The organism is Lentihominibacter hominis, assembly GCF_014385065.1.
Lineage (GTDB): Bacteria > Bacillota > Clostridia > Peptostreptococcales > Anaerovoracaceae > Lentihominibacter > Lentihominibacter hominis.
Window position 1 is genome coordinate 634,388 of sequence record NZ_JACRTA010000001.1, and the last position, 230,686, is coordinate 865,073.

Sequence of the window (230,686 nt, forward strand, 5' to 3'; positions counted from 1 at the left end):
AATAATCTCTAAAACTCTTCATTTTACCGAAAATCTCGAGAAACGTACCTTTGTTAATTCATATAAACAAAAAAGCCTAGTCATCGGAAAAGATATACGAGTATATAAAGGAAGATATAACATCAGTCCCGAAGATGAGCTTCCCGGTCTGCCTGCCAAAGCCATCGGTATAGATGACGACGGATGCCTGATAGTCCTTTATCCTGATGGTCAAAAAGAAACTTTATCTACAGGAGAAATATCCATAAGATTATAATATTTTTAACAAATAAGGATATCAACATGACAAGTTAGTACGATTTCTTTGTTTTTTTCCGCAACTAAGTTTGCTTTTCTTATGAAACCTATAGACAATTTTTTAACTATACTGTAAAATCACCTTATAAAATTTTAATTAGTCTGAATTATCTACCGTTACAGCTATCTAATGTAGAAAGGGCAAACCATTATGGATCATGAGAAAATGAGTAAAACAATCGACGAGATAGTAGCTCGTCACGGCGACAGAAAACCTATCGTCGCTATTTTACAAGACATCCAGGAAGAATACAGATATCTTCCAAAGGAAGCGCTGTTTTATCTGGCTGATAAAATTGATACCAGTATCGCAAAAATTTACAGCGTTGCGACTTTTTACGAGAATTTTTCACTGGAACCGAAAGGAAAGTACGTTATCAAGATATGTGACGGAACAGCATGTCACGTAAGAAAATCTATCCCTATTTTAAATGCACTGAGGAATAAGCTCAGCTTGTCAGAGACTCAGAAGACAACTCCCGATGGTCTCTTTACTGTTGAAACGGTATCATGTCTGGGCGCCTGTGGGCTGGCTCCTGTAATGACTGTAAACGATAAAGTTTACCCTGCCATGACTCCCGAATCAGCCACAGCTTTACTTGAAGAACTGAAATAGGAGGAACCAATGAAAATAACAGATAGAAAACATTTAGACCAATACAGAAAAGAATTTCTTGCTCATATAGACACACAGAAGAAAAAAGTGTATGTATGCGGAGGAACAGGCTGCGTTGCAGGCGGTTCCATGGAAATTTATGATGAACTGAAAAAACTCATAGAAGAAAACGGCCTCAACTGTGATATTTCTTTGGATTCCGATGCGTGCGAAGGCAGTATAGGTCTTAAGAAAAGCGGATGTCATGGTTTCTGTGAAATGGGTCCGGTACTCAGAATAGAACCTTCCAAACTATTCTACCTTAAAGTCAAAAAAGAAGACTGTCAGGAAATTGTAGAGAAATCTATTGTAGACGATGATATTGTAGAACGTCTTATATACAGCAGAGACGGTATACAGTATCCTGAGCAGGAAGAGATTCCGTTTTATAAACATCAGACTAGGCTCGTTCTTGAAGACTGCGGACAGATTGATGCACAATCTATAAAAGAGTACATAGCCTACGGCGGATACACTTCCCTTGAAAAATCCATGTTTGATATGACAAAAGACGAAGTCATAAATGTAATCACAGATTCCAATCTCAGAGGAAGAGGAGGCGCAGGATTCCCTGCAGGACGAAAATGGTCACAAGTAAAGGCTCAAAAATCACCTGTAAAATATGTTGTATGCAATGGAGATGAAGGAGATCCCGGCGCATTTATGGACAGAAGCATCATGGAAGGTGATCCTCATAAAATGCTTGAAGGTATGATGATAGCCGGATATGCTTCAGGGGCCACAGAGGGATACATATATGTAAGGGCGGAATATCCTCTTGCCGTAGAAAGACTGACCAATGCCATCAATCAGGCAAGGGACATCGGACTTCTTGGAGAAAATATACTGGGATCAGGTTTTGATTTTGACATACATATCGTAAAGGGAGCCGGAGCCTTCGTATGTGGAGAAGGAAGTGCTCTGACCACATCAATAGAAGGAAACAGAGGAATGCCTCGTGTTAAACCTCCAAGAACCGTCGAACATGGTCTTTACGGCAAACCAACACTTCTCAACAATGTTGAAACATTTGCGAATGTTCCCATCATTATAGATAAGGGCGCCGACTGGTATAAAACAATAGGACCTGAAAGAAGTCCGGGAACAAAGGCTTTCGCTCTGACAGGCAATATCGTAAATACCGGACTTATAGAAGTTCCTATGGGAACAACTTTAAGACAGGTAATATACGATATTGGAGGGGGAATCAGAGGCGGTAAAAAGTTTAAGGCCGTACAGATCGGAGGTCCTTCCGGCGGATGTCTCACAGAAGAGCATCTGGAACTTCCTCTCGATTTTGACAGTCTGAAAAAAGTAGGAGCAATGATAGGTTCAGGCGGACTTGTAGTAATGGACGAAGATACATGTATGGTAGAGGTAGCCAGATTCTTTATGAATTTCACCCAGAACGAGTCATGTGGAAAATGCGTTCCTTGCCGTGAGGGAACCAGAAGAATGCTTGATATTCTCGAAAAAATCGTTGCCGGGAACGGAGAGTTATCTGATCTGGAAACATTGGAGCAGCTTGCCGACACTGTTACGGCAACAGCTCTTTGCGGATTGGGCAAAACCGCGGCTAATCCGGTTAAATCAACCATTAAATATTTCAGAGATGAATATATAGAACATATAGTTGAAAAAAAATGCAGAACAGGAAACTGTCAAGCATTAAAAACAATTTATATCGATAAAGGACTCTGCAAGGGATGTTCGCTTTGTTCGAGAGTCTGTCCTGTAAATGCCATTTCCGGTAAAGTAAAGGAACCGTTTGAGATTGATCCCGCCACATGTATTAAATGCGGAGCATGTATAGAAAAATGTAAGTTCAACGCAATTAAGGAGGGCTAAAGAATGAGTGCTATTAACAAACCAAGAACTATGATCGTCAATGGAAGACCTGTTCCTATAGAAGGTGAAAAAACACTTTTGGATCTGATCCGAAAAGCCGGATTCGACGTTCCCACTCTATGTCACCATTCACAGCTTTCTACCTTCGGCGCCTGCAGAATGTGCATAGTAGAAGATAAAAAGGGCGGAATCATAGCATCCTGCTCCACTCCGCCGAAAGCCGGAATGGAAATAAAAACCAACACTCCACGAATCAGGGAATACAGAAAAATGATTCTGGAACTTATGCTGGCAGACCATAACAGGGATTGTATCACCTGTGAAAAAAGAAGAGACTGCGAGCTTCTCAATCAGGCTCAGCGTTTCGGAGTAGATACTGTACGTTTTGAAACCTACAGTATGGACGGAACAAAAGATATGTCCTCTCCTGCTATCATAAGACATCCTGATAAATGTATCCTCTGCGGAGACTGCATACGTGTATGCGACGAAATACAAAATGTCGGAGCTATGGACTTTGTCAACAGAGGTTCGAATATGGAAGTAATGCCTGCCTTTGATATGCCTATAGCGGAAACCAACTGTGTCAACTGCGGACAGTGTTCCGCTGTATGTCCTACAGCTGCCATCACTATACGAAGCAATCTTCCTGAGCTTTGGGAAATGCTTAATGATGACAATATCATCGTTCAGGCTCAAATAGCTCCTGCTGTAAGAGTCGCTCTCGGTGACGATTTTAATTTCCCTTACGGGACCAATGTCATGGGAAAAATTGTAGCAGCTCTCAGAAAATTAGGTTTCGATGAAGTATATGATACAGCTACAAGTGCAGATCTTACAGTAATAGAAGAAGCTGCTGAATTCGTAGAAAGACTGAATTCAGGAGAAAAACTCCCACTCTTCACATCATGTTGTCCTGCATGGGTAAAATATGCAGAAAACAAACACCCTGAACTTATGGATAATATATCCAGCTGCAAATCACCTATGGAAATGTTTGGATCTGTATTGAAAGAAAAGGCAAAGAAGGATGCCGCAGGCAAAAAAAATAACAAAATCGTTAAAAATATAGCCATAATGCCTTGTACCGCAAAAAAATATGAAATACAGCGTGAAGACCTCAAGATGAACGGAGAGCAAGTCGTAGATCTTTCCATCACAACTCATGAACTCGCTACACTGATTATTGAATCCGGTCTCAATTTTAAGGATCTCCAGCCTGAAGCTGTCGATATGCCATTTGGTATTGCCAGCGGAGCCGGTGTTATATTCGGTGTAACAGGTGGTGTAACAGAGGCTGTCATCAGAAATGTAGTAAACCCTGAAAACAGATCTGAACTTGATGAAATCGCATTTACAGGCGTACGCGGACTGGAAGGTGTAAAAGAAGTCAAACTTCCATTCGGAGAAGAGAGAGTTCTTTCCATTGCTATCGTAAACGGTCTCAGAAATGCAGAAAACCTTATAAAAGCAATACAATCCGGTGAAGCTTATTATGATTTCGTAGAAGTCATGGCATGTCAAGGAGGCTGTATAGCCGGAGCAGGTCAGCCATTCGTTATCGGAAGAGCAAGACCTGAAAGATCTGAAGGCATGTACAATGCAGACAAAATGTCAAATGTCCGTACATCACAGGCAAATCCCGTTACAGAAGCACTTTATAACGACCTCCTTTCAGGAGACAATGCGCACAGACTGCTACATTACAAATAATACTTATCAATAAAAAGACAAGACCTTCACACAATCATACTGAAGGTCTTGTCTTTTATATATCCGCTTTGTATCACAGATCTGTAAGTTCCATATCTCCACATGTTCCTATAGGAACAGCGCCATCTATATAATTTACAACTTCTTCCATCATAAGTCTGTCAAACCATCCGCAAAGTTCTATGAATCCAATTCTTCGCCTTGCCAGCTTTGCGGCAACCTCTTTGGCTTGCTTGAGATCTTTAACAAAAACTGCCGTAGTTATGCACTCATCGCACTCCAAATTCACTTTCTTGGGAGTCTCTACCCCTTCCATCTGTATGATAATTCCGTAATCCTTAAATGACTGCAGTTTATTTAATTTAGCAAGTTCATCGATAGAATATTTGGCATTATCTATCTGCACACCTTCCCCTGCATCTTCTCTCATATAAGCAACAGTCTCATCATCAAAATCACCACATAGATTAATAAGAGTAAAACCTCTGGCAACCAGCTTTTTTATATATTCTTTTCCCGCTTCCATGCCATCCACACCTGCGATGATACTATAGCTCTTATGATTTTTATATACAGCCGAATAAGTTTCGGGAGACTGTCCCGGAACATTAATTAAAAAAGCAAACTTTAACATCTAAAACCTCCAAAAATATATTTCTCCTGATATTTAAAGATATATTATCACCTTGCTATCCCTTGTGCAAGCAGCAAAAACTTTACCGAAACAAGTGATTAAAAATTTCATCACATCAACGACAAATTTCTTTACTATAATAACTCTGTATAATCTTAAGTTTTAAAAATAAAAAAGGAAATATTTATATGGAACTTCTAACTACGGCCGTACAGATGGCCGGTATATATTTTACAACTGCTGTTCGATGGATTTTTTTATTTCTGTCAGCGTTCATACTTATAAGACAGATACGTTCACTGCTGCAGGCCCGGAACCCTTCCGAGATCTGGGCTTACTTAGGATGTCCCGATGGCAGCAGCGTTCCTCTGACTCACTGGGAAAATCTAATCGGCAGAGGCCGAGGCTGCGATATCATATTGAATCTCACAAGTGTTTCCCGCAGCCACGCTACTCTTATAAGAGATTCCGACGGAATCTGGAAATATAATGACCTTAATTCTAAAAATGGTTCTAAAATAAACGGAAATCCCGTAAAAAAAGCTACTGTCTTAAAAGCCGGAGATGTTCTTACCATTGGAGGATCAGATTTCACACTGTATCCGGTAAGTCTCCAGGAACGTATGTCAAATATAGAACGGCGCAGACGGAAAACTCGTCCGGTATCACCATGGCCTTCTCTTGTAGCATTAAGTATATTTCAGCTGCTGGCAGTCATACAGTTTAAAATATCCTTGGGAGAAAACTTCCCTGCCAATCTGCCTATAGCATTTGCCCTTCTCTGCGGCCTTATGTGGTTTTATGTAATTTTCATGAGAGTTCTTAAAAGAGTAGGATTTGAAATGGAAATAATCGCATTTTTCCTTTCTACCCTAAGCCTTGCAGTTACAGCTTCCGCCTATCCCGGCTCTGTTTTCAAACAGGCCGTATGTGTAATTTTGGGACTGGGCCTTTTCTTTGGACTTTGCTGGTATCTGAGAGATCTCAACAGAGCTAAGAAGATTACATATATACTTATGGCGGTCAGCGTCTTTCTGCTGATAATAAATCTCGCTCTCGGTACCATAAAATATGGAGCACAAAACTGGGTTCAAATAGGAGGCTTTTCATTCCAGCCGTCTGAGCTTGTTAAAATTGTATTCGTATATGTGGGAGCAGCTACATTAGATGAACTGCAGCAAAGAAAAAATCTAACTATATTTATGGCTTTCTCTGTATTTTGCCTTGGCTGCCTTGCAATAATGGGGGACTTCGGTACAGCAATCATCTTCTTTGTCACATTTCTCGTTATCTCGTTCCTCAGAAGCGGAGACTTCTCTAAACTCATACTGATCGTAGGCGCCGCAGGGCTCATGGGCCTCATGGTGCTGAGGTTTAAACCATATATAGGTGCAAGATTCGAAACATGGGGGCATGTATGGGAAGATCCCACAGCAGGGGGATTCCAGCAGGTCCAGACTATGACCTCTGCCGCAAGCGGAGGGCTTCTTGGCCTTGGCGCCGGGGAAGGCAATCTCAGTGATGTAGCAGCAGCCAGCACAGATCTTGTATTCGGACTCTTAAGTGAAGAGTGGGGTCTTATAATAGCTATTCTCTCAGTATTATGCATAATAACTCTGGGAATCTTTGCAGTGCGCGCTATAATAGCAGGAAGATCTACATATTATAGTATCGCTGCCTGCGCTGCAACGTCCATGTTTATATTCCAAACCATACTCAATGTGTTCGGATCTGTAGACCTGCTGCCTCTCACAGGAGTTACTTTTCCATTTGTATCATCGGGAGGTACCAGTATGATAGCCTCGTGGGGACTTCTTGCTTTCCTCAAAGCAGCTGATACACGACAAAACGCCAGCTTTGCCATAAGGTTGGACAAAAAAGGAGAATTTGAGCAGGAACTCGAAGGCGGTAGCCTTGAAGATCCTGATGAACTTTACCGATCAATACCTAAAGCTTCAAAAATCAGAAAGCCTTCTTCAAAACGAAGATTCGAAAATACTACAGTAGTAAAAAAATCACGGAAAGCTGACAGAAAACCAATACAATATACAGATTTTTCCGATGAAGATTTTTTCGAAAGTTTCGAACATCCGTCACAGCAAAAAAACAGACCTTCCCGGCAGTCCCAACGTCCACGGCCATCGCAATCACTGCAGGATCATCATAATGACTCGCCGGTAACTCTGGATGATATTTTTGGAGGTGACGATAAATGAAAAAAATAGAAAAGCGTGCCATCATGTGTCTTCTTCTGGCAGGTGTTCTACTTATAGGCGTAGGAATATTTTCTTACAGGTACTTTGCCCACGGCGATGACTGGGCATCATATGAAGGCAACAGAGATGTATATAACGAAGGAGATCTTTCCAAAGGGAAACTCTATGATGTCAACGGGAATCTTCTCATGCAAAACACCACTGACGGCATGATATACAATGACAATACTTCTATTCGAAAAGCACTGATGCATATAACAGGAGATAAAGATAATAACATATCCACAGGAGCCAACAGAGCTTTCACCGATGAACTCATAGGCTATGATTTCATCAACGGTGTCTATTCCCTCAACAATGCAGGAAAAGATGTTACACTCACGCTGGATGCAGACGTGTGTGCCACAGCTTATGAAGCTCTTAACGGACGCAACGGTACAGTAGGCGTATATAACTATAAAACAGGGGAAATCATCTGTATGGTAAGTGCTCCTACATACGATCCCATCGATCCGCCCGCCTCTCCGGAAGACGGTGTATATATAAACAGACTGACATCAGCAACCTTTGTTCCCGGTTCTATATTTAAACTTGTTACAGCGGCAGCCGCTATAGAAAATCTTGACGACGCTTACACCTGGGAATTCAATTGTACCGGCTCAGTAAGCTATGGAGGTAATTATAAAGTCACGGATCTTCAAGCCCACGGAACCGTAAATCTCGAGAAGGCTCTGGAAGTTTCATGCAACTGTTACTTCGGACAGCTTGCCGAAAAGCTGGGACCTGCGCTGATGGAGGAGTATACAAAAAAAGCGGGACTTACAAGTTCATATGACATAGACGGAATAAAGACCAGCGAAGGAACGTTTGAATTTCCCGACAGCGGCATGAATCTGGCATGGACCGGTATAGGACAGTGGAAAGATATGATAAATCCATGTGCGATGATGATATATATGGGAGCAATCGCAAACGGAGGTGAAGCGACACTTCCAACCATTATAAAGCCAACTTCTTTCATAGATAAACAACTTGCCAAGTTACCTATGTTCGGAATAAAAACCAAGAGCATGATCGATTCATCTACGGCCTCTTCTTTGACGGAAATGATGGCAAACAATGTATCTGCTCATTACGGTTCAGAAAATTATCCGGGATTGAATATATGTGCAAAAACAGGAACAGCAGAAGTCGGCAACAACAAAAGACCTCATGCATGGTTTGCAGGCTTTCTTAATGATGAAACCAATCCGTATGCTTTTATCGTCATGGTAGAAAACGGAGGATACGGAGCTGATGCGGCAGGATCAGTTGCAAACAAGGTTCTTCAGGATATCGTTAACTAAGGAAAAAAACGCCCACTTCTTAATAAAGTGAGCGTTTTTTTATTTATAACTCAGATCACAATTCTGATCTGTGACTTCTACCCATGTATTGCCTACCGTAAATTTGAATTCGTTGCCTTCATTATCTTTAAAAATGGTTCTGGAATCAAGATCTTCTCTGGACCATGTGCCCTTAACTGCAACTCCTCCCGTAAACAGTATGGCTTCGCCGCCTGCGCACATATCTATCTTCAGTCTGCCTTTACTGTCAAGGACAGAGCTGCTGACTTTCTGCACCAGAACATTGCTCGCTGTTATAGACTCTCCTGTCTCATGATCTATATACTTTTTACCTGCGAGAGTCCGAGTATATTTCCCCGAAGATTCATCATATGTAAACTCAAATTTACTTTCAGCATATTTGAAGGTCAATGAAGTCGCTTCCTCGCCCTCGTTGGTCTGAGCTCCTTTGAGGAAGTCAAAAGAACGAATATCCTGTTTTTCATCCCACCACCCCTGTTGATCTATTTTGGCTTTTACTTCTTCCCATTTTATATAGGAATTATGAGGAGCACTTTTATCACTGACTCTATAAAATTCGCAGTCACTGTTCATGGCGTTTATATAAGGAACAACATCTGACATCAGATAGGACTTCGCTTCAGGGCTCCATCCATGCGCCAGAAAAATTCCTTTGTATTCTCTGGCCAGATCTACAAAATACGGTCTTGTACTCCTTATGGGTCCAAATTCTTCAGGAAACTGTCCGTAATATACAGCCTGAAGCCTTGTCTGCTTTCCTTCAACAGGAAACTCGTAAACCATATCTGTTTTAGACAGCCACGATTGAGGAACAGCATCTCCTACGTTATCTATCGAAACTATCAGTGGTCTGGCCGGTAAATCTTCACTGCTTACTTCACCGGTAAGAGGATTTATGATTTCTTCTTTATCTTTTATTCCGGGAAGCCCTCCGATGATCTTTCCGCCAAGAGAAACAATTCCTATCGCTCCTACAATCACCACCAGTGCTGCCAAGATTATCACAAACACGGATAATTTACCGGGCTTTCTCCTTCTTCGCCTTTTTCTTGAAGTTTCCATCATTCTTCATCTTTCCCTTTCAGAGTTTATTTGTTATACTGTATTGTACCATATCTTAGGAGGACTTAGAACAATGAAATATGATTTTTCGCCGAAGGGCGTCTGTCCTACAAAGCTTGAATTCGAACTGGACGGAAACATAGTAAAAAATGTACACTTCAAAGGAGGTTGCAGCGGCAACCTCAAGGCTCTTGCGGCACTTACGGAGGGAATGACGGTAGATCAGGTCAAAGAACGTCTGCTTGGTATAACCTGCGGTTCAAAAAAAACCTCATGCTCAGATCAGTTTGCCCAGGCCTTGATGGAGGCGCAGAAAAAAGAACAAGCCAAATAGGAGGCCATGAAGAATGGGAAATCTGTTCATCAAATTATTTGTCAGGGATTACGAAAATACTTCTGATCCTAAAGTACGTGAAAGATACGGTAAGTTTGCCGGCGTAGTTGGTATCATTTCCAATGTAGTTCTCTGCACCATGAAGATACTTATCGGTATTTTTTCCAGCAGTATCGCCATAATCGCCGACGGCATAAACAATCTTGCCGATGCATCATCATCACTGATGACACTGATAGGATTCAAGCTGGCATCACAACCCGAAGACGAAAATCATCCATACGGACACGCCCGCATTGAATATCTCACCGGACTTTTCGTATCTATTCTTATAATAATTTTAGGCGTACAGCTTCTGAAAACATCTATTGAAAAAATACTTGATCCTGAAATCCTTGAATTCAGCTATATCACCATAATCACTCTTGTGATCGCCATAGTTATCAAACTATGGCAGTCTATGTTTAATAAAAATATAGGAAAAAGAATTAATTCGGTCACACTGATAGCTACAGGTGCTGATAGCAGAAATGACGTGATTGCCACAGGAGTCGTTCTCATAAGCGTTCTGGTGGGGAAATTCACCGACCTTAAGATAGATGGATATATGGGATGTCTTGTTGCTCTGTTTATCATATGGTCAGGCATACAGCTGGTGAGAGAAACTTCCAGCCCTCTGCTGGGAGAAGCCCCTGATGAAACGCTGGTCTCAGACATAGCCGAAACCGTCATGAGAGAACCATGTGTTTTAGGTATACATGATCTCATCGTCCATAATTACGGACCGGGAAAAATATTTGCCTCTATACATGTAGAAGTAGATGCCGACGGAGATCTTATGAAAAGCCACGATATGATAGACAATATAGAACGGCTTGTGAAAGAAACACTTCATATAGAATTTGTTATTCACATGGATCCTGTGAAAACCAATGACCCACTCATCAATAAACTTCGTGCAATTATAGAGGAGGCATTCTCTCCCCTTGAAGGAGTAGAGAGCATACATGATTTCAGGATAGTTCCCGGCCCTACTCATACCAACGTAATTTTTGATGTAGTACTTTCAACAAAATGCAGATACCCTGAAAAACAAATTCTCAGAATTGCCAATAATGCCGTGAAAGCGGTCGATAACAAATACTTTGCCGTCATAACATTTGACAAAGCATATACTAAAATTTAAAACAGCATAAAAGCGTATGACTATCCATCATACGCTTTTTTAAGCATTCTTATTTCTCTCTCATACCCGTCGAGCTCATTAGGTGTTTCCAGTATACACGGACGGCCTTTAAGCTTTGGATGATTGATTACCCTCACTATCGCATCATAACCTATACATCCTTCACCTATTTTGGCATGTCTGTCTTTATGCGCTCCTACAGGATTGAGACTGTCATTGATATGAAGCGCATGAAGCTTATCAAGTCCTATGATATTATCAAACTCCTCTACTACCCCATCCAGATTATTTATTATATCATACCCTGCGTCACTTACATGACATGTGTCAAAACAAACACCTATCTTTTCTTTTATCTTTACCCCATCTATTATAGCCCGAAGTTCTTCAAACTTTCCCCCGATCTCGCTGCCTTTACCCGCCATGGTTTCCAAAAGTATCACAGTATTCTGATGAGGTGTTATTATCTCATTTAGCAGCTGCGTTATTAGCTCTATACCTTTCTCCACTCCCTGTCCCACATGACTGCCCGGATGAAAATTATAATAGTTTCCCGGAATATGCTCCATACGCTGCATATCATCTGACATCGCTGTATAAGCAAACGCTCTTACCTTTTCAGTAGCCGAGCAGGGATTCAGAGTATATGGGGCATGAGCTACCAGTCTGGCAAAATTATGTTCAGCTGCAAGCTCTAAGAATCTCTTCACATCATTTTCATCAATGTCTTTAGCCCTGCCGCCTCTTGGATTCCTCGTAAAAAACTGGAATGTGTCGGCACCTATTTTTAAAGCTTCTTTTCCCATATGCTCAAAGCCTTTGACTGAGGATAAATGACATCCTATATTAAACATTTCGCCATCCTTTATTCTATATCTACAGGCTCAAAAACTTCAGGCCCCTGTCCGCAAAGCGGGCATACGAAATTTTCAGGGAGTGTATCTCCCTCATAGATATATCCACAAATAGTGCAGACAAAACCTTTTTTCTTTTCTGGTTTTATCTTTTCATTTTCATCATCAAAAATCTCTTCAGCATTATCTAATGATTTCTTCTTTGAAATCATTTCAGCAGCCAGCTCTTTTATCTGTTTCCGACTCTTATCGTTTATCGCCGATAATATAGTTACGTTGTTTTCAGCCATGTTGATATCCTTAGAACCTTCAAAAGCTTTTTTCATTATCTTTATAGCCATAGGCGCCCATGTTCCGTTTTCTATAAGCCCTACCGTTCTGTTCTGATAATTTCTCTCCTTAAGATGTTCTATAAATTCCTTCATGAACGGGAATATATCAGAATTATAAGTAGTAGTAGCCAGAATCATCCTGTCATATCTGAAAGCGTCCTCCACAGCTTCGGCCATATCACACCTTGCAAGATCATTGACAACCACAGTTTCCTCTCCCGCAGCTTTGAGTTCCTGTTCCAGCAATTCGACAGCGCTCTTGGTATTACCGTAAACTGAAGTATAGCATATACAAACCCCTGACGTTTCAGGTCTGTAACTTGACCATATGTCATAAAGACCTATGTAATACTCAAGATCTTTATCCAACACCGGTCCATGAAGCGGGCATATAATCTTTATATCAAGATCTGCCGCTTTCTTAAGTACATTCTGAACCTGAGCTCCGTACTTCCCGACAATACCTATATAATATCTTCTTGCTTCACATGCCCAGTCATCATCAGCAGAGTCCAGCGCCCCGAATTTTCCAAATCCATCAGCTGAGAAAAGGATCTGCTCCTTTGATTCATATGTCATCATTACTTCCGGCCAATGCACCATAGGCGCAAATATGAAATTAAGCTGATGATTTCCAAGTGCAAGAACATCGCCATCCTGAACGATCATTTTATTTTCCACTGTCATCCCCGGAAAAAACTGCGATATCATATTAAAAGTCTTCTTATTTCCTACTATAGTTACATCAGGATATTTCTCTTTTAAAGCCTTTATTGATGCCGAATGATCAGGCTCCATATGCTGCACCACCAGATAATCAAGAGCTTCTCCTCCAAGCGCCTCCTCCACGTTAGCCAGCCACTCTTCAGTCTTTCTCTTATCTATGGTATCAATGACAACGTTTTTCTCGTCTTTTATGATGTATGAATTATACGCCATACCTTCAGGTACTTTATACTGGCCCTCGAACAGGTCAATATCGTGATCGTTGGCCCCCACATATATAATCGAATCCGTAACATTATTCATCATTGCTGATTCCTCCTTCAACATATTCATTTACAATACTTTTATCGAATCTCCGGTTTTCACTTTTCCGGCTTTTATCACCTTGATAAAAATTCCCTCTCTCGGCATCACACAGTCTCCCGCCAATTCTCTTATAGCACATCCGTGATGGCATTCCTTTCCAATCTGGGTTACCTCTCCTTCAGCTTCACCTATTTTAAGCTTCGTTCCCACAGGAAGCGTATAAAGCTCTATACCTTCCGTAAGAATATTCTCGGCAAAATCCCCGCTTTTCAATTCAAAATCAAGTGATTTCTGTACCTTTTCCACGCTTTCAGCCGCCAGAAGGCTTACCTGTCTATGCCAATTTCCTGCATGAGCATCACCTTCAATACCATGATTCACTTTCAGATAGGCTTCTCCTATATCGTGCTTCTGCACGCCCTTTTTTTCACTTATGCACACTGCTTTAACTTTCCCGTCCGGCAAATGGATAGCAGCGCAGTCGCCGGATTCTCCCAAAAGGACTTCCACGCCATGTTTTACAGGCTTTATAACTGCTTCAAGGCATTCCGAAGCAGCTTTCCTGCTCCCTGGCAAATTTATTATGAGAGTTCGCTTCCTCAGACCTGCCGTCGCTCTTGAAAGCATTCCCATAGGAGTTATCCTCATGCTTTCAGCTCTCATCGCCTCCGGAATACCTCTGACTTCTCTGTCAACAACTGCCATAGTAGCTTCCGGGGTCACATCTCTTACAGAAAAACCTGTACCTCCTGTAGTTACTGTCAGCGTCACCTGCAACTCATCAGCGCATTTCAACAATTCTGACTTTATCTTTTCCATATCATCAGGAATGAGAGTTCTGTATTCCACCGACCAGCCGTTCTCTTGCAGTATTCTAACTACCGCGTCACCTGCGGTATCTTCTCTCAATCCCTGCGAACCTTTATCACTCATAGTTATTACCGCTGCTCTGTAATCCATATTCCCTCCTGTCTGATATCTCCGCTTTTGCCTCCTGTCTTTGAAAGAAGGCATATCCTGTCTATGATCATATCTTTTTGTACAGCCTTGCACATATCATAAACTGTAAGGGCTGCTGCAGAAACTGCTGTCAAAGCCTCCATCTCTACGCCGGTTACGCCTCTGCACTTTACTTGCGCTTTTATTTCAACGGCCGGAATTTCTCTGTTTAGTTTAAACTTTATATCCACTCCGTTAAGCATAAGCGGATGGCACATAGGAATTATATCCGACGTTTTCTTAGCTGCCATTATACCGGCTATCTGAGCCGCAGCAAGTACATCCCCCTTTTTAAGACCTCCGTTTTCAATCAAATCGAAAGTTTCCCTATTTACAAGAACCCTGCCGGCCGCTACAGCGATACGCTCTGTTTCAGACTTGCTGCCCACATCCACCATTCTGGCTCTGCCATCATCATTAAAATGAGTGAAGTCTGCCATCATCAACCTCCTATACTATTCATATTTCTTCCGGCATGACTCGGATTGTCAGCATCCAGATGATCTCTCATCTGTGGTTTCTGCAATATAGCATCCTGCATCACTAATTCCATCTCTGCCCGGCTCTTTCCTTTTATGGAAATTTCAGCATCCGAATGAAGACATGGTTTCAGCATCCCGTCAGCCGTTAACCTTATCTTGTTGCATTCCCTGCAAAATTCACAGCTTATAGGCCGTATAAGTCCAATCCTGCCCATAGCCCCCGGCAGGCTGTACATCACCGCCACACCGTCAGAACAACCCAGCGGTCTCAGCTTTGGAACTTCAGATAATACACTCTGACAGCTTATAAACTTTGCTTTATCAAAGTCCATGCCTCCGCCTATTGGCATCAGTTCTATAAATCTTACTTCCAAAGGCCTGTCGCATGTCAAGGCCACAAAATCTTTTATCTCATCATCATTAAATCCGCCCATAAGAACTGTATTTATCTTTACCTTTTCAAATCCCGCTTCAAAAGCCGCATCTACGCCATCCAAAGCTTCCCGAAGGTCACCAATTCTTGTTATCTCTCTGTATTTATCAGGATCCAGAGTATCCAAACTGATATTAACTCTGTTTACCCCGGCATCTTTAAGTTCTCTGCCATATCTGGGAAGTAAAGTTCCATTTGTCGTTATGCATAATTCTCTGACGCCCTCTATGGCTGCTATCTGCCTGCAGAGACTGACAATCCCTCGTTTCACCAGCGGCTCTCCACCCGTTATTCTTATCTTGCTTATTCCAAGAGAAACCGCAGCCTTTACCGCATCTACGGTTTCTTCAGCCGTCATCATTTCTTCATGATCCCTTTTGACGATACCTTCTTCAGGCATACAATATCTGCACCTGAGATTACATAGTTCTGTCACCGAGATCCGCATATAATCTATTTTTCTTCCGTAATTGTCTATCATAGATCTATAGTTTCTCCATTCTAACCACATTATATCAGAAAAGAACCCGGGAGTCAGCAATTGTTTTGCTGGTATTGACCCATTAATCGTACTGGATTTTAGTCTGTTGACTTTTCACACAACAAACTTCATAATTATATTACAGGAAGAAAAGAGAGTGTATTGATTTGGATAAAACAAAAGAAAACAAAGCAAAAAATAAAAGCTTTAGCCGTCCTTGTGTCTATATCTTAAGATGTGGCGACGGCACATTTTATACGGGCTGGTCCAATGATTTTAACAAACGCTTATCGGCTCACAGAGACGGAAAAGGAGCAAAATACACAAAGGGCAGAGGCCCGCTCTGCCCTGTATATCTTGAATATTTCCCCGATAAAATATCCGCTATGAAACGTGAAGCCGCCATAAAAAAAATGTCACGTCTTAAGAAAACGAAGCTGCTTAATTCATCGAAAAATTTGCTGAAAAAAAGCTGATCCGACTGATATTCTTACTCAAAAAAGCTGCCGCAAGTCCAATATACCTTGCAGGCAGCTTTTTTTCATCTATTAAAATTAATACCCCTTCATAATATCACAGCTTGCAGATATCAATCTGCCGTCATTGGGACAGCCCAGCCTGCTCTTCAAGCAGAGCTTTAAATGTATCAGCAGAGTTTCCGTAAGATTTGATATCTTTAGAAAGCTTCTCTGCAGCCGCTTCCTCGTCTACAGATACCGTAACGGTTTCATCAGCTTCTCCCGAAGAAATCAGAGAATACGTCCATTGTACCTGTCCTACAGATGGTACCAGCGCCATGATCTGCTGAGCGCACTTCTTCATATTCCCGTCTAAAACTTTTTTTCCGGTTTTCTGTACAGAATCCTCCAGCGACACAGATAATATATGCATATCACCTTCTGTTTTAATGGTAGCATTATACTTACCGGCTACACTTTCGAGTCCCATAGTCTCCAGAAGTTTCACCACAGCTGCAGTATCATTGACATCTGAGACCAGACAGCCATAGAGCTTATCGGCATACTCCGAAGAAGAATCTATCACCATATTCTGTGAACTCACCGTGTCTACACTGCTTTGGGCAGAAACCTCTTTGTCTCCGTTTACCATACTCACGGAAAACAGAATGGCCGCAAACCCGATTATCACTGCGATCAGTCCCATGAGAACCCACTTTACAGCACGTTTGTTGTTGATAAGTTTTCCCATCACACTATATCCTCGCTTTTTATATGATGATACAGTTATACCATTTTTTTATGACGAGTATGTGACAGCAGTGTATCTATTGTGCAAACTGGCTGTTGTAAAGATTGGTATAGAATCCATTTTGTGACAATAGATCCTCATGAGTTCCCTGCTCTATTATATCTCCATGATTAAGTACCAATATATGATCAGCATCTTTTATCGTAGATAATCTATGAGCTATAACAAAACTTGTTCTCCCTTTCATAAGATTTGTCATTGCCTGCTGTATCAGTGCCTCTGTTCTTGTATCAACGGAGCTTGTGGCCTCGTCAAGAATCAGTATCGGAGCATCTGCAAGAAATGCTCTTGCTATTGTGAGGAGCTGTTTCTGTCCCTGAGAAATATTAGTAGCTTCTTCATTTACCTCCATATCATATCCTTTGCTCTGGGTCTTTACGAAATGGTCTATATGAGCCGCCTTAGCAGCCGCTTCCACTTCTTTATCAGTAGCGTCCGGATTACCATATCTTATATTTTCGCGGATAGTACCATTATTTAACCACGTATCCTGGAGTACCATACCAAACATCTCTCTTAAATTTGACCTCGACAATTTAGTTATATCATATCCGTCTATTGTAATTTTCCCTTTCTCAAGCTCGTAAAATCTCATAAGCAGCTTGACTATAGTGGTTTTTCCAGCTCCTGTCGGACCTACGATGGCAACACGCTGTCCCGGCTGTGCAACAAATGAAAAATCATGTATAACAGTTTCATCCGGGCTGTATCCAAACCTTATATTCTCAAAAGCTACCCTGCCCTTTACATCATCTACATCAATTACTTTTTCAGGAGCTTCATCAAGGCCTGCCTCTTCTTCCTCATCTATCAATTCAAATATTCTCTCTGCAGCCGCAGCTGTAGACTGAAGCTGATTGGCAACATTAGCCACCTGTGATATAGGCTGATTAAAGCTTCTCACATATTGGATAAAGGCCTGTATATCACCGATAGAGATCTTGCCGTTTATGGCAAGATTGCCGCCCAAAAGACATACTGCCACATATGCCATATTTCCTATAAAATTAGTTATAGGCATCATAGTTCCCGACAAGAACTGTGACTTCCATGCAGATTCGCATAACTTATCATTATACTTCTCAAAGGTTTCTTGAGATTCTTCTTCCCGATTAAATGCTTTTACGATATCATGTCCTGTGTACATTTCTTCCACATGTCCGTTGACATAGCCAAGATATTTCTGCTGATTCTTAAAATGCCCCTGTGATTTGGATACTATCAGACGTATCACCAGCATTGAAAGCGGCAGCACCACCAGAGCCGTCACTGTCATAAGTACACTTATACGCAGCATCATTATCAGTATACCGATTATAGTTGTAAAGCTTGTTATTATCTGCGTCAAGCTCACTGACAAAGTCTGATTCACAGTCTCTATATCATTTATCATTCTGCTCTGTATCTCACCATGAGTCTTACTGTCAAAAAATTTAAGCGGCAGTCTGTCCAGCTTCACCGACATTTTATCACGAAGATTATATATGACTTTCTGAGAAACATCTGCCATTATCCATCCTTGCGCTGCTCCAAACAGCAAGCTCAAACCATATAGACACAGAAGAAGCAGCAATATAGAAAGCAGTCCTTCAAAATCTATACCCATGCCTCCCATCAGACCCTCTACTACTTTATCGGTGGCATCTCCCAATATAGTAGGTGAAATTATGGAAAACACTGTACTTGCTATGGCAAAGATGAATACCGCTACAAGTCTGAATTTATAAGGGGAAAGGTATCTGACAAGAGTTTTCATTGTCTTTCCGAAATCTTTGGCTTTTTCCCCCGGCATCATATTGGCTCCCGGCCCTCCAGGACCCGGTCCCTTTTTCTTTCCTGCCATTATTTACGCCCCCTTTCCAATTCCTGTTCACTAAGCTGGGATAATGCTATCTCCTTATATACACTGCAGTTCTCCATCAATTCTTCATGAGATCCAATTCCGGCCAGCTTTCCTTCATCCATTACAAGAATCTGATCAGCATCTATAATAGTATTTATTCTCTGCGCTACGATTATGATGGTGCTGTCTCCGACCTTCTTTTTAAGAGCATCTCTGAGGGCTTTATCTGTTTTGAAATCCAGCGCTGAAAAACTATCGTCAAAAATATATATTTTAGGTTTCTTCACTAAAGCACGGGCTATAGAAAGTCTTTGTTTCTGTCCTCCGGAAACATTAGTCCCTCCCTGAGACACTTCTTCATCAAACCCGTTTTCCTTTTCGCTTATAAAATCCAGCGCCTGAGCTGTCTCAGCGGCTTCCAGCATTTCCTGGGCTGTCGCATCTTCTTTGCCATACTGCAGATTAGTTGCTATGGTTCCCGAAAACAGCATTCCCTTCTGAGGTACGTAACCTATCTGATCTCTGAGCTCATGCTGTGTCATATCTTTGATATTAATACCATCAAGAAGTATCTCACCTTCCGTGACATCATAAAACCTCGGAATCAAACTTATAAGTGTCGATTTCCCGCTTCCCGTACCGCCTATTATAGCCGTGGTCTTCCCCGGCTGTGCGGTAAAACTTATATTTTCCAGAGTTTTCTCCTCAGCATCAGGATAAGCAAAGGATACATTGCTGAACTGTACGACGCCTTTATGATTTTCTAAACTCTGCGGTTTTTGAGAGTCTTCTATAGTAGGCTCCACATCCAGTACCTGTCCTATTCTCTGAGCAGAGACGGCAGCTCTTGGTATCATTATAAACATCATAGTTATAAACAGAAACGACATTATCACCTGCATAGCATACTGCAAATATGCCAGCATATCCCCTATCATAAGATCCTGTGATTCTATCAAATGTGCGCCTGCCCATATTATGAGAATACTTACTCCGTTCATCACAAACATAAGAGAAGGCATCATAAATGACATTGCTCTGTTAACAAACACATTTATCTTAGTCAGTTCCACATTAGCTGTATCGAATCTCTCTTCTTCTGATTTCTCAGTATTGAAAGCTCTTATTACAAGTATTCCCGACAATCTCTCCTTCATAATTAGGTTCAGTCTGTCAAGCTTGCTTTGCAGTACTTTAAATTTGGGAAGTACAAGAAAAAAAGCCATAAGCATGATACAGACTATGACAAGTAAAGCAAGGCCTACAGTCCATGAAAGAGATACACTTGTATTCAATGCCCTTACTATAGCTCCTATTCCCATCATAGGAGCAAAACACGCCAATCTAAGTATCATTACTGTTGCCTGCTGCACCATCTGTACATCATTGGTTGAACGCGTTATCAGAGATGCTGTAGAAAAATCTTCCAGCTCCGCAGCCGAAAACGCCGTTACCTTTCTGAACAATGCCCTCCTTATATCTCTGGACGACTTCGCTGATACTCTGGAAGCCAAAAAACTCCCTGCCAGCGAACATAATACTGTACCGGCTGAAACCGCCAGCATTATCAGGCCTGTTTTCCAAATATAATCCATATCCTGTTTTACTATTCCGTTGTTGATTATGTCAGACATGTATCCAGGCAAAGCCAACTCACACATAGCCTGTCCGAACAGGAATGCCAAAATCAGCGCTATCAGCCATATATACGGCTTGTAGTATCTAAAAACTGTCTTCATATCTTTCCTCCTTCCAGCATTTCCGCTATGTTTTGTGTCATCTTACCGAGCAGCACAGTCAAAGTTTTTATCTCCTCATCACTCATCCCTTTTGTGATGTTACGCTCAAATTTCATGTAAGTCTCCTCTCCCAAGCGATATACACGTCCGGCTTTCTCTGTAGGAAAAAGGCAATATGCCCGTTTATCACCCGGATTTTGCCTTCTGTCCACAAATTCTTTAGAAACCATATCCTTTATGGCTTTTGCTACAGCACCTTTATCAATCTGTGCATATCTGGACAACTCTTCTTGGGAAATTCCGGGATTTTCATTGATATACTTCAAATATCCCATTTGCTGACCTGTCAGACCAAACTGTCTCATAACCTTATCGTGCATCACTCTTCCATGTCTGTATATTATGGAAAAATACATATGTATAGGGCCTAAAACTGTGGGACCGCAGTACTTCATACCTGATGTTCCGTTAGTAATCTGTTTCATTTGACGGCAAGATTCCTTTCAAAATAAATAGTTGCCATTGCAACCATTATCAATAGGCACCATTTTATCATGTCATTAATGGTTGTCAATGCAACTATTTATATTTTAACAAAATCTTCACATACTATACATTTCTGTAAATTCTGATAATAATTATTCTTTATCTATATCATCAGCAAGACTTCTAAGCACTCTCCTGTTAGCACTGCTCAGCGGCCCCAGAGGCAGTCTGCATCCGCCTACTCTCATTCCTTTCATATTCATTATGGCTTTTATAGGGACAGGATTGGTTTCACAGAAAAGCGCATTTATCAGATTCAGATATTCAAGCTGTATCTTTTTAGCTTTTTCCGTATCTCCGTCAAGATATGCATGAGCCATTTTACTTACCTTGTCTGGCATCAAATTAGCCCATACGGAAACAGTCCCCGCAGCGCCCATAGACATCAGAGCCACTGTAATATCATCGTTTCCCGAATATATACTGAAATCATCATCTATTAGTCTTGAAAGCTTTGCCACATATGATATGTCCCCGCTTGCTTCTTTAATTCCGGCAATATTCTTATGGCGCGAAAGTTTTGCGACTATCTCGGGGCTTATACATATGCCCGTTCTTGCCGGAACATTATAAATATATATAGGTATATTCACATTATCGGCTATAGTATAAAAATGTTCCAGCATTCCTGTTTCATTAGGTTTATTATAATACGGTGTAATCACCAGTAAGGCATCAGCCCCCATTTTCTCATATTTAATACTTTTAGCCAGGGATTTCTCCGTATTATTGCCTCCACTGTTGGCGATGATAGGTATTCTTCCGCTGCTTTCTTCAACAGCCGTTCTGACTATCTCATCCTGTTCCTGTTCGGAAAGAGCAGGCGTTTCCCCTGTAGTGCCCAATACGAGTATGGCATCAGTGCCTTGATGGATATGCCAGTTTATAAGCTCTCTCAATCGTTTGTAATCAACATTGCCTTCTTCATCAAAGGGCGTTACGAGAGCTACGATAGATCCTCTTATCATTTCTACCTCCCTGAAAATTTCAATCTTATATACTTATGGTCTTAAATTCATAATATGCACATAAAATAATTTAGGTTAACAATCTTATATTTAGTTGACAATCTCATGTCTAAGGTTTACAATCTCTTTTGAAGAAATCAACATTCTAATCGAAAAGGAGATAATACTAATGACAACAAAACATTATTCCGGTACTGCAATGATGATTTTATGCGGAATTTTTGCCGCTATAACCGCCATCTGCTCTTTTATAACTATTCCCCTGGGATTCACACCTGTGCCTATCAATCTGGGTACACTGGCTGTATTCCTTACAGGTGGTATACTCGGCAAAAAATACGGTACTATAAGTATGGCAGTGTATGTATTGCTGGGAGCTGTGGGAATTCCCGTGTTTTCCGGGTTCAGAGGAGGAATAGGAGTCTTGGCAGGCCCCACCGGAGGATATATAATAGGATATATAGCCGCTGCGTTCATCATCGGTCTGACCGCTGACATTATCTCCGGACGCAATGCTTTAAAAACCACAGAAGACAAACGATACATACATTTTCCGGCTATAGGATTATATGCTCTGACCATGGCAACCGGACTTATTATATGCTATGCTTTTGGTACAGCGTGGTTCATGATAAGTACAGGCACCCCACTTTGGACATCTCTTCTGTCGTGTGTCTTCCCGTTTTTACCGGGAGATGCTCTAAAAATACTGGCAGCCGCCATTTTAGTAAGGAAACTCAGACCGCTTCTAAATAAAAACGGTATCTGAAAACTCAAAAGGAAAGCAGAACATATGAAAAGAATTTTTTCCGTCACAATATCTTTTGCTCTGATACTTCTTGCTGTATTTTTGATAGTTTTAAAACTACATGATCCGGCTTATACTACACTCAATGATATAAGATCAGCAGGGCAGACAGCTTATATAGAACAAAAACTCGATGAAATGTCTCTGGAAGAAAAAATCGGTCAGATGTTCATGGGGTGCTTTTACAATGGTACTCCGTCTCCGGAAACTGTATCTCGATATCATCTGGGAAGCGTACTGCTGTTTCATTCAAGCTTTGCTGAAAAAGATAAAGCATCCGTCATATCACAACTTAAAGCCATAAATGATATCTGCAATATAAAGCCTATCATTGCTGTAGATGAAGAAGGCGGTACAGTGAACAGAATCAGTAATTCACCATCATTTCGCAGTGAGCCTTTCAAATCTCCCAGAGAAATCTTTGCTTCCGGAGGTATGGATGCCATAATTAAAGATACTCACGATAAAAATGCTTTTCTTTCCGAATTAGGTATTAATCTTAATCTGGCGCCTGTATGTGATATTTCCCAGAACCCAAAAGATTTCATGTTTTCCAGAAGCCTCGGCCAAAATGCACAGATTACTTCCCAATATGCTGCCGCTGTTACGAAAGCATGTCTTGAGGACAATATAGGATGCTGTCTGAAACATTTTCCGGGATACGGCAATTCCGCTGATACACATAAAGGAATGTCTATAGATAAAAGATCTGAAAAACAACTGGAAGAAAACGATTTTCTTCCGTTTAAAGCCGGCATAGATGCCGGCGCTCCTTCCGTACTGGTCTCCCATAACATAGTATCTTCATTGGATGAAAGTCTCCCTGCATCTCTTTCGCCTGCTGTTCACAGAATTCTGCGTTACGATATGAACTTTTCGGGTGTTATAATTACTGATGATCTTTCTATGGGAGCCGTATCAAATTTTTCTCCTAAAACCGACAGCGCAGTTACAGCTATAATGGCCGGTAACGACATACTCTGTACAGGAGATTTTGCCAATCAGTACAAAGCAGTTCTTGAAGCAGTAAATAACGGGACTATATCAGAAGAAAGGATTGATACATCCGTAAGGCGCATACTATTATGGAAAAAAGACTTGTCATTATTTTGACATATTCTTTTCAACAAGTCTTCACAATAGCACCGTTAAAATGGCATATTCCATTGTTATTATAAGATCACAGCAAAGGAAAACAATTGCTGAAAAAAATAAGCAAGAGGGCTGCTTTAACAAATAAACACTTCTTCTTCTCAATCCCTAAAACACAGCAGCCCCCTTCAAATTTAGGAAACACCTCCTAATAAAATGATAATAATGATAACGACGAAAAGAAAACTGCCCTCGGCAGTTTTCTTTTTTTCGCCTTAAAGTTATTTTCTCTTTTTAAATCAGCTCTACATGTGTATAATAAAACTATAAAAAGGAAGAAAGGAGGCACCCGTTATGATGATATCAACAAAAGGTCGCTATGCTCTTCGAGTCATGATAGAACTGGCGTCTCATGACACAGAGAAATACATACCGCTCAAAGAAATAGCAAAAAACCAGGATATATCTGAAAAATATCTGGAATCCATAATCAAGATACTTGTAAAAGACGGAATGGTGATAGGCTTAAGGGGCAAAGGAGGAGGTTACAGGCTTTCCGGCACTCCGGCTTCATATACTGTAGGTAAAATACTGAAACTTACGGAAGGCTCTCTGGCTCCTGTGGCATGTCTTAAAGGAGAAACAGCCGAATGCTCAAGATCAAAAGGATGTCCTACTCTTCCTATGTGGCAGAAGCTCAATGAAATAGTAGATAATTATCTTGAAAGTATCACTCTGGAAGATCTGGCAAAACAAACTTTAGATAATTCCGGAGGGGATTACATCATATAAAATCAATATATTTTTACCGTTTGCTGAAAGTTCCTTTGCGAAAAAAGCATTGAGCTTTCAGCTTTTTATTATTTTAAATATAATAAAACCAACAGAAAAAAGAATCATTAGAAATTATTTCCGCTAAAACCTATTGACACAGTATGTTTATGGTGTTATTATTCATATAAACCCACTTAGTTAATAGGTAATAAGGCATAAAACTAATATCAAAAGGAGGAATTTCCCATGAACACATATCACTTCGAGACATTACAACTTCACGCAGGACAAGAAACACCCGACTTAACTACAGGCGCAAGAGCTGTCCCTATATACCAGACATCTTCCTATGTATTTGAAAATTCCGATCACGCACAGGCAAGATTCGGACTGCAGGATCCGGGAAATATTTACGGCCGTCTTACCAATCCCACCCAAGATGTATTTGAACAGAGAATGGCAGCTTTAGAAGGAGGCGCTGCCGCTTTGGCAGTTGCTTCCGGAGCAGCAGCTATATCCTATACCATAGAAAATCTGGCACAAAACGGTGATCATATTGTTTCCGCCAAAAATATATACGGCGGAACTTATAATCTTCTTGCTCACACATTGCCGCAATATGGTATATCTACAACATTCGTAAATATATTCGACTACGATGCTGTTGAAAAAGCTATTCAAGATAATACTAAAGGAATCTTTATAGAAACACTGGGAAATCCCAATTCCGATGTAGTGGATATTCAAAAGATCGCGGATATAGCCCATTTTCATAGAATCCCACTGGTAGTCGACAATACATTTGCAACCCCATATCTCGTAAGGCCTATAGAATATGGAGCAGACATCGTTGTCCATTCTGCTACAAAATTTATAGGAGGCCATGGAACAAGCATAGGAGGAATCATAATAGACAGCGGTAAATTCGATTGGGAGGCATCAGGCAGATTCCCTTCCCTTACAGAACCAAATCCAAGTTATCACGGTATCAGCTTTACAAAAGCAGCAGGACCGGCAGCTTTTATCACAAAGATACGAGCTATACTTTTAAGAGATACCGGCGCCACTCTTTCTCCAATTCATGCGTTCATATTTCTTCAGGGATTGGAAACACTATCTTTAAGAGTCGAACGTCATGTTGAGAATACCCTTAAGGTGATAGACTTTCTTAAAAATCATCCTCAGGTCGAAGAAGTCCATCATCCCGCCGCAACTGACGACAAAAACCAAAAGGAACTTTATGCTAAATACTTTCCTGACGGAGGTGGTTCCATTTTCACATTTAATATTAAAGGCGGCCTTCAGGATGCCAAAGATTTTATCGATAATCTCAAGTTATTCTCACTTTTAGCTAATGTAGCTGACGTGAAATCACTTGTTATTCATCCGGCAACAACAACTCACAGTCAGTGTACTGAAGAGGAACTTAAAAATCAAGGCATTAAACCAAACACTATACGTCTTTCTATAGGAACCGAACATATTGACGACATTATAAATGATTTAAAAAACGCCTTTTCAGCTATATTAAAATAAAGGAGTGATTAAAATGAAAATATATAAATCTGTATCAGAACTGGTAGGCAATACGCCGTTGCTGCGCCTTTCCCGTATGGAAAAGAAAGAAAATGTTCCCGCTGTCCTATTGGCAAAATTAGAACTTTTTAATCCTGCCGGCAGCGTAAAAGACAGAATAGCCAAAGCTATGATAGAAGACGCCGAAAAAAGCGGATTATTAAAAAAAGGATCTGTTATAATCGAACCTACAAGCGGCAATACAGGTATAGGGCTGGCCTCAGCTGCCGCTGCAAAGGGATATGACATTATAATCACCATGCCCGAAACAATGTCTGTAGAAAGAAGAAATCTTATCAAGGCATATGGCGCAAAGGTAATTCTGACTGAAGGAGCAAAAGGCATGAAAGGAGCCATAGCCAAAGCAGAAGAGATAGCCAAAGAAACACCCGGCAGTTTTATGCCGCAGCAATTTTCAAATAAGGCCAATCCTAAAGCTCACTATGAATCTACAGGCCCGGAGATCTGGAACGATACAGACGGAAATGTAGATATCTTTATCGCAGGAGTCGGCACGGGCGGAACTGTAACCGGCATCGGAAAATATTTAAAAGAAAAAAATCCTGCGGTAAAAATCGTAGCTGTAGAACCTGCCGCTTCACCGGTACTTTCGAAAGGAACTCCCGGACCTCATAAAATACAGGGAATCGGCGCCGGATTTATTCCTGATACATTGAATACCGACATATACGATGAAGTCATTGCCATAGAAGATGATGAAGCTTTTAAAACCGGTAGAGAAATAGCGAAAACAGAGGGAATTCTTGTAGGTATTTCATCAGGAGCCGCAGTCGCGGCAGCCATTAAATTATCTAAGCGCCCGGAAAACAAGGGAAAAAACATAGTTATCCTGCTTCCGGATACGGGTGACAGATATCTTTCTACAGCGCTATTTAATGATAGCAGCCGTTAGTCAGCCATATATTGTAATGTTTGGCATAAAACAAAGTACCTTCTGTGTTACAGTGAAAAAAATCAAAAGTTGACATATTTTTTGCTCATCAGTATACTATTATTGTTCGCTTTGACGAATCCCCACCAGATAGGAGTAATAATAATATATGAGACTGAGAAAAGAAATAGATGAAATGAAAGAGCGTGATATCCTGCTCATTGCCAGGATATCAGATGCTCTGGCGCATCCCGCCAGAATAAAGATATTCAGATACATAATGGCCGCAAACAAAAAAAGAGAACGTGTATGTAATAAGGACCTTGTAAATCACTTTGATTACTCACAGGCCACCATATCACAGCATGTAAAAAAGCTGAAGGATGCCGAACTTCTCCAGGTCCAGAAAGAAGACCGCTATTCTTACTATTACGTGCATCTCGGCACCCTCAACGATTATTTAGTTGCCACCAAAAAATTTGAGAATATGGAATCCTAAGTTTTTTTCAAGCGAGGTCTCATCTATGATGAGGCCCTTTTCATTATAGGATATTATCTGCAATTTTCTCCAATCAGCCTCGATCACTTGATAATTCATCCCATCTCCATATGCAGCCATGCAGTAATCAGGAGCATTACTGCCATCATAAACTTCACTTTTACGCTGACCGGAATTCCCCATTATATATGTTATTCCATTTATCTCCTCTGTTCTCATATACATATGCTGATGTCCGCACAAAACAAGATCGGTATTGTATTCTTCCATTATCGGCACCCATAACTTTCTGAGCTGTGGCGATACAGTATCTCTGTCATGCATACCGTAAGGAGGATGATGTGTCACTACAATATTCCATATCTTAGTGCTTTGTTGCAGCGTTTTTCTAAGCCATTCCTCCACTGCTTCTTCATAAGCCTGCCATGTGTCATCACCCATTTTCTCACGTCTCTCATCAGTAAGAAAAGAACTGTCAGTCATAATAAATCTACAGTTTCCATAATCAAAATAATAAAAATCCTCTTTGAGTTCCTCAGCATACGGGCCATTTTCCGGAGATGCAAACAGCTTTTTATAGGTTTTATTAGAGCTGACACCTTCATGGTTTCCTGATACTGTCATCAGTGGGAGCTTCGAAAAGACTTGACAGTTATCCAAGAATCCGTTCCACTGGGCAGTTTCACTGGGTATATTCACCATATCTCCCCCTATAACTGCACACCTTAACGAAGGATGTCTCTCATAAATAGCCTCTGTCATTTCTCCCCATCTCTGATATTCTTCCATCGAAACATCAAACTGAACATCCCCCAGATAAAGAAACGAGTCTGTCCCTGCCGTTTCAGGAGATATAAAACTTTGAGGAGAATCAAACATAACTCCGTCACCTATTTCATAATAATACTTTTTACCATATCCCAATCCGTTCAGCTCTGCCGTATATCTATAATAACTTCCTTTAAGAGCTTTCTCTGAGACAGCCTTTATAGCTTCGGACTTTGGCAGATCTTCCTTACTCTGGCTCACTCGAAGAAATTTAGGCCCCTTTTTTGTTCCTTTCCAGCTTATATAGATAGAATCGGGTTTCTCGCTCAAAGAAATAATTACTTGTCTTTCCCGGATTTCCTTCCGATTTCTGCTATCCAAAAAATTTTCCGGATTGCCGGTTTCACTATTCCCGGTGAATTCAAATACAACCAGACCTACAGCGCCGACAGTCAGAAAAACTGCTATCAGCGCAGCAATAATAATAATCCCTTTTCTCATAAAAAATTCCCCCGTTATATATACTACACATCCGCGCAGTTTTTATAACGAAGGAAAAATTTATCTGAGCTCATCTATTCCCATATTGGCAAGCTCATCAGCTCTGTTGTTTTTAGCTGTAACATATGTAAAATCATCATAAGAAAATTCACTGCCGTTCCATTGGATAAACTTAGAGTAAAGCTTATCAAAATCCACAGATTTGCTGTCTAAATTAACATGACCTTTAACCCTGTAAAATGATATAGTATGTCGCTGAGTATATGGTATAAGCTGTTTCCACAGATCCTGATTCTCCACGTTTTTTTTCGCCGATGTCTTCCAGCCGTTTTTCTGCCATACCTCATACCACTTTTTTCGAAAACAATCCATCAGATAACTGCTGTCAGAAAACACATGTATTATCTGCCCTTCCTTTTTTACAGCCTTAAAGGCCTCTAAAAGAGCTGTCATTTCCATTCTGTTGTTAGTGGTATTACGTTCACTTCCATAAATCTCCTTACATGCTGTACCGAATTCCATGACTGCTCCCCAGCCTCCCAGATTTTCATCATTCTGATTGCCTGAGCAGCCTCCGTCCGTATATATCCTCAAGATTTTATCATCCCTCATTTTAACGTCTCCTTTTTCCTATGATATAAAATCTATCATATCATCCCTTATGTGTCCATGTCTATATATAGTACAAATTGACATTTTCGGTCCTTTGGAGTATCTTAATATAGTAAAGGAGACCGGAAATACATATGTCATTAAAATTTTGTTCACTTGCCAGCGGAAGCAGCGGTAACTGTTACCTAATAAAAAACGATTCAGCAGCCCTGATTATAGATGCAGGAATCTCCGGAAAAAAAATACTGCAAGGGCTGGATGATACCAATACTCCTCACGAATATGCAAAAGGACTTCTCATAACCCATGAACATACCGATCATGTGAAAAGTGTATCCGTCCTGTCAAAAAAACTGCCGGGTCTGTCAGTCTATGCAAACCAAGGAACATGGGGAGGCATCAAAAAACCTGTGGCTCCCACTCAGCAGAGAATTTTTCGCACCGGAGAAGATTTTTACATAGAGGACTTTATGATACGGCCTTTCTCCATACCTCACGATGCAACAGATCCTGTTGGATTTTCCATATATCATGAAAATAAACAAATAAGCATCGTTACAGATGTAGGTTATATAACAGATAGTATATTTGATGAAATAATAGATGCGGATCTTCTTCTTCTTGAGGCCAATCACGAAAAAGAAATACTGCTCATGGGAAGATATCCATACCCTCTAAAACACAGGATCCTGGGAGAAACAGGCCATCTTTCCAATGTCTCGGCAGGAGAATGCCTGTGTCGCCTTGCCTCGGCAAATCCTAAAGAACGTCAGATCCTCCTGGGACATCTCAGCCATGAAAACAACGATCCGGCGGTAGCCCTTCTTACAGTAAAAAATACACTTATGGAAAAAAACATCATCCCGGGAAACCAGCTGAAACTGGGAATAGCCATGCGAGACTGTCTCAGCTATATGTATGAGGTATAATAATGAATATATCAATATTAACAGTAGGAAAACTAAAAGAAAAATACTGGCGAAGCGCAGCAGAAGAATATTCAAAAAGACTGAACAAATATTGCCGTCTACAGATAACAGAAATTAAAGAAAATCCTCTTCGAAACAATCCGTCACAGGCTGACGAAGATGCGGTGAAAACTGCAGAAGGAAGAGATATTCTCGATAAAATAAAGCCCTCAGACTACGTGATAACACTGGAAATCAACGGTACTGCTCTATCATCCACACAACTCGCCGCCTGTATGGAGAATCTGGCAGTTACAGGAAAAAGCAGCATAGTTTTTATCATCGGAGGGTCTCTCGGTCTTTCAAAACAAGTCAGCGACCGAGCTGATCTCAAACTGTCCTTCTCAGCTATGACATTTCCCCATCAGATGATGAGAATAATTCTTCTGGAGCAGATCTACAGAAGTTTTAAGATCATAAAAAATGAAACGTATCACAAATAATACGTTTCTGTTTTTTATTATGCAAAGATATCCTCTCAGAAAATATGATACATATTTTCTATTTTAAATGCTTTCTCCTATATACAGGATCATGTTCAAGAAGATCTATAGTCTTATTCATTACACCCGGATCATACATGGATTCCATCAAAAGTCTGGTCTCCTTCAGACTTTCAGTCATCTCTTCTTCGCTCTTTATCTTCAAAACTCTTCTGTATTCATACATAAGTTTTTGACCTGAAACATCCCCTTCGGCAAGAGCTGCCACAGCCGCGTCAGCGGCAGCTTTAGCCGATTCGGCTGCAACAGAAAGCCCATCGTTTTCCAAAGGCATTGACAAAGCAGCCGAATCCCCTATCATCATAAATCCATCGCCGGCCTTATGTATGCCATAGCTTATATCATTAACTCTTCCGCCTTCCCATGGGCTTATCTGACGAGCAGTCGCAAACATAGCCGATATCTTATGTGTCCTGCTGACCCACTCAGAAAAAATCTTTGCCGCTTCAGTATTATCAAAAGCGTCTCTTCCGTGAATCATCATTCCCACATTGCACAGACCTTCTCTAACTCCGTCTCTGCCCACAGGCATCACCCAGAAATATCCTGCTCCCAAAAGACTTGAAAAAGCAAACACACCATAAGCTTCATACTGATCCTTTGCCAGTCCTCTGTCGAGCTTCACACCTTTAAAATATGCCCGACGTCCCGTCCATATACCATATGGTTTTTCTTTCATGATTCCCATGGCTCCGGCAACAGAAGATAAGGATCCATCAGCTCCAATAAGAATCTTGCTTCTTATACGGAGATCCTCTCCCCTGTATCTGACTTTCACACCGGTAACAGCAGACTTTTCTTTCATCACATCTGTAATATTGCAGCTTTGTCTCAGTTCAGCTCCATGTCTCACGGCGGTATCAACAAGAAGCTTATCAAGATCATATCGAGAAGCACAGTAACATTCAAAGGGTATCAACGTTTCGCATCCACTGTCACTTATAAGTTTAAGGTTTCTTATACATGTGCTCATAGCATCCAGCTCTTTAACCGCTCCCAAAACACCCATATGATAAACAAGCCCTTCACACTGCATATCGCCGCAGGCCTTATCTCTGGGGAAGATATCCTTATCCAGAAGCAACACGTCCACCCCCGCTCTTGCAAGATATGATGCACATATAGATCCCGCAGGACCTGCCCCTGCTATTATCACTTCTCTCTCTGCGAAAGCCATCTCTATGCCTCCTCCTTTACAGCTTTTAATGTTATAGCATTAACAGGACATACCCGGACGCATACTCCGCATCCCATACATCTTTCCGAGGCCGCTTTGCGGTATCCGCAGGACAGACATCTTGATGCTTCCACAGCCGCCTGCTCTCTGCTCAAAAGTTTCCTTCCCGCCTCAAAACCGGGCTGTACGAAAGACTTTCCTTCAAATATATCATATTGTACGGAAGCTCCTGACAAGACTTCACTGGTATTTCTAAACTTTCCATTTGCCGGAAAATCACAAGACTTAAGAAAACTTTCCACTGCCGCTGCTCCTGCATGCCCTGCTTCCACAGAGCTCATATCAAAATCACCTATGGCGAAAACCCCATAGACGCTTGTGATCAGCCGCTCATCAACCTGTATATATCCATTCGAATCTATATCCAGCCCCGGATTCGCCGCTTTTACAGCCTCAGTATCCGGTTTTGCACTGTCTCCCAAAACCAGAGTATCACAAGGTATATCTATGATTATATCACGTTCGATAACCCTGCACTTAACTCCTGAAATTTTTCCGTCTGTCTGATCTATAGCTGTCAGTTCCACGCCTGTCACCAAATTAACACCTTCATCAAGAGCCGCAGCTACAGAAGCAACACTTGCTTTGAGCTTTCCTTTGCTCATTGGAGCAAGCACCGTTACCTGCTCACATACTTCTCTCAGCAGTCTGGCAATATCAAACGTCAATTCATCGCTTCCGGTAACCAACATCCTTACGCCTTCAATTTTTTCGTGGTTCATAAGCTTTCCCATCAAAGAAACCACTTCAAAAACCCCTCTGCATTCTGCATTCTCCATTTGTGGTTTCACGCCGCAGGATTCTCCGATAGCAAACAACACTGCCTGATATCCCATAGAAAACAGCTTATCTATATTAGGACTGAAACCAGCTGCGATATCACATATAACCTCTATACCCGAATCAGCTACCTTTCTGAGCTCCCTGTCTAACAGTTCCTTATCTATGCGTTTTTCGGAAGAAAGCCACTTATAGTGACCTCCCAGAGACGAGTATTTTTCAAAGATTGAAGGAGCATACCCTGCTTCTGCCAACTCTATTGCCGCAGTTATTCCTGATATTCCTCCGCCTATTATAGCTACTTTTCTTTTTTGATCCTGAAAACTCTCTTTATATGTAAACACAGGCATGTCCTCTTTTATCCCGGCTGCCCGCAGTACAGTAAGAATATCCTCTGCAAACCCCGGCTCAATATGATCCAAATCATCTTCCTTTATGGCTTTTTCAAACTGTGGCACTATTCTCTGTATATTTTCGGCATATATTACGGAACTATGGGGAGCATTTTTTATAATATTTTCCTGCGCTCTTATCTGCATGCCATTGAGCATCCCCATTATCTCAGAAGCTGCGGCACGTCCTGATGCCATAGCCTCCGCCACCGATCTGTTTTCAAAACAAGCCTCTCCACATGCGAATACCATTGGCTTATTAGTTCTGTATCTATCGTCAACTTTTATCTTACCGTTAGGATATGTCTCCATATTTCCTATTTTTTCAACACTGCATTTTTGTCCTATGGCAAATACTACAGTATCACAGAATACATTAAATTCACTGCCCTTAACTCCATGAGGCCTAAGTCTGCCGCTTTCATCAGGAAAATATTCCACCTTGATAAATTCTACAGCCTTTACCCGGCTTCCCTCTTTAATTATCTGTTTAGGTCCGATCATAGGCCTGAAATCCACACCTTCCTCTGCAAACGCCTTAAGATCGTCTTCACAGATCTGAAGACTGTCGGCTCTATCCATAGAGGCGCATATAACTTCTTTTCCGAGACGTCTTAAAGCCCTCGATATGACGGCTGCCAGTTCACCGCCTCCGATAACCGTTATAGTATCTCCCAGCTCTATTCCTTCTTTTTCGCCTCCGTTTATCTGCCTCATCAGATTGACTCCATCATAAACCATCTCGGCATCAGAGCCGGGCAAAGATACCTTTACACCTGAGGAAGCACCTGCTGCTATGAGACATGCGCTGAATCCCTCATTCCAGATATCTTCTAACATATATCGGGAGCCGATCTCACAATCATACCTGACTTCTATACTATCAGAAAGTATTCTCTCAATCTCTGATTTAAGCATAGTTTTGTTAAGGCGAAACTCAAGAATGCCCCAGTTAAGAGCTCCTCCAAGTCTGCTGTCCTTTTCAAATATGGTAACCGCATATCCCGCCTTGGCCAATTCAAAAGCAGCGGTCAAGCCTGCCGCTCCTCCTCCGATAACTGCGATTCTTTCATCAAAACGTCTTATATATTTATACGGTTTTGTATCAGTTCTACTCAATATGTAACCTTCCAGCGCTCTCATATTCAAAGGCTCTTCCGATATATACTTCAATCTGCAGTTATCTTGACAGCTCTGACTGCATATAGAAGCACATACCCACGGCATAGGATTCTTTTCATCTATAAGATTATATGCTTCTTTGAGATCTCCGCTCTCCACAAGCCCGGCCACAGCCTGGGGAGATATTCCAAGCGGACACCCTTGTTTACATCCTGCCTCAACCGACAATTTCAAAGCTTCACCAAAAGCTCTCTTCTCCGTATATTTATTTCCCCCACAGTCCGGAAACATGCAGCATACAGTTTTTCTATATTCTTCAATAGCTCCGGTCGGACATATATTGCTACAGTTTCCACAGTTGACACATAATTTAGAATTTACTGCAGCCTCCGTTCTTTTATCTATAGTTAAATTAAATTCCATGATTTCCTCCCGTCTGCCATATATCAGGAAATTTCCAGAGCCGCCAATTCATCACTGAGCTCAAAGCACATTTCCGCAGGCAGAATATCCTTTATCATAGCTGCCATGGCATCTGCCGTAATTTGCCTCAGCTCATTTCCGACTATCCATCTTTTACACAAACGTATATATCCATAATCTCTCATACCATTCCATCTGAAATGTACATTTCTTTGAGCCATTACGAAAATCAGTCTGGATGTTCCGATCCATTCCAGCTCCTCATCAAGATATCTCATCTCCGGGCTGTCTGTATAGTTATGATCGAATTCCTCATTCACCCTATTTATATATTTTTCTATGGCCTTCAGCCGTCTCTGCCCTTTGCGGCCTTCATAAACGCTTTGTTCAGCAGCCATGACGGCACCTCCTTCTGCTCATTAACTGTAATTCCGACAAATATTATACCACGGGCTTTATCCCATGTTCAATATACCCATCGGAACAATATACTCTGACGGTGCCGAATTATTTTGCTGCCAAGATGATAAACATATGAATTCACTTAACTGCTTCGCCTATTCTCCGGTTTCATCTGCCTGCCGCAATCTCCGCCGCTGCTGCAATGGTCTCTTCTATCTCTTTTTCCGTGGTATAAATACTCGGACATAATCTGACACATCCTGTTTTCTCTGTCCCTATAGTTTCATGAGCCGCACCGCTGCAATGAAATCCTGCTCTTACAGCAATACCATACCTGTTATTAAATACGTCAGCTACTTCTTCACAATCTATCCCATGTATATTCATAGCGACTACAGCAGTCTTCTCATAAGTATCTTCAGGTCCGTAAAGCTCTATACCCGGTATTTCGGAAAGCCCTCTTTGGAGTTTTTCTGTAAGCCTGCGTTCATGCTCCTCTATCACATCTATACCAAGCTTTGAAATCACACGTACCGCTGCTCCCAATGCGATTATTCCGGGACTGTTTACTGTTCCCGCCTCATATCCTTCGGGAAAATCCACAGGCTGCTCGAGATCCTTTGATCTGCTCCCTGTTCCCCCATCCAGAAAAGGCGCCATATAAATGCCCTCCCTTACATACAAAAATCCTGTCCCCTGTGGTCCGAGAAGGCCTTTATGTCCCGGAGCCGCAAGAATATCTATGTGTTGTTTTTTTACATCTATATCCATATGACCTGCGCCCTGTGCTCCATCTACCATGAATAATATCCCATTCCTAAGAGCCAGTCTCCCTGTTTCTTCTACAGGCATTTTCGTCCCTGTAACATTGGAGGCTGCAGTCATCACTATTAATCTTGTCCTTGGCGTTATCTCCTTTTTTACATCATTCACAGACAGCCTTCCTGCCTTGTCACATTTTACTGTACTTACTTTTACGCCATTTTGTTTTAGGCTATGTAGCGGTCTGAGTACTGAATTATGCTCCATTGATGTTGTTATCACATGATCTCCCGGCAAAAGCACTCCTTTCAGTGCCATATTTATAGATTCCGTACAGTTCTTGGTAAAAACTATCCTTCCCGGATTCTCTATATTAAAAAGCCGCGCTACAGACAGACGAGTCTTAAAAATCTCCTGCGCTGTTCTTGCAGCCATAAAATGTCCCGCCCTTCCGGGATTGGCACAATAATTAACTGTTACATCCATAATTGTCTCCGATACTTCAGGGGGTTTCGGATATGATGTCGCCCCGTTATCCAGATAAATCATCTACATACCTCCGCAATAAAAAGAAAAAAAATATAGGCTACGGTATCTATTCCATAACCTATATTAAGATATGCGCCTTTAATAACTTTTGTTCTGATCTAAACTTTCCAGTTGCGGTCCATGATCCTTGCAAGAAGTGATTTTTTCACTGTAATGGCTTCTTCGGGACACATTTCCTGACAGCAGTAACATTTTATACATCTGTCATAATTATACACAGCCGCAGGCTTCCCCTTCTTTGCCTTCTTCACATAAATAGCTTTACCTTCTACGGGGCATGCATTGACACATATGCCGCACCCTATACATCTCTCTGTTTTGACCACTGGCTTTTTTTCAAGCAGAGGTCTCAAAAATCTTATGGGCTTCAGCATTCCTCTATATTCAGTGCTTCTCTGAACGTTAAACGACCTGTCGCCATATTCTTTGACAGCCTCCTCTATAGTCATCTGTCCATTTTCACTTATTATATTCAAGTTTTGCCATGAACCTACACCCTGCTCCATCCCGCTCACATTTGTGGGAACTAGTTCCGGTTTAAGATCTACAAGATAACAAAACACTGCATCCAATGCCACGGGATCCTGTGAAACCATTATAACATTCATAGCTTTAGGAGTTCCGGATTGAGGGCCATTTCCTTCCATAGCTACTATACCATCCATTATATGAAGCTTAGGTTTCACAAGATTATTGAGATCAGCTATCATCTTTGCGAAAACTTCTGCCGTAGCAAATCTGGCATGAGATGCTCCCTTATTTATTCCATACACACAGCCGAAAGTGTTTTTCACAGCTCCTGTGATACGTTCAAGCTGATGGGTCTTCATTTTACAAATATTAATTATTCCGTCAGCTTTTACAACTTCATCGCACAGTATAAATCTGTCGGCTGCTCTTCCTTTCGGAAAGTCCACCTGAATACCGCTTTCAAAATTCCCCAGAGGTATATCCATAGCATCAGCCGCCTCTTTTATTCCACATTCTTCTGCTACTTTTTCTACTTTTATCATAGGATTCCCCGGCGAATCACCATATTTCAGATTATTATATCCATTTTTTCGAAGAAGGCTTCCTACAGCTTTAAAGACTGCAGGGTGCGTGGTGCAGGCTTTATCGGGGGATGTCTTTGCAAGAAGGTTCGGTTTCATTATTATACGGCTTTCCCGGCTCAAAGCCTTCTCTCCGCTTGAAAGTATACTTTCAAGCCCTCCCAAAAGCTCAACTGCTCTAAAAACCGCCGCCTCTACACTTCGTTCCTCATACGTGTCACATCTTACGACAGCTACCTTCGAAGATACAGCGATTGTATTTTTTTCTGTTGCCATAATCATACTCCCATCAATCTGAAATAGGTACGGCGTCTCCTAAAAATGTAGGCTGGGGTTTGAATATCCATTTTACAAAATCCTTATCCCGTGCCATCACTTCCCTTACCTCACGTTTTTCCTGTCCCGAATATGTGTACTGATCAGAAGCCGCTCCCATCGCTTCTATCCCCATTCTCTTACATCCATACAAGGTCCGGTAGAGATGATAAGTCTGAGTCACTACAATCATACTGTCCACTTTGAAAATATAATTCGCTCTGTAGACAGATTCATATGTGGAAAACCCCGCATGATCAAGAAAAATATCTTCTTCTGCAACTCCCGCCTTCATAACATAGTTTTTCATAGCCTGGACCTCGTTATACACCATCTGCCCATTATCACCGGAAAGCAAAAGCTTAGGCGCTACTCCCTTATGATACAAGTCTATCGCTGTATCCAGCCTGTCTTCCAAAATAGAACTTGGAGTTCCATCTGCATTTACAGAAGCCCCAAGCACCAGTATACAGTCAGGCTCTATACTCTTCATCTTGCTGATTTCCTGATCTGTAGCAGTATCATCAGGCTGTTCGAACACTGCGGCTATATCAGACTGAGTGCTTTTGATCACGTAAAAATTCAGTCCTATGATAACGATAACTGAAATTATAATTATTTTTATCAATGTAAAAAGCACCCTTGACGGCATGCTCTTCTTTCTATCTTTTCTGCTCATAACTTTTTTATTATATACGGTTTTTATGTGATTTTAAAGAAATAAAATATTTTTTACATCTTTTTCAGCAGCTTCGCAATTATAATGCGAAATTATCTTTGTCATACGATTCCCGACTGCTGACTCACACAATTTTTTCCTTTCATGACTGTCAAAGAAACCATTTTGTTTATTTTCATAATTATTTTTTATTTTTATTGTTGATTATTAACAATTTTAGTGTTATATTATTGTTGAATTATTGGACTTTCCAATATTTTTATTGTAAAATAGAAAACATAAAGAACAGCTAATTAAAAATTTTTTATATATAAAAGGAGAATGTCATGAAATACGATTTTACAATTACGAAAAATCCCAATCCAAAAACAAAACCTGATCCCGATACTCTGAGATTCGGTACTGAATTTACCGATCACATGTTTATCATGGAATATGAAGACGGCAAAGGCTGGCACGACGGAAGGATCGTTCCTTACGGCCCTCTTTGTCTGGATCCTGCCGCTGTTGTATTCCATTATGCTCAGGAAATGTTTGAAGGGCTCAAGGCTTACAAGACTCCTGCCGGCAAAGTTCAGCTTTTCAGACCCGACATGAACGCCAAGAGAACCAACAAAACCAATGACAGACTCTGTATTCCTCAGATAGACGAAGATCTTTATGTGGAAGCTATAAAAGCTCTCGTAAAAGTTGATGCTGACTGGATACCACAAAAAGAAGGCACCGCTCTTTATATAAGGCCCTTTATCATTGCTGACGAAGCCTTCCTTGGAGTGCGCCGCTCAAAGCACTACAAGTTCATCATAATTTTGAGTCCCGTAGGCCCTTACTATGAAGGCGGTCTGACCCCTACTAAAATTTATGTAGAGGATAAATATGTAAGAGCTACAGATGGAGGCACAGGTGAAGCAAAATGCGGAGGAAACTACGCTGCCAGTCTGAAAGCCCAAGAAGAAGCCCACGAAAAAGGCTATGAACAGATATTATGGCTGGACGGAGTGGAGAGAAAATATGTAGAAGAGATCGGTACGTCAAACGCCTTTTTCATGATCGGCGACGAAATAATAACAGCGCCTCTTGACGGAACAATCCTCCCGGGGATAACAAGAAACTCCGTTATCGCTCTTTTGAAGAAAAAAGGAATAAAAGTATCCGAAAGAAAACTGGCTATCGACGAAGTAGTAGATGCTTATAAAAACGGACAGTTCAAGGAGATGTTCGCATCCGGTACTGCTGCTGTTATTTCTCCTGTAGGAGAGCTTTGTTACAAGGGTGATTCCATGATAATCAACGGCGGAGGAATCGGGCCTGTGGCTCAGGAACTCTATGATACGCTTTACGGGATCCAGACAGGAACAGTAAAAGACGATATGGACTGGACAGTAGAAGTTAAATAAACACATCACAAAATCAGCTGCCTGTATTGTATCGGTATAGGCAGCTTTTTTAATGCAATATATCAAGCTTTTTGTTTCAGCATTGACTTTATCTAATGCTTAGGTTATAGTACATGCTTAATATCATATCCCAGATAAATTTTGAAGAAATAAACGGAGAGCATAAATGAAAAAATACAACAATACTTTTCTCGAGGGGCCCATCCTCTCTTCTCTTCTCAAATTCTCACTGCCTGTTCTTCTTGCCTTGATCCTCCAGTCCCTTTACGGAGCTGTGGATTTATGGGCAGTAGGCGTTTTCTGCAGTCCTGCCGACGTATCCGCAGTCTCCACAGGAAGTCAGACAATGCTGATCGTCACAGGAATAATAACCGGCCTCTCAATGGGTACCACTGTATTGTTAGGCCAGACTATAGGAAAGAAAGATTTCTGCATTTCAGCTAAAGTAATTTCTGCCAGCATATGGATATTCGCAACCCTTGGTATTTTTCTGAGCATAATAATGCTCTTCGCAGCCCCTTCTATTGCGATACTAATGAATGCCCCTGCAGAAGCGCTGGAAAAGACCATCCATTATATACAGATCTGCGGCGCAGGCAGTATTTTCATCGTCGCTTACAATGTGATAAGCGCTGTTTTCAGAGGAATGGGAAATTCGAAAGCGCCGCTTCTCTTTGTTGCCATAGCCTGTGCAGCAAATATTTTGGGTGATATTATTCTTGTAAATATATTTAATATGGGTACAGAAGGAGTTGCTATTGCTACTATCGCTGCGCAGGCTATCAGTGTTTTATCTTCCATGATACTGATTAAACGGACAGGGCTTCCTTTTCCCTTCACTAAAGAAGACTTATATTTTGACAGATCCACAGCATCTGCTATCATAAAGCTCGGCTCCCCCATTGCTCTTCAGGATATGTGTAATGAGACATCTTATCTAATCCTCATAGGTTTCGTAAATACTCTGGGTGTTACTGCTTCTGCCGGTGTAGGCATAGCTGAGAAACTGGTAATGTTCATGCTTCTGATACCTATGTCTTATATGCAGTCAATCTCTGCTTTCACAGCTCAGAACATTGGAGCAGGTCAATACCTAAGAGCAAGAAAAGCAATGTGGACAGGTATGATGACTGCTGTCTTTTTAGGAGGAGTTATGTCTTTTATTTCCTTTTTTCACGGAGATTTGCTTTCAGCAATATTTATAAGGGATTCCGAAGTTATCGCTGCCTCATCCGAGTTTTTGAAAGCCACATCTATAGAATGCTTCATTCTATCTGCCGCTTATTGCTTTACCGGATATTTCAACGGCATGAGCAAAACTGCTTTTGTCATGGCCCAAGGGCTTTGCGCTATTTTTCTGGTGAAAATACCTTACGCCTGGTTCGCCAGTAACAAAGCCCACCCGCAGCTTTTCCAGATAGGTCTATCCACTGTTTTTGCCGCCCTGTTTACTCTTCTCGTATGCTTGCTGTATTATATCCACAGACAGCGAAGACACCATACAAGCGAGAAAACAAAAGCTATCTCTTTCTAAGCATAGCAGCTATACCGCAGACGGCTGCAAAGAATACTCCGGCACACGGCCAGATAATCCAGCTTATATCCCACCTGCCTGTAAGAAAGCTGACGCCCAGATAAACAGCCGTAACAGTACACCAATATACTTTTGACAAATTATCATTGCGTTTTTTTTCAATCTTTTTTTCAGGAGAATAATCCCCTTCACCAAGAAGTTTCTCATATCCTTCATGTATCGTCCCTGCCCACACAAGAAAAAATACACCTATAGCCACCATCATAAGAAGAACAGCCGTACAATAAAAATACATGCTGTCAGAGGCATGAAACATGACCGCTGCAAACAGAGGTACCGCACATACGATACATAACATAACCCCTACGGTTATGAACCGCTTATAATCAGGCTCAAAATCATTCTGCTTTTTTCTCACAGCCTCTTCAGTTCTCTCTGTCAACGCTAAAGGCTGCGTCTGGATATATTCAAACTTTTCCAGTTTAAGGCCCCATGTTATGAAAACACTTGCAGCTGCCGCTATGATAAGAAGCAGAGCAATCACTCCCGCTGCAGCTGCAGAATCTTCATGCATAGTGAGTCGGCTGCTTTTCACCAATCCCATGAGAATCAACAGTATTACAGGAGAAAAAATACAGGCGGAAACACCTGCCGCGATCTTCTTTGACACATTTTCCACCAGCTGGATATAAGCATTTGCCTCTTCTTCTGTAATTTCTTTTATGAAATACTGCTGATGTTCCTCATATAAAACGGAAGAGAGGCTTCCTTCATATAGATCTTTTTGCTCATTTTCATCTTTAAGAAGAAAATCTGTACTCACACCGAAAATTTCGCTTATTCTTATTATCTTATCCAGATCCGGAACAGATGCTGCACTCTCCCATTTTGATACAGACTGGCGAGAAACATCCAGCCTTGACGCCAGTTCCTCCTGAGACCATCCCCTTTGCTTTCTTAAATCCATAATCTTTTCCGATAACATTCCATTTGCCTCCTGGTAATTGGTTCTTTACTTCACAATAATGTCTCTTCCTGCTTAAGCTAATGGTATGATAGCAAAAAAGCCTGTTGCGTACAACCAAGGTCACTTTGAAATATGTCAACTGGCGGTTGCATCACAGCTGCCTTGGCCATTTTACACAATTTACTTCTTATCCTACCATAAAAAAACCGGCCTCCGAATCATCAGAATTCCTATCTGATACTTCAAGGCCGGTTCATTATTCATTGTCTTTATATAAATTACAGCTTCCTTAAAAGATCCACTATCTCAAGTTTTTCTGCATCGGTGTCAGCTGCATCTTTGATAATTCTTGCCGGCACGCCTGCTACGACAACACCTTCGGGAACATCATCCACGACTACAGCTCCTGCAGCAACTACAGCTCCCTTTCCTATACGGCAGCCTTCAAGTACAACAGCATTGGCGCCAATCACCACATCATCTTCCACTACAACGGGCTGAGCACTCGGGGGCTCGATAACTCCTGCTAAAACAGTACCTGCCCCAATATGACAGTTCTTTCCCACTGTAGCCCTTCCGCCGAGAACTGCACCCATATCAATCATACTGCCTTCACCGATGACTGCTCCGATATTAATTATAGCTCCCATCATTATTACTGCATTATCACCAATTTCAACTTTATCTCTGATAAACGCACCCGGCTCTATTCTCGCTTTGATATTTTTCATATCCAAAAGAGGTATAGCCGAATTCCTGCAGTCATTTTCTATAACATAGTCTTCTATTTTTTCTCTGTTTTCATCCAGGATTCCCTTCACCTGTTTCCAGTCTCCGAACACAATCTTATCTCCACATCCGAATACCTTGCAGCCCTGAAAATCCACAGGACTTTTTTCTTTTACATAAACTTTAACCGGAGTTTTTTTCTCCGCATTTCCTATAAACTCTATTATTTCTCTTGCTTCCATCTTTGGTATGTTCTCCTCCTCTTTTGTTTTACATCCGAAAATTTTTATTTCTGCAAGCCGAACAGTACATCTTCCATATTATAAAATCCCGCCTGAGCTGAAGCTGCAAATTCAGCGGCCTTCAACGCTCCTGCAGCAAAAATTTTCTTAGAACCTGCAGTATGCTTTATCTCCAGTATCTCGTCATTTCCCGCATATATAACAGTATGCTCTCCTGCTATGGTGCCGCCTCTTACTGCATGCACACCGATTTCTTTGCCGCGTTTTCTATTGCCGTCTCTTCCGAAAACATGTTCATAATCATTTTCCTCATCAGCCGCAGCCAAAAGCATCTTGGCAGTTCCGCTCGGCGCATCAAGCTTTTTGTTGTGATGCTTTTCTATTATCTCTATATCAAAAGAATCCTCCAAAATAGGAGTTATCTCTGATATCACTCTCTTCATAACGTTAATTCCCAGTGAATAATTAGCAGAAAACACTACCGGAACCGATTCGGCAAGTTTTTCAATCTGCTTAATCTGCTGTTCTTCATAACCTGTAGTGGCAATCACAGCAGGACAGCTGTGATTCCTGCAATATCCATCCAGCATCTCCAGATTGGCAGGATTGCTGAAATCTATGATAACATCGATCTCCTTCAGTTCATCAGGAGTCTGTCCTTTCAAAGGTTCTATAACTCCTGCCAGTTCAAAGCCTTCCTTTTCTTCAGTCATCTGAGCAAGCACATTTCCCATTGCGCCGCCGCCTAAAATAGCTACTTTCATATTATTATTCCCTTTCATTGATTTTTTAAAACAAAGCCAATTTTTCCATTTCAGTCCTTAAAACAGCCTTCGTATTATCGGCCATAGGACATAGAGGCATTCTGTATCCTCCCACATTGAGACCGGCCATATTCATGGCTTCTTTTATAGGAATAGGATTAGTCTCAATAAACAGAGCATTGATAAAATCAAGATATTTTATCTGCATATCCCTTGCTTTTCTGACATCCCCGTCGAGATATGCTCTCACCATTTCATGAGTCTGTCGGGGCAGTATATTAGCCAGTACGGAAATAACGCCCATGCCTCCCACAGATAAGATCGGCACATTTATGTCATCATTTCCCGAGTACATATTGAAACCGTCGCCTATGAGCTTCGCGAATCTGCTTGCCAGCGCCATGTCTCCGCTGGCCTCCTTTACACCTACTATATTCTTATGTCTGCTGATTTCTTCCATTACTTCATACGGAATATTTATGCCTGTTCTTCCCGGAATATTGTAGATAAGTATAGATGTTTCCACAGAATCCGCAATCTGAATAAAGTGTTTTACAAGACCTGATTTACTGGTCTTATTGTAATACGGGGAAATCACCAACAGAGCATCAGCTCCCATTTTTTCATATTTTAAACTTTTCTCTATGGATTTTTGAGTATTATTCGAACCGCTACCGGCAATAACAGGAACCCTTCCTTTTGCCCTGTCAAGAACAACCCTCAAAATCTCTTCCTCCTCATCGGCTGTCAGAGTCGGTGTTTCCGCCGTGGTTCCAAGTACCAAAATCCCGTCAGTCTTCTGATCCACATGCCAGTCTACCAAATCGCCCAATCTGTTGTAATCAATGCTTCCGTCTTCCTTAAAAGGAGTGATCAGAGCCACTATAGATCCTTGCAACATTTGTGTGTCTCCTTTCTGTCGCTGACTGCGATTGCACAGCATAAAGTTTACATATATTACTATATTTTTATCCGGCTCAGTAAAACTTCCCATCCAATATTCTGACAGAAGGGCCTTCCATATACACATTGCCATCCTCAGCTATGCTTATACTCAGCTTTCCCAATTTAAGGAGAACATCCGCCTGCTTTCCGCATCGTCCCTGCATATTGGCAACCAACACAGAAGCACATGCGCCGGTTCCACACGCCAAAGTCATCCCAACGCCGCGCTCATATGTCTTCACTTCCAACGTCTCATGATCCACCACTTTTACAAAATTCACATTTGTTTTTTCTTTAAATACAGGATGGTTGCAGATCTCCTCCCCAAGTTTGGGAATATCCGCCGATTCAAGATTATCCATGAACACCACTGTATGAATAGTCCCCATAAATAAACTGTTTATCTCTATATCTGTTCCATCGTCCAGCGTAAGATTTCTGAGAAGATAGTTTTCTCCTTTAAAATCCACTTTTATATCATCAGAAGAAAAGAGAGGTTTTCCCATATTTATCTTAACCCTGAAAGGCTCCCGGCAAGTCACTTCCACTACCATATCCCCGGCCAACGTCTTAACAGAATATGAATCCTCCGTCGCAATACCCTCTCTCTTGCAAAAATGAGCAAAACACCTTATACCATTGCCGCACATCGGTGCCCTGCTGCCGTCACAGTTAAAGAAAACCATTTCCAGAGCAGGATCTTGCCTTACAACTATCATTCCGTCAGCACCTGCGCCTGTACTGATATCACACATCCTCACCGCCAATTCCGGATAATCGGAGGGTCTGATATGTCTCGAAAGCTCACGTTCCTTTATTATCACAAAATTGTTTCCGCAGCCGTGATATTTTGAAAATAAAATCATTAACTTACCTGACCTTTTCTGTTATCTTATTTAAATCCTATCATTAAATCACTTTAAGAGCAACTTCCGAAAATCCTCATACTTCCAATCTGTATTGATCTTCATAAGTTTCCCGTTTTATTATCAGTCTGGCCTTCCCGTCTCTGGCAAAAACCACTGCCGGCCGGCCCAGCCTGTTGTAATTGCTCGCCATGGAATACCCATACGCTCCTGTAGAATAAATTGTCAATAAATCGCCTGTTTCCGCCTCAGGAAGCATTATATCCGCAATCAATATATCTCCCGACTCGCAGTTTTTACCTGCTATACAATATGAAATCTGAGGCTCTTTTGAAAACTTTTCCGGAAGCACACACGTATATTCTGCATCATACAGCGCATGACGGATATTATCACTCATACCTCCGTCCACAAAAATATAATTCTTATCTCCGCTTTTTTTCATATCTCCTATTGTATAAATAGTATATCCTGCCTCTCCCACCATAGCTCTTCCGGGCTCAGTTATAAGCTTGGAGATAGTCACACCGCTTTTTTTCAGAGCTTCCTCTGCATATCTGACGAGGTTGGCGCACATCTGTCCAAGAGGAACGGGATCATCTTCTGCTACATATTTTATACCGAATCCCCCACCTATGCTCAGCTCCAAATTATCAAGACCTTTCGATCTCTTCATCTCCGCAAGAAATTCTATCATAGTACCAAGAGCTTTTTCAAAAGATTCTGCATCTATTATCTGAGATCCTATATGGCTGTGAAATCCCGCCAGCCTTATATACGGGCTCTCTTTCAGAGTGTCTATTACATTATAGATATGTTCTTTGTTTTCTATATATATCCCAAACTTTGAATCCGGCTTAGAAGTCATTATGTATTCATGTGTATGCGCTGATATACCCGGATTTATTCTCAGCAGAACTTTAGTGCTTCTCTTCCTCTTCTCTGCCAGCCCAACAAGACGGTTACATTCCATCACATTGTCTATAACAAAATATCCGATCCCGGCATCAAGTGCCATTTCTATCTCCTGATCGCTCTTATTATTGCCGTGAAAATAGACTTTATCCATACCTACGCCAGCCTTCATAGCACAATACAGCTCTCCACCGCTGACTACGTCAAAACCTATCCCCTGCGCCGCCAGAAGTTTGAACAACGCCACTGAAGAAAAGGCCTTGGAAGCATACACCACCTCAGTATCAAATTTGTCTGAAGAAAAATTTAAGACTGCATCATCTGCCTGCTTCATTATCTTTGCTTCATCGTAAACATAAAGAGGAGTACCGAATTCATCTGCAAGACTTCGGCAGTCTACTCCTCCAATCCGTAAAGTTTCCATATATTATTTCTCCTGTTGTTTTAAATTTATAGTCCGATTGCTGCCTGACATCTCTGCATCAAAAACTGCCTGCTGACCTAAAGTTTAAGATACTTTAGACCGCTTTATGCCTGCTTTACAGTCTGTTTTTCGGCATCCCAAAAAACAGATACTTTCAGCTAAGCTCTCCTGTATGATAAAAAGCCAGCAGGGGCATACCTTACTGACTCGCAGAACCAAGATCATATAAGGATAGCACAACTGCCGTGACCATAACGTCTAAGCAGACAGTCATATGGCTATTAGCCATATGCCCACCGGAACCTCACGCCTGAAACACCGGTTCGGCGGAGTCGCCTCCGAGTAAGTCACTGCCTGCCGGCTACTCATCTCTTCATCTGGTCCGCACCTCTATCAACTATTATTTCTGTAAGTATACTAAATATTAAGCTATTATGCAAGGCGCTTTTATTGATATTCAGCGATATCATAAATAACCGCTCTCGTTTTAACTTTAATAAAACGCTATCTATGAAAACATTTATCTTTTTACAGAATTTTAAATTCCCTTATACAAAGCATTGATTCTATTCTAAAATATATTTTGCTGTATTTCGCAAAAATAACAGTATGATAAAAACAGACCCGGAATAAATCCGAGTCTGCAAAAATATTACTGCAAATATCAGTCTTTAGGTATAGGATCACATTTTTTTCCGACAATCAGGAACACAATTCCCAGTACAAGCATTATCCCGCCGCTCCATCTTGCAATATCTATCATGAGCCAGAAATTACTCATGATTCCGGAACCATACATATCAAGATAATATGCAGGTCCCCAACCTCCTTCATACCAAACGAGGAAGAAAGACCCGATCAGACAAACAGCGCCAAACAACAGGAAGAAAAATCCGAATCGTTCTATATCGCCTACAGCCAACTTAGTTTTAGGATTTATCGGATTGTTTTCAGGATCTTTCTTATACAATCCTCCATATATCCATTTACAAATAGGATAGAATACCACGGCCGCCAGAATAGCGATGAAGCCCAGCAGAAAATATTCAGTCCCGTTTACAAAGAAACTGATGACACCTATTATCAGCGGCCCCCCACAGATATATAAAGGCGCCAGTTTGCTCTTCACATAATAAAGATTCCCTCTCTTTTCTACAGGATATTCTTTTCTTATCTTAACATAAGCAAAAGCCAATCCTACATAAAGAACAAACAGTACCGGTGAAAGAATCGTAACCAGTATCTCAAAATTAAGGTTTACGAGAATCATGTTAACTACAGCTACGAGAACTATAGGAATTACAGGTACTCTTCTATTAGGTGACAGCTTGGAGAGGAACTTCGGTACAAGATTATCCTGACCCATAGGGATAAAAGATCTTGAAGCCGATGTTATAAGAGCATTGAATATGGAACATTGAGCTATCACAGCTGCTATCATAAACAGCGCACCTGCCCAAGGAGCTATATTTACCGAAAGCACTGATGAATAATCAAGGCTTACTCCCCATTCATTCCATGGACCTACAGATACGATACCTGCCAGTGTCGGGAGTATGTAGCTCGCAGTGATGATAACAATAGCAATCTTCATTCCTTTAGGAATGATCTGCGGATTTTCAACTTCGCCGCCCAAAAATGAGATAGCTACATATCCGCAGTACATCCATACACCTATAGCAAGACCTGTTCCCCAGCTGGAGAATGCATTATCCCCCTCAACCATAAACGGTGTGAAAGGATCGTTTTCCCAGTGTATGAGACCTACTACTGTTACCGCCGCAAAAGCAATCAGGATTATAATACAGAATATTGTACTTGCGATACTTACTTCCTCAAGGCCTCTCAGGTTTATAATCATAAACACAAGAATAAACACCGCTTTGAGAAGGAATGCCGTAACAGGTGTAAGCGGCACATACATGCCTATGTAATCAACAGCCAGAACTACATATGCAGGACCTGTAAGGAAATTTGCCAATCCCATCCAAAATCCCATGGAAAATCCCCAGAACTCTCCAAAAGCCATCTTTGACCATACATAAGGCCCGGCATCTACCGGAACAAGATTCGAAAGTTCCGAACAGTAAAGACCAATAGGCATCGCCCAGAGAATCGGGATCAGCACAAGAAGCAGCAATGTAAGCCCCGGTCCTGATGATGAAATCATAGACTCAATACCAAAAGCTCCGCCGGCACACGCACAGTAGATAAAGAAAACCATAGTCGACAGCGCAAAATGTTTCTTTTTCATACCGGGCGTGGCATCTGTCAATATCTGTCCACCCGTGTAATTAACTTTTGACATAATCTTTCTCCTTTCATAAAATAAAATAATAATGATAATTTCTCGCCTCCTTATATTAAGGAAGCATATATACAGCCAACTTGGCTTGTATTTTCTCTATGCACTTATGCACTATATGTAGTTACTCCATCCATAATAGTCTCACAGACTTTCACCTCATAAATCCTTTCCGGCGGTATATCAAGAATATTCTCTTCAAGAATAACAAAATCAGCGTATTTGCCTACTTCTATGGACCCTATCACATCTTCCATATGCATCTGATAGGCATTATTGATAGTAAACCCTTCAATGGCTTCCCTCACCGTAGTTACCTCATCCGCCGGCTCCAGTACCGGAGCATCCGGCTGGCCGTACATCTTCCTTGTAGCGCACATCTGTATACTCCTGAGCGGTTCCCTGCCATACTCATCAACAGGGAAATCACTGCCCAGCGCCATTTTTGCTCCTGAATCTATAAGACTTCTCATACGAAAAGTCTCATTATTTATATGACCGAGAACTTTATCCATAAGAGGGTTTCCATACATCCATACACCTGTCGAATTTGCGATTATATTATATTTCCCAAACAACGGAATATCCTCAGGAGCAATATACTGAGAATGTGAACAAGTTATTCTGCAGTCATCATATCCCGCCTGACGGATAGCTTTCGCCATAGCTATTACTGACTTAGCCGCTACATCTCCGATGGCATGCATATTTACATCCAGTCCGGCCTTTGCCGCTTTCAGTCCGGCCTTTGCCGCCTGTTCTTCGTTCATAAGAGGCTTCACAACAGATCCATCCTCAGGATAAGGTTCGCTTATGGCAGCCGACCTGCTTTCCATCGTTCCGTCATTTATAATCTTCAAAAAATTCATTCTGAATCTGTCATCATTATACTTTTCACGAGCCTTTATAAGAGCTTCAATCCGCAAATCCACCAGATTCTGATCCTCAACATGACATGTACAGCCTACGAATCTCTGAAGATATCTTCCGCTGCTCCTTACAGCGTCCAGCGCCTCATAATACTGTTTTTCCAGATAAGCATACATACCCATATCAGCGGTCCCTGTAACGCCCATAGACGCATAATCGGCTGAATTTTCCGCCATTATATTCACAACGCTTTCTGCATCGAAAAAGTCGATCTTAGTCATAATCATGGCTTGGGATCGTCCTTCTACCACATGTCCGGCAGGATTTCCTTCTTCATCTCTTGAAAAATAATGAAGTCCCGGAAGAGGATCCGGAGTATCTGAAGTAATTCCTGCCTCTTCAAAACATTTGCTGTTTGCCCATGCTTCATGACCTCCGCTTCCTAAAAAAAACATCGGTTTATCCGGGCATATATTATCCAGAAGCTCTTTTCGAGGTCCCTTTTCATCAAAAAGCCATTCGGCATATCCCAGCCCAAAATACGAACTGCTCTCAGGATGCTCCTCTACGTATCTTTTTATCTGCATGAGACATTCATCGAGAGTCCAGTCTATATCGAATACAATCTGAGACAGAACATGCGCCGCCATAACGGGATGGCAGTGACCATCTATAAACCCGGGCAGCATCATCTTTGTCCCAAGATCGCGGATTTCGGTTTTATCATCGCAAAATGCGTCAGCTCCGGCTCTGTCTCCTACATAGATAATCTTGTTTCCCTGGACTGCAACCGCTTCTGCCCATTCCTGCTCTTTGTCCACTGTGAATATATAGCCGTTTACATACAGTTTGTCTGCCTTCATTATGCCCTCCTTTTTGCGAATATTTAATCAGCATTAATTTTTAAAAAATTTTAACTTTTTAAAAATTATAATACCTCTTGTAGGGGCTAAGTCAAGATGTTTTTTAAATATTCTTAAAAAAATTAATATTTCTAAACTCTTTTAAGCTCTATTACTTTTGTTGCCACATTTTCGCAAAATGAAATATCATGTTCCACAAAAACCATTGTGGGTCTGCAACGTATAAGCACATTTTCTATCTGCATACGAGATATGATATCTATAAAATTCAGCGGCTCATCCCAAATATAAATATGAGCTTTTTCACAGAGACTTCCAGCTATGGAAACCTTTTTCTTCTGCCCTTGACTGAACTGACTGATGTCTTTGTAAAACTGTGCTCTTTCCATCCCCATTTTTATCAGAACAGACTTAAAGATACTCTCGTTTATCCCGAGATTCTCTGCATATTCGCTCAAAGATCCCTTTAAATGCGAAGTATCCTGAGGAACATAGGAAATTTTCAGTCCTCGGGCCTTGTATACATCACCGGTGTAGGTAATGCCCCCACCGTTTATCAACCTGAGCAGACTTGATTTTCCGCTGCCATTTCTTCCTCTGACAGATAGTCGCTCTCCCTGTCTCAAAGACAAATTTACATCGCCGCATACTGTTTTCTCTCCATAAAGTAATGAAACATTATTCAGCTCTATAAGTCTGCTGCTGCTATTAATAAGCGTTGAAACAGACAGAACTTCAGTCCTCTCGATATTATGAAGAAGCTTTGACTTTTCTTCGGCAGCTTTCTGCCGTCTCATTTCTGCAGACTTCGATCGCTTCATCATTTTAGCGGACCTATGCCCCACATACCCTCTGTCAGCCTTAAGACCTGCATTCTTCGTGCCATATTTACTCTTTTCAATTTTATCTGACCACACAGCAGTTTTCTTAGCCGATGAAGAAAGCCGTTGAATATCCTTTTCCAACCTATGATTTTCATTGAGTTCCATCTGATCCTGCCTGCATTTATTTTCATACCATGATGAAAAGTTTCCTTTCTGTATCTGAATATCCGCTTTATTTACAGAAATAATATGATCCACACACATATCCAGAAGTGTTCTGTCATGAGAAACAACAATAAAGCCTTTCTTTTTACAAAGATATTCTCCTACTATTTTTCGGGCTTCCGAATCAAGATGATTGGTAGGCTCATCTATCAACATAAAATTATTCTGTTTCAAAAATAAAGCCGCAAGAAGAGCCTTGGTCTGTTCTCCGCCTGACAGCGACGAAAAAGAGCGATACATCACTTCTTCATCAATCTTCAGCAGTGCAAATTCTCTGTACAGCTCCCAGTCCATACACTCAGGGGCAATCTCTCTTAAAACATCTATGGTATATTTATCTTTATCATCCACATCATAAGGGAAATAATCAAAACAGACACTGCTTTTTATCACTCCTTTGTACTCGTACCGTCCCCGAAGAAGATTCAGAAATGTTGTTTTTCCTCGGCCATTTCTTCCGATAAGCCCCAGTTTCCAGTCTGTGTCAATTTGAAAATCCACATCCTCAAAGATCAGATCAAAACTGCCGTCATAAGAAAAAGTCAGGCCTGCTACATTTATCAAACTCATAAATATTCCTCCTTATTCACACAAAAAAAAGAGCTACAAGAAAGTAGTTTCTCATAGCTCAAAACAGCTCAAAATTCAATTTATTTTATTGACCCGAGTATTAAGTACAAAATCTGCTGATACACCTATCATATCCGGCAGCAGATTTTATCACATTCCGTCAACACCGCAAACCGATATCTCCCATGTTATAAAAAGCTTTGCTAACTTTCATGCAAACTGCAGACAATACCGCAAAAACGATATAACTGCTCATATATAAATTATTTGCAAGAAAAGTTATACATCCTTTCACCTCATTCTCAGATTTGTTTAATATTATATCAAATAGCTGTATCAAAATCAACTTCAGAATCCATTAGATTACTTAGCCAGCCTGTAAAGAGCTTCTGCATAGATCTGAGCGGTCTTAAACAGCCAGTCTGAAGAAACAGATTCATCTTCTACATGAAACTGCAAAGGTTCACTCTGCAAAGCCATTCCATAAGGCACAAAGCCTTTCATTATTCTGGCATACGATCCGCTGCCGTTTGCATACGGCATAGAATCCATATCACCGGTTTCTTCTCTGTATACTTCTATCAGAGTTCTTGCAGGTTCACTTTCGGGATCTGTATAAAAGCCCTCTATGAAATGTGTCACCTCCATAGACATGCCTGTGCCTGTTATGGATTTTTTTATCCTATCAGACATTTCTTCTATCCCCAGCGAAAGAGGCAGTCTCGCATTAGACGAAACAGACAAAATTCCATCTTCATAATCTATGAGCGCCACATTATTAGTAGTCACCCCAGTCTCATCCCGCACACAAATACCAAGCCCCTCTCCGGTGACATCCCGACACAGAAGCTCCGGTAATTTACCAATAGTGCGGCAGATATCATGAGGCTCAAAGCTTTGACTTGCTATGTTCTCTATTAGCTTAGCTATGGCGTTTTCTCCCTGCCATGGAGTTGACGCATGAGCCGAGACTCCGTTCTCTCTTATGGTTTGAATTATATTGCCATCTTCGTCTGCAAACACAGCTTCTGCCCAAGTCGGAACCACATTCAGCGCATCTCCGCCTTTTATACTTTTAAGAATCCGTCTTTTCCCTACTGATTTCACCGCTTCTCCATCTATAGAAGATTTTGCTGTAAGTTTTGTGTTGACGAAATGTTTTTCGGAAAAGCATATAGGAAAATACGAATCAGGAACGATACCACAGGATGGAATACGTTCAGCGTTCTCCAGATAATGACGCAGACACGGGAAGCTGCCGCCTTCCTCGTTAGTCCCGATTATCTGAATTATATTCCGGCTGAGAGGAAGGCCGCTCTCCTTTATGGCGAGAGCAGCATAAAAGGCTGCTATAGTAGGCCCTTTATCGTCTACCGCTCCGCGTCCATATATCCTTCCTTCATGTATTTGCCCGCCGTACGGATGATATGTCCAGTTTCCGCCTGCCGGAACAACGTCAACGTGACCTATAGTTCCGACCGCATTGTCTTTGTCATCTCCGAATTCCAGTTCGCATACCATATTATCATAATTGACAGACCTGAATCCCTTAGACTTACCAAGTTCTATCATAAATTCCATGGCTTTTTTCGGACCTTCTCCGAAAGGAGCTTCCTCTGAACAGTCCTCAGGATTTTCTTCTGTAACAGATTTTATTCTTATAAACTCCTGAAGCTTTTCCGTCATCTCATCTTTGTAATCCTTTAATATGTTTTTTAATTTTTCGTTCATATTTAATTATCCTTATATACGGTTTTACCATCCATCACTGTTTCACAAATCTTTACCTTATGTATCTCTGATACAGGGATATCAAACAGATTCTTTTCCAGAATCACCAGATCTGCATATTTCCCCGGCTGTATAGATCCAAGTTTATGATCCATATGCATTTGATAAGCGTTATTTATCGTATAACTCTTTATACCGTCTTTAACAGAAAGTTTTTCTTCATAAGGTTTGAGCACAGGAAGTTCCGGATGATCAAAAAGCTGCCTGCTACATCCCATTTCTATTCCTTTAAGTGGCTCTCTGCCAAACTCGTCTACAGGAAAATCCGAACCCTGACCCATACGGCATCCTCCCGCTATCATTGTCTTAAGCCGAAACGTATGATTCTGTCTGTCTCCAATGACTTTCTCCATATCAGGATTTCCGTAATGCCAGACACATGTAGTATTGGCAACCACATTATATTTACCAAATAGCGACAATTCTTCATCCTTCACATAATCACAATGAGAGTTCACTATACGGCAGTCATTATATCCGGCATCTCTCACAGCCCGAGCCATAGCCAGCGTACCGCTTATAGCTTCATCTCCTATACCGTGAACATTGATATCCAAACCTTCTTTCGCCGCTTCAACACCTAATCTGGCTATTTCCTGCCTGTCAAAAAGAGGATATACCATCGATCCATCTTCATCATAAGGCTGGCTTAAAGCCGCAGATCTGGTTTCAAGTGTACCATCGTTTATTATTTTCAGAAAATGTATTCTGAATTTATCGGAATCATATTTTTTCCTATACTCTCTCAATCTCGGCATGACGATATCTACATCTTCTTTCTCGGCTACCATACGGCCGCATCCAAAGAATCTCTGTTTATAAGTTCCCTTTTCAATCATTTCAGGAATTTTTCCAAAATAAACTTTAAGACCAAATTCAGGCGATCCCATATCACAAGTAGACGTAACCCCCATTGAAGCATAGCCATCAGAATTTTCTTTTATAACTCCTTCTATTTTCCTGTCATCAAAAAAATCTACTTTATCCATTATCATGCTTTGTGTGGAGATTTCCAGCAAATGCCCCGTAGGATTCCCTTGAGCATCTCTGTGAAAATAATGAAAACCCGGTATTGGATCAGGAGTCTCTTTTGTTATGCCGGCGATCTCAAGAGCTTTTGTATTGACCCAAGCTTCATGAGCGCTGCTTCCCAATATCATCATAGGTTTATCAGCACAAATATCATCCAACAGCTCTTTTTTAGGTCCGGTTTCATCAAATATCCATTCTGCATATCCTATTCCAAAATATGTCTGATTGTCCGGATTCTCTCTGACAAATCTGCGTATTTCCTCAAGGCATTCTTCAATGCTCCATTCCACCTGAAGATATACTCCGCAGAGATAATGAGCCGCCATCACAGGATGGCAATGACCGTCGATAAATCCCGGCAGCATCATCTTGCCATTCAGATCACATATCTCTGTATTTTCTGCACGAAAGATCTGTACGCCGGCATTGTCACCAACATAAATTATTTCATTACCTCTGATGGCCACAGCCTCAGCCCAATCATCATTTTCATTAACAGTAAAAATATTACCGTTTATATAAATTTTATCAGCTTTCATAGAATCCTCCTTCTTCATATAATATATTACAGGCTTAATAGGTTTTAAACAGAATTTTTATTTATTATATTATCCTGCCCTCAGGTATGGTCAAGCCGTATTTTATAATTATTTTAACTGCAAAATTGCCGAATCCCCTCATATTATTTCGGATTCGGCAATTTTCAACGGCAGCATTGCAGTTATTTGAACATGTCTGTTACTGTCTTCATTGCCGCCATCTCCTGATCACTGTATGTCTTCACATAAGGCAGCAGTTTGTTAAGCTGGTCTTTATAGGTCTTTATCGCACCTTCATAATCAATATCAGCATTCTCATCATCAGCCTGTCTTACTAAGTCATATGTGGTCTCGCCTACATAGCATACGGGAATCATTCTGTCAAGCGCCCAATACGCTTTGTTATCAGATAACTTTTCAGGATCATACTGAGCTATAATATCATCGCCGACTCTCTGGTCGAAAAGATAATAAGCATAATCTTTTTCTCCATTCAATGTCCATGCTATATCAAGAGCTCCGGATTCCTCATCTTCAGCATAAAGCTCCTCTTGCTCTAAAGCCGTTATCATTCCCTCCAGAGAAGAAATATTAGCATCAAGATTAGGATGTCCTGTATATACATCTACATCATCTGTTTTAGTACATTCTTCCTGTATGATTTTGAAAGCCTCCAGTGTTATTTTGTTGAGAGCTGCGCCTTCCTCTCTGAGCTCTTCTATGTCCTTATCAGATGCGTTCTCCTCTACGGCTTTCTCATATCTATCATTCAGATCTGCGATTTTATCATTATGATTTCCTGCCGCCTCTTTAAAATCTTTCAGAGAATCCATATATGCCGCTGTATCAACTCCGGCCTTGTTCGCTATCTCTTCATCAAAATTTTCCTCAAGATCACTGCATGCTGTCTGGATATCAAGCTCCAATGCCGGCATCTTATCAATATATATAGCGAAAGCCCCGTACCAGTTGAGATTTGTTTTCATGGTATCTTCATGCCATGTATCTTTATCATCTGAAGACGTATGATATCTCTGCTGCATGAATGTATCGTCTTCAAATCCGTTTATCAAATAAGGAACCCCATGCCATCTGTAAGACACACCATCCTCCATAACATTCACAGAACCTGCTTCCTCTGAAACTGTCACATCTCCCGAAGTCGCAACAAGACCTGATTCGCTTACCATCTTGTTTACCAATGTTCCAAACTCAGGCACACATGCTATATTAAGTTTGTTCTCCTCAACTTCAAATGCCGGCAGTTCACAGTTTAGAAGCGCCAATGTTTTTCCTGACCATCCCAGATCAGCTTCATGCATCATGCCCCATGCTCCGGTTGTATAATCGAACTGAGAATCTGTAACGCCCCATTCTTCTGCTCCGTGAGCCACTACTACAATATCGTTTTCAGGAGTATAATCAGAATCTATAAGCGCCTTTGCTACTGCAAAATCCAGAGCAACAGCAGCCGAATCATCCTGGAATCCATACCAATATTTATCATAATGGCCTGCAACAAGAATCTGTTGATCCGATGATTTTCCTTTTATCTTTCCCACAACATTATAAGTCGTTCCTGTTCCCTCTTCCATGACTGCATCAACCATCAATGTCGCGTTGCTGTTCCCATCTTTTATAGCCTTCTGTATATCTTCTGCCTGGTTAGGGCTTATTGCAACTACAGGCATAAGGTCAGCGCAGCAAACATCCTGTACATTTACAGTATCATCATTAAGCTCTCCGTATCCGCCGGTAGAATAAGTTACAATAGCAACCGCCCCGTTTACATAGGCCTGTCTTATATAATTATCTATCCATGCTTCATTCCACTGATCTACTCCGGCAAGCGCTATCTTTCCTGATACATCTTTACCTTCATAGTCAGCTTCAAAACCTGTTCCTACATCTACGATCTCCGCTGTTATCCCGTCGGCATCAGTACCGTTGCACTGATATGACGCAGGCATAAGATCTATATCAGTTCCCTCGATCGTCAGCTTTGAATCGTTGAACTGAAACTTGTCCACTGTAGTGGCAATTTTCTCTACATCTGTAAGCCCAATCTCTTTCATCTCTTTTTCAAGAAAATCAGCGGTCTTGTGTTCTGCATCAGAACCGGAAGTTCTCCATCCCAGTTCGTTGTCCCAGTATTCTTCATCATACGCCAGTGTTTCAGCCAGATCATATGCATACTCCATATCTATGCTGTCGATATAATTTTGTACATCAGCCTCTACAGACAAATCAGAGTCTACCTTATTGTCCGAGCCTCCACATGCCGTCATAGAAATAACCATTGTGAGTGAAGCTGCCAGACAAGTCAATCTCTTAAAGCCTCTTCTCATTATTTCACTCTCCCTTCAGTTAAATGAATTGAATTTTCTGATTAATCCAACTTTACATTAAATTAGCAAAAAAAGCAATGATCTACTGATATTTTGTTTTGTATACATTTATATCATCCCCTTCTCACTAAAAAAGAGGCTTTCCAAATATCCCGGAAAGCCTCAAGCCTCAAGCTTCAATATTTTATTACTTTAAAATTTCTGTCACCTTATTCATACCGGCAACTTCTTTTTCAACAAATCCTACAAGCGCCTCCTTCATCTTTTCAGCCGCTGCCTCATAACCTGCAACAGAAGCACTGTAATCAGCCGTACCTTCTCCATAAAGCTGAGTCATCACGTTCTGTGTTGCATCGTATGTATCGATGAGTCTCGCAGACTTTCCATATCCCCATGTATCTGTTACAACATCGCAGTTTACAGATTCCAAAAGCTTATCATAAGAATACTTGCTGTATCCGAATGCAGTAAATTCTGTTCCTCCTCCAAGGCTCGCTATTGAAGCTAATGTACTGTCATCACCCTCATCGGTGACCTCCCCGGATTTAAGATCAGAGATAACTTTGTCATATCCCTCCAAAGTTGCCTGCGCAGTCATATGAAGCGTCATGTTAGTATCTGATCCAATCATGCCCATTAGTTCGTCTTCCATAGCCCTGAAAGCTTTCAGAGTAATTTTATTGAGCTGTGTTCCTTTAGCTGTAATATCTGAAAGTTCATCAGCACTTGCTTCATTTTTATAAGCTTCCTGATATTCTGCGTTGATATCCTGAGCTTTCTTAAGCTGAGCTTCGCCTGCAAGCCTTAATTGCTCAAGATTCTCTTTGTACTGTTCTATGAGTCCCTGCTGATCTTCAGTCAGGTATGCTTCTGTCCCTTCAATCTGTTCGCTCAGCATATCACATCTTGATGTTATATCAAGCTCAAGAGCCGGATTTGTATCAAGATATTCTGCCATACCGCCATAAAAAGCAATATTATACTCCATGAGTTCAGAAGAATATGTACTCATATCATCATACACTGTATGATATCTGTCCATCATCCAGTTTTTGCTGCTGCTTACTTCTCCCTCTACAGGCTCATCAAAATCAGGACTGTTGATTATAGCCGGAACCCCGTTTCGCTGATATGAGATACAATCACTCATCCCCATATTATGATCATTGGAAACAGTTACACCATCTTTATAATATGAAGAATTAAGCATATCCTCTTCAATAAACCCGTCCACAGCTGTATTTAATTCAAAACTTGTCTGAACAGTTCCTTCTGTCTGTCCGGATTCTATTGCCGGCATTTCAAAATTGATTAGGGCAAGAGTCGTTCCCTGCCATTCAGGATGTTTTTTAGTTATCTGCTGCCATGAACCTATCGCCCAGTCATCTGCCGCTCCCGATAGGCCCCACTCTTCAGCTGCATGAGCTACAAAATAAATATCATTTTTAGGCTCATATCCCGAATCAATCATTGCCTTAGCTATTCCGGCCGTTAAAGCCACAGCTGTACAGTCATCATTAACCCCGCCATGATACTTATCATAATGACCGCTGATAATTATCTGCTGCCCTGTGTTCTCCGTTCCCGGGAGTTTTCCTACCACATTATAGGCTTCCGTATCCGGCATTACGTCACAAGTCAGTTTAAAGTCAACGTCACCGAGAGTATCAGTCTTTTCTTTTTCCATCATCCCAAGTATCTTGCCTGCATCTTTAGGGGAGATACTGCCGCACGGGATCAGATCTTCTGCACATATATCCTGGACATTAATAGTATCACACGCGTCCTCATTATCTATGAGGTCATACATTCCATATCCCTGCTGATCTTCTTCATACTGATATGTAACGATAGCTGCTGCGCCATGATAAAAAGCTTCCGTATACGGCTGGTCTATCCAGTTCTCCGTCCACTGATTCACTGCTGCCAGCACAATCTTGCCTTCTGCATCTATCCCTTCATACTCTTCCTGAGTACCTGTACCGACATTTACTATCTCCATGGAAGACCAGTCCTTATCTATTGCAATTTTTCGGTCGCCTGTCTCTGCCTGACTCATATCTCTGATAGATACCGGATTCGCTTCCCCTTTAGTATTATGACTTCCTGTAGCCTGATAGGAAACCATATCGTCTATCTTGATGTCCCCTACAGTCATATAACTTTCACCGGTCTGCCAGCCGTCAACAATAACTTCATCACGAGTCACATCAGAAAGACCTATCTTCTCAAACTCTTCCGCCAAATACTCTGATGCGGCAATCTCCGCCTCACTTCCTCCGCCTCTGTAATTGGTGTCCACATCGTTAAGCGCTTTATCATAAGCCAAGGTTTCTGTCATCTCCTTAGCATATCCTTCATCTACAGCTTTCTCAAGAGCTGCGATGTCATCAGATACCGCACTGTCAGAGCTGGCGCCACATCCTGTAAAAGACACCACGCTCAACACCACCAAGGTCGCAGTAACAGCGACCATGCCTTTTCCAAGCAATGTTTTTTTCATTATACACTCCTTCCGATTAAATTGAATTTTCAGATTAATCACAATTTAATCGTACAAAGAGTAAAAATCAATAGTCCACTATGGACTATTTTTCATTATCTATAAACATTATAAGGTCTGTTCTCGTTGAAATATCAAGTTTTTCAAATATATTATGCATATGGTTTTTCACAGTATATTTAGAAATACAAAGCTTCTGTGCAATCTCGGGATTAGTCATTTTATTGTAAGCCAACTCCATAACTTCACGCTCTCTTTCAGTTAGAAAATGTGTTTCAGCAATATAATCCAACCGTATATTTAGACAATCAGATTCATCATTAACATCCTCAGAAGCCTTAAACAAGGCAGAAAAATCTTCACTTAATATCAAAAGTATAGTCATTATGTTTATAATTAATATAAACAGTGATGTCGGATCAAAAACAGTTTGCATCATATATCCCAGATTCCCTGTAAGCATGGATATCACAAGAAACCCGTTCCACATTCCGTTAATGGTAAGCAGCGCCGAAATCCATATTATATAACGTCTGCATTTTTTCTGTATTATTTCAGGAAGAGTGAGTTTGAGATTAAAAAGATTCACCGTGGTAAGAATAATACTTATAGCTGCTTCAATAACAATAGCTCCCACACGCTCTATCTGCGTATCTGCGCTGTAATAATCACTCATAAGAAAGCCATATCCCGCTATAGCCAAAGCAGCACACACCACTATAAAAGCAAAAGACAGCTTTTCTGCCCGCATTGTCTTTTCACTGCCGGGCATACTCTTTTCTCTCAGATAAGCAGCCCAAAAATATACCTGCCCTATAAAAAGTCCAATGTCTGCAATTCTCAGAAATGCATTACTTCCATATCTGCCGTTCACAATCATATCGTAATCAAAATAAAAGTAAAGAAAATCTATCAATGCTGTGCAGACTGTAAAATTTCGTATAGCTCCAAGAAGAATCTTGTTTCCGGATGACCAATATTTTATCAGCAGCACTGCCAGAATAACTGCCAGTACTCCTGCAAAGCCGGCAAAGATATACATGAAAAAGAAGAAATCGTCAAACATTAAGAAAAAACTCCTCCCGTTATAACCAATAGGAAGTTATTATCATACAAAGGTCCTGCTATCACCGACTCTTTGAGATTTTCAACTATCGACTGGGCCATTCCCTCAGAAGCCAGTCCGGTGACAGGAATCAGCAGTGCCATAAAAATGAAAACCATAAGGAAACCCTCAAAAAAACCTACCATCAGCCCCATGAGCTTGTCCGTCGCACTTAAAATCGACGGATCCCTGCGCCTTGCTGCAGGCTTTATGAAAAATCTGACCAATAATTTTACAGCAAAGACAATCAGCAGAAAACTTATCACTGATATAACCACATTGGTAATCATCTCTGAGAAGATATCAACCGCCCCCGATGTGGCCGTTTTCAGCCCCCCGCTTATTATATCAGGAAGCCCCTCATGAATAGTGTCCGAAAAAGACATCGAACTTCTGATTTTCCCTGAAACCCCGTCAGATATCATATCTCCTGCAAAACCATCCCGCATGGCTCTCGATACAGGACCTGTAAGAAAAAACGCCGCAACTACAGCTCCTATCCAGCTGAAAGTACGCAGCAGCATATATATGAAACCTCTGAACAATCCCACTGACATCGGTACTATTAAAATTATTATTATTATAATGTCTAAAATCATAGCCTCTCCCCTCTTTTCATATATTACTAAAAAAACTATGAATAAACAAGGAGGACACAATGGATTTCACAAATATCACCAGAAAACCAATTATGCTGAAAGAGGAGAATAAACGATTCTCTTTTGATCAGGATAAAGAAATGCGAGGATATATCAAATTACAGACCGATGGAGATAAAGGCCTTATCGTTGTTACAGTAGATAATGTGAAGTTTTTCCCAAGAGGAGAATACTCATATAAACTCATTTTCACGGGTGTAAAAAAAGAAAAACGCCATTATCATATGATAGGCAACATATCACTATCAGCTTACGGCACGGGAGAAGGCAGCTTCCGTATAAATCTCAACGATCTGGACGGACAGGGCATGGCTCTTTGGGATTTCTCCACCGCTATTGTTGCGGCAATGTCCATGGTCAATTCCCGCGAAGCGCTCCACCCTGTCCTCAGCGGCGATCTTACGCTTTCAAAAGAAGAAACTTCCGCAAAAAACACCACACCTAAGGACTACAGCCCTTTTTACAATAAATTTGTTCTCGAAAACTGTATAGAGATCGCAAAAAAACAAGATAGTTTTGCCGACATAATTCCTTTCGATCAAGATATGACAAAGGCGACATGGAAAAAAATCACCGATTGCAGTCTTTTCCCTATGATATCTCCCGGATCAAACGCTCCCATGACAAAATACGGACACTTTCTGTACGGATGGCAGGATACCCATTACTTTCTCGGCATTCCCGGAAGATTCTTCCCGGAAGAACAGCCTGACGGAGGGAAATCCGGTTTCGTATTCTGGCAGCCTATACTTGGAATGGAAGCAGAAGCCCACGATGAAACTCTGTCTGTAGACGAACGAAGAAAGAAGATATATGGCTACTGGATTGCAGCCATAAACAGGTATAACGGTCACATAGAGGAACTCCCTATTTCCGCAGAAAACTCAAGTAAATAGTATCCTTTCATGTCCTCCCCATTGCCTTGCCCTAATAAAAAACAAACCAAAATATCCTTGATAGACAGGCCAAAATATGATACCATTGTAAGGTATATGAGAAAGTATATGCTTGAAGCTCTTGAGGAAGCAAAAAAAGCTGCCGATATGGGAGAAGTTCCCGTCGGTGCAGTAATAGTACGAGACGGTGAGATCATAGGCAGAGGTCACAACGAGACCGAAACAAGAAAGGATCCCACCGCACATGCAGAAATGGCAGCCATACGGCAGGCCGCCGAGCATTTACAGGGATGGCGTCTCATCGGTTGCACTATGTTCGTAACGGCAGAACCCTGCAGCATGTGTGCCGGAGCCATAGTATGGTCCCGAATCGAAAAACTTTACATAGGAACCATGGACCCAAAATCAGGCGCCTGCGGTTCAGTGTTCAATATTCCTCAGGAACGCAGACTCAATCATTTTACCGAAATAGAAACAGGTCTTATGCAGGAAGAATGCTCCGGCATAATGAAAGACTTTTTTAAACAATTAAGAAAAAGGAAAGCGGAGGAAAAACAGTAATGAAAAGAATAGGAGCTTTGATCTGCCTAATGATTATAACGATGGCTATGCTGGCCCCTGCAAGTTTTGCAGCAGGCGAGTCGGATACCGCCTCAGAAAAAGCAGGCTTTACCATCAAGTCATCGACTCCCGAAGACGGAGCCAAAGGTGTTTCTGTAGAGAATCTCAGTGTCAAGATCTATTTTAGCAAGGAAATGCTTCCCGAATCCAAAGACGTGAGAAAGGCCAACGCCAAGGAATTTAAACTTACAGACAAAAACGGCGACGCTATTCCTATCAAAGTTTATTACAGTCATAAAGAAGAAGGGCTTATGATGATAGTTTCGGATGTTATAGACTCAGATGTTACTATCGCCGGAAATACAAAGTATAAGCTTACTATAGGCGACGGCCTCCAGTCTACAGACGGCACCAGACTGGGAACCAAAGAAACCATTGAATTTAAAACGCTTGATCAATCCAAATCCACTACAGTATATACAATAATGATGGTAGTGATGATTGTCGGAATGATATTCTTTACCAGCAGAAGCGCAAAAAAAGCAGCCGAAAAAGAAAATGAACAGAAAAACAAAAAAGAAACCGTAAATCCATATAAAGAAGCCAAAAGAACAGGTAAATCTGTAGAAGAAATCGTGGAAAAAGACCAGAAGAAAAAGGCAAAACAAGCTGAAGCACTCGCTAAACAAAAAGCAAAAGAAGCCGAGCTTGATGCAGAATTTGAAGCTAAAGAAGCAAAAAAAGCAGCTAAAAGAAAAGCAGCTTCAACTAAAAAAGTTTCCGCGCCAAGGCCTATATCTGAAGCCGGAAGCCAATATAAAATAAAAGTTATTAAGGCTCAGGAACAAAAGGGCAAAAAGAGCGCCACAAATCCTAAAAACCAGACAGGAAAACAAAAGAATTCCAAAAACAAGAAAAAATAACATAAGAAAATAGGTGAGCCAAAAGCTCACCTATTTTTTCACACTGTTAAAAGGAGAGAATTTAATTGAAAAAAATACAGCTGAAATCCTTTGGAAAAATAAATCTTTCCCTGGATGTCCTCGGAATTATGAATAATGGATTCCACCAAGTGGAAATGGTAATGCAGCAAATACTGCTATGTGACGATATAATGATAAGATGGAAAGAATATTCATGCGATCATATGATTACTATAAGTGTGTCTACCAATAAATACTTTCTTCCTACAGATGATCGTAACCTCGCCTATAAAGCTGCCATGCTTATGTCTAAAAAATACGGAAACGGTCGTTCAGGCAAAATCATAATAGATATCAAAAAACGCATCCCAATATCTGCCGGCCTTGCCGGAGGCAGTAGCAATGCCGCCGCTGTTCTTCACGGAATAAACAAACTATGGGAACTGAAACTTTCCGTAAAAGAACTGTGCCTCATAGGAAATGAACTCGGTTCAGACGTTCCTTTCTGTATCATGGGACAAGCGGCGGCAAACAAAAATCTCCATCCTGACTTTACCGAGGATCCTCTTTCCTGCCACTGCGCTCTGGCAACAGGAACAGGAACTACCTTAAAACCTCTTAAAGGTCTTAAGAGTCACTTGGTTCTTTCAAAACCGGCATTGAGTGTATCTACAGCTAAAGTATATCAGGGTATAGATTCAGAATACATACCTCACCATCCCGACAATGATGAGATGATAAAAGGCCTCAGCACAGGAGCCATTGGGCTTGTCAAAAAAAATATGATCAATGTACTTGAAAACTTCACACTAAAGCATTATCCTATAGTCAAATATACAAAAAATCAAATGCAGAAATTCTGTGATACGGGATGTGTCCTTATGAGCGGAAGCGGACCTACAGTCTTTGGGCTGTGCAGAAATATGGAGCAAGCTAAAAAAGTCTGCCGTGAAATGCTCAGAGAAAATAAAGAAAGCTTTTGGACGCGCACTACATGGTAAAGAAATAATCTATTTAGGTGAACAATATGTTGAATTTTGATATCCAGAACCATAAACCTCTCAGGGAAATGGTCTACGAAGAATTAAAAATGCAGATCCTGACAGGCGCCATAGTCCCCGGGACCAGAATGATGGAAGTAGAGCTGGCCAACCAGATAGGTGTCAGCAGAACTCCTGTCAGAGAAGCCATTAGAAAGCTTGAAAAGGAGGGACTCGTAATAATAGAGCCTCGCAAAGGTGCTTACGCCTCCCAGATTTCAACAAAAGACATGGTAGAGATTTTGGAGGTAAGACAAAATATGGAAGGTCTTGCAGCCTATTTTGCAGCTTCAAGAATGCAGCCGTCTCAGCTTGAAGATCTGAAAAATATATCGGCAAAATACAATACCGCCGTTTCAGAAGGAAATATGGAAGACATGATCCAGTACGATACACGTTTCCATCGTATCATCGTGGAATCTTGCAACAATAAAATTCTTGTACAGATGATCGAACAGCTCCAGGAACTTGTACTCAGATTTAGATACATATATTACGATGATTTCAAAAGGGCTGAAAATATGCCGGAGGAACACAGAATAATACTTGAAGCCATTGAAAGCGGCGATGCCAATGCTGCACGCGAAGCCGCTGATATACATATCAACAGGCTTAAAGAACTCGTAATAAGCGAAAATGTACAGCCAAAACATATTGAATAATAAAAACCACTCTTATGTATAGAAAGTGTACATGATGAATCTTTGATTCCGTCATGTGCACTTTTTTTATGCAGAAAGCATATAATCAATTCTTTATGAATATTGTTTATGAGAAATACTTTTCAATAATAACAAGGAGGTCGCAATACATGAATATATCGCCTTATGATAATCTGCCCGTAGGCAATAAAGAACCGCAGCAGGAGGAAGCGCAGCAGCCCGAAAATTTACAGTATGTTGACGTACCGATAGAAGAACCGGCCGAAGATATCCCCCCTGAAAAACCCGAATCCGAAGAGAGTGCAAAACCCATAGCAGATATTGATGAAAACATCGAAATTATCCTGCCCGAAATTCCTCAGACACATACTATCGATGAAACACAGGCAGAATCACAGCAGGAGACCGTCTTAAAAGACGACTTTGAAACACAGCATCCTGCGGTTATTCCATCCCAACCTTCCGGAAAAGCCTCCGCAGAACCGGCCCCGATACAACGTGAGAGCCGGGATTTTACAAAGATCACGCCACTAACATCCTCATCTCAATATTCCAAACTTAAACTCAGAAATATGTGGGATGCGAAGGAATATGTACTGCCCTTTGAGGAAACTTTACTTGTGCCGGACACTATGCCGGACATGGGTTCCGTATTATTCGCAGAAGGCAATATAGCGCTTTCACAGCCCGGAAAAGCAAGCTATGAAAAATCCGATCCTGTTTCCGGAGAAATCATCGTATATACAGTTTACAAGCCTACTGACAGCGCTGACTCTCCGGTAGACGTGATAAAATCCTCTATTCCTTTCAAAACTGATAAATGTTGGGAAAACACAGAAGGCAGTACCTTCAAAATCTCTGTATCAATAAAGACTATTTCGGCTGAAATGCTCAACGAACGTAAATTTACCGTAAAAGGAAACATTTCTATACGTTTTATAGAGATTATCCAGAAAGATTTAATGCTTTTCAATGGCATAGGAGATAATGATCTAATACAAAAAAGCAGCTCATTAAACGCCTCCGATCTTATATTTGAAACTACTGAGACAACTGAAATCTCACAGGAGATAAATATACACGAGGAACAACCTTCTCCGGTCAAGATACTCAAGGAACACTTTAATATCATAGAAAACCACAAGCAGATCACATCAGGAAAACTCGTAATAAACGGCACCATACTTTCCGAAATATTATATCTGGGACAGGAGGACGGAGAAGAGAAATTGTGCAGTCTGAAAAACAAAACAGACTTTACTCAATTTATCATTATAGAAGAGAATATCGATACTGATCTAATACAAACATCTTTTAACAACGATGGTCTGAAAACAACCATAGAAAACCAGAATCAGTTTCTTCTCCAGGGAAAGATCTTGACAGTTATATGCGGATACGAGAATAAAAATATCCCTATAGTATCCGACGCCTACCATAAAAATCAGGATATAAAATTCGATATATCAAGTCAGCCTCTTTCTTCCATAGAAGGTACTGTTTCAGGAGAAGTCTCCGCCAGAGAAATTGTAAATATCGAAGAGACAGATAAAAAACCGGAAACCCTGCTCTGCGGTTCCGGAAGAATAACAGAGATAACAGGTAATTCCGAACGCGGACGTATAATAATAGAAGGAAATGTAGCAGTCAAGATTCTTGCCCTTGATGAAAACAAAGTTCCTTTCGTAATAGACAGCACTGTACCTCTGCGCGGATCTCTTGAAATGAGTGATGCCACAGAAGGTTTAAATATTAATGTATCCGCCGCTGTAAAAGAATTCTGGTTTGACTCTATCAACAGCCGCCAGTTAGAAATAAATATAGGAGTTTCTCTCGAAGTTTGGGCCATAGGGCAAAAAAACTTTACAACCCTCGAAAATCTTTGTTTTACTGAAACAAAGACCCCAAAAAAACGTGTATCTATGGCCATATATGTAGTAGGTGGCACAGATACCATGTGGGACATCGCAAAACGATACAAAACAGATATTGAAAGCTTGGTGCAACTTAACCAGCTGGACGCCGAAAAGCCACTGACTGAAGGTACAAAACTACTGATAATGAAATAAATTCCAAAAAATTTCTCCAGAATATGTATAATTCCTCCGCGTCCTGTAAAAACTTACGATACCAAGTAAAGTTTATACTTAAAGGAGGAATGGGAATTGAAAAAAATATCCGACGAAAAAAAATGTGTCATTTGTCTGACACTCGTAATAATAATGGGTCTTCTTCTGTTTTATACATATATCGGTGACGAGGGAAATCATCATGAAGGTATCATAAGACTGCATGTCATCGCCAACAGTAATACGGTGGCCGATCAGGCTCTGAAGCTAAAGGTACGCGATGCAGTCATCGAATATATGGAAAAACAAGATGATCTCCAGAATGTCGAAGACACAAGGGAGTATCTGCAAAACAATTTAGGAAGACTTGAAAAGATCACCGAAGGTATCATAGCATCAGAAGGCTATGATTATTCTTCAAACGCCAAACTTGGAATAAGGTATATACCCGAAAAAACATATGGAGATATAACCTTTCCCGCAGGAAATTATGAAGCACTCAATATAACGATAGGCAGTGGCGAGGGAGAAAACTGGTGGTGCGTACTGTTTCCGCCTCTATGCCTGCTCGATGAAGGAACTGATTCAACATCAGAGGATAAAATGACGGAAGATCAGAAACTCCAACTGCGATGGAAACTTATGGAGATACTGGATGAGGAACACCAATAATCCTCAGGCTTAAACCTCCTGACATTAAATGACATTAAACAAAAAACGCCATTGAAAAAAGCATATTTTCTAAGGCGTTTTTTGCTTCATTCAAATAACGATGTTAAACTTTTTTTCTTGAATTCCGTTCTCAGCACATTCTGAATCCTGCCGAATTCCCCGTGCATACAACAATCCGATTTATGATTCCTGCTGCATTCATATTCTTTTTTCATACATTCTATCACCAGAAACGTATTATCAAAAACATCAATGATATCACATAAAGTCAGCTCATCACAGTTTCTGCACAAGGAATACCCACCTTTGGGGCCTCTCTTTATAGACAGTATCCCTCCCTCTTCAAGCCGTTTCAATATCCTGTATATAAAAGGCGATGGTATATTTTTCATTTCAGAAAGCTCTTTAGCTGACATCGAGCCATTGTGATATAATCCATCTAAAATCGTTATGGCATATTCCACTTCTCTTATAATTAAAATATGCTTCACCTCCTATGGATCTTCAATAAAACTATTTTAGTATAGTATATGATAATGTACCATATATGTCAAGTATATATGCTTAGATATACCGAACCCTAATATATGACAAAATAAGATTTATATATAAAAAAGCTCCGCCTTGACGGCTTACGTCAGTGCGGAGCTCCTTAAAGTCAAATCTTATATGCTATTATTTGTTTTCCTTGATCTTTGTTTCAAGAGTGATTCCTAACTCAGCAGCATAATCGAAGTAAGTATCAACCTGATCTTCTGTCAACATATCTGATGAGATAAGACCAGTCTGATCAAACTTGTCATTTACAAACATCTTTGAGAAGAAGAATCCACCCTGACCAGTCAGGTACATTTCTGCTGTGATTCCTGCTCTTTCAAATGATTCAACAAGTCCAGGTGCGAATACGTGAGTTTCTACTAAAGTATCAGCTCCGTCTTTCTTACCGTATGCTTCGATTACCATACAACCTGAGTCTTTTACAAGACCTTCATCTATGATTTCTTTGATCTCTTCCTTATACTTAGGTGCCGGTGGAATATGAGTAAGAACATAATCAAACGGAACGATTTCGTTTCCTTTATAGTTCTCTGCCTCGTGGCTCAGCAGGCCTGCCTGATAAAGCGGCTTAGCGAAGTCCATACCAGCTCCTGCATACTTGAAGTAAGCATTCTTACATCCCTTAAAGTGTGTATCTGCATTGAAACCATAATGTAAAGGCTCATCATGTGAGTGCTCTAAGAATGTGATCTCTTCGTCCATGTAATCGTACTGTCTCTTTTCAGGAACACCGAATGCAGGTCTGTTAACGAAAGTGCCGTTTTCAAATGCCAGAGCTTCTTCACTCATGTCAGTGAGAGCTGTGATCGGTGACCACCAGAATGGCTGGAATCTCTTAGCGATAGCGCCTTCCCATACGATATTGTAGATAGTATCGCAAGTATCCAGTTCTCTTACAGCTCTTCTTGTAGCACAGCAGATAAGTCCAGGAGCTGAACCAGTACCTACGATTGCCAGCTTACCGATTTCCTTGAACTTAGGTCCATAAATTCTGTACTGAGCCTTTAAGCTGTCGATCCATTCTTTAGTAGCTTCTGAAGTAACGTTGTCAGCAAGACCGTCATTGTCTTTCTTGCCTTCTTCGCTGTTTCTCCATACATCATATAAATTGATAGTTGAAGCGTAGTCCTGATAGTTTGCCTTTACTTCCAGCGCTGCATCAAGAACGTTCTTTGTGCATTCGAGCGGAAGACCGTTCAGGATGAGGTCTACACCCTGAGCTGCAGCTACGATGCTGTCTTTATCGTGAGCGTCTACCTGAACTCCTCTTCCCTTTTTAATGGAGCTCACTACGTTCTCAACGGCTTTCATATCATAGTCCGCGCAAATTACTTCTTCAACATTTGGTTCTAAATCGAGTCTCTTTGCTGCTGCACTTCCCTGTGCGCCTACACCTAATACTAATACTTTTTTCATTGTTCACCTCGAAAAATATGTAATACTCATACAAAACATCTTTTACAGCCAAAATCCTGCATGATATTACGTTCTAAAAATAACTTCAAATATCTCGCGTTTCCTTTTGATAAAATTTGGCATTTTCCAAGCAAGCGTCCTCACCTGGCGTTCCACGCTCCCTTCGTTATTTCTGATATTTTTATCATACCTATACAATACCTTAAAATTCACCTTTTCGCAAGACTCTTATGAAATTTCAGCAAGATAATATTTTTATCATTACTTCTGCGAAATCAAAAAACGATCTTAAATCCTTTAATCTAAAGGCTTTAGATCGTTTTCAGTCTTTTTCGAAATTACAGATAAATGATTTTTAATCACACAAAATAATTATACAGTTATAACAATTGTCTATTAAATAGCTTCCACTATCAAGTCTCCTGTTTTTACTGTTCCAATGGCGTTTTCCCCTTCCTTTGCTATGTCCGAAGTTCTGTATCCGTCAGCAAGCACTTTCTTCACCGCAGACTCAACAGCATCAGCCTCATCGCTAAGACCGAAAGTATATCTGAGCATCATCGCAGAAGACAGAATAGTAGCCATAGGATTCGCCATATCTTTTCCTGCTATATCAGGAGCAGAGCCATGCACAGGTTCATACATGCCAAAATTCCCTGTAGCCAGACTAGCCGAAGGCAGCATACCTATAGAACCTGTTATCATACTTGCTTCATCAGAAAGAATATCTCCGAAGATATTGCTGGTTACGATAACATCAAACTGCTTGGGATTTCTCACCATCTGCATTGCAGCGTTGTCTATATAAAGGTTATTCAGCTCTACCTCAGGATATTTTTCGCCGACCTCTGCAACAACACGTCTCCACAGACGTGAGCTTTCCAGCACATTAGCCTTATCGACACTGGTAACTTTCTTATTTCTCTTCATAGCCATATCAAAAGCCACTTCTGCGATCCTGCGAACCTCTTCTTCGGCATATTGCTCCACATCATAAGCGGCAAGTCCCATATCGGTATCTTTAGTTCCTTTTTCCCCGAAATATATACCGCCGGTAAGTTCTCTTACCACCACTATATCAAGACCGCCTTCTACGATCTCGGCCTTAAGAGGGCACGCTTCAGCTAAATCTTCGAACAATAGAGCAGGTCTGAGATTCGCAAAAAGTCCAAGCTCTTTTCTCAGTCCCAAAAGAGCCATCTCCGGTCGTTCACTTCCGGGCAGAGTATCCCATTTCCACCCTCCTACAGCCCCCAGAAGTACCGCATCACTTGCTCTGCATGTATCTATCGTCTCCTGCGGCAAACACGTCCCCGAAGCATCAATAGCACACCCCCCTGCCAAAACCTCAGTATATTCAAATTTATGTCCGAATTTTTCCCCAACTTTATCTAAAACTCTAATGGTCTGCCCAATTACTTCCGGACCTATCCCATCACCCGGAACTATTGCTATCTTATAATTCATCATGTTCCTCCTTATGCTTTGAGACTGTTCATCAGTCCGCCTTTTGCCATAATATCTTTGATAAAATCGGGAAACGGCAGCGCCTGGTATGTCTCGCCTTTCGTCTCATTAGTAATAACACCTGTATCAAAATCCACTGTAACCTCGTCCCCGTTTTCTATCTTTTCACTTGCCTCAGGACACTCCAGAATAGGAAGTCCTATATTTATGGAATTTCTGTAAAATATCCTGGCAAATGTTTTAGCTATAACGCAGTCTATACCACTTGCTTTTATAGCAATAGGAGCATGCTCTCTGGAAGATCCGCAGCCAAAGTTTTCTCCTCCGACCATAATATCTCCCGCTTTCACTTTATTTACGAAATCAGCATCTATGTCCTCCATGCAATGGCTTGCCAGCTCTTTATGGTCAGCAGTGTTGAGATGTCTTGCCGGGATTATAACGTCTGTATCTACATTATCTCCATATTTATGAACTTTTCCTTGCGCTTTCATATTTTTTCCTCCTTTGATAACCTTAATTAAAAGTTACAATTCATCAGGTCCGCTTATTTTTCCCGTTACAGCTGATGCGGCTGCCACTGCAGGACTTGCCAGATAAACTTCTGATTTAACATGCCCCATTCTTCCTACAAAATTTCTGTTAGTAGTTGCGACACATCGCTCTCCTTCTGCCAGGATTCCCATATGTCCTCCGAGACATGGACCGCATGTAGGAGTAGAGACCACGCATCCTGCATCAATGAATATATCAAGATAACCATTTTTGATACATTCTTTATATATCTGCTGAGTTGCCGGTATAATTATAGCTCTTACATCATCATGAACTTTTCTTCCTTTTAGGATCTCTGCAGCCAAAGCCATATCTTCCAGCCTTCCGTTTGTACATGAACCTATGACTACCTGATTGATACCGATATCCCCTACCTCATCTATAGTTCTTGTGTTTTCAGGCAGATGAGGGAAAGATACAGTAGGCCGCAAAATCGAAAGATCTATGTCATATTCTTCTGCATATTCAGCATCATCATCAGGAGCATAGACTTTCCATTCACCCTTTACTCTGTCTTTCATATACTTCTCGGTGATTTCGTCAACCATAAATATCCCGTTTTTAGCTCCCGCCTCTATTGCCATATTGGCTATGCAAAGCCTGTCATCCATTGAAAGAGAAGCAAGACCTTCTCCCATGAATTCCATGGATCTGTAAAGAGCTCCATCCACACCTATCATGCCAATTATATGCAAAATGACATCTTTTCCCGTAACGTTTTCGGCAAGACTACCTTTAAGATTGAATTTTATGGCTTCAGGAACTTTGAACCACGCCTGACCCGTAGCCATTCCCGCAGCCATATCAGTGCTTCCCACACCTGTGGAAAAAGCACCCAATGCACCATATGTACATGTATGTGAGTCAGCCCCGATTATGCAGTCCCCGGCCTTTACAATACCCTGCTCCGGCAAAAGCGCATGCTCAATCCCCATTCTTCCCACATCATAAAAATGTTTTACATCAAACCTTCTGGCAAAAGTCCTGCACTGCATACACTGTTCAGCTGCCTTTATATCCTTGTTAGGGGTAAAGTGATCCATTACAAGAGAAATCTTCTCCCTGTCAAAGACACCGTCAAAGCCTGCCCTTTCAAATTCGTTCACCGCAACAGGTGTTGTTATATCATTTCCTAAAACCATATCAAGATCAGCCATAATAAGCTGTCCCGCAGATACGCTGCCAAGACCGGCATGAGCAGCCAGAATCTTTTGAGTCATTGTCATCCCCATATCATTTCCTCCTATTTATTTCCTGTAAACATAACCAAACTATTCTACAAAGTGATCTTTTTTATTCTGTCTGTTGAGAGCGCTTACCAAGGCATTTACCGATGCCAGTATTATATCTTCATGAGTTCCCACTCCCCAGAACACATCTCCGTTTTTATCTTCTATACATACATACGCTGCGGCCTTGGAACTGGACTCAGATGAAAGCGCATGCTCCGAATATGTTATGAATTTGTAATCAAATGTATAAGGCGACATTTTAAGAGCATTGCTTATAGCGTCCAGGCGTCCGTTTCCAACCGCCTCAAACTGATACACTTTGCCGGCTATCCGTACCTTTATATCTGCTATCATACCATCGTTGGCTTTAAAATCCGAAGCCTTTCTGAATGCCGCATCAGTGATATCTATAGGATCGAAAACATTCACATATTCTCTGGCAAAAGCCTGATACACTTCCACAGGCGTAAGCTCCTTATGTTCTTTATCAGAAATATCCTTCACCATATATCCGATTTCTTCTCTCATCTGCTGAGGAATCATATATCCGAAATTATTCTCCAGAATATACGCAACGCCGCCTTTTCCTGACTGACTGTTGATACGAATAACATCAGCTTCATATTCTCTGCCCACATCCTGCGGATCAAGCGGCAAATACGGAACAGACCATGTCTTGAGATCCTTCTCTTTATGCCATCTCATTCCCTTGGCAATAGCATCCTGATGTGAACCCGAGAATGCGGCGAATACCAACTGTCCGCCGTAAGGCTGTCTCGGATGAACTTTCATATCCGTATATTTCTCATATGTCTCGACAACTTCAGGCATATTGGAAAAATCAAGCTGAGGATCGACACCGTGACAGAACATATTCATCGCCAGCGTCACAACGTCTACATTCCCTGTTCTCTCTCCATTGCCGAAAAGCGTCCCCTCTATCCTATCGCCTCCTGCAAGAAGCCCCAGTTCGGCATCAGCTACTGCAGTTCCTCTGTCATTATGAGGATGAAGAGAAACTATAACATTCTCCCTGTTATGAAGATTAGCACACATATACTCTATCTGAGAAGCATATACGTGAGGCATAGACATCTCCACCGTTCCCGGCAGATTAATGATGACTTTATTATCAGCTGTCGGCTCCCATATATCTATGACTGCATTACAGATATCCGCCGCAAAATCCACTTCCGTACCGGTAAAACTCTCCGGTGAATATTCAAAAGAAAATTCCGTCTCCGGATTCTGAGCCGCATATTCTTTCATGAGAGCAGCTCCATCGGTGGCGATCTTTATGATTTCAGGTTTTTCTTTCTTAAACACCTGTTCTCTCTGAGCCAATGATGTGGAATTGTAAAGATGTACTATAGCCTTTTTCACACCTTTCAGCGATTCAAAAGTCTTCTTTATTATGTGCTTTCTCGACTGAGTCAACACTTGAACCGTAACATCATCCGGAATCAAATTTTCATCTACCAATTTTCTCAAAAACTGATATTCTGTCTTTGATGCTGCCGGGAACCCAACCTCAATCTGTTTAAATCCTATCTTGACCAAATATTTAAAGAATTCCACCTTTTCTTCCAGACTCATAGGCACTATAAGAGCCTGATTCCCGTCTCTAAGGTCTACACTGCACCATATAGGGGCCTTTTCAACATGATCTTTTTTCACCCATTCGTTGTGAGGTTTATCAGGAGGAAAATACCCCACCTTATATTTATTGTAGTTTTTCATAATTCTTTCCTTTCTTCAACTGTATGATAGTACAATTCCAAACAAAGTCGGCCGCGCCAACTCTTTTAGCGGCCAGACATCGCCACATCTTATCAGTATCGCAGGCGATACTTCCCGATGTGATAAAAAAAGCCTTCATCTCAAATATAAGAGACGAAGGCATAAGCTTCCGCGGTACCACTCTTATTGGCATGCTGTTTCGGCTTCCGCCGTTTCAGAACTGTTAAAAAATCATAAATTCAGCATCTTCTGAAAAATCACATACCCACTTAAGGTTTGACACTCCCGGCCGAGACATCTGAATCCATATACAGTCTTGCACCATCCGACTGCTCGCTGAAATATTTTCATCAAATTTATTCCGTTCATCGCGTCTGTATTTACATGTATGGTACTAATATATAATAATGTAAAGTCTTTGTCAACAGAAAAAATCATTACCGCCGGCATAATCGTTAATTCGTTGTTCCTCACTTCGTTCGAAACCCCAGCTAAAGCCACTATAAAGCAAAATCTATGCAGATGATTCCGAGGAACATCTGCATAGATTTTATAGGGTAAGTCTATATTTCTTTTATCTTTGTTTCCATTATTATATCCAGCTCTTTTGCATACTCAAAATACTTATCCACCTTGTCAAGAGGCAGCATATCCGATGAAATAAGACCTGTCATATCAAAGTCATCATTTACAAACATCTTTGAAAACAGATATCCACCCTGACCCGTAAGATACATTTCTCCTGTCATTCCTGCTTTTTCAAAGGCTTCGGCAAGCCCCGGCGAGAACACGTGGTTTTCAACGAGAATATCCTTACCGTCTTTCTTTCCGTATGCTTCTATAACCATACAGCCGTCATCGCAGACGATTCCTTCATCTATTATCTCCTGAATTTCATGTCTGAATTTAGGCGGTTTTGGAATATGATTTATTATCACATCAAACGGCTCCACCATGCTGCCCTTGATGTCTTCCTTTTCATGTCCGAGAAGACCCGCTCTATACAGAGGTCTGGCAAAGTCCATACCAACTCCGGCATACTTAAAGTAAGCATTTTTACAGCCCTTGAAATATTTTTCCGCATTAAGTCCATACTGTACCGGTTCATCATGGCAGTGATTCTGGAATGTTACAGGCTTATCCATATAATCGTACTGTCTCACGATAGGATCTGCAAACGGCTCTTTTACAAAAATTTCACCGTTTTCATATGTATACGCAGGCTCCATCATATCCTGGAGAGCTGTTTCCGGCGACCACCAGAAGGGCTGAAATCTTTCAGCTTCAACACCTTCCCATACTATGTTGTAGATAGTCTCGCATGAGTCCAGATGCTTCATTGCGGCTCTTGTAGCACAGCAGATAAGTCCCGGAGCAGAGCCTGTTCCTATGATAGCAAGTTTTCCTATTTCCTTGAACTTAGGTCCGTACACTTCAAACTGGTATTTCATACCTCTTATCCATCCGAGATTTACATCTTCATCAAAAGCAGTGGAGGAGGAAAAATCCTGATAATTTGCTTTTACCGCCAGCGCTGCGTCCAGCACATTTTTACCGAATTCAAGGGGCAGTGCATTCACAATAAGATCCGCACCCTGCGCGCATTCTATAAGACTGTTGACATCATATGCATCACATTGCGCACCTTTTGCCTTTTTCAAGCCGCTTACAAGCTCATCAACCGCTGCTTTATTATAGTCGGCGCAGATGATTTCTCCAACCGTCGACTCTTCATCAAGTCTTCTTGCCACTGTCGTTCCCTGTGCCCCGGTTCCTATTATTACTACTTTTTTCATTATGCTACCTTCTCTTTCATTGAATTATCTGCTTATATGGTAGCCGAAAAAAATATCAGCTTCAATCGACGTATTTTCTATCTTTGCCAATAGAATAGGCAGGGACTCAATTTCTGTATCTTATAGAAACTATGCCCCTGCCAATCTTACGTTTTTATTTCGTTATCTTGTCAATTTTTATGAAAATCTTAATGCCATCCTTATATTTTTAGAGCTTACCATGTGTGAGATGCGATTCATCAGTTTTCTTACATTTACCGCATCGGCGAAATCATCAAAGCATACAACAAATCTACATCTTGGCAGAAAATCCGCAGCGTCACTTTCATTCAATGCGTGTACAAAATACTCCAAAACGCTTTCCCATTCATCTACGGAATGTTCAGGAAAATATATTTCTATATAAAGCAGCAGCGACATTTTCTTTGCACCCTTAACAACCATTTCCACAAACTCCATGTCCATATTAATGTTGCCACCGTCTATATCTACCACAGCCCTGTCAAAAAGAGGGAGATATATCTCTTTTAATCCTGCCTCCAGATGGTTTTCCTTTATCATCTCCTGTTTTATCTTACTGCCGGAATATTTTCCTATCTGCAGCTCATACTTTTGCCGCCAGTTTTCTTTCTTCTCCGAATCCTGCATAAAGCTGGCTTTGTTTTCATCCATGTTGGCATATATCAGTGTCCGTCCGAATTTTGAAAGAATTTCGGCTTCGCTATATTCTTTTACAGACGTTCCTTCGGCTTTATATTTTTCATATTCCTTCTTGTGCTGGGATGGTGTTTTTTCATACCATTTTTTAAAGCCTTTGTAAATATATTTTGAATCAGAAAAGCCGCAATTAAATGAAATCTCATTAATGCTTTTATTGCTGGTCAGCATCATCTTCTCTGCCCGCTCGCTTCTTACAGATGTAATATAATCTGTAAGGTTCATGTTGGTAAGATTCTTCCAGAACTGAGAAATATAATTTCTTCCTACGAACTCTTTCTGCGCCAGGTCATTAAGATCCAGTTTCTCTCCGTACTTTGTATCTATGAGCTTTACTATCCTGTAATACCTTTGCAACTGACTGTTCGGAATCTCCTTTCCGTTATGATAATGAGCAAAATCGTATTTATTTATGAAAATATCCATCAGCTGCTTCGCAAAACCATCTATTTTCTTTGGATCACTGTCATCTTTAGCTGCCTCCAGGACGATATCAATAATGAGATTTCTCACTTCCGGCGAGCATTTCTCCTGAAGGCTGTTTGCATTAAAGCTTTCACAGGCAAAATATATATACTGAACATACTCACATTGCTTCTCAAAATGCGATAGGTTCAGATACAGAGAAAGAACCAGATTCTCACCCCTTCCTTTTATATAATGAATATCGCCTTTGTTTATCACAGTGAAATCATTTTTTTCCAAATGAAATTTATCATAAGTGGACAATATGTTTATATCGCCCTTAAGCACAAACAGCAGTTCTATACAATCCTCATGATAATGGGGCTCATACCTGTCTATATTATATACTCTTACAGCCACAGACGTACCGGGTATATAGTTTACATTCTCTTTTTCTATCATAAATTTTACCACTACACTTCTCTTAAGAAATCATCCTGTGCTTTCATTATATAACTTTCTTTTGCTTTTACAAATAGAGATTTTTCGTATTCTGTTTTTAACTTCCTCAAATCTCATGGCATAAATCATTTTTACGATCAAAACAAAAAAAATAGATTTTTTGTTTTTAAAAACTATGTTTTTATATTTTCTTTGTATTTTTATAACAATTTCTACAAAAAACATGTTGATTTTATTTCTAAACCATATATAATAAGTGTAATGAAATAACAAATCAATTTACAGAAGGAGGAAAAAATGAGAGTTACAGGATCACAACTGGTTGCTGAGATCTTATTAGAACACAGCGTAGACACTATATTCGGATATCCCGGAGGTGCGGCGCTGAATCTATACGACGCATTATACGAATACAGAGATAAGATAAAGCACGTATTGACAGCTCATGAACAAGGCGCAGCTCATGCTGCCGACGGATATTACAGGGCAACAGGTAAAACAGGCGTCGTCTTTGCTACCAGCGGTCCCGGAGCAACTAATCTGGTGACAGGTATCGCCACAGCGTTTATGGACAGTATACCTATGATAGCCATAACTGCCAACGTACCTGACAGTCTTATCGGCAGAGATGCATTTCAGGAAATATGCATAACAGGAATAACCATGCCGATAACAAAGCATACCTTCTTTGTCAATAGAATAGAAGATCTGGCAGATGCCATGAGAAACGCCTTCAGGATCGCTAACAGCGGAAGAAAAGGACCTGTTCTCATCGACATCACCAAGGATGTCACTGCAGCAATGACAGACTACAAACCCGAAAAACCGCTTCCTCTCAACCCTCGGCCGGTATTCACCGACAAAGAGGTTCAGGAAGTGGCTTCCATGATCAATTCATCAGAAAAACCTATCGTATATTTTGGAGGCGGCGTAGCTGCAGCAGGCGCAGGCGAAGAACTCAATGCGCTTTTGGAAACTGCCGATATCCCCGCTACATATACATTGATGGCAGCCGGAATACTGGGGTATGAGAATCCGAGAAATCTCGGCCTTATAGGAATGCACGGAAGCATCGCAGCTAACAGGGCTGTAGACAGAGCTGATCTGGTAATCGCATTAGGAGCCAGATTCAGCGACCGAGTGGCTCTTAATCCAGAAAAATTCGCCAAGAAAGCTCATAAAATACAGATTGATATAGATACAAGCGAGCTGAACAAAAACGTCCTCGTAGATTTAGGGGTAACTGCCGATGTAAAAGAATTTCTTACTAAACTTCTGCCTCTGATCAAGAAAAAAGACCATAAGGAATGGGTATCTCAGGCAACAGAATGGAAAAAGAAGACAGGAGATGTGAAGTGTCAGGGAGCTGACCTTCATCCAAGTGAGATCGTACATGCAGTATGCGATCTTACAGATAAGGAAACCATTTATGTTACCGATGTAGGTCAGCATCAGATGTGGGCGGCTCAATATCTGAAACATGACAAGACCAAAGATTTCATCACAAGCGGAGGTCTGGGAACGATGGGATTCGGCTACGGCGCAGCTATAGGAGCTCAGATCGGATGCCCTGACAAAAGAGTCGTTCATTTCACAGGAGACGGTTCTTTCCATATGAACTTGAATGAAGCATGTACGGCAGTCAGCCAAGAGCTTCCCATCATAACTATCATAATGAATAATCAGGTTCTCGGCATGGTATACCAGTGGCAGACATCTTTTTACGGAAAAAGATACGCAGCCACAACACCTGAAAGAAAAACAAACTTCTCTAAACTGGCAGAAGCTTTCGGAGCAAAGGGTTTCACCGCGTCCAATCCCAAAGAATTCGAAGAAGCTTTCAAAAAAGCTTTGCAGGAAAAGGGACCTGTATGGATCGACTGCGCTATAGCAAGAGATGAACGAGTTCTTCCTATGATCCCGGGCGGAGGAACTATCGAAGATATGATCATAGGTTAGGAGGAAGACGAGTATGGATAAACAAATAAAAAAAGAAGTTATCAGCATTCTTGTAGACAACCAGGCCAATGTTCTTACAAGAGTCAGCAGCCTGTTCGGACGCAGAGGATTTAATATAGATTCGCTTACAGTCTCAGCCACCAACGATCCTAAACTTTCAAGAATAACTGTAGTCTTTACGGGAACGGAACAGGGACTTCACCAAATAATAACACAGACTGCCAAACTGGAGGTTGTAAAAAAAATATTTACACTCAATTCAAACGACAGTATTTACAGAGAACTTCTCCTTCTTAAAGTTAAAGCCGACAAAACAGAACGCTCAGCTATAAAGGAAATCGTTGAGATATACAGGGGAAGAATCGTAGATCTGTCAAAAGACAGTCTGATCATAGAGATGACCGGAGCGTCGGAGAAACTCGATGCTTTTATGGATATGATGAGCTGTCACGAAATCGCCGAAGTATGCCGTACCGGTATTACAGGTATTGGCCGAGGCGCAAGCTGGCACGAAGAATAATTATTGTCTTTAAAATTTTTAATATACAAAAGGAGACGGAAAAAATGATTAAAAAATATTATGATCAGGATTGTAATTTAGCATTATTAGACGGAAAAACCGTTGCTATCATAGGATTCGGAAGTCAGGGACACGCCCATGCCATGAATCTTAATGAAAGCGGAGTAAACGTAGTGGTAGGTCTCAGACCGGGATCCGCTCACACTGCAAAAGCAGAAGCTGCCGGATTAAAAGTCATGGGTATCGAAGAAGCTGCAGAAGCAGGCGATGTCGTAATGATCCTTACTCCTGATGAACTTCAGGCTTCTATCTACAAGAACCAGATCGAAAAGCATATGAAAGAAGGAAATGTACTGGCATTCGCTCATGGATTCAACATCCACTACAATCAGATACAGCCTGCATCATATCTTGATGTTGTAATGATCGCCCCTAAAGGCCCGGGACATACAGTAAGAAGCCAGTATGTAGAAGGGAAAGGTGTTCCAAGCCTTATAGCTGTTTATCAGGATGCTTCCGGAAAAGCAAAAGACTATGCTCTTGCTTACGCAAGCGGAATAGGTGCAGGACGTGCAGGAATTCTTGAAACTACATTTAAAGAAGAGACTGAAACAGACCTCTTCGGAGAACAGGCTGTACTCTGCGGCGGCGTTACAGAACTTATGAAGGCCGGATTCGATACACTGGTAGAAGCAGGCTATGAACCTGAAATGGCTTACTTTGAATGTATTCACGAAATGAAACTTATTGTGGACCTTATCAATGAGGGCGGATTCGATAAAATGAGATATTCCATCTCCAACACTGCTGAATATGGCGACTACAGAACAGGAACAAGAATCGTTACAGAGGATACGAGAAAAGAAATGAAAAAAGTTCTCTCAGAAATCCAGGACGGTACTTTTGCAAGCGAATTCATTCAGGAATTCAATGCAGGCGGCAGAGCTAAATTCCTGGCAACAAGAAAGAAAGAAGCTTCACATCTCCTCTGCAAAGTGGGCGAAGAGCTCAGAAAGATGATGAGCTGGCTGAAAAAATAGTATATTAAACAGATAAACATAAAAGAGGTTTTGCTATGGCAATTGGTCCTCGGCATTCTGAGCAGACGCATTACAAGCTCATGCCTGCGGAGGTTGCCTCCGCAAAATCTCTTTATTTTATTTTCCGGGAAATATCATCAAGCGATACTTCCAAAAATGCGGAAAACCGGCAAAGCCGGATTTTTACCCGAAAAACAAGAAAGGAAACGAAAAATGAGAAGCGATAACGTAACAAAAGGCGTTGAAAAGGCTCCTATGCGAAGTCTGTTTTACGCCATGGGATATACAAAAGAAGAACTGGAACGGCCTCTCATAGGTGTTGTTTCAGCAAAAAGTGAAGTAGTGCCAGGTCACATCCATCTCGATAAGATAGCAGAAGCCGTCAAAGCCGGAGTAAGAATGGCCGGAGGAACCCCTATAGAGGTTCCTGCCATAGGAGTCTGCGATGGAATAGCTATGGGACATATAGGGATGAAATACAGCCTAGCAAGCCGCGAGCTGATTGCTGACAGCGTAGAAACCATGGCTATGGCTCATGCCTTCGACGGTCTGGTTCTGGTACCTAACTGCGATAAGATCGTTCCCGGTATGATAATGGCTGCCGTAAGAATAAATATACCGACAGTAGTCTGCTCCGGCGGTCCTATGATGTCAGGTCTTGTAAAAGGTGAAGAAACCAGTCTTTCCAAAATGTTTGAGGCAGTAGGCGCAAGAAAGGCCGACCTGATTGATGATGAAGAGCTTCTGGAATTCGAAGAAAATACATGTCCGGGATGCGGATCATGTTCGGGCATGTATACTGCCAACAGCATGAACTGTCTTTCGGAAGCCGTCGGAATAGCTCTTCCCGGAAACGGAACCATCCCTGCGGTAGACGCTGCAAGGATCAGACTCGCCAAACACGCCGGCATGGCTATCATGAATTTAGTGGAGAAAGATATTAAAGCGCGTGACATCATAAATGAAAAATCTTTGAGAAACGCCCTTGCTTGCGATATGGCTCTTGGCTGCTCCTCAAACAGCGTACTTCATCTATTGGCAATAGCCAATGAAGCAGGAGTGGAGCTTAATCTTGATATTTTTAATGAATTCAGCGCAAAAGTCCCTAATCTCTGTCATCTGGCTCCTGCAGGAGGCACTCATATGCATGATCTCAACAATGCAGGAGGTCTCAGAGCAGTATTCAGTGAACTCACTAAAAAAGGTCTCATTGACGAAAGCTTAATAACAGCTACCGGAAAAACTGTAGGAGAAAATATTGAGGGTGCCTGCGTCAAGAATTATGATATAATAAGACCAATAGATAATCCATACAGCGAAACCGGTGGAATCGCCATTATGTGGGGCAACATAGCTCAGGACGGCTGTGTAGTGAAAAGAAGTGCGGTAGCTGCAGAAATGCTTTCTCACAGCGGACCTGCAAGAGTCTTTAACTGCGAGGAAGACGCCATCGCAGCTATTTATGCAGGAAAAATAACAGACGGTGATGTAGTGGTAATCAGATATGAAGGCCCTAAAGGCGGTCCGGGAATGAGAGAAATGCTCAATCCTACAAGCGCACTTGCAGGAATGAAGCTTGATAAAACAGTTGCTCTCATAACAGACGGTCGTTTCAGCGGTGCCAGCAGAGGTGCTTCCATAGGCCATGTCTGCCCTGAAGCTGCTGCAGGCGGAAACATCGGTCTTATCAAAGAAGGGGATATCATAGACATAGATATTCCAAATGCCAAGATAAATGCCAGAGTTTCCGATGAAGAATTCAGCAAAAGACGCAAAGAATATATCGCTCCCGCACCGAACGTAACCGGAGGATGGCTGGCCAGATATATGAGAAACGTATCATCATCCGCTAAAGGAGCTGTTATGGAATAAATACCGCAAGAGATGCCTTTTCAGGCACTCTCGCAAAATTCAGACCAACAGCAATTAGTATAAAGGGAGGTTATGATGTGTAAAACAGCATTTACCGGAGGTCTTCTGATAGACGGCACCGGATCAGCCGCCGTAACAAACAGTCTGGTTCTTATTGATGACGATAAGATTACTTATGCAGGCAAAGCCTCAGACATTCCTGCTGAATACGATATTATCGATATCACAGGCAAAACTATAATGCCGGGGCTTGTGGACGCTCACCTTCATTTTTCAGGTAACCTTACAGAGAATGACAGCGACTGGGTCATGGAGGATAATATCCAGAAAGCTGTTGTCGCAGTACAGCAAGCTCATGAGTGTCTCGAATCCGGTCTGACTACTGTCGGCGAGATCTCAAGGTTCGGTATCCACATCAGAAATATGGTGGAAGCTAAAGTAATGAAAGGGCCGAGAATTATTGCTACAGGTCTTGGTTTCTGTGCGACAGCCGGACATGGAGACTCCCATAAACTTTCTATAGAGCAAAACAAAAATGCTCATCCATGGGCAGAATGTGTAGACGGTCCGTGGGATCTCCGAAAAGCTGTAAGGAGAAGAATACGAGAAAATCCCGATGCTATAAAAATATGGGCAACCGGAGGCGGTATATGGAGATGGGAAATAGGTTCTGATCCCCACTATACCATGGAAGAAATCCAAGCTGTATCCGATGAATGCAAAATGCGCGGCATACCTCTCTGGTCTCACTGTTTCGGAAGTGCCGGCAATTCGGTCAAGGCCGGAGCCGACTTCATCATACACGGATGGGATCTTAATGACGAAACCATAGATACTATGGCGGAAAACGGAATAATGCTATGCCCTACTATAAGTTTCCTTCCGGCATGGTTTGCCACTTACCCGCCAAACTACATACCCGAGCTCCATGATAAATTCCCGGGAGAAACCGTTACGGAAAAAGAATTGAACCGAATATATGATAATCTTCGCAAAGCTTTCTCCAAAGGTGTTTTGCTGACTATAGGATCCGACTCCTTTAATTCTAAAATAACGCCATACGGTGATACTGCTATTGGAGAAATTTACGAATTCATAACTAAAGCCGGTATCAGCGAAATGGATACCATCACAGCAGCTACCCTAAATGGGGCAAAAGCATTGCGAGCAGACGATATAACCGGTTCTCTGGAAGCCGGAAAAAGCGCTGATCTGTTGGTGCTTAAAGAAAATCCGCTCGATGATATACATGCTATATCTGTAGAAAATATGGAAATTATAATGAAAGAAGGAGAATTCGTAAAAAGATTATGATATCTCACTGCTTTCCGTCCAATAATACAGCAGGCACAACAAAAATAACAAGGGAGATACCGAAATATGTATCTCCCTTTTATAGACTGTCAGTCTCTATATTATAATATTATCATAATATCCTTAAAGAAAAATTTTATAAATGGAGGTCACTATGCAATACACATCTCATTACACGTCTCCTATAGGCGATATCCTTTTGGCAGCAGATGATATCGGCCTTACCGGCCTATGGTTTGAAGGTCAGAAATATTATGCTTATAAACTGGAAGTTCAGCATAAGGAAAAAGAACTGCCAGTTTTAAAGGAAACAAAAAAATGGCTTGATATTTACTTTTCAGGCAAAAACCCTGATTTCACACCTCCTATCCACATGATAGGCTCTGATTTTCAAACTATGGTCTGGAAACTTCTTCTGAAAATCCCATATGGCAAAACTGTTACTTATGGAGAAATAGCCCATAAGGTAGCGGAAGAAAGGGGTCTTCCTCACATGTCCTCTCAAGCTGTAGGAGGAGCAGTAGGTCATAACGAGATTTCCGTTATTATTCCCTGCCACCGTGTAGTCGGATCAAATGGAAGCCTTACTGGATATGCAGGCGGAATAGATAAAAAAATCAAGCTTCTCACTCTTGAAAAAGCAGATATGAATCATCTGTTTATACCAAAGAAAGGTACAGCACTATAAACCGGTACTTTCAGAAAACAGAAAATGGGAGTTCTTAAAGATCAGCTTAAGTCTCCCATATGTTTTATTATTCTTTTATCTTTCCGTCAAGAGTCATAAGAACCTGATATCTCTCAGGACGTCTGTCTCTGAATGTACATACCTCACGTCTGTATTCTGCCAGTTTATCAAGATCAAATGAAGCTGTTAGAATCTCTTCTGATTTTGTATCGGCTTCAGCGATTTTATTACCCCTGTTGTCAGAAATAAAGGATGCTCCCCAGAATCTTATCGCTGTGCTGCCCATTTCCTCTATTCCGATCCGATTAGATGCCACTATAGGCGTCATATTAGCTGCAGCATGTCCTAACATCACGTTTTGCCAATGATCGTAATCGTCAGGCTCTTTGTGAAGTTCCTCCGGAGGTACGGCAAAAGTCCCGATAGCGGTCGGATACAGCAATATCTCTGCGCCCATAAGTGCCATGGCTCTTGCAGCCTCAGGAAACCACTGATCCCAGCAAATACCGACACCTATTTTAGCATACTTTGTATCCCAAACTTTAAAGCCTGTATCTCCGGGACTAAAATAAAATTTTTCATAATATCCCGGATCATCAGGTATATGAGTTTTCCTGTAAATCCCTAAGTTAGATCCGTCGGCATCTATCACCATAACAGAATTAAATCTGCAGCAGCCGCTCTCCTCGAAAAAACTGATCGGTAAGACTACACTCAATTCCTCTGCCAGCTCAGAAAACCTTTTCAGCATCGGATTATCCTCTGCCGGCTGAGCCAATTTGAGGTTTTCATATTCTACTACCTGCGCAAAATACTGAGTCTGAAATAATTCTTGGATCAAAATGATATTAGCTCCCTGTGACGCCGCCTTTCTTATGAGCCTCTCTGCTACAGCTATGTTTTTCTCCGCATCAGGACCACACGACATTTGAGTGGCCGCTACTGTTACATTTTTCATGCACCTGCTCCTTTCAGATATTTTTATTTTTATAAATTTTACAATATAGATAAGTATTTTAACATACTTATGTTGTCTTCTTTGTTATATTTTTAAAAAATTCTGATTATTCTCATACTATATACATGAATTTTCTTATATGATATAATCAAAAAAAGCAACTAAGACCATTTATTAATTGCAGTGCAAAAATAAGGAGGTATGTTATGCTTCAGGAAATACAATACGAAGATGATCTTCCGGTAAAGGTTCAGGTTCTGCAGATACAGCAATACCCCTGGCATGTACATAACGATATCCAGATAGTATATGTACTGGAAGGCGAAGTGGAACTGAAAATGACTTATGCACGTTATCGCCTTACGAAAAACAATGTTCACTTCATACACAGCGATGATGTTCACGGCTTCCGAACCTTATCCAATAATAACTTAGTTGTTGTCTTAAGTCTTAATATGGATTATTTTTCTAAATATTATCCACATCTGGATGTTCAGGTATTTACCACAAAAGTAAGCGAAAACATCGCCACATATAAAAAACAGCTGGCGCTTAAAGTACATATGTTTTCCATAATTTCTGAACTTCACGGGAAAAAGAAAGGTTATAAAGATAGGATAAAAGAGATCTCCCATGCACTCATAGATGCGCTTTACAAAGATTTCAGAGGTTTCACAGTCAATCTGGAAAGCCGAACATTTGAACATCAGATCTCACATGATCTGGTACAAATAGATCGTATAAGCCGGGTCGTGGGTTTTGTATATATGAATTACCCCTATAAACTGAGCCTGTCATCCATCGCAGAATCCGAAAACATTAACAGTTACTATTTATCCCACCTTTTTCAGCGTCTGGTAGGTGACAGTTTCAGAAATTTTGTCAGCATGGTCAGAGTGGAAATGTCAGAGCCTGAGCTTTTGACTACTGATAATTCCATAGCCCAGGTATCTTCTAATGTGGGGTTTTCCAATGCTAAATATTATGTGGAAAATTTTAAAGAATGGTTCGGATGCCATCCCAAAGAATACAGACAGCTTTACAGAAGCGAAACCATCAGGCAGTCGACATGTCTTGTCAAAGAACTCCCTTTAGACAGTATAAATGACGCTATAGAATCATATGGTGAAATACCGGCTTTCACGGGAGCGGCTCAGCAAATAAAATCCGTTTCTTTTGATCTGAAAAAGGCTTCTCTTCTCCATAGACTGGTGCCTGATGATGAGCTGCCAAAAAAATTCTATCGCAATTACAATCCTCAGCAAGATTGTATAAACTTTTTGAAAACCGTATTAAAAGACCCCGAAGCAAAAAATATGCCGCAGGCATTTATAGACACCGCGGTAAACAGAAACGGGATCTTTACATTCAATAACATGAAAAAACCGCTTTATTATCTGCGCCGATTTCTTTTCGCGCAGTATAATACTGTAGGCGGACACGATGAATGGTACATGATAACAGTCAATGACAGCAATGTTCAGATCTTATTCTTCAATGAAGATGCTGAGAATCCTCAAAATCTTGAATTTGATCTGTTTAATATGCCGGGCAAGTATCAGATAACCGAACATCGCCTCCGAGCGGATTCAAACTGCCTTGACCTATGGAGGCAGATGGAATACAAATCTGATCTGACTGAAAATGAAAAACAACAGATACAAGAGATGTCGGCTCCACGCATACTATGGAAGACCGTCTCTTCCTCAGGAAGTTTTACCTACTCGGCGAAACTTGATCCTCTTGATATAGTATTTACGGAAATTAAAAAAACTCAATAATTTACTTTCGTACATAAAAACGGAACCACAGACACTGGTTCCGTTTATTATATTTTATTTCTTTTTTCTCTGTTTCACACATTCACTTAGCAGGTACTCCACTTGACCGTTTATAGATCGGAAATCCTCTTCCGCCCATGCGGCTATATCGTTCCAAAGTCCTGAAGATAATCTCACGATCATCTGTTTTTTCGTCTTTTCCTTATCTTTAACAGCTTTTTCTCTTTTTTTAATCTCATCTTCCAGCCTCTTGATTTTTTCAAGCCGCTGCTGCAGCTGTTCTTCTTTTTTGTTTATATCATTGGACATCTGATTACCTCCAGGCTATAAACCATATCAAATATTTTAATATATACTTCCGCTGTTTACAACCGGCTGAGGATCTTTGTCTCCGCAAAGAACTACTAACAGATTAGATACCATGGCCGCTTTACGTTCATCATCCAGAACCACAAGTTCATCATCTTCCAGTTTATCAAGAGCCATTCTGACCATACCTACCGCACCTTCAACGATTTTCTCTCTTGCAGCAATTGTTGCGGCAGCCTGCTGTCTCTTAAGCATAGCAGCCGCTATCTCTTCTGCATATGCCAAATGTGTAATCCTTACCTCCAGTATCTCAATTCCGGCGCCTTTCACCTTTTCCTGCAGTTCTCCTTTCATATTCTGAGCAATCTCCAGACTCGATCCCCTGAGAGTCATCTCATCGTTTTCCTGATCTATAGTATCATAAGGATAAAGTCTTGCCGTGTTTCTTATAGTTGAGTCACACTGAGTTGACAGATACTCAAAATAATTCTCAATATTAAAAACAGCTTTGGTTGGATTAGATACGTGCCAAATAACTATAGCACCTATAACAACAGGATTACCCTGAACATCATTTACTTTCTGCTGTCCGTTATTTAAAGTCATTGTCTTTGTGGATACCTTTTTGCTCATGGTCCTGCCTTTTTTATGTCCGTCTTTTTTTGCGGATTCACTTATTTCGGCTATGAGGCCGTCTACAGTTCCGGCCACAGTCGGATTGAACCCTGTAGCAAAAGGATTGACAAAAAAGAATCCATCTTTCTTTATGGTTCCGTAATATTTACCAAACAGAGTAAGAACTAACGCTTCATTTGGATTGACTATCTTGAGCCCTGCCATTAAAATACAAAGCACCACTATCAACAGTATCCCTGCTGCTACAAACACACCTGTCATATCTACAAAAAAAACAGGTCCTGCTATACACAAGGCAACTCCGGCTAAAATACCGATTATAATGATGAAAAGCATTGCCATCCCCGACATAGGATGAAGTTCTTTTTCTGTAATATTGTTCTTGATCAGATTATTGTTAGTTTCCATATTTTCTCCTCCTTATTAGATCCCGAACTTTATCGCTATTATTTAATGATATCATTTTGATATCATCATTATATCTTATTATATCTTAATGTCAAGAGAAATCTTATAAAATTATTTGTTATAAAAAAACTGACAACTCAATGTCAGTTTCTTCATTTCATACCATATATACACTTATCTTAAGCTCTTCCCAATTGATTATTTCCGTAACACAGACACATACCTTACGTTCCAGCCATTTATACAGGTCATGACCCGTCCTAAATCTTACCGTACCTTTGAAATAATACTCATCAGGATCCACGCGATCCCCCTCCATAAGTCTTTGTTCCACACAATCTTCCATATTGAGAAAGGCTCTCATCTCCATTATTATATAAACTCCGTCATCCGTTTTGAGAAGAAGCGTAGACTCTATATCGTTGCTGCCGGCAATGGGTGTATATGTGATTCCCATACCGGCGGGCATAACCTGTCCTTTTATATCTTTTCCTGAAAAAGATCCTTTATCGGAGGGAGAAACTAATGTATCTCCCCTGCACGTTATTCCCATATTTATATCATTTTGCTGAATAAGATTTATATCAAAAATTTTTCTCATGACACCCCTCATTTCAAATATTTTCAAGGCTGCCCTTGATAAGCTTACCGTCAAATACTACAGCTTCTACTCTTATATCTTTGATTTCATCTTCTGAAACTTCAAACGGATCCTTATCAATCACTACAAAATTAGCAAGTTTTCCTGCACTTAAAGACCCCATCTTATCCTGCCATCTCAGTTGTCTCGCACCATTTATAGTATATCCTTTAATAAGTACATCCATATCAAGCCTTGCAGATGCTTCCGGTCTCATACTTTCAGGATATCTAACAGGATCAAGCGGAAATTCAGGATCTACTCTTGTTGCCGCCACCTGCATACCAAAAAAAGGATATGCTCTGTGCATCTCATACGCCGTGACTACATCACTGGAAAAAGATACCATAGCGCCGCTTTTTATCATAGGATTAAACTGATACATCCTGCGCCATTTTTCCTCCGTATAGTAATTCATAGCTTCTTCGCCGAAATATCCTCCCGACCAGTGGCAGCTCCAGTTTATGAAAATACCCAACTTTGCAGGCCTTTTCATATCTGAGGGGTCTACTATTTCGCAGTGTGCAAATACCGGTCTGCAAATCCACGGCTCACCGTTTTCTGCGGCCGTTTTCTGCGCCTCCTCCACAGCGTCGCATCCTACTTTAAATGCTCTGTCTCCCACCATATGTATATGAAGATCAAGACCCTCTCTATTGCAGAGAAGAAAGCATCTTACAAGCTCATCTTTTTCCATCATGATTTCTCCGTAATTGCCGGAATCATGGATATGCTCATGAAGAGAAGCAGAGTTTCCACTTTCATTAGTCCCATCTAAAAAAAGCTTCATGGTATTAAATTTTATATGTTCTGTGGTATAAAGTCTCTGATATTCTCTGAGCTTATCAATTTTCTCAGGCAGATCCTCATATCTCCAAAACCTTACTGAAGCATCATAATAGACAAACAATTTCCCTGCTCTATCCATTTCATACACTGTCTGTATCTGCCTGTCGTTTTCTATAAAGGCATCAAAAATAGCTGTTATACCACTTTCCATCATGAGTTCAAAAAAAGGAGCCATTCTTTCTTCTGTAAGTTCTTCAGGCGGTGCCCATCCTATAGCGTTAAACATGTTATCAGCAAAATGTACCCATGCCATTTCTTTTACCCAGCCTGTCGGATTTCCTTGCCTATCTCTCACAAAGACCTCCAGCGCGCTGGGATTCGGCGTATCCTTATCAACCCCGAGAAGTTCCATCATCTTCGTATTTATCCAGCACAAATGCTCTCCAAAATCCTGACACAGTACAGGTCTGTCTGAAATGGCTTCGTCCAGCAATTCCTTTGTAGGGCCATTCTCATCAAACATTGAAGTAGGATAATATTCAAAGTATATAAAAGGCATCTCCTCCCTGGGATGTTTACGGCCGTATTCTCTTATAAAATCAAGAAGCTCAGTTACATTCTCCGTCCAGGGAAGTTTCACATGCCATGTGCTTCTGGAGCACATACCCGGATGTATATGACTGTCTACAATTCCCGGAAGTACGGTCCTGCCTCCAAGATCATAGATTTTAGATGCCGCTGTGTATTTTTCCGCACCCCTCAGGCTACCCGCATATACTACTTTACTTTCGTCTACAACTATAGCATCTACATTGTTCTTACCTTCCAATGTATAAATTTTAGCATTTTTTAATATGTACATCTTTTCACCGCCTTTTCAGCTTTTATTTTTACGTCGTTTATTCAATGTCCATCTCAGGAGGCAATTTCCTGAATCCTTTAGTTTTTACGGCCAGTATGACAATTCCCACTGCCAGCCAGATGATACCTATTATCTTAGCGGCAGCCGCCATATTAAGCCACAGGTATACACATATAACAGTAGCAATAAGAGGCAATGCGCCATAATTAAAGATGGCTTTTCCTCCCCGAATCCCCTTTTTCCTGAAAAAGTAGAAAGGAACTGAGATATTTACAAGAATAAAACCTGTCAGTGCTCCGAAACTTACCAGCTCTACTCCGCCTAAAATATTATCAGTAAAAAATAATGCTACAAGCCCGATAAGTCCTACGATTATCAAATTATAAAGCGGTACGCCTTTCTTACTCATATGGCCGAATATCTTTTTAGGCAGTATGTTGTCACGTCCCATATTATACATGATACGTATAACAGCGGCCTGACCCGACAAAGCACAGGCTACACTTCCTATATTATCTACTACCAGAAACATGATATCCATATGAGGTATAGTCTGTATTCTGGCAAGGAGCTCAAATATTCCTGAATCCGGATCTGTAATCTGCTGATACCCCACAGGCCACATAGCCTGAGCTATATATGCGATGAGCGTAAACACCAGCCCTGCACCCAGACACACCAGAACAATAGCTCTCGGTATATCTTTTTTCGGGTGCTTAGCTTCTTCCGACAATGTAGATACCGCATCAAAGCCAAGAAATGATACACAAAGAATAGCAGCCGGATAAAGAACAAGCCGAAACTCAAACACATCAGGATTGTAAAAAGCCGTACCGTCAATCAGCCCGTTAGCCGTTCCATCAATACCGCCCCTGGCAATAGTAACGATTCCCACTGCTACAAACAATGCCATCATCAAGAGCTGAGCTATGACTATTACTGTATCAACTTTGGCAGCCATACTTATCCCCATAGCATTGATGACGAAAAGCAGTGCTACCAGAAGGATAACCCATGCCCATGCAGGAACCGCAGGTACATATGTTTCCATGTATATGGCAACACACAAAATACATATCATAGGCAGCAAAAGATAATCTAAGAGCATCACCCAGCCTGCAGCAAACCCGAAATGAGGATTCAGAGATTTTTGCACATAAACGTATGCAGAACCCGACTTCTGGAACTCCTTCGACATATTGGCATAACTAAATGCCGTAAAGAACATAGCTATCGCCGTAATGACGAAACAAGTCGGATACATACCTTCTGAGGCCACGGACAATGGACCATAGTAATTGAATACCACTGTCGGAGCCATATATGCAAGTCCGAAAATGATCAAAGAGCCTAATCCCAAGACCTTTTTGAATTCACCGCTTTGTTGTTTTTCACTATTCACTGTTTTACACCTCCCAGTATTTTCGATATATTCAGAATATACCGAAAGGATCTTTTAAACAATGCCGGTTTATTGACGTTTTTTATATTTTTTACATGAAAACATCAATAAATCTTACAAGTTCAATTCGGGCGGCAGAATTCTAAAACCTTTTGTCTTTATTCCCAGAACCACCAGCCCTACAGCTATCCATGAAAATCCCACAAGCTTACCGGCCGTAGGAAGACTCAGCCAAAGATATATACACACTGCAGCTGCTATGGCAGGGATTACAAGATTCCTTAACACAGCTGCGCCCGATCGCTCTTTATCCTTAACCCAAAATCTCATTATGACACATATATTAGTCAGTATAAATCCCAATAATGCGCCGAAGCTCACTAATGACATGGCATTGGTAAGGCTATCCTGAAAAAGTATGGCAGTAAGGCCAACCGCTGCAGTAAGTAGTATATTTTTAGAAGGTGTTTTGAATTTAGGATGAACATAACCGAAAAACTTTTTAGGAAGAAATCCATCTCTGCCCATCCCCAAGAGAATACGAGCCGTAGCTCCCTGCCCTGCTATACAGCAGCCTATAGATGCCAGTGTATTTATGAGAATGAATATGGTATTCATCCATCCTATACCAATATGAATATTAAATTCTGTTATAGCAGTATCAGGATCATTGATAGCTCCCGGCGCATATGGCCATCCGCAATTCATAAAATATGCTACGATAAAAAACTCTATAGCTGCGCCGACACATATGAGAATCACTGCTTTAGGCATATTTTTTTCCGGGTTAATGGTTTCCTCTGAATATGTAGTCACCGAATCAAAGCCTACAAACACTATAGCCATGATTCCGGCCCCCGTCATGAGCGCGCTGAAGTCAAAAAGCTGAGAATTATATACAGCCTCAGAATAAAGAAGCGTCCCTGATCCTCCGCCTCCCATGACAAATTTAATAATAAATATCACTGTTACTATAAGCGCTATTATAGGAGCCGCAACATTAATGTTATTAACTATAGACGCTATTCCCACGCCGACATAATTGCATATGGCAACAAATACTACTGCAATTATTATCCATCCCCACACAGGAACAGCAGGAATCATTATGTTAAGATAAAGTCCGCATCCAAGGTAACATGTCATAGGCAGCAGTAAATAATCAAGCATCAGCGCCCACCCTGATATGAATCCTAACTTGGGTCCTATGGATTTGCTCACATAACTGTACACCGATCCGGCTACAGGATATTTTCTGCACATTTTAGCATAACTGAGTGCAGTAAGAGTCATAGCAATCCCTGCTACTATCAATGTCAAAGGAAAATGCCCTCCGGTAAGGACATTTATAATCCCATAGTACATCAGTACACATGCCGGACACAAATACGCCAGCCCCTGACATACCAAAGTAGGCAGCCTTAGCACCCTCTTAAGTTCTGTTCTTTCAGCTACATTTTCATTATATCTTGCTTCCATAACAAACCTCCTATACAAATACGCTTTAACATATCTGATTGTCTTTTTCGTAAACAACCTTTCCTTTGAACAAGGTTTTATCTACCTTAACAGCATATATCTCATCTATGGGCACAGCCTCTATATCTGAATCAAGAACAGCTATATCAGCTGACTTTCCGGCTTCTACAGAACCTGTTATATCTTCGGCAGACATTTGATAAGCTCCGTTTAACGATAATGCTTTCACAGCTTCCCATAAAGTTGCCGGTTTTTCATTACCCAACACCATATCTTTAAACTTATGATAATCCGGCGCCTCAGGAAAAACTTTTCTTGTCATGGCACACTGTATTTCCTGCATTGTATCCGGAGGAGGTGTTACAGGAAAATCCGTTCCGAAAGTTACCGTTATCCCTCTATCCAAAAGAGCTCTGAGAGGATATGCATTCTCTGCTCTTTTCTTTCCAATCATAGGCACCATGGCTTCTATATCTGAGTCATATACCATCCACCTGGGCTGGCAGTTTGCTATTATATGATTCTCAGCCATCAATTCCATATCTGCGCTTCGAGTTAGCATGAGATGAGCGATCACATTCCGAAAACCTTCATTTTTGTCTTTCAGAAGAAGCTGAGCTTTACTCAAACATTCCGCACTCTGTCTTACGGCATTATCCCCCATAGCATGCACGTGTATATCAAAGCCTGCTTTCATGGCTTTATATGCTGTTTTCGTAAACTCTTCATCGCTCCAGTAAAGAGGTTCATTATAATCATCAGGCAGCCCGTTTTCTTTAATAAACTTTTTATCGTAAGAATCTATCAAAGAAAACATTCCCTCAGCAAATATCTTTACAGTATCTATACGAAAATCATCGCCTACATTATCCATACCTCTTCTTTTAATAGCTTCCGGCAGTTGGCTGTCGGCTTTTCCCGGCTCCATCAGATAAACACCTCTTATTCTGACAGTAAGCTTTCCTTCCAGAGCAAGTTCTTTAAAAGCAGTTCTGGCATTATCACTATGCATACAATCCTGTACCAAAGTCACCCCGTATTTATTAGCGTAGTCTTTCTGATAGTGAAGAAATGCCTCCTTATACTTTTCAACGGAAAAATCATAACCCGGCACATTAAGTTTAATGAGGTTCATGGCTTCGGGATCATTAAAGATGCCTTCAGGAAATCCATCTGCTTCTCTATATATCTTTCCTGCATATACGTCAGGTGTATTCTCGCTGATTCCCGCTATTTCTATAGCCTTTGTATTAACCCACAGATTATGCTGGCAGAAAGATTCAAGTATAACCGGTCTGTCACTGCATATCATGTCTATATCATGTCTCGTAGGCATTCTGTCTGCCATAAAATTCCCCATCACCCAGCCGGTGCCTCTTATAAGAACTTCTTCCGGGTTTTTATCCACAAAATCTTTCAGTCTTTTCATGTATTTATCTATGATGTCTGTGCCTGATTCTCCCTCCTGTATATATATACCGAAAAGATCACATCCGGAATAGGCGCTTGCCGCTATGGACGGATGGCAGTGAGCATCACACAGCCCGGGAAGGATGGTATTGCCATGACAGTCGATCACCTCTGTGTCCGCAGATATATAATTCTGCAGATCTTTCTCTATTCCCGTCTTTAATATGAGCCCATCCTTTATCAGCACTGTATCGCCGTCTGTTTTCTTCCCGTTTTTATCAACAGAATATATTTTTCCGTTTATCAGCGCTGTATCTGCAAATATCATATTATTAACATCCTTTCTTTCTTTTGTTGGAATAATTTTATTCTTATTTTTCTGATAATTCTATATACTTTTTCGTCTGTCTTTTGTATAATTTAGTAGAAAAACATATATAAATATGGAGATTGTATTTTATGAAACAAAATCAAAACTTTGATATGATCCCGAAGACACCTGCCGGGATATCCATTTACTCAGTGACACAGCAAGCACCTCATCATCATAAAGGATTCCTTGAAATAATATACTGTCTGAAGGGCCCTGTTACCATATACACCAGACTGCAGGATATCACGCTAAAAGAGGGCGATATCATATCATGTGACCCTTTCGACATTCACTACCTTAGTTGTGACAGAGAAAATCTGCTGGTCTCCTTTTACTTTGATTTGACGCATCCTGTATTTGAAAAACCGGATTTGGAAAGAATATATTTTATATGTGAACCCCTTACGACACCACAGTCAAAACAGCCGGAACTTCAAAACCTCAAAAGGCTGCTGCTGACTATGCTGTATTTTTACTGTTTCCCACATCCCGGATTGTCTGTAAGCAATATCATAACGAGATTTGCTGTAGAAGTTATACAAATGATGCTAAATCATTTTCACTACTTCTATTTCATAGCCAATTCAACAGAATACTCTGATGAGATGAAGGACAGATTTGAAAGTATCATAATTTATATTGATAAAAATTACTCAAAAAAAATCACACTGAAAAAACTGTGTGATATCAACCATTTTAATTATAAATATCTTTCCCGTTTTTTTAAAAAAACATCCTTCGTGGGATTTTCCAAATTTGTAAATGACATAAGAGCATACAAAGCAGCAAGTCTACTTCTTGAAACTGACAAAAATATTTCCGATATTGCCTATGAAGTAGGTTTTTCCTCACCGCTCTATTATTATCGAGTTTTTGAAAAATGGAATGTAACGACACCTAATCGATACCGCAGAAAACTGCATGAGCTGAAATCTTCAGCAAAAGAAACCATATACTACAATGTCGAAACAAAAAAAGAAGACCTGGAGCACTTTATCGCCTTCCATTTCGCCAAACTGCAAGTTCCCGAGCTTTGGCTCTCTCCCTTCGTTCCTTATAAAGGGCTTCCCATAGAATAAGACGTAAAATTTATTTTGGACACAAATCCAAATCACAACATAAAATCATCAAAACCTATAATATTTTACCATCAGAATAAAACAGATATGTTTCCATATAATGATCAGTCAGAAGCTTTTCGAGTATATCCTTTGTATCTATGATATCCAGATATCTTATCTTTTCTTCTGATACTTTTCCATACTGTTCTCTAAACTGTTTCGGAGTACACTTATACCACCGCTTAAAGGCCGAATAGTAATACTTGACATCAGAAAACCCACATTCCTCTGATATTTCAAGTATTGTTTTATTAGTTCTGAGCAGGTAAGTTTCAGATTCATTAGCTCTGATATAACTCATCATACCGCGAAACCCTACGGACATCTTTCTCAGATATTCAGACATATATCCTTCCGTAAAATTAAATCTGGCCGCAATATCCCCTATACAAACTTTCTCTTTCATATGACTGTGTAGATAATCATTTATCTCGTGGAGTTTCGCAAGCCCTTTTTTATCTCCGGCCCCGGCTCCGGCGTGAAAAAAGAATATATCAAACCTCTCTACAAACATATCCACGATACGTTCTGAGGCTCCTGCCACTTTTTCCGCAGACCCGTTTTCGGAAATAAATTTGAGAAGCGCAATCAGCATACCTTTGAGCCGCCGATGTTCCTCCCTGGGATAATCCATAGCCGTTTCAGCCAACCCCTCACACACAAACAAGTTATTGCATATAAAAGGATATTTGCTCTTATAACAGGCAAGATCAAAATAAAACGAAACCAGAAGATTATTCCCATCTCCATAAAGATAATAAGCATCTCTGTCAACAGAAATATATTCTCCGGCATGTAATGTAAACTCCTCATAAGCATATGAAAACCTTACTCTGCCTTTAAGGCAAAATATAATTTCCAAAATCCCTCTATCATTTATTTTTGTAGGAGCTTCTTCTACTGAGTAAACACTTATGCTCAAAGGTGTATCCCCAATTCTCCTGATTTTTTCAGCCATTCCTTACTTATCTCCTCCATCTGACAGCTTCTCACAGATATTTTTGAAATACTTACAGCAGGATGATAACATCATAGCTGCGGCAAGAGCTTGCTCATCTTCTGAGAGATCCTCTCCGCATTTTATATGTCTATTTACAAATTCTTCCGCAGCCTCAGAAAGTCTGCCGTCTTCCGCTTCGCAGAAATCATATACCTTCCTGTAGTCTACTGCATCTTCCTGCTGAGGCATCAGCCCTTTGATGTCGCTCAGTGGAATATTCTGTTTAAGATTCATGATGAAGAGAATTTGTATTATCTGCTCCTTACTGTATTTTTTTCCTTTAAGGGGCTTTATTAGATGTTCTTTGCTGTAATTATTTATCATTGTTTTGGTAACCTCTTTCTCTGATGTCAAAGAAAGCAACTGATCCATATAAAGATCTATTTCCGGTATTTTGCTGCTCACAATAGGCTTTTCCCATAAATTCATGTCTTTCGAAATTTTCATGTCTTCGCTCCTTGTTTTCATATCATGCCAAAAATAACATATTAATCTGCCAAATAATTTAGCAGTATGGTTTTGTTCTATATTACAAAAAAAATTATTATTTTGCAATATAGGGTTGATAAAATCATTTTATATGTTACTATAATATGCAATACATAGTTTTAAAAACCATATATCGCATATTATAATTCTATATAAAGGAGTTCGCAAAAATGCCAAAATTATTTTCAAAAGCCAGAGATCCAATGAGCTGTTACACACATTTTATCGGAGCAGTACTATCTGTTGCAGGAATAATCATAATGCTGATAAAAACGGTGCAGCACCCCTTTACTGCGGTACAGTTCACCGGCATTGTATTCTGTCTGTCCTTAATAGGATTATACAGCGCCAGCAGCGTATACCATTATGTATCAGGGCCGGAATCTATCGTGAAAAGGCTGAGAAAACTTGATCATTCCATGATATATGCACTGATAGCAGGATCTTATACCCCTCTGCTCTACCAGATCCTTCAAAATCCGCAGAAAACCATTCTCCTAACTGCTATCTGGGTAATAGCTGCCGTAGGCATAATAATGAAACTCTGCTGGATGAATGCACCAAGATGGCTCAGTACTGTTCTTTATATATTAATGGGATGGTTTATTGCCATAGATTTTTCAGCGCTGAAAAGTCTTTCCGGAGAAACACTTTTCTTTCTTATTTCCGGTGGTGTACTTTATACCATAGGGGGAATCATCTATGGCATTAAAAAACCAAACATCGGGAAAATGTTTGGTTTTCATGAGATATTTCATATATTCGTCGTACTGGGCAGCATATGTCATTATTTTATGGTAATATTCATGATATAAAATCTACTGCGGCGTCTGCTGCTTAGCGTCGGTTCTTTTTCCTACCACGAAAAATCTTCCGTCATCAGTATGATAAGCGCAGGTAGACAGCGTTACCAGCTGATCTCCGTACTCGGCAGTAACTCCTGTATCATAAGCTGATATAGATTTTACGCCTTTTACATATTCATTGAAATCAGACCTGGAAGTTATTCCTGCATACTGATAATATTTGAATTCATTTGAATCTTCGGGATATATCTCCGTATACCCTGCTGCCAGCACCTCGTAAGTACCCTGACCTCCTTTGTATATAGTATCAAATCTGAAGGTCCTATGTTCATTAAAAAATTCTTTGTCCTCATATTTCAAAAGATCATGAAACATCGTTCCGTTTTTCATATTATGTCCGTAAATAAGAAAATTGGATGTCGGTACGAATATATCGCTGGTTGCGTCCATAAATGGAGTCCCCGAAGATGTACTCTCCTTGTCGAACCCTCTTCGGATATAGTACTCCGGATCACTCTGAGTCTGCATCACAGGATAGTCTATCTTCGTATCTTCGACAGTCACCCATCCTATAATATCCCCGTTGGCAAGATACAGATCCGCATATTTTCCCATTACTGTACCTTTGTCAGTGATAAGATCCTCCCTTTCCGTCTGAAGATCTTTCAGATCCTCAAGAGCATTCTGCTCTTTCATCCCGTTAATAAAATAGTCTGCAAGAACACCCGCTGAACCTATAAACACTATCAGACATATTATCAAGATTATTTTTCTTCCTAAACCCATATTTTATGTCCCTTTCATAAAATCTTGCTTTATTTGCTCAATTCATTCATGCTGAACAGTTTAATGCCATTTGATGTCAATACATCTATAGCCTTCTGAGGATCCTCAACTTTTATCATAATTACTGCCTCATCATCCTTAGCCTTGATAGTAGAATAAATATAATCTACACCTATATCATTATCAGCAAGTATCTTAAGAACTTTATGAAGACCTCCCGGTTTATCTTCCAAAGATACTGCCACGACTTCTGTAATGCTGGCAGTAAAACCTGCTTTTTTCAATATTTCCGTAGCCACCTCCGGGTCCGGAACAATGCATCTTAGAATACCGAAGTCAACAGTATCAGCAATGGTACTTGCCTTGATATCGATATTGTTATCGGCTAAAATCTTTGTTAAGTCCGCCAGCCTTCCCGTTGTGTTTTCTACAAACACCGACATCTGCTTAATTAACATTTTAATTCCTCCTTTATCCCTTAAAGGTTTCTCGAATCTTTAACTCTAACGGCTTTGCCTTCGCTTCTCGGCAATGTTCCTTCATTGAGGAACTTGACTTTACAGCCGATGCCCAGCATATCTCTCAATGAGTGATCAAGTCTTCCTCTGAGTTCTTCTATAAACTTTATGTTGTCTATGGCAAGTCCGGAAGCCAGCTCAACCTCAAGATCAAATGTGTCTTTATTATTTTCTCTTCCCACATAAATCATATAGTTTATCGTAAGCTCCTCAAACTTAGATATCACTTCTTCTATTTGTGAAGGGAATACGTTAACTCCCCTTATAATAAGCATATCATCAGTTCTTCCCAGAATCTTGCTCATTCTGACCGTAGTCCTTCCGCAGCCGCACTTTTCCCTCATCAGATAACAGAGATCTCTTGTTCTGTATCTTACCATAGGAAAGCCCTCTTTTCCAAGTGTCGTGAATACCAGCTCGCCTATTTCTCCGTCAGGCAATGGCTCAAGAGTTTCCGGATCTATTATTTCAGGATAAAAATAATCCTCCTGCACATGCATTCCTTCATTCTCATCACAGCTGATGGAAACTCCCGGACCTACGATTTCTGTAAGGCCGTAAATATCATAGGCCTTTATTCCCAGACCTTTCTCTATGCTTTCCTTCATTCCCTGAGTCCACGGCTCCGCACCGAAGATTCCCGCTTTCAGCGGCAGATCAGCCGGATCTATTCCTTCCTTTGCAACACCTTCAGCTATGGTAAGGGCATATGAAGGCGTACATGCCAAAGCCGTACTCTTCATATCCTGCATAAACATTATCTGCTTTTTGGTATTGCCGCTGCTCATGGGAATAACCGTAGCTCCAATGGTTTCCGCTCCGATATGCGCTCCCAGACCTCCTGTAAAAAGACCGTATCCGTAAGCAACCTGAACCACTGATTTACTGTCCTGTCCTGCACTTGCCATAGCTCTGGCTACACATTCTCCCCAGATTTCCAGGTCTTTCCTCGTGTAACCTGCAACTTTAGGCTTGCCGGTCGTTCCTGATGAAGCGTGTATCCTCACTATTTCTTCCATGGGTTTTGCAAAGAGTCCTGTCGGATAATTTGCAGCAATATCCTCTTTTGTTATGAAAGGTAATTTTCTTATGTCGTCTAAGGATTCTATATCCTCAGGCTTAACACCGGCATCATCCATTTTCTTTCTATAGTAAGGCACATTGTCATACTCATATTTTACGGTTTCCTTTAATTTTTTTAATTGCAGAGCTCGCATTGTTTCACGATCTGCGCATTCTATTTCCTTATTCCAAATCATTCTGCAACTTTTCCTTTCATTTGTCTGTCCGCCTTAGGCGATCGTACAGGCTTTTTTAAGATTTATGCGTTTCTTCCCATTTCAAACGCTTTTTTATTCAGTTCTACAAACTTTGGTTTTACATTCTCCTCGATAACCTTGATCCACGCAGCTTCATCAAAAGGAAGATCCTTTGAAGCTGCTCCCAGAAGAACCACATTCACAGCTTTGACACTTCCGCATTCTTCTGCTATCTCAAGAGCATTAAAAGCTTTAATAGTACCGGCCTTTTCCCGAAGTGTCTGCATGATATGCTCCGGGTACTTATCCTGTCCGAGAATCACTGGCATAGGAAGAATTTGCTGTGTATTAACATACATAGTTCCTCCTTTTTTAAGATAAGGCAGCCATCTGTATGCTTCCAACTCTTCAAAGGCAATTATAACATCAGCATCTCCCTCTTCTATTAGAGGGGAATTTACTGTATCTTCACTTATTTTTACATGAGTAACTACACTTCCGCCTCTTTGTGCCATTCCGTGTACTTCGGAAAGTTTTACATCAAAACCCTTTGCCAAAGCGAGATTGCCCAGAAGCACGCTGGCAAGCAATGTTCCCTGTCCGCCTACACCTACTATAAGTATATTTGACTTATTCATGCTATTTGTCCTCCTTTGCTTTTGAATCTATCTCTATAGCGTCGAAAGGACATACCTCTGCACAAAGCTCACAGCCTACACATCTGTCCGGTACTATGAACGGTCTGCCGTCCTTTTCCTCGATAGCAGGACATCCTATCTTCATACACATCTTGCAGTTCTTACACTTATCAGTAACAGTGTAAGGGATATCCGGCTGTTTTACTATAAGAGCACATGGTCTCTTTGTTATTATGACAGATAATTCGCCTCTCTCCGTTTCAGTCTTTATTACTTCTTCCAGTTCCTTGATCTTAAACGGATCTATCTCTGTTATATGTTTCACTCCGCAGGCTCTGCACATTGCCGCAATATCTATCGCCGGAGCTTCATCGCCCTGCGCGTTTTTTCCTGTAGACGGATTATCCTGGTGACCTGTCATGCCGGTGATTCTGTTATCCAAAATTATCACTGTTCCTTTAGATCCATTATAGTTCATATTAACAAGGCCTGTAATTCCCGAATGGAAGAATGTAGAATCTCCCAAGACAGCCACTACATCCTTGCTGTCGCCTATGGCCTTTTCAAAACCGTGGGCCATTGTGATGGAGGCCCCCATGCAAAGGCATGCATCCATTGCCGATGTCGGAGGAAGTGAACCCAGAGTATAACATCCAATATCGCCAAGTACGGTTTTCTTAAGCTTGCTCAATACGTGAAAAAGACCTCTGTGAGGGCATCCTGCGCATAAAAGAGGCGGTCTTCCCGGAACATTGTCGATCTCTATGGTTTCTGCCACAGGCATACCGAAAGCTGCTCTTATCATATTAGCGCTGTACTCACCCTGTATAGTAAACATATCCTTACCGCCGGCCAGCTTCACACCCATAGCTCTTATCTGTTCTTCAAAATAAGGATTTCCTTCTTCTATAACATAAAGTTTATCGACTTTTGAAGCAAAATCCTCTATCAGCTTCTTCGGAATAGGATTGATAAGTCCCATTTTCAGTACGCTGACCTCCGGAAGAGCTTCCTTAACATACTGATAACAGATCCCGCTGGTAATGATTCCTATGGAAGTGTCATTAATCTCCACTCTGTTGATATCCATGGTATTACTATCTTCAGCTATCCGGTTCATGCGTTCTTCCTGGATTATATGTAACTTTTTGGCCATAGCAGGCATGGCAACGTACTTCTGTATATTTTTTTTATATGGAATCCTGTCTTTTTCAACTCTCTGTCCCATTTCAACTATCCCTCTTGAATGGGACAGCCTCGTATTTGATCTCAGAAGCACTACTGTATCATACTTTTCACTGATCTCATAAGCAAGTTTCATATAATCCTTACATTCCTGAGCATTTGCCGGCTCCAGCATAGGAACTCCGGCGCTTCTTCCGTAATATCTTGAATCCTGCTCATTCTGACTGGAATGGCACCCGTTATCATCAGCCACCAGAATCACAGCTCCCCCTGTAACACCTGTGTACGCCGCTGTGAAAAACGGATCAGCCGCTACATTCAGACCTACGTGTTTCATACATGAAAGAGAACGCACACCCCCTATGGAAGCTCCTACAGCAACTTCTGTACCCACCTTCTCATTAGGCGCCCACTCCACATGAATTTCATTGTATTTTGCTAAATTTTCCGTTACCTCTGTACTGGGAGTCCCCGGATATGATGACACGACTTTAACACCGGCCTCATAGGCTCCTCTCGCAAAGGCTTCATTGCCCAGCATAATTTTCTTTTCCATATCTGTATCTTCTACCTTTCTTTTCCATTGAACCGCCGGCGGCGACTTTTCGGACTGCGCCTACCCGGCTTTTCTGTTTACTACTTATGTGTTCTCTTGTCTATTACTTTCTTTCCCTTACCTTCATATCTCGGCAGTGTTCCCGGTGTAACCAATGTTATCTTGGCATCTATATTGAGAACCGATTTTATATTATGCCTTATTTTAGCTCTCAGGTTTTCCAGTTTATTATAATCATCAAGCAGCGAAGCATCAGAGAACTCTATTCTTATCTCTATTCTGTCAAGATAGTCCTCTGTAGTCACTATGATCTCATAAAATGGCTCTATCTCATTCATAGCCATTATCACAGACTCTATCTGAGAAGGGAACACATTGACACCTCTGATAACCATCATATCATCTGTACGCCCCTGTACTTTGTTCATTCTCATGGACGTCCTTCCGCATTCACACGGCTCATCATTCAGCCATGTAATATCCCTTGTTCTGTATCGGAGCATAGGGAAAGCCTCCTTAGTAAGAGTTGTTATAACAAGCTCTCCCTTATCCCCCGTGGGCAGAGGCTCCAGCGTATCAGGATCTATTATTTCCGAGATAAACTGATCTTCAGCGATATGCAGTCCCTTTTTAAGATAGCACTCTCCCGAATATCCCGGTCCCCCCACTTCCGAAAGACCGTAATTTTCCGTTGCCAATATACCCAGCTGAGCTTCGATTTTCGCTCTCATTTCTTCTGTATGACCTTCTCCTCCAAAAAGGGCAAGTCTCAGTTTTATAGTATCCTTATCTATACCTTTTTTCTCTATTTCATCAGCCAGATACAATGCGTATGAAGGGGTTGCTATGAGAATTGTACTTCCGAAATCCTGCATGAGCATTATCTGTCTGTCAGTATTGCCGCTGGACAACGGAACTACCATCGCTCCTATCTTCTCCATCCCGTAATGCAGTCCGAATCCTCCTGTGAACAGGCCATATCCGAAAGCAATCTGCACTATATCATCGGCAGTTCCTCCCGCCGCACAGATAACCCTTGCCATAATCTCTGACCAATTATCCAGATCATTTCTTGTATAGCCTACAATCTTAGGTTTGCCTGTCGTTCCCGATGATCCATGAACTCTTACCACATCTCTCTTTGGCACTGCAAAAAGTCCAAAAGGATAATTGTTCTTCAGATCGTCTGCCGTAGTAAACGGAATATGTTTTAAATCGGTCAATGTCCTGATATGTTCGGGCTTAAGCCCGATCTCATCAAACTTATTCTTATAGAACGGCACATTGTTGTAACAGACCTGTACTGTCTTTTTCAATCGATCGAGCTGGATAGCGTTTTTGGTCTCCCTATCGGCACATTCCATCTCTTTGTTCCAAATCATGTGTTCCATTTTATTTCCTTCTTTATTATTATGTAGGTAACATCATCAAAACCGATTCTGCTCCTATATTAATATACCATAAAATCACCGAAATTCATATATTTTATTATCCGCCACTAAAGGGAGAAATGGTATGGAAACTATTCTAAAAGATAAAAATAAGCCGCTGTATTAATCTCAGTTAACACAGCAGCTTGATTTCAGTAATTTAATTTTCACCCTGAAGTTTATCGTAAACTATTTCTCCGTCAAATATTGTCATGTCAGTTTTAGTAGAAAGCATATTATCTATATTTTCAAATATATTGCGGCTAAATACATTTATATCGGCAAATTTGCCCTTTTCAACAGTCCCCAGTTTATCTTCCATACACATCATATAGGCAGGTCCTATAGTAGAATTCTTCAAAGCTTCGGCAACTGTGAATTTTTCCTGCGGATTCCAGCCTTCTTGCGGCATATCATTAGCCATTCTCCTTGTGACCGCTCTGTAAACAGTGTCTACAGGATCCAGATCAACAATAGGATAATCAGTGCCAAAAGCTACTCTCGCTCCATTTTTTTCAAGAGTCTTTCCTATCCATGACAAACGAAGCCGTTTTTCATCAAGCATGATAAATGCCGGATGAATTTCAAGAGAATCTATAACTATATGCGAAGGCTGTATGCTGGCTATGGTATTAGTCTTTGCAAATCTTCCGATATCGTCTTCATGAATAACTTCTATATGCTCGATAGTATTTCTCACATCTTTCTCCCCATACTCCTTTCTTGCTGTCTGGTAAGCATCAAGAGCCATTCTTACCGCTCCGTCACCGCAGGCATGCAGCCTCATGGCTATATCATTTTTATAACATTGCCGGCTCTTCTCATTAAGCCATTCCTGATCCACCAGAGGCTGAGAACAAAACCCCGGACGATCTGAATAATCCTCAACCATATATCCTGTATATGCCAGAGGCGTTCCATCTATAAAACCTTTCAGCCCTAAAAACCTCAGCTTATCCGAATTATACTCGTCTCTGAGCTTTATTGCCTCTTGTATATCCATTTCCATATGAGGAGCAAAAAATACTCTCATTTTCAGCTGATTCTTCTTTTCAAGACGCCTGCATGCTTTATGCTTCATTATCCTCATTACATGAACAGCCCCAATGGAGGTTATTCCCTTACTGTGAGCAACATCCATAAAAGCCTTTATCATCTCCTCTTCCATAACAGAAGATGCATTGAGGGCTTTTTCCGTCACCATCTCCATGGCAGGCTGTTCAAGAAAAAATCCTGTAGGCTCTCCATCTTCATCTCTGCCTATCGTTCCTCCTTCAGGATCAGGAGTATTTCTGTCAATGCCACACAGCTCAAGGGTCTTACTGTTTACCCATACTGAATGTAATTCATTATTAAAAGCTATTACCGGCCGATCAGGAAAGTACTTATCCAATGACGCCTTACTCGGCAACTTTGCCTCTGGCCATCTGTAATTATGCCATCTGAAACCTATGACCCATTCGTCATTTCGTTTTTTGTAAGCATCATAAAGCATTTTTGCAGCCTCTTCTTCTGTATTTGATTCATATATATCTACAGTTCCGGCATGCAAAGCGCCGAGAAACAAATGTACATGCCCATCTATAAGCCCCGCTGTCACAGTTCTGTCACCACAGTCTTTTATTTCATATTTACAAGGATCGTTATACTTATCTGTATCTCCTTTTACCACAGATTTTATCTTATTTCCCTCAATCTCTATATAACCTGCAAAGGGAGTATCGGCAACACTATCGTAAATACATGAGCTTTTCAATACTAAATTCATTGCGTCTTCCTTTCTGCGGCAGCAGCCGCCAACTGCAAAGCCAGAGGAAAACAACATTCTCTCTGGCTTTCAAAAGCTTATAGTTTATCGTAAACAACTTCTCCGTCGAACACAGTCATCACCGTTTCAGTGGAAAGCATATCATCAGTATCTTCAAATATGTTACGACTGAATACATTTATATCTGCAAGCTTTCCTTCTTCCAGAGAACCCAATTTATCTTCCATGCACATCATATAGGCAGGCCCTATAGTTGAATTTTTTAGAGCCTCGGATACCGTGAATTTTTCCTGCGGATTCCAACCTTCCTCAGGAAGATTATCCTCCATTCTTCTCTTGACTGCCCTGTACACCGAATCTACAGGATCCAAGTCTACGATAGGAAAATCCGTACCAAAGGCTACCTGCGCGCCGTTTTTCTCCAGCGTCTTTCCTATCCACGACAGGCGCACCCTCTTTTCATCCATCATATCAAATATAGGATGCTTTTCCAGCGACTCCATTAACATATGGCACGGCTGTATGCTGGCTATGGTATTAGTCTTTGCGAATCTTCCGATATCATCTTCATGGATTACCTCTATATGCTCGATAGTATTCCTCACATCCTTTTCGCCCAGCTCTTTTCTGGCTATTTCAAAGGCGTCCAGCGCCATTCTTACCGCTCCGTCTCCGCAGGCGTGAAGCCTCATGGCAATATCGTTCTTATAACATTCTCTGCTTTTTTCATAAAGCCATTCTCTATCTACGAGAGGTTCCGAACGAAAACCCGGGCGATCTGCATAAGGCTCTACCATATATCCCGTATATCCCAGCGGTGTTCCATCAAGGAAACCTTTCAGTCCCAAAAATCTCAGCTTATCTGAAGTATATTCTTTCTTAAGCTTAATTGCTTCATCTATATCCATCTCCATGTGAGGAGCAAAGAAAACTCTGACCTTGAGCTTATTCTTTTCTTCAAGACGTCTGCAAGCTTCATTCTTCATTATTCTGAGGACATGAACTGCACCTACTGTGGTAACGCCTTTGGTGTGAGCCATATTTATAAAACCTTCTATCAACTCTTCTTCTCTCTCAGGCGAAACGTCAAGGGCCTCTTTGGTAACAAGCTCCATGGCAGGCTGCTCCAACAGATATCCTGTAGGTTCGCCGTTCTCATCTCTTGCTATAGTACCGCCCTGTGGATCGGGAGTCTCCTTGTTGATGCCGCAAATCTCCAAAGTTTTACTGTTTACCCATACGGCGTGCAGCTCATCATTAAACGCGATTACAGGACGATCCGGGAAATATTTGTCAAGGGATTCCTTGCTGGGAAGCTTGGAATCAGGCCATCTGTAGTTAGACCATCTAAATCCCAGCACCCATTCATCGTCGCGGTCTTTATAAAATTCATACAGCTTCTCCGCAGCCTCTTCTTCCGTATCTGTAAAATAAAGATCTATGGTAGCATTATACAAAGACCCCAAAAACAGATGTATATGTCCGTCCATCAGCCCTGCTGTTATTGTTTTGTTGCCGCAGTCCTTAACTTCGTACATGGACGGATTATTATACTTATCCGTTTCGCCTTTCACCACATCTTTGATCCTGTTACCTTCAATTTCTATGTATCCCGCAAACGGAGTGTCACTGATGCTGTCAAAAATACATGTACTTTTCAATACTAAATTCATAATATCCCCCTATTCTGCAGACATCCAAATGCCTGATGCTCTGTCTTCCGGTTTGTTTTTTTGTAATAATAATATACTGCAATTAAAATTATCCGTAAATTCTTTTATTGCTAATTCTTTTAATATTCAGAAAAAACATTTGTCTTTTTTGCTCCTTTTTTTTATAATATATACACAAATAGCAACTAAGTTCTACAAAGGTCAAGGTGTATTATGCTGAAAAATATAACTTACGAAAAAGACTTGCCCGTTAAAATAGAGATCGCCTCTGTTTCAAACTATCCTATACATATGCATCCCGATATCCAGCTTATATATGTGCTGGAGGGACATGTAGATCTTAATCTGACATTTAAAACATATCGTCTTAAAAAAAATGATTTCCGTTACATACACAGCGAAGATATCCATTCTCTCAGCTCTGAAGACAACAGTAACATTGTACTTATCCTGAGCGTCGACATAGAATATCTGGAAAAAATATTTCCCAATATACGTACTGCCGTCATCACTATGCCGACAGACAAGACGCTGCTGCTTTACAATAATCAGCAGCTCCAGCTCAAATACTGTATTTTTCTGCTCCTAGACGAATTCCTCAAACGTACTGAAGGATTTCACACACGTGTAAAAAAGACACTGAAAACTATATTCGGAATCATTTACCGCGAATTCCGAGGATTTACAGTGGATAGAGAACACAAAGCATTCGTCTACAAAAGGCTTCAAGACATAAGACAAACTGAACGGCTGGGAGAAATAATTGATGATATCTATAAAAATTATGTAGAACCTTCCACTCTTGAAGAGATTGCATCAAGACAAAACCTGAATCCTTACTATCTGTCTCATTTATTTTCTCAAACTATAGGTATAAACTACAGAGATTTCATAAATATGGTCCGGGTAGAAACATCAGAATACGACCTTCTGTCCTCCGATCTTTCTATATCCCATATAGCTTTAAGTTCCGGTTTTTCAAACTCTTCTTATTACAATAAACATTTTACGTTCTGGTTTGGCATGTCGCCCCAGGAATACAGAAAGAAGTATATAGATAAAACCATAGCAAAAATGGAACCCAACATCAAATTTTATAATATAAAAGACTGCTCCGAAGTCATACATAAAAATCTTGACAGCCTTAAGACATCCTTCGGCGACTTACCCACCGAACCTGTAAGCCAGACAATCCAAATAGATCAGATAGATTTCACTGATTCTCTAAAAATTCATACCGGACTTGTCTGCCATAACCCGGATCTCCTCGATCTGCCGGATGATTACTTCTGTCATGATAAATTGCTCAGTCCCGACTTCATAAGAAAATACTTCTCTTCTGTGAAAATAATAATAGACAGCCATCCACACAAAAAAGGAGACAGCATCAAACCGGACATGTACAGTAGTATTAAAAGTACACTAGACAGCATAGTGACAAAACATACCTGCAGTTTCAGTCTGGGGTCAACACAAAATGATGAAACTATCTATACCCTCGGATATATAAAAACTCCCCTTTATTATCTGCTGCGTTTTTTCACTCAAAAATATGAAAGTATATATGTAGACACATACTATATAATATTAAAAAAAGAATCATCTTATCACATTTTATGCTGGAACCTGAATCTTACACATGAAAAGGAACTAACCATAAAATCAGAAAGTATCTCTGCCGGAAATTTCGTTACCATAAGCAAAATAAATATAGACGATTACTCCAGATACCTATCCGAGATACATCGCATATATCCAAAAAAGCACTATGAAGATATGCACTGCGAAACCGTAAAAAGGATACTGGAACAGAAACTGTTTTCCCAGGAGACATCATTTTTTACTGAAGGCCGCATCAATATACCAACCCACCTTCATAGTAAAAGCATCTGTTTCATCAGCATAACATCAACTGTAGAGCAGTAAATCAAAATGCCTGAGATCAGACATAATTTGATCTTAGGCATTTTAATATCTTTATTGCTGTTATTCCTTAGGTTTGAAGACAAACAGCAACATAATACGGGATTTAAAATGCCTGAGATTTAAAAATCGGCAATCCGAATAGCAAGAATAATATATAATTTTCTGAAAACATCTTGTAATCTAAACATACCCAAAGGAGGGGTGTATTTTCCGGAAAAAATAAAACTAATTTCGCCGATATTTTTCATCGGTAAACTTTGTTACATTCAGTCAATATCGCAAAGCGATATTTTCTGCATAATAAAAACTGATATATTTTAAAAAGGAGGAGTAAAATGAGCAACAGATCTGATACTCATACCGAAGTAGCAAATGGCTCTGCCACAATGCATAAAACCAGATTTTCTCTGGCCGGAATAGTATTTCTCATATTTTGTATGTGCGCTGCGGGAGCTTTCGGTGTCGAAGATATGATCCCAAGTGTGGGACCGGGGCTGACTATAGCCTTACTGGTTATAATACCCATTCTATGGGCTGCACCTATGGGGATCTACACAGCTGAATTAGGAGCCTTAGCACCTGTTGACGCAGGTCCTTATGTATGGATGAAAATGGCTTACGGAGAAATGTGGGGATTCTGCATGAACTGGTGGCTCATGCTTGCCATCTATCTGGGACAGGCCGCATATGTTGTTATCGCTGTAGGGTACATAGGGAAAGTTATCGCTCTGACACCTCTGGCCGCCACTATAATAAAGGTAGCCATTGTAGTGATCCTAACTATTGTAAATCTTATAGGGCTAAAGGAAGTCAGCATTCTCAGTACAGTTTTCTCCATAATAATTATAGTAATGTTCGCACTTGTAACCATAGTAGGTTTTGCAAACTGGAACTATAATCCGATAGAACCATTTATTCCTGAAGGTTCTGATATAGTAAGCAGTTTAGGTACCGGCCTCGCCATAGGTATATGGCTGTATTGCGGTTACATACAAATATCAAATCTGGGAGGAGAAATATCCAATCCGGAAATCGTTCCAAAAGGAATGAAAGTATCCATTATAATAATCGCACTCAATTTCCTGTTGCCTACTATTGCAGGTTTGGCTTCTCTGGGAAATTACGCAAACTGGGGAACAGGTATCGAAGAAGGCGCCCTTAATTATTCATCGGTGCTCATACATTATACAGGCCCTGCCTTGGGAATCGCTTTTATGATAATGGCTGTAATATCATCATGTTCAACTACAAATTCTGTTATCGCCAGCGGATCAAGACTTTTCCTTATATTAGCAGAAGACAATTTATGTCCGGGATTCCTGTCTAAGCTAACAAAGAAAAGCAAAATGCCTTTTTGGCCGATAATAATTCTGGCAGTTGTTACCATTATATTTGTCAATTTTGACTTTTCTATGATAGTAAACATTGTTTCTCCTGTTTTATTCATACTTTATGTAGGACTTGCCTTTGCTTTTCTGAAAATAAGGAAAAAGTATCCTGTCGAAGAAAGAACCGTATGGTATGCAAAGGGAGGAAAAGCTCTAAAAGCCTATGTCATAGGAGGAATGTTCCTGATTGGTTTCATCGGTATCATGGTAAACGGACTGGAATTTTTTACATTCAGTTTTCTCATAACCATTTCAGGTCTTATAGCTTATATAGCCTTTAAACGATTGTATGGTGGTCTATACAAAAATCAGCCTGAAAAATATCCGATCAACCCTAAGACAAAATTAGCTCAGGGAGATATATGGAGAATGGGAATCTTTTTCATAATATTTGGACTGCTGATGTTCGCAGGATCCTTCATCATTTCATGGTATGAAGGTTCATGGGGCCCTGCATATTATCTGGAAACATATGGAGAAGGACTGCTGAGTAATTTCTATGGTATGATCTCCATATGCAGATGGTGCGGTCTAGGCGGCGCTATATTAGGAGTGATCCTGTTTATTATTGGCTGCAAAACGGATAAGATTTCTGATACAAAATAAACATATATTTTACAAATTACATTTCTTTGTTTAACTTATATGATATTATACATATATGTATTAACATTCGATACCGCAGCGAGGAGAAAAAGTTATGAAAACAAAGATCTTAACAAAAAAAATTAAAATTCATATTACCGCAGTCACTTTGGCTGCGGTAATGTTCTGTACGATCCCTGTTTTTACATGGACAGGCATAGCACAAACAGTTTCGGCACAGGAAAAAACATCATCCATAGATAAAGACGGTACAGACGGTTATTCCGGCAATTCACTCTTTGCCGAAAATCTCGATTTCACAATAAGCTCCAATGATGAGCTATCTAAAACTCAGCCTCTGGGGATTAATCAAGATCAGGCCGCAGGCTCACCGGCAACCCCCGCAAAAAACACGGCAAATGAAGGCAGATGTGGTATGATGTCTCTTACGCACACTGATTTTCCTGAACTTCAACCGAGCCCACAGAAAAGATCAAAAACCGACAGCTCTTACAATATAGGAGATACTAAAACTATTTACAGTGACTATTATAACGGTCGTCCTGCCAGCTTCCAAATCGAAGTTGCCGCCGTAGGCGATACATGTACCATATGGAGAAGTGTGGAATACAGAAACTTTTTAACAAATGATCAGGCAAAATCTTATGCCGACGATATAGATAAGAAAATCAACAACTCCATGAAGGCTGCTTTCGGTGACTGGAGCCTTGCAGATGTAGACGGAGACGGTAAGACAGCCTTTGTTTTTTATCCCATGGACTTTGCAGGATTCTTTTATGCAGCCGACTTGTTCACGCAAGAAGAATACGAATACGCCACAGGAAATGTTATGGATATGCTCCACATGGGAACAGCCCAGACAGACAGCACAATAACACTGAGCACCCTGGCTCATGAGCTTCAGCATCTCGTGAACTTCGCACAGACCGGAGGTTTTTGCGATTCATGGCTTAATGAAATGTTTTCACAAAGCGCTATAGCCGTTACAGGTCTGGCGACAACCAATTCGGTCTATGAAGTGGATGCGCTTGTAGAATTCACTAATAAAAACGGATATTCTTCGCCTTTTATATATAAAGACTATTATGTTCCCGACAATGAAATGACAGTCTATCCTTACGGAAGCTGGTACCTTTTCGGCAGATATCTTGCAAATCAAACAAAAGGCCTTCCCGGAGGCGGAGATTCTATATATAAAACCATTTTAGACAAACAAACAGGAGAAAACAATCTCGGCCTGAACGAAATCGAATCTGCGCTGAAAGATACAGGATACATCGCAAAGGACGGTAAAGCCTCCAATATAGAAGAAGTAATTACCAATTATAATATTGCCCTGTATCTTAGAGAAGCATCAGGTATCTACTCCCTCAGCAGCGACAGCAAAAATCCATCTAATGTAGACGGTGTGCAGGTAGACAAAATTTTTGAAAGTTCAATAGACCTGAAAGAAATCCCCGGAGGCGGAGCTGCGACACTTCTCATAAATGACAGCAGTTTTCCTATAATTCCCGAATCACCTGGAGAAGATATATGTTTTGCAGGCATACAGACTGAGTTTATGTACGGAGCCTATGCTGAAAATGCAAGAAAAAACATGACATGGGGAGATAAAATAACCCTTGTCTGCATGGATACTGACTCCGAAATACGATATACCACAGATGGAACAGATCCGCTTACTAACGGCAAAATATACAGCGAGCCTGTGACTGTTACGGAGCCTATGATCCTTTCTTTCTGTACAGTAAACAAAACCGGCAATCACTCGCGTACCGAAACAATAAAAATAACAGAAGTTGCAGCCGGAGACGTAAATGCCAGCCAGTCTTCCGGTTTCTTGGAAAAAGGTACGCAAATTACACTTTCCACTAATATGGACGGCGCTGTAATAAGATATACAACAGATGGAAGCACACCTTCCAAAGATAAGGGAACTATTTATAAAAACGCCATTACAATAGAAGAGACAACTACTTTAAAAGTACTTTCATATTCATCTGTTAATGATAAAATTCTTCCCAGCAATATAAAAACTTTTGTATATGAGGTCGGCGAGGGAAAAGGCGACAGATATGAAGCAAATAATACAAAAAATGATGCCACAGCCCTGAGCTTTCCGGGAGAAATCGAGGCTACAATTCATAATTCCGAAGATATTGACTGGTACAGCTTTACACTTGATAACAAAGCAGATCTCAGCCTTACTCTAACGCCTCCTGCAGACATATCTGTCGGTCTTTATCTATATGACGAAACAGGAAAAGAACTGAAAAAATCAGTACATGACAATAAATCACAGAACATACGATATGAGGCAGGCTCGGGAAAATATTTTCTCAAAGTAAAAAGTCTCGATAAAACTTTTTCACAGAAAAATACATATAAACTCAGCCTGAAAAAAGAACTGAACTCTGATGCTATAAAAGACCTTGATTTTTCCGAAAAAAACATGCTTACAGCACTTACAGACAAAGATGGAAGCAGCTACGCTTATAACACAGGAATTAACGGCGGAGGACACTTCCTTATGTCAATGGCTTACTTCTCCAATTGGGACGGTCCTGTAAACGAAAATGATGATCCTTATCCTTCTCCGGGAAAAGAAGAAAGTTCAAACTACGATTATAAAGACTTATCTTCAAAGGCAGAATATCATATCCAAAATGCACTTTATCTGCCAAACGAAACTAATGAAAGCTTTATTGAACATGTTAAAAACGGCGTTTACAATTACGGCGCTGCAGACATTTATATTCTTGCCGCCAACGCTTACTATACACCTGACGGATTGAACTGGTACATCGATGAGGCTTATGAATATCCGACTCGAAATGATGGCGGACATATTGTTACCATAGTAGGCTGGGATGACAATTACAAAAAAGAAAATTTTAAGGGTAATCCGAATTATACCGGGGGCAATGAGCTTCCTCAGCCAAAAAATGACGGAGCCTTCATCGTTAAAAACTCATGGGGAGAAAATACCGGCGATAACGGATATTTTTATCTTTCATATGAAGATGCTTTTATGACAACCAACAACCCTGCAATATTTATTGCCGATGAATCGCCTGATAACTACAATCACCAATATTTCAACGATATTGCCGGAAATGTATCGACAATCTCCTCTGATACAAGCTTTTCAGCAGAAGAACATTTTATCAACGAAAGCAGTTCACCGGAACTTCTGCAGGCAGCATCATTTCAGATATTAAGTTCTGACACACGATATGAGATTTTCATTACTTGCAATGAAGAGACAAAGAAAGTCTGCGAAGGTGTAAAAAAATATGCAGGTTTTTATACAGAAAGACTTTCTGAGCCCATATTGATACCGCCAGGGAGCAATTTTTCAGTAAAGGTTTATCTGGAAAGTACAAAAGAAGACAATAAAATAAGCATGGGCGCAAGTTCAAATTACGGGGACTCCATTTCCTGCATACGTCCTCAATCAAATGTTGCTTTCTTAGAATCAAACGGCAAAAAAGAAGATATTGGCGAATACGGGATTTTTCCTTGCATACGCGCCTATACTCGTAACGTCGATACCGACAGCTATATAAAAACCACACCAAACGACTTAAAAAAGACATCAAAAAATAAAAACACTCAAGATAATATCAATAACAATTTATATGATAATATTTCAAACGATATTGATATCAACCCACTGAATATCAAATCAAAAAACGGTGTTCTGACCCTTAATCTCCCAAATGCCAGCGGAACGGAATCTTTCGACGGAAATCTGCCCGAAAGTTTTGATTTAAGAGATACAGGAACTCTGACGCCAGTACGCAATCAAGGCAATCTGGGAAGCTGCTGGACCTTTGCAGCAATGGCTTCTGCAGAAAATACCGCTGCCAGAAACGGAGGTTTCGCAAAAGATTATCCTGAAAGTATAACCCTTGACTGCAGCGAAAAAAATATACTGCTCACAAAAGATTCTTCCGGAATACCGGTCGAATTATCAGCTTCAATTATCGGCTCCAATAATCCTTCCAGTACTAAAATACACTGGAGTATAAGTGGGGATGCAGACAGTGTGAGCCTCGACTGTACCGAGAGCTTCAGCGGAGAAAAAGCTCAGATTCTCACTGCCCTCAAACCGGGAACAGTAACAGTAACTGCATCAAGTGACGCTGATATGACCCTTAAAGCCAGCTGTACACTGACTATTACTGCAAAAGGAGTTGAAAAAATCACTCTTGATCCGACTGAGATGACCATAAAAAAAGGAGATACCAGGCAGATACACGCGCAGACAAGTCCATCTGATGCGATAGATTCCTCTATCATATGGAAAAGCAGTGATCCTTCAATAGCATCAGTAGATAACAACGGAAATGTCACAGCTATATCCGGCGGCAAAACTGTCATAACGGCAAAATCAGGAAACGCAAAAGCCAGTACTACTGTCACTGTAAAAGGTTCTCCTGCTGTAAATCCCGGAAATTCTGAGAAAAACAGTTCGTCAAAAACCGGAGATAATATAAACATAACGTTATATATAACTCTGGCATTCCTTGCGGTGGCAGCAGGAGGCGCAGCAATACATAAAAAGCGCCGCAGCTGATTATTTTATAATCTATATAAATAAATATATTATGCAAACATAGGAGAATCTTTGATATCTCCTATGTTTTTTTATAAAGCATACATCAAGATTTTTATGATTTATAAATACCGGTTGACATTCTCGTTCAAAACGTGTAGACTCTATATTAAAGTTGATAGAGGTGCGGTAAATAACAGTAATCGAACTGAGGCGGCAGCCAATGAAGTCGGTGAAAGGAGATACCGCCGAAGGATCTTGTCAGGCATGGCGGATTTCTGGGATATGATGATAACACGTCATATACTCCTGCTCACAAAATCTGAGCAGAGGCGCTATCGGTCAACAGAAAAACATTTGCGTTTCTTGTTGCATCGATAGGATGCAACTTTTTTTTACATATTTTTACCTGATAATTTCGAGGAGGAAACAAAATGGCATTATTTAGAGGATGCGGAGTTGCTATAGCAACTCCATTTAATGAAGATGGTTCAGTGGATTTTAAGGCTTATGGTAATCTCATCAACTGGCAGATAGAACAGGGAATCGACGCTATTATCGCATGCGGAACTACAGGAGAAGCTTCCACTATGGATGACGAAGAACACATCGCAACCATCAAATTCTGTGTTGATACAGCAGCAGGAAGAGTCCCTGTCATAGGAGGAGCCGGCAGCAATGATACTGCACATGGAATCAACCTGGCAAAAAGAATAGAAAAAGAAGCAGGTGTCGATGCCTTACTTCTGGTTACACCTTATTACAATAAGTGTTCACAGCAGGGGCTTATAGAACATTACACAGCAACCGCAAATGCTGTTTCCGTCCCTTGTATTCTGTACTCAGTACCGGGACGTACAGGAGTGAATATCGCGCCTTCCACCGTAGCTGCACTTTCCAAACACCCTAATATCGTGGCTATTAAAGAAGCCAGCGGGGATATTGCTCAGGTTGCCGAAATATGCAGGCTTGTTCCTGAGGATTTTGCCGTATACTCAGGAAACGACGATATGGTTGTTCCTCTTCTTTCACTGGGAGGCGACGGATATATCTCCGTAATCGCCAATATTATGCCAAAAGAATCGGTTGAAATGTCCAAGAGCTTTTTTGAAGGAAACATTGAAAGAGCAAGAGAACTTCAGCTTTCTATGAAACCTATCATCGACAGTATGTTCGCCGATGTGAATCCGATTCCGGTAAAGGCTGCTCTTGCTAAGATGGGTATGTTCAAACCGTTTTTCAGACTTCCACTCTGTCCGCCTTCTGAAGCCGTGGATAAGAGAATAGAAGATGAAATGAAAAAAATGGGACTGATATAAAATTCAAAAAATATAACTTTATACAAAACAACAGACTCTTTGAAATCTCAAAGAGTCTTTTTATATGATTATATCAGATATATTAATAGCTCATTTTGTCCACATTGTAAAGAAAAATTTCCTTAAAAACCAATCTTATCTAACGTTTTGTTCTTTATTATACCCATTCTTTTCTGCTACAGTCAATGCCACATCAGGACGGGATAAAGTCACATTTCCATAAGCCATACATAACTTAATAATAGATATGTTTTAACATATCTATTTAAACAGACAGGGGGTAATTTAATGTCTTACAATAATCGGCTCAACGGCCATTCTAATAAATGCCAGCCTCAAAGTTGCCGTCCTCCTCAAAATCTCTGCTGTTCTCCGCATTATATAACAGGGCCTACAGGAGCTCAGGGCGAAAGGGGAGTAGCCGGGCCTCAAGGTCAGGCGGGTATACCTGGCCCTCAAGGTGAGCCCGGCCCTGCCGGACCTCAAGGCGAAGCAGGGCCTGCCGGACCTCAAGGTGAAAGAGGGCCTGCCGGACCTCAGGGCGAAAGAGGGCCCGCCGGACCTCAGGGTGAAAGAGGGCCTGCCGGACTTCAAGGCGAAGCAGGGCCTGCCGGACCTCAAGGTGAAAGAGGACCCGCCGGACCTCAAGGTGAAGCAGGGCCTGCCGGGCTTCAAGGTGAAGCAGGGCCTGCCGGACCTCAAGGTGAAAGGGGATTTGCCGGAGCTCAAGGTGAAGCAGGACCTGCCGGACCTCAAGGTGAAATAGGGCCTGCCGGACCTCAGGGTGAAACAGGACCTACTGGGCCTCAGGGCGAAACAGGACCTACAGGAATTCAAGGTGAAATAGGGCCTGCCGGCCCCCAAGGCGAAGCAGGCCTCACTGGACCTCAAGGCGAAAGAGGGCCCACAGCAGCGACAATACCTTTTTCTTTATCAAACAGCAATTCTACAGGCGCACAGCTGAGTACCGATACGGCTGGAGACCCATATCGAATAGCCTATGTAGGTTTTGGCAATGAAAACGGTTACCAAATGTATCTTGATCCCGGAGAATGGACTTCAGGAGTAATTACTATAAGAGAAGACAGATCCTATCCAGCCTCTTTTGTAATGCCTTTTGACGGTACACTACAAAATTTTTATGGTGTATTTGCCAACCGGGAATCTTTATCATTAGATGCAGGGGTCACCATACGTCCCTTCATGTGTTTAGCTACAGGAGACAATAACAGTTTAATTTTCACAATCATACCAAATAGTATTGTATACTTTCCACCTTATGTTTCCGGAGCAGAAATCCCTAAATATACCATTCGAAGAGCAAATTCAACAGGATTGAATATCCCACTCTCCTCCGGCACCTTAATAGCTATTATTATGGGAATCACGGCAGAAGGGACAACGACAGAACAAAATATGACCGGATCTATCAGTGGCGGTATTTTTATCGAATAACACTATAACATGGGGCTATCGAAACTATTTAATCAATATCGACAGCCCCTGTTCTAAAAAAGGAGTAATATAATGTCTATAAAAAATGAAATCTTAACTCTTATAAAAAGTAAAACTAAGTTATCTTCCTCTGTTACAGAAACAACCCATCTGTATAAAGACCTGCATTTTGATTCTCTCTCATATGTCAGTCTTTTGATGGCTGTAGAAAATCATTTTAATGTTACCATCGGACTGCCTGAAATGGGTCGCTGTTTAGTTGTCGGGCAAATGATTGAACTTGTCGAAGAAAAAATAAGAAGGGAGTAGTTATGATAAGAGACGCTTTATACAAAAGAAAGGATCAGGATATCGCTGCACTTCTGGGAGATCAAGAGTCTGTCTCTTACAAAGAACTCGCACTTCGTGCCGCAAAACTGCAGACCGTTTTCCCGGACACGTCAAATCAACATATTGCAGCTATCTTTATGTCCGATGAAACAGATTTTCTCGCATCTCTCTTCGCTGTTCTACAAGCAGGTTGGACAGCATTTCCATTAAACGACCGCTTAAGCTCAGATGAACTATCCGACCTGCTCTGTTATGTTCCCGTACAACTGATTCTCACCTCAGAAAACTTAAAACAGAAATGCCAGAATGCCATATCGCTTTGCATTACCCCTCCTCAGATTGTTTCCGTAAACTGCTTTTATAATATGCCACAAACATCATCCGAAATAAAAACTGTCGACCCTGATACACCTATGCTTCTGCTGTCATCATCGGGAACTACAGGAAAAGTAAAATTAGTTCAGCTTTCTGAACGTAATATAGCCTTTACAGTCCATGCTTATCTGGAACACATGGGTTATGAAAAATATCAGGATCCTGATCCGCGTTATGCCTTAGGAACACCTCTATTTGGCATATATGGCCTGCTTATTACATTCTCATGTATTATTCGAGGCTTTCCTCTTCTCCCAATGGCCAATAATTTTACACTGGATAAACTCTATCGGTCAGCACAAGAGCACTCCATCAGTCATTATGACGGCGGAACTCTTGCTGCCGTATTGATGGATCAGACTTTAGGCCGTCCCATTCCTTATGATATTTCTACTTTAAGATATTTCGGTTTTGGAGGAAGTAAAGCTCCGGAAGGTACTTTAGAAAGACTCAGTGCTGCATTCCCACAAATACGTTTCTGGTCAGGGTACGGAATGACCGAGGCCTCTCCTCTCATAGCACAGCCTTTTCAGGGTCTGCCTGCTGACAAACTTGCTTCTGTAGGGCTGCCTCTTCCGGGAATTGAGGTTTTATTAAAAACAGAAGAAGGAACTACAGGTGAACCTGACAAGCTAGGCGAAATAATTGCGCGGGGTCCAAATATCATGATAGGCTACTATAATAATAGGGAAGCCACTGATGAAGTCTTGCATAATGGATGGCTCCATACCGGGGATATAGGTTATTTTGACAAAGACGGATATCTCTATATCTGCGGAAGAAAAAAGAATATGATCCTTGTTCGAGGATTTAATGTTTTTCCTGAAGAAATAGAGACTCGGCTGTTAAACAGTGCACTGGTAAAAGACTGTCTTATTTACTACCAGACAGATAAACCGGGAACCGAGACAGTATGCGCCGATATTATCCCTTCCGGGCCTGAGATCACCACAGAAATGATTTATAGATGGTGCGAAGAACATCTGGCAGATTATAAAAGACCACAACACATCAGACTTACAAAAACTTTAGAGAAAACATCCACAGGCAAAACCAAACGCAGTAAGGAGTGATGATCCGGTGAATCTCATACATTTTCATGGACTTAACTGTTATCATGACTGTATGATAACATTAGCCGGTAATTTCGGTCTAAACTATGAATATGCATTTTCTCATCTCTGGTCTGAAAGCGATTTCAGATACGACCCGATCTGTTCCGTATTCCTCACACGCAAACTGCCGGAAATGTTGGAAAAGATGGGAATGAAATTAAAGCAGCCTTGTGTTTCCCAAAAAGAAAAAGATTCAGAATGGTCAAATACCATCAATGGAAAATTTGTTATCATTGGAATGGATGCCTTCCTTATACCATGGAATCCACTGTATCAAATCCAGCACGGACCTCATTATTTTATAACTAAAAAAACATTGTCAGATCAGCAACTCTGTTTTGATCCCACTTATGGATTCCATAATAAAAAATATCCTTCTAAATCTCTTGTTTCAAACTCCTACGCCCTTATTCCGGTCAAAATGAAAACATCTGAAAAGTATCCTCCGGGATATAAGTCAGCCCCGTTTGATCAGGCAAAGGAAGTAATAAAAAATCACCCCAAAACTTTAAACAACTTTCGCATGCAAGCTGACATATGGGTGTCTGAAAATGAAGAAACTGCGCTGCTGCCGGCCAAATTCACAGACGCACTGCTAACCGGTCGTTATTTGTATCGCCATTTTCTTGAAAAAAAATATATTAACTCGCACGCACTTTCTTTATTTCAAGATAAAGAATACTACAGAAAATGGATAGCAGTTAAAAATGGTTTTTATAAAGCTGCTCTTGATCAAAGAAATAACATCGCCTATAGTGAAGCTTTCAGCATTCTGGAAAGTCTGCTGAAACAGGAGATGACATTGGCCGAACAAATTCTCTGTAAATAATAACTACCGGCTAAGGCCGGTAGTTATTATTTTGCCTGAAACTAATAGTAGGATTTTAATCAATTTTAATAAAAATCGCCATTTTGCCGTATAAATTTTAGAAACCTCTAATTATCTCTATACACTACTCTTCCATCGAATATGGTCATAATAACTTTATCGTTTAATATTTCTTCCGGTTCTATCTTGAACATATCTTTTTCAAAGACAGTAATGTCCGCATAGGCACCTTCCTTAAGCTGACCCAACTTATTTTCCATGTGCAGCTGATATGCTGCGTTCACCGTATAGGCTTCAAGGCAGGACTGCAGAGAAAGCTTTTGATTCTCAGGCTCAAGAATCAGCATTTTAGGGTCGTGGAAAAATCCTGCATATCGTCTTGTCATTGCTGTAGCTATTGCTGTTCTCGGGTCATATCCCACTTCATCAGCAGGACGGTCGCTTCCCATGGTCATTATGGCTCCACCGTCCATTATTTCCTTGAGCATGAACTCCTCTTTATGTATCGGCCCCATAATTTCTTCAATTCCGGGATACCAATAGTGCCATCCTCCTGATGTGTTGGCAATGATATTAAGTTCGCCGAATTTTTTTCTATCCTCTTTAGCCACATACTGAGTGTGTGCATTAGTAAGTCTTATATCATCAAAGCCTGCTGCTCTCACAGCTTCAGCTCCATCTATCATAGCCCGGGCTGCACGGTCGCCGATAGCATGTGTATGTATATCAAAACCATAACTGGCAACTTTTTCATACATTCTTTTTATAGCTTCACCTTCAAGTATAGGCTTAACAGGCTCGTATCCGTCTACATATTTATAAGAAACGCTAGCGGACTTAGTTTCAAAGGTTCCGTCTAAGATCACTTTATAAGTATTAACTCTGAACTTATCATTATCATATATCTTGCTTAATCTTATCAATTCTTCAAGGGCAGGTTCCGCACGATCCGCTGTTTCCACAAAAGTACATTCAAAAAATCTCTGTCCAAGCCTTCCACTGCCTGTCATCCTTGCAGGAATCGCATATGCGTCTTCTCCCATCCAGTCATAATTTCCGCAGCCTGCAAAGGAAGTCACGCCGACTCTGGAAAACTCCTCCGACATCTCTTCATAGGATTTTTCCAATATATCTCTGTCAAAGAAATTTACCTTTCGGAAAATCATATTTTCCGGCTCGCACTCTACTACATGGCCCGTTAGCTTTCCGTTTTTATCACGTCCAAAATACTGATATCCCGGAACTGGGTCCGGCGTCGCTTCAGTTATCTGTGCCAGCTCAAAAGTTTTTGAGTTTACCCAGCATGCGTGGAATCCGCTTCCCATCAATATTACAGGCTTATCCGGGCATATTTCATCCAACAGATCAACCGAATACTCCAGATTTTCAAATATAAACTCATTATACCCCATACCTACATATGAGTCTTTATCTGGATTAGCCTTTACAGCTTTTTTAAGAGTCTCAAGTACTTCTTCCAAAGACATTTCTTCATCAAACTGTACAGCCCCCTTAAAAAATGCTGTCATCGCCGGATGGCAGTGAGCATCTATCAGTCCCGGCAGCACCATGGCGCCTTTCATATCTATAACTTCCGTATTTCTCGTTTTAAGCTTTAAAAGTTTATCGCTGCTTCCTACTGCCTTTATAATATTATCTTTAATAGCAACTGCTTCAGCCTTCGGATTGGCGCTGTCCATTGTGTAAACAGCGCCGTTTATCAATATCTTGTCCATAACTTCAATACCTTCTTTCTTTCACTTTTCAGCCTTCATCCTGGTGTTTTCCTACAGAAACCGTAATCTTTGTCGGCATCGCTATTTTCTTATCTTTTTTTCTTGCCACAACACAGAGCAGAACTGCAATAACGATACATGCTATTCCTCCGGACATCAGCGCCATTCTCATAGCATCAAAGCTGCTCAAAAGTCCGCTGCCATACATTTCAGCATAATAAGCAGGTCCCCAATCGCCTTCCATAAAGTCAAAGTAGAAATATCCCACTACTGATACGACACCTATTACAGCCATATATTTTGCAATACGGTACAAATCGCCATACGCCAGTTTTGTATCCGGATTTTTAGGGAAAAGCTCAGGATTCCTTTCTGAATATCCGCCCAGTCCAATCTTTGCTATAGGATATGTAACTCCCACAAGCAGCAGGAATATTTGTCCGTAAAGGAAGTAGTCCATGCCGTTCATATAATACGCTAATACCGCTACGAATGCCGGCAGTACAGTTATAAGGAACAAGCCTACCTTTCCTCCGCTTACCGTATAGCAGTCCTTTCTCAAATCCATAGGAATGACTTTTCTCGCTTTTACAATTATTACAGATACCAGCACCTGCGATACCAGAATAGGAATTACCTGAATGAGAACCAGCGCCTTAAACTCTATCTGCATCATCAGCAGAGTCACAACTGCTATTGAAAGTACGCCTACATACGGAACTCCGCTCTTTTTCGTCACATTGGTTATCCATTTTTTAGGGAACAGCCTGTCGTCTGCCAAAACGAAGAAGGACCTGGAGCCTCCTGCCATGTTGGTATTGAAGCTTGACAATGCAGCAACCATGGCAACCACTACGAAGATAACCTTACCGGCATCGCCGAAGCCCAGCGAAAGGACTGTAGGGAATCCAATACCACCTGTTTCTCCCGGGCTCCACATCTCCCACTGTCCTACGGAAACAAGTCCTGCAGCTGTAGGAAGGAGATATGTAAGGGCTGCGGCAGGTACTGCCAGCTTCATTGCCTTTGATATAACCTGAGGATTAGAAATTTCTCCCGCCATCAGCGTTACTGCGCCGAATCCGCAGTACATCCATATACCAAGGCCTATGCCCATGCTTATACCGGATATAACATCCAGCCCCTCAGGCATAAATGGCTCAAACGGACTATAGCTCCAGTTGGAGAAGCCCACTATAGAAACAACCGCAAAGAGTACTACTACGCATACTGCAAATATCATGCTTACGATACTTACGTCCTTGAGACCTTTCAGGTTTAAGATAGTAAAAATCAATATAATTACGAGTTTTATGATTGTTGCTTCCATCTGAGTCATTTCAATTATGGTGGCCAGATAATTAACCGACATCACTACATATGTGGAGCTGCATACATAAAAGCTTACGGCGCCGTTTATTCCCATCACATATCCCCAGAATTCTCCAAGAGTATGCTTGGCCCAGTAATAATATCCGCCCTCTCCCGGCATTATTGACGCTAGCTCCGCCGTACCGAGGACTACAGGGTACGCCCATACTAATGCCATACCTACCAAGATACATATTGTCATACCCGGTCCGCAGCCGCTGACGATTTCCTCTACGCCGAATGCTCCTGCGCTGGCAGTACAGTAAATCATACAAAATACGGAAAATACGCTATACTTGTTTTTTTGCAAGCTTGATACGCCGCCTACTTGTTCAGTCATTTCTTCCTCCTTTTCGATAAATATATCTGCAATAATTTCTCTGCTTATAAAAATAAAGTATCATGTGCGGTAAATGTCAATTAGTCAAAAAATTTTTTTAATTCCAAAACCTTTAGTGCACCTAAGATTTTATGGTATAATTACTCATAATATAAGGGAGGTGCTTTCAATGAAAATAGGCGAATTTTCCAAGAAATACAATGTTCCCATTTCAACCATCAGATACTACATAGAAGAAGGGCTAATTACCCCTAAGAAAAACGGCGCGCAATATAACTTTGGCGAACTAAACGAATTTGAAATGCAGCTTCTTACAGATTTGCGTGAATCTGCCTTTTCTCTTGAGGAAATGCGCCAGTTTGTCAACATTTCAAGGATTTTTGATGAAAAGGACCCCCTGCGCTATAAGGAGCTTAAGACTCTCTTTGAGGATAAAAAGGACCGACTCTCCAAGCAGATAGAGGCTGCCAAGGCTACCATTAAAACCATTGACTTGAAGCTTAATGCTCTAACATCCAAAGAAGCTGTTCTTGTAGCCTCAAACAATGCTCCGGCCGCAGCGTCACGCAACAACGGCCTGCCCTTGAGATTCCTCACTTATCTGGCCTGTCCCGACTGCGGAGGCTCTCTTGATATGGACAACGTGAAAATGTCCGCCGACACCATAAGCTCCGGTAGGCTTCACTGCTCATGCGGCTACACCGGCCATATTGAAGACGGTATACTCTTTGCAGACGAGGATACGGACCTGGATTTTGACCCGTGCTTCTGCGATGATTACTTTATCGATCTGACCACCCCTGAGCATGAGCCTATATTTTACGAATGTTTTCTTTCAGCGCCTCAGCAATATCTTTCCTTGAATTACGAGGCGCGTACATGGCTTAATGAAGCTATATCCGCACATATTCCGCGCCATGATGTCATATTGTTTCCCGATATTGCATCTGTGTTCCCGTATCTTTACAGCAATGCTCAATACATACAAAACTCGACGCTTGTTATCATGAGCCTTTCCAGAAACGCCGTCACAGCCATACGCAAGCACATAAACGCTCTTGAAACCAATCTCAATATTATTTACATCGTGTCGTCTTCAAACAGGCTGCCGCTTAAAAAAAAGTGCATCGACCTTATGATAGATTATCTGGGCTCATACAATTACGCGTTCTTTTTTGATAAGCCCCTTTATCAATATATCGACCCTTATTTTTCGGACACCGCTTCCATTGCCGGCTGTCTGTCTTATTATGATGACGGCGCTAAGTCCGCCTGTAATATTACAAAGGAGTACAAAAATGCCATGAAGCCTTTTATTACACTGCGCTCATATATGGATGTTCTCCATTCGTGCGGATACAGTATAGTTGCTGATAAGAAGGTAGGCTCCAACACTGTTTTCTCCGAATATTTCCATTATCACGAGTACGGGGAAAAACAGCATCTCCATACATTCCTGGCAGCTCGCAGCAGTCATTAATGCTTTTTGGTTTGCTCGGCTCAAAAAGATATGCTATAATCTACTCAAAAATTTTTTGCACAGATTATTTATTATGCAGCTGAGGTGACAACTATATGAAATCAAAAAAAGCTATTGTTCTGCTTTCGGCAATCATTGTTTTTTCATGTGCTCTGAGAGCTCCCATTACCGGTGTCGGGTCCCTGATAGGGTACATTTCCGATGACCTGAGTTTATCTAATATGTCGGCGGGAATGTTGACAACCATTCCTCTTATGGCATTCAGTGCAGTTTCTTTTTTCATAGGCAGCTTTTCTCACAGGCTAGGCGCCGGCAAGGTGCTGCTGACGGGAATCATCCTTTTATTTGTCGGAATTATTTTGCGCTCTTTCGCAAATATCAGCGGTTTGTTTGTCGGTACAGCTGTAATCGGCCTGGGTATCGCTGTGGGAAATGTTCTGATTCCTGCAGTTATCAAGGCTTTTTTCCCGGCTCGAATCGGCATACTGACCAGCGCATATACGACCACCATGTCGGTCTTCGCAGGTATTTCAGGGGGCATAAGCGTACCTATTGCAAAAGCTTTCGGATGGCAATTTGCCTTATTAGTATGGATTATCCTTGCCTTTGCTGCTCTTATTTTGTGGCTTCCCAATAAAAATCTACAGCTTACAAATGACTTGGGTATCTACGAAAATGCCGAAGGCCGTCGGCCCATTACAAAGGATTCCATGACCTGGTGCGTCGCTTTGTATATGGGTATCCAGTCACTGCTGTTTTACTGCCTTGTGGCATGGTTTGCAACCATATTGCAAAGCAAGGGCTTTGACACCTCAACTGCCGGATATTTTAATTCAATATATATGCTTTTGGGAATTCCCGGCTCTCTAATAATCCCACTTCTGGCCAGTAAGAGCAGGAATCAGTCATTTATAGGCCTCGGCCTGGGAGTGATTTATGTCACAGGGCTTTCAGCAATGCTGTTTTCCGACAATATGGCTGCTCTCATAATCGCTCTTATCTGCTGTGGCTTCTGCTCCGGAGCCACCATCAGCTTTTCCATGATTCTTTTCGGCCTGCATACAGCCAACCCTGCCGACACTTCGGCTTTATCAGGGCTGTCGCAATCAATAGGCTATCTACTGGCTGCGGTGGGCCCTACGGTAACGGGTAAAATATATGACCAAATCGGCTCATGGTCCGCTCCCATCACAGTCCTGCTGATTTTCGCCGTTATGCTCACAGTCCTTGGATATATGGCCGGTAAGGAAAAAATCATAAACGGATGAATGCCAGGCAATCATGACCATCCGTCAAACAGGTGGTTTGCTCATGGCTATAAGCCCTCATTACCTATCCGCGTCTGAAGGCGTGGGCTTTTACTTTGTTCAAGCCTCATTGTATTTGCCTCCTTTGCATTCCCCTGAAGGGGATCTATGTCTTACTTAAAGGGGTCTTCATACTCTTTCACGCTCAACTTATCTAATGCTATATCATGTTTTTCTTGCTCTTAAATGTATTTCTTTTATTGTTGTCTCATTCAATCCTATTGTACTTACATAATATCCTTCTGCCCAAAAATGCCTGTTCCCAAATTTATATTTTAGGTTCACATGCTTATCAAAGATCATAAGTGCACTTTTTCCCTTCAAGTATCCCATGAAGCTTGAACAACCCCATTCTATCAGCTCGGAGAATTTTCTGGTATAGCCATCGATGCCCACCCGCATAACAGGTGGTTTTTGTTTCGCACGTTTTTCGTGCTCAACGAACATAAGACCACATAATAAAAAGACGGTGCTTTGAGGATACTTCCCTCAATGTACCGTCTTAACTTATCTATATTATTTACACTTGCTAAGCAGCTTTTCCCATTGTTCATCGACATACTGCTGGGCTTCATCGATCATCCATTCGCTGCCTTTTTTAAACATATGCTTAAATCTTCCTTGTTTTTTTAGAAATTCTTCTACAGGCAATTTCTTTTTTGGCTCATATGTTAAGTGCCACTGACCATCTACTATTTCATACATAGGCCATACACATGTATCTACAGCAAGTCTGCAGATTTCCGCAAGGTCCTCTGTCTCATATCTCCAGCCTCTGGGGCATGGTGACAGTATATTGAGAAAGCAAGGGCCCTCTGTATATATAGCCTTATGCGCCTTTTCATGAAGATCCTTAAAATTGCCCATAAAGGTCGTCTGAGCCGCATAAGGAATATTATGTGCAGCTATTATTGATGTAAGGTCTTTTTTGTTTTGTATCTTACCCGGGATTTTTATTCCCGCCGGCGATGTTGTTGCATCAGCAAATCTCGGAGTTGACGATGATCTCTGTATACCTGTATTCATATAGGCTTCATTATCGTAACATACATACACCATATCGTGACCTCGTTCCATAGCCCCTGAAAGAGACTGCATTCCGATATCATATGTACCGCCGTCCCCTCCGAAAGCTATAAATTTAAAATTATCCTTTACCCTTCCCAGTTTCTTCATAGTCTTATATGCCGCTTCGACACCTGACGTGGTAGCTGCTCCATTGGCAAAGGCTGTATGTATGTAGCTGTCATAATAAGCTGTATGAGGATATATGAATGTGGAGACCTCCAGACAGCTAGTGGCATTGGTTATTACTGCTTTATCACCTTCATCAAGAGCCCTGAGTACACCGCGTACAGCTATTCCCGCTCCGCATCCTGCGCATAATCTGTGACCTCCGGCCAGTCTTTCAGGTTTTTCTACTTCTCTTTTCAAATTATATGTCATGACTGTGATCTCCTATTCTTCATATCTTTTATGATCGAATCCTCTCTCACCATAACGTGAGTCTCTTACGCCTACATACCTGTAAACATCTCCCGGATCATCTGTTTCATTTATTATGAACAGATCATTATAAATTTCGTAATAATCTTCAACTGTGATATCTCTTCCTCCCAATCCGTAAATGTAATTAATGGCATGAGGTCTGTTGGCAAGATCATAAAGCGAGCTTCTCGCCTCATTAAAGAGCGGTCCTCCGCTGTTGGAAAAACTTTCTGCCTTATCCATTATTGCTACGGCCTTCACTTTACACATAGCTTCTGCAAGAGGAACTCTCGGAAACGGTCTGAAAACTCTCAGCTTGATGAGTCCCACTTTCTTTCCTTCTGCCCTTAGTCTGTCTACAGCTTCTTTTCCTGTTCCTGCGCTGGAACCTATAACTACCAGCGCAACCTCTGCATCATCCATCATATATTCTTCAAAGAATCCGTATTTTCTGCCAGTCAGTTTTTCAAACCTCTTTGCTACATCCATAATTATAGGCATAGCATCCTTCATGGCCTGAGCCTGAGATCTCTTAACCTCCATATAATATGGTGATATCCCGTAAGGACCTACTGCCAGAGGATTCTCTGACTTAAGCAGGTAATTTTCGGGATGATACTCACCTACAAATTCTTTTACTTCATTATCTTCCAAAAGCTCTATATTAGAAACACCGTGGCTTGTAATAAAACCGTCCTGGCATATCATTATAGGCAGCCTTATAGTTTCCGAAATAGGCATAGCCTGAATATAATTATCGTATACTTCCTGATTAGATTCCGCATATATCTGTATCCATCCGGAATCTCTGGCTCCCATGGAGTCCGAATGATCGTTGTTGATATTGATCGGCCCTGTCAAAGCCCTGTTTACCACCGCCATAGTAATAGGAAGTCTTGCCGATGCCGCGACATAAAGCAGCTCCCACATATAAGCAAGTCCTGCCGATGATGTTGCCGTAACAGCTCTGGCTCCTGCAGCAGACGCTCCGATACATACTGACATAGCACTGTGCTCTGATTCCACTGCCACAAATTCGGTATCTACCTCTCCATCAGCTATATACTGAGAATAATATTGAGGAATCTCAGTTGACGGTGTAATAGGAAAAGCTCCCATGACATCGGGATTTATCTGTTTCATTGCCATTGCTACGGCCTCATTGCCGGACATTCTGTCTCTCTTCGCCATTTACTTTTCCTCCTTTACAAAATCTATCGCGTCAAACGGACATACTTTGACACATATACCACAGCCTTTACAATGTTTAAAATCAAAATCAAGACGCCTCCCGTCCCTTACCGGGATAGAACTGTCCGGACAGAATGGTACACAAAGCATACAATGTCTACACTTGTCCTCTTTAAACACAGGGATCATTACTCTCCAGTCACCTGTCTCCACAAGAAGAGATGTTGCAGGTTCATATATTTCAGCGCCTGTTGTAACTTCCTGCCATGTTATCTTTTCATTGATATCTTTAGCTCTCGTTTTCATAATTACTACCTATCCTACCTTTACCTCTTCCATCGCTTTAACAAGCGCTTTCATGTTCCCTTCTATAAGATTCTCCTTGTGAGCGAATTTATGCTGGAAAGATTCTCTCATATCATTTATGAAACGTTCATTATCTATAACATTACTAATCTTGACTACTGCAGCCAGCATAGGAGTATTGGGAAAATTCTTTCCCAATGTTTCCATAGAGATTTTTTCGGCATCTACTACGCACACTCTGCCCTTATAGCCATTCACTAACTTTCTTATCTCTTCAGGGGTCTTTTTACTGTTGATTATGAGCGCGCCTGTTTCCTTCAGTCCTTTAGTCACATCTTCTGATTTAAGCAAAGTTTCATCAACAACCACAACATAGTCAGGAGTATATATATTGGAATGGACTTTACAGTGCTCATCTGTTATACGATTGTATGCTGTTATGGGCGCCCCCATTCTCTCAGGACCATACTCGGGAAACCCCTGTACATGCTTACCTGAACTGAAAGCTACATCGGCCAGAAGAAGACATGCAGTCTTAGCGCCCTGCCCGCCTCTTCCGTGCCATCTTATCTCCACCGCTTCATTTAATCTCTTCATCATTTTGAATTCGCTCCTATATATTCTTATTTCAATATGCAGATACTGTTATTTTGATTTTCAAGGCAAAAAAAGCAGAAAGCCTCTCAATACCTTGTATTAGACTACATTAATAAAGACTTTCTGTCAATAGTTTAGAGCAAACTTTTTTATTTGTATTCACAAAAAAAATAATTCAATTTTGTTTTTATACACAATTTTATTGTATTCTTTTCAATAGTTTTTGTTATCATCGTAAACTGTCTTCCCCTTTCACTTTTTCTGATGTCAAATCCACAATATCCGCTCCGGTAACACGCTGCAAATCTGCAAGACCCATCTCCATCTGCAAACCTACTTTACCGCCGCTCACTATAATGCTGCTCACCGATTCCGCAGATATATCTATAGCTGTGGGAAACTGTTTTTTCATACCTACAGGAGAACATCCTCCTTTCATATATCCCGTAACATTGGTTATTTCTTTCGCAGGTATCATCTCCATCTTTTTCTCTGAGAAATGTCTGGCCGCCTTTTTAAGATCAAGCTCATTACTGACCGGTATGACACATACATAATTTGCTCCGCTGTTTCCTACTGTGACTAGTGTTTTAAACACCATATCCACATTCTGTCCAAGCGAATTAGCTACAGATACTCCATCCAAAAAACCATCAGGAGCTTCATAAGTATACATCTTATATGGTATGCCTTCGGCTTCCACTATTCTCACAGCATTCGTCTTATGATTGAGTTTTTCCTTTTTCTTAGACATCACACCATCCTCGTTTCTTCATATCAATATATTCCTGCCTCATCATGGAATAACACCTTATCTCTTCTATAGTGCCGTCATATATCTTATACGCATAACGCAAAGTCCCCTCATATTCAAAGCCACACTTTTCTATGACACGGCGGCTTCTTAGATTATCTTCTGATGTAGTTATAGAGAGGATGTCCAGCCCCAATACTTCAAAAGCATATTGAATTATCTTCTTTGCAGCTTCTGTCATAAGACCCTTCCCCCAAAAATCCTCGGAAAGAGAGTATCCCATTTCTCTGCTGTGAATATCCGGTCTGAATTTGTCATCCTCAAATCCTATACTTCCAATAACTTTTCCGGTATCCTTATCAACTATAGCCCATGCCATCTTCTGCAGAAAAACTTCGGATATTATAAATCTGGATTCAGCCTGATCAGAATGGGGCTTCCATCCTGCAATAGGGCCGACATTAGGATTTTTCGCATACTCATAAAGATCTGCTGCATCTTTTTTGCTCCACATCCTCAAAGTCAGCCGTTTCGTCTCAATTGTAGGTATTCTGTACTTCTTCATTGTTCCTCCCATTCACTTTACTTTTAATATGATACCCTATGTACCGGGATAAAATCAACAGATTCAAATTCCACATCCGAAAATTTCCATATCTGTCCATACTCTTTTTACTTCCGGATTCTCAATCACAGCGTCAAAAATCTCAGGATATTTCGGGTACAACATTGCTCCGCCGTGTAAAAATTGATATACTAACAGCATGAAAAACACAAAACTTACGAAAAAACGAATTAATATAATTATTCTAATATGTTTTATAGTAATAACAACCGGAGCCTCCATAGTTTTAGCACTTTTAGGCACACAGGTGTACACCAACGCCACTGCCGACAAATCTCAGCAAGCCGCTTATGATACTTTTGCGTATTTTACCGGGCAATTGAGAAAATGTGAAAACTTTTCTCAAGTCAGAACAGCATCTCTGGGCGGAAAAATTCCTGCTCTTGTTATCTCATCTGAGGACAGTAAAACATCAAAAGAAACATGGTATTTTGAATACGAAGGTTCACTCAAAAAGGCCGTTGTCTCTTCTGGCAATACTGTCACGGCTGAATCGGGCGAAGACATTATGGTTTTAAACTCCGCAGATTTCAGAGTAACTAAACCCGGACTTTTAGAAATAAGCATTACCACTGAAAATGGAGATGACATCACCTTTAACATATCTTTTGCCAACAGCGGAGGCACTGACAATGAATAAACCTTCATCAAAAACTGTTTTTTTTATCTGTGCAGTTACTATAATAATATTATTCACTGCCGCCATACTGGCATGTGTCAGCTTATTTATTAAGGCAGACAGATATCAGCAGAAAGCCCGTCTTCTAAATCAGGCAGTAATAGAATCAACATCTATATCTGAAACTTTGAAGGCTTCCGGCGGTGACTTATCGAAAACCGGTCAACTTATGAAAGAACATACGATGTTCGATGTTACTGACAATAAACTTACTTTTTATTACGATAAAGATCTAAGAGCAAATTCAAGATCTGAAAGCCCATACAAAGCCGTTATCACAAAAACTTCTTTTGAAAACAGTTTTCAATATGACATAGTTTTTTTTGAAAGTGAAACCGGTAATTCCTTTTATGAGTTTTCCTTTAAGGCTGTTCAGACAGGGGGTGTATGATGAGACATCATTACAGAAGGCGGACATCTGGCAAAATTTATAATATCATAGAACAAAAAACACCCGTCAAGCTTTCTCCAGCCGTTATAGCCGCTGCCTTATGTATTATGTTTATTATGTTTACGGCAACTTGCTTCGCTGCTGTTATCTTCAGTACCGCATCCATTAAACTTGATACAGCTTACAGAAATGTCACTGCCTGTAAAGAATACTATGAAGCAGAAACAACTGCCACCGACATACTTTCTGTTCTTGCAGCTGATGACGGCAATTCACTGACTGACAAAAACGGAGAGCTCAAGTATAGTTACAACAATACGGAAATAACTATTTCACGAAATGGCGGCAATTTTTCTTTTGACGTTCCTATTTCAAAAAATAAGCAAACTCTTCATGTCATAGCTCAGATTGAAACCGGTAACATCAATATAATCCAGTGGTACATAAAATAATTTTGCGATACTAAATCAAAAGGCAGGAAAAACCTGCCTTTTGATTTATATTCTTTTTATAATCTAAAAAATTTTGATTATCCCGAAAAACCCTTGAAATACAAGCACATTCGCAGGATTTCAGATTGATTTTACTACCAATTTACTACTTTTAACGGATTGCGCCTTGATATGCCGGAACATCTTGCGAGCATGAAACAACCCAATACAAACGCGACGCACTGGCGGCGCGGCACGTCGGCAATCACACAATTTCATATAGCACCGCACTGGCGGCGTTACCTTATCCCAACCGGGAAACAAGGAACGCCGCTATTTTTTTACCCTCATGTTACGCAGTAGGGGCAAAAAGAGTCTTGCTACACAAGGCTTTGCGGGTACGGTTTTCACAGGGTAAGGGATTGATACCTAAACCCTTAAAATCGCTGTTCTACCGCGTAACAAATATGCAGCAAAGGAGTTGATGAAGCTATGGCAGTTTTCCGCGTGGAGAGAAACACAGGATATACGGTTATGAGCAACCACCATTTACGCAACAAAGAACTTTCCCTAAAGGCAAAAGGGCTGTTATCGCAAATGCTGTCCTTGCCGGAGGATTGGGACTATACCCTTGCGGGACTGTCCTATATCAACCGGGAAAAAATCGACGCTATCCGCGAAGCTGTCCGGGAGCTTGAAAGAGCCGGATATATTCAGCGTTCAAGGGAGCGCGACGAGAAAGGACGCTTGCGGGGAACTGATTACATCATCTATGAGCAGCCGCCTAACTTGGATTTACCTACATTGGAAAATCCAACATTGGGAAATCCAACATTGGAAAATCCTACGCAGGAAAAACCTACGTTGGAAAATCCAATGCAATTAAATAAAGATATACAAAAGACTGACTTACCAAAAAAAGAAAAATCAAATACGGATTTATCAAGTAACCATTCCATTCCTATCCTTTCCCCTAACCCCTCTCCTTTGAGGGAAGAAACGGCAGAGCCGGAACGGAAAGGAACGGAAGCGGCAGACGCATACAGCGTGTATGAGGAAATCATCAAGGACAATATCGAGTATGAGCATTTTATCAAGCATACCAACATTGACAGGGAACGCTTGGACGAGATTGTGTCCCTTATCCTTGAAACTGTCTGCACCAAACGAAAGACAATTCGTATCGCCGGGGACGATTATCCGGCAGAGCTTGTCAAAGCAAAGTTTATGAAGCTGAACAGCAGCCACATTGAATTTGTCTTTGACTGCATGAAAGAGAACACCACGAAAATCCGTAACATCAAGCAATATCTGAAAGCGGTACTTTTCAACGCGCCCAACACCATTGACAGCTATTACACCGCCCTTGTCAACCACGATATGTACGGCGGCTATTAAAAAACAGGAGGATTTTAATATGACACAGAAAACAGGAGCTTTGATTTTTGATGAAACGGCAGACCGTTACGACATTCGCTTTGACCTTAACGACTACTACGGAGGATTGCATTGTGGGGATTGCCTTGAAGTGTTTGTACGCGGCAAATGGAAGCCGACCCGCATGGAGTACGGGGACAACTGGTATCTTGTCGGTGTGAGGGCTTCGGATTTGAACGGGCTGCGGGTGCGTATCTAAAGGCGGCATGAAAAATGTACGCCTTATTTTTATGCCCCGAAGCGGCACACCACCCTAACCAAACTATGAAAGGAGGGATTTCATGCAAGATGAAGTCAATGAAAAAGTCGTGTCTTTAGCAATCAAAACATCTAAGCTGACCGCCGAAGTGCTGCAAAAGGCTATGAAAGCCCTGCTTGCCAAAGGCAAAGGGCAGCTAACCAAAGCCCCGCATGGGAAAATCACTATGCGGCAGCTTATGAAGCAGGGAGAAAAGGTTTCCAACATTGAGATTACCGACCAAAATATCAAAGCCTTTGACCCTATCGCAAGGAAAAGCGGGCTTGATTACAACGTCAAGAAGATTGAGAACGGCAAGCCGCCGACCTATCTTGTGTCTTTTAAGGGCAAGGATATTGACGTTATGACCGAAGCGTTCCGGGAATTTACCGCAAAGAAATTAGGCAGGGATAAAAAGCCCTCTATCCGCAAGCTGCTTTCCACTCTGAAAGACAAGGCGGCAGCTCTGGACGCACAGAAGGACAAAGTGAAGAAAAAGGACAGGGAGGTATCGCTATGAAGCCGGAACTTAAAAAGCTGCTTATCCTAAATGCCCCCTATCTGCTCTTTGTCTATCTCTTTGACAAAATCGGACAAGCGGTACGCCTTGCGCCGGGGGCTGACCTTTCCGGCAAGGTGCTTTCCCTTGCAGACGGCTTTTCCGCTGCCTTTGCAACCCCGCTTCCGAGCCTTGCCCCTATGGATTTGCTTATCGGTATTGTGGGGGCTGTCCTTATCCGGCTTATGGTGTACTTCAAAGGCAAGAACGCGAAGAAATACCGAAAAGGTATCGAATACGGTTCAGCCCGTTGGGGCAACGCCGAAGATATAAAGCCCTATACCGACCCGGTATTTCAAAATAACGTGCTTCTGACACAGACGGAACGGCTTACCATGAACAGCCGCCCGAAGCAGCCGAAGTATGCAAGGAATAAAAATATCCTTGTTATCGGGGGAAGCGGCAGCGGCAAGACGAGATTTTTTGTGAAGCCCAACTTAATGCAAATGCACTCAAGCTACGTTGTAACTGACCCGAAAGGTACGGTTTTAGTCGAGTGTGGGAAGCTCTTACAGCGCGGCGGGTATCGGATAAAGGTGCTGAACACGATAAATTTTAAGAAATCCATGCGTTATAATCCCTTTGCCTATATCCGCAGCGAAAAAGACATTTTGAAACTGGTAAATACCTTGATTGCCAACACCAAAGGGGACGGGGAAAAAGCCGGGGAGGATTTTTGGGTAAAATCGGAACGGCTCTTTTACTGCGCCCTTATCGGCTACATTTGGTACGAAGCCCCGGAGGAAGAAAAGAACTTCACGACGCTGCTTGAAATGATAAATGCCAGTGAAGCCCGCGAGGACGACCCGGAATTTCAGTCCCCCGTTGACCTCATGTTTGAACGGTTGGAGGAAAAAGACCCGGAACACTTTGCCGTCCGGCAGTACAAGAAATTCCTGTTATCTGCGGGAAAGACACGAAGCTCTATTCTCATTTCCTGCGGTGCGCGGCTTGCCCCTTTTGACATTAAGGAGCTGCGCGACCTTATGGAAACCGACGAAATGGAGCTTGACACCATAGGCGACCGCAAGACCGCCCTGTTTGTTATCATCAGCGACACCGACGATACTTTTAACTTTGTCGTGAGTATTCTTTACACGCAGCTTTTCAATCTGCTTTGCGACAAGGCAGATGATGAATACGGCGGCAGGCTGCCCGTCCATGTGCGCTGTCTGTTAGACGAGTTTGCAAATATCGGGCAGATACCGAAGTTTGAAAAGCTCATAGCCACCATACGAAGCCGGGAAATCTCCGCGTCGATTATCTTACAGTCGCAAAGCCAGTTAAAGGCAATCTATAAGGACAACGCCGATACCATAGTCGGCAACTGCGACACCACCCTTTTCTTGGGCGGCAAGGAGAAAACCACCCTCAAAGAAATGTCGGAAATCTTGGGGAAAGAAACCATTGACAGCTTCAACACTTCCGAGAACCGGGGGCGCGAGGTATCGCATGGGCTGAACTATCAGAAGTTAGGCAAGCAGCTTATGACGGAAGATGAAATAGCGGTTATGGACGGCGGGAAATGTATTTTACAGCTACGAGGGGTGCGCCCGTTCTTCTCTGATAAGTACGACATTACAAAGCACCCCAACTATAAATATCTTTCCGACTATGACAAGAAAAATACTTTTGATATGGAAAAGCATTTAAGGCGCAGACCCGCCCTTGTGAAGCCGGACGAAGTATTTGACTACTACGAAATCAGCGAAAGCGATTTGCAGGAGGACACCGACCATGAATAGACGTATCAGAAAGAAAAAGGACAAGAAAATCACAGAAGCCATAAACGGGCTTGTTTCGATTGCTGAACGACGGGAACAGCAGCGGCAGGCTGCTATCCGGCAGTTTGTGAAACGGTGTGAAGCCCTGTATGAGCAGCAGCGAAAAGAAAGGAGGAATTGACGCAGTAACAAAGAAAAAGACAACTTGCATGATACGCGCCCCTACAAAAATTCCTATCGCCCACACTGACAACTGAATACCGCCGCGCAGCAGACATTTAGGCAGCGCGGGGACTTATGACCGCGGCAGTTTGAAAACTGACCGCCGTTTTTTATGCCCTTTTACGGGCAAGCCGCATTTGCGGCAGAAAGGAGTTTTATGGAATTTTTCAACAGCGCAATCGGCGTATTACAGACTTTGGTTATCGCTCTTGGAGCAGGACTTGGCATTTGGGGCGTTATCAATCTCTTGGAGGGCTACGGAAATGATAATCCGGGCGCAAAATCACAGGGCATTAAGCAGCTCATGGCGGGCGGCGGCGTTGCCCTTATCGGCACTATCCTTGTACCTCTGCTTTCCGGCTTGTTCGGTTAAGCGCGGGTAGCTGCCTATGCAGAGCATACTTGACGCGATTAACGAATGGATAAAGGAAATCCTTATCGGAGCGATAAACGGTAATCTGTCAACTATGTTCGGGGACGTAAACGAAAAAGTCGGGACTATCGCAAACGAGGTAGGACAGACCCCGCAGGGTTGGAACGCAAATATTTTCAGCATGATACAGACCCTTTCTGAAAATGTAATCGTTCCGATTGCGGGGCTTGTCATTACCTATGTCCTATGCTACGAGCTAATCAGCATGGTAACGGAAAAGAACAATATGCACGACATAGAAACATTCATGTTCTTTAAGTGGATATTCAAAGCCTTTGTCGCGGTGTTTATCGTAACCAACACGTTCAACATCACAATGGCGGTCTTTGATATGGCGCAGCATATCGTTTCCGGCGCAGCGGGGGTTATCGGCGGCGATACGAATATCGACGTTGCCGAAGCCCTTGCCGCCATGCAGGAGGGGCTTGAAGATATGGAAATCCCCGAACTGCTCTTACTTGTGCTTGAAACAAGCCTTGTAAGCCTTTGCATGAAAATCATGTCCGTACTGATAACCGTTATCCTCTACGGCAGAATGATAGAGATTTACCTTTACTGTTCGGTATCGCCTATTCCATTTGCGACCATGACCAACAGAGAATGGGGACAGATTGGAAACAACTACCTAAAAGGGCTGTTCGCTCTTGGTTTTCAAGGCTTCCTCATTATGATATGTGTCGGTATTTACGCCGTACTGGTAAACGATATGATAATCGCAGACAATCTGCACAGCGCGGTATTTTCCCTTGCCGCCTATACGGTTATCCTCTGTTTTTCCCTGTTCAAATCCGGCACACTGGCAAAATCCATATTCAACGCCCACTAAGGGCAGAAAGGAGGTATTTTCTTGGCGTATGTACCTGTACCCAAAGACCTTTCCAAAGTCAAAACAAAAGTCGCTTTCAATCTGACAAAGCGGCAAATCGTTTGTTTTGCGGCGGCTCTCTTAATCGGACTGCCGCTGTTTTTTTTGCTCAAAGGCAGCGCAGGGACAAACCTTGCGGCTATGGCGATGATTGTCGTCATGCTCCCCTGTTTCCTGCTTGCCATGTATGAAAAACATGGGCAGCCCCTTGAAGTGGTGGTAAGAAATGTCGTTCAGACAAAGTTTACCCGCCCAAAGGAGCGACCTTACAGAACCGAAAACCTATACGCTGTCTTGGAAAAGCAGCGAAAACTTGAAAAGGAGGTATCAGCGATTGTCAAAAGGACAAACAAAAAAGACGCGGGAAGCCGCAGGAAACAGGCGTAAGCTGACCCGCGCCGAAAAGAAACAGATTGCCGAAGCTATCCGAAAGGCAAAGGGGGACGGCAAAGCCCGCACCGCACAGCAGACCATTCCTTACCTTGCCATGTACCCGGACGGTATCTGCAAGGTTACGGAAAAGAGATATTCAAAGTGCGTCGTGTTCGAGGACATCAATTATCAGCTTGCACAGGCAGACGATAAGACCGCCATTTTTGAAAACTGGTGCGATTTCCTCAACTACTTTGACGCGAGCGTGAGCGTGCAGCTTTCTTTCATCAATCAAGGGACGCAGCGGGAACAGGCAGAAAAAGCTATCACTATCCCGGCACAGGAGGACGCTTTTAACTCTATCCGCACCGAGTATTCGGATATGCTGAAAAATCAGCTTAGTAAAGGCAACAACGGGCTTGTGAAGCACAAATACATTACCTTTACCGTTGAAGCCGATAACAAGGCGGCTGCAAAATCAAGACTTTCCCGTATCGAAACCGACGTGTTTAACAATTTCAAGGTGCTTGGCGTAACCGCCCGCCCCTTATCCGGCTATGAACGCTTAAAGGTGCTGCATGGGGTATTCCACCCGGAGGGCGAGCCGTTCTCCTTTTCCTTTGACTGGCTTACCCCGTCGGGGCTGTCTACAAAGGATTTTATCGCCCCGTCCTCTTTCCGTTTTGGCGAGGGCAGATATTTCCGCATGGGGAAGAAAATCGGCGCGGCGAGCTTCCTTGAAATCCTTGCGCCGGAGCTTAACGACCGTATGCTTGCCGACATACTGGACTTGGAAACAGGGGTAATCGTCAATTTACATATCCGCAGTATCGACCAGTCGGAAGCAATCAAGACCATTAAGCGCAAAATCACAGACCTTGACAAGATGAAGATTGAGGAACAGAAAAAAGCGGTTAGAAGCGGCTATGACATGGATATAATCCCGTCCGACCTTGCCACCTTTGGCAGCGAAGCAAAGAACTTGTTGCAGGACTTACAGAGCCGCAACGAGCGAATGTTTCTCCTTACGTTCCTTGTGGTAAACATGGCAGACACGAAGCGGAAACTGGAAAATGATATTTTCGCTGCGGCGGGTATCGCACAGAAATACAACTGCCGCCTGACACGCCTTGACTATCAGCAGGAAGCAGGGCTTTTATCCAGTGTGCCGATTGGGGAAAACCTTATCCCGATACAACGGGGGCTTACCACATCAAGCACCGCTATTTTCATTCCCTTTATCACGCAGGAGCTTTTTCAGACGGGGCAAGCCCTGTACTATGGCTTGAACGCCCTTTCTAACAACATGATACTCTGCGACAGAAAGCAGCTCAAAAATCCCAACGGGCTTATATTGGGAACGCCGGGAAGCGGAAAATCTTTTGCGGCAAAAAGGGAAATGACAAATGCTTTCCTCATTACCGACGACGACATTATCATCTGCGACCCGGAAGCCGAGTATTTTTCCCTTGTGCAGCGTCTTAATGGGCAAGTGATACGTCTTTCCCCTACGGGCAGGGGCATTGACGGCAAGCCCCAGTATGTAAACCCTATGGACATAAACCTTAATTACAGCGAGGACGACAACCCCCTTGCGCTGAAAAGTGATTTTATCCTTTCCCTTTGCGAGCTTGTTATCGGAGGCAAGGAGGGTTTGCAGCCTGTCGATAAGACCGTCATTGACAGGGCTGTAAGAAATGTGTACCGCCCGTTCCTTGCAGACCCCGACCCGGCAAAAATGCCTATCTTGGGCGACCTTTACGACGAGCTGTTAAGACAGCCGGAGCCGGAAGCTGCCCGTATCGCGGCGGCATTGGAGCTGTATGTTTCCGGCAGCCTTAACGTATTCAACCACAGAACCAACGTGGAACTTTCTAACCGCCTTGTCTGCTTTGATATAAAGCAGCTTGGAAAGCAGCTTAAAAAGTTAGGTATGCTCATTGTGCAAGACCAGACATGGAACAGGGTAACGATAAACCGGGCAGAGAAAAAGGCGACCCGCTACTATATGGACGAATTTCACTTGCTCTTAAAAGAGGAACAGACCGCCGCTTACAGCGTGGAGATTTGGAAGCGTTTCCGTAAATGGGGCGGTATCCCAACAGCCATTACGCAGAACGTCAAAGACCTTTTGGCAAGCCGCGAGGTGGAAAATATCTTTGAGAACAGCGATTTTGTCCTCATGCTCAATCAAGCGCAGGGCGACCGTACTATCCTTGCAAAGCAGCTTAATATTTCCCCGCAGCAGATGAAGTATGTTACCCACACCGAAGCGGGCGAGGGGCTTATCTTCTATGGAAATGTGGTGCTGCCTTTTGTAGACCGCTTCCCGAAAGATACCGAGCTTTACAGGGTAATGACGACGAAGCCGGAGGAAGTTTCCGAAAGCGGAAAGTGAGGTGCAGACCATGAAGCAATATAAATCCCGCGATAAAATCACACAGAAAATGACCCGCGACGGGCTTATTGAGGTAAACGAAACACAGCAGACCGCCGAGCGTATCAGTAAACGGGAACAGGACGCGGATTTTCAAAAGTCCCCGGAGCAGCAAGCGGCGCAGGACGGGACGCAGCTTCAAGGTGTAGCGTCCCAAACTTCCCCGTTACCCCACGCACCGGGAGCTTCCCCCGCAAGGGACACCGCCACAGCAGAGCGCGTTATGGAGCATATCGAAGCAGCACAGACCCGCAGAGCCAGTAAAAAAGCGGTACATAAAGCACAGGAGGAAGTTACCGTACAAACAACATCTTCCCGCTTGCAGTTTACCGAGGAAGAACTTGCCGTCCCGGAACTGGAATGCTATATTGAGAAATCAAACAAAGCCGCTGACCGACTGGACGCAGCAAAGGCAGCTATCCCGAAGCAAAAGAAACTGGTTAAGGAGCGCACCTTTGACGAAGCCGCAGGAAAGGCAAAGACCCGACTTCACTTTGAAGAACAGGAAAAACCGATACCCGGCGGCAAAAAAGGAAACCCGCTGTCCCGCCCCGCACAGGAAGCAGGGATTTTCGTCCACAACAAGATACATTCCGTTGAAAAGGACAATTCCGGCGTTGAGGGGGCGCATAAATCGGAGGAACTTGCCGAGCGCGGCGCGAAATACGGGGCGCGGAAGTTAAAACAGGGCTACCGCAGCCATAAGCTGAAACCTTACCGGGAAGCGGCAAAGGCAGAAAAGGCAGCATTTAAGGCAAACGTCAACTTCCAGTATCACAAAACCCTGCACGACAACCCGCAGCTTACTTCTAACCCGCTTTCCCGTTTCATGCAGAAACAGCAGATAAAACGCCAGTATGCAAAGGCGGCAAAGAAAGGAGGGGCAAAAGCCGCAGCGGAAGCCACAAGAAAGACGGCGAAGAAAACCGCCGAGGAAACGAGGAAAGCCGCCGCATTTGCGGCAAGACACCCGGCGGGCATTTTGATTGCAGTTGCCGCGCTGCTTCTCTTTATTATGATTTCCGCAGGGCTGTCCTCTTGCGGGGCTATGTTTTCGGGCTTGACAAACGGGGTGCTTGGCACTTCCTACACATCCGAGGACAGCGACCTTGTGGCAGTTGAAAACAACTATGCCGCATTGGAAAACGGGCTGCAAAGTGAGATTGACAATATCGAAAGCACCCACCCCGGCTATGATGAATACCGCTACGACCTTGACAGTATCGGGCATAACCCCCACGAACTTGCGTCTTACTTGACCGCCCTCTTGCAGAGCTACACCCCGCAGAGCGCACAGGCAGAGCTTGAACGTATCTTTTCCATGCAGTACACCTTGACGCTGACCGAGGAAGTGGAAATACGCTACCGCACCGAAACAAGCACCGACCCGGAAACCGGGGAAACCACCACCGAGGAAGTCCCTTATGAGTATCACATCTTAAATGTGAAACTGACAAACAAGCCGATTTCAGAGCTTGCGGAGGAACTTCTTACGCCACAGCAGCTTGAAATGTACCGGGTGTATTTGGAAACAAGCGGCAACAAACCGCTGATTTTTGGCGGCGGTTCTCCCGACGGAAGCCCGTCCGAGGATTTAAGCGGTGTGGAGTTTGTAAACGGTACGCGCCCCGGAAATCAAGAGCTTATGGAGCTTGCAAAGCAGCAAGTCGGAAATGTGGGCGGCTACCCTTACTGGTCTTGGTACGGCTTTAACAGCCGCGTGGAATGGTGCGCCTGTTTTGTATCATGGTGCTACAATCAAGCCGGAAAAAGCGAACCGCGCTTTGCGGGCTGCGAATGGCAGGGTGTCCCTTGGTTTCAGTCAAGGGGACAATGGGGCGCACGCGGCTATGAGAATATCGCACCGGGCGACGCTATCTTTTTCGATTGGGATTTAGACGGCGTTGCCGACCATGTGGGGCTTGTGCTTGGCAGGGACGGCAGCCGCGTCTATACCGTTGAGGGCAATTCCGGCGACGCCTGCAAGATAAAGAGCTATGACCTTAACTATCAATGTATCAAAGGCTACGGGCTGATGAACTGGTAAAGCAACCCCAAAAAGAAAGGAGAAATGACCTATGGCAAACAATAAAATTGACCGTATCAATAAGGAAATCGCAAAGACCCGCGAGAAAATCACAGAGTATCAGAACAAGTTAAAAGGACTGGAAGTGCAGAAAACCGAAGCGGAAAACCTTGAAATCGTGCAGCTTGTACGAGCTATGCGTCTGACCCCGCAGGAACTGAACGCTATGCTGTCCGGCGGCGGTATTCCCGGCATGACTGCCGCACCCGCAGAAGAAAACGAACAGGAGGAAAATGCAGATGAAGAATAAACTGAAAAAGACCATGACTGCCCTTTGTGCCGCCCTTATCCTTATGGGCGGTTTTTCTGTCCCTGCCTATGCACAGGGCGCAGCCACAGAGCCGCCCGCCGGGGACGCGACCAACGACAGTAATGTAGTTGTGGAGGAAAAAGAGGAAACGCCGCCCCTTACCCCAAAGGGAAACGCTACACTGGTTGACGATTACGGCGGCAATAAGCAACTTATCACTGTTACCACCAAAGGCGGCAACTATTTCTATATCCTCATTGACCGCGCCGCCGAGGGCGAACAGACCGTACATTTCCTAAATCAAGTGGACGAAGCCGACCTTATGGCACTGACCGAAAACGGCGAAGCTGCCAAAAAGCCGGAAATCTGTAACTGTACGGAAAAATGCGAAGTCGGAAAGGTAAACACGTCCTGCCCGGTATGTGTTACCAGTATGACAGGCTGCACAGGCAAAGAACCTACCCCAACACCAACGGAGCAGCCGGAAGAACTGAAAGAAAAAGGCGGCAATCCCGGTGTGGTGCTTGCCTTAGTCCTCTTTGCCCTGCTTGGTGGCGGCGCAGCGTTCTACTACTTTAAGTTTCTAAAGCCGAAGCAGAATGTAAAGGGCGATACCGACCTTGAAGATTTTGAATTTGAGGACTACGACGAGGACGAGCCGGAAGCAGATACCGGGGAAACTCCCGAAGATGAAGAAACGGAGGAAGAAACCCTATGACCCTGTTTACCAACAATCCCTTTGAAAAGATGATGATACAGAAACCGAACGGGCGGCGTGATAATGCGCCGCCTGTTCCTTATCCCCCTGCTTGTGCTTCCTGCCCTTACAAGGGACAGTCCCCTTGTGTGGGGTACTGTCTGAAACAGGTACAGGAGAAAAAGAAAACCGAGCCGGAACGCTGAAAGGAGGAACTTATATTTGATTTTAGTTATCGCAGAAAAGCCCAGTGTGGCACAGACAATCGCTGCCGTACTGGGGGCAAAGGAAAAGAAAGACGGATTTCTCACAGGAAGCGGCTATATCGTTTCTTGGTGCGTGGGACATTTGGTAGGGCTTGCGGAAGCTGCCACCTACGGGGAACAATATAAAAAGTGGAGCTATGACAGCTTACCGATTTTGCCGCAGGAATGGAAGTACACCGTTGCTTCTGACAAGGAAAAGCAATTCAAAACCCTAAAAGAGCTTATGCACCGGGCAGACGTTTCCGAAGTCGTCAATGCCTGCGACGCGGGGCGCGAGGGCGAACTCATTTTCCGCTTTGTCTATGAAATGGCGGGCTGCAAGAAACCTATGCGCCGCCTTTGGATTTCTTCTATGGAGGACAGCGCAATCAAAGAGGGCTTTTCCCGTCTGAAGAACGGCGAGGAATACGACGCGCTCTTTGCTTCCGCATTGTGCAGGGCAAAGGCTGACTGGTTAATCGGTATCAATGCCACCCGCCTTTTCTCTGTCCTTTACAATCATACCTTGAACGTGGGACGCGTACAGACCCCGACCTTAAAAATGCTTGTTGACCGGGACGCAGCGATTACCACATTTAAGAAAGAAAAATACTACCATGTGCGCCTTGTCTTATCCGGCGCGGAAGCTGCAAGCGAAAAACTATCTGACCGTTCCGAAGCTGACAAGCTGAAAGCTGCTTGCGAAGTGTCAAAAGCAGTCTGTGCTTCCCTTGTGAAAGAGAAAAAGACCGCAGCCCCGCCGAAGCTCTTTGACCTTACTTCTTTACAGAGGGAAGCAAACCGCCTGTTCGGTTATACCGCAAAGCAGACCCTTGACCTTGCACAATCTCTGTATGAAAAAAGACTTCTTACTTATCCGAGAACAGACAGCGCATTTCTGACCGACGACATGAGCGACACAGCGGCGGGCATTATCAAGCTGCTTTGTGGGAAATTTTCTTTTATGGCGGGAAAAGACTTCACGCCGGAGCTTGGAAAGGTGCTGAACAGTAAAAAGGTATCAGACCACCATGCCATTATCCCGACTATGGAGCTTGCAAAGACCGACCTTGCCACGCTGCCGGAAAGCGAAAGGAATATCCTTACCCTTGCCGGGGCGCGTCTGCTCATGGCGACCGCTGCACCGCATACCTTTGAAGCGGTTACAGCAGTTTTTGAATGTGCCGGACAGTCTTTTATCGCAAGGGGAAAAACGGTGCTGTCCGACGGGTGGAAAGAGATTGACCGAAGATACAGGGCAGCCTTAAAGAACAAGCCCGAAACGGACGACGCAGACAGTGACACAGAAAAGACCCTGCCGCCATTTACCGAGGGACAGACCTTTGAAAATCCGACGGCAAAGGTAACGGAGCATGACACAACACCGCCAAAACCTCACAACGAAGCGTCGCTGCTCTCTGCTATGGAGCGCGCCGGAAGTGAGGACACCGACCCGGACGCAGAACGCAAAGGGCTTGGAACTCCCGCCACCCGCGCCGCCGTCATTGAAAAACTGGTAAAGGGCGGCTTTGTGGAGCGAAAAGGCAAGCAGCTACTTCCCACAAAGGACGGTATCAATCTTGTGTGTGTCCTGCCGGACACCTTGACAAGCCCGCAGCTTACCGCAGAATGGGAAAACAATCTGACGCAGATTGCCAAAGGCAAGGCAGACCCCGCCGCATTTATGGAGGGTATCGAGGATATGGCGCGGGAACTGGTAAAGACCTATCCGTTTCTTTCTGATGATAAAGCGCAGATGTTCAAGCCGGAACGGGAAGCGTTGGGAAGCTGCCCCCGCTGCGGTTCTCCTGTCTATGAGGGAAAGAAAAACTACTATTGCAGCAATAAGGAATGTAGCTTTACCATGTGGAAAAATGACCGTTTCTTTGAAGAACGAAAAGTAACCTTTACCCCCAAAATTGCCGCTGCACTCTTACAATCCGGCAAAGTAAATGTGAAAAAGCTCTATTCCCCAAAGACGGGCAAAACCTACGACGGAGCTATCGTATTGGCTGATACAGGCGGGAAATATGTCAACTACCGCATTGAACTGTCGAAGAAGAAATAACTGAATAGCAAGCATAGGAAAAGAGTACCCTTTTCCGTAAAATCCCTGCTTTCTCTACCGAGAACGGCGGGGATTTTTGCTTGTTGGGAAGTTTCCCAAACCCTCTGTTTTATGGAGGGTTTTACCCTCTGAAACCGAAGAAAGGAGGTTACACATGGCAAGTTTACGGGACACCGTAAAGGACTATCAAGAAGAATTAAGGGACGGTATCGCTTGGGTGGCGTTTTGGAAAACGGGACGTTCTTGGAACGCCGAATATTTCCACCTTGAAATGAGCGACTACCTTTACCCGGAGGACAGAAGCCGCATGGAAGAAATCAAACAGGCTGACCCTGCCGCCGTTGTGGTAAACGGCTATTATTCCGGCTATCTTGGCGAGGATATGAACCTTGACGAGCTGACCGCCGGGGTGCGCCGCCACTACGAAAACGGATATAGCAATATCGGGGAATTTATCGAAGCCCACGACGACAGGCTGCCGCCGGAGCTTATCGAGGAAGCAAGAGCCGCCGCCCACGCTGCGGGGCTTCCTTTCTCTGAAAAAGCCTACCGGGACGGCGAAGAACCCGACCCCTATATTTTTGACGGGAGCATGAGCATGGAGGACTACGAACTTATGCACCGTATGATTGAAAACGAAAGGAGCGAACGCATGGTAGAAACGATTTTAAGCGGGTATCTTTCTAATCTTGGAAAGTACACCGAGGGCAGACCTGCGGGCGAATGGGTATCATTCCCCACGACTGCCGAGCATTTGAAAGAAGTCTTTGACCGTATCGGGATAGACGGCAAAAACTACGGGGAGCTGCATATCACAGAATACCAGTCCTCTATTGCAGGACTGGCAGGAAAATTGACCGAGCTTGAAAGCCTTGACGAACTGAACTATTTGAGCGAACTTTTGAAAATGCAGTTTGACGACGACCGGGAAAAATTTGTTGCAGCTATGGAATACGGCGACCATACAAGGGACTTGCAGGATATTATCAACCTTGCACAAAACCTTGATTGTTACTGGCTTTACCCGTCCGTACAGAGTGAGGAAGATTACGGGCATTATCTGATTGAAGAACTGGACGAGTTGGAGCTGCCCGAAGAAGCAAAAAAATATTTCATGTATGAGGAATACGGGCGGGACGCTGCTATCAATGACGGGGGCAGCTTTACCGAGCAGGGCTATATCTACAATAACCGCAACACCTTTACACAGTGGTACGACGGGCGCGACGTGCCGGAGGAATACCGGGTAACGCCGCAGCCGCCAGTACAGGAAAAGGAACAGGCAGACCTTGACGCTTCCGCAGCCATACAAACCGCCGCCACAGAGCAGCCCCCGGTTCTCCCGATTATCCTATCTTCTGAAAAGCCCGCCGATAAAATGAAAGAGATTACCGACCGACTGGAACAGGGAATTTTAGGACTGTATGAAAGCGACCGTTACGCCGATTATCTGCGTACCATGTCAAAATTCCATGATTACAGCCTTAACAATACAATCCTTATCGCCATGCAGGGCGGCAATCTTGTGAAAGGCTATAAACAATGGGAAAAGGAATTTGACCGCCATGTAAAGCCCGGAGAAAAAGCTATCAAGATACTTGCACCGTCCCCGTTTACCGTCAAGAAGCAGGTGGAAAAAATCGACCCGGACACCCAAAAGCCTGTTTTCGATAAGGACGGAAAACCTGTTACCGAAGAAAAAGAAATCAAGATACCCGCTTTTCGTGTAGTATCTGTCTTTGATATTTCACAGACCGAGGGAAAAGAACTTCCTGCCCTTACCTATGAGCTTACGGGCAACGTGGAACAATACAAGGATTTTTTCGCTGCCCTTGAAAAGACTTCCCCGTTTGCTATGGGATTTGAAGCACTAAGCGGCGGCGTAAAAGGACGCTGCAATTATGAGGAAAAGCGTATCTTCATCAACGAGGGCATGGACGAATTGCAGAATATCAAGACCGCAATCCATGAAATCGCCCACGCCACGCTGCATGATACCGCCCTTGCCATGCCGGAACGCCCCGACCGCCGCACCCGCGAGGTACAGGCGGAAAGCGTCGCCTATGCGGTCTGCCAACATTACGGGCTTGATACGTCGGACTATTCTTTTGGGTATATCGCCGGGTGGAGCAGCGGAAAAGAACTTGCAGAACTGAAAGGCTCTCTTGAAACAATCCGCAGCACCGCCGCAAATCTGATTGATACCATAGACGGACATTTTGCAGAAATCCAAAAGGCACAGGATAAGGAACAGACCACCGAACAGGCACAGCCCGCACAGGAAGCCGCCAAACAGCCCGAAACAAAAGCAGCCGCGCCGGAGCTTCCCGAAGAAACAGCCCCGGTACAGGAAAAAGAAGCACAGCCGGAACAGGCTGCACCCGCCGCCCCTTATTATACTATCAATGAAGCTGCCGCCAAACGTGCAAAGGATATGAACAGTTTTTCCGATTATAAGCAAGGCAGCGCGACGGCTGAATACAGGCACTATGTAGATGAAGCCGTACAACTTGCAGAAAGGCAGAAACAGCGGGTAGACCCGATGTACCATGAGAAAATCGACAGCCTGCTTGACACCTATGCCCGGAAACTGGCGGCGAACATGAATAAAGGCTATGAGATTGACGCGCGTGTTCCCTCTATCCTGATTGCGGGCGGCTCTAACTTCCCCACAAGGAAGAAAGAAAAGCAGAACGCAGCCCGCGACAGCAATTACCGGGAATGGCAGGACATACAAGGGCTTCTTGATAAAATCCGCAGTACCGGCATGGGCGGTATCAGCGCAGACGACCCGCAGGCAGTACAGAAGTTAGAAAAGAAACTGGAAAGCCTTGAAAAATCACAGGAAACCATGAAAGCCGTAAACGCCTACTACCGCAAGCATAAGACCCTTGACGGCTGCCCGCATTTACCGCCGGAGGAACTGGAAAAATTGAAAGCAGACATGGCGAGCAGTTGGCATTTGGAGGACAAGCCCTTTGCGACTTGGGCGTTATCCAACAACAGCGCAGAAATCCGGCGCGTGAAAGACCGTATCAAATCCCTTTCACAGCAAAAAGAAATCGGTTTTGTAGGTTGGGAATTTGACGGCGGCAAGGTGGAAGCAAACACCGAAGCGAACCGACTGCAAATCTTCTTTGAGGATAAGCCGGACGAAGCCACGCGGGAAGCCTTAAAAAGTAATGGCTTCCGTTGGTCGCCAAAAGCCGGGGCATGGCAGCGGCAGCTTACCAGTAACGCCTACTATGCGGCTGATTATGTGAAAGCGATTGCTCCCCTTACCGGGGAAAAGCCTACCGAGTTACAGCGGGCGCATATCCGGCAGCAAAAGGTAGCTGCACAGGAACAACCCGCACAGGAGCAGCCGGAGCAGGAAGCCCCACAGGACAAAGACACCTTTTCCATTTATCAGATAAAAGGCGGGGACGAAACAAGGGACTTGCGTTTTGAGCCTTACGACCGTCTGATTGCCGCCGGACACCGGGTAGACCCGAAAAACTATGCCCTTGTCTATTCCGCACCTCTTACGCCGGGGACTTCCCTTGAAGATATTTACACCCGCTTTAATATCGACCACCCGAAAGATTTTAAGGGACACAGCCTTTCTGTTTCCGACGTAGTGGTGCTTCATCAGAACGGGCAGGACACCGCCCACTATGTAGACAGCTTCGGTTATAAGAAAGTGCCGGAATTTTTGCAGCCGGAAAACTATCTGAAAACTGCCGAGCAGACCACCGAGCAAAACTACAACATGATTGACGGGCAGATAAACAACACCCCGACCGTCGCAGAATTGGAAGCAAAGGTAAAGACAGGAGAAACCATTTCCCTTGTTGACCTTGCGGAAACTGTCAAGGCTGACAAGGAACGTGGCAAGGCAGCAAAAACGGAAAAGAAGCCCTCTATCCGGGCGCAGCTTAAAGCAGCGAAAGAACAGACACCGAAGAAACAGGCAAAACAGAAAACACAGGATTTGGAAAGGAGCTGACGCATGAATAAGTTTGAAAACGTGGATATTTTCGCTTCTCTTGACGCTATCATGCGGCAGAATACAGGATTTTTCCAAAGTGATTTTGACATTGACAAGGAGATTATCGCAAAAGCAGCGGCAAGCCCTAACAGAGAGGATAAGACGCTGCTATGGTTTTGCCGCCCGTCCGGGACGCATTGTTTTAAGGAGCGCGACGTGTTCCTAAAGGATACCGCCGCCCACAATACATGGTGTTTTTACAAAGAGCAGACCTGCGACCGCGTTCTTGCCTATGCCGTCGAGCTGACGGGCAGGGAGCGCGGGAAAATCAAAGGCAATCTTTATGAGCTTGACTATGCAAGGCAGTATGAGCGCGTTAAGGACAATGCGCTTGCCGCCGACACAGTCAAGTTGATTTATGAGCATGGGACAAGGGAGATACCCGCCGGACAGCATTTTAACGGAAATCCCGATACTTCTTTAGGGAAGTTTGAACACTTTGAAGCAGTACCCAACGACCCGGACGCGCTACAATTCCTTTTACGGGAAGAAAAGCAAAAACGGGATAAACTGACACCGGGCGACTTCAAGGAACATACCGCCGCCCTGCGTGCTGGGCTGATTGAAGCCGAAGCGCGGCGCATTGTGCAGGAAATGAAGCGCAGGGACACGCCCAATAGCCCTAATAGGACACATTTCATGGTGGAGCTGTCCCCGACATTTATGCAGCTTGCGTCCTCTAAGGACACCGACCGTCTGTTTTCCATGTTGCCCTATAAGACACTTTCCTTTTCCAAAATCGAGGGCAGACATGGAACATACGCCTTGATTGATAAAAATGAAAACCGGGGCACAGATATTCGCAGGGTGCGCCCCTCAATCCGGGCGCAGCTTGCCGCTGACAAAAGAAAAGCCGCCCCGAAAAAGGCGGCTGTAAAATCAAAAAATCACGAATTGGAGGTATGAGCATGATTAGACTGACAGTTGAAGAAACAAACCTGTTGAGCATTTACAATGAGGACGGCAAACGTGGGCTTACAGAAAACATCAACGCTGCGCTGCCGTTCATGGACGAGGATATGCGGGAACTGGCGAAACGCACCCTTGCGAAAATCGCACCTCTGACAGAAAATGAGTATGCGGAGCTTGCTATTTTCGCCGCTGATGAGGTATGACCGGGATAAAGCGGCTTACACCACCCCAAAGCCGGAAAGTCAACAGCCTTATAAAAAAGGAGTGCTGCAACTGCGATAACGGACACTGTATTTTACTGGACGACGGGGAGGAATGTGTCTGCCCGCAGCTTATTTCCTATTCGCTTCTTTGCAAATGGTTTCAGACCGCCGTATTGCCCCTTGACAAGCTGCTGTATGCAGAGCTTTTCAAGACCGAGGATAAAAAGCGTTGTACCGAGTGCGGAACTTCTTTTGCGTCCACCTCTAACAGCGTCAAATACTGCCCGGACTGCCGGAAGCGTATTACCCGCAGACAGGCAGCGGAGCGCATGAGAAAACGGCGCGCCCTTGTTACGTAGTAGGGGCAAAAAAAGCCTTGATTTACGGGGATTTCAGTGCTTGAAAATGACGCGGCAAGGGTTTTATACCTTATCCCCTAAAAATGACGTTCTATTGCGTAACAGATACCAAAAACGCACCTACATAAAACAGGGCGCGGACAGTCTTTTGTTGGCTGTCTGCGCCCTGTTCTTTTACTTTATTCGTGCAGTTCTTCTATATCCTTTATTCGGTTTTCCAATAGGATATACAGCTCTCCATTCTCTCCCCTTATAACCAGAGTATCATTTTCATCGGAATAAGTTCCATATTCCACACATTCTATATATCCGATAAGTGTATTTCCGTCCTCAAAAGTAATTTGGATTTTACTGTCTGCGTTAATATAAGTTTCTACGCCATAACTGCCATTTTCTAATGTTATTCTGTAACATGGTGTAATACCAACCATTTTCATAATTATTCCCGTTCCTTTCCTTTCTTCCGTTCCGGCTCTTTGCCTTGCCGCAAAATATTGTCTATGTTCTGTTTGATAACGTCGTATTCCTTGACCTGTTTTTTCAGCTTGCCATAATCAGCGTAAAGGGCTTCTTTTTGCGCTTGTAGTTTCCCGTATTCTTCCTGCATGGCGGCAAGATTGGGGAGTTTAGTAACGCCCGCCGCTTTCAGTGTCTTTACTGCCGCTTCATGGAGTATCAGACTGCTTTCCTGCTTTGCCCGGTATGCGTCCTTATCCTTTGCCCTGCGGTATGCTTCATAGACAGGTTTTGTCTTTTGGTAGGTAGTAACGTGCTTCATCAGCACCGCCATATCTGCAAGACGCTTTTCCACGCTCTTTAATGCGTCTGCTGTCTTTTCATTTTCCGCATTTACTTCCTCAATCCGGCTGACTAAATCTGCGTACTGCTCAATCTTATGTTCTGTCAAGAAATTCATAGTCTTTGCAGCCAGTTTCAGATTATGGATTTTCGCCCACTGTTCATAGCCCCGGCTCTCTTGTGCCTTGATACTGTTTTCAATGTCAATAAGCAGCGATACGCCGCGCTGCTCTTTGGGAGCTTTCGCTGCCTTTGTGCGTTTGCCCTCTATCCGTTCTCTTATGGCTTCCTCTGTATAATCTGTACCGAGAGTTTTCAGACGGGTAAAGCGTTCCTGTCCGGGAGCGCGGCAGGAGATATATTTTCCCGGCTTTATCTCATAACCCGCTGCCTGTAACCGCTGCAACAATTCTTCAAAACTTGCTACTTGGGGGATAAGCGTATCAACGGCAATTTTCAGCTTGCCTTTCCAACTTGTACCGACCTTTTCCGCTTGATATTCTGCATAGCTTTTTCCCTTGCTGCCTTTGCCCGGAACGACAACAGACAGCCCGTTTTCCCGGCACAGCTTATCGCTCATGTTCCGTATGCCGTAGTAACTGCGCTTATTGGAATTGTACTTATGGTAGTCAACAAAATTGACCGCACAAAAAATGATATGGTTATGGATATGCCCTTTGTCTATGTGGGTAGTTAAGACGTATTCATGCTGTCCCTTTGTTACCGCGTCGGCAAGCTGCTTTCCGATTTCGTGGGCTTTCTCATAATCTACTTCTCCCGGCTCAAAGGACTGTATCAAATGGTGGGCGAGATTGTTTCCCTTATCTATGGCTTGTGCAAGCGTAAATCCAAACTCAATATCTGCCGTTTCATAGCTGCACCCAAAGGAGGACACAAGCATTTTCCCGTCTGTTTTATCCGGGTTTTGGATATAGTCAAGGGCTTTGCTCAACGTGCTTTTAATAGGCTTAATCTTTGTAACCGCCATATCTCCGCAAGCACCCCCTTTATTTCCTCTATGTCCTCTTGGTAAACGCTGCCTGTCGCATTGACACGCTTTGCAATCTGATTGATGTTGACCCCGATTTTCTGTATCTCTGCTGTCATGCCTTTTATATCGCTATGGTCTGTCTGAATGATATACCCGTCAATGGCAATCTTGCGAAGATACGCCGCCATGTTCCGGGTAGGGACAAGCTTCATTTTCTGTTCAATCAATGCCCTTTCTTCCTCTGTTACATAGAATTTGATTTGTATTTTTCTTTTGCGTCCGTTCATGCAATCGCTCCTTTCCATTCCGAGGGTTTGGGACACTTCCCAACAAGCAATTTTCAACCGACGCACCGCAGGACGGGAGGGCGAAAATACGGAAAAGGGTACTCTTTTCCTATGCTTGCTACGAAACTTTATCCCTTACTACCTACAACACCGGGAACGGCAAATTTGACGAACTTTCCCAAAAGAAAAACGCCGCAATCTGCGACGTTTCAATCACTCTATATAAACAAAAACGAGAGAACTTTATTCCCCCGTTTCGTCGTTGTTGGCTTCCTCTATTCCTTTTGCAGTAGCAGACAGGATTTTCAAATCTTTTTCGCTCATACCGTCAAGCATAGTATCGAGCTGACGGCGGCGCGTGGATTTCTCCTGTTCCCGTTCCGGGAAAAAGAACTGGTCTACTGATACATCAAGCAGGGTTACAAGCTCATATAAAATCTGTAAACTTGGGTGCTGCCCGCTGTTCTCAATGGACGCGATATATCGGGGCGCAATATTCAGCGTATCGGCTAACTGATTGCGTGATATTCCCTTTGCTTTTCTTGCTGCTTTAATGGCTTGCCCGAAAGCCTTAAAATCAAATTTTTCTTTGTTCTGCTTCATAGTCATTTCACCCAACTACATTGTATATTTCATCTTCCTTTCGAGATATGATTACACACAGCACATTATTGACTGAAATAGAGCATATCATATACTTGATATTATTCGGCTATCCGAGTATAATTATACTGGTAAAATTTGAGGAAAGGGCGTTTTGATTATGGAATATATGTCTTGTCCCGAAGCGGCAAAGAAATGGGGAATTTCTGAAAGACGAGTACAGATACTTTGTAGCGAAAATCGCATACCGGGCGTTTCAAAACTGGGGTATATGTGGCTGATACCAAAAAACGCGGAAAAACCTTTTGATATGAGAAAGAAACAACATAAAATGCAGATACAATAAACAAACAAATAAACCTTACAACAACTGTAAGTGGTGTGGTTGCTTCTTATGCAGTAAAATTATATTCGTAAGATAAGCGTAAGCAAAAAATGTGAGGTGTGAGATATGAATGATACAAAAAAACTATTAGAAGTACGCGACTTGCACAAAGCATATTCCAAAGAGGGGGTTCCAACAAAAGCACTAAACGGAATTACCTTTGATGTTCTGAATGGCGAATATTTGGGAATTATGGGAGCCAGCGGTTCTGGAAAAACAACATTGTTGAATTGTATTGCTACGGTCATTAAACCAACCTCTGGACAAATTTTACTTTCAGGTGCCAATATAAGCTCTTTTGATGGCACGAAGTTGGCTGAATATCGTGGCAACAAGATTGGTTATCTATTTCAAGATTTTGCTTTACTTGATAATCTAACTGGTAAAGAAAATATTATATTGCCTTTATCAATTCATAATATTGACATTGTTACAGCGGAAAAAAAGCTAAAAGATATAGCAGATTTTCTTGGAATTACAGACGTTCTTTCTAAATTTCCGTCACAAATGTCGGGCGGTCAAAAACAACGCGTAGCTGCTGCACGTAGTTTGATTTCTGACCCCGATATTATTTTGGCTGATGAACCTACAGGTGCATTAGATACAAAATCAGCACGTTTACTCATGGAGAAGTTACAGGAAATCAATCTTAGGCGTGGACGCACAATCCTAATGGTCACGCATGACCCTAACGCCGCGAGTTTCTGTTCTCGTATTTTGTTCATTCAAGACGGTGTTATTTTCCATGAGTTACGTCGTAAAATTCCAAATGAAACACAGGAAGATTTTTATGCACGTATTTTACAAGTGATGGCTCAAATGGGGGGAGGAAGTGCAAATGTTCTTTAATCTCACATGGCGAAACGCCAAACGGAGCCGTAGCGAAAACCTAATTTATTTTCTGACAATGATAACAGCCGTAGCAATGTTTTATATAGTGCTTTCTCTTGGACAACAGGACGTAATACGTTTTTTAAGTGAAATTGAGAGCGACGCAGTAGAACGGTTGCTTACTAATCTTTTACCGACGGTTTATCTTTGTGCTTTATTATTTGTGTTCTTTCTCGTAGTATTTGCAAACAAATATCAACTTGAATGTCGTAGTCGAGAACTGGGGCTTTATTTGATGTTTGGAATGACAAAGATTAAATTATTTATTCAAATAATGACAGAGGGGCTAATCACGTCGTTTTTAGCTCTTTTAGGAGGGCTTGTATGCGGTGGCTTTTTATCCGAAGCTATAAGTCTTACAACCGCGCGTTTAGTAGGGCATGGTATCATTACACACCAATTAAGTTTTTCTGTAAGTGCCGCTATTTTCACATCGTTAGGCTTCTTGATTATTCAGTTTGTAGCATTGTTTGTTCTATGCGGAAAGCTGTTCCGTAAAGAGCTACATCAACTTGTTTATGGAGAGATGGCGAAAAAGCAACGCACAGGGAATCCATATGTAAGTTTCGTATCGTTTGCTATAGGCACCGTAATTTTGCTTGTCGCGTACTGGATTGTTGTAGAGCATTTTATGGCTGCGAGTGGGGCAATGCTGCTTATTGCCGTTTTACTTGGAATTATCGGAACAATTCTATTTATTCGAGGACTTGCAAGAATTTTGAGTATATGGGCAGCTTCTATAAAACACAAAGCCACAAGAGGACTTTATGTATTTACTTTACGGCAGTTGCATGAAAATGTCGTTAATAAATATATTTCAATCAGCGTAGCGTCCATTCTGATGATGCTTACTATTATGTTAATTACCGACGGCTCAGTGCGCATAATGTCATATGGGAGTGAATTGACACGAGGTACTTCTGTTTATGACTTTACTGTAATGGGCAACGACCAAATTGTTGAGAAGTATCTTTCCAACGAACAAATTCGTCCTTATGTATCAAATCTGAACCGTATGGAAATAGGAAATATAAAATCCACTGCTTCGGATGGGATAAGTTCTCCTGTTGATTGGTCGAAATTTAGGAAACAAATCGTGCAGCATTTACCTCAAGATGTAGTAGACCCTGCCACACAAGAAGATGGTATGTATAGTTTTGGCTCCGACCAACCTGCTGCCTTAAACCTTTTAGGTCTTATTGATACTGGTAGTTCTTCTCCTTATTTGCTTCCTGTATCTTCCTATAATCGGTTATTGGATGCCGCGGGAGAAAAACAGATTAGCCTTGGGAACAATGAAGTTGTCTATTATCTCAACCCAGATTTTTTAGGTAATGCTCAAGATGAAACGGTTACACTGTTAAATCAAATTGCAGCAGACGCACAGGCGAATAATGAAGCGTTGCTTTCTATCAACGAAAGACCATTTTATCTTGTTCCCTCTGTACCGATGAAAGGGTTGACCGCAGATGAAAATATCAAGATTATAACTGCATTGATTGTTTCAGATGAGATATATTCAGAATTTGTAAATTCAGACACTTGTATGGTTTATTGGAACTTTTGTATTCCTAATGAACTTGTTGAAACAAAAGGTTTAATGTTACCGATTATGGAAGCTCGTGATTTGTTAAAACCATCTGGTCTATATTACGAAAGCTATCTTAATAATTTTGGGCGACAATTATTTTATGTTATTTCCGGAAGTTATACAACACTATACATGGGATTTATGTTTTTGATTATTGCGTGTGCATTACTTGCCCTGCAATTCTTGACGCAAATGCAAACTACAAAATCAAGGTATCTAACACTCTCTATTTTAGGAGCACGACGTGAACAAATTAAGCGTTCTATCAACCAACAAGTATTATGGTATTTCCTGCTTCCTCTTATATTAGCGTGTATCAGCGGAGCAGTAGGGATATATGCCATGCAGCTATATTTATATTCAGGAGCGGCACACCTTGAACAGTCCTATCCTCTTTTAATTGCTATGGCTGTTATTGTTGTTCTTGTTATGGTAATTTACGGTGTGGCTGTTGCTCGAACAGCTAATCGTGAAATAGGAAAGCTCAATTACAAGCCCAATTCTTAACAGGCTTATAAATATTATGGGAAAGGAGGCGGACATATTGGCAAAGATAGTTGTGGTTGAAGATGATGTTTATATGCGAGAAGAACTGTTGAACTTATTAGAAAAATCGGGATATGATACGATTGGATTATCGGATTTTGAAAACGCAGTATCAGAAATAGCAGCATATTTTCCCGACTTAATTTTGCTTGACATCAATCTTCCCTTTCGTTCGGGTTTTGAAATATGTAAAGAGTTGAAAGCTAAACAGATTGGTACGGTACTCGTATTGACTGCAAGAGATAAATTGCAGGACGAACTGCACGCATTAGACTTGGGGGCTGATGACTATTTAACAAAACCTTGTAATATGTCACGTTTACTTGCCCGAATTAAAAATCTTCTTCGACGTAAAGAAGAACAGGTACAGCAAGGGTTACTTGATGGAGGTGGTTTTTTACTTGACCCGAATACCTTTACAATTTATGTAGGGAATAGCTCTTACCTTATGCCACCGAACGAAGGAAAAATATTACTTGCTCTCTTGAAAAATAGCCCTAAGATTGTTTCTAAAAAAGAATTATGCATTAGACTATGGGGAACAGAAGAATTTATAGACGAAAATGCATTACAAGTAAATTTTACTCGGCTGCGAAAAACGCTTCGTGAATTTGGTCTTGAAGAACGTATAGAAACAGTGCGCGGTCAAGGCTACCGCTTGAAAGAGCAGGTGCGCTTATGAATAAGTTGAAAATACTTTTAATCTATATTTCCTCTAACCGGGTATGGATTATTACACTTGCCTGTTTGGACTTGTTCTTTATATTTCTTGCTTGGTTGGCTAACCCTGATTATTTTATAAATTATGCTGCATTGATAATTTTTGTGTCATTTGCCGCACTTGCTATTCCTCTTGCTATATCAATCAGAAAACGTAACAAGGCAGACGCTATTTTTCGGCGTTTTCTATTAGAGCCGGACGATACCAACGAATACTTACTGTGTGAAGCTGTTCCCGCTGTAATACGCCCTCTTATCTGTGAATTGGGAAAACATTTGAGGACGCAGCAAGAATATATCAACGAACAGAAAATTACAGTTACAGACTATGAACACTATGTTGAAAATTGGGTGCATGAAATCAAAAAACCACTATCCCTTATGACCTTGCTACTGGATAATCGAAAAGATGAAATGTCCCCTTTGGTTCATACTCGTATGCTTTATGTACGCGACCATACCCGACAGGATATAGAACAAATTCTATACTTTTCAAGGCTTGGGGCTACACATAAGGATTACTCTTTTGAGTCGCTTTCAATTCTTGGAACTTGCCGTGAAGCAGTTGAAGATAATTTAACGCTTCTTGAAGAAGCCGGATTTTCTATTGAATATACCGAAAACGATTATCAAGTGATTTCTGACAAAAAAGGTCTGATGTTCATTTTAGGACAGATAATCAGTAATAGTGTGAAATATGTGGGAAACAACCTTGCCCCACGGCTCATATTTTCCATAGCTGATAGTATGAATAGTGAACAGATTTCTTTATCTATCAAAGACAACGGCACAAGCATACCATTGTCTGACTTACCCTTTGTTTTCGACAAGGGGTTTACCGGAGATACGGGCAGTTACCTTAGTCGTTCTACAGGTATGGGCTTATACCTTGTTCAGAAAATGGCAACTGACTTATTTATCACGGTGGAGCTTAAAAACAATTCATACGGTGGAACAACCGTAACCTTGACGTTTCCAAAAGTGTAACGTCTATTTGGGAGGTAGTGAAATGCAGTTACAGAATGAAATAGTAAAAAAGCACACGCCAATAAAAAGCTTGCTCATTGATTGGTTAATTATATTTGGAACGTATCTTTTTATCCGCATATTCTTTGCCCTCTTTGGGCTTCATCAGAATATTGTCCTCTTGGGCTGTTGCCTTGCGATATTGCCCTATCTTTTTGGGGCGTTATATTTACAGAAATCCCACAAGCAATGTCAATTATGGCTTGCTGCATTGGCTATTTTAATACCGTCGGTTGTTGAAAAAGCAGCAATATATTTATTTGGTGCGTACTTATACAATTTAAGACCGATAAATGTTGTAGGAGTTATGGAAGCGATTAAGAGTAACGCACCATATACAAACTTCATAAAAAATCAATCAGCACAGAATTTAATAAATCTATCATATTTTAATTGGACATATATTCTATGCAGTATAGCTATTTCTGTTTTGGTTATCCTGCTTTTACATAAGACAAAACAAAAAAGTAATAAAGGATAATGAGAAATTTTTGAAATTGACATAGTATAGAACATCTGCCGGACGACGGCAAAGAAAAAAAGCTGTCGCAACGCAGACAGGTTTTCACGCGCCTATTCTATTTCGGCGGCTTTGATTTTCAGAGCCGCCGTTTCTTTTTATCTATCTAAATTCTAACGATAACTCTCCTACTAGATAAAGACATGGCGGTATCAAGGAGGTATCGTCATGTCCTTTTTCCTATGCCCTAATAGACTGTTATCAAAAAAAGCCATTACCCGCCAACGGGTTATTCTGGCTACATAGATGAACTCACAAATCATACATATACTTTTGATAATTCCTTTGCGCCTGTCTGCAATTTGCAGACGGGCGCATTTTGTATTTTATCAAAAAACTTTTTCAAAAAATTTCTAAAACCAACGTCCATTTTGAAGTGCGTTGGTTTGAGGGTTTACGAAAGGGGACATTTCAAACTCCACCGCTTTCGCGGCAGCGAAAGGAGGTGAGAACATGAACGAGCTTATTCGTACCCAATGGCAAATCCGTTGTGCTTTTAACGGCTTTTGCAAACTGGCGTTGAAGCGAGAAGCTATGAATGCCCACAGGGACACAAAGCAGCGACAATTACGCGAGGTTACTTTTTCTGACCTGTCGCCACTGGAAGAAAAACAGCTCTACGTCTGCGACGAGTATTTTGCAGATGATGAAGCAGAACAGTCTTTCGTTGTCGGCGGCAAAGAAATTACTGCGAAGCTGCTTGCCGAAGCCCTGCACAGTTTGCCGGAAGAAAAGCGGGAAACCGTACTGCTGTATTATTTCTTTGACATGAGCGAACGCGAGATTGCAAAGTTTTGTAATCTGTCAAGGACAACGGTACAGTCCCGCCGGACAAGCTCAATGAAGCTGTTAAAACGCTATTTGGAGGAAAAAGCCTATGACTGCACAGATTAGTAAATCAGAACAGGACGAACGCGGCTTGTTGCCTTACCCGGTAATCATAGCCGCTACTAAGGGCGACCCGGAAGCTATGAACATTGTCGTACAGCATTACGAAAGCTACATAGCGTCCCTGTCTATGCGAAAGCTGCGTGATGAGCGCGGAAATATCTATTGGGGCATAGATGAGGATATACGCGACCGCTTGCGTTCGCGTCTTATGCGGGCTGTCCTTTCATTCAAGGTTTGAGATAACCACAAGCAGCGTCCCCCTTTCCGCTGCCTGTTGACTTGACCTTACTTGCTCTTTGACAAAGAAAGCGACGCAAGATAACGGCGACGCAGTATAGGGCAAATCGGATACGTCCTTTTTGCGTTGAGCCATACGGCAGGTGCGCCATGACGCTTTTCTTCTATTGGAGAAAGTCGAGCGACCACCACCACGCCGGGGAACAAGTGTAGCGGCTTGTGGGCGACGACACGCACTAAGGGTAGACAAGCCTTTATAGCCATAGTCCGAGCGTTAAAAGCGTCGCAGGCATTGGGTAGAGCTGCCTTAACGGGCAGGGGTGGAACTCCCGCGAGGTTGTGCTAACAGCCGTCCGATTAAAGCCCCTTTTACTATTCACTTTTCCTAATATTGAAAGGGGGACGATACTATGAGTAACGCCGACGTGCCTATTTGGGAAAAATACACGCTTACGATAGATGAAGCAGCTAAATACTTCCGTATCGGAGAAAACAAGCTGCGTAAATTAGCCGAGGAAAATCCTGCCGCCGGGTGGGTTATTATGAACGGCAACCGTATTCAAATCAAGCGCAAACAGTTTGAAAAAATGATTGATACCATAGACACAATCTGATAGTGAAATTGAGCCTTGAATGTGCTATAATGGGATAAGCATATCAAGGCTCTTTCCGTCTTGGAAAGGAGCATTGAAAAATGTCAAAGAAAAGACGTGACAGCAAAAATCGAGTTTTGCGGTCGGGAGAGAGCCAGAGAAAAGACGGAAGATATGCTTACAAATATATAGATACCTTTGGTAATCCGCAGTTTGTGTATGCGTGGAAGTTAGTACCTACGGACAAGACCCCTGCCGGAAAGCGTGAGGATATATCCCTACGAGAAAAGGTAAAAGAGATACAGAAAGACCTTGACGACGGGATAGACACCATAGGCAAGAAAATGACGGTCTGCCAACTTTATGCAAAGCAGATACGCCACCGGGGAAATGTAAGGTACAATACGAAAAACGGACGCAAGCGGCTGATGAAGCTACTGGAAGAAGATAAACTTGGGGGCTGCCCGATTGACAGCGTGAAGCTGTCCGACGCGAAAGAATGGGCAATCCGCATGAAAGAAAAAGGAATTTCCTATAAGACTATCAGTAATGACAAGCGTTCCTTGAAAGCTGCCTTTTACACAGCGATACAGGACGATTGCATAAGGAAAAATCCTTTTGACTTCCAGTTAAACACTGTCATTGAAGATGATACAGAACCAAAGGTTCCGCTAACACCAGCGCAGGAAGAAAGTTTTTTGTCCTTTGCTCAAAATGACAAAGTTTATCAGAAGTATTATGACGAGCTTATTATTTTGCTTGGGACAGGGCTTCGTATCTCTGAACTTTGCGGGCTGACCGATACTGACATTAACTTTGAGAATAGGATAATCAATGTAGACCACCAACTTTTAAGAAGTGCGGAAACAGGATATTACATTGAAACACCAAAAACGAAAAGCGGTATTCGTCAAATTCCAATGAGCGAAAAAGTATATGAAGCATTTAACCGAGTGCTGAAACGGCGCAGGGGTGCAAAAGCTGTTACTATTGACGGTTACAGCAACTTCCTTTTCCTCAACCGGGACGGCTACCCGAAAACAGCTACCAATTATGACGGTATGTTTAGGGGGCTTGCAAAGAAGTACAACAAGTACCATGAGGAAGCTCTACCGAAAGTAATGACACCGCACACCTTACGTCATACGTTCTGTACCAACATGGCAAATGCCGGAATGAACCCGAAAGCATTACAGTACATTATGGGACATTCCAACATTACTATGACGCTGAACTATTACGCACACGCTACTTTCGACAGCGCAAAAGCTGAAATGCTGCGGATAGCAGCTTAGTAGTAAATCAAGGTTTTACTACTTCTTTACTACTTTTGAAAGCAAAAACCTAAGCGGATATAAAAATATATGTGAGTTTCTTCCGATACGAAAAATGCCGGAAAAGCCTGTAAATACGGGCTATACCGGCATATAAGAACTTCTAAAAAGATAATCAAAATTCATATCTAATTTTCTGTGGAAAAGTATGCGTTCCATAAGCAAAATGATTTCCATGTTTCAAATCTTTCAACATCGCATCATCTCCCCGTTCCTCAGCACCATTGACTGCAGATTTAACAACAGAAGCAAGCCTAACCGCTTTTCTTCCCAAATCATACGCTACAGCCTTTCCCTTCTCCTTATCTGATGTTTTTCCGTAAGTGGCGACCCATCCGGCGTCAATAAAATTATGACAGCTGTAAAAACTCTGCATTGCCTGCAAAGTACTGACAACACCTGCACTTCCGCAGGTGATAGCTGACACAGTAATCTTTCCATCCCCAACCGGCATATATGCCAGCGCTCTGTCCATTATAGCCTTACACTGAGCGGAAACGCTGTAAAAATATACCGGTACGCCGAATATCACAATATCTGCAGTTTCTATTTCATCATAAACATCTTTTATGAAATCATCTCCGCAGACACATTGTCCTGTCTTGGCGCAGGCCCAGCAGCCTCTGCACATTTTAAAATTTTCAGCAGCCGCATCACATACTCCCATCAGCTTCGTACTGACATGAACTCCGCCGTCTGTATTCATCGAAAGGCAGCCTGCCAATACCTCATCAAGAAGCTGTTCTGTATTTCGCCCTTTTCGGGGACTTGTATTTATGGCAAAAACTTTTATTCTTTCCATTTGCTTTATTCCGTTGTGCTCAGAATCTCCTTATTTTTTTCGACCTGACTTATCTTCATCTTTGAAACATCTTCAGGATCAACTTCCTCCTTCAAAGCCAGTATAGTAGGTCCCAGATATACCGTACTCAATATCTCTCCATCCAGGGACACTTTACTGTATTCAGTGAAATTCTGCCCCTTGATATAATAATTTTCTCCGATCTTAACTATTTCATCTATTTTGATATCCTTAACACCCATCTTGAGATTTGTAGCCTTATATGGATTTTTTCCTCCATAAATATACTGCTTGCCATACAACATATCATAGGCCAGAGATTCAAGACCGCTCAGATAATCATTATCATCTTTATGACTTTGTTGATATTTGTTTATCATTCCCACTGATATGCCGAGTCTGTCTAAAACTTCCGATGTCAAGTTGTATGCATACAGATCCTGATCTTCTTTTTCCATGCCGAAGTTATTCCATATTATATACTGAGTCTGATACAAAGAACCGTTTTTCATCATATCTTCCGTCATATCCAGTGCCGGAAGATGATCTCCATACATTACCAGAATAACATCTTCATCATAATTAGCCAAAGTATCAGTCAATTCTTTGACGAATAAATCCATCTCGTATACCTGATTAGCATAATACTCATATGTCCACTTCTGTTCTTCTGATTCAGCCTTGGTAACTGTAACAGCAGGATCTTCTATTACCTGTTCCGTCGGATACTTTCCGTGACCTTGAACCGAAATAGTATATATATAATCTGATCCGTCCGTACTTTCAAGAGCATCCATTATCTGTTCTGTAAGGATAGAATCTTTTGCCCAGTTCTTAGGAGTCTTCATAACATTATTCATATATTCCAAACTTGTAAAAGTATCAAACCCCATATTTGAAAATACTTTATTTCTTCCGTAGAAGACACCTCTGTGATTATGTATAGCATGAGACGAATATCCCAGAGTTTTCAGATCATTAGGCGTAGTCTCACACGTTGTCTTTCTCAATATTTCCTTATATGGATATTCCCCGGGTCCAAAAAACTTAACGCTGATGCCCGTCATAACTTCAAATTCCACATTAGCAGTACCTGCTCCTACAGCGGGTACTGTCAGATATCCTGAAGAATATTCTTTCATAAGCTGCCTGTAATTAGGTATAGGATCCTTTGAATATTCAAGCCCTTCTACCAAAGTAGGGTCGATGAAAGATTCAAGTTGCAGAAATAAAATATTAGGTTTGCTTTTCACGTCCGTATTATCATCTTCTCCCGGCGTATATATATTGTCATCTCCTAATTCACCGTCCTCAAAAATACTCTTTATCTGATTTTCAGAATATCCTGATGGTTTGCTTACCCCCTTATCCATCCATGTCACAAGAAAACAGTAAGGCACTCCATTATCTCTGTATCCATAAGCGAGATTTCCAAAGAAAGTATCCAGTACTCCTGTTCTTATAGCCAGCTGAAAAGCTCCGAAAGTACCAATGGCAATTATTGCTATAGCTGCGATTGCCTTTTTATAATTCACTTTATTCTTAAGCTTTGGGGCTTTTCTGTATAAAAATATTATTGCAAGAACTAAGGCCAGTACCCCTGCTATAGCCAGCACCAAAGTCGTCACGGAAAAATAATTGGAAACAATGGATAGCCCATCTTCCAAACTTTTCAGATCATATACAGTAAACGGCGTCATTCTGTTAGACAATATCACTCCGTTTACTATCCCCAGCGTAAGCCATATCAAAGACAGCATACACATGGCAAAAACTCTTCTCCTAAAAAGCAATGCCAAAGATATAACCGCCCATATCATTAATACGTTGCATAAAAATACCAAAGGACTCTGTATCATAAAGGCAATGCTGCTTATAAGAGAATGCCTTGCAAGAGTTTCTATAATAAGATTTAAGACCACTGCTGTAACAAACAGCAATACGATATAATTTTTCAGATATTTATTGTAAAACGCTTTCAGTTTCTCCATCTGTCTTATCTCCCATAACAAGCAGCCACGCTGTTGGCGATGGCAGCAAATTCTTTTATATCCAGGGTCTCTGCCCTTCTGTTAAACTCAATTCCTGTTTCTGATAATATCTCTCTGATCTGATCTTTAGACAGCCCGCAAACTCCTGTGAGAGAATTTAAAAGTGTTTTTCTTCTCTGCCCGAATCCATGCTTTATACAGGAAAAAAAAACCTTTTCGCTTATTAAATCCACCGGCCTCTCTTTTCTTACGGAAAGCTGCAAAACTGTGGAATCAACCTTCGGCCGAGGAACAAATACTTCCTTGGGAACAGAAGTTACCTGATGGACATCGCAATAATATTGCACTGCTACAGACAGTGCCCCGTAGGTTTTCCCTCCCGGAGATGATTTTATCCTGTCAGCTACTTCTTTCTGCATCATTATCGTTATGCTGTCAACAGACACGCCTCTTTCCAGAATACTCATAATAATAGGCGTAGTAATATAATACGGCAGATTTCCTATTATCTTGACTCTGCCGCTGAAAGTTCCGGCTTCTTTTTCTTCATTTATTATTTCATTTATATCTGTCTTCAGGATATCTCTGTTTATCACCTTGATATTGTCGTACCCGCCAAGTGTCTCGGACAATATAGGTATGAGTTTTTTATCTATCTCCACAGCGATAACTCGCGCAGCTGATTCTGCAGCTGCAGCTGTCAAAACGCCTATTCCCGGACCTATCTCGATCACAAGATCGTCGGAATTTATTTCCGCTCCGTCTATGATCTTTTCTATCACATTTCTGTCTGTTATGAAATTCTGTCCTAAACTTTTTGATAGTTTAAAATCGTGTCGTTCTTTTATATCCTGTATTGTAGAAGGTGCATATAATTTCATCTATATCTCCCGGATAGCCTTATAAAGTTCTTCTTTAGTGATCCCAAACTTATTCAGCTTCTGAAGAAAACTTTTTCCGTTACTGTATCCTATGCCAAGCGATTTGCCTGCAAACTGTCTTCTAAGCGCCGAATCCGCTTGTCCCACAAGACCTGCCGCTACCATATCATCAATGGTAAACTCCTGTCCTCCTACAGATTCCTCCAGTAAACAATGCGCCTTCTCAAGAGCGCTTCTTATACTTTCCGAAGATGCATTTTCTATGCCTATGTCTCCATTTTTTTCTGCGTCACTTCTGTCTAAAAACGCTTCTTTGGCATCGGGGAATCTCTTCATAAGTCGCTGTCTTATCTGTCTTCCTGCGTGATCGGGATCTGTAAATACTATTATTCCTTTTTCTCGATACGCTTTCTCTATAAGAGACCAGGTCTTTTCTGTTATACCATACCCATGTGTTTCTATTGTGACGGCATCTACACTTTTTTTAATGGCAGCCGTGTCATCACGTCCCTCGACGATAATGATTTCTTTGATCTTCATATCCGAAGTCATTTATCCTATTCCTCCGTATCTTCTGCATCTTTGTCCGGCTTTGTTATATCATCAGGAAATATGTAAATGGTCTCTCCCGGTTTTATCAGTCTCAGCTGATCGCGAGCTTGTTCTTCCAGATTTTTCAAATCATTAGCCTGCTCCAGCTCTTTTTCAAGCTGCTCTTTTTCATCCTGGAGTTCCTGTTTCTGCTCCTTCATATCATGTTGCTCTTTCTTAAGAGAAATTATATTTATAACAGTAAATGAAATCAGCCCGATTATGACCATAACAACAATGCCTATCATCAGTCTCCGTCTGTTGCGGTTTCTTCTGATAGCCATTTTTCCTCTTGTCTTCTGTCTGGCGGATTCCTTAGCTTTCGCTTCTTCTTTTTCCCTTTCCGCCCGTCTTTTCTCCAGCCGCTGCCTCCTAGCTTGTTCCATGTCGATGACTTGGCTGTTATTTTTGAATTCTTTGCTGCGTCGTCTTTTACCCATGTCCTGATTATAACACAGCATATTTTTTTCCACAACAACAGTCCTGCCGAAAAGCCCAAAACAGCATGAAACGTGATTTTTCCAAAAGCGCAGTAATATAAAAATGCAGAAAGGGCAGCTCCCGAAGCCACCCAGAAAATCAATTCCTCCACGATCCGCAATCCACGTCCGGTCGCTATATACTGCAGCCTCTTTTTGATTTGCCAAAGAGTTTCCGTAAAAATGCCGGCACAAAACATTACTGCCGTGGTTTCTGCTTGATGTGCGATAAGCTCTGTAAATTTTATCATCATTTCATAAGCTTGGCGAAAAAGCCCTTTTCTCCTTTTTCTCTTACTTTTACATACATTAATGAATCTATGGTGCCGACTATTACCGCGCGGCCTTCATTAAGATCCAACATCTGAATATGGAGTTTGGAACCTTTCACTATCATTGCGCCCTTGCTGAGAGTTGCTCTCACCTCATCTTCATCAAAGCTGTCTATTTCCTTTATGTCTGTTACTGTGATGGTCTCTCTGTTATCTATCATGACTGTATGATTCTCCATAAGCATACCTCCTTTTGAGAAAATCGGTCCCATCTGCAGCGGGCCGGTATATATTAAAATATATTTATGTTGCATGCCTGTTAGAACCATTCATATGACAAAGTACGCAGTATCAATTCTTTTCAGCGTACGGCATTATATCTAAACAAATATAAAGAGCCGCATAAACGGCTCTTTATAAATCATCTGCATATAAAATTTTTCCCAATATTTACGGTAGATAGTTTATCGGATTCTTTGCCACACCATTAACTCTTATTTCAAAATGGCAATGAGGTCCTGTACTTCTGCCGGTATTCCCTGATTCTGCAATATGCTGACCCTGATAAACTTTATCGCCTTTACTTACAAGAAGTGAACTGTTATGAGCATATCTTGTTTCCATACCATTCTGATGGTCTATGATGACAAGATATCCATACGCCCCGCTGTATCCGGCATATGTAACCGTACCTCCATCAGCGGCTAAAACATTACTTCCTACAGGACATCCCAAATCTATGCCTTCATGGCTTCTGCCCCATCTGGAACCAAAATTAGATGTAAGAGTATATCCCCCTGATAATGGCCAGATATACTTGCCTGACCCGACAGTAGGCGGCTTTTCTTTGGTTCCCACCATTATCACCTCTGTTACAGGTTCCTTCTTCACCGTAGTTACCAGAGGAGTCTCTTCTTTTTCCTCGCCATTTACCAGAACGATTCTCGAGGTTATCTCACTGAGACCATTTTCACCCTTCTGATGAGTTTCAGTATATCCCTCATACAAATCAGCATCATCTTTTTCCTCAACCTCATATTCTATCTGCTTCTCATAAGTCACAAGCTCGGTTATCTTCACGGTGAGAAGAGGCGCATGCTGCTTTATCTTCAGTACGCTGCCCACTTCCAGTTTTTTCTGATCTACATTGGGGTTTTCCTGAAGGATATCCTCTTCTGTCATAGAATAAAGTTTAGCGATATCCGCAAGAGTTTCTCCTGCTACAACTTTATGCATCTTCTCTGTCTCTCCGCTGGTACAAAGCTTTTCAACCATCTCTTTTTCAGAAAGAACATCTTCCAGATCTGTATTGCTCTGCTTGACATCTACTTTTTCTATGAATACAGCTTCTTCTATTTCGGCTCCTTCTCTGCCGCTTGTATATCTGTCTTTAATATCCTGCATTACATCGGCCGCAGCTTCTTTACTTTCTACAGCTCCGACCTTCTTTCCATTGACATATATTCCGTAAGCTTTCACATTAAGATTACCCATATATGAAAGTCTTTTGAGAACTTCTTCAGAATTGTCTATTTCCACATCACCCAGAGCAGATACTCTTTTAAACTCTATATCATCTTTAGCATCGATTATTACATCAACATTCTTATCTTCTGTCAAAGCGCCCTGAACCAGATCAGTAATCCTCAAGACTTCATCTTTCTCCTTAACCAGTCCCAAAGTCTTACCGTTATAAGAATATTCATATGCGGTACAGTAATTGAAAACACCTGCAACACCTACAAGAAGCATTATAAATACAGAAAACAATGTAAGCAGCGGCGCTTTATGATTATCGCAGAACGTCTTAAGGCCTTTCATCCTTTTTCCCAAAGGGCTGTTTTCATAATCAAGCATTTTCTGCTTCATAGAAAGCTCTACCGCTTCCCTAGCCTCTTCCCGGCGTTTTTCGCGTTCCTCTCTCATCTGTTGAGTTTTTTCTTCTGATGATTCTTTACGCTCTTTTCTGTCTGCGACTCCCAGAAGATCTTTTAAAGAAATGGACATAGTATCCTTTATCTTTGTATTGATCTGTATGCCTTTTACATTCACAACGCCTCCGCCTAATTCTGCATCGGCAATACTCTTCTGCTTCAGTCTTTCCTTCTCGAGCTTAGCTCTTTCGGCAGCTTCCCGTTTTTCTCTTTTATGACGCTCTTTGGCTTCTATCCTCTGGATCTTCTCATCTCTTTTTTTCTTTGCCTTAGCTAATTTTTCTTCTCTGGCTGCTTTAGCTTTCTCTTCTTTTATAAGTTTTTCTACTTTTGTTCTCTGTTCTCTCAGAGCTCTCTCATTTTTTTCCCGTTCTTCTCGAGCCAATCTCTCTGACTTATGAGCCTCTAAAAGATCTTGAAGCTTAGCCTGCTCTTCTTTGAGAAGCTCCTGCTGCTGCGTAAGTTTTATCTGCTGCTCAGCCGCCAGTTTTTCTGTATGTTTCTCTGTCATCTGGGAAATAGTCCCTATCTTTGCATCTTGCTGCTGCTGTGCTGAAAGGAGTTCCTTCTTAGCCTCTTCAAGGCCTTTCATCAGATCCTCTGGTTTATCTTCATCAAAAAACTCTCTGATTTCTTCCGGCGTAGCTTCAGATTCTGACGCTGTATTATTTTCACGAAGCTGCTTATTCTTTGCCTGTATCTCAGCTTCCATAGCATCCAACGCCTGTTTTCTGGATATGGCCTTAGCACGTCTTTCAGCTTCTGCTGCTCGACGACGTTTTTTTTCAGCTTCTTCTTCTATTAACGCAGCACGTTTTTGAGCTTCCAGAATCTCCTGCTGAGCCTGTTTCTTTTTAAACTCTCTTTTGAGGGCTTCCTCTCTCTGAATTCTTTCAGCTTCTGCATCTCTTCTCGCTTGCTCTATTATCGCCTGTTTTGCTGCAATGATCTCCTCAGTATCTTCCAAGACTATGTCTTTACTTTCTTGCCGACTGCTGCCCGAATCGGGCAAAATATCCATATCATCTGTCTTAAGAGCCTCAACACTTTTTCTCAGACTCATGATGTCTTCGTAAATCTTTTTAGCTTCTTCATCCTGAGAAAACAGTTCTTCTCTACTCATGGCTTTATTTTCAGTCCTATCAGATTTCTGTTCTTTTGAAGATGTTACTGATTCATTAAGCTTATCTTTTCCTTCGTTATCTCTCGGAAACATTGACATTTCTCTCCTGTTTCAAGCATTCCGGTATCCTTACATTTCGGACACCTGTATCTTATATCCATAAAATCCATCTCAAACCCGTTATCCGTAAGCAGAAATGCCTTCTCCATATTAAGAGAATCCAGCCTGCCTCTTATCTCTTCCAAAGCCTGTTTTCTGTCAGCCCTGTCAGAAATTATTATTTTTGAAATCTCTTTACTCTGAGTACTAATCTCATCTTCTATCTCTTTGATCCTCGGCACTTTTTCGTATACCTGCTGCCTTCGCTGCTGAGCTTCTTCCTCTTCCTTTCGTACCAGAGCATCATAGTACTTCATTATATCACCGGTAGTAAGCTCCTTATTCCCTCCGGAAGATTTGCCGTTCTGCTCTTCATACCAGTTTATCAATATTTTGTTAACATAATTGATATTAGGACTGGATATACCTGAAGTCTTACTACATGCCGTAAGAACTTTATCAAGAGAAAACCCCATAGTTTCAAACCATGTATCTATAATGCGCTTCTCTTCTTCCGTAGCATTTCTGGCAAATCCCAATGCCTGAAATACCCTTTTATACAGATGATGCTTTTTATCATTCTCGCTCAGATGCTTTTCTACGGCTATTACATCCGTCAGACCTTCTTCTGCCCATTTTTTGATAACCGCCGTTATGTATTTAATATTTTTTTTCTTTTTCTGCACGCAATAAGAATATCCATATACTATAACTTCCGGCGCAGCATTAAAATCATTTATGAGAGAAAGTATCTCCATCATCTCAGTCCCACTTATAACTTTTCCTGCTATCTTTTCTATCTGCGTGAACATATTCTGTATCTCTTTATCAGACATAAGAGAATTAACATTGCTTTCAACAGTTATACTCTTCGCCTTTGTCTTTTCACCGTAAAGCTGCTCTTTAAGGCTTATAAACTCTATATCGTAATCAAACTTATCATCAGGATTATTCCTTATCTTCCTGACTACGCCCATGCGCTCCCAATAGGTCCATGCCTTAAGAACATCCTCATGGTCTATACCCAGATGTTTTGCTATATCCTCATTGGTAATATCCGTCTCCAAGCAAGAATACATATGGGCAAACATATATACCTTAACAAACTCGCCCGGAGCTGAAACCATGTATTCATTTATAAATATATTTTCCACGCTGGTATCCAGCAAAAAATAATCTTTTCTCTTTTCTCTTTTAAAGCCCATCTATCCTCCAAATCAAAAGCCGGGGATATTATTTCCGCCCATACTGTCCACAAATTTTGTAAGCTTATCCAGCCATGTGACTTTAACGGTTCCTGTAGGTCCGCTCCTCTGCTTGGCTATTATGACTTCACACTCTCCGTGAGCTTCCGAGTCCTCATTATAGTACTCGTCTCTGTATAAAAATACAACTATATCGGCATCCTGCTCTATGGATCCTGACTCTCTGAGGTCGGAAAGCATAGGTCTGTGATCAGTTCTCGTCTCCGGGGCTCTTGACAGCTGTGAAAGCACAAGAACCGGACAGTCCAGCTCTCTTGCCAATAATTTTAAGTTCCTGGATATCACAGAAATTTCCTGAGTTCTGGAATCCGCCTTTCCCTCAGGATTCATCAACTGCAGATAGTCTATTACAACAAGATCCAGACCTTCCTCGGCCTTAAGTCTTCTACATTTGCTCTTCATCTCCATTATATTGACTCCGGCAGTGTCATCTATATGTATATTTGCTTTAGACAATACATCTAATGCTATATTAATATCATCCCAGTCTCTTCTTTCCAGTTTGCCGGTTTTCAAGCTCTGCATAGGCACTTTAGATTCCATGGAAAGAAGTCTCTGCCCCAACTGCTCCTTAGACATCTCCATACTGAATACCATGACAGATGCTTTTCCTTTTACCGCTGCATTAAGAGCCAAAGAAAGAGCGAAAGCCGTCTTCCCCATAGCCGGTCTTGCCGCCAGTATTATCAGATCCGAGCGTTGAAGCCCTGATGTCATTATATCAAGATACTTAAATCCGGTAGTAATTCCGGTGAGTCCTCCGTCCATCTGAGAGGCCTTATCTATTATCTCTATATTTTCCAGAAGCACATCCTTAATGTGGGCATACTGTCCCTTTTGTCTGGACTGTGATATTTCAAAGATACCACTCTCTGCATAATCCAGCATCTGAGCAGCTTCCATAGCTTCTTCGTATCCTTTTGCCATTATATCGTCTGCCGTATCTATCAGCCTTCGTATAGACGCCTTTTCCGCAACTATTTTACCGTATTCCATTGCATTTGACGTAGTCGGAGTTCCGGAGGACAGAGAAGCGATATAAGCTCTGCCTCCCACCATGTTAAGACTGTTTTTTTTCTTAAGTTCCTCTGATACTGTAAGTGCATCTACAGGAATATTTTTTCTGTGTAGCTCCAACATAGCTTTAAATATCTCTTTATGATTATTATCGTAAAAATCATCGGCTTTTACCACTTCGACGACATCAAAAAGAGCATCCTTTGAAAGCAAAGCTGCACCAAGAACAGATTTTTCCGCCTCTATACTGTGCGGAGGAATTCTTCCTTCCATATTCTTCTCCAACAATTAAACGGTTACCCTAACCTTAAGCGTTGCCGATACCTCAGAAAAAAGCTTTATATTAACTTCGGTTTCTCCCGCTTGTTTTATCGGTCCTGATAACTCTATCTTTTTTTTGTCTATTTTTATATTCTCCTGCTTAAGCAGTGCTTCTGCTATATCTTTAGATGTTATTGATCCGAAGAGCTTACCGGTTTCTCCTCCCTTTGACTTTATCTCCAAAGTTATGTTTTCTATGGTCTTAGCCTGCTGCTGCGCAGCTGCCTTTTGTTCTTTATGCTTTTCTGCGGCTATAGCTTTCTGTTTTTCAAGATTTCTTATATTCCCTTCTGTTGCCTCCTTGGCAAGTCCTTTAGGCAAAAGCATATTTCTTGCATATCCGTCGCTTACTTTTACGACCTCTCCGGCTTTTCCTGTTCCCTTAACATCCTTTGTCAGTATAACTATCATAATTTTAACCTCCTATTGTGAAGTTCTCACGAAATCTGTTTTTCTAATACTTCTCTTATTTTTTCCAGCAGTTCATCAGGAGAAAGCTCCGACTGTGCTCCGGCTGTATTAAAATGACCGCCGCCGCCAAAAGCTTCCATAATCACCTGCACGTTTATATCTCCCAGAGATCTGGCGCTTACCACTGTAATTCCCTTCTGGTTTTTTCCTGCTACAAAGCTTGCTTTTATACCTTTTATGGCAAGTAATTCATCAGCCACCTGGGAATTGACGATTTGAGCATCATGATGCTGTCCCGGGCACACAGACATGGCTATGCCGCCATCAAAAAATTCGGCTCCGGCAATACATGCTGCCCTAATACGGAAACTCTCTGCATCAGTCTGAAAATACCTTCTGACATTCTCAAGATCTGCTCCTGCCCGCTTGAGCCACGAAGCCGCCTCAAAGGTACGCACGCCTGCTTTTACTGCAAATCTGTTAGTATCCACCATAATCCCTGCCAATAATGCATCCGCCTCCAGCTTTGTCAGAACCTTCTTCTCACAGGCGTACTGGACTATTTCGGAAACCAGTTCTGAAGCCGACGACGCATATGATTCCATATAGGATAATATGGTATTGGGAAGGCTTCCTTCTGTTCTTCTGTGATGGTCTATGACCACCGTCCTGTTGACTTTTTCCAAAAGTTCCATAGATTCAACAAGTGTCGGTCTGTGAGTATCCACCACCACACATAAAGCCGTGCCGTCCGCAGCGGAAAGAGCTTTCTCTGTTGTAACAAACTCATAAGTCTCAGTTTCTTTTGCATCTTTTACAATATCAGAAAGAGTATTATTGTATGAATTGAGAACAATATACGCATCTTTGCCTACAGTTTTGGCAATTCTGTATATCCCCAGTGAGGCTCCAAAACAATCCAGATCCGGATTAACATGCCCCATTATAAAAATTTTCGACGACTGTGTCATCAATAGTTTCAAAGCATGTGCTATGACTCTGGATTTCCCTTTATATCCCTTTTCAACACTCTGAGATTTTCCTCCGTAATACTCAAAATTCTTTACATTCCTGACCACTGCTTGGTCGCCGCCGCGTCCCAGAGCCAGATTAAGAGCATCCTGAGCATAATCTTCACTTTCGGCGATGGTTTTGCCGCCCACACCTATTCCTATACTAAGCGTAACGGGAAAGTCCATATTTGTGTCTATTTTTCTGACTTCATCAAGAATACAAAACTTATTATTCACCAATTCTTTATAGTTTTTATGAGTTAAAAGCAACTCATACATATGCTCTTTGTATCTGGAAATGGCCGCTCCCATTTTATCTGCCCATCCCCTTATGAGCTTGTCTATTTCGGTAGAAACCTCCAGTTCATTTTCTTCTTTTCCGCTCGGTGTCATTTCTTCCAGATTATCTACATTTATTAAAGCTATACATGGCTTCTCATCGTTATAAAGATCTTTGAGATTTTCAAATGAAGTGACATCTATAAAACACATCATTACTGATGCGGATTCTCCTTCCCCGATAAATCCGGTAAGAATCTTAAAAGCCTTGTCATTTCGTTTGATAAGAAGAGCTGAGCCTTCTTTTGCAGCGTTCATTATTTCCGGCAGTTTTATTCCCGTCAGAGCAAAGATGTCTCCGTCTATAATGCCATCATATTTAAACACCTCAGCAATCTTTTTGTTGGCTCTGGAAACCTTCCCGAAAGAATTGATTATACACATAGGCACTATGGTATAGTGAGCCAGCAGCCTTTCTATTCTTCCAACGTACATATCCTTCTCCTAAAATTATATTGATGCGATCTATCTTCGGGCGCTTCTGCCCTGTATCTTTCCTTTAATTCCAAATATCAGATCGAACATTCCCACCATGAGCAATACCAATCTGCCAAGATATATCATCCACATAACGATAGCTATGACGACACCTATGGGTTTAGGTATCCGCTTCATATGGCAGAACATCAGAACCACCGAAACTCCCTGTACAGAAAATACAAAATTAAATAAAAGATCCACATTCATATATATCATATTGTCGCCAAAGACCCCTGTCTGAGTCAATATCCATGATATGAGATACATTCCCATAACAGCCATAAAAGCTCCGTTTGGCCATGAGAATTCTCTCAGCTTAGGCATTTTGCTTACCTGTGTACGCCTTCCCATTATCTTGGCTATAATGATATATTCTATATATGATACTACCATTCCCAAAATCATAATACATGCAGGCATAACAGCAAAGGTACTATTATAGAGGTTTTTAAACATCTCTGTACGTTCCGCTTCTCCCACAGCTGCCAGATCAAAGGCATCTGCCACCATAGGGTTTTGGGCGAGATCCTTTGCCATCACATCCACAAGTTCCTTTATCTGTGCAAAAATCCCCTTACCTGTCATAGAGGCAATCATAAAAATCACTACCGTTGCAGCAGCTATCGTTATGGCAGAGTACATGACAACTCGATATGGCGAAAGTTTTCCTGCTTTAATTGCCCCCGGCATTACAATAATTGGTATAATCAATATCAAAAAATAAATCAGCAATAGATACATTAAATTTCTCCTAAAAATATTTATAAGTATTAGTTATTATACCATACTTGTACGGTTAAAACAAATGCAAAGAGTTAGTTTGTAGGAACCTGCTTTTTCGTCAGAATATCTATATTTTCACAATAAAAGGAAGATCTTCATAAATCTTCCTTTTGACAATATACATTACGCAGGTTTATTTTCCCTGCTGTGATAACGGGGATTTACTTTTATCCGTTTCCGTCGCTTCAACAATACCTGTAAGAGCACTGGCAAGACCTGCCATTGACTGTATTTCTGCCGGGATGATAATTTTTGTAGCTTTCCCGTCAGCTGCCTTTTCAAAAGCTTCAAGACTTTTCAAAGTCAGAACTTCTTTTGTCGCCTCCGCTTGACTGAGCATCCTTATACCGTTTGCAGTAGCCTTTTGTACCATGAGTATAGCTTCGGCTTCTCCTTCCGCTGCCTTTATAGCTGCCTGTTTTGAAGCTTCTGCTTCGAGAATAACAGCTTCTTTATTTCCTTCAGCTATGAGCACGGCTGACTTTTTCTCACCCTCTGCCCTAAGTATAGCTTCCCTTCTTTCACGCTCTGCTCGCATCTGCTTCTCCATAGCCATCTGTATATCTTTTGGAGGGTTGATGTTTTTCACTTCTACACGATTTATCTTGATCCCCCACGCATCTGTCGCTTCGTCAAGAACCAATCTGATCTTTGAGTTAATATGTTCACGGCTTGTCAGGGTTCCGTCAAGCTCCAGCTCTCCGATAATGTTTCTTAAGGTTGTTGCTGTAAGATTCTCAATAGCAGCCATAGGATTCTCTACACCATAAGCGTAAAGTTTAGGATCAGTTATCTGAAAGTATACTACGGTATCTATCTCAATAGTTACGTTATCTTTTGTAATAACGGGCTGGGGAGGGAAGTCTATGACGTGTTCTTTAAGAGAAACCTTCCTCGCCACCTTGTCTACCAAAGGTATTTTAAAATGCAGTCCTACCTGCCATGTAGTATAATACGCTCCCAAACGCTCCAATACATAAGCATTTGCCTGTGGTACAATCCTGATATTTGTTACAATAAGGGCGATTATCAGGATTATCAGAATGATGATCGCCACGATCGTTCCTATAGAATACATTTTATTCCTCCGATTTCTTTTCTTCTACCGTCAGAGTTACTCCCCTGACATCTTTTACAATAACGATTGAACCTTCTGCTATCTTATTTCCCGGTGAAACTGCAGTCCACATTTTACCCCCTACTCTCACCTGACCACTTCCGTAGACAGGAATTTCCTTTTCTACAATCCCTTCTTTTCCCGGTATAGCTTCCACATTAGTCCTCTCTACTTTAGCATTAAACCGTTTCTTAGCAATGGGTCTTGTCACGGCCAGCAGCACAATAGAAATTATTAAAAATACTATGACCTGAATAACTACCGGGGCTCCAAGCATAGCTGCTATTGATGCTCCTACCGCTCCTCCGGCAAACCATATACATGTAAGGCCTAATGTTATTGCTTCCAGAATCGACATGATCCCCGCCACAAATAGCCAGAGAACAGCCGCGCTGAAAGTAATTCCTAAAACAGTCATTATCTCTCTCCTTTTCTGCTGTTATAATGCTGATGTTTCTCTATCATCTCATTCATTTCCGTCTTCGTCAGAAGCCCTGATTTATAAAGAGTCTTCAAGCTCTCCATATATCCCTTTTCAATTCCTGATACCTCCTGTGAAGTATATCTTACAGACGTGGATCTGTCATCTTTTTCCAAACTCCTTTTCGGACTTTTTCCTACTGAAACGTTTCGCTTTTTCTTCACTTTATTATTTGCAAATGTCTTTATATTTACACCGCTTCTTCGTCTTCTGACAATAACCGCTGCTATTATCACTACTATAACGGCAACAACAATAAATGGAGATATCCACGCTATGATATCTTCTGCCGAATAATATGACTTAAAGTCTTCATCATTATAAACAGATTCTTCAGTACTGCCTCCTGTTATTTTCTCACCATATGACATATCAAAAAATCCGTCAGCTACGCTGTCCATCATCGACGATATCTGCGGATCCTGATACTCGCCTGAATCATTTTGGAATATAAGTATATTATTAACGATATACTGCCAGTTATCTGTCGTCTGCGCTGTGATATAAACTGTGTGGTTTTGCGTCTCGTTGCTGCCATCGCCGTTTATATCCGCACTGATGCTGACAGGAATCTTGAGGAATCCATCCCACTCACCGTCAAAAAATACCGGTTCTCCATAAGTCACCCCCTCATTTTGATCTGTTTCCCGCAGCATTGTATCATATATCTGACTGACTGCATCCCTGCCATATGTATCATAGTACTCCATAGCCTGTTCTGCATCACCATGAAAATAAACATACCCGTCATCTTCCATTTCTCCCCAAGAAAAATATATATCAAGCTGAAGCGGATTTTCTGCTTTCTTTTCCTTCGCAGACATTATATGCTCATAAGGTTTGCCCTTGCTTTCATCAGCACTTATCTCAGTCACTTCCCATCCATCCGGCATCTCTATACTTATATTGCTGTCCCTGACATAATAATATTCCTCTGCATAGGAACAAATAGTCATCAAAAAAATCATGAGCATAGTAAACAGAACTGCTGCCGCATGCCTTAAAACCTTCTTCATCTGACACCTCCCAAATATAAACATATTATATCATATATGGCTTATTATATTTGACGAATAATCTCTCAAAACATTCTTTCCGCAACAAAAAACTGCCTCACAATTAAGCAAAGCAGTTTTGAAACATATTCTGTAAAAATATCAGTCAGCTGTATAAGGCAGAAGCGCAACTATTCTCGCCCTCTTTATAGCTCTTGTCACTTCTCTCTGATGAACTGCGCAGGTTCCTGTGATTCTTTTCGGAAGAATCTTTCCTCTTTCAGTTACATATTTCTTGAGCTTTTCTATATCCTTATAATCTATAGTTTCTGTCTTATCGGCACAGAACTGGCAGACTTTCTTTCTTCTCATGCCGCCGCGTCTTTTATTATCCATGATTCAGTCTCCTCTCTTTTAGAACGGGATATCGTCATCTTGGATCGCCTGAAATCCCTCAGGAACACCCATATCTTTGTCGGCAGAACCGGAACCTGACGGCTGATTCTGATATCTTCCGCCTCCTGCTCTCTCGTTTCTGTCGCCCCATTCTAAAAATTCTACTCTATCGGCAACTACATCCGTAGTATAGACTGTAGCTCCGTCTTTATTGGTATAACTTCCCGTCTGAATCCTTCCCTGGACTCCGACAAGTCTTCCCTTAGCCAAGAATCTTTCGCAGTTTTCAGCTTGTCTGCCGAATACTGTTACTCTCGGAAAATCCGTCTTTTTTTCCTGTCCGGATCTCACCGGTCTGTCGATAGCCACTGTAAATGTAGCCACCGCCATCTGGCTTTCGGAAATATACCTAACTTCGGGGTCTCTGGTTAATCTCCCAATCAGTACAACACTATTCATACCGCACCCCTCTCTATTTCTCGTCTTTGTTTATTATCATATGTCTGATTACGTTGTCCGAAATCTTAAGCCTTCTGTCCAGCTCTGCCGGCAGAGTAGGCTGAGCCTTAAACTCTACAACAACGTAATATCCCTCAGTCTTCTTCTGAATAGGATAAGCAAGTTTCTTCATTCCCCAAACATCTACATTGCCAATCTCGCCTTCAGTTTCGATGATGCCTTTAACAGCTTCAACTGTAGCGTCTTTCTTGTCGTCTTCCAATGTTGGATCAATGATAAACATTAATTCATAATTAATCATTCTTTTCACCTCCTTGTGGACTAAATGGCGGTAAGCGTTTCTCACCGCAAGGACTGCACACAAAACCGCATGCTTTTATATTATACATCAACTGTGTTCAAATGCAAGATTTAATTTGCCTGATTTTCATTATTTTGCAACGGTCAGAGCAATTCTTCGCATACTTTATCAAGATTTTCTCTGATCCTTATGTGCTGAGGACAGGCCTCTTCACATTTGCCGCATTTTATACATTGATCTGCCTGTTTTTTTCCGTGATTTTTTACCAGCCACTCTTCCTGATGTCTGGCAGCATCTTTATCTCCATAAAGTGTAAGATAATTTGCTGCGGTAAAAGAACCTGAAATACCTATATTGGCAGGACAGACCTTAGCACAGTAATCACACGTGGTACAAGGAATCAAAGGAATCTTAGAAAGAGCTTCCTGTGCTTTTTTAATCGTATTTCTCTGACTGTCATCAAATCCTTTAAAATCTTTCATAAAAGAAATATTGTCATTCATCTGTTCTTTATTGCTCATGCCTGAAAGTACTGTTATTATTCCGTCAAGATCAGCAGCAAATCTGACAGCCCACGAAGCCACAGAGGAATCGGGTTCCGCCCTCTTTAAAATATCTTTAACTGTGTCCGGAGGCGTCGCTAACATGCCTCCTTTTACAGGCTCCATTATGATAACAGGTTTTCCGTGTCTCCTTGCCACTTCGTAACACTCTTTTGACTGTATAGCCGGATTATCCCAGTCGGCATAATTTATCTGCAGCTGGACAAACTCCATTTCGGGATGTGCTGTCAATATTTCATCAAGCTCCTGAGGATTTGAATGGAAAGAAAATCCTGCATGCTTTACAAGTCCTTCTTTTTTCTTTTCCTGTATCCAGTCCCACAGCTGAAAATCATCAAAAAAATGACTTCTTCCCTCTCCCAGATTATGAAGCAGATAAAAGTCGAAATATCCGGCGCCTGTCTGCCGGAGAGAAGTATCAAACTGCGACACGGCCTCTTCTTTTGTTTTGCAGTTTATCCATGCGGCATTCTTTGTAGCAAGCTGATAGGATTCCCTCGGATACCGTTCCACAAGCGCCTGCCTTATGGCATTCTCACTTCCTTCATAAGCCCATGCAGTATCAAAATATGTGAAGCCGGCATCCATGAACAGATCAACCATTTCTTTGGTCTGCTCTATATCTATGATTTCTCCGTTTTTAGGAAGCCTCATAAGACCAAAACCCAACTTTCCTATTTTTTCACCTAAATACGCCATTATTTTACCTCCTTTTGAATACTTCAGCTGACCGGCATTTGAAGATTGCCTAAAACATTTTTCATCAAATCATCGGTCATTATTATATTCCATCCATAATAACCATCGTTGACCATAGGAACAAAAACGATAGTTTCCAACACAGCTCCGCTTTCTGCAGCTTTTTCCACCTGCTGTACATAAAGCTGCAGGCACTGTGCATTGAGTTTCTCCTTATCAGCTATATCATCAGTATATAAATTATCTGTCACATATTGATAGGAAACTTTTTCATATTCTGAAAGAACTTTACTGAAATCTCCGGATTTTATCGATACCTTGGCTACAGCAACATCATTTTTTTCGATGATTTCCTTTACTTCATAAGAAAAATTCCTAAAGAGAGCTTCATTCATTCTGGCAACAGTGTCTTTATCTCCCTGAACATTAGCAATGAAATTCACATAGCTGTCATCCATATATTTTTCCATCACATGTGTTTCTCTGTTCTTAAGACCATCCATAAAATCTGTCACAGACTCATGAGGCGTCGTGGATATCATGTTCATTACTCCCATCTGCATCATGATGGATATTATTATACTTATTACAGTTTTTGCTGTATACTGCACAATCACTGTTTCTGACCTCCGCATCCAAAACGGTTGTTTTTTACTGACATATTAATTATAATATATCAGTATTCATTGATTTTCAAGTAAACGGAGTCACTTATGGATAACAAAAGGAAAATATGTGAAATAAATATAAAACAGCGTCATTCATTCAAAAAAATCGTTCTTCTTATTCTTATAATCACAGCTGCAGCTGTAGGATCCGTATATGCTGCTATGCATATAAAAATAGAAACCATACGAAGCGATGCTGCAAGGGCAAGCAAAATACTTTCGGAAGAGGGCGCTGCTTCAGCTGAAAAGATAGATCTCGCCAATGCGCTCAGAACTTCCACAGTAAATGAAGTAATAAAAGGCGAATCCATACCGTCATATTCCACTTCACAAATAATGGATCTTGATGTAAGCAAACCCAGTGGAGTTACAGTTTCAGATCTGAAACTTGTTACAAAGGGAGGTCTTTCTGGTCTTGAAGAAGCATTTTATAAAGCTGAACAAGACTATGGTATCAACTGCCTGTTCGTCATGGCTATTGCAGCGCATGAAAGCGCTAACGGCACCATGTGTTTCAGACCCAATAACATGTTTGGATTCGGTTCAAGCGGTTTCTCTTCCAAAGCTGAAGGAATTGATGTTGTCTCAAAAACTCTGGCAAACAGCTACCTTTCTCCCGGCGGCAGTCTATATTCAGGGAAAACAATTTCATCCGTCAACAAGAAATACGCAGCAAGCACCACATGGGATGACAAAGTAGCAAGAAATATGGTGAACTATTATTCTATCATAAGCAAAAAACACAATGATGCATTGAATAAACTCAAGTAAATTTCTAACGATCAGATCAAAGTCATAAATTTCCCGATAGATAAAGCGCAGCTTCATTCAAAGCTGCGCTCTTTTAATTTGAACACCTATATTAATCTGCCTCAAATCAGTTTCTTCGTTTACGCCTCATAAGCAAAGCAGCGGTTATACCTATGAGAGACATGGTCATTAAAATTGTCGGACCTCCGAAATTCATGTCGTCTCCTGTTTTGGTATCTTTTGTTATAGTTGTATCCTTACTGTTAATGAAATCTGCATTCATTTCATCTCCGGCTTGTATCACTCCCGAAGCGCCTTCAGATGTAGTGCTATATCCGTCAGTATTTGCTTCTTTTTCAGTCACTGTGTATTCGATATCCGCCGGAAGTCCGCTGGCTGTCTTGCTTTCTCCATCCTTTAATGTCACCTCAGCTTTACCTTCGGTGAATTCTATCTCTCCATAAAGTCCGGTTATATTCTCATCAAGCTCTATGGTGAAATGAAACGGCTTTTCAGTATCTCCTGCATTACCTTTTACTGTCTTTGACACAGATAATCGGCCATGCCGTTTGTTTTCCACAATAAATCCGTCATCTTTATCTCCGCTTACAGAAACATCATAATCATCAGGAACATCCAGCTCTTCTATACGGTATTCTATCCTTTTTCCATCTTTATCATATTCATCAAGATTTTCAAAAGTATAGGACCATTCATCTCCGTCTCCGCTGATTTCTTTTCTTGCTACTTCCTTATCATTGCCATACACAGCTACAGTCACTGAATCCGGTCTGTAATGATATTTATCGTCTCTGTCCTTCCAGATCTTTGTAACAGGTATCTCTACCGTTCCTGTAAGGGTATTAATCAGATCATATTGATTCTGGCTAACCTTGTACTGATCTCCTTCGATCTTGCTTTCAGCTAATTTTTCTTCTACTCTGTAACTGTACTGATTGCCCTCATCATCTGTTTTCAGAAGGCCTTTATACTCATACTTCCATTGATCTGAAGCCTTGTCAGTCCAGCTAAGTACGGCTCCTTCTTTGGTGAGAGTATGGATATCTACTACTTCTTCCTCTCCGTCCTTGATACTTCTGTAAAGAGTCAGCTCTATATCATCCGGTCTCGTTTCGTATTTATTGCTGTTGTCCTTCCATGTTTTGGTTCCGCTGATATCCATCCGCCCTATATTTGCTATTTTGGTAGAGTAGGTATCGTTGTTTCCATTCTGATCAGTATTAACTATATAATAGTTAAAATCTTCCACAGGCTCGCCGCCTATAGTAAGTTCCCTTGCGTAATAAGTGTAAAGCTCTCCTTTTTGGCTGTATTTAGGAAGATTGCTGAAAGTTCCTTTCCATTCTCCTGCCTTTGTCAAAGTAGTGGTTTTCTGTACGCCGGTATTGTCTGTCATTACTTTTTCAGAATTCTCATCGCCGATCTTACCTGTAGTTCTCCACAAACCGACTGCAATATCTTCCCAGTCTTCTGACGCGATGCCATACCATGCCTTTGTTACTTCAAGAGATGTTTTTTCATTATTTTCAAATGTAAAGAGGAAATATTCTCCGTCGTTAGGTATCTTTATGGTGCTTTGAGCTTCTTTTTCCAGTATATATCCGCCCGGAACTGTCTCTACAACTTTATATTCAGTTTTCCCGTCTGCATTAAGCAAACTTCCCGGCATAACTTCCGGTATATTTTCCCACACAGCTTTCCATTCACCATATTCATAATACGGCAGATCCGTAGTATCATACAAAGCCGCCCCGCGGGAAGCCATTATTGAAGTATTACTTACATTCTTGTCTTTCTGCCCGTCCAGTGTTACTTTGGCAGGATTTCTGAAAGACTTCCATTTACCGTCAGTACCTTTATACTTGAGTTCTAAAGTTACTGATTTTTTAACAGCGCTTATGTTCCAGTCTTTTTCAGCATAAACTTTGACGTATTTCATCTGGTTAGTTGCTGAAACAGCAGAATCATATGAAACTTCGTAAGCGTTATTGTAAATATTATTATCGGGTTCTCCTGTTATGATCTCTGAATTATCTATTCCGTCATCAGGTTCATAATCATGCTTTAATTCTTTTGCTGCATATTCATAAGTCTTGCCGTTTTCATCTGTAACAGGCAGTCCCGATATAGTTGCTTCTGAACTGTCATCTGAATTTTGACCATACAGAGTAACTGTCAGGTCCTGCTTGATATCCTGTTTATGTACCTTAACATTTTCCCAAGTATGTCCGTTATCTGTACTCTTCTGGATAATAAAGCTTACCTGCCAATCCTGATTTTCTCTGTCTGTATCTGTTCGTGTTCCATAGATATTCTCAGCATCATCTTTCCAGAGTTTGCTTACTTTCAGATCTGTTGTCTCCAACTTATTATATATGTTGCGGTCGGTGGTTTTACCGTCATAACTGCTGTAATATCCCTTTCCTCCCGGTGTATATGTTGAGAATATGCCATCACTGAATTTATATTCATATCTGGTATTTTCATGATCTTTTACCTCGGTGACATTTACAGTCTGAGTCTTACCATTATAAGTGATTCCCGTTTCTGCAACCCTGTATCCCATTTTCTTTTCTGCACTGTTTTTATCTTTGATAAATGAAGGCAGATTTGAGAAATATGCTGTCTTCCATACGGAAGTATCACTTATTCTTCCTGTTTTTTCTGCAGTGAACTTATAGTTACCGTTTTGGAAAACTTTATTATATGCTTCTTCTGTCAGATTATCCTTAAAATATTTGGAAGCACTTTCCCAGTCTCCTTTAGGACTTCCGTTTTCATTAAGTTCAATTGCCTGCAGTTCGAATCCCACGGTTACATCTGCGTCCAAATAATCATTAGTGAGTTCCTTGCCGTCTTCATCTACCCATTTCTTCGTGTAAGGTATGCTGACTTGTATAGAATTAGTCAGATCATTCATGGTTATTTCATCGACATCTGCTTTTTTCTGATTGACTTCCGCAGGTGATCTGGTATATACGCTGCCGTCAGGAAGGGTTTCTTTTATTCTGTATTTCCACGGCATTCCGTTAGGAGCATACTTTTCCAGCTCATTAACTTTATTTCCTTCAACTTTATATACCCATTTATCTGAAGTTGACCAGTCTCCTTTTTCCCATGTTATATCATAAATATCTTTACTGATCTGTGTATAGGCGATACTGTTACTCTGTCCCGGCTGTGAATCCGCTCCTCTGTAAACAGTTATATAGTCATCAATGTTCTCAGGTCTTTCATGGAAAATATTACTGTAATCTCTCCAGTTTTTATTTCCCTGCAATATCACAGTTTCTCTGTCTTTATCCTGAGCATTGGCAAATGTGGCAGTAACGGCTACATCTTTTTCGGTCCCACCTCTTCCGTCATTTTTATTCTCAGTTATCTGAAGTCCATCTGCAGGAGATATTATATCAGTCTCAGTACCGTTTTGCTTTACTTCCACTGATGTCCTGTCCCCTTCTATTGCCCATGTAGTATACCCGCCGAGATTTTCTTTCACTTCCCTGACAGAATACTTGTATTCTGACCCATTAGGAGCATAAATATCGAGATTTTCAAAGGTTATGAGCTTTTCGAGAGGATCTTGTTCAGTTCCTACATCATCCAGATCCTGCCTACTTATCAATGCCTTTATTTTATTAACAATTCCTTTTGACTGATCTTCATAAGCCTTCTTGACCTCTTCTGAAGACCATGTTTTTCTCTCCACTACTTCAGATGAGGTTTCATCTCCGTTATTATCCACATATGTTCTTGTCAATTCAAATGTCACTGCAGGATAAGCTTCCGGAGTATCATCGTCTTTCATAGGAAGCTCCAGATATTTTTTTATAGCTAAAGCACCCTTGATACTATCATAATTGTTGTCTGCGATATATCCGTCAAGAATATCAGCTCCCGTAAACCCTTTAAATACATCGGACGGATCTGCATTTGTCTCAACGTCTTCGTCCCATTTTATAGATTTTTCCACCAATGTATAATGGTATTTCTGACCACGATCATTATAAGTAGGAAGCGGTTCCCACTCATCTTCCGGTACTCCTGCCGGGCCGCTGGCAGTTATATCTTTGATATTTCCGGATCCGTCTCTTTCCACCTTTACAGTATTCTCGCCTTTATAAAGTATCTTAAAGAGATATGAACCTTTATTAAGAATATCTGCCCAGTCCGATATAGTAATAGTGGAAACAGGATCTCCTATGCTGTCAGGATCATCATTTTCGCTTGTATTTTTTTGATACAGTTCAAACGTTACGACAGGCAGATTTATGCTTTTATATCCCGAAGGCAATGATGACCATATCTTCTGTCCCTGTATAGTTATATCACTATACAGATAGTTTACGAAAGTTCCCCCTTCTGAAAGTGCATATTTTACTTCGCCTTTCTGTCTGGTTACATTACCTATATCTATCACATATGATCCGTATTTCTGTACATTCTCTTCAGTGATATCTTCTTCACTTCCGATATATCCGTCCTGATCTATCGTGCCATTATCATTGGTATGATAGTATTGAGCCGGCATGTAGTCAAAATCTGATATCTGTATTTCTGTGTTCTCCACCGCATAATATTTTATTTCATATCCGTAATTATCATATTTCGGCAGGCCTGATAAAGTAGCATGCCAGTGTTTCGTCTTATCACTGTAATCCTCCGGATTATCTATACCGGTGTCATCGAAGTCCTCATTATACTCCCATTTATATTTTTTCTGGTATACACTTGTTTCCGTACTGCCGTCTTCTTTATGCTTAACCTGGTATATATCAAGATATATGTCAGGTCTTGTACCGGATTCATATGCATGTTCATCTCTCCATGATTTATGCCAGAGTATATTTTTCGTATATGAGAGTTTGTTTTTTATAGTATACTTCTGTTGATCATCTGTATGATAATCACCTACTGTATATGTTTCTTCGCCTGTGGAAGAAGAATACTCTTTCCAGATATCATATACCTCTTCGTAATCTTCTTTGAGATCTTTCCTGCTTACTTCCTTTCCGTTCTTATCCAGCCACACTTCCTCAGCTCTGTAATTTACTACTTTGCCTTCTTTATCATATTTAGGCAGCTGATGGAAATAATACAGCGATGTTTTTTCGTCAAACCTTATTGACTGTATCGCAGAAGCGTTATTTTTGCCACTGTTGTCTTTGATATCCACAGGTCCGCCGGGATTCCCCACATCAACAGTATCACCTGTGTTCACATCATTGTAGGTTATCTTATAATCATCCGGAACCGATATGGTTTCTTCATCTGATTTCGGCATACCATCATCAAAAATAAGCTTCATAGCCAAAGTAAGATCAGATTTTTCAGCAGCTTTTTTAAGATCTTCTCTTTTCTCACCATCTCCGTCCAGCCACTGCTTGGTAACAGTCAGATCTATATCCCCTATACGTCTGTTGCTGACAGTATAGACAGTCTGCCCGTCTATAGTCTCTTCCCCATAAGTCGCCTCATACTTATATCCGGATTCTTTAGGTTCTGTCTGATAGGCTACCTTGGTACATTTATCATAATTTTTTCCGTTATATAAAGTAGGCCCGTTTTTCAGCGCTTCTTCCGGATGTTTACTTTTTACATCTACAACACCGGTATCTTTATTCCCTATTTCTTCTTCAATTATATAAACATCATCAGGATCAAGCTTTCCTATACCTACAAAATCATTCCAGATACCGTTCTGTAGTGTGGCTTCTCCGATCCTCTTATTTGTTCCCTTTTCATATACTCCTATAGTAACAGGTTTTCTGTCCATGACATTACTGTCATCAATCCAGTATTTCTGTACGAATATCCAGTTTTCTTCACCGGGAGCATTTATTACGGTTGCAAAATAATTCCCGTCATCATCTTTAGTCACATCATATTCTGCTACATATCCTTTATACAGATCATTTTCATAAATGAAATAACTGTATTGTCTCCCTTCGCTGTCATATTCATCAAGATCATATATGGTTAAGTTCCACGGTGTAGTCTCCTTAGCGTATATCCCCAGTTCCTTATTAACAAGAACTTTTTCCTTATCTTCTGTCCCGTCAAGTGTCACTTCACCGATTTCATCACCTAAACCAGAACTTCCTGCACTTCTGTACAATGTGAATTTTACTTTGGCATCCTTTGGAGCATTCGTTTCATCTCCATGGCTGTCATACCATTTTTTTACTATATTGTAATCAACTTCATTAGCTATAGAATTTGTAATAACTGAATTTCCCGTTTCTTCATCAAACTCCGATACCGATTCATATTTAACAGTTTTTTCTTTGCCTTCTGCTATCTGCTGAAGTTCAAATACCTGTTTACTGCCGTCTGCGGATACCTGCTTTATCAGATTATCTCCATCTGCCTGATAAACACCTGTCTCTATCCATCTATATTCAAGTTCCTGTCCCACCATGTCATGCTCCGGAACTTCAAGAGATAATGACCTTGTGAGATATTCAAGCTGAAAGTCATCTATCTTCTTTTTTATAACTTTTCCCTCTTCATCTTTTGCTTCTATCCACTTATCATTACTTCCCTTTTCACGGGATTGAAGGGTTAACTCCACATCCACATCTTCAAACTGAGTCTGAAATGCAGCCGCCTTCCATGTCTTTACAGCTTCTACTTTTACATTTCCTTTTATCTTATTGGACAGGGTTCCTCCATTATAAAGGAAATCATCATTAGCATTATCATCCGTTCTCTTTCCGTTAAAGGATTTCGGGTTATCATATTTTCCGGTCTCACCATTATATATAGTATCAGTAACTGTTATATCACCTGTATCTTTATCTCGTTTTACAGAACCGAAAATCTGTTCATAAGCTGAAGCATTGCTTCCTTCAAGATATTCTCTGAGAACATATATGTATTCACAGCCTTCCTTATCATATTTTTCAAGACCGTCAAAGCTTATATCCTGCTGATCCTTATTTTTATCTAATTTTACAGTTATTATATTACCTTCATCATCTCTTACAGCAGCTGCTGTGCTGTAAGATTCTCCATCTCTGTATCTCCACAGCTGGAATTCTCCGTCCGGACGGTCATCTCTGTCATGGGTCTTTGTGTCATCCAGCCATACTTTCTCTGCTTCATAATCCTTTTCACCTGTAAGTGTCAGCCATATAGAACCGCCATTATAAACTTTGTCTGTAACATCTCCTACATTTGGCGCCTGACTGTTATCGTATGATATAGTAAAATAATCGTCTTTATATTTCTGCAGGGCAGTGCCATCATCTCCTATATCCAATTTTCCTGTAGGTTTTATATTATTGTTGCCTTCCACCATGTCATATGACATTCTTGAGTTGTCTAAATTATACTTCCACAGATTTTTAACTGTTAATGTAGCAGTCTCTGATATATTGGTCAGTACAATTTCATCTCTGTTATCTTCCAGCAGGCCCCAATCTATCAGCTGTCTCAGGCTGTACGATTTATAATTATCTCCGTAATTTATCTCAAAGTAAAACTTTTCTGCCATATGACTGTTGAGAGCAGCATCTATAGCGGCTCTCAGATCAGCGTCACTTCCTATTCTGTTTCCCCATCGTATTGCTATCTTTACTTCAAATGAAGTATCAAGCATATAATACCAGCCTAAATTATCACCAACGGAATTATAGTCTTCTTTATTTTCTTCAGTTACATTTACAAGGTGATATCCGTCAACTTCCGACGGCTGTATTTCCCAGCTGATATCATATTCTTTAGTTTCTTTATCATCCGGTCCATAGTTATAAGTTTCTCTGATTTTTGTAGGCAGTGTATTGGCATTTACTCTGTAGGTATACTGTCTCTTTCCATCCTCAGTTCTCACATCAGGTTTAGGTACACTGTCCATACCAAGCTTTTCCATATTTTCTTCGTCAAGAACTCCCGATGTTACAATGTTGTCGCCATCTTTTACAGTAAACTTTAAAGAAGCGGGATAATCTGCTTTATATTTATCAGTTCCCGGCCTTATGGATTCCTCATCATTATTATCCGACCAATATATAACATGATCTATATTGTTTTTTTCTCTTTCTAATATCGTTATTTCAGGCTCAATACCTTTTGGGGATACTTTCGAAAGTACAGCATCGTTCTTTTCCTTATTTTTATTTTCCTTATCTTCTTCGCCGGACTTTATGTCCCACTCTAAAGTAAAGCTTCCGCCTTCCCTCTCGATTATGGCATCTGCGGTATCCTCTCCTTTATATGTATCTACGGTAATGTCTTCTTCTGTTATTTTTATTTCATGGGTCCCTTTTTCAGGTGATATATCCTCAGGTACGCTAAACAAAATGTCTTTTTTCAGCTCGGCGTTTTCTTTATCGATTATGAATTTAATGAATGCTTCTCCTGATTCAGAAATCTCAAGCAAGACAGGGATATCATCATCTTTATCTTCTGCCTGGAGAGTTTGCTCAAAATTACCTTTTTCATCTTTGAATGAATTGAGGAATTTGAGATCCTCTTTCTTCAATTTTATTTTAACTTCTGCTGAAGTCACATCTTCCTGCTGTTTATTCAAAGATGCCTTAAGCGAAACGGTATTCTTATCTTTACTCTCTTTATCATCTTTATCCGTTTCCCACTTAACAGATACAGCGGTATTATTTTCGGCAGTTTTATCTTTGTTTTCAGCCGAAGCTTCCAGTAAAGAAAATGGCATCATAGTCACAATCAATATGACTGCCATCAAAAAGCTTACTGTCCGCTTTTTTACTTTAGCATTCCTATTCATATTCTTTTCCTAAACCCTTTCTGTACATAGATACAACCGATTATATTTCTTTACATAATACCCCCCCCCCCCGATAGATTAAGTCAAGTATTTCTATTCAATTTTTTCATTTACTCTACTTTTTTTATCCAATAAGTAAAATTATAACAATTATGGGATTTTGTAACTTAAAGTTATAATACATTCTTCTCATAGTTCAAAAAGTTGCATACTTTTTGCGACAAATTCCTACATTTACCAAATTTAAATATTCTCTAAAATAAAGATATGCTTGATGACTTTTTATAAGCACAAAAAAAGACGGTTTACAGAAAACCGTCTTCATCTAAATCTATTTCCATAATTTATCCGGATACATTCCTTTATCTTTCATTGCTTCCAAAGCATTTTTGACATCTTCCTTGTCTTCTTTATACGTAACGCCATACCATCTGTCATGTGACGTCAAAACTTTTACCCGTGCTTTTCCTTCCTGTATCAATCTGTCCGCAGCAGCCGGAAGATAATATTCTCCTTTCAGAGGATTTTCCTTCACTGTAGTTTCAAAAAATTCCGGAAGACCTTTCTTAAGCTCTTTCATCATACTATGTGAAAATCCCCAGAAATTCATGGAAACTATAGTGTTTTCAGAAAGCTTTATCCATGTATCTCCATCATCTTCCGTATATGAAATACCTTGATCTTTACGCATTATTTTTGTTCTTTCCGTAACTTTTTCAAGATATCCTCTCTCATCTATATCACATATCCCTCTGGCTACATGACCGTTTTCTGTAACAGTATTTTCCAGCTTATATCCTACCATACAATAGCTGTATTTTTCTCCGTCCTTATGTTCAATAAGGTAATCATACAGATCTATAAATCCTCCGGGGCCATAATAATCATCCGCATTTATAACAGCAAAGGGTCCTTTAATCAGATGTCTGCATGCCAAAACCGCGTGAGCCGTACCCCATGGCTTTTCTCTGCCCTCGGGAATCTTTTCACCTTTCGGTATATCGTCAAGCTTCTGATAGGCATACTGTATTTCCATATATTTTCCTGCACGTTCGTCCACCAGCTCTTTAAAAAGCTGTCGATGTTCTTCTTTTATTACAAAAATAACTCTGTCGAATCCAGCCATCATGGCATCATACAGAGAAAAATCAAGTATTATCTCTCCGGCATCAGTTATCTTATCGACTTGTTTAAGCCCTCCGTATCTTGAACCCATACCTGCAGCCATTATAATTAACGTTGGTTTTTCATTGTTTTTCATGATGATCGTCTCTTTCCTTTTTATTGTAAATTAAGTGCGATTTTTTTAATTATATCAAATTTAACGTTTTTTACAAAGTTTTTATGATGAATCACATATATATGATATACTGTGGCTATCAATACTTACGGAAAGGAAATATCATGGAAAAAGAACTTATTTTTGTAACCGGCTACTTTGGAGCTCCCATAAAGAAAACAGCGGAAGATATAGCAAACAAAAAAAATTATGATCTCATATCTTTGGATGATGAGATAAAGAAATCAGACGGCCGCTCTGTAATACGTATCTGCATGATTATGGGAGAACACGAATACAGAAATAAAGAATATGAATTACTGTTAAAATTAACAACAGATATCCCTAAGTGTGACAGCGATAAAAAAGGTATTGTCATATACTGCGGCGATGGCGTTCTTCACGATGAAATGTCTAAGAATATCATAGAAAAATATTCTGTAATTATTGCAGGAGCCGATATGACAGCAGAAGAGCTATGGTCAAAAGCAAAAAACATAAAAGATTCAACCCATGCTTTCATGTATTTTGGCGATGAAGAAACAAAAAGGCGGTCATTTGACGATCTGTATTACAGACAACACACTCTTTATACTTCTCTAAACCTCCGGCTCTGATGTTATCTTCAAAATCTTACTATAAAACATTACCTTTAAAAATATTTATCCATAAGACCTTTCGATTTATCTTCATTTGTCCCTTAAATATATCTATATTGATTTTGATATTTTTAGCATATATAATATATTAACAAGGAGGAACGATATGTTGTATAAAAGAGAAAATGCAGCCGAAAAAGCTGCAATGCGAGTAGCTCAGCAGATGGTGGCAGCAGCAGTTACCGCTCCTAAAGGCTGCGGTATAGACAATATAGAGGCTGCTGTTTTAGACGGCGAAGATAAAGACACTCTGTCACAGATCATGCGTGATATAGCCAAAGAAACAGGAGCTGATTTCTTTTTAAGGGATGCAGGCAATGTAGACGACAGTCACTGTATAGTCATCATAGGCGTCGATAACGCCCCTATTGCCCTCGAAAACTGCGGCCTTTGCGGTTTCAAAAATTGCGGTGAAACTTCCAAGGCAGGCGCAAACTGCGCTTTTAATACTGTAGATCTGGGTATAGCTATAGGATCTGCTGTTTCTATAGCTGCGGACAACCGTATTGACAACCGCATCATGTTTTCTGCGGGCAAAGCAGCTATACGCATGGGGATTTTTCCTAAAAATGTAAGAGTCTGTTTCGGTATACCTCTCTCCACTACAGGAAAGAGTATATTCTTTGACAGAACTTCATCTGAAGATGATGAATAAAAAAATCAAGACTCGATATCGTAAAATTTTTTTGCGATACCGAGTCTTTTTATTTATATTTTTTTATTCTTTCCGGTAATTCTTTCAATTATCTCAATAGCAAACATTATTACTGCTATACCCAGGCACCAACCAGCCAGCACATCGGTAGGATAATGAACTCCAAGATAGATCCGGCTTAATCCTATAAATATTGTCGGAATAAATAAAATAACAGTAAGAATATTAGCTGTCATACCTTTCTTTACATTGTTTCTGACAAGGTATATAAGCATTCCGAATACAAACATACTTGTTATTGAATGACCGCTGGAAAATGAGAATCCGCCTTCATCTATAAGTCGAAAAATTTCATCAGGCCTTGGCCTTTGAACAGCTGTCTTTATAATTTTATTCATCAATGTGACAAAAACCGCTCCTAATGAAACAGGTACACCATACGTCATTCTCAGAGGTTTTATTATAAGAAGAATGATACATAATATAACTATGGAATGCCAATTTCCCATATATGTTATAATTTTCGCCGCCCAAGTCAGCCATTCGCTTCTCATATCATAAAAAAAGAATCTTACAGAATCATCAAAATTTTGAGACCTGCCGGTAACCACAGTAAAAAGAATAGCAAAAAATACTGCTATTCCTGCAGCTGCAACTATAATCCTTATTTCATGCGACTTTTTTTCTCTAATATTATTTAAACCCATTTAAAAATTCCCCACTATTTAGTAATACAGTATTATATCATAATTTAAAATCATGTGATATAATATATTCATCTGTAAATACAGATCATCTATATTGAACTGCTTAGGAGGAACTGATGAAGATATTTGCCAATATTCCCGGTGCTTTGAAACTTGTCAACTGCCTGAAATATCTTGAAGTAAACAAAAAAGCCATAGAAGATGCTAAAGCTTCCGGAGATTTTGAAAAAGAACGTGAATATATTCTTAAGTCAACATCTTATTGGGGGCCTATGGTTCTGAAAATGTTTGGCAGCACGCTTAACGTAAAAGGAATCGAAAACCTGCCTGATAAAGGTCCTGTAGTCCTTGTAGGAAATCATCAAGGTTACGCTGATATATTTGCTTACTGCGCTGCCTTTAAAAAATTTCAATTTGCTTTTGTTGCCAGAGAAAATTTAGGTAAACTTCCTTTTTACGGTAAATGGATAAAAAGAATCAGAAGTGTGCTCATAAAAAGAGATGATCCTCGAGCTTCTCTCAAAGCTATAAGCGAAGGCATAGAGTATCTCAATAACGGATTTTCCCTTGTCATATTCCCTGAAGGAACAAGAAGCAAAGGTCCTGTTCCGGGAAAATTTCACAGAGGTTCGCTGAAGCTTGCGACAAAACCCGGAGTTCCCATTGTACCTGTTTCTCTCAACGGAAGTTATAAAATGTTCGAAGAAAAAGGATATTTAAGGGGAGCTGAGATAGATATCATAATACATGAACCCATACAAACAAAAAATATTACTAAACATGAAGAAAAAGCTTTGGCAGAAAAAGTTGAAAAAATCGTCGTAGACGGAATAAAAGAACTTCAAAGCCGATAGCAGCATAAGCTGTCAATATAAATAATTTTTATTTACGAGAAGAAGGAGAAAAAACATGAAAACTTCAAAGAAAATTTTAACATCAGGTGTCATCCTATCATTAATCTTGATTATGGCAGTAGTATTCTCCGGATGTGGCGGTCCGAAAAATCTTGAGGAGTATGTCAATGACAATACTGAAGCCAAACAGTCAATAGATTCACTTTCAACAAGCGGAATGACCGTAGATGTAAAAGAGAATACTCTCACATACACTTATGAATATGATCAGACATTTGATTCATCTACTATGGCGCTCATGAAAACTGAAATGGAGAAAGCCATGAGTTCAATGGATTCAACTTTTGAATCAGTTGTAGATACTCTCGAAGAGGGCTCCGGCATAGATGGTATTACTGTCAAAGTAATTTATAAAGATGCTGCGGGAACTGAAATACTCAGCAAAGAATATAAATAAAAGCTGAGAGTCTTATTAAACCGAACATAAATAATAACTGTGAATATTAATAATCTTATTATTCACAGTTATTTTATTTTTATTGATTCCTCATAAGTTTATACATACCATCCTTAAGACCATCTATGGAAAGTCTGAACATAGGAAATATCTTATTTATTTCTGTAAATGATTCAGACATCCATGCAAGATTTTCTTCTCTCTCCTGAGGATGAAGCCAAATGGAATGTTCATACTTTTCACTGAATTTTTTAAACCATGTTATTCCATCAAGATCGGTATTGGATGACCTGCTGTAAGAATTATTATCCACTAATTCATGCATTGCCATATCAGCATCTCCTACAAAAATCACCTTATAATCACTTGATACGTTTCTCAATATCCATTCTGTTTTTACTGTTTCCTTTATATCTATAGAAGGATCTGTATACAATTTTCCCTCAAGACAATTATGAAAATAATAAATTTTAAGATCCGAGAATGTATTAGCTTTATTTAAAGACTGAAACAGCAAACTGCAAAGCTGTTCATAAGGCTTCATAGAGCCTCCCGAATCAATAAGAACCATTAATTTCAATCTGTTTTTCCTGGGAGGCTGCATTTTTATATCAAGGATACCTCCTTGCCTGCAGGTATGATCGATAGTCCCTCTTATATCAAGTTCTTCTTCATTTGTTTCCAATTTACGCGACAATTCTCTCAGAAGACGAAACGCCATCTGATACTGTCTTGATTCAATGGTACAATCAGTACGCCAGTCCCTGAATCTACGGTTTCCCGGTGCATGTACTATAGATTTGCCTCCAGCTCCCTGAATCATAGTTCCGTTTCCCGGTCCGGGGCCGGCCCCTTTCCCTGCAGACACACTGCTGTTCATTACCCCTTCTGCATTTACAGCAATATTTTCTCCATATCCTTCTTCAGCTGCATTAATACGCATCTCAATTTTTTCCATCATTACCTGCGGTTCAAGCTTTCTCTGATCCATGTAACTTTTAAAAATCTGTTCTGCTCTTTCCGGCTGATTTAAAAGTTTTTTTATTTCTTTTTTTAACCTTTGAGAATTTACACTTTTAAAATATTGATAAAATAGTTCTTCAAACTTATCTAAATCATTCTCTTTTTTCACAAGTAATGCTCTGCTGAGAATATAAAATCCTTTAAGTGTCTGGCCATGCAGACCCATATATATTCCTTCTATTATAGAAAGCCATTCATCAAGTGATACTTTAAGTCCTCCTGCACGAAGAAAAAGCAGAAAATCCAAGAACATTACCTGAGTCCTCCAAAGCTTTTCTTTACTGTTTCCAGATCTTCATCTTTTTTTAATAAAAAACTGACAAGCGGAAGATCCTGTCTGAGATTTTCTGTAGATAATCCACTTAATTTCAATGCGCTGATCCAATCCAATAATTCACTTGTACTTGGCTTTTTCTTTAACTCAAAATATTCCCGTACATAAAAGAAAGCATCGAGTACCTGCTCCACAATTTTATCTTCTATATCAGGATAATGAGCAAGTATTATATCATTCATTAGTTCTTTATCAGGAAAATCAATAAAATAAAATGCGCATCTTCTCAAAAATGCATCAGGCAGCTCTTTCTCAGCATTAGAAGTTATTATGACAATAGGAGGATTCTTAGCCTTAACTGTTTCATCAGTTTCGGGAATATAAAATTCCATACGATCAAGTTCCCATAAAAGATCATTTGGAAATTCCAAATCCGCTTTATCAATCTCATCTATAAGAAGCACACATTGTTTGTCTGACGTAAAAGCTTCACCCAGCTTACCCATTTTTATGTATCTTTTAATATCGTCCACACCTTCGTTGCCAAGCTCACTATCGTAAAGACGGCGAACTATATCATACTGATAAAGCCCATCCTGCGCCTTAGTAGTAGATTTTATACTCCATACGATAAGCTCCTTATCAAGTGCTTTTGCTATTGATTCAGCCAGCGCTGTCTTTCCTGTTCCCGGCTCTCCCTTTACAAGCAAAGGCTTATTCATTTTTATTGCAATGTTCATCGTCAGCATCAGATCGTCATTTATTATATAATCATCAGTACCTTGAAATTGATAAACAGTTTCACTCATATTTTATGCTCCTTTTTTATTCAAGTTATTAGAAAAGAGCCGGCGCGTCAATGTTTTTTATTATACTGATGCGGCAGCTCTTCTTATCATATAAGACATATATTTTTTCCATATTGCCAGATGTAATAAAATTTACTCTTCAATAATAGCCCAAAAAAACATTTATATTCTTATATCTAAAATCCTAATCCAAAGTTATTTTTTACTCTCTTTATGGTTTTTTCAGCAATAGTGTTTGCCTTCTCAGCTCCGGCACGAAGTATATTCTTAAGTTCTTCTGTTTCTCTTATATCATTAAAGTTCTTTTTGATAGGAAGAAGCGCTTCTTTTGTTACCTCAACCAGTTCTTTCTTGAAATCTCCATAACCGCATCCTGCAAAATCAGCTGTTATATTTTCAATGCTCTTGCCTGACAAAGCACTATATATACTTAAAAGATTGCTGACACCCGGTTTGTTTTCAGGATCAAATCTTATCTCACCGTCTGAATCAGTTGTAGCACGCATAATAGATTTTTTTATTTTGTTATCTTCATCTAAAAGAGATATTCTGCTGTGAATATTCTCGGCACTTTTGCTCATTTTACTTGAAGGATCATCCAGCGCCATTATACGCGCTCCTGTTTTAAGAAATCTTCCGTCAGGAATCACAAATGTATCTTTATACTTATTATTTACTCTGATTGCTATGTCCCTGCATATCTCAATATGCTGTTTCTGATCATTCCCAACAGGAACTATATCTGTATCATAAAGCAGTATATCAGCTGCCATAAGTATAGGATATGTGAAAAGCCCTGTAGGCGCTGATTCTCTTCCTTTACTCTTATCTTTAAACTGAGTCATTCTTGAAAGCTCTCCCGTATAGGAATTGCATGTCAGTATCCATGACAGCTCTGAATGTCCGCTCACGTCTGACTGAACGAAAACTGTGGATTTCTTGGGATCTATACCTATAGAAAGATAGAGTGCAGCTACATCGAGTATATTTTTTCTCAATTCTTTAGGATCTTGAGGAACTGTTATGGAATGAAGATCTACAATACAGTAAATACATTCATTTTCATCCTGAAGCTCAACAAACTGCTTCAATGCTCCCAGATAGTTTCCCAAATGGATATTTCCGGTAGGCTGTACGCCTGAAAAAACACGTTTCATAATATCTCCTTGTGATTATATCTTCATCTTTGTCTGCTCTGAATCATTTTCTTTCTTTTCAGCTGCTCTTTTATCTGCCTTTTTTTCCAGAGCAAGTTTTGTATCTATTTCATGTTCCTCTTCTCTTATTACCCTTGCTATAGATATGATGTTCACATCATCATCTGCCCTCATAATCTTTACACCCTGAGTTGCTCTTCCCAGTTTGGACACATCAGCTGCAGCAATTCTTATAATAGTTCCTTCTGAATTTATAAGAAGAATTTCATCATCATCATCTACTACAAGAGCACCTACAAGCATACCGGTTTTCTTAAATTTACTCTTATCGTATGTCAAAAGTCCTTTACCGCCTCTTGCCTGTATTTTGTATTCTTTGACTGATGTCCTTTTTCCGTATCCTTTGCTTGTAACTACCAGTACTTCTTCGTGAGGCTGAACAAGCTCCATTGATACCACTTCATCATCACCTTCAAGCTTAATGGCTCTTACGCCTCCTGCTATTCTTCCCATAGGACGCACATCATCTTCTGAGAAGCATATACACTTTCCTTGTTTTGTTATGATTATGACATTATCGCTTCCGCTGGTCTGCTTTATAGCTACAAGTTCATCTCCATCTTTAAGATTGATAGCTATAAGCCCTGTTTTTCTGTTAGTATCAAACTGAGATATGGCGGTTTTCTTAATAGTACCGTCTTTAGTAACTGCCATCAGATATTTGTCATCTCTGAATTCTTTAAACGGTATGACTGCGGTTATTCTTTCTCTCTGCATCAGATTAAGGAAATTTATAGCAGGCGTTCCCTTAGCTGTTCTTGTAGCTTCCGGAATTTCATATGCTTTTATCCTATGGACTTTTCCTGTGTTTGTAAAGAACATTAGATTATCATGAGTTGACGTCATTATAAGATCGTTGACAAAATCATTTTCTCTCGTGGTAAGTCCCGTAATGCCTTTGCCGCCTCTCTTCTGGGTCTTATAAGTATCTGCAGGAATCCTTTTAAGATATCCCAGATGAGTCAGAGTTATAGCCACCTGCTTTTCCTCTATGAGATCTTCATCATCCATATCACTCATATCAGCTACTATTTTAGTCTTTCTTTCATCGCCGTATTTTTCTTTTATTTCAAGAAGCTCATCTTTTACAACACCCATAAGCTTTTTCTCATCTTCGAGGAGGCTCTTGTAATAAGCTATTTTTTTCTGCAGTTCTGCATATTCGTTTTCTATTTTTTCACGTTCCAGACCCTGCAGCCTTGCCAGTCTCATATCAAGTATAGCCTGAGCCTGTATATCTGAAAGTCCGAAGCGCTCCATCAGCTTGTCCTTGGCATTATTATAACTTGATCTTATTATCTTTATGATCTCATCTATATTGTCAAGAGCTATACGCAAGCCTTCCAGTATATGAGCTCTGGCTTCTGCCTTATTGAGATCATACTGAGTTCTTCTCGTTACAACTTCCTTCTGATGTTTCAGATACTCTTTTATTATATCATACAGATTCAGAAGTCTCGGCTGACCTTCAACCAGCGCGATCATTATCATACTGTAATTTTCCTGAAGCTGTGTATGTTTATAAAGTCTGTTAAGAGTTATCCTCGGATTGGCGTCTTTCTTCAGCTCTATCACTATACGCATCCCATTTCTGTTGGATTCGTCTCTTATAGCTGAAATACCTTCTATCCTTTTATCCTTTACAAGCTCTCCTATCTTTTCAAGAAGTCTTGCTTTATTAACCTGAAACGGTATTTCACTAATTATAATCTGTGAGCGGCCTCTGTCAGTTTCCTCTATATTGGCAACTGCGCGTACCATAACCTTTCCCTGTCCTGTCCTGTAAGCCTCTCTTGCTCCTTTTTTACCTAAGATCTGAGCGCCCGTAGGAAAGTCAGGGCCTTTTACTATTTCAACAAGATCCTCTACGGTACACTGATCATCATCTATCATCCTGACAGTAGCATCTATTACTTCTCCAAGATTATGAGGAGGTATAGATGTAGCCATACCTACGGCTATACCGTTACTGCCGTTTACCAGAAGATTAGGAAATCTTGCCGGAAGTACGACAGGTTCTTTTTCTTCTTCATCAAAGTTAGGCATGAAATCTACGGTATCTTTATCTATATCCCGTATCATTTCAAGAGAAAACGGAGACATCCTGGCTTCCGTATAACGCATGGCTGCCGCGCCGTCACCGTCTACTGATCCAAAGTTTCCGTGTCCGTCCACAAGAAGATACCTTGTAGAAAAATCCTGAGCAAGTCTTACCATGGCATCGTAAATAGAGTTGTCGCCATGAGGGTGATATTTACCCATTACTTCACCGACTATACGCGCTGACTTCTTGAATGGTTTATCAGGTGTTATTCCCAGACTGCTCATTCCATAAAGTATTCTTCTGTGAACAGGCTTAAGACCATCTCTTACATCAGGAAGAGCACGTCCTACAATTACACTCATGGCGTAATCTATATAGGAGTTTTTCATCTCATCATGTATCTCATGCTGGATCATTTTCTGATCTTCAATTAAATTTGCCATCTATCCAAACTCCTCCCATCTAAATATCCAGAGTCGCAAGAGCCGCATTCTGCTCGATAAAATGTCTTCTTGGCTGAACTTTATCTCCCATTAGAGTAGTAAATATCTCGTCTGCTGCAGTAGCGTCATCAATTGTTATCTGTATAAGAGTTCTGTTATTGTAATCCATTGTAGTCTCCCAAAGCTGATGAAAATCCATTTCTCCAAGACCTTTATATCGCTGTATATCAGCTTTTCCGGGTTTATCTGCCAGTTCTTTCATAAGTTTTTCCTGTTCTCTTTCAGAATAGGTATAATAAACTTCCTTACCCTTTTTAACTTGAAAAAGAGGAGGCTGAGCAGCGTAAATATAGCCTTTTTCTATAAGAGGAGTCATATATCTGTAGAAGAACGTTAAAAGAAGTGTTCTTATATGAGCTCCGTCAACGTCGGCATCTGTCATTATTATTATCTTATGATATCTCAGCTTTGACTCGTCAAAATCAGGACCTATGTTGCATCCAAAAGCCGTTATCATATTCTTTATCTCATCTGAGTTCAGTATCCTGTCAAGACGTGCTTTTTCAACATTAAGTATTTTTCCTTTCAGCGGGAGTACAGCCTGTCTCAATCTGTCTCTTCCCTGCTTAGCGCTTCCGCCTGCAGAATCACCCTCCACAAGAAATATTTCTGAAAGTGAAGGATCTTTTTCCGAGCAGTCAGCTAATTTTCCAGGCATGGAAATACCATCAAGGACACTTTTTCTTCTTGTAAGTTCTCTTGCCTTCCTTGCCGCTTCTCTTGCCCTTGCTGCTCTCAAACATTTATCTATGATTATTTTCGCCTGAGTAGGATTTTCTTCAAGAAAAGCCATAACATTCTCTGCTGTAGCTGTCTCCACAAATCCTCTCATCTCACTGTTTCCCAACTTAGTCTTTGTCTGTCCTTCAAATTGAGGTTCAGTGAGTTTAACGGAAATTATAGCTGTCAAACCCTCTCTTACATCATCACCTGAAAGAGCATCGTCATTTTCTTTAAGAATTTTGCTTCTTTTGGCGTAATCGTTTATAGTTCTGGTAAGAGCTGTTTTAAATCCTACCATATGGAATCCGCCTTCTGTTGTATTGATGTTATTAGCATAAGAGAGCATCATCTCGCTGTATCTATCAGTATACTGCATGGCAACTTCGACTTCTCTGTCCTTGTCTGCAACTTCAAAATACACTACATCAGGATGCAGAGGCTCCTTATTGGTATTCAAATGTTTTACGAATTCTTTCAGACCGCCTTCATAATGAAATACTTCTTCCTGCTGTTTTCCTTCTCTTTCATCTTTTAAAATTATTCTTATCCCCTTATTGAGAAAAGCCATCTCTCTCAGCCTTCTCTCAAGAGTTTCATAATCATACTCTATTTCGTCAAAGATCTCAGGATCAGGCCAAAACGTGCTCTTTGATCCTGTCTTTCTCGAGTTTCCTATATCTGTAAGGGGACTTGTGGTTTTCCCTTTAGCATAAGTCTGTTTATAAACTTTTCCGTTTCTTTTTATTTCCACTTCCATTTTCGTAGAAAGAGCATTTACTACAGATGCGCCTACGCCGTGAAGTCCTCCTGAAACCTTATATCCCCCTCCTCCGAACTTTCCTCCGGCATGAAGAACAGTGTGTATTACTTCCACTGCAGGTATCCCAAGCTTAGGATGATTATCTACAGGCATCCCTCTTCCGTCATCTTCTACAGTAATGGAATTGTCTTTGTGTATAGTAACATTTATATTATTGCAAAAACCGGCAAGAGCCTCGTCTATACTGTTATCTACTATTTCATACACCAAATGGTGAAGCCCTCTGGAACCTGTACTTCCTATATACATTCCAGGTCGTTTTCTTACAGCTTCAAGACCTTCTAAAACTTGTATCTGCTCAGCTCCATACTGCTGCAGCTTTTCGTCTTTCGCCATCATCTAATCTCCTTTTCCTTAAGTTCAGTTATAACGGCTTATTATATCATATATTTTAAGTTTTTACAAACTTTTATAAGGTTTTGGAGTTTTGAGTCAATTCAACACCTGTAAAAGCGTGAGATTTAAAATTTGAGCCTTTCAAAACCCTGTTTATACGCCATATTAATAAAAAAACCTGTAAACTTTTTAAAATCATGTTTACAGGTATTTTTTCAGATTTCTATTTCTATTTCTCCTGAATTTATTTTAAAAATCTTTCCTTCCGGAAGTGATCTGGCCACTTTTCCTGATATGTCAGTAGTAGTTATAAAAAGCTGATTTCCTCCTAAAGAATTTATAAGATAAGTCTGTCTGTCGTTATCCAGCTCAGAAAGAACATCATCCAGAAGCAGTATAGGTTTCTCTCCCATTTCTTCTTCTATGAGCTTTATTTCCGAAAGTTTCAAAGAAAGAGCTGCAGTCCGCTGCTGCCCCTGTGAACCGAATTTTCTCAAATCAATACTATCAGCCGATATTTTAAGGTCATCTTTATGGGGCCCTCTTCCTGTATTCCTGTTCTTTATATCATCTTCTCTTACATCACAAAGCAACTGATAAAAAGACTTTTCCGTATTATCTGAAACATCTATATTTGACTCATACTTTATATCAAGAATTTCTTTGCCGCCTGATATTCTGCTGTGTATCTGTCTGCTTATATCGTTTATCTTCTTTATGAATTCATTACGCCTTACTGCTACTCTTGCCCCGTATTTAGCCAGTTCTCGGTCCCATATATCGAGGATCGACACATCTATAATACTTTCTTTAAGATAAGTATTTCTTTGTTTCAATGTTCTTTTATAATCACTGAGATCACTGTAATATCCGGGTTTTATCTGACAAAGCTCTCTGTCGACAAATTTTCTTCTCTTTTCCGGTTCATCTTTTACAATTTTCATATCTTCCGGAGAAAATATTATTATAAATACACGATCTAAAAGCTCAGATGTTTTTTTGATTTTAACGCCATCCAGCTTTATTCCTTTTTTTCCTTCTTTATTTACAACTATTTCATTAACATGATCATCTCCGTCAAAATAAGCTGTAGTTCTTATTTTGCAAAATTCCTTTCCAAACCTTATGAGTTCTTTGTCTTTAGAGGTTTTAAAAGATCTTGCCATAGCATTTAAATATATACTTTCAAGCAGATTGGTTTTCCCCTGTGCGTTATTGCCTATAAATATATTAACATTTTCATTAAAAACCACGTCAAGTTCTTTATAATTCCTAAAATCTTTTAATTCTATTCTCTTTATATACATTTTACATCGAAGGTATTCTTACAGGAAGGATTAAATATTCATATGAATTCCCTTCTACAGGTTTTACTACGCAAGGGGATGTTCCTGTTTTGAAATTCATAGATATTTCTTCATCGTCTATTGCTTTTAATACGTCTATAATAAATTTTGAATTAAATCCTATTTCAAGATCATCTCCTGTTTTTTCCATTATTATTTCTTCTTTCACATTACCTTCTTCAGATCTTGAAGTTATCGTAAGCAAATTATTTTTTATAGTCATCTTTATAAGATTATTTTTTCCTTCTTTAGCTAAAAGTGATGCTCTTTCTATACTTTCAAGTAATATTGATTTTCCTATTATGACATTTATATCGTTGTTTTTAGGTATTATTTCTTTGTATTTTATGAATTCGCCTTCCATAAGTCTGAGTATTACTTCTGTTGTTCCTATGTTAAATACAGCTTTTTTTTCTCCCATCAATATTCTGATATCATCGTCTGTTTCATCATCAGAAATGATTTTACTTATTTCATTCATAATTTTAGCTGATATTATAAATTTATTTTCTTCGGCACTCGTCATGTTTTCATTGGCAAGAGCAAGCCTAAATCCATCAAGAGCTACCATGCTGACCTTTTCTCTTCCTATTTCTGTAAGTATACCTACTAAAATGCCTTTTGATTCATCTATAGAGGCTGCAAAAGAGGTTTTTCTTACCATATCTTTGAATATCTCTTTATCAAATATAAGATCATCTTTTATTTCTTCTTTTTCTCCTATTTTAGGAAATTCATCTACAGGAAAGCTTACTACTGTAAATTCAGATGAACTTGTTTTTATCAATACAGAGTTTTCTTCGTTTGATTCTATAGATATTTCTTCATTGGGAAGCTTTCTTATTATGTCTCCGAATAATTTTGATATAACAACAATAGAGCCTTCTTCTTCTACGTAAGCTTCTGTTTCTTTCTGTATACTTATTTCAAGATCAGAAGCAGTCATAATTAATTTTCCGTTGGCTTTAGCTTCCAGCAGTATTCCTTTTAAAATAGGCAGAGTAGTTCTGTTTGAAACTGCTTTTGAAACTGTATTTAGCGCTTTTGTCAGTGTTTGTTGATTGCAAGTAAATTTCATAATATCCTCCAAATGAAAAAAATCTGTTTATTATATTTATATATATTTATAGTAGTTGTAGTAGTAGGGCCTGTTGAAACTGTTGATAACTTATAAAGCCCTTATAAATACTTGTTTTTTTGTTCTTAAAAAACTGTGGATAATTTGTTTTTTTTGTTAACAGATAGTGTGGATAACTATTGTATATCGTCTTTTATGCGTCTTATTTCTTCAGCCATCAGGCTGTTGGTTTTTAATTCTGCAGAGATTTTTTCGTAAGCATGCAGTACTGTGGTGTGGTCACGGCCGCCGAAATATTCTCCTATCTTCGGAAGCGATGAATCGGTCAATTCTCTGCAAAGGTACATGGCTATCTGCCTTGGGTGTGAAAATTCACGTTTTCTTTTAGCTGATTCTATATCTGATATTTTTATATTGTATTTTTTGCAGACCGTTTTTTTTATGGTTTCGCATGTTATGTTAAAGTCACTGGTTGAAAAAATATCGTTTAGATTTTTTCTGGCAAATTTTACGGTTATACGTTCATTAAAGATTCTTGAATAACTGATAATTCTCGTTAGAGCGCTTTCAAGCTCTCTTATATTGAATTTGACTTTTTCAGCTATAAGATCTATAACTTCAAGCATATCATCATCTTCAACGTCGACATTTTCCTGTTTTGCTTTATTTCTTAAGATTGCTACTCTTGTTTCAAAATCGGGAGGCTGTATGTCTGCTATTATATTCCATTGGAATCTTGATCTTAAGCGTTCATCAAGATCTGTAAGTTTACTTGGATGTCTGTCGCTTGATATAACTATCTGTTTTTCAAATTCATAAAGAGCATTGAATGTGTGGAAAAACTCTGCCTGGGTACTTTCTTTACCTTCTATGAACTGTATATCGTCTATCAGCAATACATCTACATTTCTATATTTTTTTTTGAAAGCCCTCATTTTACTGTTATAGTTTTTTTTATCTTGTATTGCTTTTATAAGTTCAGATGTAAACATTTCGGAGGAAACATAAAGAACTTTGGAAGAAGGATTGTGTTCAAGTATGTAGTGTCCTATGGCATGCATGAGATGAGTTTTTCCGAGTCCTGATCCTCCATATATAAAAAGAGGATTGTAGACTACTGCCGGTGATTCAGCTACAGCAAGAGCTACAGCATGGGCATAGTTATTGTTAGATCCTACGACGAAATTATCGAAGTTGTATTTTGGATTGAGAAAGTATTCTTCTCTGAATTCTTCTTCAGTCTCTTTTTTTTCCTCGATCTGTGTGTGTTTTCCGGAACTTCCTTTAAGAAAGTTTTCTATTTCTTCTTCTGTTTTTTCTTTTATAACTACCTTGTATTTTTTTCTGAATACGCTTTCTACAGCTTGTTCAAATATTGAAATATAACGGGTTTTCAGAATTCCAATGGCAAAATCATTAGATGATGCAACGTAAAATACTTTAGCATCTTCATCCACTTCGAGAGGCACTAATGGAGCAAACCATGTCCTGTAACTCACATCTGTAACGTTTTCGTTTATTTCTGAAAGTATATCTCTCCATTTTTTTTCTTCAATCTTTTTCTTCATAAGTTTTTCCTCTCTCTAAGCTGTAGGTATATAATATCAAAAAAAGTTATCCACAGGCAATAGGTTAATAAAATTTGTTGAAAAAATAAAGTTAAATGAAGTTATCCACTACTTGTGGATAAAATTGTGCAAAGTTTCAACAGGCATAACTATATATTGGTGTGATACTTATTATTTGTAATATTTTTACATTAATGTATTTAATGACTATGGGTGTTATTTTAAAATCAATTGACACAAGTTTAACTGGAGGGTATAATAGTAAAGCGTATGGCATAAGTTGAAATTTAGATTTATGCACTTGAATTGATATAATTTACAGAAGGAGGAAGAAACGGATGAAGATGACATATCAGCCGAAAAAAAGACAGAGAAAAAAAGAGCACGGCTTTAGAAAAAGAATGAAAACAAAGAACGGTAGAAATGTTTTAAAAAGAAGAAGACAAAGAGGAAGAAAAGTTTTATCAGCATAGAGACCGCAAGTGTGGTCTTTTTGTTATAACCTGATAATTATTTATGAAACATAGAGACCGCAGCTGATAAATTCAGCTGAATGCGATTTTTATACCGATAAATTTGGTAATGTTATGCTAAAAAAGGATATACTGAGAAGAAAAGATGATTTTACTTCTATATATAAAAAAGGAAGATCCGTCGGAGAACGGTATATTGTACTTTTTTATAGGAAGAACGATCTTTCATACAACAGAATAGCATTTTTAGCAAGCAAAAAAGTAGGAAACAGCGTTGAACGAAACAGAGCCAGAAGGCTCATGAAGGAAAACTATAGATTTTTAAAAGATTATATCAAATCGGGGTATGATCTTATATTCATTGCACGGAAAAATATAAACGGAAAGAAACTTCGAGATGTGGAAAAATCTATGGTAAATTCTGTATCTAAAGCAAAATTGTATAAGAGATAAGAGGCATATAGATGAAGAAGATATTGATTCTTGTAATTAAAGGATATCAGAAATTCATATCTCCTCTTTTTCCGCCAACATGCAGATTTTATCCTACTTGTTCTACTTACTTTATACAGGCATTGGAAAAGTACGGATTTTTTAAAGGCTCTTTTCTCGGTATAAAGCGATTGATGAGATGTCATCCTTTTAATCCGGGAGGTTATGATCCTTTAAAATAGGAGGAAATTAATTAATGTATACAATATTAGGAGTAATAGCAAAGCCATTGGGATGGCTTCTCGGTTTTCTGTATAACTTTTTAAGTGATTATGGAATTACTATTATTTTGTTTACTCTGATAGTTAAGTTGTGTCTGTATCCTTTGTACATAAAGCAGACTAAATCTACTGCTAAAATGGCAGAGGTACAGCCTAAAATGCAGGCTTTACAGAGAAAATACGCAAACGACAGAGAAACTTTGAATATAAAGATGGCAGAGTTATATAAGGAAGAAAAATTCAATCCTATGGGTGGATGTCTTCCTATGCTTATACAGATGCCTATAATTATGGGGTTATTTGCTTTACTGAGAAACCCTTTGAGGTATATGGCAGATGACAGTATGATTTTTGCTTTTCATGAATCTTTTATGTGGATAAAAGATTTAAGTCAGCCGGATCCATGGATACTTCCTATAATTGCGGGCGTAGCGACATTTATTTCATTTACTATGAATCAAGCCTTATCTGATAGCGGCGGTGCCAATAATCAGATGAATGGCATGATGAAAATGATGAAATATATTTTTCCTATTATGATTTTGTGGATGGCGAGATCATTTCCATCCGGACTTGCTCTTTATTGGGCAGTCAGCCAGATTATACAGATATTCTTCAATATACATATGGCTACTCTCAGAAAGAGATTAAAAAGAGAGGCACAGAAAAAAAATAAAAAATAGATCTCTATAGTTTTGGAGGAAAATTTAAATGGATTATTCGGAAAAATGGGGGGTTGACGTTGAAGAAGCTGTCAAACTTGCCCTTATGGATCTTAAACTCTCCAGAGATGAAGTTGAAGTTACGGTTTTGGAACAGCCTTCAAAGGGGTTTTTCGGTATAGGCTCTAAACTTGCAAAAGTAAGAGTAGAAAAGAAAAAAGAGGAGAAAAAAGAAATCCCTGCTGCCGAGATTCTCGAAAAAGAGGAACATGAAGAAAATCTTCAGCAAGAAAAATCTGAAGAGCCTAAAGAAAAAACTGACAATAAAGAATATAAGAATAACAGGAAGAACAGAAATAAGAAAGATAATAAAGCTGGCACAGCTGAAAATAATGAAGAAGAGAGCAGCTTGAATATCGAAGTCGTAAATAAAAGCGAACTTGAAGATGTGGAAGAGCATGAAGCTCTTGATTTTCTGAAAGATGTAACAGAAAAAATGGGTCTTACACTGTCATTTGATGTTAAAGCAGGTAAAGATATAGTTTATATAGAGATGTCAGGCAAAGATTCAGGCACTATTATAGGCAAAAGAGGACAGACGCTGGATTCTATTCAGTATCTTACAAGTCTTGTGATAAATAAAAACAGCGAAAAGTATATTAAAGTAGTTATAGATGCTGAGAATTACAGAGCTAAAAGGCAGAAGACTCTTGAACAGCTGGCCAATAGACTGGCGGCAAAGGTAATAAGAAATAAGAAATATGTAAGGCTTGAACCAATGAATCCTTATGAAAGAAAAATAATTCATGCTACTTTGCAGCAGAATCCTGAGATTAATACGAGGAGCGAAGGTGAAGAACCTTATAGAAGAGTTGTAATAGAGCTTAAAAAGTAATTTTAAGAGTCCGCAAGTTTATTTGCGGACTTTTGCGATTATTGGGGAGAAAAAAATGGAAGATACTATTGCTGCAGTTGCCACCGCTTACGGAGAGGGTGGAATCGGCATTATAAGAATAAGCGGGAACAAAGCTTTTGATATTTTAAAGGATATATTTGAACCCGGAGGAGAATTTGCTGAAATAGTAAGCCGAAGAATGACTTATGGAAAAATAGTAGATAAAGATAACAATGAGATAATAGATGAAGTTTTAGCAGTGTATATGAAAGGTCCTAAAACTTATACGGCGGAAGATGTTGCAGAGATAAATTGCCACGGCAGTATAGTGGCTTTAAGAAAAACTCTCGGACTTGCGCTTCGAAAAGGAGCGCGTATGGCTGAACCGGGTGAATTTACTAAGAGAGCTTTTTTAAACGGCAGGCTTGATTTATCTCAGGCTGAAGCTGTTATAGATATTGTGAAGGCTAAGACTGATAAAAGCTTTGATGTGGCTATATCACAGCTTGAAGGAGGACTTTCTCTTAAAATTATGGAGATAAGACAAAAGCTTCTGGATGTTCTTGTAGATATAACAGTCAATATAGATTATCCTGATGAAGATATAGAAGAGCTTACTTATGAAAAATTGGAAGAAAATATATTGCTGATAGGCGAAATGATTGAAAAACTATTGTCTACAGCTTCTACAGGACGTATGATAAGAGAAGGAATAAGAATAGCTATAGTAGGAAAACCAAACGTGGGAAAATCTTCTCTGATGAATAGTCTTCTAAAAGAAATACGCGCTATAGTTACAGAAATACCGGGTACTACCAGAGATACTATTGAAGAAACTCTCAGTATAAGAAATATTCCTGTTTACCTTGTTGATACTGCAGGTATAAGAGATACTTCTGATAAGGTTGAACTTCTTGGGATAGAAAAATCTAAAGAAGCTTTTAATAATGCGGATTTTATAATATTTATAACTGATGGAAGCCGTCCTATCTCTTCTGAAGATAAAGAGATAGGGAAATATCTTAAGGAAAAGAAATCTTTGATTCTTATAAATAAAAGTGATCTTGGCAGAGTATTTGACGACGATGAAATAAGAGAAATAGCGGGAAACCATGATATAATAGAAACCTCTCTACTCAATGGCAAAGGGATAGAGGATATAGAAGAATTTATTGAAAATATGGTTTATGGCGGACATCTATCACAAAAAGACAGTATGATGGTTAATAATGTTCGTCATATAGAGCTTTTAAGAAAAAGCAGAGGATCTCTTGAAGATGCTCTTAAAATGATTGCTTCCAAAGAAGCTCTGGATTTTATAGAAATAGATGTTAAAAACACTTATGAATATTTAGGTGAGATAATAGGAGAAACGGTATCGGATGATATCATAGATGAAGTATTCGCCAGATTTTGTCTGGGGAAATAATTTTTCTTTTTTATATACGGAGGCATGTATCGGCAAATGGAAAAATTTTTAATGGGAACATATGATGTTATAGTAGTAGGAGCGGGTCATGCAGGGTGTGAAGCAGGGCTTGCATCGGCCAGAATGGGGAAAAAGACGCTGATGTTTTCCATAAATCTTGAGGCTGTTGCTATGATGGCGTGTAATCCGTCGATAGGCGGTACAGGAAAAGGTCATCTTGTAAGAGAAATAGATGCTCTGGGCGGAGAGATGGGAATAAATATAGATAAGACTTTTATCCAAAGCCGTATGCTTAATACTGCTAAGGGTCCGGCTGTTCACTCTCTTAGAGCTCAGGCTGATAAAAATCAGTATCATATTGAAATGAAAAAGACTATTGAGAATGAGGATAATCTTCATTTGAAACAAGGTGAAGTTATAGACATAATAATAGAAGAAGGAAAAGCCTGTGGAGTAGTTTTAAAGACTGGCGCATGTTACAGAGCTGAAGCTGTAATATTAGCAACAGGAACTTTTCTTGCCGGAAAAATATTTATAGGCGATAGTGTTTTTGAAAGCGGTCCCAACGGTCTGGCTCCGTCTGTCGAGCTGGCAGAACGTCTGAAAGAGTATGGTCTTCCTATGAGAAGGTTTAAAACTGGTACTCCTGCCAGAGCTTTAGGTAAGAGCCTTGATTTTGATAAGATGATACCGCAGCACGGAGACGAGGATATTGTTCCATTTTCATTTATGAATGACAGTTTAGAGAAAGATCAGGCAGATTGCTGGCTTACATATACCAATGAAGCTACGCATGATGTAATAAGAGCGAATTTTCATAGGTCAGCTCTGTTTGGCGGTCATATAGAGGGTGTCGGTCCGAGGTATTGTCCTTCTATAGAAGATAAGGTAAACAGATTTTCAGATAAAGAAAGACATCAACTTTTTGTCGAGCCAGAGGGAATTTATACTGATGAGATGTATATACAGGGAATGTCGTCTAGTCTTCCTGAAGATGTACAGCAGGAATTTTATAAAACTATACCGGGACTTGAGAATTTAGAAATAGTAAGGCCTGCTTATGCTATTGAGTATGATTGCATAGATCCTGTAGATTTAAAAATATCTCTTGAAAATAAACATATCGAAAACCTTTTCTGTGCCGGCCAGTTCAATGGAAGTTCCGGATATGAAGAAGCTGCAGCGCAGGGACTTATGGCGGGAATAAACGCTGTTCGTAAAATAGAAGGGAAAAATGAATTTGTTCTTCAGAGAAACGAAGCTTATATTGGCGTTCTCATCGACGATTTAGTAACTAAAGGTACTAATGAACCTTACAGAATTATGACCAGCAGAGCAGAATATAGACTGGTTCTCAGGCAAGACAATGCAGATTTACGTTTGACTGAGAAGGGTTATGAGGTTGGATTGGTAAAAAATGATAGATATGAGAAATATTTGAATAAAAAAGAAGTAGTAAGACTTGAGACAGATCGCTTAAAGAAAAAAGTATTGAAACCTGAAAATGTAAATGATTTTCTGGAAAGTAAGGGAAGTACACCGATAAAAAGTCCATGCTCTCTGTATGAGCTGCTGAGAAGACCTGAAATAAAATATGACGAATCCTTTGTTATAGACGAAGAAAGACCTGTACTTTCTTCACATCAAAAAACTATGATGGAAGTACAAATAAAATACGAAGGGTATATAGACAAACAGAAGCAGCAGATAGAAAAATTTAAAAGACTGGAAAATAAAAAGCTTCCTTCTGATATTGATTATCACAGTATTGATGGGCTCAGAATAGAAGCGAGGCAGAAACTGAGTGATTTTAGACCGCTGTCTGTGGGACAGGCATCCAGAATATCAGGAGTATCTCCGGCAGATATAAATGTACTTCTTATTTATATGGAAAAGTTTCGCAGGAGAAAGAGCTGATATGGTTATGAAAGAATTAATAAAGATATTTAAAATATTAGATATAGATTATAATGACGAGAAAGAAAAGAAATTTTATCAATATATGAGTGAAATACTCAAACTGAATCAGCAGATAAATCTTACTGCCATAACTGAGAAAAACGAATTTATACAGAAGCATTATGTGGATTCTCTTCTCTGTGCAGGCTTAGATGAGTTTAAAAATTCATTTTCGATTATAGATGTAGGAACGGGCGGTGGTTTTCCCGGAGTACCTCTCGCAATAGCTTTTCCTGATAAGGAATTTGTGCTTATAGATTCCCTGAATAAAAGAATAAAGATAATTAATCAGTTATGTGAGTCTCTTGGAATTTTCAATGTAAAGGCGTTTCATGGAAGAGCAGAAGAAATGGGCAGACGTAAGGATATGAGAGAGAAGTTTGATCTTTGTGTTTCACGTGCAGTGGCTAATATGAGTACACTTTCCGAATATTGTATTCCTTTTGTAAGGGTTGGAGGAAGTTTTATAGCATATAAGGGGCCTGACTGCAGAAAAGAACTGGAAGATGCGATTAATGCAGTGACTGCTCTTGGAGGAGAGGTAATAAGAGAAGAAAGTCCTGAAATAACAGGGATACCTTTTGATCATAAATTTATAGTTATAAAAAAGAAAAAAAATACACTGTCGAAATTTCCGAGAAAACCCGGAACTCCGTCAAAAGAGCCGATTAAATAGCATAAATCGGCTCTTTTTGTGTTATGAATCATCTTTTCTGAAGAAGGACAAGTTGTTAATATATATGTAGGAAAGGGGGTAGGGATGATGTTTATTAAAAAGACTACGGAAATACCGATAAATATGATTAAAACTAATTCACAGCAGCCCAGACAGATTTTCGCAGAAGAACAGCTATTGGAACTAAGAGATTCAATAAAAGAATTTGGGGTGCTGCAGCCTTTGATTTTAAAAAAGGAGGCTAATGGAGAGTATCTTCTTATAGCCGGGGAGAGAAGACTTAGAGCGTCAATAATGGCAGGACTTGACAGAGTCCCCGCCGTTATAAAAGAAGCTAATGAGGAAGAAATAAGCTTGATAGCTCTTGTGGAAAACATACAGCGTGAAAATCTCGGATACATAGAAGAGGCAAGAGCTTATAAAAATATAATGGAAAAATATGGCATAAGCCAACTTGCTTTATCGGAGAAATTAGGAAAAAATCAATCTACTATATCTAATAAGATCAGACTCTTATCTTTACCGGAAGATATACAGAATATGTTGGTGGAAAATAAGCTTACTGAACGTCATGCAAGGGCCTTACTTAAAATCGAAGACGATCAGTTGAGAAGAGTCATAATAGGCAAAGTTTTAAAACATGGATTTAATGTTAAACAGACGGAAAAGCTTGTGGAAGATTACCTCACACAAAAAGAAAATCAGGAACGTGAGAAAAATAAAATAAAGCATATAAGTTATAAGCTTTATCTCAATACACTGAGAAGAACATTTAATGATATGGAATTAAATGAAAAAGGCGCCACTTTTAAACAGGAGGATACAGGAAATGATCTCAGAATAACAATTACCATACCTAAAGAAATACAAGGAATGGTTATATGATATACTCCTTAAAATAATGTTTCACGTGAAACATTATTTTTTTTGTAAAGAAATGCAAAAGTTATAGTAAAAATTATAATGATGTTATATAATGTTTAAAGCAATATAAGAAATAGTCAATGTATATTGATTAAGGAGGAATAAATTGGGTAAAGCTATAGCTATTTTTAATCAAAAAGGCGGGGTAGGTAAGACTACTACCAATATAAACCTTGCGGCATGTTTGGCTATAAAAGGGAAAAGAGTGCTGATATTGGACATTGATCCGCAGGGAAATACTACCAGTGGGGTGGGGATTTCAAAAAAAAATCTGGAGATTACTACTCACGAGATACTAATAGAAGATAAATATCATCCTGAAGAGGCAATTTTACCTACAGGTATTGAGAATCTTGATATAATGCCGGCCAGCGTTCAGCTTGCAGGGGCGGAAGTAGAAATGATAGAGCTTGCAGGAAGAGAAAAAAGGCTTAAGAGAGCAATAGATATTCTTAAGCCTAAATATGATTATATTTTTATAGATTGTCCGCCGTCTTTAGGAATACTTACTATAAATTCACTGACTGCTGTAGATTCGGTACTTATACCTATACAATGTGAATTTTATGCTCTTGAAGGTGTAAGCCAGCTTATGAGTACAATAGACATAGTAAAAAGAAATATGAATCCTAATCTTGAGATACAAGGTGTTATTCTTAGTATGTTTGATGGAAGAACTAATCTTTCCATACAGGTAGTTGAAGAAGTGAAGAAATATTTCAAGGAGAAGGTATATACTACTGTTATCCCCAGAAATGTTAGATTAGCTGAAGCGCCAAGTTACGGTATGCCTGTAATACAATATGATCCCAGATCGACAGGAGCGCAGGCATATATGGAATTTGCAGATGAATTTTTAAGCAGCGAGGAGGAAGAGTAAATGGCAGCGCCGAAAAAAACGCGAGGCTTAGGAAAAGGTCTTGATGCACTTTTCGGAGATGCGGAAGTATCCTTAAGCGTAAAAAAAGAAGAAAAATCGGAAGGTAACGAACAAAAGAAAGCCAAAGCAAATATAAATGAAGAAAAATTTCCACAAGAGGCCGGAGGTATAGAATATATAGATATAAACAATATAAAACCAAATTCCGGACAGCCGAGGAAAACTTTCGATGAAGAAAAGCTGCAAGAACTCGCTTCATCTATAGAAGAGCATGGGCTTATACAGCCTATCGTTCTCAGAAAAGCCAAGAATGGGTACGAAATTGTAGCCGGTGAAAGAAGATGGAGAGCTGCCAGATTAATAGGAATAAAAGAGCTTCCTTGTATCATCAGGGATCTCACTGATGAAGAAAATATGCTGCTTGCTATTATAGAGAATATGCAGAGAGAAGATCTTAATCCTATAGAAGAAGCTGAGGGAATCAGTCAGATGATGAATACATATGGTCTTACTCAGGAACAAGTTTCAAAGAGTCTCGGCAAGAGCAGACCTTACATAGCTAACAGCTTAAGATTGCTTAAGTTAGCTGATATAGTAAAAGGATATTTGTCAGAAGGATTACTTACTTCAGGGCATGCAAGAGCTCTCGCAGCAATATCTGATGAAAAGAAGCAGATAGCTCTTGCAGATATAGCTGTTAAAGAAGGACTCTCTGTAAGACAAATGGAAAAGTTAGCTCAGGAAAATAAGAAAGATAAAGGAACCGCCAGATCGAGAGACAAAGCAAAAAATGCAGATGTTAAAAGAGTAGAAGAAGATCTAAAGGAAATCCTCGGAACTAAAGTAAATCTTAATCGAAGAGGGAAAAAAGGCAAGATAGAAATAGAATTTTACAGTAAAGAAGATCTCGAAAGATTAATAGAATTGTTGAAAACACTTAATTAGATAGGATTGTTTCATGTGAAACATAATTGAAAACTATGAGACCGGAAGATGTAAACAGTAATTTAAATATAGTAATAAAGCAGGCACAGGAGTTGAATATTCCTGTGCCTGATAATATATGTGGTAAAGTTAGAATAAATCCAAGACCTAAAAGTCGATTCGGATGCTGCAAAAAAGAAAATGAAAAATTTCAGATTGAAATAAGTCAGTTTATACTTCAATGTCGTGAGGAAAAGATAAGAGAAGTGTTGGCTCATGAAGTTTTGCATACTTGTAAAAACTGCTATAATCATGGAAATATATGGAAAGAATATGCTGAAAAAATGAATAAAGCATATGGATATAATATAAAACGTGTTTCTTCATTCAAAGATATGGATATAACTTTAAACAAAGAAGAAATAAAATATGTAATAAAATGTTATGATTGTGGAAGAGAATATCCAAGGCATAGATATACGGCAATGATGAAAAAAATATCCTTATATAGATGTGCATGTGGAGGCAAACTGAAAGTATTGAAGAAAAAGAGTTAAGATTGACAAAATAAGCAAATTAGTAATGGTTTACACCCTTGAATAATATTGTCAGAAGCCTATAATTATTTATAGGAAAAATAAATTAAATACAATGGAGGAATCATGAATTTGTTTAAAGACTATGTAACCGATATCAGAAATGAATTTAAAGGTTATAACGGCAAGAGGTTTTCAAAAGATCTGATGGCAGGTATAACTGTTGCAGCTGTTGCGCTTCCTCTGGCTTTGGCCTTTGGTGTAAGTTCGGGAGCTACTGCTGCGGCCGGACTGGTCACTGCTATTATCGGAGGCATTGTCATAAGTGTTTTATCGGGAGCATCTTTTCAGATATCAGGACCGACGGGAGCAATGACAGCAATACTGGTGACTCTTGCTGCCAAATATGGCATGCAAGGTATATTGATAGCTTGCTTTTTTGCGGGAATAATGCTGATAGCAGCAGGAGTGCTGAAATTGGGAAGAATAATATATTATATACCATCTTCCGTAATTACAGGATTTACTTCAGGTATAGCTGTAATAATAGCATTAGGACAACTTGATAATTTTTTTGGAGTGACATCTAAAGGCAATCTTGCTATAACCAAGTTTATTTCATATTTTACGGAAGGTTTCCATCCGGATATACCTACTATGTGCATAGGGTTAGCAGTTATTGTCATTATGATTATATGGCCGAAAAAGCTTAATGAAAAAATACCGTCATCATTGGCGGCCTTGATAATCATTCTTATAGTAAATCAATTTTTGAAATTAGATGTAGCAATGGTAGGGGATATACCTAAAACATTATTCCTTGATGAGAGACTGTCTATATCAGGATTTGATTTTTCTAAATTTTGGGATTTATTTGTTCCTGCTCTGTCCATAGCTGCGTTGGGAATGATAGAGAGTCTTCTTTGCGGAGCTTCAGCCGGGAAGATGAAAAAAGAAGAGCTGAATGCTGACAGAGAGTTGATAGCACAGGGAATAGGAAACATTGTTATACCATTTTTCGGAGGTGTTCCCGCAACTGCTGCTATAGCAAGAACCAGTGTAGCTATAAAAGCAGGATGCGAAACAAGACTTACGGGAATAATTCATGCGGCTATACTGCTGCTTTCAATGTTTGTATTGGCTCCGGTTATGTCTGTAATACCTCTTTCTGCCTTAGCAGGAGTCTTGATTATTACGGCATGGAGAATGAATGACTGGGCCAATATACGTTTTATATTCAGCCATAAATTCAAATCGGGTATCATTAAATTTATTATAACTATGGGGGCTACCGTAGTTTTGGATCTGACACAGGCTATAGTTATTGGTGTCGCCGTTTCTGTAATACTTATATTGATAAAACTCACTGATATAGAAATCAATGTAAGTGATATAGATGCTGACAGGCTTAAAGAAGTAGGTATACATCTTCCTAAAATTTCGGGAAAGGTAAGAGTTGCTTACCTGACCGGCGCTATATTTTTTGCTGTAGTAGATAAATTAGTGAAGAAACTGCAGGAGCAGGAGGGAGTAACAGAAGGACTTATACTCTCTATGAGAGGTGTTCCGGTTATAGATCTTTCCGGCATACAGGCACTTATAGAACTTGTAGAAGAGCTGGAAAGCCATGGAACAGAAGTATATTTGACCAGCGTGCAACCTAAAGTTCTTGAAGAGATGGAACGAGGCGGACTCATTGACCTGATAGGAGAAGAGTATATTTTTGATAGTGCAGAAGAAGCTATCATTGTAGCTCAGAAAGAACACATGTAAGAAAGTAGAGCAAAGTAGTAATGCATAATATACATAATTGTTATTGCAATGGAATACCAATATGATACAATAAAAGAACTCGGCACAGAAGTGTCATAAGATCTCAGAAGAGATCATGAAGCAATACTTTAATAATATTATTGTTTAAAAAAGTTTATCTTCAAAAACTTAAAATCACAGGAATACTTGTCCAGGAAGGCTATAAAACTATTAGAAGTAGTTTTTTAGCCTGTCTGGATTTTTTTATGAACTGATTTCATCGTAATTGTAAAGTAAGCAGGAGGAAATATGAAAAATAAATCGTTATTGAAAAAAGGTATTGGTATTTTGCTGCTATTAATAATGTCAGCAGGGGTATTATCCGGATGCGGAAAAACGTCTTCCGAAGAAGAGGGGATATCTGTATATATAGGAGGAACTATATTCGATGGAAGCTTGGATCCGGTAAAAGGAGCAATGTCCTATGGATACCCGTTTACAAATAATGCACTTACCAAGGTGACGCCGGAATCTGAATATACCGGAGACTTGGCCTCTGACTGGAAGATAAGCGAAGATGCGCTGACTTATACATTTAATTTAAAAGAAGGTATCAAGTTTCATGATGGATCAGATTTTACGGCTGAAGATGTGGTGTTCACATATAATGAAGTTAAAAACAATCAGGGAAATAATGAAAATGTGGATCTGAGCCGTATGGAATCAGCAGAAGCAACAGATGATTATACTGTAACCTTTAAACTCAGCGAACCATATTCATCATTTCTTGATCAGACTGCCTGTCTGGGAATAGTTCCCAGTGATGGTTATGACAGTAAGACTTTTGATACAGTTCCTATAGGAACAGGTCCATGGAAAGTAATACAGTATGATACAGCTCAGAAAATTATAGTACAGGCTAATGAGGATTATTATGGCGGAGTGCCTTCCATAAAGCAGGTTACTATTTTGAATATGGAAGAAGATACGGCTATTGCTAACGCCAAATCAGGCGAGCTGGATGTAGTAATGGTAGATCCCAATTATGCTGATGAAGAAGTAAAAGGAATGCATATAGAAAATCTTGAAACTATGGATGTACGTCAGATAGGCCTTCCTGTAACCGCTGAGACAAGTTATATAACAGAAGATGGACAGAAAATAATAGTGGGTAATAATGTTACTTCTGATAAAGCAGTAAGACAGGCTCTCGCCATAGGTATAGACAGACAAAAGATAATAAACGATGCTCTTAACGGAATAGGAAAACCGGCTGAAGGCTTTACAAGTAATTTGGTCTGGGGGAATACAACATCATATGAGGATAACCGTAAAGATGAAGCAGCTGAATTATTGGAAGCTGCAGGTTGGATCAAAGGTGATGATGGAATATATGAAAAAAACGGAAAGAAATGTGAATTTACTATTCTCTCGCCAAGCGGAGATACAGCGAGATATCAGCTGGCTGCTGCTGTAGCTGAAGAAGCAAAAACTTTGGGAATCAAAATAGATGTAGATCAGAAAACATGGGATGAATTATCAACAGCAGCAGCTTCAAATGGCGTAGTATGGGGATGGGGGCAGTTTGATCCTGTAGTTCTCAAAAATCTTTTTTACAGTGATTCTTTTACCGGAAACGGAACCTCAAATACTATAAGATATTCTGATGCGGAAGTAGATAAATTGGTAGAAGAAGCTTTAAATTCCAATAACAGAGAAGATGCGGTGAAAGCGTGGAAGGAAGTACAGACAGCTACAGCAGATGATTATGCTTATCTTTATATAGTGAATATAGAACATAGTTATTTTGTAAAGGATGATCTTGATATTTCTGTAGATACACAGATACCTCATCCACATGGCCATGGTGCTCCTGTGATTAATAATATGAACGAGTGGACGCTGAAATAAATAAACATTATATAATAAACTGTTCTGTCTCTGAGGCAGAGCAGTTTATTTCGGAAGATATTGTCTTAGAAAGGATCTTATTTATGAACAGAGTGAAATATATTTGTTCCACTACAGCAAGAATGCTGACACTTTTAATAGCTGTCAGCATATTATCTTTTATACTGATATCGGCATCACCTGTAGACCCTTTGAAAGCTTATGTAGGAGCAGAATCTACGCTGTCTGAAGAGGCTAAGGAGGAGGTGGCAGAATACTGGGGGCTCAATGATCCTCCTGCGGAAAGATTTCTCACATGGGCAGATCACACGCTTCACGGTGATCTCGGTCAGTCCATCACATACAATATGCCAGTATCAACTGTAATAGCGGATAGATTCAAATATTCAGTTGCTCTTATATTGGCAGCATGGGTATTGTCAGGGATTATAGGTTTCACAGCCGGTATATTTGCGGCTGTAAAGAAGGGAAGCATTTTTGATAAATGTGTAAAGACATTTTGTCTTATCTTACAGTCAGCTCCTGTTTTTTGGTTTGGTCTTCTCATGCTCACAGTGTTTTCAATAATTTTGGGATGGTTTCCTATAGGACAGGCAGTTCCGGTGGACAAACTTGCAGCAGATGTGACCATATGGGACCGTATATACCACATGATACTTCCTGCCGTCACTTTGAGTATTCTGGGTACTGGAAAGATAACACTTTATACGAGACAGAAGCTTATTGAAATAATGCACAGCGATTATATATTGTTTGCCAGAGCCAGAGGAGAATCTGTAAAACAGCTTGTAATAAGACATGGACTTAGGAATATCGCAATGCCTGCTATAACTTTGCAGTTTGCATCATTTAGTGAGTTATTCGGAGGAATTGCACTGGCGGAAACAGTTTTTTCATATCCGGGAATAGGAAGTGCTGTTACTGCTGCGGCTCTTAATGCAGATGCTCCTCTTTTAATAGGAATAGCCATGTTCAGTGCTCTGTTTGTATTTGTCGGAAATTTTATTGCCAACGTACTTTATGGAGTTGTTGATCCCAGACTGAAGGAAGGAGGATACCGTGCATAATGATTCTATATTTGCTGCAGGAAGTCCCCGCTTGAAATCTTCCGGCATCAATACCCGAAAAAAAATGATAATATATATAACAGCAGCGTGTGTATATCTGATTGCAGTTCTGATTGCGGGGCTTGTCATGAATCCTGATCTTTATGGCGTGCATTATGAAAATAAATTTCTTACACCATCATTTTCACATCCTTTCGGAACGGATTTTATGGGAAGAGATATGTTCTGGAGAAGCATAAAAGGTCTTTCCAACAGTATATTAGTAGGTTTGGCTGCATCTGCGGTGAGTTCTGTTATTGCGCTTATATTCGGCGTTGCCGCTGCTGTAGCCGGAGGAAAAACAGATAAGATTATAACCTGGCTTGTTGATTGTTGTATGGGGATGCCCCATATCGTGCTTCTTCTCCTTATTTCTTATATGATGGGAAGGGGAGGCTTTGGTGTGGCCTTTGCTGTGGCTGTAACTCATTGGCCTGAGCTTACGAGACTGGTAAGAGCGGAGGTTTTACAAGTCAAGAATGCTCAGTATGTACAGGCCGCTGTGAAAATGGGAAAATCAAAAACTCGGATAGCTAAGGAACATATAATACCACATGTGCTTCCGGTATATCTTATAGGGCTGGTATTACTTTTCCCGCATGCCATTATGCATGAAGCCTCTCTTACATTTCTCGGATTCGGATTTTCGGCTTCAACGCCTGCTATCGGCGGTATATTGTCAGAAGCTATGAAACATATAGTTACAGGAAAGTGGTGGCTTTGCTTGTTTCCCGGACTGATCCTTCTGGTAGCAGTGATGCTGTTTGATGTTATAGGAGATAAGCTTAAGATGCTTCTTAATCCGGGAAGCGGCAATCAATAGGAGGGGGAAATGGGAGTATTAAATAATAATAAAGAATCTGTTTTAAAAGTAAAAAATCTGACTGTTTCATTCAGTCGTTATGACCGAGGCTGGAATAAGACAAATCTTCAGGTCATTCACTCACTTGATGTAGAAGTTTTTTCCGGTGAAATTTTAGCAGTCGTGGGGTCCAGCGGCTCGGGAAAAAGCCTTCTGGCGCATTCGGTTTTAGGTATATTGCCTGATAATGCTACAATTACCGGCAGTATGGAATTCATGGGAAAACCATTGAC

205 protein-coding genes, 1 pseudogene and 2 riboswitches (2 of these 208 cut by a window edge) are annotated in these 230,686 nt (G+C 40.9%); of the genes and pseudogenes, 98 read left to right on the forward strand and 108 right to left on the reverse strand.

Annotation, left to right across the window (positions count from 1 at the left end; all coding sequences use genetic code 11):
* The 4 genes from H8692_RS03050 to H8692_RS03065 all read left to right on the forward strand — a co-directional run.
* Positions 1-256, forward strand: partial view of a biotin--[acetyl-CoA-carboxylase] ligase gene (locus tag H8692_RS03050; RefSeq protein ID WP_177267807.1) — the 3' portion only. 725 nt of this gene lie to the left of the window's left edge; only the last 256 of its 981 coding nucleotides appear in the window; its start codon lies off the left edge, out of view; it ends in the stop codon at positions 254-256.
* Between the two features lie 207 nt (positions 257-463).
* Positions 464-913 carry a complex I 24 kDa subunit family protein gene (locus tag H8692_RS03055; RefSeq protein WP_177267808.1) on the forward strand — a complete coding sequence of 150 codons (450 nt, stop codon included), beginning with the start codon at positions 464-466 and terminating at the stop codon, positions 911-913.
* 9 nt (positions 914-922) lie between these two features.
* Positions 923-2,800 carry an NADH-quinone oxidoreductase subunit NuoF gene (gene nuoF, locus H8692_RS03060; protein ID WP_177267809.1) on the forward strand — a complete coding sequence of 626 codons (1,878 nt, stop codon included), beginning with the start codon at positions 923-925 and terminating at the stop codon, positions 2,798-2,800.
* Between the two features lie 3 nt (positions 2,801-2,803).
* Positions 2,804-4,513, forward strand: coding sequence for a [FeFe] hydrogenase, group A (locus tag H8692_RS03065; RefSeq protein ID WP_177267810.1), 1,710 nt, complete (start codon positions 2,804-2,806; stop codon positions 4,511-4,513).
* Between the two features lie 73 nt (positions 4,514-4,586).
* Here H8692_RS03065 and H8692_RS03070 read toward each other — a convergent pair whose 3' ends face one another.
* Complete coding sequence (locus H8692_RS03070) at positions 4,587-5,147, reverse strand: DUF6506 family protein (RefSeq protein WP_177267812.1); 561 nt, start codon at positions 5,145-5,147, stop codon at positions 4,587-4,589.
* A gap of 188 nt (positions 5,148-5,335) precedes the next feature.
* Between H8692_RS03070 and H8692_RS03075 the strand changes: the two genes are divergently transcribed.
* A complete protein-coding gene (locus tag H8692_RS03075) occupies positions 5,336-7,363 on the forward strand; it encodes an FtsW/RodA/SpoVE family cell cycle protein (protein WP_187524965.1) in 2,028 nt (675 codons plus the stop codon).
* Positions 7,360-8,709 (forward strand): penicillin-binding transpeptidase domain-containing protein, encoded by a 1,350-nt coding sequence (locus tag H8692_RS03080; RefSeq protein WP_187524966.1) that lies wholly within the window; start codon positions 7,360-7,362, stop codon positions 8,707-8,709. The genes H8692_RS03075 and H8692_RS03080 overlap by 4 nt, the downstream gene beginning before the upstream one ends.
* A gap of 39 nt (positions 8,710-8,748) precedes the next feature.
* Here the strand turns inward: H8692_RS03080 and H8692_RS03085 are convergent, their stop codons facing one another.
* Positions 8,749-9,795 carry a DUF3048 domain-containing protein gene (locus H8692_RS03085; RefSeq protein ID WP_177267815.1) on the reverse strand — a complete coding sequence of 349 codons (1,047 nt, stop codon included), beginning with the start codon at positions 9,793-9,795 and terminating at the stop codon, positions 8,749-8,751.
* Positions 9,796-9,865: 70 nt separating this feature from the next.
* On the opposite strand from H8692_RS03085, the gene H8692_RS03090 reads away from it, so the two are divergent.
* Together H8692_RS03090 and H8692_RS03095 are read left to right on the forward strand one after the other, a co-directional pair.
* On the forward strand, positions 9,866-10,126 hold the full coding sequence (locus H8692_RS03090; protein WP_187524967.1) for a TIGR03905 family TSCPD domain-containing protein: 261 nt from the start codon (positions 9,866-9,868) through the stop codon (positions 10,124-10,126).
* 13 nt (positions 10,127-10,139) lie between these two features.
* Positions 10,140-11,312, forward strand: coding sequence for a cation diffusion facilitator family transporter (locus H8692_RS03095; protein WP_177267817.1), 1,173 nt, complete (start codon positions 10,140-10,142; stop codon positions 11,310-11,312).
* Between the two features lie 20 nt (positions 11,313-11,332).
* Here H8692_RS03095 and H8692_RS03100 read toward each other — a convergent pair whose 3' ends face one another.
* The 5 genes from H8692_RS03100 to moaA are packed head-to-tail and all read right to left on the reverse strand — an operon-like array spanning position 11,333 to position 15,925.
* The gene (locus tag H8692_RS03100) at positions 11,333-12,166 is read right to left on the reverse strand and encodes a deoxyribonuclease IV (protein WP_177267818.1); all 834 of its coding nucleotides are present in this window, start codon (positions 12,164-12,166) and stop codon (positions 11,333-11,335) included.
* A gap of 11 nt (positions 12,167-12,177) precedes the next feature.
* Positions 12,178-13,530, reverse strand: coding sequence for an oxygen-binding di-iron domain-containing protein (locus H8692_RS03105; RefSeq protein ID WP_243206879.1), 1,353 nt, complete (start codon positions 13,528-13,530; stop codon positions 12,178-12,180).
* Positions 13,531-13,557: 27 nt separating this feature from the next.
* The gene (locus H8692_RS11025) at positions 13,558-14,490 is read right to left on the reverse strand and encodes a molybdenum cofactor synthesis domain-containing protein (protein WP_465250883.1); all 933 of its coding nucleotides are present in this window, start codon (positions 14,488-14,490) and stop codon (positions 13,558-13,560) included.
* Entirely contained in the window at positions 14,469-14,972 is a 504-nt protein-coding gene (gene moaC / locus H8692_RS03120; RefSeq protein WP_465250884.1) for a cyclic pyranopterin monophosphate synthase MoaC, read from the reverse strand. The genes H8692_RS11025 and moaC overlap by 22 nt, the downstream gene beginning before the upstream one ends.
* The gene (gene moaA, locus H8692_RS03125) at positions 14,972-15,925 is read right to left on the reverse strand and encodes a GTP 3',8-cyclase MoaA (protein WP_177267820.1); all 954 of its coding nucleotides are present in this window, start codon (positions 15,923-15,925) and stop codon (positions 14,972-14,974) included. Before moaA ends, moaC begins: the two co-directional genes overlap by 1 nt.
* 167 nt (positions 15,926-16,092) lie before the next feature.
* Here moaA and H8692_RS03130 point away from each other — a divergent pair, with 167 nt between their 5' ends.
* Positions 16,093-16,401, forward strand: a complete 309-nt coding sequence (locus tag H8692_RS03130) for a GIY-YIG nuclease family protein (protein WP_177267821.1) — start codon at positions 16,093-16,095, stop codon at positions 16,399-16,401.
* A gap of 124 nt (positions 16,402-16,525) precedes the next feature.
* Here H8692_RS03130 and H8692_RS03135 read toward each other — a convergent pair whose 3' ends face one another.
* The 5 genes from H8692_RS03135 to dapA (H8692_RS03155) form a co-directional block, all read right to left on the reverse strand.
* Positions 16,526-17,134: a DUF4825 domain-containing protein gene (locus H8692_RS03135; protein ID WP_187524968.1), complete on the reverse strand. Its 609-nt coding sequence runs from the start codon at positions 17,132-17,134 to the stop codon at positions 16,526-16,528.
* Between the two features lie 76 nt (positions 17,135-17,210).
* On the reverse strand, positions 17,211-19,037 hold the full coding sequence (locus H8692_RS03140; RefSeq protein ID WP_187524969.1) for an ABC transporter ATP-binding protein: 1,827 nt from the start codon (positions 19,035-19,037) through the stop codon (positions 17,211-17,213).
* Positions 19,037-20,776 carry an ABC transporter ATP-binding protein gene (locus H8692_RS03145; RefSeq protein ID WP_177267824.1) on the reverse strand — a complete coding sequence of 580 codons (1,740 nt, stop codon included), beginning with the start codon at positions 20,774-20,776 and terminating at the stop codon, positions 19,037-19,039. The genes H8692_RS03140 and H8692_RS03145 overlap by 1 nt, the downstream gene beginning before the upstream one ends.
* Positions 20,773-21,261, reverse strand: a complete 489-nt coding sequence (locus H8692_RS03150) for a MarR family winged helix-turn-helix transcriptional regulator (protein ID WP_177267825.1) — start codon at positions 21,259-21,261, stop codon at positions 20,773-20,775. Before H8692_RS03150 ends, H8692_RS03145 begins: the two co-directional genes overlap by 4 nt.
* Positions 21,262-21,414: 153 nt before the next feature.
* A complete protein-coding gene (dapA, locus tag H8692_RS03155; protein WP_177267826.1) occupies positions 21,415-22,290 on the reverse strand; it encodes a 4-hydroxy-tetrahydrodipicolinate synthase in 876 nt (291 codons plus the stop codon).
* Between the two features lie 169 nt (positions 22,291-22,459).
* On the opposite strand from dapA (H8692_RS03155), the gene H8692_RS03160 reads away from it, so the two are divergent.
* From H8692_RS03160 to H8692_RS03185, 6 genes are all read left to right on the forward strand, one after another.
* Complete coding sequence (locus H8692_RS03160) at positions 22,460-23,059, forward strand: biotin transporter BioY (protein WP_187524970.1); 600 nt, start codon at positions 22,460-22,462, stop codon at positions 23,057-23,059.
* 24 nt (positions 23,060-23,083) lie between these two features.
* Positions 23,084-24,211: a glycoside hydrolase family 3 protein gene (locus H8692_RS03165; protein WP_187524971.1), complete on the forward strand. Its 1,128-nt coding sequence runs from the start codon at positions 23,084-23,086 to the stop codon at positions 24,209-24,211.
* A 333-nt stretch (positions 24,212-24,544) separates the two neighbouring features.
* Positions 24,545-24,982, forward strand: coding sequence for an RrF2 family transcriptional regulator (locus tag H8692_RS03170; protein WP_187524972.1), 438 nt, complete (start codon positions 24,545-24,547; stop codon positions 24,980-24,982).
* Between the two features lie 228 nt (positions 24,983-25,210).
* The gene (locus H8692_RS03175) at positions 25,211-26,500 is read left to right on the forward strand and encodes an O-acetylhomoserine aminocarboxypropyltransferase/cysteine synthase family protein (protein ID WP_177270836.1); all 1,290 of its coding nucleotides are present in this window, start codon (positions 25,211-25,213) and stop codon (positions 26,498-26,500) included.
* A 13-nt stretch (positions 26,501-26,513) separates the two neighbouring features.
* A complete protein-coding gene (gene cysK / locus H8692_RS03180) occupies positions 26,514-27,452 on the forward strand; it encodes a cysteine synthase A (RefSeq protein ID WP_187524973.1) in 939 nt (312 codons plus the stop codon).
* 148 nt (positions 27,453-27,600) lie between these two features.
* A complete protein-coding gene (locus H8692_RS03185) occupies positions 27,601-27,930 on the forward strand; it encodes an ArsR/SmtB family transcription factor (protein ID WP_177270838.1) in 330 nt (109 codons plus the stop codon).
* Here the strand turns inward: H8692_RS03185 and H8692_RS03190 are convergent.
* Together H8692_RS03190 and H8692_RS03195 are read right to left on the reverse strand one after the other, a co-directional pair.
* Positions 27,892-29,199, reverse strand: a complete 1,308-nt coding sequence (locus H8692_RS03190) for a metallophosphoesterase family protein (protein ID WP_187524974.1) — start codon at positions 29,197-29,199, stop codon at positions 27,892-27,894. The genes H8692_RS03185 and H8692_RS03190 overlap by 39 nt on opposite strands.
* Before the next feature lie 60 nt (positions 29,200-29,259).
* Positions 29,260-29,811, reverse strand: a complete 552-nt coding sequence (locus H8692_RS03195) for a ribonuclease H family protein (protein WP_187524975.1) — start codon at positions 29,809-29,811, stop codon at positions 29,260-29,262.
* 134 nt (positions 29,812-29,945) lie between these two features.
* Between H8692_RS03195 and H8692_RS03200 the strand changes: the two genes are divergently transcribed.
* Positions 29,946-30,740: an MBL fold metallo-hydrolase gene (locus H8692_RS03200; protein WP_187524976.1), complete on the forward strand. Its 795-nt coding sequence runs from the start codon at positions 29,946-29,948 to the stop codon at positions 30,738-30,740.
* Positions 30,741-30,742: 2 nt separating this feature from the next.
* Complete coding sequence (rlmH, locus tag H8692_RS03205; RefSeq protein WP_177270842.1) at positions 30,743-31,222, forward strand: 23S rRNA (pseudouridine(1915)-N(3))-methyltransferase RlmH; 480 nt, start codon at positions 30,743-30,745, stop codon at positions 31,220-31,222.
* A gap of 58 nt (positions 31,223-31,280) precedes the next feature.
* Here the strand turns inward: rlmH and H8692_RS03210 are convergent, their stop codons facing one another.
* The 6 genes from H8692_RS03210 to H8692_RS03235 all read right to left on the reverse strand — a co-directional run bounded on the left by H8692_RS03210 (position 31,281) and on the right by H8692_RS03235 (position 38,995).
* Entirely contained in the window at positions 31,281-32,459 is a 1,179-nt protein-coding gene (locus H8692_RS03210) for an NAD(P)/FAD-dependent oxidoreductase (protein WP_187524977.1), read from the reverse strand.
* A 2-nt stretch (positions 32,460-32,461) separates the two neighbouring features.
* Positions 32,462-35,236 (reverse strand): FAD-dependent oxidoreductase, encoded by a 2,775-nt coding sequence (locus tag H8692_RS10830; RefSeq protein WP_187524978.1) that lies wholly within the window; start codon positions 35,234-35,236, stop codon positions 32,462-32,464.
* 23 nt (positions 35,237-35,259) lie between these two features.
* Positions 35,260-35,634 carry a hypothetical protein gene (locus H8692_RS03220; protein ID WP_177270845.1) on the reverse strand — a complete coding sequence of 125 codons (375 nt, stop codon included), beginning with the start codon at positions 35,632-35,634 and terminating at the stop codon, positions 35,260-35,262.
* A gap of 172 nt (positions 35,635-35,806) precedes the next feature.
* Positions 35,807-36,949, reverse strand: coding sequence for an aminotransferase class V-fold PLP-dependent enzyme (locus tag H8692_RS03225; protein WP_177270846.1), 1,143 nt, complete (start codon positions 36,947-36,949; stop codon positions 35,807-35,809).
* A 98-nt stretch (positions 36,950-37,047) separates the two neighbouring features.
* The gene (locus H8692_RS03230) at positions 37,048-38,277 is read right to left on the reverse strand and encodes a DUF362 domain-containing protein (RefSeq protein WP_177270847.1); all 1,230 of its coding nucleotides are present in this window, start codon (positions 38,275-38,277) and stop codon (positions 37,048-37,050) included.
* Between the two features lie 13 nt (positions 38,278-38,290).
* A complete protein-coding gene (locus tag H8692_RS03235; RefSeq protein ID WP_243206880.1) occupies positions 38,291-38,995 on the reverse strand; it encodes a SanA/YdcF family protein in 705 nt (234 codons plus the stop codon).
* Positions 38,996-39,321: 326 nt separating this feature from the next.
* On the opposite strand from H8692_RS03235, the gene H8692_RS03240 reads away from it, so the two are divergent.
* Positions 39,322-40,392 (forward strand): branched-chain amino acid aminotransferase, encoded by a 1,071-nt coding sequence (locus H8692_RS03240; RefSeq protein ID WP_187524979.1) that lies wholly within the window; start codon positions 39,322-39,324, stop codon positions 40,390-40,392.
* A gap of 166 nt (positions 40,393-40,558) precedes the next feature.
* A complete protein-coding gene (locus H8692_RS03245; protein ID WP_177270849.1) occupies positions 40,559-41,926 on the forward strand; it encodes an MATE family efflux transporter in 1,368 nt (455 codons plus the stop codon).
* On the opposite strand, the gene H8692_RS03250 is transcribed toward H8692_RS03245, so the two are convergent.
* The 15 genes from H8692_RS03250 to H8692_RS03320 all read right to left on the reverse strand — a co-directional run bounded on the left by H8692_RS03250 (position 41,913) and on the right by H8692_RS03320 (position 63,352).
* The gene (locus tag H8692_RS03250) at positions 41,913-42,911 is read right to left on the reverse strand and encodes a helix-turn-helix domain-containing protein (RefSeq protein WP_187524980.1); all 999 of its coding nucleotides are present in this window, start codon (positions 42,909-42,911) and stop codon (positions 41,913-41,915) included. The genes H8692_RS03245 and H8692_RS03250 overlap by 14 nt on opposite strands.
* A gap of 260 nt (positions 42,912-43,171) precedes the next feature.
* Positions 43,172-43,864 carry a 2,3,4,5-tetrahydropyridine-2,6-dicarboxylate N-acetyltransferase gene (gene dapD, locus H8692_RS03255; RefSeq protein WP_177270851.1) on the reverse strand — a complete coding sequence of 231 codons (693 nt, stop codon included), beginning with the start codon at positions 43,862-43,864 and terminating at the stop codon, positions 43,172-43,174.
* Between the two features lie 44 nt (positions 43,865-43,908).
* Complete coding sequence (gene dapB, locus H8692_RS03260; RefSeq protein ID WP_243206881.1) at positions 43,909-44,646, reverse strand: 4-hydroxy-tetrahydrodipicolinate reductase; 738 nt, start codon at positions 44,644-44,646, stop codon at positions 43,909-43,911.
* Between the two features lie 7 nt (positions 44,647-44,653).
* A complete protein-coding gene (dapA, locus tag H8692_RS03265; RefSeq protein ID WP_177270853.1) occupies positions 44,654-45,529 on the reverse strand; it encodes a 4-hydroxy-tetrahydrodipicolinate synthase in 876 nt (291 codons plus the stop codon).
* A 76-nt stretch (positions 45,530-45,605) separates the two neighbouring features.
* The gene (gene dapF, locus H8692_RS03270) at positions 45,606-46,439 is read right to left on the reverse strand and encodes a diaminopimelate epimerase (protein WP_177270854.1); all 834 of its coding nucleotides are present in this window, start codon (positions 46,437-46,439) and stop codon (positions 45,606-45,608) included.
* Between the two features lie 76 nt (positions 46,440-46,515).
* Positions 46,516-47,778: a diaminopimelate decarboxylase gene (gene lysA / locus H8692_RS03275; RefSeq protein WP_177270855.1), complete on the reverse strand. Its 1,263-nt coding sequence runs from the start codon at positions 47,776-47,778 to the stop codon at positions 46,516-46,518.
* Between the two features lie 224 nt (positions 47,779-48,002).
* Positions 48,003-48,179, reverse strand: a riboswitch (Lysine riboswitch).
* A gap of 263 nt (positions 48,180-48,442) precedes the next feature.
* The gene (locus H8692_RS03280; protein WP_187524982.1) at positions 48,443-50,086 is read right to left on the reverse strand and encodes an APC family permease; all 1,644 of its coding nucleotides are present in this window, start codon (positions 50,084-50,086) and stop codon (positions 48,443-48,445) included.
* A 104-nt stretch (positions 50,087-50,190) separates the two neighbouring features.
* A complete protein-coding gene (locus H8692_RS03285) occupies positions 50,191-51,816 on the reverse strand; it encodes an amidohydrolase (protein WP_177270857.1) in 1,626 nt (541 codons plus the stop codon).
* 131 nt (positions 51,817-51,947) lie between these two features.
* Positions 51,948-53,435, reverse strand: coding sequence for a ribosomal protection-like ABC-F family protein (abc-f, locus tag H8692_RS03290; RefSeq protein WP_177270858.1), 1,488 nt, complete (start codon positions 53,433-53,435; stop codon positions 51,948-51,950).
* A 363-nt stretch (positions 53,436-53,798) separates the two neighbouring features.
* Complete coding sequence (locus H8692_RS03295; RefSeq protein WP_187524983.1) at positions 53,799-55,166, reverse strand: Sapep family Mn(2+)-dependent dipeptidase; 1,368 nt, start codon at positions 55,164-55,166, stop codon at positions 53,799-53,801.
* A 2-nt stretch (positions 55,167-55,168) separates the two neighbouring features.
* Complete coding sequence (locus H8692_RS03300; protein ID WP_187524984.1) at positions 55,169-56,797, reverse strand: amidohydrolase; 1,629 nt, start codon at positions 56,795-56,797, stop codon at positions 55,169-55,171.
* Between the two features lie 182 nt (positions 56,798-56,979).
* Positions 56,980-59,145, reverse strand: a complete 2,166-nt coding sequence (locus tag H8692_RS03305) for a M28 family peptidase (RefSeq protein WP_177270861.1) — start codon at positions 59,143-59,145, stop codon at positions 56,980-56,982.
* Between the two features lie 187 nt (positions 59,146-59,332).
* Positions 59,333-61,648, reverse strand: coding sequence for a M28 family metallopeptidase (locus H8692_RS03310; RefSeq protein WP_177270862.1), 2,316 nt, complete (start codon positions 61,646-61,648; stop codon positions 59,333-59,335).
* A gap of 85 nt (positions 61,649-61,733) precedes the next feature.
* Entirely contained in the window at positions 61,734-62,714 is a 981-nt protein-coding gene (locus H8692_RS03315) for a helix-turn-helix domain-containing protein (protein WP_177270863.1), read from the reverse strand.
* The gene (locus H8692_RS03320) at positions 62,714-63,352 is read right to left on the reverse strand and encodes a CvpA family protein (RefSeq protein WP_177270864.1); all 639 of its coding nucleotides are present in this window, start codon (positions 63,350-63,352) and stop codon (positions 62,714-62,716) included. Before H8692_RS03320 ends, H8692_RS03315 begins: the two co-directional genes overlap by 1 nt.
* A 59-nt stretch (positions 63,353-63,411) precedes the next feature.
* On the opposite strand from H8692_RS03320, the gene H8692_RS03325 reads away from it, so the two are divergent.
* From H8692_RS03325 to spoIIR, 7 genes are all read left to right on the forward strand, one after another.
* Complete coding sequence (locus H8692_RS03325) at positions 63,412-64,308, forward strand: hypothetical protein (protein ID WP_177270865.1); 897 nt, start codon at positions 63,412-63,414, stop codon at positions 64,306-64,308.
* Between the two features lie 96 nt (positions 64,309-64,404).
* Positions 64,405-64,869, forward strand: a complete 465-nt coding sequence (tadA, locus tag H8692_RS03330; RefSeq protein ID WP_243206882.1) for a tRNA adenosine(34) deaminase TadA — start codon at positions 64,405-64,407, stop codon at positions 64,867-64,869.
* Positions 64,869-65,792, forward strand: a complete 924-nt coding sequence (locus H8692_RS03335; protein ID WP_187524985.1) for an Ig-like domain-containing protein — start codon at positions 64,869-64,871, stop codon at positions 65,790-65,792. Before tadA ends, H8692_RS03335 begins: the two co-directional genes overlap by 1 nt.
* Before the next feature lie 65 nt (positions 65,793-65,857).
* The gene (gene ispE, locus H8692_RS03340; protein WP_177270868.1) at positions 65,858-66,793 is read left to right on the forward strand and encodes a 4-(cytidine 5'-diphospho)-2-C-methyl-D-erythritol kinase; all 936 of its coding nucleotides are present in this window, start codon (positions 65,858-65,860) and stop codon (positions 66,791-66,793) included.
* A 26-nt stretch (positions 66,794-66,819) separates the two neighbouring features.
* Entirely contained in the window at positions 66,820-67,494 is a 675-nt protein-coding gene (locus tag H8692_RS03345) for a GntR family transcriptional regulator (protein WP_177270869.1), read from the forward strand.
* Positions 67,495-67,643: 149 nt separating this feature from the next.
* Positions 67,644-69,563, forward strand: a complete 1,920-nt coding sequence (locus H8692_RS03350) for a LysM peptidoglycan-binding domain-containing protein (RefSeq protein ID WP_187524986.1) — start codon at positions 67,644-67,646, stop codon at positions 69,561-69,563.
* Between the two features lie 96 nt (positions 69,564-69,659).
* Positions 69,660-70,235 (forward strand): stage II sporulation protein R, encoded by a 576-nt coding sequence (spoIIR, locus tag H8692_RS03355; RefSeq protein ID WP_187524987.1) that lies wholly within the window; start codon positions 69,660-69,662, stop codon positions 70,233-70,235.
* 86 nt (positions 70,236-70,321) lie between these two features.
* Here spoIIR and H8692_RS03360 read toward each other — a convergent pair whose 3' ends face one another.
* The 9 genes from H8692_RS03360 to H8692_RS03400 form a co-directional block, all read right to left on the reverse strand.
* Positions 70,322-70,699 carry an Rrf2 family transcriptional regulator gene (locus H8692_RS03360; RefSeq protein WP_187524988.1) on the reverse strand — a complete coding sequence of 126 codons (378 nt, stop codon included), beginning with the start codon at positions 70,697-70,699 and terminating at the stop codon, positions 70,322-70,324.
* Positions 70,700-70,910: 211 nt separating this feature from the next.
* On the reverse strand, positions 70,911-72,209 hold the full coding sequence (locus H8692_RS03365; protein WP_187524989.1) for a saccharopine dehydrogenase family protein: 1,299 nt from the start codon (positions 72,207-72,209) through the stop codon (positions 70,911-70,913).
* A gap of 396 nt (positions 72,210-72,605) precedes the next feature.
* Complete coding sequence (gene leuB, locus H8692_RS03370) at positions 72,606-73,679, reverse strand: 3-isopropylmalate dehydrogenase (protein WP_187524990.1); 1,074 nt, start codon at positions 73,677-73,679, stop codon at positions 72,606-72,608.
* An 8-nt stretch (positions 73,680-73,687) separates the two neighbouring features.
* A complete protein-coding gene (gene leuD / locus H8692_RS03375) occupies positions 73,688-74,170 on the reverse strand; it encodes a 3-isopropylmalate dehydratase small subunit (RefSeq protein WP_177270875.1) in 483 nt (160 codons plus the stop codon).
* A 33-nt stretch (positions 74,171-74,203) separates the two neighbouring features.
* Entirely contained in the window at positions 74,204-75,463 is a 1,260-nt protein-coding gene (gene leuC, locus H8692_RS03380) for a 3-isopropylmalate dehydratase large subunit (protein ID WP_177270876.1), read from the reverse strand.
* A gap of 39 nt (positions 75,464-75,502) precedes the next feature.
* On the reverse strand, positions 75,503-77,203 hold the full coding sequence (locus H8692_RS03385) for a 2-isopropylmalate synthase (protein ID WP_177270877.1): 1,701 nt from the start codon (positions 77,201-77,203) through the stop codon (positions 75,503-75,505).
* The gene (locus H8692_RS03390; RefSeq protein ID WP_177270878.1) at positions 77,187-77,396 is read right to left on the reverse strand and encodes a hypothetical protein; all 210 of its coding nucleotides are present in this window, start codon (positions 77,394-77,396) and stop codon (positions 77,187-77,189) included. The genes H8692_RS03385 and H8692_RS03390 overlap by 17 nt, the downstream gene beginning before the upstream one ends.
* A gap of 370 nt (positions 77,397-77,766) precedes the next feature.
* Positions 77,767-78,999, reverse strand: a complete 1,233-nt coding sequence (locus H8692_RS03395; protein WP_177270879.1) for a saccharopine dehydrogenase family protein — start codon at positions 78,997-78,999, stop codon at positions 77,767-77,769.
* Positions 79,000-79,176: 177 nt separating this feature from the next.
* Entirely contained in the window at positions 79,177-80,595 is a 1,419-nt protein-coding gene (locus tag H8692_RS03400) for a helix-turn-helix domain-containing protein (RefSeq protein ID WP_177270880.1), read from the reverse strand.
* 285 nt (positions 80,596-80,880) lie between these two features.
* On the opposite strand from H8692_RS03400, the gene ilvB reads away from it, so the two are divergent.
* The 6 genes from ilvB (at position 80,881) to H8692_RS03430 (ending at position 87,976) form a co-directional block, all read left to right on the forward strand.
* Positions 80,881-82,542 (forward strand): biosynthetic-type acetolactate synthase large subunit, encoded by a 1,662-nt coding sequence (gene ilvB, locus H8692_RS03405; RefSeq protein WP_177270881.1) that lies wholly within the window; start codon positions 80,881-80,883, stop codon positions 82,540-82,542.
* Between the two features lie 13 nt (positions 82,543-82,555).
* Positions 82,556-83,062 (forward strand): acetolactate synthase small subunit, encoded by a 507-nt coding sequence (gene ilvN / locus H8692_RS03410; protein WP_177270882.1) that lies wholly within the window; start codon positions 82,556-82,558, stop codon positions 83,060-83,062.
* A 44-nt stretch (positions 83,063-83,106) separates the two neighbouring features.
* The gene (ilvC, locus tag H8692_RS03415) at positions 83,107-84,102 is read left to right on the forward strand and encodes a ketol-acid reductoisomerase (protein WP_177270883.1); all 996 of its coding nucleotides are present in this window, start codon (positions 83,107-83,109) and stop codon (positions 84,100-84,102) included.
* Between the two features lie 213 nt (positions 84,103-84,315).
* The gene (gene ilvD / locus H8692_RS03420; RefSeq protein ID WP_177270884.1) at positions 84,316-85,974 is read left to right on the forward strand and encodes a dihydroxy-acid dehydratase; all 1,659 of its coding nucleotides are present in this window, start codon (positions 84,316-84,318) and stop codon (positions 85,972-85,974) included.
* 72 nt (positions 85,975-86,046) lie between these two features.
* A complete protein-coding gene (locus H8692_RS03425; protein ID WP_346727730.1) occupies positions 86,047-87,288 on the forward strand; it encodes a metal-dependent hydrolase family protein in 1,242 nt (413 codons plus the stop codon).
* A 154-nt stretch (positions 87,289-87,442) separates the two neighbouring features.
* A complete protein-coding gene (locus H8692_RS03430; protein WP_177270885.1) occupies positions 87,443-87,976 on the forward strand; it encodes a methylated-DNA--[protein]-cysteine S-methyltransferase in 534 nt (177 codons plus the stop codon).
* A 67-nt stretch (positions 87,977-88,043) separates the two neighbouring features.
* On the opposite strand, the gene aguB is transcribed toward H8692_RS03430, so the two are convergent.
* Positions 88,044-88,934, reverse strand: coding sequence for an N-carbamoylputrescine amidase (gene aguB / locus H8692_RS03435; protein WP_187524991.1), 891 nt, complete (start codon positions 88,932-88,934; stop codon positions 88,044-88,046).
* Between the two features lie 206 nt (positions 88,935-89,140).
* On the opposite strand from aguB, the gene H8692_RS03440 reads away from it, so the two are divergent.
* On the forward strand, positions 89,141-90,715 hold the full coding sequence (locus tag H8692_RS03440) for a helix-turn-helix domain-containing protein (protein WP_177270887.1): 1,575 nt from the start codon (positions 89,141-89,143) through the stop codon (positions 90,713-90,715).
* 54 nt (positions 90,716-90,769) lie between these two features.
* On the opposite strand, the gene H8692_RS11030 is transcribed toward H8692_RS03440, so the two are convergent.
* From H8692_RS11030 to H8692_RS03475, 7 genes are all read right to left on the reverse strand, one after another.
* Positions 90,770-91,024: a type II toxin-antitoxin system antitoxin gene (locus H8692_RS11030; RefSeq protein ID WP_243206883.1), complete on the reverse strand. Its 255-nt coding sequence runs from the start codon at positions 91,022-91,024 to the stop codon at positions 90,770-90,772.
* Between the two features lie 36 nt (positions 91,025-91,060).
* Complete coding sequence (locus H8692_RS03450) at positions 91,061-92,068, reverse strand: SPFH domain-containing protein (protein ID WP_187524992.1); 1,008 nt, start codon at positions 92,066-92,068, stop codon at positions 91,061-91,063.
* A 157-nt stretch (positions 92,069-92,225) separates the two neighbouring features.
* Positions 92,226-92,669 (reverse strand): DUF3237 domain-containing protein, encoded by a 444-nt coding sequence (locus H8692_RS03455; protein WP_187524993.1) that lies wholly within the window; start codon positions 92,667-92,669, stop codon positions 92,226-92,228.
* Between the two features lie 13 nt (positions 92,670-92,682).
* On the reverse strand, positions 92,683-94,359 hold the full coding sequence (locus H8692_RS03460; protein ID WP_187524994.1) for an amidohydrolase: 1,677 nt from the start codon (positions 94,357-94,359) through the stop codon (positions 92,683-92,685).
* A 37-nt stretch (positions 94,360-94,396) separates the two neighbouring features.
* On the reverse strand, positions 94,397-95,761 hold the full coding sequence (locus H8692_RS03465) for an amino acid permease (protein ID WP_177270891.1): 1,365 nt from the start codon (positions 95,759-95,761) through the stop codon (positions 94,397-94,399).
* A gap of 114 nt (positions 95,762-95,875) precedes the next feature.
* On the reverse strand, positions 95,876-97,240 hold the full coding sequence (locus H8692_RS03470; protein WP_177270892.1) for an APC family permease: 1,365 nt from the start codon (positions 97,238-97,240) through the stop codon (positions 95,876-95,878).
* Positions 97,241-97,265: 25 nt separating this feature from the next.
* On the reverse strand, positions 97,266-98,978 hold the full coding sequence (locus H8692_RS03475) for an amidohydrolase (RefSeq protein ID WP_187524995.1): 1,713 nt from the start codon (positions 98,976-98,978) through the stop codon (positions 97,266-97,268).
* A gap of 131 nt (positions 98,979-99,109) precedes the next feature.
* Here H8692_RS03475 and H8692_RS03480 point away from each other — a divergent pair, with 131 nt between their 5' ends.
* Positions 99,110-100,102: an AraC family transcriptional regulator gene (locus H8692_RS03480; protein ID WP_187524996.1), complete on the forward strand. Its 993-nt coding sequence runs from the start codon at positions 99,110-99,112 to the stop codon at positions 100,100-100,102.
* A 55-nt stretch (positions 100,103-100,157) separates the two neighbouring features.
* Here H8692_RS03480 and H8692_RS03485 read toward each other — a convergent pair whose 3' ends face one another.
* Both H8692_RS03485 and H8692_RS03490 read right to left on the reverse strand, forming a co-directional pair.
* Positions 100,158-101,102 (reverse strand): helix-turn-helix transcriptional regulator, encoded by a 945-nt coding sequence (locus tag H8692_RS03485; protein WP_177270895.1) that lies wholly within the window; start codon positions 101,100-101,102, stop codon positions 100,158-100,160.
* 3 nt (positions 101,103-101,105) lie between these two features.
* Positions 101,106-101,591, reverse strand: coding sequence for a DUF1836 domain-containing protein (locus H8692_RS03490; RefSeq protein WP_177270896.1), 486 nt, complete (start codon positions 101,589-101,591; stop codon positions 101,106-101,108).
* A 212-nt stretch (positions 101,592-101,803) separates the two neighbouring features.
* Here H8692_RS03490 and trhA point away from each other — a divergent pair, with 212 nt between their 5' ends.
* The gene (gene trhA, locus H8692_RS03495) at positions 101,804-102,448 is read left to right on the forward strand and encodes a PAQR family membrane homeostasis protein TrhA (RefSeq protein WP_187524997.1); all 645 of its coding nucleotides are present in this window, start codon (positions 101,804-101,806) and stop codon (positions 102,446-102,448) included.
* Between the two features lie 3 nt (positions 102,449-102,451).
* On the opposite strand, the gene srtB is transcribed toward trhA, so the two are convergent.
* From srtB to H8692_RS03535, 8 genes are all read right to left on the reverse strand, one after another.
* Positions 102,452-103,225, reverse strand: a complete 774-nt coding sequence (srtB, locus tag H8692_RS03500) for a class B sortase (RefSeq protein WP_177270898.1) — start codon at positions 103,223-103,225, stop codon at positions 102,452-102,454.
* Between the two features lie 29 nt (positions 103,226-103,254).
* A complete protein-coding gene (locus H8692_RS03505) occupies positions 103,255-103,683 on the reverse strand; it encodes an ACT domain-containing protein (protein ID WP_177270899.1) in 429 nt (142 codons plus the stop codon).
* 20 nt (positions 103,684-103,703) lie between these two features.
* Positions 103,704-105,002, reverse strand: a complete 1,299-nt coding sequence (locus tag H8692_RS03510; RefSeq protein ID WP_187524998.1) for a phenylacetate--CoA ligase family protein — start codon at positions 105,000-105,002, stop codon at positions 103,704-103,706.
* Positions 105,003-105,064: 62 nt separating this feature from the next.
* A complete protein-coding gene (locus tag H8692_RS03515; RefSeq protein WP_177270901.1) occupies positions 105,065-105,640 on the reverse strand; it encodes an indolepyruvate oxidoreductase subunit beta in 576 nt (191 codons plus the stop codon).
* A 1-nt stretch (position 105,641) separates the two neighbouring features.
* Positions 105,642-107,381, reverse strand: a complete 1,740-nt coding sequence (gene iorA / locus H8692_RS03520; protein ID WP_177270902.1) for an indolepyruvate ferredoxin oxidoreductase subunit alpha — start codon at positions 107,379-107,381, stop codon at positions 105,642-105,644.
* Between the two features lie 80 nt (positions 107,382-107,461).
* Entirely contained in the window at positions 107,462-108,772 is a 1,311-nt protein-coding gene (locus H8692_RS03525; protein WP_465250885.1) for a phenylacetate--CoA ligase family protein, read from the reverse strand.
* Between the two features lie 199 nt (positions 108,773-108,971).
* Entirely contained in the window at positions 108,972-110,579 is a 1,608-nt protein-coding gene (locus H8692_RS03530) for an amidohydrolase (protein ID WP_187524999.1), read from the reverse strand.
* A gap of 77 nt (positions 110,580-110,656) precedes the next feature.
* Complete coding sequence (locus tag H8692_RS03535; protein WP_187525000.1) at positions 110,657-112,252, reverse strand: amidohydrolase; 1,596 nt, start codon at positions 112,250-112,252, stop codon at positions 110,657-110,659.
* A gap of 213 nt (positions 112,253-112,465) precedes the next feature.
* On the opposite strand from H8692_RS03535, the gene H8692_RS03540 reads away from it, so the two are divergent.
* From H8692_RS03540 to H8692_RS03575, 8 genes are all read left to right on the forward strand, one after another.
* Positions 112,466-114,178, forward strand: coding sequence for an AraC family transcriptional regulator (locus tag H8692_RS03540; RefSeq protein WP_187525001.1), 1,713 nt, complete (start codon positions 112,466-112,468; stop codon positions 114,176-114,178).
* A gap of 335 nt (positions 114,179-114,513) precedes the next feature.
* Positions 114,514-116,172: an APC family permease gene (locus H8692_RS03545; protein WP_187525002.1), complete on the forward strand. Its 1,659-nt coding sequence runs from the start codon at positions 114,514-114,516 to the stop codon at positions 116,170-116,172.
* 94 nt (positions 116,173-116,266) lie between these two features.
* The gene (locus H8692_RS03550; protein WP_187525003.1) at positions 116,267-120,754 is read left to right on the forward strand and encodes a chitobiase/beta-hexosaminidase C-terminal domain-containing protein; all 4,488 of its coding nucleotides are present in this window, start codon (positions 116,267-116,269) and stop codon (positions 120,752-120,754) included.
* Positions 120,755-120,904: 150 nt separating this feature from the next.
* A riboswitch (Lysine riboswitch) is annotated at positions 120,905-121,079 on the forward strand.
* A gap of 88 nt (positions 121,080-121,167) precedes the next feature.
* Entirely contained in the window at positions 121,168-122,052 is an 885-nt protein-coding gene (gene dapA, locus H8692_RS03555) for a 4-hydroxy-tetrahydrodipicolinate synthase (RefSeq protein WP_177270235.1), read from the forward strand.
* Between the two features lie 288 nt (positions 122,053-122,340).
* Complete coding sequence (locus H8692_RS03560; protein ID WP_187525004.1) at positions 122,341-123,507, forward strand: collagen-like protein; 1,167 nt, start codon at positions 122,341-122,343, stop codon at positions 123,505-123,507.
* A gap of 72 nt (positions 123,508-123,579) precedes the next feature.
* Entirely contained in the window at positions 123,580-123,816 is a 237-nt protein-coding gene (locus H8692_RS03565; RefSeq protein ID WP_187525005.1) for an acyl carrier protein, read from the forward strand.
* A gap of 2 nt (positions 123,817-123,818) precedes the next feature.
* Positions 123,819-125,285, forward strand: coding sequence for a class I adenylate-forming enzyme family protein (locus H8692_RS03570; protein ID WP_187525006.1), 1,467 nt, complete (start codon positions 123,819-123,821; stop codon positions 125,283-125,285).
* A 187-nt stretch (positions 125,286-125,472) separates the two neighbouring features.
* Entirely contained in the window at positions 125,473-126,156 is a 684-nt protein-coding gene (locus H8692_RS03575; RefSeq protein ID WP_187525007.1) for a hypothetical protein, read from the forward strand.
* Positions 126,157-126,263: 107 nt separating this feature from the next.
* On the opposite strand, the gene H8692_RS03580 is transcribed toward H8692_RS03575, so the two are convergent.
* Both H8692_RS03580 and H8692_RS03585 read right to left on the reverse strand, forming a co-directional pair.
* Positions 126,264-127,892 carry an amidohydrolase gene (locus H8692_RS03580; protein ID WP_187525008.1) on the reverse strand — a complete coding sequence of 543 codons (1,629 nt, stop codon included), beginning with the start codon at positions 127,890-127,892 and terminating at the stop codon, positions 126,264-126,266.
* 28 nt (positions 127,893-127,920) lie between these two features.
* Positions 127,921-129,603 carry an APC family permease gene (locus tag H8692_RS03585; RefSeq protein WP_187525009.1) on the reverse strand — a complete coding sequence of 561 codons (1,683 nt, stop codon included), beginning with the start codon at positions 129,601-129,603 and terminating at the stop codon, positions 127,921-127,923.
* Between the two features lie 169 nt (positions 129,604-129,772).
* Between H8692_RS03585 and H8692_RS03590 the strand changes: the two genes are divergently transcribed.
* Positions 129,773-131,083, forward strand: coding sequence for a MerR family DNA-binding transcriptional regulator (locus H8692_RS03590; protein ID WP_187525010.1), 1,311 nt, complete (start codon positions 129,773-129,775; stop codon positions 131,081-131,083).
* A gap of 91 nt (positions 131,084-131,174) precedes the next feature.
* On the opposite strand, the gene H8692_RS10730 is transcribed toward H8692_RS03590, so the two are convergent.
* On the reverse strand, positions 131,175-131,366 hold the full coding sequence (locus H8692_RS10730) for a hypothetical protein (RefSeq protein ID WP_243206922.1): 192 nt from the start codon (positions 131,364-131,366) through the stop codon (positions 131,175-131,177).
* On the opposite strand from H8692_RS10730, the gene H8692_RS03595 reads away from it, so the two are divergent.
* Positions 131,305-132,351: an MFS transporter gene (locus H8692_RS03595; RefSeq protein ID WP_243206912.1), complete on the forward strand. Its 1,047-nt coding sequence runs from the start codon at positions 131,305-131,307 to the stop codon at positions 132,349-132,351. The two genes, H8692_RS10730 and H8692_RS03595, sit on opposite strands and share 62 nt — an antisense overlap.
* A gap of 152 nt (positions 132,352-132,503) precedes the next feature.
* Here the strand turns inward: H8692_RS03595 and H8692_RS03600 are convergent.
* From H8692_RS03600 to H8692_RS03630, 7 genes and pseudogenes are all read right to left on the reverse strand, one after another.
* Positions 132,504-132,732, reverse strand: a pseudogene (locus tag H8692_RS03600) (transposase); the annotation flags it as partial.
* Positions 132,733-132,906: 174 nt separating this feature from the next.
* Complete coding sequence (locus H8692_RS03605) at positions 132,907-133,836, reverse strand: thiamine pyrophosphate-dependent enzyme (RefSeq protein ID WP_187525011.1); 930 nt, start codon at positions 133,834-133,836, stop codon at positions 132,907-132,909.
* 12 nt (positions 133,837-133,848) lie between these two features.
* Positions 133,849-135,069 carry a pyruvate ferredoxin oxidoreductase gene (locus tag H8692_RS03610; protein WP_177268071.1) on the reverse strand — a complete coding sequence of 407 codons (1,221 nt, stop codon included), beginning with the start codon at positions 135,067-135,069 and terminating at the stop codon, positions 133,849-133,851.
* On the reverse strand, positions 135,070-135,375 hold the full coding sequence (locus H8692_RS03615; protein WP_177268073.1) for a 4Fe-4S dicluster domain-containing protein: 306 nt from the start codon (positions 135,373-135,375) through the stop codon (positions 135,070-135,072). It lies immediately after the preceding gene.
* A gap of 9 nt (positions 135,376-135,384) precedes the next feature.
* Complete coding sequence (locus H8692_RS03620; RefSeq protein WP_243206884.1) at positions 135,385-135,975, reverse strand: 2-oxoacid:acceptor oxidoreductase family protein; 591 nt, start codon at positions 135,973-135,975, stop codon at positions 135,385-135,387.
* 226 nt (positions 135,976-136,201) lie between these two features.
* The gene (gene ybaK, locus H8692_RS03625) at positions 136,202-136,726 is read right to left on the reverse strand and encodes a Cys-tRNA(Pro) deacylase (protein WP_177268081.1); all 525 of its coding nucleotides are present in this window, start codon (positions 136,724-136,726) and stop codon (positions 136,202-136,204) included.
* Positions 136,719-137,291: a GNAT family N-acetyltransferase gene (locus H8692_RS03630; protein WP_177268083.1), complete on the reverse strand. Its 573-nt coding sequence runs from the start codon at positions 137,289-137,291 to the stop codon at positions 136,719-136,721. Before H8692_RS03630 ends, ybaK begins: the two co-directional genes overlap by 8 nt.
* 199 nt (positions 137,292-137,490) lie before the next feature.
* Between H8692_RS03630 and H8692_RS03635 the strand changes: the two genes are divergently transcribed.
* The 21 genes from H8692_RS03635 to H8692_RS03735 all read left to right on the forward strand — a co-directional run bounded on the left by H8692_RS03635 (position 137,491) and on the right by H8692_RS03735 (position 157,989).
* On the forward strand, positions 137,491-137,991 hold the full coding sequence (locus H8692_RS03635) for a DUF4860 domain-containing protein (RefSeq protein ID WP_177268085.1): 501 nt from the start codon (positions 137,491-137,493) through the stop codon (positions 137,989-137,991).
* Positions 137,984-138,421, forward strand: a complete 438-nt coding sequence (locus H8692_RS03640; RefSeq protein WP_177268087.1) for a hypothetical protein — start codon at positions 137,984-137,986, stop codon at positions 138,419-138,421. The genes H8692_RS03635 and H8692_RS03640 overlap by 8 nt, the downstream gene beginning before the upstream one ends.
* 116 nt (positions 138,422-138,537) lie before the next feature.
* Positions 138,538-138,873 carry a hypothetical protein gene (locus H8692_RS03645; protein WP_187525012.1) on the forward strand — a complete coding sequence of 112 codons (336 nt, stop codon included), beginning with the start codon at positions 138,538-138,540 and terminating at the stop codon, positions 138,871-138,873.
* A gap of 471 nt (positions 138,874-139,344) precedes the next feature.
* A complete protein-coding gene (locus H8692_RS03650) occupies positions 139,345-140,250 on the forward strand; it encodes a DUF6017 domain-containing protein (RefSeq protein ID WP_003529199.1) in 906 nt (301 codons plus the stop codon).
* Positions 140,251-140,269: 19 nt separating this feature from the next.
* A complete protein-coding gene (locus tag H8692_RS03655) occupies positions 140,270-140,488 on the forward strand; it encodes a DUF5348 domain-containing protein (RefSeq protein WP_002610290.1) in 219 nt (72 codons plus the stop codon).
* 82 nt (positions 140,489-140,570) lie between these two features.
* Positions 140,571-141,047, forward strand: coding sequence for a PcfB family protein (locus H8692_RS03660; RefSeq protein ID WP_187525013.1), 477 nt, complete (start codon positions 140,571-140,573; stop codon positions 141,045-141,047).
* Positions 141,044-142,831 carry a VirD4-like conjugal transfer protein, CD1115 family gene (locus H8692_RS03665; RefSeq protein WP_003529196.1) on the forward strand — a complete coding sequence of 596 codons (1,788 nt, stop codon included), beginning with the start codon at positions 141,044-141,046 and terminating at the stop codon, positions 142,829-142,831. Before H8692_RS03660 ends, H8692_RS03665 begins: the two co-directional genes overlap by 4 nt.
* Positions 142,824-142,991: a hypothetical protein gene (locus H8692_RS03670; protein ID WP_002610319.1), complete on the forward strand. Its 168-nt coding sequence runs from the start codon at positions 142,824-142,826 to the stop codon at positions 142,989-142,991. The genes H8692_RS03665 and H8692_RS03670 overlap by 8 nt, the downstream gene beginning before the upstream one ends.
* Positions 142,992-143,189: 198 nt before the next feature.
* Complete coding sequence (locus tag H8692_RS03675) at positions 143,190-143,405, forward strand: Maff2 family mobile element protein (RefSeq protein ID WP_002610321.1); 216 nt, start codon at positions 143,190-143,192, stop codon at positions 143,403-143,405.
* A 16-nt stretch (positions 143,406-143,421) separates the two neighbouring features.
* Positions 143,422-144,291, forward strand: a complete 870-nt coding sequence (locus tag H8692_RS03680) for a VirB6/TrbL-like conjugal transfer protein, CD1112 family (protein ID WP_002610323.1) — start codon at positions 143,422-143,424, stop codon at positions 144,289-144,291.
* Between the two features lie 21 nt (positions 144,292-144,312).
* Positions 144,313-144,717, forward strand: coding sequence for a PrgI family protein (locus tag H8692_RS03685; protein ID WP_003529188.1), 405 nt, complete (start codon positions 144,313-144,315; stop codon positions 144,715-144,717).
* Positions 144,665-147,100, forward strand: coding sequence for a VirB4-like conjugal transfer ATPase, CD1110 family (locus H8692_RS03690; RefSeq protein ID WP_002610325.1), 2,436 nt, complete (start codon positions 144,665-144,667; stop codon positions 147,098-147,100). The genes H8692_RS03685 and H8692_RS03690 overlap by 53 nt, the downstream gene beginning before the upstream one ends.
* Positions 147,101-147,110: 10 nt before the next feature.
* The gene (locus H8692_RS03695) at positions 147,111-149,186 is read left to right on the forward strand and encodes a C40 family peptidase (protein ID WP_445422180.1); all 2,076 of its coding nucleotides are present in this window, start codon (positions 147,111-147,113) and stop codon (positions 149,184-149,186) included.
* Positions 149,187-149,217: 31 nt separating this feature from the next.
* On the forward strand, positions 149,218-149,475 hold the full coding sequence (locus H8692_RS03700; protein ID WP_055153476.1) for a DUF4315 family protein: 258 nt from the start codon (positions 149,218-149,220) through the stop codon (positions 149,473-149,475).
* Positions 149,465-150,193 (forward strand): DUF4366 domain-containing protein, encoded by a 729-nt coding sequence (locus H8692_RS03705; RefSeq protein ID WP_002610332.1) that lies wholly within the window; start codon positions 149,465-149,467, stop codon positions 150,191-150,193. Before H8692_RS03700 ends, H8692_RS03705 begins: the two co-directional genes overlap by 11 nt.
* Positions 150,190-150,378 (forward strand): hypothetical protein, encoded by a 189-nt coding sequence (locus tag H8692_RS03710; protein ID WP_002610333.1) that lies wholly within the window; start codon positions 150,190-150,192, stop codon positions 150,376-150,378. The genes H8692_RS03705 and H8692_RS03710 overlap by 4 nt, the downstream gene beginning before the upstream one ends.
* Positions 150,379-150,394: 16 nt before the next feature.
* A complete protein-coding gene (locus H8692_RS03715) occupies positions 150,395-152,485 on the forward strand; it encodes a DNA topoisomerase 3 (RefSeq protein WP_187525014.1) in 2,091 nt (696 codons plus the stop codon).
* 154 nt (positions 152,486-152,639) lie between these two features.
* Positions 152,640-156,473, forward strand: coding sequence for an antirestriction protein ArdA (locus tag H8692_RS03720; protein ID WP_187525015.1), 3,834 nt, complete (start codon positions 152,640-152,642; stop codon positions 156,471-156,473).
* 3 nt (positions 156,474-156,476) lie between these two features.
* On the forward strand, positions 156,477-157,421 hold the full coding sequence (locus H8692_RS03725) for a hypothetical protein (protein ID WP_055153478.1): 945 nt from the start codon (positions 156,477-156,479) through the stop codon (positions 157,419-157,421).
* A gap of 2 nt (positions 157,422-157,423) precedes the next feature.
* A complete protein-coding gene (locus H8692_RS03730) occupies positions 157,424-157,630 on the forward strand; it encodes a transposon-transfer assisting family protein (RefSeq protein WP_002610341.1) in 207 nt (68 codons plus the stop codon).
* Entirely contained in the window at positions 157,627-157,989 is a 363-nt protein-coding gene (locus H8692_RS03735; RefSeq protein WP_002610343.1) for a cysteine-rich VLP domain-containing protein, read from the forward strand. Before H8692_RS03730 ends, H8692_RS03735 begins: the two co-directional genes overlap by 4 nt.
* A 179-nt stretch (positions 157,990-158,168) precedes the next feature.
* Here the strand turns inward: H8692_RS03735 and H8692_RS03740 are convergent, their stop codons facing one another.
* From H8692_RS03740 to H8692_RS03755, 4 genes are all read right to left on the reverse strand, one after another.
* Positions 158,169-158,426, reverse strand: coding sequence for a hypothetical protein (locus tag H8692_RS03740; RefSeq protein ID WP_002610344.1), 258 nt, complete (start codon positions 158,424-158,426; stop codon positions 158,169-158,171).
* A gap of 2 nt (positions 158,427-158,428) precedes the next feature.
* Positions 158,429-159,775, reverse strand: a complete 1,347-nt coding sequence (locus H8692_RS03745; RefSeq protein ID WP_002610346.1) for a relaxase/mobilization nuclease domain-containing protein — start codon at positions 159,773-159,775, stop codon at positions 158,429-158,431.
* A complete protein-coding gene (locus H8692_RS03750; RefSeq protein WP_002610348.1) occupies positions 159,736-160,065 on the reverse strand; it encodes a plasmid mobilization protein in 330 nt (109 codons plus the stop codon). The genes H8692_RS03745 and H8692_RS03750 overlap by 40 nt, the downstream gene beginning before the upstream one ends.
* Before the next feature lie 243 nt (positions 160,066-160,308).
* Positions 160,309-160,668 carry a helix-turn-helix transcriptional regulator gene (locus H8692_RS03755; protein ID WP_286439335.1) on the reverse strand — a complete coding sequence of 120 codons (360 nt, stop codon included), beginning with the start codon at positions 160,666-160,668 and terminating at the stop codon, positions 160,309-160,311.
* 160 nt (positions 160,669-160,828) lie between these two features.
* Here H8692_RS03755 and H8692_RS03760 point away from each other — a divergent pair, with 160 nt between their 5' ends.
* The 10 genes from H8692_RS03760 to H8692_RS03805 all read left to right on the forward strand — a co-directional run bounded on the left by H8692_RS03760 (position 160,829) and on the right by H8692_RS03805 (position 169,363).
* On the forward strand, positions 160,829-161,014 hold the full coding sequence (locus tag H8692_RS03760) for a helix-turn-helix domain-containing protein (protein ID WP_003533355.1): 186 nt from the start codon (positions 160,829-160,831) through the stop codon (positions 161,012-161,014).
* Between the two features lie 105 nt (positions 161,015-161,119).
* Positions 161,120-161,902, forward strand: coding sequence for an ABC transporter ATP-binding protein (locus tag H8692_RS03765; RefSeq protein ID WP_002610352.1), 783 nt, complete (start codon positions 161,120-161,122; stop codon positions 161,900-161,902).
* 58 nt (positions 161,903-161,960) lie between these two features.
* Positions 161,961-164,042 carry an ABC transporter permease gene (locus tag H8692_RS03770; RefSeq protein ID WP_254225375.1) on the forward strand — a complete coding sequence of 694 codons (2,082 nt, stop codon included), beginning with the start codon at positions 161,961-161,963 and terminating at the stop codon, positions 164,040-164,042.
* A 37-nt stretch (positions 164,043-164,079) separates the two neighbouring features.
* Complete coding sequence (locus H8692_RS03775) at positions 164,080-164,763, forward strand: response regulator transcription factor (protein WP_008727270.1); 684 nt, start codon at positions 164,080-164,082, stop codon at positions 164,761-164,763.
* Positions 164,760-165,788 (forward strand): sensor histidine kinase, encoded by a 1,029-nt coding sequence (locus tag H8692_RS03780; RefSeq protein WP_002610358.1) that lies wholly within the window; start codon positions 164,760-164,762, stop codon positions 165,786-165,788. The genes H8692_RS03775 and H8692_RS03780 overlap by 4 nt, the downstream gene beginning before the upstream one ends.
* Before the next feature lie 22 nt (positions 165,789-165,810).
* Positions 165,811-166,308, forward strand: coding sequence for a hypothetical protein (locus H8692_RS03785; RefSeq protein ID WP_002610362.1), 498 nt, complete (start codon positions 165,811-165,813; stop codon positions 166,306-166,308).
* Between the two features lie 492 nt (positions 166,309-166,800).
* Complete coding sequence (locus H8692_RS03790) at positions 166,801-167,241, forward strand: RNA polymerase sigma factor (protein WP_187525016.1); 441 nt, start codon at positions 166,801-166,803, stop codon at positions 167,239-167,241.
* Positions 167,225-167,476: a helix-turn-helix domain-containing protein gene (locus tag H8692_RS03795; RefSeq protein WP_002610366.1), complete on the forward strand. Its 252-nt coding sequence runs from the start codon at positions 167,225-167,227 to the stop codon at positions 167,474-167,476. The genes H8692_RS03790 and H8692_RS03795 overlap by 17 nt, the downstream gene beginning before the upstream one ends.
* A 409-nt stretch (positions 167,477-167,885) precedes the next feature.
* Positions 167,886-168,089, forward strand: coding sequence for an excisionase (locus H8692_RS03800; RefSeq protein ID WP_002610370.1), 204 nt, complete (start codon positions 167,886-167,888; stop codon positions 168,087-168,089).
* Positions 168,090-168,169: 80 nt separating this feature from the next.
* Entirely contained in the window at positions 168,170-169,363 is a 1,194-nt protein-coding gene (locus H8692_RS03805; protein ID WP_002610375.1) for a site-specific integrase, read from the forward strand.
* A gap of 154 nt (positions 169,364-169,517) precedes the next feature.
* Here H8692_RS03805 and H8692_RS03810 read toward each other — a convergent pair whose 3' ends face one another.
* The 21 genes from H8692_RS03810 to H8692_RS03910 form a co-directional block, all read right to left on the reverse strand.
* The gene (locus tag H8692_RS03810; RefSeq protein WP_187525017.1) at positions 169,518-170,204 is read right to left on the reverse strand and encodes a flavodoxin family protein; all 687 of its coding nucleotides are present in this window, start codon (positions 170,202-170,204) and stop codon (positions 169,518-169,520) included.
* 5 nt (positions 170,205-170,209) lie between these two features.
* Positions 170,210-172,195 carry an LTA synthase family protein gene (locus H8692_RS03815; protein WP_177268093.1) on the reverse strand — a complete coding sequence of 662 codons (1,986 nt, stop codon included), beginning with the start codon at positions 172,193-172,195 and terminating at the stop codon, positions 170,210-170,212.
* Between the two features lie 5 nt (positions 172,196-172,200).
* On the reverse strand, positions 172,201-173,076 hold the full coding sequence (gene rsmA, locus H8692_RS03820) for a 16S rRNA (adenine(1518)-N(6)/adenine(1519)-N(6))-dimethyltransferase RsmA (protein ID WP_177268095.1): 876 nt from the start codon (positions 173,074-173,076) through the stop codon (positions 172,201-172,203).
* The gene (gene rnmV / locus H8692_RS03825; RefSeq protein ID WP_243206885.1) at positions 173,077-173,628 is read right to left on the reverse strand and encodes a ribonuclease M5; all 552 of its coding nucleotides are present in this window, start codon (positions 173,626-173,628) and stop codon (positions 173,077-173,079) included.
* Positions 173,629-173,633: 5 nt separating this feature from the next.
* Positions 173,634-173,951: an FtsB family cell division protein gene (locus H8692_RS03830; RefSeq protein ID WP_177268097.1), complete on the reverse strand. Its 318-nt coding sequence runs from the start codon at positions 173,949-173,951 to the stop codon at positions 173,634-173,636.
* Complete coding sequence (gene yabQ / locus H8692_RS03835; protein ID WP_187525018.1) at positions 173,915-174,400, reverse strand: spore cortex biosynthesis protein YabQ; 486 nt, start codon at positions 174,398-174,400, stop codon at positions 173,915-173,917. Before yabQ ends, H8692_RS03830 begins: the two co-directional genes overlap by 37 nt.
* A complete protein-coding gene (locus H8692_RS03840) occupies positions 174,397-174,657 on the reverse strand; it encodes a YabP/YqfC family sporulation protein (RefSeq protein WP_177268101.1) in 261 nt (86 codons plus the stop codon). The genes yabQ and H8692_RS03840 overlap by 4 nt, the downstream gene beginning before the upstream one ends.
* A gap of 211 nt (positions 174,658-174,868) precedes the next feature.
* Complete coding sequence (locus tag H8692_RS10835; protein ID WP_187525019.1) at positions 174,869-177,568, reverse strand: peptidoglycan DD-metalloendopeptidase family protein; 2,700 nt, start codon at positions 177,566-177,568, stop codon at positions 174,869-174,871.
* Complete coding sequence (locus H8692_RS03850; RefSeq protein WP_177268105.1) at positions 177,520-178,779, reverse strand: DnaD domain protein; 1,260 nt, start codon at positions 178,777-178,779, stop codon at positions 177,520-177,522. The genes H8692_RS10835 and H8692_RS03850 overlap by 49 nt, the downstream gene beginning before the upstream one ends.
* A 12-nt stretch (positions 178,780-178,791) precedes the next feature.
* Positions 178,792-180,129 carry a replicative DNA helicase gene (gene dnaB / locus H8692_RS03855; RefSeq protein ID WP_177268107.1) on the reverse strand — a complete coding sequence of 446 codons (1,338 nt, stop codon included), beginning with the start codon at positions 180,127-180,129 and terminating at the stop codon, positions 178,792-178,794.
* A 15-nt stretch (positions 180,130-180,144) separates the two neighbouring features.
* Complete coding sequence (gene rplI / locus H8692_RS03860; RefSeq protein ID WP_187525020.1) at positions 180,145-180,588, reverse strand: 50S ribosomal protein L9; 444 nt, start codon at positions 180,586-180,588, stop codon at positions 180,145-180,147.
* A 26-nt stretch (positions 180,589-180,614) separates the two neighbouring features.
* Positions 180,615-182,375, reverse strand: coding sequence for a DHH family phosphoesterase (locus H8692_RS03865; protein WP_187525021.1), 1,761 nt, complete (start codon positions 182,373-182,375; stop codon positions 180,615-180,617).
* Between the two features lie 30 nt (positions 182,376-182,405).
* Positions 182,406-183,161: a DUF2232 domain-containing protein gene (locus tag H8692_RS03870; RefSeq protein ID WP_187525022.1), complete on the reverse strand. Its 756-nt coding sequence runs from the start codon at positions 183,159-183,161 to the stop codon at positions 182,406-182,408.
* 175 nt (positions 183,162-183,336) lie between these two features.
* Entirely contained in the window at positions 183,337-184,281 is a 945-nt protein-coding gene (locus H8692_RS03875; RefSeq protein ID WP_187525023.1) for an SPFH domain-containing protein, read from the reverse strand.
* A 1-nt stretch (position 184,282) separates the two neighbouring features.
* On the reverse strand, positions 184,283-184,738 hold the full coding sequence (locus H8692_RS03880; RefSeq protein WP_177268117.1) for an NfeD family protein: 456 nt from the start codon (positions 184,736-184,738) through the stop codon (positions 184,283-184,285).
* A complete protein-coding gene (locus H8692_RS03885; RefSeq protein WP_177268119.1) occupies positions 184,738-185,817 on the reverse strand; it encodes a hypothetical protein in 1,080 nt (359 codons plus the stop codon). The genes H8692_RS03880 and H8692_RS03885 overlap by 1 nt, the downstream gene beginning before the upstream one ends.
* 141 nt (positions 185,818-185,958) lie before the next feature.
* Positions 185,959-186,192 carry a 30S ribosomal protein S18 gene (rpsR, locus tag H8692_RS03890; RefSeq protein WP_177268121.1) on the reverse strand — a complete coding sequence of 78 codons (234 nt, stop codon included), beginning with the start codon at positions 186,190-186,192 and terminating at the stop codon, positions 185,959-185,961.
* Positions 186,193-186,210: 18 nt separating this feature from the next.
* Complete coding sequence (locus H8692_RS03895; RefSeq protein ID WP_177268123.1) at positions 186,211-186,651, reverse strand: single-stranded DNA-binding protein; 441 nt, start codon at positions 186,649-186,651, stop codon at positions 186,211-186,213.
* A gap of 13 nt (positions 186,652-186,664) precedes the next feature.
* Entirely contained in the window at positions 186,665-186,952 is a 288-nt protein-coding gene (gene rpsF, locus H8692_RS03900; protein WP_177268125.1) for a 30S ribosomal protein S6, read from the reverse strand.
* Between the two features lie 143 nt (positions 186,953-187,095).
* Positions 187,096-188,214: an aldo/keto reductase gene (locus tag H8692_RS03905; RefSeq protein WP_187525024.1), complete on the reverse strand. Its 1,119-nt coding sequence runs from the start codon at positions 188,212-188,214 to the stop codon at positions 187,096-187,098.
* Between the two features lie 23 nt (positions 188,215-188,237).
* Complete coding sequence (locus tag H8692_RS03910) at positions 188,238-188,831, reverse strand: hypothetical protein (RefSeq protein ID WP_177268129.1); 594 nt, start codon at positions 188,829-188,831, stop codon at positions 188,238-188,240.
* 96 nt (positions 188,832-188,927) lie between these two features.
* Between H8692_RS03910 and H8692_RS03915 the strand changes: the two genes are divergently transcribed.
* Positions 188,928-189,653 carry a glucosaminidase domain-containing protein gene (locus H8692_RS03915; protein WP_187525025.1) on the forward strand — a complete coding sequence of 242 codons (726 nt, stop codon included), beginning with the start codon at positions 188,928-188,930 and terminating at the stop codon, positions 189,651-189,653.
* Between the two features lie 106 nt (positions 189,654-189,759).
* Here the strand turns inward: H8692_RS03915 and H8692_RS03920 are convergent, their stop codons facing one another.
* Positions 189,760-198,399 (reverse strand): Cna B-type domain-containing protein, encoded by an 8,640-nt coding sequence (locus H8692_RS03920; RefSeq protein ID WP_187525026.1) that lies wholly within the window; start codon positions 198,397-198,399, stop codon positions 189,760-189,762.
* Positions 198,400-198,730: 331 nt separating this feature from the next.
* Positions 198,731-199,660, reverse strand: coding sequence for a nucleotidyltransferase family protein (locus tag H8692_RS03925; RefSeq protein ID WP_187525027.1), 930 nt, complete (start codon positions 199,658-199,660; stop codon positions 198,731-198,733).
* Positions 199,661-199,803: 143 nt separating this feature from the next.
* Here H8692_RS03925 and H8692_RS03930 point away from each other — a divergent pair, with 143 nt between their 5' ends.
* Both H8692_RS03930 and H8692_RS03935 read left to right on the forward strand, forming a co-directional pair.
* A complete protein-coding gene (locus H8692_RS03930; protein WP_187525028.1) occupies positions 199,804-200,295 on the forward strand; it encodes a shikimate kinase in 492 nt (163 codons plus the stop codon).
* 148 nt (positions 200,296-200,443) lie between these two features.
* Positions 200,444-200,992 (forward strand): ferredoxin domain-containing protein, encoded by a 549-nt coding sequence (locus tag H8692_RS03935; protein ID WP_177268139.1) that lies wholly within the window; start codon positions 200,444-200,446, stop codon positions 200,990-200,992.
* A 53-nt stretch (positions 200,993-201,045) separates the two neighbouring features.
* On the opposite strand, the gene H8692_RS03940 is transcribed toward H8692_RS03935, so the two are convergent.
* Entirely contained in the window at positions 201,046-201,699 is a 654-nt protein-coding gene (locus H8692_RS03940; protein ID WP_187525029.1) for a phosphatase PAP2 family protein, read from the reverse strand.
* A 116-nt stretch (positions 201,700-201,815) separates the two neighbouring features.
* Between H8692_RS03940 and H8692_RS03945 the strand changes: the two genes are divergently transcribed.
* Positions 201,816-202,553, forward strand: coding sequence for a lysophospholipid acyltransferase family protein (locus H8692_RS03945; protein ID WP_177268143.1), 738 nt, complete (start codon positions 201,816-201,818; stop codon positions 202,551-202,553).
* Positions 202,554-202,608: 55 nt separating this feature from the next.
* Entirely contained in the window at positions 202,609-203,010 is a 402-nt protein-coding gene (locus H8692_RS03950; RefSeq protein ID WP_177268145.1) for a DUF4854 domain-containing protein, read from the forward strand.
* Between the two features lie 79 nt (positions 203,011-203,089).
* Here the strand turns inward: H8692_RS03950 and H8692_RS03955 are convergent, their stop codons facing one another.
* From H8692_RS03955 to dnaA, 8 genes are all read right to left on the reverse strand, one after another.
* Positions 203,090-204,286 (reverse strand): VWA containing CoxE family protein, encoded by a 1,197-nt coding sequence (locus H8692_RS03955; RefSeq protein WP_187525030.1) that lies wholly within the window; start codon positions 204,284-204,286, stop codon positions 203,090-203,092.
* Positions 204,286-205,116 (reverse strand): AAA family ATPase, encoded by an 831-nt coding sequence (locus tag H8692_RS03960; protein WP_177268149.1) that lies wholly within the window; start codon positions 205,114-205,116, stop codon positions 204,286-204,288. Before H8692_RS03960 ends, H8692_RS03955 begins: the two co-directional genes overlap by 1 nt.
* Before the next feature lie 176 nt (positions 205,117-205,292).
* A complete protein-coding gene (gene trpS / locus H8692_RS03965; protein ID WP_177268150.1) occupies positions 205,293-206,273 on the reverse strand; it encodes a tryptophan--tRNA ligase in 981 nt (326 codons plus the stop codon).
* Positions 206,274-206,288: 15 nt separating this feature from the next.
* Positions 206,289-208,820, reverse strand: a complete 2,532-nt coding sequence (gyrA, locus tag H8692_RS03970; protein WP_187525031.1) for a DNA gyrase subunit A — start codon at positions 208,818-208,820, stop codon at positions 206,289-206,291.
* A gap of 19 nt (positions 208,821-208,839) precedes the next feature.
* Positions 208,840-210,762, reverse strand: a complete 1,923-nt coding sequence (gene gyrB / locus H8692_RS03975) for a DNA topoisomerase (ATP-hydrolyzing) subunit B (protein ID WP_417494447.1) — start codon at positions 210,760-210,762, stop codon at positions 208,840-208,842.
* A 212-nt stretch (positions 210,763-210,974) separates the two neighbouring features.
* The gene (gene recF / locus H8692_RS03980) at positions 210,975-212,066 is read right to left on the reverse strand and encodes a DNA replication/repair protein RecF (RefSeq protein WP_187525032.1); all 1,092 of its coding nucleotides are present in this window, start codon (positions 212,064-212,066) and stop codon (positions 210,975-210,977) included.
* A 1-nt stretch (position 212,067) separates the two neighbouring features.
* Positions 212,068-213,183, reverse strand: coding sequence for a DNA polymerase III subunit beta (gene dnaN / locus H8692_RS03985; protein WP_187525033.1), 1,116 nt, complete (start codon positions 213,181-213,183; stop codon positions 212,068-212,070).
* Between the two features lie 176 nt (positions 213,184-213,359).
* Positions 213,360-214,751: a chromosomal replication initiator protein DnaA gene (dnaA, locus tag H8692_RS03990; RefSeq protein WP_177268158.1), complete on the reverse strand. Its 1,392-nt coding sequence runs from the start codon at positions 214,749-214,751 to the stop codon at positions 213,360-213,362.
* 338 nt (positions 214,752-215,089) lie between these two features.
* On the opposite strand from dnaA, the gene rpmH reads away from it, so the two are divergent.
* The 17 genes from rpmH to H8692_RS04075 form a co-directional block, all read left to right on the forward strand.
* The gene (gene rpmH, locus H8692_RS03995) at positions 215,090-215,224 is read left to right on the forward strand and encodes a 50S ribosomal protein L34 (RefSeq protein WP_177268160.1); all 135 of its coding nucleotides are present in this window, start codon (positions 215,090-215,092) and stop codon (positions 215,222-215,224) included.
* Positions 215,225-215,338: 114 nt separating this feature from the next.
* Positions 215,339-215,677 (forward strand): ribonuclease P protein component, encoded by a 339-nt coding sequence (gene rnpA / locus H8692_RS04000; protein WP_177268162.1) that lies wholly within the window; start codon positions 215,339-215,341, stop codon positions 215,675-215,677.
* Positions 215,678-215,688: 11 nt separating this feature from the next.
* Positions 215,689-215,898: a membrane protein insertion efficiency factor YidD gene (yidD, locus tag H8692_RS04005; protein WP_177268164.1), complete on the forward strand. Its 210-nt coding sequence runs from the start codon at positions 215,689-215,691 to the stop codon at positions 215,896-215,898.
* Between the two features lie 14 nt (positions 215,899-215,912).
* The gene (locus tag H8692_RS04010) at positions 215,913-216,620 is read left to right on the forward strand and encodes a YidC/Oxa1 family membrane protein insertase (protein ID WP_177268166.1); all 708 of its coding nucleotides are present in this window, start codon (positions 215,913-215,915) and stop codon (positions 216,618-216,620) included.
* A 28-nt stretch (positions 216,621-216,648) separates the two neighbouring features.
* Positions 216,649-217,494, forward strand: a complete 846-nt coding sequence (gene jag, locus H8692_RS04015; protein WP_187525034.1) for an RNA-binding cell elongation regulator Jag/EloR — start codon at positions 216,649-216,651, stop codon at positions 217,492-217,494.
* A gap of 55 nt (positions 217,495-217,549) precedes the next feature.
* Positions 217,550-218,923, forward strand: coding sequence for a tRNA uridine-5-carboxymethylaminomethyl(34) synthesis GTPase MnmE (mnmE, locus tag H8692_RS04020; protein ID WP_187525035.1), 1,374 nt, complete (start codon positions 217,550-217,552; stop codon positions 218,921-218,923).
* Positions 218,924-218,959: 36 nt separating this feature from the next.
* Positions 218,960-220,840, forward strand: a complete 1,881-nt coding sequence (gene mnmG, locus H8692_RS04025; RefSeq protein WP_177268172.1) for a tRNA uridine-5-carboxymethylaminomethyl(34) synthesis enzyme MnmG — start codon at positions 218,960-218,962, stop codon at positions 220,838-220,840.
* A 7-nt stretch (positions 220,841-220,847) separates the two neighbouring features.
* Positions 220,848-221,558 carry a 16S rRNA (guanine(527)-N(7))-methyltransferase RsmG gene (rsmG, locus tag H8692_RS04030; RefSeq protein ID WP_187525036.1) on the forward strand — a complete coding sequence of 237 codons (711 nt, stop codon included), beginning with the start codon at positions 220,848-220,850 and terminating at the stop codon, positions 221,556-221,558.
* Between the two features lie 84 nt (positions 221,559-221,642).
* Positions 221,643-222,443 (forward strand): ParB/RepB/Spo0J family partition protein, encoded by an 801-nt coding sequence (locus H8692_RS04035; RefSeq protein WP_187525037.1) that lies wholly within the window; start codon positions 221,643-221,645, stop codon positions 222,441-222,443.
* A 145-nt stretch (positions 222,444-222,588) separates the two neighbouring features.
* On the forward strand, positions 222,589-223,362 hold the full coding sequence (locus tag H8692_RS04040) for a ParA family protein (RefSeq protein WP_177268176.1): 774 nt from the start codon (positions 222,589-222,591) through the stop codon (positions 223,360-223,362).
* Positions 223,363-224,307, forward strand: coding sequence for a ParB/RepB/Spo0J family partition protein (locus tag H8692_RS04045; protein ID WP_177268178.1), 945 nt, complete (start codon positions 223,363-223,365; stop codon positions 224,305-224,307).
* Positions 224,308-224,342: 35 nt separating this feature from the next.
* Positions 224,343-224,843, forward strand: coding sequence for a SprT-like domain-containing protein (locus H8692_RS04050; protein ID WP_207722940.1), 501 nt, complete (start codon positions 224,343-224,345; stop codon positions 224,841-224,843).
* 105 nt (positions 224,844-224,948) lie between these two features.
* Positions 224,949-226,595, forward strand: coding sequence for a SulP family inorganic anion transporter (locus H8692_RS04055; protein ID WP_243206886.1), 1,647 nt, complete (start codon positions 224,949-224,951; stop codon positions 226,593-226,595).
* A gap of 288 nt (positions 226,596-226,883) precedes the next feature.
* On the forward strand, positions 226,884-228,485 hold the full coding sequence (locus H8692_RS04060; protein ID WP_187525039.1) for an ABC transporter substrate-binding protein: 1,602 nt from the start codon (positions 226,884-226,886) through the stop codon (positions 228,483-228,485).
* Between the two features lie 83 nt (positions 228,486-228,568).
* Entirely contained in the window at positions 228,569-229,552 is a 984-nt protein-coding gene (locus H8692_RS04065; RefSeq protein WP_177268184.1) for an ABC transporter permease, read from the forward strand.
* A complete protein-coding gene (locus H8692_RS04070; RefSeq protein ID WP_412265155.1) occupies positions 229,545-230,414 on the forward strand; it encodes an ABC transporter permease in 870 nt (289 codons plus the stop codon). The genes H8692_RS04065 and H8692_RS04070 overlap by 8 nt, the downstream gene beginning before the upstream one ends.
* Positions 230,415-230,423: 9 nt before the next feature.
* On the forward strand, positions 230,424-230,686 hold the 5' portion of the coding sequence (locus tag H8692_RS04075) for an ABC transporter ATP-binding protein (protein ID WP_187525040.1). The gene runs 673 nt beyond the window's last position; 263 of the gene's 936 nt are visible here — the first part of the coding sequence; it begins with the start codon at positions 230,424-230,426; its stop codon lies beyond the right edge, outside the window.

Bases quoted from the DNA above. Each gene is read 5' to 3' on its own strand.
- H8692_RS03315 (WP_177270863.1), bottom strand. From the start codon at position 62,714: ATGTTTGACGATTTCTTCTTTTTCATGTATATCTTTGCCGGCTTTGCA.
- H8692_RS10830 (WP_187524978.1), bottom strand. From the start codon at position 35,236: ATGGAATTTAATTTAACTATAGATAAAAGAACGGAGGCTGCAGTAAAT.
- H8692_RS03135 (WP_187524968.1), bottom strand. From the start codon at position 17,134: ATGGGAAAACTTATCAACAACAAACGTGCTGTAAAGTGGGTTCTCATG.
- H8692_RS03530 (WP_187524999.1), bottom strand. From the start codon at position 110,579: ATGAATTTAGTATTGAAAAGCTCATGTATTTACGATAGTGTTGCCGAT.
- rlmH (WP_177270842.1), top strand. From the start codon at position 30,743: ATGAATATATCAATATTAACAGTAGGAAAACTAAAAGAAAAATACTGG.
- abc-f (WP_177270858.1), bottom strand. From the start codon at position 53,435: ATGAGTTTGATAAATGTAGCAGGCCTGACTTTTTCTTATGACGGCAGT.
- H8692_RS03765 (WP_002610352.1), top strand. From the start codon at position 161,120: ATGAATGATACAAAAAAACTATTAGAAGTACGCGACTTGCACAAAGCA.
- H8692_RS03840 (WP_177268101.1), bottom strand. From the start codon at position 174,657: ATGGAGAATCATACAGTCATGATAGATAACAGAGAGACCATCACAGTA.
- dapF (WP_177270854.1), bottom strand. From the start codon at position 46,439: ATGATTTTATTTTCAAAATATCACGGCTGCGGAAACAATTTTGTGATA.
- H8692_RS10835 (WP_187525019.1), bottom strand. From the start codon at position 177,568: ATGTTTCCGAGAGATAACGAAGGAAAAGATAAGCTTAATGAATCAGTA.
- H8692_RS03430 (WP_177270885.1), top strand. From the start codon at position 87,443: ATGCAATACACATCTCATTACACGTCTCCTATAGGCGATATCCTTTTG.
- H8692_RS03795 (WP_002610366.1), top strand. From the start codon at position 167,225: ATGACTGCACAGATTAGTAAATCAGAACAGGACGAACGCGGCTTGTTG.
- H8692_RS03390 (WP_177270878.1), bottom strand. From the start codon at position 77,396: ATGCCAATAAGAGTGGTACCGCGGAAGCTTATGCCTTCGTCTCTTATA.
- H8692_RS03220 (WP_177270845.1), bottom strand. From the start codon at position 35,634: ATGGCTGCTGAACAAAGCGTTTATGAAGGCCGCAAAGGGCAGAGACGG.
- H8692_RS03550 (WP_187525003.1), top strand. From the start codon at position 116,267: ATGAAAACAAAGATCTTAACAAAAAAAATTAAAATTCATATTACCGCA.
- ilvD (WP_177270884.1), top strand. From the start codon at position 84,316: ATGAGAAGCGATAACGTAACAAAAGGCGTTGAAAAGGCTCCTATGCGA.
- H8692_RS03385 (WP_177270877.1), bottom strand. From the start codon at position 77,203: ATGAAAAACTACAATAAATATAAGGTGGGGTATTTTCCTCCTGATAAA.
- gyrA (WP_187525031.1), bottom strand. From the start codon at position 208,820: ATGGCAAATTTAATTGAAGATCAGAAAATGATCCAGCATGAGATACAT.
- mnmG (WP_177268172.1), top strand. From the start codon at position 218,960: ATGGAAAAATTTTTAATGGGAACATATGATGTTATAGTAGTAGGAGCG.
- H8692_RS03240 (WP_187524979.1), top strand. From the start codon at position 39,322: ATGAAATACGATTTTACAATTACGAAAAATCCCAATCCAAAAACAAAA.
- H8692_RS03565 (WP_187525005.1), top strand. From the start codon at position 123,580: ATGTCTATAAAAAATGAAATCTTAACTCTTATAAAAAGTAAAACTAAG.
- H8692_RS03590 (WP_187525010.1), top strand. From the start codon at position 129,773: ATGAAAATAGGCGAATTTTCCAAGAAATACAATGTTCCCATTTCAACC.
- recF (WP_187525032.1), bottom strand. From the start codon at position 212,066: ATGTATATAAAGAGAATAGAATTAAAAGATTTTAGGAATTATAAAGAA.
- dapB (WP_243206881.1), bottom strand. From the start codon at position 44,646: ATGAAAGGGAATAATAATATGAAAGTAGCTATTTTAGGCGGCGGCGCA.
- H8692_RS03610 (WP_177268071.1), bottom strand. From the start codon at position 135,069: ATGGCGAAGAGAGACAGAATGTCCGGCAATGAGGCCGTAGCAATGGCA.
- H8692_RS03455 (WP_187524993.1), bottom strand. From the start codon at position 92,669: ATGAGAAAAATTTTTGATATAAATCTTATTCAGCAAAATGATATAAAT.
- moaC (WP_465250884.1), bottom strand. From the start codon at position 14,972: ATGATGGCAGACTTCACTCATTTTAATGATGATGGCAGAGCCAGAATG.
- H8692_RS03940 (WP_187525029.1), bottom strand. From the start codon at position 201,699: ATGGGTTTAAATAATATTAGAGAAAAAAAGTCGCATGAAATAAGGATT.
- trhA (WP_187524997.1), top strand. From the start codon at position 101,804: ATGCCAAAATTATTTTCAAAAGCCAGAGATCCAATGAGCTGTTACACA.
- H8692_RS03740 (WP_002610344.1), bottom strand. From the start codon at position 158,426: ATGAAAATGGTTGGTATTACACCATGTTACAGAATAACATTAGAAAAT.
- H8692_RS03800 (WP_002610370.1), top strand. From the start codon at position 167,886: ATGAGTAACGCCGACGTGCCTATTTGGGAAAAATACACGCTTACGATA.
- H8692_RS03175 (WP_177270836.1), top strand. From the start codon at position 25,211: ATGAACACATATCACTTCGAGACATTACAACTTCACGCAGGACAAGAA.
- ilvC (WP_177270883.1), top strand. From the start codon at position 83,107: ATGATTAAAAAATATTATGATCAGGATTGTAATTTAGCATTATTAGAC.
- H8692_RS03145 (WP_177267824.1), bottom strand. From the start codon at position 20,776: ATGAAGACAGTTTTTAGATACTACAAGCCGTATATATGGCTGATAGCG.
- iorA (WP_177270902.1), bottom strand. From the start codon at position 107,381: ATGGAAAAGAAAATTATGCTGGGCAATGAAGCCTTTGCGAGAGGAGCC.
- dnaA (WP_177268158.1), bottom strand. From the start codon at position 214,751: ATGAAGAAAAAGATTGAAGAAAAAAAATGGAGAGATATACTTTCAGAA.
- H8692_RS03750 (WP_002610348.1), bottom strand. From the start codon at position 160,065: ATGAACGGACGCAAAAGAAAAATACAAATCAAATTCTATGTAACAGAG.
- H8692_RS03630 (WP_177268083.1), bottom strand. From the start codon at position 137,291: ATGAAGAAGTACAGAATACCTACAATTGAGACGAAACGGCTGACTTTG.
- H8692_RS03350 (WP_187524986.1), top strand. From the start codon at position 67,644: ATGAATATATCGCCTTATGATAATCTGCCCGTAGGCAATAAAGAACCG.
- H8692_RS03490 (WP_177270896.1), bottom strand. From the start codon at position 101,591: ATGAAAATTTCGAAAGACATGAATTTATGGGAAAAGCCTATTGTGAGC.
- H8692_RS03725 (WP_055153478.1), top strand. From the start codon at position 156,477: ATGAATAAGTTTGAAAACGTGGATATTTTCGCTTCTCTTGACGCTATC.
- H8692_RS03080 (WP_187524966.1), top strand. From the start codon at position 7,360: ATGAAAAAAATAGAAAAGCGTGCCATCATGTGTCTTCTTCTGGCAGGT.
- H8692_RS04050 (WP_207722940.1), top strand. From the start codon at position 224,343: ATGAGACCGGAAGATGTAAACAGTAATTTAAATATAGTAATAAAGCAG.
- H8692_RS03805 (WP_002610375.1), top strand. From the start codon at position 168,170: ATGTCAAAGAAAAGACGTGACAGCAAAAATCGAGTTTTGCGGTCGGGA.
- H8692_RS03935 (WP_177268139.1), top strand. From the start codon at position 200,444: ATGTTGTATAAAAGAGAAAATGCAGCCGAAAAAGCTGCAATGCGAGTA.
- rnpA (WP_177268162.1), top strand. From the start codon at position 215,339: ATGCTAAAAAAGGATATACTGAGAAGAAAAGATGATTTTACTTCTATA.
- H8692_RS03695 (WP_445422180.1), top strand. From the start codon at position 147,111: ATGAAGCAATATAAATCCCGCGATAAAATCACACAGAAAATGACCCGC.
- H8692_RS03945 (WP_177268143.1), top strand. From the start codon at position 201,816: ATGAAGATATTTGCCAATATTCCCGGTGCTTTGAAACTTGTCAACTGC.
- H8692_RS03510 (WP_187524998.1), bottom strand. From the start codon at position 105,002: ATGATTTGGAATAAGGAAATAGAATGCGCAGATCGTGAAACAATGCGA.
- H8692_RS03875 (WP_187525023.1), bottom strand. From the start codon at position 184,281: ATGTATTCTATAGGAACGATCGTGGCGATCATCATTCTGATAATCCTG.
- nuoF (WP_177267809.1), top strand. From the start codon at position 923: ATGAAAATAACAGATAGAAAACATTTAGACCAATACAGAAAAGAATTT.
- H8692_RS03325 (WP_177270865.1), top strand. From the start codon at position 63,412: ATGGATTTCACAAATATCACCAGAAAACCAATTATGCTGAAAGAGGAG.
- dnaB (WP_177268107.1), bottom strand. From the start codon at position 180,129: ATGGAAGGAAGAATTCCTCCGCACAGTATAGAGGCGGAAAAATCTGTT.
- H8692_RS03790 (WP_187525016.1), top strand. From the start codon at position 166,801: ATGAACGAGCTTATTCGTACCCAATGGCAAATCCGTTGTGCTTTTAAC.
- gyrB (WP_417494447.1), bottom strand. From the start codon at position 210,762: ATGATGGCGAAAGACGAAAAGCTGCAGCAGTATGGAGCTGAGCAGATA.
- H8692_RS10730 (WP_243206922.1), bottom strand. From the start codon at position 131,366: ATGAAAAAAGAAACTGCACTGAATGCCATAAGAGGAATGGTTGTCAAC.
- H8692_RS03225 (WP_177270846.1), bottom strand. From the start codon at position 36,949: ATGATTTATCTGGATAACGGGGCGACATCATATCCGAAACCCCCTGAA.
- H8692_RS03055 (WP_177267808.1), top strand. From the start codon at position 464: ATGAGTAAAACAATCGACGAGATAGTAGCTCGTCACGGCGACAGAAAA.
- H8692_RS03475 (WP_187524995.1), bottom strand. From the start codon at position 98,978: ATGATATTTGCAGATACAGCGCTGATAAACGGAAAAATATATTCTGTT.
- H8692_RS03200 (WP_187524976.1), top strand. From the start codon at position 29,946: ATGTCATTAAAATTTTGTTCACTTGCCAGCGGAAGCAGCGGTAACTGT.
- H8692_RS03235 (WP_243206880.1), bottom strand. From the start codon at position 38,995: ATGAGCAGAAAAGATAGAAAGAAGAGCATGCCGTCAAGGGTGCTTTTT.
- H8692_RS04035 (WP_187525037.1), top strand. From the start codon at position 221,643: ATGATGTTTATTAAAAAGACTACGGAAATACCGATAAATATGATTAAA.
- dapA (WP_177267826.1), bottom strand. From the start codon at position 22,290: ATGATAAGAGGATCTATCGTAGCTCTCGTAACGCCCTTTGATGAAGAA.
- aguB (WP_187524991.1), bottom strand. From the start codon at position 88,934: ATGAAAAATGTAACAGTAGCGGCCACTCAAATGTCGTGTGGTCCTGAT.
- H8692_RS04010 (WP_177268166.1), top strand. From the start codon at position 215,913: ATGTATACAATATTAGGAGTAATAGCAAAGCCATTGGGATGGCTTCTC.
- H8692_RS03515 (WP_177270901.1), bottom strand. From the start codon at position 105,640: ATGAATAAGTCAAATATACTTATAGTAGGTGTAGGCGGACAGGGAACA.
- H8692_RS03560 (WP_187525004.1), top strand. From the start codon at position 122,341: ATGTCTTACAATAATCGGCTCAACGGCCATTCTAATAAATGCCAGCCT.
- H8692_RS03850 (WP_177268105.1), bottom strand. From the start codon at position 178,779: ATGGGCTTTAAAAGAGAAAAGAGAAAAGATTATTTTTTGCTGGATACC.
- rnmV (WP_243206885.1), bottom strand. From the start codon at position 173,628: ATGACTTCGGATATGAAGATCAAAGAAATCATTATCGTCGAGGGACGT.
- H8692_RS03105 (WP_243206879.1), bottom strand. From the start codon at position 13,530: ATGATGAATAATGTTACGGATTCGATTATATATGTGGGGGCCAACGAT.
- H8692_RS03760 (WP_003533355.1), top strand. From the start codon at position 160,829: ATGGAATATATGTCTTGTCCCGAAGCGGCAAAGAAATGGGGAATTTCT.
- H8692_RS11030 (WP_243206883.1), bottom strand. From the start codon at position 91,024: ATGTCCAATGATATAAACAAAAAAGAAGAACAGCTGCAGCAGCGGCTT.
- H8692_RS03300 (WP_187524984.1), bottom strand. From the start codon at position 56,797: ATGAAAGCTGATAAAATTTATATAAACGGTAATATTTTTACTGTTAAT.
- H8692_RS03925 (WP_187525027.1), bottom strand. From the start codon at position 199,660: ATGAAAAACAATGAAAAACCAACGTTAATTATAATGGCTGCAGGTATG.
- H8692_RS03545 (WP_187525002.1), top strand. From the start codon at position 114,514: ATGAGCAACAGATCTGATACTCATACCGAAGTAGCAAATGGCTCTGCC.
- dnaN (WP_187525033.1), bottom strand. From the start codon at position 213,183: ATGAAATTTACTTGCAATCAACAAACACTGACAAAAGCGCTAAATACA.
- H8692_RS03190 (WP_187524974.1), bottom strand. From the start codon at position 29,199: ATGAGAAAAGGGATTATTATTATTGCTGCGCTGATAGCAGTTTTTCTG.
- H8692_RS03285 (WP_177270857.1), bottom strand. From the start codon at position 51,816: ATGAAGGCAGACAAACTGTATGTAAACGGCTATATATTCACAGTGGAC.
- H8692_RS03505 (WP_177270899.1), bottom strand. From the start codon at position 103,683: ATGTTAATTAAGCAGATGTCGGTGTTTGTAGAAAACACAACGGGAAGG.
- H8692_RS03700 (WP_055153476.1), top strand. From the start codon at position 149,218: ATGGCAAACAATAAAATTGACCGTATCAATAAGGAAATCGCAAAGACC.
- H8692_RS03720 (WP_187525015.1), top strand. From the start codon at position 152,640: ATGGCAAGTTTACGGGACACCGTAAAGGACTATCAAGAAGAATTAAGG.
- srtB (WP_177270898.1), bottom strand. From the start codon at position 103,225: ATGGGTTTAGGAAGAAAAATAATCTTGATAATATGTCTGATAGTGTTT.
- dapA (WP_177270853.1), bottom strand. From the start codon at position 45,529: ATGTTGCAAGGATCTATAGTGGCTCTGATCACTCCTTTTAAGGAAGAC.
- rplI (WP_187525020.1), bottom strand. From the start codon at position 180,588: ATGATAGTTATACTGACAAAGGATGTTAAGGGAACAGGAAAAGCCGGA.
- H8692_RS03615 (WP_177268073.1), bottom strand. From the start codon at position 135,375: ATGAAAACGAGAGCTAAAGATATCAATGAAAAGATAACATGGCAGGAA.
- H8692_RS03730 (WP_002610341.1), top strand. From the start codon at position 157,424: ATGATTAGACTGACAGTTGAAGAAACAAACCTGTTGAGCATTTACAAT.
- H8692_RS11025 (WP_465250883.1), bottom strand. From the start codon at position 14,490: ATGGATTACAGAGCAGCGGTAATAACTATGAGTGATAAAGGTTCGCAG.
- H8692_RS03525 (WP_465250885.1), bottom strand. From the start codon at position 108,772: ATGGAACACATGATTTGGAACAAAGAGATGGAATGTGCCGATAGGGAG.
- H8692_RS03920 (WP_187525026.1), bottom strand. From the start codon at position 198,399: ATGAATAGGAATGCTAAAGTAAAAAAGCGGACAGTAAGCTTTTTGATG.
- H8692_RS03540 (WP_187525001.1), top strand. From the start codon at position 112,466: ATGCTGAAAAATATAACTTACGAAAAAGACTTGCCCGTTAAAATAGAG.
- ybaK (WP_177268081.1), bottom strand. From the start codon at position 136,726: ATGTCTAAGAAAAAGGAAAAACTCAATCATAAGACGAATGCTGTGAGA.
- H8692_RS03335 (WP_187524985.1), top strand. From the start codon at position 64,869: ATGAAAAGAATAGGAGCTTTGATCTGCCTAATGATTATAACGATGGCT.
- H8692_RS03450 (WP_187524992.1), bottom strand. From the start codon at position 92,068: ATGGAAACTAACAATAATCTGATCAAGAACAATATTACAGAAAAAGAA.
- H8692_RS03755 (WP_286439335.1), bottom strand. From the start codon at position 160,668: ATGAAGCAGAACAAAGAAAAATTTGATTTTAAGGCTTTCGGGCAAGCC.
- H8692_RS04045 (WP_177268178.1), top strand. From the start codon at position 223,363: ATGGCAGCGCCGAAAAAAACGCGAGGCTTAGGAAAAGGTCTTGATGCA.
- H8692_RS03345 (WP_177270869.1), top strand. From the start codon at position 66,820: ATGTTGAATTTTGATATCCAGAACCATAAACCTCTCAGGGAAATGGTC.
- H8692_RS03710 (WP_002610333.1), top strand. From the start codon at position 150,190: ATGACCCTGTTTACCAACAATCCCTTTGAAAAGATGATGATACAGAAA.
- H8692_RS03650 (WP_003529199.1), top strand. From the start codon at position 139,345: ATGGCAGTTTTCCGCGTGGAGAGAAACACAGGATATACGGTTATGAGC.
- H8692_RS03680 (WP_002610323.1), top strand. From the start codon at position 143,422: ATGCAGAGCATACTTGACGCGATTAACGAATGGATAAAGGAAATCCTT.
- H8692_RS03595 (WP_243206912.1), top strand. From the start codon at position 131,305: ATGTCGGCGGGAATGTTGACAACCATTCCTCTTATGGCATTCAGTGCA.
- H8692_RS03365 (WP_187524989.1), bottom strand. From the start codon at position 72,209: ATGAAAAAAGTATTAGTATTAGGTGTAGGCGCACAGGGAAGTGCAGCA.
- dapD (WP_177270851.1), bottom strand. From the start codon at position 43,864: ATGGAAGCAAGAGAAATAATAGAGTTTATAGGAAATGCGGAGAAAAAA.
- H8692_RS03870 (WP_187525022.1), bottom strand. From the start codon at position 183,161: ATGTATCTATTGCTGATTTATTTTTTGATATTGATTATACCAATTATT.
- H8692_RS03960 (WP_177268149.1), bottom strand. From the start codon at position 205,116: ATGAGTGAAACTGTTTATCAATTTCAAGGTACTGATGATTATATAATA.
- H8692_RS03210 (WP_187524977.1), bottom strand. From the start codon at position 32,459: ATGGCTTTCGCAGAGAGAGAAGTGATAATAGCAGGGGCAGGTCCTGCG.
- H8692_RS03570 (WP_187525006.1), top strand. From the start codon at position 123,819: ATGATAAGAGACGCTTTATACAAAAGAAAGGATCAGGATATCGCTGCA.
- H8692_RS03655 (WP_002610290.1), top strand. From the start codon at position 140,270: ATGACACAGAAAACAGGAGCTTTGATTTTTGATGAAACGGCAGACCGT.
- H8692_RS03195 (WP_187524975.1), bottom strand. From the start codon at position 29,811: ATGAGGGATGATAAAATCTTGAGGATATATACGGACGGAGGCTGCTCA.
- H8692_RS03705 (WP_002610332.1), top strand. From the start codon at position 149,465: ATGAAGAATAAACTGAAAAAGACCATGACTGCCCTTTGTGCCGCCCTT.
- H8692_RS03645 (WP_187525012.1), top strand. From the start codon at position 138,538: ATGTTTACGGCAACTTGCTTCGCTGCTGTTATCTTCAGTACCGCATCC.
- H8692_RS03245 (WP_177270849.1), top strand. From the start codon at position 40,559: ATGAAAAAATACAACAATACTTTTCTCGAGGGGCCCATCCTCTCTTCT.
- H8692_RS03310 (WP_177270862.1), bottom strand. From the start codon at position 61,648: ATGAAAAAAACATTGCTTGGAAAAGGCATGGTCGCTGTTACTGCGACC.
- rsmA (WP_177268095.1), bottom strand. From the start codon at position 173,076: ATGAAATTATATGCACCTTCTACAATACAGGATATAAAAGAACGACAC.
- leuB (WP_187524990.1), bottom strand. From the start codon at position 73,679: ATGATGAATTATAAGATAGCAATAGTTCCGGGTGATGGGATAGGTCCG.
- tadA (WP_243206882.1), top strand. From the start codon at position 64,405: ATGAGAAAGTATATGCTTGAAGCTCTTGAGGAAGCAAAAAAAGCTGCC.
- ilvB (WP_177270881.1), top strand. From the start codon at position 80,881: ATGAGAGTTACAGGATCACAACTGGTTGCTGAGATCTTATTAGAACAC.
- yidD (WP_177268164.1), top strand. From the start codon at position 215,689: ATGAAGAAGATATTGATTCTTGTAATTAAAGGATATCAGAAATTCATA.
- H8692_RS03670 (WP_002610319.1), top strand. From the start codon at position 142,824: ATGAATAGACGTATCAGAAAGAAAAAGGACAAGAAAATCACAGAAGCC.
- H8692_RS03160 (WP_187524970.1), top strand. From the start codon at position 22,460: ATGACAACAAAACATTATTCCGGTACTGCAATGATGATTTTATGCGGA.
- H8692_RS03075 (WP_187524965.1), top strand. From the start codon at position 5,336: ATGGAACTTCTAACTACGGCCGTACAGATGGCCGGTATATATTTTACA.
- H8692_RS03950 (WP_177268145.1), top strand. From the start codon at position 202,609: ATGAAAACTTCAAAGAAAATTTTAACATCAGGTGTCATCCTATCATTA.
- H8692_RS03635 (WP_177268085.1), top strand. From the start codon at position 137,491: ATGAAAAACACAAAACTTACGAAAAAACGAATTAATATAATTATTCTA.
- H8692_RS03150 (WP_177267825.1), bottom strand. From the start codon at position 21,261: ATGAAACAGATTACTAACGGAACATCAGGTATGAAGTACTGCGGTCCC.
- rpmH (WP_177268160.1), top strand. From the start codon at position 215,090: ATGAAGATGACATATCAGCCGAAAAAAAGACAGAGAAAAAAAGAGCAC.
- H8692_RS03395 (WP_177270879.1), bottom strand. From the start codon at position 78,999: ATGAAAAAAGTAGTAATAATAGGAACCGGGGCACAGGGAACGACAGTG.
- H8692_RS03575 (WP_187525007.1), top strand. From the start codon at position 125,473: ATGGGAATGAAATTAAAGCAGCCTTGTGTTTCCCAAAAAGAAAAAGAT.
- moaA (WP_177267820.1), bottom strand. From the start codon at position 15,925: ATGATAGACAATTACGGAAGAAAAATAGATTATATGCGGATCTCGGTG.
- H8692_RS03440 (WP_177270887.1), top strand. From the start codon at position 89,141: ATGCTTCAGGAAATACAATACGAAGATGATCTTCCGGTAAAGGTTCAG.
- mnmE (WP_187525035.1), top strand. From the start codon at position 217,550: ATGGAAGATACTATTGCTGCAGTTGCCACCGCTTACGGAGAGGGTGGA.
- yabQ (WP_187525018.1), bottom strand. From the start codon at position 174,400: ATGATGATAAAATTTACAGAGCTTATCGCACATCAAGCAGAAACCACG.
- cysK (WP_187524973.1), top strand. From the start codon at position 26,514: ATGAAAATATATAAATCTGTATCAGAACTGGTAGGCAATACGCCGTTG.
- H8692_RS03535 (WP_187525000.1), bottom strand. From the start codon at position 112,252: ATGAATTTAGTATTGAAAAGTACATGTATTTTTGACAGCATCAGTGAC.
- H8692_RS04065 (WP_177268184.1), top strand. From the start codon at position 228,569: ATGAACAGAGTGAAATATATTTGTTCCACTACAGCAAGAATGCTGACA.
- H8692_RS03665 (WP_003529196.1), top strand. From the start codon at position 141,044: ATGAAGCCGGAACTTAAAAAGCTGCTTATCCTAAATGCCCCCTATCTG.
- H8692_RS03230 (WP_177270847.1), bottom strand. From the start codon at position 38,277: ATGGCAACAGAAAAAAATACAATCGCTGTATCTTCGAAGGTAGCTGTC.
- lysA (WP_177270855.1), bottom strand. From the start codon at position 47,778: ATGGAAACTTTACGGATTGGAGGAGTAGACTGCCGAAGTCTTGCAGAT.
- H8692_RS03815 (WP_177268093.1), bottom strand. From the start codon at position 172,195: ATGGAGAAACTGAAAGCGTTTTACAATAAATATCTGAAAAATTATATC.
- H8692_RS03620 (WP_243206884.1), bottom strand. From the start codon at position 135,975: ATGATGAAGAGATTAAATGAAGCGGTGGAGATAAGATGGCACGGAAGA.
- H8692_RS03485 (WP_177270895.1), bottom strand. From the start codon at position 101,102: ATGGCTGAAAAAATCAGGAGAATTGGGGATACACCTTTGAGCATAAGT.
- trpS (WP_177268150.1), bottom strand. From the start codon at position 206,273: ATGAAACGTGTTTTTTCAGGCGTACAGCCTACCGGAAATATCCATTTG.
- H8692_RS03955 (WP_187525030.1), bottom strand. From the start codon at position 204,286: ATGTTCTTGGATTTTCTGCTTTTTCTTCGTGCAGGAGGACTTAAAGTA.
- H8692_RS03085 (WP_177267815.1), bottom strand. From the start codon at position 9,795: ATGATGGAAACTTCAAGAAAAAGGCGAAGAAGGAGAAAGCCCGGTAAA.
- H8692_RS03810 (WP_187525017.1), bottom strand. From the start codon at position 170,204: ATGGAAAGAATAAAAGTTTTTGCCATAAATACAAGTCCCCGAAAAGGG.
- H8692_RS03480 (WP_187524996.1), top strand. From the start codon at position 99,110: ATGAAACAAAATCAAAACTTTGATATGATCCCGAAGACACCTGCCGGG.
- H8692_RS03830 (WP_177268097.1), bottom strand. From the start codon at position 173,951: ATGGCTATCAGAAGAAACCGCAACAGACGGAGACTGATGATAGGCATT.
- H8692_RS03295 (WP_187524983.1), bottom strand. From the start codon at position 55,166: ATGAACGAAAAATTAAAAAACATATTAAAGGATTACAAAGATGAGATG.
- H8692_RS03095 (WP_177267817.1), top strand. From the start codon at position 10,140: ATGGGAAATCTGTTCATCAAATTATTTGTCAGGGATTACGAAAATACT.
- leuC (WP_177270876.1), bottom strand. From the start codon at position 75,463: ATGGGGATGACAATGACTCAAAAGATTCTGGCTGCTCATGCCGGTCTT.
- jag (WP_187525034.1), top strand. From the start codon at position 216,649: ATGGATTATTCGGAAAAATGGGGGGTTGACGTTGAAGAAGCTGTCAAA.
- H8692_RS03930 (WP_187525028.1), top strand. From the start codon at position 199,804: ATGGAAAAAGAACTTATTTTTGTAACCGGCTACTTTGGAGCTCCCATA.
- H8692_RS03895 (WP_177268123.1), bottom strand. From the start codon at position 186,651: ATGAATAGTGTTGTACTGATTGGGAGATTAACCAGAGACCCCGAAGTT.
- H8692_RS03165 (WP_187524971.1), top strand. From the start codon at position 23,084: ATGAAAAGAATTTTTTCCGTCACAATATCTTTTGCTCTGATACTTCTT.
- ilvN (WP_177270882.1), top strand. From the start codon at position 82,556: ATGGATAAACAAATAAAAAAAGAAGTTATCAGCATTCTTGTAGACAAC.
- H8692_RS03580 (WP_187525008.1), bottom strand. From the start codon at position 127,892: ATGGACAAGATATTGATAAACGGCGCTGTTTACACAATGGACAGCGCC.
- H8692_RS03470 (WP_177270892.1), bottom strand. From the start codon at position 97,240: ATGGAAGCAAGATATAATGAAAATGTAGCTGAAAGAACAGAACTTAAG.
- H8692_RS03865 (WP_187525021.1), bottom strand. From the start codon at position 182,375: ATGTACGTTGGAAGAATAGAAAGGCTGCTGGCTCACTATACCATAGTG.
- dapA (WP_177270235.1), top strand. From the start codon at position 121,168: ATGGCATTATTTAGAGGATGCGGAGTTGCTATAGCAACTCCATTTAAT.
- H8692_RS03140 (WP_187524969.1), bottom strand. From the start codon at position 19,037: ATGGCAGGAAAGAAAAAGGGACCGGGTCCTGGAGGGCCGGGAGCCAAT.
- H8692_RS03425 (WP_346727730.1), top strand. From the start codon at position 86,047: ATGATGTGTAAAACAGCATTTACCGGAGGTCTTCTGATAGACGGCACC.
- rsmG (WP_187525036.1), top strand. From the start codon at position 220,848: ATGAAAGAATTAATAAAGATATTTAAAATATTAGATATAGATTATAAT.
- H8692_RS03675 (WP_002610321.1), top strand. From the start codon at position 143,190: ATGGAATTTTTCAACAGCGCAATCGGCGTATTACAGACTTTGGTTATC.
- H8692_RS04055 (WP_243206886.1), top strand. From the start codon at position 224,949: ATGAATTTGTTTAAAGACTATGTAACCGATATCAGAAATGAATTTAAA.
- H8692_RS03090 (WP_187524967.1), top strand. From the start codon at position 9,866: ATGAAATATGATTTTTCGCCGAAGGGCGTCTGTCCTACAAAGCTTGAA.
- H8692_RS03780 (WP_002610358.1), top strand. From the start codon at position 164,760: ATGAATAAGTTGAAAATACTTTTAATCTATATTTCCTCTAACCGGGTA.
- H8692_RS03100 (WP_177267818.1), bottom strand. From the start codon at position 12,166: ATGTTTAATATAGGATGTCATTTATCCTCAGTCAAAGGCTTTGAGCAT.
- H8692_RS03885 (WP_177268119.1), bottom strand. From the start codon at position 185,817: ATGAAGAAGGTTTTAAGGCATGCGGCAGCAGTTCTGTTTACTATGCTC.
- H8692_RS03305 (WP_177270861.1), bottom strand. From the start codon at position 59,145: ATGAGAAGAGGCTTTAAGAGATTGACTTGTCTGGCAGCTTCACTCACA.
- H8692_RS04060 (WP_187525039.1), top strand. From the start codon at position 226,884: ATGAAAAATAAATCGTTATTGAAAAAAGGTATTGGTATTTTGCTGCTA.
- H8692_RS03185 (WP_177270838.1), top strand. From the start codon at position 27,601: ATGAGACTGAGAAAAGAAATAGATGAAATGAAAGAGCGTGATATCCTG.
- H8692_RS03460 (WP_187524994.1), bottom strand. From the start codon at position 94,359: ATGTACATATTAAAAAATGCTAAAATTTATACATTGGAAGGTAAGAAC.
- H8692_RS03745 (WP_002610346.1), bottom strand. From the start codon at position 159,775: ATGGCGGTTACAAAGATTAAGCCTATTAAAAGCACGTTGAGCAAAGCC.
- H8692_RS03320 (WP_177270864.1), bottom strand. From the start codon at position 63,352: ATGATTTTAGACATTATAATAATAATAATTTTAATAGTACCGATGTCA.
- H8692_RS03785 (WP_002610362.1), top strand. From the start codon at position 165,811: ATGCAGTTACAGAATGAAATAGTAAAAAAGCACACGCCAATAAAAAGC.
- H8692_RS03250 (WP_187524980.1), bottom strand. From the start codon at position 42,911: ATGTTATCGGAAAAGATTATGGATTTAAGAAAGCAAAGGGGATGGTCT.
- H8692_RS03280 (WP_187524982.1), bottom strand. From the start codon at position 50,086: ATGTCAAAAGTTAATTACACGGGTGGACAGATATTGACAGATGCCACG.
- H8692_RS03880 (WP_177268117.1), bottom strand. From the start codon at position 184,738: ATGACTGTTTTAGGAATTACTTTCAGCGCGGCTGTTCTCTGGCTATTT.
- rpsF (WP_177268125.1), bottom strand. From the start codon at position 186,952: ATGATTAATTATGAATTAATGTTTATCATTGATCCAACATTGGAAGAC.
- H8692_RS03735 (WP_002610343.1), top strand. From the start codon at position 157,627: ATGACCGGGATAAAGCGGCTTACACCACCCCAAAGCCGGAAAGTCAAC.
- H8692_RS03585 (WP_187525009.1), bottom strand. From the start codon at position 129,603: ATGACTGAACAAGTAGGCGGCGTATCAAGCTTGCAAAAAAACAAGTAT.
- H8692_RS03070 (WP_177267812.1), bottom strand. From the start codon at position 5,147: ATGTTAAAGTTTGCTTTTTTAATTAATGTTCCGGGACAGTCTCCCGAA.
- H8692_RS03640 (WP_177268087.1), top strand. From the start codon at position 137,984: ATGAATAAACCTTCATCAAAAACTGTTTTTTTTATCTGTGCAGTTACT.
- H8692_RS03170 (WP_187524972.1), top strand. From the start codon at position 24,545: ATGATGATATCAACAAAAGGTCGCTATGCTCTTCGAGTCATGATAGAA.
- H8692_RS03905 (WP_187525024.1), bottom strand. From the start codon at position 188,214: ATGGCGTATTTAGGTGAAAAAATAGGAAAGTTGGGTTTTGGTCTTATG.
- H8692_RS03660 (WP_187525013.1), top strand. From the start codon at position 140,571: ATGCAAGATGAAGTCAATGAAAAAGTCGTGTCTTTAGCAATCAAAACA.
- H8692_RS03605 (WP_187525011.1), bottom strand. From the start codon at position 133,836: ATGACATATAATTTGAAAAGAGAAGTAGAAAAACCTGAAAGACTGGCC.
- leuD (WP_177270875.1), bottom strand. From the start codon at position 74,170: ATGAAAGCGCAAGGAAAAGTTCATAAATATGGAGATAATGTAGATACA.
- H8692_RS03770 (WP_254225375.1), top strand. From the start codon at position 161,961: ATGATAACAGCCGTAGCAATGTTTTATATAGTGCTTTCTCTTGGACAA.
- H8692_RS03065 (WP_177267810.1), top strand. From the start codon at position 2,804: ATGAGTGCTATTAACAAACCAAGAACTATGATCGTCAATGGAAGACCT.
- H8692_RS03915 (WP_187525025.1), top strand. From the start codon at position 188,928: ATGGATAACAAAAGGAAAATATGTGAAATAAATATAAAACAGCGTCAT.
- rpsR (WP_177268121.1), bottom strand. From the start codon at position 186,192: ATGGATAATAAAAGACGCGGCGGCATGAGAAGAAAGAAAGTCTGCCAG.